Source organism: Thiovibrio sp. Mzg5, assembly GCF_055379285.1.
The window spans coordinates 801,131-1,031,816 of the sequence record NZ_AP022872.1 but is presented as its reverse complement, the minus strand read 5'-3'; the positions used below and the strand labels follow the sequence as shown (position 1 = coordinate 1,031,816).

The following is a 230,686-nucleotide window of genomic DNA, read 5'->3' as shown; positions in this document are numbered from 1 at the left end:
CCAGGCCTTTCCGTCTCCCGCTCTGAATTCATACGGCACCCCCTGATCCAGGCCTTCAAGAACAACCCGGTGCTCCTTGCCCTCCTGGCCTTCGCTCTTCCCCCACTTCTTCTCCCCGGACTTCCGGTATTCCACCCAGGTCGCTGCAGAAAGGGGACTGAACCAGGTTATCACCGCCCTGCTGCCAGTAATAACCTTCCCGTTTTCCGGCCAGAGATCGAAGACCTCAGACATCCTAAAGGTTACAGAGTCCTGGGTCTCCTGGCCATCCTTGGAACAGGCGGTTGTTTTTATCGTATGTTCTCCTGGGGCAAGGGACTTCCAGGCCAATTCAGCTTCGATATTTGGCAGATCGCGTTTAGCCAGCAAACGGCCGTCGAGATACAATTTCATCGTCTTCACGGGCTTTCCAGGCCCGGAGCTGGCCTGGGCAAAGACTTTCCCCGGGGCTGAGACAATATCCCCGTTCTGAGGAAAAACGACACGGCAGCTCATACCTAAAAGCGTTACATCGGTGAGATCGAGAAACATGCTCTCGGTTCCCACGGCGCCCCTGTCGTCCGTAACCCGCAAGCGAGGGGAATAGAGCTTGCCTTCTTTGTAGATATGTTCCACCAGGCCCGGCTCTACTTTCTTGAACCTGCCGTTCCCTTCAAAATCCAACTCATATTGTGTGATAGTACGTTTGTTCGCCGGCCCCCCCGACACATTGAAGAGTACTTTCCGGTTGTCCTCGAAGATACGCTCAAGCGTAAAGGCAGGTTCAGGCGGCATATCTCCATCCGAGGCATAGATAAAATAGCACTCTTTCGACCAGTCGCCTGGATTCGTGCCCTGGATTGTGAAGCGCAGAGTGGCGGGTGCATCCAGCGTAAGTGCGCTTTGCAGGGGCTGTCCGCTGTAATTCCATGAATTAAAGAGCTCTCTGCCGTCCGGACCGGTGATGATCAATCTTGCCGGAACAGGAATTTTTGCGCCTATCGTTACCGCTCCCGGCGCAGTTACCGGCAGCATGAACGATTTAATGCCGTCCGGGATTAAGGCGTCGAGCTTTATCCCGCTGTTCAGGTTCAGCACGAGCTTATTTTTTGCCTGTAGTACGCTTTCCGGTTTAACCCGGCTGAGATCAAAACGAAAACCGTAGCTGGCGGGGGAGTAGTCATTGGGGCTGGTCCCAAGTACTCGCAAGGTATGATAGCCGCAATTTAGGACTGGGTATTCACGGTCAAGATTTTGCCCCGCGTAGTTCCAGGAGTTGAAGATCTCCTTGCCCTGGGGATCGCTGACAATAAAATAAAGGGGGAGCGGAAAAGTGCGGGTAGATTGGATCAGCAGCCCGGGGTGGTCCACATAAAACCGGTAATAATCGATATCGCCCGGTCCTTCGATGGCTGCGGCAACTTCCTGGCCGATATGTATCTCTGCGGCGGTCTCAAGGGAATTATTCCCTTTGTACCCTTCGTATTCGTCGTTAGGATAAAAGAAAACCCCGAGGAAAAAACTGCCCTGGCTCTGTTGCGACGGGTCTGTCCCTGAAACTTCGATACAATATTCGCCGCTCTCATGGATGGCAATATCCGGGGCAAGCGACTGCCCCGCGTAGTTCCAGGAGGAATAAAGCTCTTTTCCTTTGTTGGTCAACACCCTGAGCCTTGAAGGACAACCGGGAAGCTGGAAGCGGATCTTTACGAAGCCGGTCCTGTCGACGTTGAAACTATAAAGATTGTATTTCCCGCTGGGAAAGATGGTCCCGCCGAACCTTTTCCCTAGCCGCACCGGCTTGGGCGGCGATGTTTCCGGCGCAAATTCTCCCGGACTGCTTTCCGTGCCGACAAAGTCTATCTTGAGATGAGCTGGGGCAAGGGTGTAATCGCCCGGGTTGGCTCCTGAAAGCGCGATGCGGTAAAGTCCGGGTGTATATACCGGGCATGAGGCGTCGATTGGCTGACCGGCGTAATTCCAGGTAGTTACGATCTCCTCTGCCAGGGTGTTCAGTATTCGGATGCGTGCAGGGATAACGCAGTCCGTTAATCTCACCCGCAGCATGCCCGGTCTCTTTACCGTGACCATGAAATAGTTGACATCAGCCTGGGGGAATATGAACGGCCTGAGGATCTCACCGAATTCCACGGGCAGGGCCGACTCGAAGGTTGTATTCGGTTGATACGGATCGATGATGGGTTGGTACTCAACGATGAGTGCACTGAACACCTCAGGGACGTCCCTGATTTCCCCGCTAATCCCTAGCAACAGCTCCCCGGCCCCGGACTGGACTGTTCTTTCTGCCGGCTGATTGGCATAGTTCCAGGTGTCGGCCAGTTGGTGGAGGTCTTTATCCAATAGCCGCAGAAACGTAGTGTATGGATTTGGCCCGACCTTTACGTGCACGTTGCCGGGATGAGGGAGTAGTATCTTGAAAAATCGGTCTTTTCTTTCGCAGGGTATCTGCACCTGCATTGCTTTATCCAGTGGAACTTCGGCTGGTTGTGCTTCCTCGATTCCTTTGATTACAGCCTCGCCTTTCGTTACTTTTCGGCAAACGACCACCGTTTCACATTTCTTCTCCGAACGTAGGCTTCCGGTGGCGTAACCAGTAGCATATCCCTCGATGTCGACCGCAACCACAAAGTTACGACTGATAAACTGCTGCTCCTTGGCTTGTCCCTGGCTAAAAGGGGCCCGGTCGATATCCGTAAAAACGCAGGTGTCCGTGCCGTCTTTTTCAGCCACTATGACAGCACCCAGCCCCTCAAGCAACCGCACCTTGCTCTTTTTCACTTTGACGCCGCTGTCCGTTTTCACCTTTACCGTGATCTTTGCGGGGTCAGGGACAGGGTTGAGATCCACGTCCAGAGTATGGACAGTATCTTTTTTAATTGTCAGCCGCCCCTGCTTTGGCTGGCACAGAGACGCATTTACATGATATTCATATTCCCCCACCGGGATAATGCCGGTCGAATAATTGCCGTCCCAGTCAGTCCAAAAGCGGAACTCTTCGGCACCTGTCTCTTCCGGCTGGACGGCCGTAAGCTTTATTTCGGCATCCGGCAAAGATAAAACCAACCCTGAGAGGTGGACATTCCCCTTGAGCCCACCGGTCGCGAAGCCTTGCAGGATAAAGCCAAGGTTCTTGCTTTTGCGGTCGATCTTGATTTTTTTTCGCAGCGGGAAAAAATCGGCGGCTTCTATGCCAAGGTCATAATCGCCGGGCTCAAGCCCGAGGAAAAGGGCTTCCCCGGCCAGGTCCGTATTGGCGAAACGCGACCCCAGCCATACAGGTATCCCGGCCAGTGGTTTGTTTTCTTCATTGCAGAGGCTGATTATGAAAGGCCAGTCGATCGTCTTGGTTGTTTTCATTTCCCATCCTTCAGGACAAGCGCATATTTTTTTAGCCAGAACGCGGAACACTCCCCATATTCATTGTTACCCAGGACTCATTTTATCTGAAATCGGTCGGAAATAGTGGAGAAAAAATCGTATCTGGCTGTCAGGCAGGTGCCACAGGGAAAAAGGGGGAGGGCGGATTTATTTTTATATAATTTGGGAGAAAATAGTTCTGCCCCCATTTTTACAACTACCTGATCAGCGGCGGGGAAGGGTAGGGGGCTGAAATGAATGCGGGGAGATGCCCCTAACATTCCCGCAGATGCGGGGTTTTGTGATCGGTTACCTATTGACCGGACATCTGTCATCCGCTTCCAGGTAGTTGTCGAGCAATCGACAATCCTCCAGAAACTGCCTGTGGCTTTGGTCGGCGCCGGTTTGGGCCTCATAGCGCTTGTCGTTGATCTCCTCGATATTTTCATAGGCCAGGGCGACAAAATCCTCATCGAGCTTGTGGTAGACCGCCATATCCCGCATGATTCGATCAGTGCTTGAAGCGCTGATGCCGCAACGATACGGTCGGTCCTCCATCAAGGCGGTAAAGGTGTCGGCAACGGCAAGAATCCGGGCGCCCTCTGGTATTTCGTCGGCCATCTTTCTGTATGGATATCCGGTTCCGTCCAATCGTTCGTGGTGCAATGACCCCCATTGGCCGATATCCTCAAAGCCTTCAATGCCGCGGAGAATTTCCGCGGAATAATAGGGATGCTTGTAGATAATTGCTAAATCCTCGCTGGTGAGTCCCTGACGTTTCTCAAGAATTTCCACGGGGACTACCAGCTTGCCGATATCGTGCAGCAGCCCTGCGATTTTCATCCTGTCCGGATCATCTTTTTTGAAACCGCTGTGGCTGGCCAGGGCAACTGCAACGGCGGCCACCCCGCTTGAATGGGTGGCGGTGAAACGACTCCTGAAATCGATGACTCTTCTGAACATTTCCGCCAGGTCCAGGATTTCGCTGCGGTCAAGATCCATTCCTCCCAAGGGGAAACGCTCCTGGAGAATCGTGCTGACCGAGGGGGAGACCAGGTCGAGCCAGAAGACTTCCTTGGCGGCCACTTCCTGGAAGGCTTGGACCTGCTCGGGCACAAACATTTCCCCGGCTTCCGCTGTGATCCGCTGGACAATCTCCGTCTTCTGACTCAAGATCTCGCGGCTCGAATCGAGCTGCACCGCAATTCGGTCCGAGAGGTGAATGAGATGACTGAGCAGAGGGACCGCTTCTCCCCGGTCCATCATGCCTTGGCCGTTTTGCCAGTATACATGGTGGAAGCGGATGAGTTGGGCCAGATCCGCAAACGGCGCGAATCCCGCCAACAAGGAATATCCCGGCAGGGTGTGTCGATCCGGATTTGCCACTTCGAATTCGAATGCTTCCAGCCGGGTCCTGATCGACAGCCCGCCGATATCATGCACCGCCGCGGCCAGGGTAAGCCGCCTCAGGCTGTGCTCGTCCAGGCCGAGCGTTTTGCCGATGGTGACGGCGATAAAAGAGACCTTTTTGTGATGGTCAACCAGCACCCGGTTGATCAAGTCGGTGGCGGCGGTAAGGCTGCTGAGCAGGGGATATAACTCTATATGGGTCTTTTGAGCCGCTTGTGGTTGCATGGTTTTCGATTTCCTGGCGAACTGCGAATTCATGGGTCAGCGAGGCAGGCTTGCCCTTCGATAATTATTGTTATCCATTTTGGCTGAATCTGTAAACCCTGTTGAGCCAATGGGCGAAACTCTTATCTCCGCCACACTCCACTAACTTAAAAGCCCTTGACCCAAGTCAAGGCGGATTGGGGCCGCCGTACTCTATGGTGGAAACAACGGATTGTTTATCGATGTCCCAACCATAGGAGACGTGCGAGCATGATGAATGCGGAAGAGCTTTGCCACCAGGAACAGCTGTTGGAATCCATCGACTGGCTGATGACCCCGGAAAAGGCAGTGGACATGTATCTCGAATGGGGCGCGGGCTGGACCCGGGGCCACGACTTCGTCAGCTCCATCCATGACGAGTCGGTCTATTTCGTCTTGTTCGACTGGGAGACGCCGCCCCAGGTGACTCTTATCCGCCGGAACATGGGCGGCGCCGAGGAACTGGCCAAGGTGGAGGTGCCTGCCGGGCTTTTCGAGGCGGCGATTCAGGAGGACGGGCGGTTGCCGGGCGGTACTGTCCATCGGCTGAACCAGCCGCTGGAAGAATGGCTGCGGGCCAGGCTCGTGGCTTTGCGCCGGGAATGCCGGCCCGTCCCGGATTTAGATGGATGCGCCTCGACAGCTCCAGCGGTTATCACGGTGTAACCTGTTGATTTTAGAGATGGGGGGATGATCGCCCCCGGCTGCTGCCGCATCTCCGGGGCAGGGGTGGCGTTGCGATCTTGCGGAACTTGTTGACGCCCGCGCTCTTTTTTCCCTAGAGTAAGGAAAACATCCGTTTTATTTTGCTGCCGCACTTCCTCTCCGAAGGCGGCAGCAAAATAATGCCGGCAAATCCTTGAGGGAGAAAGCTCTTGCCACGTTCCAGACCCCCTGAAAATCAACTCCAGCAGTTTGAGGCCATCCGCAGGAAACTGAAAAAAATGGTTCTCGATCAGGACGAGGCCATCGACGAGGTGGTGGACGCCTTCATCCACATGGCCTTCCGCCCGCCCAAGGAGGCGCCGCCCAAGGCGATCTTCACCTTCCTGGGCCCGCCGGGTGTGGGCAAGATCTATCTGGCCCGGGTTCTCTGCTCCATGCTCGAGGAGTATAAGGGCTTCAAACACTTTGACCTGGAACGCTACAGCGATCCGGACAGCGGCGATCAGCTTCTGGCCCCACAGATGATGGGGCAGGAAATCCAGGAAGGCGAGCTGATCCGCTTTCTTCGCGCCACCCCCTGCGCCATCATCCTCTTCGAGTCCATTGAAATGGCGAGCAACCAGCTGCAGATGGCGCTGCTGGACCTGATCACCAAAGAGGAGCCGGACAGCGGCATCAACTGCCGGGAGGTGATCTTCATCTTCACCTCCACCCTGGGCAGCGCTCTTTACCAGGGCAAGGAATTCCTGGCCACCTTCCACCGCAGCAAGGCTAGGGCCCAAGGCCTGATCATGGATGCCATCGCCAAGGAAAAGAAAGTGGCGGGCGAAGTCATCCAGGAGGCGATCACCCCCAAACTTCTCGCCACCCTGGCCCAGAACTATATCATCCTCTTCAACCGGCTGGGCATCAACGCCATGGTCCGTATCGGCACCGATTCCCTGTTGCAGCTGGCCGGGCATTTCCGGGAAAAAGGCATTGCCCTTGATTTTCCGGAACTCAAAGGGTTGGTTACCCTCCTGGTGCTTTCTCTGGGCCCGGCGATTACCGCGAAAAAAGTGAAGCAGAAGCTGCCCGACGAGGTGCTTTTCAAGATCACCCGCAGCCTGCGGCAATTGCCCTTCCCTCCGGCCCGGATCATCTTCAAAACGACCCAAAAGGCCGACGCCTCGCTCCATAGGCTCTTGGAGGCCGGCGAGCAGATCCTGCCCCTGCTCTACAAGAACAACCGAACCGTGGAGCTGACCTGGAAGGAGTACCAGCAGGGGAAAAACCTCATCTTCAGTCTGGTCAAGGCGGACACCCGGGCACTGCCCACCAGCAAGGGGCTGTTGCGTGGCGAACGGCCGGCCATTGAATTTTCCGAGGTCGGCTTTGAGAACATTGCCGGCAACCGCCAGAGCAAAACCACACTGAAGCAGATCATCAATACCCTGAAAAATCCTGAGCTGGTGAAGAAATTTTCCATCAGCATGCCCAAGGGCATGTTGCTCTACGGGCCGCCCGGGGTCGGCAAAACCCTGCTGGGCAAGGCCTTCGCCAAGGAGTCCGGCCGACCCTATATCTATGTCTCCCGCACCGAGCTGTTTGACTCCGAGTACATCCGGCTGGTGTATCTCAAGGCACGGGAATACGCGCCCAGCATCGTTTTTCTGGACGGCATCGACATCAAGGCCCTGATAGAAGGGGCGCTGACCAGTGTGCCTGCCGACCAGCTTGCCTTGGAGATCGACGCGCTTTCCCATGATCCGGAGGAGTCGGTGTTCACCGTGGTCTCGGCGGTGAGCCGAGAAGAGGTGCCCCCCCTGCTCATCGAGCCTGAACGCATCGACACCTTTGTCGAAGTGCCGGAGCTGGACCGGGAGGCACGGCGCTTCTTCATCGAGCAGATCCTCAAAAAGCCCAATGACGGCAAGATCGATGTGGATAAGGTGGTGCGCTACATCTCCGGCATGAACGGCTACGAGCTGCAGCGCATCGGCAAGGAGGCTTCCCTCCATGCCATCCGCCACGGCCTAACCTGCATCAGCGAAGAGATCCTCCTCGAGCAGATCAACATCATCAAGTATGGCTCCAAACTTGAGAAGAAGCATATCCGCAACCTGGAGGAAGACCTGCGCATGACCGCCTTCCACGAGGCCGGACATGCGGTGCTCTCCTACCTGCTGCTGCCGAACACCAAGATCGAGCAGGTGACCATTGCCCCGCGGTTGCGGGTTCTGGGTTTTATCTCGTACAGCTTCGAAGATTTCCCCAGCAACCTCTCGAAAGAGGAGGTGTTCAACAACATCTGCGTGCTCATGGCGGGCAGAACGGCAAGCATGAAAAAATTCGGCGCCAAGGGCATGGACACCGGGGCGGCCAGCGACCTTGAGGAGGGGACGCACCAGGCCTACATCGCCATCGCCAACCTGGGCATGGACGAAGAGCTGGGTTTTGTCCATACCGATACCCTGAGCCGCAACGTGAACAAACAGCTATTCCGGGGGGTGGTGGAAAGCCGGGTCCGCATCTGGATAGACAAGGCCACGAAAAAGGCAGCAGAAATGGTGGAGGCCAACTGGCAGCAGATAGACACCCTGGCCAACATCCTGATCCGCCAAGAGATCGTTGATGGCGGGGAGCTTGAGAAGATCGTGCAAAAAAAGAGGGGCGCGGAGGGGGGGCAGAAGATTGGGTGACTGGCCCTGCGGCGGTAATAATTATTACGGGAAGTTTCCATCCTTCCCGTAATTACAAATAATTAGTTAATGAATGAATTAATTTCTGATTGAAATTATCTTGAAGAGATAAACACATGTTTGCCCCTTCATGCAGGTAGTCATCAATGCCGTCCATGTAACTGCTGTTATTAATGGGACTCGGGCAGCTCAAGCTATTATAGGTTATGATAATTGGAATTTTTTGATTTACGGAATCTTTCCTGATGAATCTTATGCCATTCAAAATAAAATTTTGTTTTTTTGCAATGGCTTGAAGCGTGTCTTGAACAGAGAGACTTTCGTTAATTATTATCAAGAGATATTTTGTGGATCTTATAATATTTAATCCCTTAACAAGATAGGGGATAATCTCACATTCCTGTTTGAACTTTTTCTCAATAGTGCGCTTGATTAAGGCATTCTCAGGTATTTCTTCAACAATAACTACTTTGTCAGCCATAATATCTCCAATTTCCATCTGTCTGCCTTATATTTCAAGGCCTGCCCCAGAGTTTTCTAGTTTTGTAGATAATAAGGAGGGGAGGGGTGGGGCCTGTCTGAAATGAATATGGGGAGTGCCCCATTTTTTTCTAATATGGCGAGTAATCCACTTTCTTCTTTTTACATACGTTGGGAAATTTTGAAAGTCTTTATTTCTGATCGAACATCATCCTCGCTTTGAAGGTGAAGTCGGTTGATATGCCTAGCCCACCTGTTTAGTAAGTTCAGCCGGAAGTTAAAAGCCATGATCGTTCTCGCCTTTGTGAAAGCAACGAGTTCATCGCCCTCGACAAAAAAACGCAGCCTGAAAAATAGGTTCTCGTAGGAGACGAACAGGCCGAATAAGTAGAGAAACGGAAGGAAAGCAAGAGACATAAGTGGTGGCACGACAAAGTCCTTTAATGTGCTGAACGATGCGAACGTGTCAAAATGCTTTATGCCTTGATAGGTGGCCACCACTACCAGGATAAACCCCATGACTGCTAAAATCCAATTAAGAAAAGCCTTAACTTGTTTATACTCTGGCTTGGATTCAGAAACCGCCCAAAGCCCTCCGAAAAAGGCTGTTGCTGGCACCATGGCTAGCTCGACGGGGAGGCTGAAGACGTAGAAGTTGATCAAAAAGTCGAACAGCATAATCAGCCTAAGTTGATCAAGAACAGCCTTTACGAAATAGTGTTCATCTTCTGCAACCGAATTCACTCGGCCCAATGCCACGAGAGCTACGGATACGGTCCAAAATATGGTCGTCGTCGCATTTGAACTGGTCCAAAGCCCAAAATAATGCAGACCTATGACAATTCCTGCAATGTATAGAAGCATGAGCATGACGGAGAGGACGATTTTATGCGCCATTGCTGATCGAACAACAGCCCCTAAGCTGCTTCTTATTGATGGCTTGAGTAGGCAGCAGGCAATGAGAACAAAAAGCCAGAGCAAAAGAGCTTGCTCTCGTTCATTGGGCATCAGTGTGTTCCTCTAATGGCCTTCGGGGTATAATGCTCGGAACAAAAAGGGGCGATGGTTGGTGAAAGAAATAAAAATATCGGGCAACTATCTGCCTAAGCCGATTTTCTCCTCCCGCGCCCGGAGGCACTTGCGGCTGTTATCATCGAATTCCGTGCAGGTTTTCAGGACAAAGGCTTCCTGTTGGGGATAAAAGGTGCACTTGCTTTTGTAGTCGCAGGTGTTGCTGAACGAATCCCAATACTGGCACTCTTCGACACATTCCAGGTCGCCATAACTGTAGGTGGTTTTTTCAAAGAGGCATTTTTGGGTAAAATCGTCCCAGTACTGACACTCGCGCACTGCTATGGGCTGGCCAAGACCAGAAGCTCCGGTCTGTTTTCCTTCGCAGATCACGGTAAGATCCCGGTCGCGGAAAACCTCTCCTTTTTTGAGCCGTATCTCTCTGGCCCCGATGGTGTTAGGAAGGGAAACAAGGAAAACAGCCAACAGGATCAGTAGGCGCAGATTCATATTCGTCTCCTTTTTATATGGGCAGCAAAGAAAGCGGGAATAGCTTATTGCTCCAGTTGGCCACAGTTTACAATTGTCACTTTTGTCTTTGGCCGACCGCTGCGCGACCCCATCTCTTCAATCTTCCTTACCACATCGAGGCCTTCAACCACCTTGCCGAAGACCACATGCTTGCCGTCGAGCCAGGGCGTTTTGACGGTGGTTATGAAAAACTGTGAACCGTTGGTGTTTGGTCCGGCATTGGCCATGGACAGCATCCCCGGTTCCACATGCTTGCGGATGAAATTCTCGTCGGCAAAGGTGCGGCCATAGATGGATTTGCCGCCCGTGCCATCGGCGTTGGTGATATCGCCGCCCTGGAGCATAAACTCGGGGATAATGCGGTGGAAGATGCTGCCCTTGAAGCCGAAGCCCTTTTCATGGGTGGCCAGCTGCCGGAAATTCTCCGCTGTTTTCGGCACCACATCGGCAAACAGCTCCATCACGATTCGCCCGGCTTTTTCATCGCCGATGGTGACATCAAAAAATACCTTGGGATTGGCCGCGGCCGCTGATTTTTTCGGCGCGGCTAACCCTCCAGCCAGAAACAGACATGCCATTACCACCCCGCCAATGAACAGTTTTTTCCCGTATTCTTTCACTTCTTTCTCCTTGTGTAATTGTTCCCCGACTTTCATTCCATGTAAAATGACTCAGACCGGAGCCAGGTCAAAGGCCGCGGAAAAGAGTTTTTTGGTGTAGGGGTGAGAGGGGCTGGCAAAGAGTTGCGCCGCAGGGCCGGACTCGACAATACGGCCATTCTGCATCACCGCCACCTCATCGGCCATGGCCTTGATCACCCGCAAATCGTGGGAGATGAAGAAGTAGGTAATGTTGTGCCTGGCCTGCAGGTTTTTGAGCAGCTCGATGATCTGGGCCTGGATGGTCATATCCAGGGCGCTGGTGGGTTCGTCCAGCACCAGGAAGCGGGGTTTGAGGACCACGGCCCTGGCAATGGCGATGCGCTGCCGTTGCCCCCCGGAAAACTCGTGGGGATAGCGCTCGATCATCTCCGGCTCAAGGCCGACCTCGATCAGCGCCTCGGCCACCCGTTTCTTGCGCTCCTCCCGGTTGCCTAAGCCATGCACGTTTAAGCCCTCGCCCACGATCTGGCCCACGTTGAGCCTCGGCGACAGGGAGGAGAAGGGGTCCTGAAATACCACCTGCAAATCGCGGCGCAGGGGGCGCCACTGGCTGTTGGACAGGGTCAGCAGGTCGCGGCCCTCGTAAAGCAGGGTCCCCCGGCTGTTGACCAGTTTGAGCAGGCACATGCCCAGGGTGCTTTTCCCGGAGCCTGATTCGCCGACCACCCCGAAGGTGGTGCCCTGCCGGATGGTGAGGCTCACCTCGTCCACCGCCTTGATGGTGTTCACCGTGCGCCTGAAAAAACCGGCCTTGATGGGGAAGTGGCAGGAGAGGTTGGTGGCGGTCAGGAGCGGGGGCGGGTTGTCCTTGGGGGTAGGGGCCTCATGGGGCACGCTGTTCAGGAGATGGATGGTGTAGGGATTTTGCGGGTTGCGGAACACCTCGGCGGTGGGGCCGCTTTCCACAATTTTTCCCTCATGCATGATGTGGACCTGCGCCGCGATCTTTTCCACCATGTTGAGATCGTGGGTGATGAGCAGCAACGCCATGCCCAGCTCCTGCTGGATCTCCTTGATCAGGGCCAGGATCTGCGCCTGGATGGTGACATCCAGCGCCGTGGTCGGCTCGTCGGCGATCAAGAGGTCCGGGCGGCAGGCCAGGGCCATGGCGATCATCACCCGCTGGCGCTGGCCACCGGACAACTGGTGGGGGAAGCTGTTCAGCCGTTGGGCCGCGTCGGGAATCCCGCAACGCTCCAGGAGATTTTCAGCCTTTACCGCTGCCTCTTTTTTACCAAGACCCTGATGCAGGATCAGCGGCTCGATGAGCTGGGCGCCGATGGAGTAGACCGGATTGAGCGAGGTCATGGGCTCTTGGAAGATCATGGCGATGCGGTTGCCGCGAATCTGGCGCAACCGATTTTCCGGGCAGGAGACCAGATCTTCTCCATTGAAGAGAATTTCCCCCTCGATCTTGGCCGCATCTTTTTCCAGCAGCCTCAGGATGGAAAGGGCGGTCACCGATTTTCCGGATCCGGATTCGCCCACCAGGGCCGCGGTTTCTCCGGGGGCAATGGAGAAGGAGACCTTGTCCAGCACCGGAGCAAAGCCGCGGTCCGAGTAAAAACCGGCGGAGAGATTTTTCAGCTCAAGCAGCATGGGGTATTCCTGGCATGGTACGCCTTGTAACTTTTTGTTTTAAGCCACCCCCTCCCCCGTCAAGGGGGAGGGGGAATACATCAAACCTTTCGCGGATCGAAGGTTTCCCGCAACGCTTCCCCGATGAAGATCAGCAGGACCAGGGTGCCGACCAGCACCCCGAAGGTGGTCAGGGAAAGCCACCACGCTTCGATGTTATTCTTGCCCTGGGCTAGCAGTTCCCCGAGGCTCGGGGTAGGGGGCGGCACGCCCAACCCCAGGAAATCGAGGCTGGTGAGGGCCAGAATCGAACCGCTCAACCGGAAGGGCAGGAAGGTGATCACCGGGGTCATCCCGTTGGGGAGCAGGTGGCGGAACATGATGGTGATGTTGCCCACGCCCAGCGCCTTGGCCGCCTTGACATAATCGAGGTTGCGGCCCTTGAGGAACTCGGCCCGCACGTAATCGGCCAGCCCCATCCAGCCGAAGATCGAAAGCAGGATCAGGAGCAGCAGCACGCTGGGTTTGAAGATTGAGGCAAAGATGATCAGCAGGTACAGCTCAGGCATGGCGCTCCAGATCTCGATGAAGCGCTGCATGAACAGGTCGGTGCGCCCGCCGAGATAGCCCTGTATTGCTCCGGTGATGATACCGATGACCGTGCCGATAATGGTGAGAATAAAGGCAAAGATGGCCGAGAGGCGAAAGCCGTAGAGCAGCCGGGCCAGGACATCGCGGCCCCGGTCATCGGTGCCCAGATAATTGGTGCTATCGGGCGGGGAGGGGACCGGTTGCTTGAGCTGGAGGTTGATGGAGGCGTAGCTGTGGGGGTTGGGCGGGAAAAAGGCAAGGTTCCCGCCGCTGGTGAGCCTTTGTTTGATAAAGGGGTCCTGGTAATCGGTCTCGGTCTCAAACTCCCCGCCAAAGGTGGTTTCCGGGTACTCCCTGAGCAGGGGAAAATAGAATCTCCCCTGGTAGGAGACCAGCAGCGGCTTGTCGTTGCTGAGGAGTTCCGCGCCCAGGCTGAGGAGAAAGCAAATGGAAAAGAGGATGAGGCTGTAATAGCCCCGCTTGTTGGCCTTGAATCGCCGCCAGCGTCGGGAGGAGAGTTTCTGTGGTTTCGGGTTCATGGGTAACTATTCAGCATAGATTTTTATTGTGTCATAAAGTTCTCCCGCCCCTTGCGGGAGGGGGTCAGGGGGTGGGGGTGAGTAGCGGCAGCGGCGTTGCCAGATCTGATTCAATCGGCAGCTTCACCCACCCCTCAATCCCCTCCCGTCAAGGGAGGGGAGGCAATTACAGGAAACAAGCCGTTTCCCCGGTGAATATGCGGGCTGGTTACGGTCCATGTTCACCGGGACTCCACACTCTCAAAACTGATGCGCGGGTCCACCACCACATAGCTCAGGTCCGACAACAGCCGGGAGATCAGGCCGATGATGGTGAAGAAATATAAGGTGCCCAGCACCACCGGATAATCACGATTGAGGATGGATTCGTAGGCCAGCAACCCCATACCGTCCAGGGAGAAGATGGTTTCAATGAGCAGGCTGCCGGTGAAAAAGGCGGTAATGAAGGAGCCGGGGAAGCCGGTGATGATGGGGATGATGGCGTTGCGGAACACATGCCGGTAGAGTACCTGCTTCTCGCTCAACCCCTTGGCCCTGGCGGTGAGCACGTATTGCTTACGTATCTCTTCGAGAAAGGAGTTTTTGGTCAGCAGGGTCATGACGGCCAGGCTGCCTACGGTGGAAGAGAGCACGGGCAGGACCATGTGCCAAAGGTAATCCGCCACCTTGGCCGCCAGCCCCATCTCAGCCCAGTTGTCGGAAACCAGGCCGCGCAGGGGGAAGATGCTGAAGAAACTCCCGCCGCCAAAGAGGACGATGAGCGCGATGGCCAGGACGAAGCCGGGGATGGCGTAGCCGATGAGGATGGCTGTGGTGGTGAGGACATCGAAGCGGGAACCCTCCCGCATGGCCTTGGCAATGCCGAGCGGGATGCAGACCCCGTAGACGAGGAGAAAAGACCATAACCCCAGGGACATGGAAACGGGCAGTTTGGAGATGACCAGGGCTACCACGCTGTTGTGGTGGTAATAGCTCTGGCCGAAATCAAAGACCAGATAGTTTTTCATCATGGTCAGGAAGCGCTCCGCCGGAGGCTTGTCAAAGCCGTACAGCTTGGTGAGCTGCGCCACCCGCTCCTCGTCGAGCCCCTTGTTGCCTTGGTAGAGGTCCATGCTGCGGCTGGCGCGAACCTCGCCGCCTGCGCGGTCCGAACCCTGCAACTGGGCGAGCATCCGTTCCACCGGTCCGCCCGGCACAAACTGGGTGACGGCAAAGGTGACCAACATGATCCCGAAGATGGTGGGGATCATGAGCAGGAGGCGTCTTACAATATAGGCCGCCATCTCACGCCGAAGTATTTAATTGGGCAAGGGTTTCATCGATTATGGCGAAGAGCTCTTGCATGCGAAAGGGCTTGGCCAGGTAGTTGTCCATGCCCGCGTTGAGGCACTCTTCCTTATAACCCGGCATGACATGGGCGGTAACGGCAATGATCGGCACATGGGTGCCGGTATTTTTTTCAAGTTCCCGGATGGTGGTCGTTGCCTCAAAGCCGTTCATCCCAGGCATCTGCACATCCATCAGGACGAGGTCGATTTCGTCGCTCTGGTAGACGGCAACGGCCTCCTTGCCATCGGGGGTCACCAGTACATTATGGCCATGCATCTCGAGCATGAGGCGCAACAGCTTCTGGTTTACCGGATTATCTTCCGCAACAAGAATATTCATGGCTTTCCCCCTGCTGTGTTGATCCGTTGTCCCATTTGCGACTCTTGCCGTGCTTACCTCTAAGGCTACGGGATCTGTCTCTTCCTTGGCCACCGGCAGATCCAGATCCACAAAAAAGGTGCTGCCCTTACCCGGCTCGCTTTTCATGCCGATTTTTCCATGCATGAGTTCGATGAGCTGCAGGGAAAGGGTCAAGCCAATCCCGAGACCGCCTGTCTTTCTGGTGGCATAAGAATCAAACTGCTTGAATGACTCAAACATAGCCCCTTGCTGTTCGAGGGGAATGCCGCATCCCGTGTCAACGACCTCAAAGCGGAGATGGATGATGTGCTGGTCGTTTATGGCCTTGAGGCCAAGAGGACGGACCCGCAAGGAGATCTCTCCATGTTCCGTGAATTTAATGGCGTTGTCCAGCAGATTTTCCAGGACCTGGAAGATCCGGGCTTCGTCTCCTACCACTGTGGTGGGAACCGCCTCCGGTTCCGTATAGAGGAGCGTGATCCCCTTGGCCTTGGCAGCGGGTTCGTATTTTTTCTTCAGCCTGCCCAGGATACCGTAGAGATCAAAGGGGGCTGGGGCAAGGTGCATGGTGCCGTTTTCCAGGCGGGAAAAATCGAGAATGCCATTGATGAGCTGGAGCAGGTTTTGGCCGGCTTCCTTGATGGCTGCCAGTTCTGGCGGCAGTTTGCCGGACAGGTTGTTATCCGCCAGCAGCTCGGACATGCCGAGTATAGCGTTGAGCGGGGTTCGCAGTTCGTGGCTGATCTTGGACAGAAATTCCGTCTTGTGCTGGTCGGCAAGTTCGGCGTTCAGCCGGGCGGAGGCTTCCGCTGCCAGAATCTGTTTTTCCCGGTTCATGGCGATCCCGAGTTTTTCCGCCATGGTGTTGAAGGACTCGGCCAGGTCGCCTATTTCATCATTACCCCCGGCAACCCGCTGGGCAAAATCCCCTTTGGCCATGGCGATACTAGCCTGGGCAAGTTTCTGGATCGGAGAAGTGATGGACTGGGCGAGGAAAAAAGTGGAGATGCCCGCCAGGAGCAGAAGACCAAGAAAAAGAAGGATGGAAAAGTTCCGAAACAGTATGGGCACTGCGGTGTATTGCGGGGAAGTTAGCCCCGATATCGCCAGCCAGGGGGTGTCCGGGATCAGGGTGACGGCAAAATAGCAATCCTCACCATTAAGCATGGTGTGATAAATCTGTCCACGGGGCTCTGCTGCGGCTTTGGCGAAAAGCTGACCAAGATTCTGATTGGTTATAACCAGATTTTTCATGATGTTTTTGGGCTCGGGGTCGCCCAGGATCCTGCCGTCAGGGGCCACAACCCGGCAGAACCCGCTTTTTTGGGAAACACAACTGCCGGCAGGGGTAATTACCTGGGCCAAAGGCGTTTGTCCAAGGATCAGGCCGAGGAACTGGTCGCCAAAATAGTCTATCCTGGCGTAGGCAAACTGCAATACTTGGGTTTGCGAAACAGGGTCCAGAACAACATCGCCGAGAATTGCCTGATTCGGGGCGGCGAGGGCTGCCCCGAACACCTTCTGGCCGAGGAGATTTTCAGAGGCTTCGCTGGCATGGCCATTGACCAGGCGAAACGCCTGGTTCCCCTCCTTGTCCACATAGCTGAGAACCGGGAACTGCTCCTGATAACGGGCCAGGTGTTTGGTCAAAAGGAGTTCCTGATATTTCTGGGCATACAGGGCTATTTCCCTGGCCTCGGCGATTTCCTTGATGGTTGCCTTATGCTGGGCAATGTTTGTAGCGATCTTCGTGGCTGTTGACGAAGAAATAACCCGCAGCATATTATCTTGGGATTCGTTGTACAGCCGGAGCATGAAAAAATAGCTGGCCAGAGAAATAACGCCGGAGGCGAAGATAATCAGGGCAAGCTGGCTGATGAATATTTTTTTGAATATGGAGATGCGCATTGGTCAGATAGTCTCACTCAACAGGGATGGCGCCATTTTCCAGCATGAGCTTTCTCGCGGCCGGGCTTGAGAGAAAATCAAGAAAATCCTGGGCCTGCGGGGAGAGGGTCTCTTTCCACACCAGGGCAAAGGGGGTGACAAGCTGGTATTTTTTCTGCCGGACATTGGCGGCGGATGGGGTCACATCCTGTACCCGTAGCAGCCTAAGTCCGGTGCCGAGCGCTGCGGGCAGAGGCAGATAACCGATGGTGTTTGGCGACACCAGCAGGGTCTGCACGGCCTCGGGGGTGGAAAACACCGTTGCCCCGGCAGGGACGGAAATCTCTTTGAAGCCCGGGATGAGATTGCCGAGCACGGTGCGGGAAGAATCTCCCTCCTCCCTGCTCATCACATAAATCTTGCCCACCCCGCCCAGGGTATCCCACTGCTGGATCTTGCCGGAATAGATCCCGACTATCTGTTCCTGGGAAAGGTTTTCCACCCCGGCAACCCCGGGATTGACCGCAAAAACAATGGGTGCCTGGGCAAAGATTTTGGACTTGAGGCCCTGACCGCTCTCTTTTTCCGTTAATGGGCGGGCCACCCTGGCAATCTCGTTTTTCCCGGTGATGACGGATCTGATGCCGCCGCCGCTCCCGATGCTTTCCGGAATCTCCACGGTGATTCCGGGGCGTTTCTTGGTGTAGAGCTGGGCGAGCTTGTGCAGAAGAATCTGGCTGTCACCGGTGCCTGGGATCACGAGAATCCTGGAATTCTCGGAAGGTTTCTGTTCCTCGGGCTGCCGGGCCTGGGCAGAAAAAGAAAAAAAGACAAATAGCGCAAGGAGCGCAAAGAGGATATTTTTTTTCTTCATGGAATGAAAATCAAGGCCCTACAAGGAGTGAATTACAATAAAAGCCCTTTTTTTCATTTTACCCCACCACTGCTCAATACGCTTTTAAAAAATGGCTATTGCCGGGGCCGGTTTTCCTGCCTCAACCACCAGGTCATCAGAGCCTGGGAAGGCGAGTAATACAGGGGCAGGGTTTCGGGCCTGGCGAAGATGGTGCGATAGGCGACCCGGTGTTGGGCCAGATACCAGTTGGGCACCACATAATAGCCGTACCAGAGAACCCGGTCCAAGGCCTTGCAGGCGGCGGTGAGTTCTTCCTGGGTTTGGGCGTAGATGATCCGGTCCACCAGTTGGTCCACCGCCGGATTCTTGATGCCGATAAGGTTCCGGGAACCCTTGCGGTCCGCTGCGGCCGAATACCAGTAATTGCGCTGCTCATTGCCCGGAGATTGGGCCTGGCCAAAGACATTGACCGTCATGTCGAAATCAAAGTTGTCCATGCGCCGGATGTACAGAGCCGGGTCGATGACCCGCGAATGCGCCAGCACCCCCAGCTTTTTCAGGTTGTTGATGTAGGGCTCCATCACCCGCTCAAAACCCGCGCCGACCAGGAGGATTTCAAACTCCAGCGCTTGGCCGGTGCTGTTGGTGAGCACCCCGTTTTTCACGGTCCAGCCTGCCTGGGTGAGGATTTTTTTTGCCTGGAGCAGGTTGCTCCGCAGGCTGGCCGGAGGCTGGGTGCTGAAGGGGGAGGGCGGTGTGGTAAATATCTCCGGGGGCAGGGTGGTGCGGAACGGTTCAAGATAGGAAAGCTCAAGGCCTGCGGGCAGCCCCTGGGCCCGCATGGTCGAGTTGCTGAAAAAGCTGTCGCAGCGGGTATATTGGCCAAAAAAGAGGGCTTGGTTGGTCCATTCGAAATCAAAGGCAAGGGATAGGGCCTTACGGACCAGACGGTCCTTGAAAACCGGCCTGCGCAGGTTGAAGACAAATGCCTGCATCCCGGCGTTATTCTTGTGGGGCAGGGTCTCCTTGGCAAGTTCGCCGCGCTTGAACTTGGGGCCGTCCAAATCGCGGGCCCACTGCTTGGCGATATTGACCGGCATGAAATCGAATTCCCCGGCCTTGAAGGCCTCCACCGCCACGATCTGATCCTTGAAGTATTTGTAGGTGATGGTATCGAAGTTGAACATCCCGCGCCGCACATTGAGATCCCTGGCCCAGTACTGGGGATTGCGGACATAGGTGATGGATTTGCCAGGGATGACCTCCTTGATCAGATAGGGGCCGGAGCCGACAGGGGGCGTCATGTCCGGAGCGTCAAAGGGGTGGGTGGTATAGAATTTTTGGGAGAATACCGGCAGCTGACTGGCGATCATGTGCAGTTCGCGGTTACGCTGGGCAAAATGGAACCGGACCCGGTGCTGGTCAAGAACCTCGGCGGAGGTGATGTCCTGAAAATAGATCTGGTACGAAGGGCTTGCCGCCGGACTTTTGAGGGTTTCCAGGGAAAACTTCACATCCTCCGGGGTGATGGGTGCACCGTCGGAAAAACGGGCCTCTTCATGGATGGTGAAGGTGACGGATAACTTGTCTTCCGCCAGCACGATATCCTTGGCGATCAGACCGTAGGAGGCGAACGGTTCATCCAGACTCGGCACGGCAAGGGTTTCGAAGACCAACTCGTCCAAGCCGGCCGGGGCTGTGCCCTTGAGGGTAAAGGGGTTGAGCTTGTCATAGCTGCCCAAATCGTGGAGCACCAGTTGACCGCCTTTCCGCGCCTTGTCGGAGGCATAGTCGAACTTGCGAAAATCCTGGGGGTATTTCACCTTGCCGTCGATGCTGATTCCTTGGGCGCCAAGGGCGGAAGCGGGCAGGGCAATGACCAGGGCCAACAGGGCGGAGAAGAAAATTTTCATTTGAAAAAGGGTGCTCAATGGTTTGACTGGATGCATAAAACACCAACCATGACATTGGCCAGCATATTGGCCAGGATGGCCAGGACATTCATGTCGTGGGTGGTGAAATTGTCGTCGCTTTTGTTCAGTGCTTCCACCGCGCCGATGCACTCCCCGTTCACATGCAGAGGCACGGCAAGGATGGAGCGGGTTACGAAATCGATATTCTTGTCCATGCCGCTGTCAAAACGGGCGTCGACGCTGACATTGCTCACCCGCGCCGGCTGGCCGTTGCGATAGACCCAGCCGGAAAGCCCTTTGTCCATGGCAATCCCCTTGCCGTAGACCACATTTTTCTTGGGACCGGTGGGCAGGGCAACCAGCATCTCTTTTTCGTCAAGATCCGCGATGAGGATCGAGCTCGCTTCGCAGTCGAGGATTTCATTGGCCATTTCCAACACCACCCCCAGAATCCACGGGCCTTTACAGATATTCTGCAAGAGGATGGCGGCCTGGAGCAGGAAATGCAATTCTCGGGGAGAAAGCGATTCATACAGGGAATCGGGGAGCATCTGGGCCAGCAACCCCTTGGCCAGCGATTTCGGCTCCACCGCCTGCATCTCCATGAGGATATCGCCCAGGCAGCGTCCTTCCTGGGCTCGGGCTGAGAACCAGGGCAGCAGGTGTTCACGGAGCAGGGCATTGAAGCTTTTGGCGGAATTGTTTTTTTGCCCGGCCAGGGTCTGTTGCCGGGCCAGGGCGCTGGTGATCTGTTCGTTGGAGGCCAGCCCCAGGTCGGTGAGGATATCGCCCAGTCGCCGCCACTGGGAACGGACATCCATGAGATGACCGGAAAGATTGGCAGTGATGTTTTCCTGATACGGGTTTCTGCCGTCACCGAAAAACCTGGTCAGGTAACGGTCCATGCGGCCAAGATTTCCAAGGGTCGGCACGACAAACTGCTCGTAAAAGGCAATGGTGCCGTCTTTGATTTCCTGCACGGTCTTGTAGACCTTGGTCCCTTTTTTAGCCAGATCCTCACGGTTTTCAAACTCATAAACCTCCTCAAACTCGGCAAACAGGTCGTCGATCCGCTGGACATAGTCGATGTCCGCCATCTGCGCGACCAGATCGGCGGTGGCCACCATCTGCGCCATGGCCTTGAGCCGACTGTCCTTAAACAGGGCGGCGAGATCCGGTATTTTGGTGTAATCGGTGATGGAGATTATCCGGGCAACCGCCTCCACCTCATCCGGCGGCCACTGCTTGCTGGTCAGGTATTCCCGGGCAATCTCCATGCTTCGCCCGACATGGACCAAGGTGAATTTGCCGCCCAGACCCGCATGGTCGCCCTTGTCCTTGATGTAGCCGGTGTCATGGAAAAGGCCTGCGGCCATGCCAATTTGAAAATATTTCTCGTCCAGGGACTGCGCCTGCTCCACCTTGTTCCAGCCGGAGAGCATGCGGGCGGCGGCAAGGCAGACATCCAGGGCATGACTGAAATTATGATAGGTGACGGCGCAGGCTTCGTGGCTCGGCCAGCGACCGGCGTACAGATCGGCCACATCGGAAAAAAGCGCGGCAAGGCGGGGGGGGACTTCGCCATACTCATCGCGGGAAATGGCGAGAATCAGCTCTATAGTCTGCTGGCTATCGGCTTGGGAAGCAGGCAACTGCTGGTCAGGTTTACTGGTCTTTTTTCGTGGCATATGCCTGCTGTATCCTGAAAAGAATTTCGACCGTTTGCTAGCAAAATATCCGGGTTCGAAGCATGATATACAGCCAGGCAACTCCGGTCAAACGCAAAGTACGAAAAAACAGGGTTTCCTTGAGATTTCCGATATTTTTTAGGGCGGGATTTGTCATTTATCGTGGCTAAGGGATGCTGGTATGTGGTAAAAAACTTTTTTACCGTGGGCGCAATCCCCGCCAAAAAAATACTTCTGATAAATCCCCCTGCACGGAGGCTCATAAACAATGGGTAAAACCATAACTGAAAAGATTTTCGCCGCGCATCTGCGTGACACTCCCACCGCTGAAAATGTCATCCTAGATATCGACGTGGTCATGTGCCACGAAATCACCACCCCCATAGCGATCACCGATCTTGAGGCCCGTGGCATGGATCGGGTCTTTGATACCACCAAGATCAAGGCGGTCATCGATCATGTCACGCCTTCCAAGGATTCGAAAACCGCCACCCAGGGTAAAATCCTCCGCGACTGGGCGCGGCGCCACAAGATCCAGGATTTTTTCGACATCGGCGCCAACGGGGTTTGCCATGCGCTCTTCCCGGAAAAGGGCTTTGTCCGCCCCGGCTACACGGTGATCATGGGTGATTCGCACACCTGCACCCACGGGGCCTTCGGCGCCTTTGCCGCAGGCGTCGGCACCACCGATCTGGAGGTGGGGATATTGAAGGGGGTCTGCTCCTTCCGCACCCCGGAAACCATGCGGATCACCATCACCGGCACTTTGCAGGACGGCGTCTCGGCCAAGGACGTGATCCTCTTTATCATCAAAGAACTGACGGTGAACGGGGCCACTGACAAGATCATGGAATTTGTCGGCCCGGTGGTGGAATCCATGAGCATGGAAGCGCGGATGACCCTGTGCAATATGGCCATCGAGGCCGGGGCCACCTGCGGCATCTGCCTGCCCGACCGGATGACCGCCAAATACCTCTGGCCGTTTATCAAGGATCAGTACGAATCCATTGATCTGGCGGTGCAGGATTTCAGCAAATGGCATTCCGACCCCGATGCCGAATACGTTAAGGAGATGAGCCTGGACGTGTCCAAGCTGGTGCCCCAGGTGACCTTCGGCTACAAGCCCGACGAGGTGAAAGACGTCACCGAGATGGAGGGTACTCCGGTGGATCAGGTGTACATCGGTTCCTGCACCAATGGCCGCATCGAGGATTTGCGCTCCGCGGCCCGGATCCTCAAAGGGAAAAAGATCGCCGCCAATGTGCGCGGCATCCTTTCTCCGGCCACGCCCAAGGTGTATTCCCAGGCCATGGAAGAAGGGCTCATCGCCATCTTCATGGAGGCGGGTTTTTGCGTGACCAACCCCACCTGCGGCGCCTGCCTGGGCATGAGCAACGGGGTTCTGGCCGAAGGCGAGATCTGCGCCTCCACCACCAACCGGAATTTCAACGGCCGGATGGGCAAGGGCGGCATCGTTCACCTGATGAGTCCGCTCACCGCTGCGGCCACTGCGGTGCAGGGCCATATCACCGACCCGCGAAAGCTCCTCTAAGGGCAACCAATTCCAACTTCAATGGAGTGAATAATAATGAAAGAGTTTGGCGGCAAAGCGCTGTTTCTTGACAGAAACGATATCAATACCGACGAGATCATCCCGGCCAAGTACCTGACCGAAAACACCAAAATGGCCCTGCAGCCCTATATCCTCGAAGATCTCAAGCTCGGGGGCTTTGACCCGCGCAAGGACATCGAGGGCAAAGGGGTTATCACCACCCGGGCCAATTTCGGCTGCGGCTCCTCCCGGGAGCATGCGGTCTGGGTCTTTGAGGTCAACGACATCAACGTGGTCATCGCCGAAAGCTTTGCCCGCATCTTCCGGCAGAACATGTACAATTGCGGCATGCTGGCCATCGAGTTGCCGAAAAAGGACATCGAGACCCTCTTTAGCCTTGGTGAGGCGGCGGAGATTACCGTGGATCTGGCCGGTTGCACGCTCACTGCCAAGGGCAGCAAGAAGGTAGTTATCTCCTTTAACCTGAACGAGTTCGACAAAAATCTCGTGGAAGCAGGCGGTTGGCTCGCCTATGCGGATAAAAACTATTAGGTTTTATTGGGGATGATTGCCCCTCAAATGCCGGTATGGGGCAGTGCCCTGTACCGGCATTTTTGTTCGTTATTGACTCCCCCTCCCTCGACGGGAGGGGGCTGGGGGGTGGGTGAAGCTGCAACCTGCCGGGTTCATGGCTGATTCCCCCTCACCCTAACCCTCCCCCGCCAGGTAAGCGCAGACTCCGGGGGGGAGGGAATTATTGCGGAGTAGCCGATGAGCAAATCCGTGGAACTCACGGTTGACAAGGTAATCAAGGGTGGCCTTGGCCTGGGGCGGTTGTCCGATGGCCAGGTGGTCATGGTGCCGCGCGTGCTGCCTGGGGAACAGGTGCGGGTTCGGCTGCGCCGTCAGCACAAGCAGTACCAGGAAGCGGATCTCTTGGAAGTGCTTGTGCCCTCGGAGCACCGGATACCTCCCGTTTGCCCGGTGTACGACACCTGCGGCGGCTGCGATTTCCAGCACGCCACCTACGACGAGCAGCTCCGCTTGAAAAACGGAATCCTTGGGGAAACCCTTTGTCGGGCCGGGTTGTGTAGGGAGGAAGCTCTCCCCGAAATTTTGAGCACACCCCTGGCCTCGCCCAAGCCCTTTGGCTACCGGCAACGGATTAGATTACAGGTGGCGCAGGGAGTGGTGGGGTATTTCGGCCGCCAGAGCCACAGCCTGATCCCTGTTTCCCGATGCCCCCTGGCCGGAGAGGCCATCAATTCGGTGCTTGCCGAGCTTTTAAAGAGCAGACCGTTCCAGTCCCTTATGAACTTGGCCTCGGCCATCGAGCTGCTCGAAAATCCCGCCCACAACTCGGTCATCCTGCTCATCCACTACACCAGAAAAACCCGGCCCGCCGAGCACCAGGGGGCCAAACTCTTATGTCAGACGTTGCCCAAGCTTGAAGCAGTGATCTTCAGCGTGGAAGGCCAGGCCAAGGGACCGTATTTCACCGAGAGAGGAGAGGTTCAGCCCAACGAGCTGCGGGTGGAGTTTTCCCTGCCTGGTGAGCTGTGCGGTCAGCCCTTGACCCTTGGCCTGGAACCAGGGGGGTTCTGTCAGGTGAATCTCGGTCAGAACGAAAACTGCATCAAACTGCTGCTCGAGTGGACAAGGGAGATGCAGCCCGGTAAGGCACTGGATCTCTTCTGCGGCATGGGCAATTTCTCCCTTCCCCTGGCCATGCAGGGTTGGGAGGTGACCGGCATGGACATGCAGCGCTCCACCATCCGCAGCGCCGTGCGCAATGCCGAGGCAGCAGGAGTTGCCGACCGCTGCCGGTTCAGCCAGGAAAGCGCCACCAAGGCGGCCAGACGTCTGCTCGCTGAAAAGGCCACCTTTGACTGCCTTCTCCTCGACCCGCCCCGTTCCGGCTGCGCCGAACTCATTCCCCTGCTGCCCGGCCTTGCCGCCCGGCAGATCATCTACATCTCCTGCGACCCCGCCACCCTGGCCCGCGATCTGGCCGGGCTTATCCAGGCCGGTTACCGGCTGGCCGAAGTCCGGCTGGTGGACATGTTTCCGCAAACCGCCCATCAGGAAACCATGGTGAGGCTGGAGCGGGAATAGGAGAGTTCCCTGGCGAGGGGAATTCAGTCTTGTTTTTCTTTTGACTTCCCGTATCCTATCCCATAGGATCGCAATATGTGGAAATCAACTTATTACACTGTTTGGGTCTTATGAAGCCACTGGCACCAATATCCGACTCCGTCGATGATGATTGGCGCTTGCATGCCACTGCTCGCTTGACGGAAGATTGGGCGAATCCTTGGACAGGACAACTTGTACCCAAGGGATCGCGCCTCACTGTCTCATCAGTCATTCAGCTCACAAAGAAGAAGCAACTTACTCTCCCGTTGCCGAACGCTACTGCGTTACTGCTAAATTCATCAGCAAACGCATTCGCTGCCGCCCGTGCAATCCGAAACTCGAACAATATAGATAAGCCTCTTTTATCTGAAGTCTGGTTCCAATCAGACCAGGAAGCCTTCGACTACCTTGAAAGAATGATTGAAGCGGTTGTCTTGGCGTTCACAGCATTGGAAGCATTTGTTAACGAGTCCATCTCTGAAGATTTTGTTTATGCTCGCCACGCACGGAGTAGTATCGTGCTGGAGGCGACGAACAAATCCAACATCGAGCGTTATATCTCCATTGACGAGAAACTCACATCTGTTTTGCCAGAAGTCTTGAAATGCTCCTCTCCAAAAGGCTCACGTAGTTGGCAAGGCTACAAGCAACTCAAGACAACAAGAGATCGTCTCATTCATATGAAAACCGAGGACCGCAAATCATCTGGTGCTGAAGTGGATACAGTTTGGAAGGCTTTGTTTCTTACTCCCGCACCGCATCTTACCGTAAAAGGGATAATTAATCATTTTACCAAGAAAATGCCGAGTAAACCGGGCTGGCTTTCACGGTTTCCCCATACAAAGGTCTAACTTGTGCTGGCTGTCGCGGGCTCCGGCCCCATTTTGCGCTCGTTTTGTTTCGCCAAATATCTCCCCTTAAACCTTCGGGAATTCCGGAGACAGCTCCTTAATAGGCCGATCTCAGCCGCACCGTATGGGTTCGCTGAATTTTTTCTGCAAGTAATGAGAGGAACTGATGCAAAAACAGGTTAGCCGTTGTCCTTGGGTTGATCTCACCAAAAAAGATTACCTTGATTATCACGACCGAGAATGGGGTGTTCCTGTTCACGATGATCGACGCTTGTTCGAATTCCTCACCTTGGAAGGTGCCCAGGCAGGGTTGAGTTGGTACACCGTGCTGCGCAAACGGGAAAATTATCGCCTCGCCTTTGACCACTTCGACCCGGAAAAGGTGGCGCGATATGACGAACATCAGGTGGCAGCGCTTCTGGGCAATCCCGGCATTATCCGCAATCGGCTGAAAATACTTGCCGCAATCAATAACGCCCAAAGGTTTCTTGAGGTCCAGGAGGCATTCGGCAGTTTTGCCGCCTATATGTGGCGGTTTGTTGAGGGCAGGCCGATGGTGCATGAAATTAGAACGCTAAACGATTACCCGGCAGCCAGCCCGGAATCAGAGGCGATGAGCAAGGACCTGCGCCAGCGAGGGTTTAAATTCGTGGGCTCCACGATTTGCTATGCCCATATGCAGGCCATTGGCATGGTGAACGATCACAGCATGGATTGTTTCCGCAGGCAGGAGATCATTGCGACCTATGCTGGGATGGAGATCTGAGTATTCCGGAGGAGCCACAGGAGGGCGCATTTCAGGTTATAAGTTGCACCGCGCCAAATATTTTTTACAGATAAGAATTTTAGATTATAATCTGAAGGACCCTATTGTCTCCCCTTTGAATGTTAACCAGAAAAAAGGAGCAAGATGAAAGTCCAAATCGAATCAATCTTCCCGTCAAGTGAATCCCCGCGCTACCTGTTCGGCAAGATCGGCAAGAAAAGCACCGATGAATATGTGGTGTTCTCGCCGATGGATAATGGGTCGGATTTTTGCTTTGATCTCAACGATATCGTTAAATTTGTCAAGGTATCCCAGGGGCCGGTTGAGGCAATAAATCAAACCAAGAACAAAACCGCCTTGGTCGGCATCCACGATATCTGTATTAACAAAGACGTAATCAGGGTGCGATACGATGCGCAATTCCCCTGAAATCGGCCGGTAACAACCAATCTTTGCAAATATCAGTCCTTGCGCCTCCCCTTGGCCCCGTGCAGGGCACCAAGCAGCTCCAGCACCTGATCCCTGGTGTTTTTCGGCTGGTTGAGGAGGAGGACAAAACTGTCCAGCCCGTGCACTCCGGCAAAATATCCTCCATACCCGTACACCCCGGTCATGGTGCCGGATTTGCGCAGGCAGTTGTTCTCAAAGGGGAGCAGCCCGGCATGGGGCTTGAATGCCTCCAGAATGACGAGCATCCCTCTGGGCGTCACCCGGTTCTGTCGGGAGAGGCCGGAACCTTCGCGAACCACGATATCCTTTTCTGAAAGCCCCAACTTGTTGCGATACAATCCGGTCATGGCCCGCTGGCCCTTGTCCCAGGTGGCGGGCCAGCCGTACTCTTTGGCGCCCATGGCCAGGAAAAGCTGGTTGGCGATGAAGTTGTTGGAATACTTGAGCAGTCCGGTCAACACCTCGTCCAGACTCTTGCTTGAGGCGTGCTCGTACAGCGGCTTGAGCCCTTCCGGCACCGGGCCGGGGATGATCTCCCCGCGCACCGTCACCCCTTGTTTTTTGAACATGGCAACGAACAACTCCCCCACATAACGCAGGCTTTGATTGCCAATGGCCGTGGCATTGATCCGGTGATTGCCGGGTGGAAGCCCTTGCGCCAGCTCGCGCATGAGCGGCAGGGTAGGGGTCTGCTCTTCGCCGGAGCGCACGCTGCCGTCCGCACCTTTGATAAGATTGATGGTGTTGAAGTTCACCGCCAGGCAGCTGTTCTGGGCATCGTAGGGATTGAGGGTGTTGGTGGAGCCGTCGGTTCCGTTCTCAAGCCGGCAACCGCTGTCGTCAACAATGAGGTTGCGGATTGAGGAAAGGCCGCGGCTGCGGAGCGTGGCAACGATCTTGGCCACCTCTTCGGAAACCAGCAGCGGGTCAGCCAGCCCCTGAATGTACAGGTCCTGGTCATTGTTGAGATAAAACCGGGTGCTGAAGCGGTACTCCTTGCCAAGAATCTGGATGGCGGCCAGGGCCGTGCCGATTTTCTGCACGCTGGCCGGCATGAACTGGCTGTCGGCGTTCTGTTCGTAAATAATAGCCCCGTTTCTGGTGACGATGAGGCCGCCGTTTTCCACCAGAGTTTCCAGGGACTGACCTGCCCCGGCCCAGAGCGAACCGGGCAGGGCGAGAGACACAAACAGGCCGAGAAAAAAAACGCGCCGCATTCCCCTCGATTGCCAAAGCAGGGATGCGACGCGCAGGATTGCCATGATCAGTTTCAGGCTCAGATCTTCGGCAGGTGCTTCTTTGCCTCGGCCACTGCCTCGGCGGGATACTCGAAGTTTTGCAGCTCTCCGGCGAAGTATTTGTCGTAGCTGGAAAGATCAAGCAGGCCGTGGCCGGAAAGGTTGAAGAGGATGGTTTTGGGTTCCTTCAGGTCCTTAGTGGCCTCGATGATCGCCGCCCGCACCGCGTGGCAGGACTCGGGCGCTGGGATGATCCCCTCGGTCTGGGCGAAAAGCACCCCGGCCTCAAAGCATTCCACCTGATTCAAAGCCGTGGCCTCCATCAGATTTTCCCGGAGCATGGCGCTGACAATGGGGGACATGCCGTGATACCGCAACCCTCCGGCATGGATGCCCGGCGGCATGAAATCGTGGCCCAGGGTATACATGTAAAGAAGCGGGGTGCGCTCGGAAACATCGCCGAAATCATAGGCATAGATGCCCTTGGTGAGCGAGGGGCAGGAGGCAGGCTCCACCCCGACCAACCGGATATTCTTGCCTGCCAGCTTGTCGGGCAGGAAGGGCGCGGCCAAGCCGGCAAAGTTGGAGCCGCCGCCGCAGCAGCCGATGACCACATCCGGGGTCTCGCCGATCAGGGCCAACTGCTTCTTGGCCTCCAGGCCGATCACGGTTTGATGCAGGCAGACGTGGTTTAAGACCGAACCCAGGGCGTACTTGGTATCCTCGCGGGAAACCGCGTCTTCCAAGGCTTCGCTAATGGCGATCCCCAAGGAGCCGTTGCTCTTGGGATCCTTGGCCAGAATGGCCCGTCCGGTGGGGGTATCCGGGCTGGGGCTGGCCACGATCTCCGCGCCGTAGGTGTTCATCATCGATTTACGGTACGGTTTTTGGTCGTAGGAAACCCGCACCATGTACACCTTGCACTCCAGGCCGAACTTCTGGGCGGCAAAGGCCAGGGCGCAGCCCCACTGGCCGGCCCCGGTCTCGGTGGCCAGGCGTTTGACGCCTTCCCGCTTGTTGTAATAGGCCTGGACCACGGCGCTGTTGGTTTTATGGCTGCCAGAAGGGGAGACCCCTTCGTACTTGAAATAGATCTTCGCCTTGGTGCCCAGCTTTTCTTCCAGAAAATTGGCGCGCACCAGGGGGGAGGGGCGCCAGATGGACCAGATATCCTGGACCTCTTGGGGGATATCGATCCAGCGCTTGTCGCTCATCTCCTGTTCCAGCAGCCCCATGGGGAAGATGGGCGCCATCAGGTCCGGGGTCAGCGGCTGTTTGGTGGCAGGGTTCAGGGGAGGAGGCATGCCGCCGGGCATGTCGGTCATGACGTTGTACCATTGGGTGACGCGATCTTCATCGGGAAGAAGGATCATTTTTTTCATGGCGTTTTCCTTGATTTTGGCGAATAGTTTGCAGGTAGTGACAGCTCCACAGCCTGGGTCTGTCCTTTTGGAAAAACGTACGTATTTACCCATGAATAGTATTTTTTAAAAGCCTTTTTTGTCATAGTCAGCCATTGTTTTTTTGTGCCGCATCCCTTTCGGAGCCAGGCAGTCACAACCACAACCTTCAGAAAAAGGAGAAACCGCATGACTAAAACCGAGAAGAATCTTTGGGCGGCCTTTGCCGGGGAATCGCAGGCAAACCGCAAGTATCTGGCCTTTGCCGATAAGGCCGACAAGGAAGGATTCAGGCAGGCGGCCAGGCTGTTTCGCGCCGCAGCCCACGCGGAAACCATCCACGCCCATGCCCATCTCCGCGCACTCAAGGCCATCGGTGATACCGCCGCCAACCTCAAAGAGGCCATCGGCGGGGAAACCCATGAGTTTCAGGAGATGTATCCGGACATGATTGCCGCGGCCAAGGAAGAAGGGCACAAGGCAGGCGAGCGCAGCTTCAGCTATGCCAATGAGGTGGAGAAAATCCATGCCGCCCTGTACCAGAAGGCTCTGGACAGTTTGGACAGCAAGGAGGAGACAGACTTTCATGTCTGTTCGGTGTGCGGCTATACCTGCGAGGGCGAGGCCCCGGAAAAATGTCCGGTGTGCGGGGCCAACAAAAAGGCTTTTGACAAGATTGCCTAGTTTACCCGTGGCGATCGCGCTGAAGCAAGGAGCTTGCCGTGTTTCTCACTGAGTCGCCCACCGAGCTGACCACAGGCGTCACCGATGCCCTGCTGACCATGGAGTGCCTGGTGATCATGGTCTGCCTGCGACGTGCGGCGCCAGTGGGTCATTGGCGGGCCAGGCTGTGGTCCTGGGTCTTCGGCCTCCTGGCGCTTTCGGCCCTTCTCGGGGCTGTGGTGCATGGCCTCATGCTGCCGAGTTCCACGCGAGCCGCGCTGTGGCTGCCGCTGTACCTGAGTTTGGGCGTTCTCGTGGCGCTGTTCATGGTGGGGGCTATTTATGACTGGCAAGGGCGAACAGCAGCGAGGCGCCTCATCCCCTGGAGCATCGGGGTGGGAGTCGCCTTTTTCGGCTTGACCCAGTTTTTTAGCGGGGGGTTTGGTCTCTTCGTCGTTTACGAGGCGATGGTGATGGTGAGTGCGCTGGCAATCTACTGGCGTCTTGCCGCCACTGGCCGGTTGAAAGGGGCCGGAGTCGTTGCCGCCGCCATTGTGCTCAATCTCTTGGCCGCGGGGTTGCAGGCGAGCCATGTCTCGGCTCGCCTGCTCTTCCAGTTCGACCACAATGGAATCTTTCATCTTGTGCAGATGATAGCCACCGCGATGCTCGGACTCGGATTGGGCCTCGGGATGCAAGACGAGGCCCGGGGGGTGTTCCCCGAACCAGAAGGGGCAGCAAACAGGAGCCAGCCGATCAGCTCAAAGATGAAACAAACATAATCGACGGCTGGCTCCTGCTATTTTTCGTAAAAATCAAGAATGCTTTCCACCAGGGCCGGGATGGTATAGGTCTTTGGCTGCACGTCGATGGTCAGCCCGGCCTTTTTTGCGGTTCTCGCGGTGATCGGGCCAATGGTCGCCACCTTGACCCCGGCCAGCAGGCTATCCCGCTCCGGCCCCAGCATCTCCAAAAAGTTGGTTACCGTAGACGAGCTGGTGAAGGTGACCATGTCGATCCCGCCTTCGGCCAATTCCTGGCGCACCAGATCATAATCCTTGGGCCGGACATTCTGATACACCGGCACCACCGCCACCTCAGCCCCGTTCTCCTCAAGAATCTCCGGCAGAACCTCCCGGGCCTTCTTGGCGCGGGGCAGCAGCACTTTACAGCCCTTGACTCCCTGCGCCACCATGCTGGCGGCTAAACCCTCGCCGGTGAATTCCTCGGGCACCAGATCGGCGGCAAGGCCGTATTCCTTCAATATCTCCGCCGTGGATGTGCCGACCACGGCGATCTTTGGCCCGGCCAGGGCTCGGCAGTCCATGCCCAGTTCAAAAAGCCTGGTAAAGAAGAAGCGGATGGCGTTGATGCTGGTAAAGACCAGCCACTGGTAATCGCCCAGCCGGTTTAATTCCGCATCCAAAGGCTCCCAGCTGTCCGGCGGCGCCAAGGCGATGGTGGCCCCTTCCACGCAGTCCGCCCCCTGATCTTCCAAGAGGCGAACCAGCTCGCTGGCCTGTTCGCGGGTCCGGGTCACCAGGATACGTTTGCCGAACAGCGGCCTTTTCTCGAACCAGTTGATGGTATCGCGCAGCTTGACCACCTCGCCCACCACGATGAGGGCAGGCGGCTTGATCTTTTCTTTTTTGACCACCTCGGCGATGGTGGCCAGGGTGCCGACCACAGACTGTTGGATCGGGGTGGAGGCCCAACGCACCACCACCACCGGGGTCTCCGGGTCACGGCCATGCTTGATCAGATTTTCGGTGATAAAGGGCAGGTTCTTGATCCCCATGTAGAAGACCAGGGTGCCGATGCCGGTGGAAATCTTGTCCCAGGCGATATTGGAGGTTTCCTTGGTGGGGTCTTCGTGGCCGGTGATAAAGGCCACCGAAGCGGTGTACTCCCGATGGGTAATGGGCACGCCCGCATAGGTGGCGGCGGCGGTGGCCGAAGTCACCCCCGGCACCACCTCAAAGGCGATGTTGTGTTTGGCTAGCTCTTCAAGCTCCTCTCCGCCCCGGCCGAAGATGAAGGGGTCGCCGCCTTTGAGCCGCACCACGATCTTGCCGGCGCTGGCATGATCCACCAAAATCTGGTTGATCTCCTCCTGGGTATGGGCGTGGCACTCGCCGCCTTTTTTTCCGGCGTAGATCAGCTTGGCATCCTTGGGCACGAACTTGAGCAGCTTGGGGGTGGCCAGATAATCATAGACCAGAACCTCGGCCCGTTTAAGAAGCTCCAGCCCCTTCACCGTGATCAGGGTGGGGTCGCCGGGGCCTGCGCCTATGAGATAGACTTTGCCTCTGGAACGTGTCGTCTTTTTGTCGCTGTGTGCTGTCATAATTCTTCTCAATAAAAAAACCGGCCAGGCCGGTTTTGGTTGTGGCGCCCGGTTATGGTAAGCGTCTTATTGCATCTCGTGGCCGTAAACCTCGGAAAGGATCTCTCTGCCGCCTTCGGCCAGCAGCTTTTCCGCCAGCCGCACCCCCAACCCCTCGGGATCGGTGGTATCGGCGCGCAATTCAAGCCGCACCATTTTTTCTCCGGTTACGGAAGAGACCAGCCCGGTCATTTCCAGGGTCTTGCCCCCGACAACCCGGGCAAACCCGGCGATTGGCACCTGGCAACCGCCTTGAAGCCGGTGGAGAAAGCCGCGTTCCGCGCGAACCGCCAGAGAGGTTTCCTGGTGGTCCATGAACAGCAGCCCGGCCAGCAGCTTCGCATCGGCATGGCGCAATTCAATGCCCACCGCGCCCTGGGCCACGGCAGGCAGCATCTCTTCTTCCGTGAAAAAAGACTTGGCCCGGTCGCTGAGCGACAAACGGTTCAGACCGGCGGCGGCCAGGATAATCGCATCGTACTGGCCTTCGTCGAGTTTGCGCAGCCGGGTGTCCAGATTGCCCCGCAGATCTTCAATGACCAGATCGGGCCGGATATTGGCAAGCTGGGATTTACGCCGCAGACTGCTGGTGCCAACTTTGGCGCCCAGGGGCAGCTCGCGGCAGGTGGTGCATTTGTTTGAGATAAAGGCGTCAAACGGGTTTTCCCGCTTGGTGATGATGCCGATGTGCAACCCCTCGGGCAGTTCGGCAGGCACATCCTTCATGCTGTGGACCGCGATATCCACCTCGTTTTTGAGCAGAGCCTCTTCGATTTCCTTGACGAACAACCCCTTGCCGCCCACCTTGGCCAGGGGCACATCGAGAATCTTGTCGCCCTTAGTGATGATCTTCACCAGTTCAACCGAGGTTTCCGGGTAACGGGCCTCAATCAGACCTTTGATCCAGGTGGATTGAGTCAGGGCCAGCAGGCTTGCCCTGGTGCCGATTCTAATTATTTTCTGCATCAACTGCTCCCCTGTTGTTGGTTATCACACAGACCCCTCTGCTGTTTTAATGACAGGTGCTGCAACTTCCGCCGGCACAGCCGGAACACTTGGAGCCGCCCGGGCTGTCGGAAGCACCCTTGCCGCTGGTGCGGCTGGCAAAGGTGGACATCTGCTTGGTCAGTTCCGTGCTGCCGCATTGCGGACAGACCGGCTGCTCCTTGCCCATGATCAGAGCCTCGAAGGCATGTCCGCAGGCGCGGCAGACAAAATCATGCAACGGCATGGATTCGACTCCGTTCTTTATCTTTTTTTCGCTAATTGCGCAAGATAAGTCATCCGCCCAGCTCACTTTCCTGGAGATGGTCGAGTAGGGTGGCGGCCAGAAGCGGGATCAGAAGCTCGTGGTGGCCGATGATGTTGTAGCCCTTGCCGCCGCCCATGGTCGGCCGGTTCACCACGTTGGTCATGGTGCGGTAATGGCGGATGAAGTCGAAGTTGGCGGTGGTGAAGTTGTTCACCACATGCCCCAGGTTACGGGCCAGGGTGAGGGCCTTTAAAAAGACCTCGGGCAGGAGCACGGCGGAACCGAAGTTGAGGTAGGCCCCGCCTTCCAGATCGGCAACCAGGGAGCAGAACAACCGGAAATCCTGATGGCTGGTCTGGCCGATGGCCGCGCCGTTTGCGGAAGGATGGATATGGACGATGTCGGTGCCCATGGCCACATGGACGGTGAGCGGAATCCCCAGCCGCTTGGCTGTGGCCAGCAGGCTCATATGGTTATAAGGAAAATCCTGGGCCAGCAGATATTCACCCAGCCCCGCGCCCAAACCCAGCCCTTTCTCCGCGCCCTGGTTGATCCCGGCGTTGACCACCTCGCCGGTTTCCTTGGCCGCGCCAAAAGCGCCGCTGCCCAGCACGTCGCCGACCTCTTCGGAAGTGCGGCCCACCATGGCGATCTCGGTGTCATGGACGATGCCGGCACCGTTGAGGGCAATGGCGCTGATGATGCCCCGCTCCATGAGATCGATGAGGATGGGGTTCAACCCCACCTTGATCACATGGGCGCCCATGCCGACCACGATGGGCCGCGCATTTTTGTGGCTTGCAGCCAGCCGGTCGACCAACTCGGGGAAATCCAGCCCCAAAAGCTGCTCGGGCAAGGAGGCGATGAATTCCTTGAGCGTGGAGCCGGGCGCCAGCGGTTTGGCAAAATTATCCACCGTAACCTTGCTGTAACGGCCGTGGATCGAATAGGTGTTGAGTCCGGAAAAATCCAGGGGCTGGTATGTTTTCATGGGGTTATCGCTATGTTGGGGGTCAAGCGGAAACGCCGCGGCCGTACAGGGCCTCGTCCACAATCTGGCAGAGCAGGTGCTCGACCCAGAGATGCGCTTCCTGAATGGCCGGGGTTACCTGCGAGGGGACGTTGATGGTCAGGTCGGCCAGGCCGATCAGTCTGCCGCCGTCCTTGCCGGTGAGCACCGCGGTTTGCACGCCCAGGCTCTTGGCCGCCTCCACGGCCTTAATGACATTGGGCGAGTTGCCGCTGGTGGAGATACCCAGGGCCAAATCGCCCTCCTTGCCCAAGGCCAGGATCTGTTTGCTGAAGATATCATCAAAGGAAAAGTCGTTGCCGATACTGGTGAGAATGGAGCTGTCCGTGGTCAGAGCGATGGCGGCCAGGGGAGGCCGGTCGATCATGAAGCGGTTGACGAACTCGGCCGCCATGTGCTGGGCATCGGCGGCGCTGCCTCCGTTGCCGAAGATCATCAGTTTGTTGCCACGTTTGATGGCGTCGATCATCCACTGGGCCAGCTGTTTGATGGCGCCCATCTGGGTGGCAACCAGCGCTTCCTTGGCGGCAATGGAGTGCTTCAGGCTTTCAGTGATAAGACGGTCCATGGATACCTCTGGGAATTAAGGGGCTAAGAGCAAAAAAAGTTGGCGGAAGATTAGTACAGAGAAGGTTCTTTGTCAACAAACAGGGATAATTGAACATGCGAGCCCAGAAGTAAGCGAGCACAGGGTGCCGCAGATGCGCGTGTCAATTGTCGGCAGAAGTGCCGACCAAGAGGCCTGCCCGCTATACAGCAAGTATGCGGGCAGGCCGATGACAGCTAAGCGAGCGCAGCGAGACTGCGAAGCAGATGCGGTGCCATGTGATCGCTTACACGCTCAGACGCATGCTGATATCCATGGCCTTGGCGGAATGGGTGAGCGCCCCCACGGAAATGAGATCAACCCCGGTTTCGGCGATCTCCCGGACATTGGCCAGCTTTACCCCGCCGGAGGCCTCCACCAGGGCGCGGCCGCCAATCAGGCTCACGGCCTGGTGCATCAGGGCAGGGGCCATATTGTCGAGCATGATGATCTCGACCCCGCAGGCCAGACATTCCTCCACCTGGGCGAGATTTTCGGTCTCGACCTCGATCTTCAGGGTGTGCGGCGCCTTGTCCCGCAGGGTCTGCACCGCCTGGGTAATGGAGCCGCAGGCGGCGATATGATTGTCTTTAAGCAGGATGCCGGCGGCCAGGCTGAAGCGGTGATTATGCCCCCCGCCGACCCGGACCGCGTATTTTTCAAAAGCCCGCAGACCGGGGGTGGTCTTGCGGGTGTCGATGATCCTGACCGGCAGCCCCTCGACCTCCTGGACAAAGGCGGCGGTCAGGGTGGCGATGCCGCTCAGCCGCTGCACCAGATTGAGGGCCACCCGTTCGGCGCTGAGCAGATCCCGCACTGGACCATGGGCGGAAAAGATCAGTTCACCGGGGTGGGCCGTCTCGCCATCTTTTTTCAAAGCCGTACAGACAATTTTGGGGTTGCGGGTAGTAAAAACCAGGGGAGCTATCTCATCGAGCCCTGCCGCCACGAACTCTTCCTTGGCGACGAATACGGCCTTTCCCTCCTGAGTCGGCCCAAACACCGAATCGGTGGTGATGTCGCCCAGGCCGATGTCTTCCTCAAGAAACTGCTGCAGCTGCCTTGTCACTTGTGTATCCATAATTCTCTCCCGAACCGCCATTATCTTTGTTGTGCGGAAGCCTCTTGATATCTGCCCCACGTGCCCCATGTCAAGAAGAAAGGCGGCTATCCAGGCGATTCATTGCTTTATAACTTATTGAGTCGTGTCGCGGACCTGGGACTTTGTGAGGTTGTTGCGAGACCTCCAATGTTTGCTGGCAAATTGGCCATCCCTATGGTACAGAGAGATTCTGTTTGAGTAAAGTCAATGACTTCGGGAGGTTGGATGCTGGATTTTTCCGTGCTCAATATTTTTCTGCTGGTCCTTGGCGGGGGGGTAGCCGGGTTTATTAATACCCTGGCCGGCGGCGGCTCCTTTCTCACCATTCCCCTCCTGATGGTCCAATAAATCATGTTCACCTTTCTCCATGCCGCGGATATCCACCTCGACAGCCCGTTGCGCGGCCTGGAGGCCTACGCCGATGCTCCGGTGGAGCAACTCCGCCAGGCAACGAGAAGGGCGTTCGATAACCTGATCGACCTGGCCATTGAAGAGCAGGCCGCCTTTATCCTCCTGGCCGGCGATCTCTACGACGGGGAGTGGAAGGATTACAATACCGGCCTGTTTTTCATCGACCGGCTCTCCCGGCTGCGCAAGGAGAAGATCCGGGTGTTCCTGGCCTCGGGCAACCATGACGCGGCAAGCCAGATCACCAAGGCCCTGCGTCTGCCGGACAATGTCCACCTCTTTTCCACCAAACAGCCCGAAACCGTAACCCTCGAAAACTTGGGGGTGGCGGTGCATGGCCAAGGCTACGACAAAAGAGCTCTGACCGAAAACATCGCCCGCAACTATCCCCCGGCATTCCAGCATTATCTCAACATCGGCCTGCTCCACACCTCGCTTACCGGCAGACAGGGCCATGAGCCCTATGCCCCATGCTCCCCCGATGATTTGAGGGCCAAAGGCTACGACTACTGGGCTCTTGGCCATGTCCACATCCGCGAGGAAGTGAGCCGATCGCCCTGGATCGTTTTTCCCGGCAATATCCAGGGCAGGCATATCCATGAAGCCGGAGCAAAAGGGGCTACCCTGGTGCGGGTGGAGGAAGGGCGCATCGCCTCAGTCGAGCACCGCGATCTTGACGTGCTGCGCTGGTCCATGTGCCGAGTTGATCTCGCCGCCTGCGCCACAATGGACCTGGCCATTGTGGCGGTCCGGCAGGCGATGGAAAGGGAGCAAGCCAACGGTGACGGAAGGCCTCTGGCAATCCGGTTGCAGCTGATTGGCGAAAGCCCGCTCCATGCCGAGCTGCACAGAGATTCCGCAGCGTTGACCGAGGAGTTTCGCGGGCTTGCCGCAGGAATCGGCGAGATGTGGCTGGAAAAAGTACAGTTTGCCACCCGGCGGCCCGTGGCGCTTGCCGAAAGCCTGGGGACGGAAACACCCATGGCGGATTTGGTCCAGGTTATCGATCGCCTGGATTTTCAGCCGGCAACGCTCCTGGAACTGATCCCGGAAATCGGAGTACTCCAAAGCAAATTACCGCCGGAACTTGTGCATGAAGGTGGACTTTTTCCCACATCCACGGAAGATACCTCCAACCTCTGCGAAGAGGTCAAGGAAATGCTCATCGCCAGACTGCTGGGGCAGGGGGGAAGTCGATGAGGATTTCCAGACTTGAACTCAAGGCCTTTGGCCGGTTCACCGACCGTACCCTGGAGCTGGGCCCCGGCCTGCACATCGTGCACGGCCCCAACGAGGCGGGGAAAAGCACCACTCTCAGGGCGCTCAAGGCCTGGCTTTTCGGTTTTCCCGAAAGAACCCACGATAATTTTCTCCACGCCAACGAGCAATTGCAGGTGGGCGGCTGCCTTCAGGCGGAAGATGGCCGGGAGCTTGTCTTTTACCGACGCAAAAAGAGAAAGGCGGATATTCTTGACCCGGATGGGAACCCGCTTGAGGCAAGTGCGCTCGCCGCTTTTCTCCCCATGGCCGAGCAGGCAATTTTTGAATCACTGTATGGCCTGAGCCACGAGGATCTCATCCGGGGCGGGGAAGACATCCTGGCCCAAAAGGGCGAGGTGGGCCAGGCCCTGTTCTCGGCCGGAGCAGGAATCTCCTCGCTGCGCGGAGTTCTCGCCGGGCTGGAGAGCGAGGCCGAGGCCCTGTTCACGGCGCGCGGAACAAAGCGAGAGATCAACGAAGCCCTGGCAGCCTATAAGGAAACGCAGCGGATCGTACGGGAAACCTCCCTTTCCAGCCGGGAGTGGCAGGAGCTCAACAACAGCTTGACCGAGGCGCAGGCAGCCCTGCAGACCATTGAAGAACACCAAGGAGCAAAAGAACGGCGCAGACGACAACTGGAGCGCATCCAGCAGTTGCTGCCCCAGCTTGCCCTGCGCAATGCCCTGCGGCAGCAACTTGCCGAATTGGGGGAGGTTGTGGAGCTGTCGGATAATTTTTCCTCCCGACGCCAGGAGGTTGAGAGAACGCTTCATTCCATAGGCCATAAAGAAACCAGCCTTGTGGCCAAACTTGCAGCGATGCAGGAAAAAATGACGGCAGTCACCAATCGCCAGCCACTGATCGATGCAGAGGATGCCATTGAAGAACTGCACCAGCGTTTGGGGGAATACAAAAAAGGTAGGGAAGACCGGCCCCGCCTTGAAGGTATGCGGATCAGCAACAAAGGCGAGGCTGCGGAATTTCTCAAACTGGTGCGCCAGGATATCCCTTTGGAGCAGGTGGAGTCCCTCCGGGCTGTTTCCGGACGAAGAAAGATCACCGGGCTTCTGGCCGCTAAGCACGAAGGCTTGCAGCAGGGCCTGAGCCAGTCTGAAAAACGACTGCTGGAAATTGGCGGAGAACTGGCAAGGATCGACAGGGAGCTAACCGGATTGCCTCAAGCCAAGAACGCGGCAGGACTGAGCCAGGCCCTGCGGAACGCCAGAAAATCCGGGGAAATCGATGCGGATATAGAGAACAAGATACGGGCCCTTGCAGAAAAAAGACATTTCTGTCTGCAGGCGCTGGAGAGGCTTCCCCTCTGGTCTGGCAGCCTCGATCAATTCCTTGCCCTGCGCCTTCCTCTCCCGGACACGGTCCGGAAATACGAGTCGATTTTTAATGAACATGGCGCGCGGCAGAGGGACATCCAGCAGGAACGGGAACGTCTGCACAAAAGAATGGCTGAGGTGCAAGCCGACATCCGGCAACGAGAAATCTCAGGCAACGCACCAACGGAAGAAGAGCTTGTCCTGATCCGGACCCAGCGCGACAAGGGGTGGGAGCTTCTCCGCCGGCAATGGCTCAAGGGCGAGGACCTCGCCGGGGAAGATGTTGCCTTTGCACAGGAACTGCCCCTGCCTGACGCCTATGAAAAAAAGGTGGCCCTGGCGGATACGGTGGCGGATCGTCTCCGCCACGAGGCAGACCGGGTCCAGGCCTTCGCGGCCCTGCGGGCTGAGAAACAGAGCCTGAAAGAGGCCCTTGCCGATTTGGAGAGAGAGGCGGACAAAAATAGCCTTGCCCGCACGGACTTTGCCACGGAATGGCAGGCACTGTGGGAGCCAGGCGCGATTATCCCTATGTCGCCGCCGGAGATGCTGGCCTGGCTGGGCGGAGTTACAACCATCCGACAGAGCGCGGACGAGCTGCAGGCAAACGAACGCGAGTTGACAAGGAAAAATTCGGATAGGGAAGACATCAAGTCGGCATTGCTCCAAGAACTCGCCGGACTTGGAGAGCAGAGCCCAAGGCCAACCAAGGAGCTTGAGCCGCTCCTGCTCCTTGGGGAGGCTGCTGAAAAACGACTCGCGGCTATTGAGGAGAAGCGGCAAAGGCTCCTTGAAAAGAAAATAGCCCTGGACGGGGAGCATACCCTGGCGCAAAGCGAGAAGACCCGATTCACGGAAGAATTTTGCAACTGGCGGCGGGAATGGCAGGAGGTGGTGGGCGATCTTGGGGGGAATAGGGAAATCCACCCCGCAGAGGCCGGAGATTTGCTGGAGAATCTCCACCTTTGTTTTTCCAGACTGAAAGAGGCCGACGATCTCCGCAAAAGGATTGAGGGGATTGATCGTGACACCAAAAAGTTTGAGGAAACAGCCCTGACCCTGGCGCAAAAAATTGCGCCTGCGCTCAAAGGACAACCAGCCGGGCAAATCGTGACACAGCTCAAGGCTCTGCTCAATCAGGCCAGAAACGACAGAACCCTCCAAGCCCGGTATATCCAGGAAACTGAAGAGGCCGAAGAAGAAAAGCGGAGGCTGGCGGAGGATAAGGTTCTGGCCCAGCAGCAGATCGCAGAACTTTGTTGCCTAGCCGGAAAGGTTTTACCGGAGGAACTGGAGGCGGCGGAGAAACGCTCGGCCCAGTTTCGGAGCCTTGTTGCAAGCCTCGCCCAAAGCGAAAAAATTCTGATCGAGGGCGCAGGCGGCCTTCCCCTTGCCGAATTGGAAGTTCAAGCAGCGAAGATCGACCCGGATGCACTCCCTGAAGAAATCACCCGACTGACCCAAGAAATAGAGCAGAATCTTGCCCCGGAGGGCAAGCGGCTCTCCGGGCTCATCGGGGAAAAGAAAAACCAACTCCGGCAAATGGATGGCAACGCCAAGGCCGCCGAGGCAGCGGAGCAGGGCGCCCGGTTGCTCGCAAAAATACGAAGATTGGCGGAGCGCTATATCCAGCTCAAGGTGGCCGGGCATGTACTGAAAAGCGAGATCGAACGTTTTCGCAGCGAAAACCAGGGCCCGGTGCTGGCCATCACCTCCCGATATTTCAGTGAGCTCACATTGGGCTCCTTTGCCGGATTACTGACCGATGAAAATGATCAGGGCGACCCGGTATTAGTTGGCGCGCGACCAAACGGCGCCCGGGTGTTGGTGGAGCGGATGAGCTCCGGCACAAGGGATCAGCTCTACCTTGCCCTGCGACTGGCCTCGTTGGAGTGGCGCCTTGAAGGCCATGAGCCAATGCCCTTCATCCTGGACGACATCCTGGTGAACGCCGACGATGCCCGTTCCAAAGCAGCCCTGAAAATTCTGGGCGAGTTGGCCGCCAAAACCCAGGTCATCCTCTTCACCCATCACCGTCGGATCGTTGACGAGGCGCTCCAACTCGCCCCGATCTCCGGGCTCCAGGTGCATGAGTTGGTGGCATAACGAAAGCATGTATTTTTCAGGAACATTTATCCTGCCGCGCGTGTCAGACAAGCGTGGCAGGTTTACCCTCGTCACTCAATAGTACTCAACCCCCAATTCAGGAAGGAGACTTCACGTCATGGCATCACAACCCGAGCAATCTCCCGCAAGCGGCTGTAAAAAAGAAATCGTGCTTCTCGTCGGCCTCGGCTGCCTGATCATCGGTTTTCTTTCCGGAATTGTTTTCAGTATCTACAAAACCCCGGCAGGCGGGGGGGCGGCCACGGTTGCCACCGGTCAGCCGCAAGCCCAGGCGGCAAAACTTACCGCCGAGCAGACCCAGCATCTGTTGCAGCTTGAGCTCGAGGTGCAGAAAAACCCCAACAACGTCGAGGCGTGGACCAACCTTGGCCATCTGTACTTTGACTCCGACCAGGCGGACAAGGCGATCACCGCCTACAACAAATCCCTGGCCCTGGCTCCGAATAATCCCGATGTGCTCACCGATCTCGGGGTTATGTACCGCCGGGCGGGCAATCCGCAGCAGGCCGTCGCTTCCTTTGACCGGGCGATTCAGGCAAACGCCAAACATGAAACAGCCCGATTCAACAAGGGAATTGTCCTGCTCTACGATCTCAAGGATCAGCCCGGCGCTATTGCCGCCTGGCAGGGACTGGTCAGTCTCAACCCAATGGCCACGGCGCCTAACGGCCAGTTGATCAGCGAGATGCTCAAGGAAATGCAGGACAAAAAAATGAACTGATAGGCTTTTTCGCGAGTATTGACTGCTTCTCGGAAAAAATTTCTTTGACATCAACGTGTTACAAGAATATCTTGTAGATGGATTGGGGGGAGGACACAGGCGGCATTACACGATAAGGGGGAACTTTCCCTCTGGGGCAAATCTGGTATGGGCCACGAACATCGGCGGGCAACACGGTTCAACGTCAGCATGGCGGTCACGCTCATCCTGCGCGACACGAAAAACAGGCTGGTTCTTGCCGACCCTGTGCTGGGAGCTTTGGTGGACATCTCGCTCTACGGAGCCCGCCTGTCCGTTCCCCATATCCGCACCGGCAACTATCATTTTTTTTATGCCTGTAACGATGACCCGACCAAGGTCATCCATCTCGAAGTGATCGACAAGGAGGAGGGCGACAGGCTTGTTATTCCTGCCCATCCTGTCTGGTTCGACCATGTTCTTTCCGGACCCACCAAGCACTTTGAGCTGGGACTGGAATTTCTTGTCCCCCCCGAAGACCCCAACATTGCAAGGCTGCACGCTTTTCTTGCCATACATCCCTCCCTGCACGACGGCTGGCTGAAAAAACTTTTTCGGCTTGGCTCGACCTAACCGTTCATCCAGTTTTACTACGGCTTCTTTTCCGGTTCCGGGGCCGCCTCGGGTAACACTGGAGAAAGAATATAAAACGGCAGCAGCAGTGTTCTTTTGATGATATTCACCATTCCCTCACCCACCGCGCTGGGAGGCAGAAGAGTGACCTGGGGGTCGCTTGCCTTGCCTCTGACCCCAACCGGAAAGGTGATAAGGGTGGCTGTTTCCCCACCAATGACCCGGCCCACCAGCGGTACCTTGCTGACAATGGCATCAATGGTTTTAAACGGGGAGATCATGACCACGACATCGAGATCAAAGGTGCTGAGATTCATCTTGCCCCTGGCAAAAAGATTCAATCCTTCTCCGCGCACCACCGCCTCGTCGATGATCAGGTCGTTGTCCTTCACATGGGCTTTTAAAAGAAGATCCGAGTAAGGGAAGCCCCGGGAAGAGGTCTCGGCGCCATCCCCAGTCGGACTCACCGTGAAAAGATCCGTGACGTTGACCACACTGAAAATTTTCGAAAGAAGCTTCATGCGCAGAATCCGCCCCTGATGTGAATCTATCTGCAGATGCCCCTCCTTCCAGTTGTCCAACACCCCATCCAGCCGACCATTGAGGGAAAATTCGCCTTCAATGATATCCTGTGGGTAGCCTAGACAGGGCAGGACGGTTTCAAAACGGGGCGGGATGGGACAGGCGGCGCTATTCAGGGAGAAATGGCTTACGCCAAGCTCGGGCGTGGAAAACCATTCGCCGGTGGTGTCCAGACAGCAGAGGCGGCCGTTGGTGATGAGCGCGGACAGCTGCCACTGGGGATGAATCGTGATTTCCCCCTGCAACGGTTGCCAGACCAGGCTGGAAGGTGTGCTTCCCCCCGACTTGTGATCGGAAGTGAATTGATCCACCTCAAAGGCCACGGTGCCGGTGATATTCCAAGGGGGTGTCTCCTGCCGGGGCTCCTCGGAAGAAATCGGCTTGTTTTCCTTTTCCCTGCTCCGTTTCAGGCTTTCCTGAAAATCGAGCAGGGTTTTCCTGGAGAGCGCCGGGGAGGTGAGATCAAGCTTCAAGACAAGCCCGGTGGCAACCCGGGAGACCAGCCCATTGAGCACCACGGATTCCCTCTCGTTAAAGGCACAGGCCAGGCGTCTCACCTTGAGATCTTTGCCAACCCCTGCCAGCCGAAGCTCCTGAATATCAACAAAACGACCAGCCTCCTCGTCCAGGAACCAGCGGAGATCCGTGGCTTCAAGTTCTCCGCTGAAGGCAACCTTGTTGGGATCCTGAGGCAGATAGAGCTGGAAATCTCCGGCGATTTTGCCCCGAAGCAGGTTTTTCCGCTCCAGCAGCTGGTCAACGGTTTGCTTGGATAGTTCGCCCTTCCAGGAGAAGAGAAAGGTTTCCTTGGTATGGTCCAAGAAATCCAGGGTGATCGTGGCTTCTTCCTTGCCGCCGTAAATATGCGCCTCCATTTTCAGGGGGTCGTCCTTGGCAAATTCCAGGGAGAAATCTGCCTTTGGGGGACTACTGAATATCCCTCCCGCCGGCCGGATCAGACCCTTGGCATAAGTTTTCCCTTCCTGCAAGTCGATCTGCAAGGATTCCACCTGGAAGGGGAGTTGGGGGAAAAGGGCTGGGGAAACGAGATGCTTCTCCTTAAGCCATTGTCCCAACCCCTGACCGACCTTTCCTTTCAGTGATATTTTGCCGCGCAGTGCGGCAAAAGCCTGGTGGCTCAAGGAGGCGCCCAGGGTGAAGGATTCGCCAAAGACGGAGCCGGTGGCCTCGGAAACCGTGATTTCCTTGTTCGAGAAATGCGCCTTTCCCTGTTTTATCCGGATCGGTTCCGGCAGAAATGGCGTTTCCACGGCAAGGTTTTGTAAAAAAACATCCGCATCCGCCTTCCACAGCTTGGGTTCCGAGGCCTTCCCTGAAATTGTGGTATTCCGCAGTTCTATTCTGCCGTCGGCCCGGGTGATGTTTTCGTGCAAGGCCCCACTTAGCTCCTTGAAATAGGAGAGGTCTTCCTTCTCCAGCTCTTTTGCGGCCAGCACTCCATCAAGTTGGGTTACCTCAAGAAAAACATCGTCCGGCCAGCGCACCTGCCCGGCTGTTTTCTTCACCACATGGGGGCCATAGGCGCCATGTACGTCCCGCCATTGCATCATGGGCGGGGCAATGGTCATCCCGCCGCCCTCGACGGTGAAATCCCAGGCCAGCGGTGCGTAGCGTCCCTTACCTTGCATGGTGGCAACCTCAAGGGCAACCTTGAAGTCTCTCAGGTGATCGCCAAGGTGAAGATGCCCCGTCGCCCGACCCGATACCCCGCTGAATTTGGCCAGCTCCTCCTGAAAGCGTTCGTGCGCTACGAGACGCTTTAAAACATCTGGAAGTTCGGCCAGATCGGCGTCAAGATCAACATCGAGCTTGAAGGTGAAATCATCATCCGGCAGGCCCAGAACCAGGTGGCCCTTCATGCCCCGGCTGTTGCCCATCCGGGCCTCATCGGCATCCACCATGAGCAGACCGTTTTCGATCCGTATCCTGCCCTTGGTGTTGGTCAGAACCAGTTCTCCTTCCGGGATTTTGATGGTGGCGTCAATGGCCTCGGCAGTGACGTGCATGTTGCGCACATATTCAAAATCAGCCGCCGTGCCCTTGAAGCTGTAGTTGGCCGTGCCTGCCGTGCCGCCCTGCACGATGTTGCCCACCTTTTTGGCAACCTCGTTCTCCCCCCACATGGCAAGAACCGTCTCGCGAATCCCGGTCAGATCAAGATCCTCGCCCTTGAGGTCGATCTGCCACACCGGCGCAGAGCCTGCCTTGTCTCCAGCGGCACGGTGCACCGTGCCGGCAAGTTTCAGCCCCGGCTCACGCATCTCAAATTCATTGAGCGTCAACAGCAGGTCGTCTCCATCCTTGACAAAGGCCAAATCGACAACCCCGCAGCTGACCAGAATCTTTTTATCCTTGGGGAACACCAGCAGACAGGGAGAGTCGCCCACGATCTTGCCGGAAATTTTTTCAAGCCCGCGGCCTTCAAGGTTGCCGGTGAGATTGAGCGGGGAATCGCCGGGCGCCAGTTGGCCCTGAAAAAAGGACTGGATCACGGCATGTAAATTGAAATTGCGGCAGGCAAATTTCAAGCGGTAGGAGGCATCCTCCCGAAGATACGTGCCGGAGACGGCAAGATGCTCCCCATTGGCCGGTTGACCGGAAAGATCAAAATCAACGGCGGCAAGGCTTACCGCCACGCTGCCATTCAGGGATTTCAGGGTGAGATCCCTGCTGCGCAGTTCGGGCCACTGCTTGTTGGCGGCCATCTGCAAGGTGCCGTTGCGGATCACGAGTTTCAGACCCGCAAGTTCAGGATCCGGGGGTTCGGAGAGCGCAGCCGGAAGCCGTTTTACCCCGATTTTCGCATCCACCAGGAGAACCTTGCCGATTCGGACCTGGCCGCGAAATAGGGACCACCAGTCCGGATAGACCTTGGCCATGGGGGCGATCAAGGTGGTTTCCTCGCTGGTAAAGCGGGTGTTGCGCAGGTTCAGATGGGGCAGGGGCAACCAGGCCCATTCCAGGCGGTCGGTTTGCAGGTCGCCCTCCAGTCTGGCGTTTACCTGGGCGCTCATCCGCGCCTTCAGCGTTTCAAGATCAATAAACCGCGGAAGCAGCAAGGCCGGGCCGAGGATTCCTAATAGTACAAAAACGGCGCAGGCCAGGATGACTTTGGTTCTGATACGCAGGCTGGAGATTCGTGGCAATTTCATAGGGTATCGAAGGCTGGGCCGCTGGCGGCCGGCATATGGCTTGGACTGGCTGCGAACTGAAATGGGAAACGCCCATGGCAGCTCACCAAAATATCAAAGGGAATAGTAGCATAACTTGCCCCCCCTATAAATTGATTTCCTTAGATTTGCCAAACTATATTATGAGGTCCAAGGTGAAAGGCCCAAGGAGCAAAGCATGTTTTTTACACCTTTTATCTTGTCACTTCCCGCGCAATGGCGTAATTTCTCAGGAAATTCAAGCGTACAGGCAGACAATATTATGACACAGACACGCATCGGGGTTATCGGGGTAGGGTATCTCGGCAAGTTTCACGCCCAAAAATACATGGCAAACCCGGAGGTAGAGCTGGTGGGGGTGGCGGATCTCAACCCGGCCTACGCCGCCGAGGTCGCCGCTGCCTGCAACACCACGGCCTTTGCCGATTATCAGGCGCTGCTTGATCAGGTCGATGCGGTGAGCGTGGTGGTGCCCACCAGCCTGCATCACCAGGTGGCCAAAAGATGTCTTCTCGCCGGGAAGGATGTCATGCTGGAAAAGCCCATGACCACCACCCTGGCCGAGGCCGATGAGCTCATCGCCCTGGCTGAGCAGGGGCAGCGCATCCTGCAGGTCGGCCATATCGAACAGTACAATCCCGCCATTCTGGCCATGGCCGAACATCTCACCCAGCCGCTCTTCATCGAGTCGCACCGGATCCATGTCTTCAAACCACGGGGCCTGGACGTCGATGTGGTCCTCGACCTGATGATCCACGACATCGACATTGTCTTAAGCATCGTCAAATCGCCCATCGCCTCCATGCACCCGGTGGGCATGCCGGTCTTCACCCAGACCACAGATATCGCCAACGTCCGCTTGATCTTTGAGAACGGCTGCACCGCCAATCTCACCGTAAGCCGCGTTTCCCGGGAAAACATCCGGCGGCTTCGCGTTTTCCAGCCCCATTCCTTTTTGGCGGTTGATTACGGCAAGAAGGAGATCACCGTGATCAAGCCCGGCAAGGAACTGGACGAAAACGGCATGCCCCAGGAGGAGGTCATTTCTTCCTGCTATCTGCACCAGGACGCCCTGGAGATGGAGCTGAAGGATTTTGTCAACAATGTCCGCAACCGGACCCAGCCGAAGGTCTCGGGCAGGGAAGGAAGACTGGCCTTGGCCGTGGCCCAGGAAATCATGGCCCGGATCAAGGAACATGCCGACACCCACCGCCAGCTGTTCAACGGCTGAGATCAGAAAACCATGCCAAATCTGAACGCCCCTCGGATCATGATCGTCGCCGGCGAGGCCTCCGGCGACATGCACGGGGCAAAGCTCGTTGCTGCCATGCGGGAACTGGCCCCGGATCTTGCCGTTTGCGGCATCGGCGGGCCGGCCCTGGCTGCCCAGGGGGTGGAGATCCTCTACGATTCCTCCCGGCTGGCCGTGGTGGGTATCGTCGAGGTCATCAGCCATTTCCGTTTCATCCGCGAAGCCATGCACGCCCTGGAAAAAAGGCTCCGGGAACATCCCCCCAACCTCTTGATCCTCATCGACTATCCCGATTTCAACCTGATCCTGGCCAAAAAGGCCAAGCGGTTCGGCATCCCGGTGTTCTACTACATCAGCCCGCAGGTCTGGGCCTGGCGCAGCGGCAGGGTCAAGACCATCAAAAAGCTGGTGGACCGGCTGGCCGTGATCCTGCCCTTTGAAAAGGAGTTCTACCAAGAACGCGGGATGGCGGTGGAGTATGTGGGCCACCCTCTCATGGATACGGTGCGCGCCGCCATGCCCCGGGCGGAGTTTCTCCAATCCCTGGGCATTGCCCCGGACAGCACGGTAATCGGTATCCTGCCGGGCAGTCGCAGGCGAGAGATAGCCGGGATGCTCCCGGTCTTCCTGGCCGCGGCAAGACTGATGCAGGCGCAGCTGATCAAGCCGGTCTTTGTCTTGCCCCTGGCCCCGACCCTGAGCGAGGATGATCTTCTGGCCAATGGCCTGGCGGAGGCAGGGGTCGAGGTTCGGGTGATCCGGGAGAACCGCTACGAGCTCATGGCCGCCTGCAACGCGGTCATGGCAGCCTCGGGCACCGTCTCCCTGGAACTGGCCATCCTGGATGTGCCCATGGTTATTTCCTACCGGGTATCGCCGCTCACCTATTTTTTAGGGCGGCGGCTGATCAAGGTCCAATACGCATCTTTGGTCAATCTGGTGGCGGGACGGGAGGTGGTGCCGGAGCTGTTGCAGGATGCGGCGACGTCGGAAAAGATCGCCGCAGCCACAGTAAGGCTTGTGGCGAATCAAACGGAACGCGAGCGCATGCTGGCAGGCCTTGCCGAGGTTCGGGAACGGCTGGGCGGGGCAGGAGCCTCGATGCGGGCCGCGCGGCTGGCTCTGGACACGATCACCCCCAATCCCGCTGCCTGATCGCCTCGTAGAGCACCACCGCTGCGGCCATGCCCAGGTTGATGCTGCGGATGTTGGGGTTACTCATGGGGATGGTAGCACACCTTTCCCGATACAGGGTGATGATCTCCTCGGGCAGCCCTTTGGTCTCGCGACCGAAGATCAGATAATCGCCGGGAAGGTAGCGCACCTCGGTGTACGCTCGGTCCACCTTGGTGGTGAAAAAGTGCAGACGCAGCTCATCCTGGGCCGCGAGAAATTCCTCAAAACTGTCCCAGTAGCGGATATCGACAAACTTCCAGTAGTCAAGGCCGGCCCGTTTCAGATGCTTGTCGTCGGTGGAAAAACCCAAGGGGCGAACCAGGTGCAGGATCGTGTCCGTGGCCCCGCACAGCCGGGAGATGCTCCCGGTATTGGGGGGTATCTCCGGCTCAACCAGAACGATATGAAAAGGGGCAGGGGAGGGCAAAAGGATTACAGCATGGAGATCGGGTTGTCCGGGGTGACCACCACGTTCTTCACCACCACAACCTTGGGATCATCCAGGCTGCTGGCCAACTGGGTGAGCGACTGAAATTCCTGACGGAAGCGAACCAGCTGGGTTCCTGCCAGCTGGGAGCGCGGGCGAAACTTGACATTGAAGGGGTTGGAGAAGACCCCGTTCTGCGCCATCCGGTAATCAAGATGCGGGCCGGTGGAGATGCCGGTGGAACCGACATAGCCGATGATCTGTTTTTGCCGAACCCTGGCCCCGGCCGTAATATTCTTGGCGAAACCGGAAAGATGCCCATAGTGGGTCTGGTAGCCGCCACCGTGGTCAATGATGATCTGTTTGCCATAACCGCCTTTCCAACCGGCAAAGTTCACCCGGCCGTCGGAGGTGGCCATGATCGGAGTCCCCATCGGCGCGGCAAGATCAACGCCCAGATGGGGACGGACAATATCCAGAACCGGATGATAACGGTGGTAGGTAAATCCGGAAGAGACCCTGGCCATGGGCACGGGGGAACGGATAAACGATTCGCCCAGCTCGTAGCCATTGTGATCGAAATAGGCGGTCTCCTCACGGCCCCGGTCATAATAGAAGCCTTCCAGCGGGCCGACTTCCTTGCTGTTATACCGCGCCACCAGGATCTTGCCGTAGCCGACAAACTGGTTGTTTTTGAAATACTTTTCAAAAACCAGCTCAAAGGTGTCGCCATAGCGGGTCTCGGTGTTGAAGTCGATCTTGGAGGCAAAGATGTCGGCAAAGCTGTAGATCAGCTTGGGGTCTTCATGGAAAGCGCTGAGCGCGGCAAAAAGGGATGATTCGATCTTGCCCCGCAGTTTCACCGTGCGGCAATCGAGGGAAACATCAAGTTTCTTGGCCTTTAAACAGCCCTCGGGCGTGCGTTCGATGGTATGGACCTCAAGCGGCCCCGATTCGTAAAGACATTTGACCAGACTGCCGTCGTCACCAAGGGTCAGGGTATAACGGTCCTTAGGCTTCATCTCCCGGAAATCCACCACACCATCAAAGGCGGTGATCACCGACTCCCGAACCCCCTCATCTACCCCGTTGGAGCGGAAGGATGAACTCAGCGAATCCCCCGGACGGATCTCCCCAACAATCTCCCGGACGTTGGGGAGAAAATCTTCGGTTTCACCGGAAGCGTAAGGATCTGTCCTCTTGATGGGTTGCCCATCCACGGCATAGAGAAAAAAGGCGACAACCAGCGCCAGGGAAACACCAATAGTAAGGAAATGGGAGGTGTTCAGAAAAATGACCAGCTGTCTTTGCGTATTGCTGTGGAAACGGGCCAATCCCCGGGAGAAGGCGGCGAGGCACGGCGGGCATAGCCGAAAAAGGGAGGCTTTGCACGTTTTGCGAATCAGGGCGAATATGTTGATTTTCTCTACCATTAACACTCCATTCCATAGGATTGTAGCGGACACTCACGCCTTCATATGGATGCCTACCTTTAGTTAAACATGTTCTGTTTAGCAAGATTAGGCGACTATTACAAGTTTCTTTTACCTGTCATTTATCTCGGTATCGTGGTTCTTTTAGACACATGGGGAAAATCCTGCCCCAAACAATTTGTTCGGTTGAAAAAAAAATAAAATTGTTGCACACTGCATTTTCGAAATTTTTTCCGGCTTCAACAAGTGGGGAGCCGGATATTTTTTATCAATATTTGCCTTCCGGCAGATTTTTTTTAACATCCAGATCAGGAGCAGCAGGCACCAATGGCGTTAATCGTGCAGAAATTCGGCGGGACCTCGGTGGCAAACCCGCAAAAAATCAAGGCGGTGGCCGAACGGGTCATGGGCTACAGCCGCAAGGGACACAGGATGGTGGTCGTGCTCTCGGCCATGGCCGGCGAGACCAACCGTTTCGTCGATCTGGCCAACCAGATGCAGGCCATCCCCGACCCCAGGGAGATGGACGTTCTCCTGGCCACCGGCGAACAGGCGACCATCGCCCTCTTCGCCATGGCGGTGAAGGAGGCGGGGCTTGATGCCATCTCGCTTTTAGGCGATCAGGTGAAGATCACCACCGACCGGATGCACACCAAGGCCCGAATCCAGACCATCGACGCGGAACTGATCAACCGTCATCTGGACGCGGGCAGAATCGTGGTGGTGGCCGGATTTCAGGGGGTCACCGAGGACGGCGACCTCACCACCTTGGGGAGGGGCGGCTCCGATACCACGGCCGTGGCCCTGGCTGCCGCGCTCAAGGCGGACGAGTGCGAGATCTACACCGATGTGGAAGGGGTGTACACCACCGACCCCAACGTCTGCGCCACCGCCAGAAAGATAGACCGTATCTCCTATGATGAAATGCTGGAACTGGCCAGTCTCGGCGCCAAGGTGCTGGACATCCGCTCGGTCGGTTTTGCCAAACGCTATAAAGTTCCTGTCCATGTTCGTTCCACCTTCACGGAAACCGAAGGAACATGGGTAGTAGAGGAGGATAAAGAAATGGAATCGAATCCGGTATCCGGAGTAACCTGCAGCAAGAACGAAGCCCGCATCACCATCAGCAAGGTCCCCGACGTGCCGGGCACCGCCTCCAAAATCTTCACCCCGATCACCAATGAAGGCATTGTCGTGGACATGATCATCCAGAACACCCGCGAGGGCGCACTCACCGATATGACCTTCACCGTGCCGCGCACCGATTACAAAAAAACCATGCAGATCACGGAACGGGTTGTGGCTGAAATCGGCGCCGAAAGTGTGACCGGTTCCGAGAATATCGTCAAGGTCTCCATCGTCGGGGTAGGCATGCGCAACCACGCAGGCATCGCCTCCACCATGTTCAAGGTTCTGGCCCAGGAAGGGATCAACATCCTGATGATCAGCACCTCCGAGATTAAGGTCTCCTGCGTCATCGAGGAGAAATACGCGGAACTGGCGGTCCGGGCCCTGCATGACGCATTCGGGCTGGGCAAAGGCAATTAAGGTATGACACATCCAGTCGCCATCTACGACACCACCCTGCGGGACGGAACCCAGGCCGAGAATTTCAACCTCTCGCTGGAAGACAAACTCCGCATTACCCTCAAGTTCGACGAACTGGGGATCGACTATGTCGAGGGCGGCTGGCCGGGCTCCAACCCCAAGGACGTGGAGTACTTCAAGGAAATCCAGAAGTACGAACTCAAGCACACCAAGGTGACGGCCTTTGGCTCCACCCGGCTGTTTGCCAACCCGGCGGAACAGGACGGTAACCTCAATGCCCTGATCGCTGCGAAAACCCCGGGGATCACCATCTTCGGCAAGACCTGGGACATCCATGTCCACGATGCCCTGCGCATCGGGCTCGACGACAACCTGCTGATCATCGAGGAGTCGCTGCAATATCTGCGGCCCCATGTCCAGCATCTGTTTTACGATGCCGAACATTTTTTCGACGGCTTCAAGGCCAACCGGGAATACGCTCTGGCCACCCTGGATCGGGCCATTGCCGGCGGCGCCGACTGCTTGGCGCTCTGCGAGACCAACGGCGGCACCCTGCCCACTGAGCTTGCCGCGATCATCGAGGCAGTAAAGGCGCATCTGAAGGCGAAAAAATCCTCGATAGAGTTCGGCATCCACGCCCACAACGATTCCGAGTGCGCGGTGGCCAACTCCCTGATCGCTGTTTCCATGGGCGCTTCCCAGGTGCAGGGCACGGCCAACGGCTTTGGCGAGCGGTGCGGCAACGCCAACCTCACCTCGATCATGCCGGCCCTGGCCTTGAAAATGGGCTATGAGTTTGCGGCTGCGGCCAACCTGCACCGGCTCACCGAGGTTTCTCGTTTTGTTTCCGAACTGGCCAACCTCTCCCCCAACAAGTACCAGCCTTACGTAGGGCAGTCCGCCTTTGCCCACAAGGGCGGCATCCACGTGAGCGCCGTGCAGCGCAACCCCCTGACCTACGAGCACCTGGAACCGGAAAAGGTGGGCAACGTGCGGCGGGTGCTGATCTCGGATCTTTCCGGCAAAAGCAACGTGCTGGTCAAGGCGAAGAAGTTCGGCCTGGATCTGGACAGCAAGGATCCGGTGGTCAGCGCCATCGTCAAGGAGCTGAAGAACCTGGAGAATCAAGGCTTTCAGTACGAAGGGGCAGAGGCATCCTTCGAGCTCCTCATGCGCCGCGCCATGGGAACCCCAAAGAAGTATTTCGACCTGCACGGCTTTCGGGTGATCAGCCAGAAGAATCCGGACGGCGTGCTTCAGGAGGAAGCCACCATCCGCTTATCCGTGGCCGGCGAGGAGGTGCATACCGCCGCCCATGGCAACGGCCCGGTCAACGCCCTGGACAAGTCATTGCGCAAGGCCCTGACCCAGTTCTACCCGAATCTCAAGGAGATGGAGCTGCAGGATTACAAGGTGCGGGTACTGGCCAGCGAACACGGTACCGAGGCCCGGGTGCGGGTGCTGATCGAATCCCGCGATCACAACAGCCACTGGGGCACGGTGGGGGTTTCCCCGGACATCATTGAGGCAAGCTGGCAGGCCCTGGTGGACAGCATCACCTACAAGCTCATGAAGGATGAACAGAACAGGCACTGATACCGGGAGAAAGGACCTGCGCCCGTTGGTGCTCGTCCTTTTTGCCCTGGGCATCCTGTCCGTTACCGCTGTCCGCATGGGCTGGCCGATCCTTCCGCAACATGAAGTTCCCGCCCCGTCAAAACTTGCCTGGTGCGATGGTTCAGTCGCCACCGGTCTCTACCGGGTGCCTGCCGATGCCGCTTACCCGGGAGAGGAAGACCAGCCACAGGCCGAAGCCGCTCCCGGACAGGAAAACAATGCATCAAGAAAACCCCCGGCCAAACTGGCCCCCTTGTTTTTCAAGCCCATTCCCATCAATCAGGCCGACGAAGAGCTGCTGATCACCATTCCCGGGATCGGTCCGGTCTTTGCCCGGAGAATCATCGAGTTTCGCGAGCAGCATGGGAGGATCAATGCCATTGAGGAACTGGACGAGGTCAAGGGGGTTGGCCCGGCCAAGCTGAAGATACTCAAGGCCCACTTGGTTGTCGATTAATGCAAAATTGTTGCATCCTGCAGGAGCGGCTTCAGCCGCGATAACTACCGGATCGCGGCTGAAGCTGTTCCTACAAAAGCACCTTGAACGTGCTACGCTAAAAAAAGCCGCCCCTGGGCCAGGCATTTCCCCAGCTCCCGGTACACCTCCCGAAACCGCTCCCTGTCAGGCCTGGCGCCAAGCGCCCGGATGATCCGCCGGGACAACGGCCCTTGGGCGAGCATGCTTTCCACACCCTGTCGGATGGTGTGCCCGGCTGCGGCCAACTCCGGGGTACACTCCACAGCCAGATCCTGCCACAACTCTGCCGCGGTCATGGCTGCGTTTCCCACTCTGCCAAACAAGCTAAGGTAACGGCGGTTGTCGATCACCGCCTCTTCGCCATCCTTGACCGTGCCGACAAAAATCTCCGCCATTCCTCCGGTCTCCGCCGCCTTCTGCGCCGCCAACCCAGACCAGCGCTCTGCAGTCAAGCCTTTCAACACCGCGCAGATCAGCACCGCCAGGGAAACATCGGCCAGCGGGCACTCCTGGATATCCAGGACCCGGATCTCGATGGCATTGCGGTCGAAACGGGCAATGGTCCCACGGGAGTTGAGCCATTCCGCTTCCAGCACCCCGTCCGGATCAAAGGGCGCAATGTCGCGGCGCAGACGCTGGTAAATCTCCCGCTCATAATCGGCCTCGCTGAAAACCGGCTCCGGGATGACCTGACCGGTGATGGAGGGAATCCGCTGCTGGTTGAACTGGTAATAATTCAGTCGGGTGTCCAGCCAGCCGGTGAGGGCACCGTCCGCCGCGGGCGAGCTTGCCGCGATGGCCGGGAGGATGGGGAGCAATACCCGGATCGCCGCATGCAGACGGGCAAATCCTTCGTCCGAGTCAAAGCCCAGGTTGAGATGAGTGGACTGCACGTTGGACCAGCCATGGCCCTGGCAGTTGAAGATTCGGTTGTAGGCGTGATAGATGTCCCGGTTGCCGTGGGGCCAGAGATGGGTTTCGCTATGCGGGTCCATCCAGGGGTGCATGGCGGTGGGCAAAAGGATCGCCCCCTGGCTCGCTGCCACCCGGCCGAGTTCCTCAACCTCTTTCTGAAGTTTTTCCACCAGCATCGGCAGATCAGAGACCGGATCGCTGTTCTTGATCTCGATCACATGCAGGGCCAACTCGTTGGACCAGGCCATGATGCCCCGTTCCACCTCGTTGGTGATGGTGCCCGCAACCCGCTCCAGGATACGGTCGGCAATGGGCGCCACATCAAGGGTTTCCTCACGGACCAGCATGTATTCCAGTTCGATGCCGAATTTATGAAATAACTCGTCTTGGCTCATGCCCACAGCCCGCCGCCCTTGCGCTCGTCCACCCTGCGGGCAAAGACCCGCATCAACCGGAGATAGAGCTCGTCTTTCAGCACCTTGTCTTCCACGCCCGCATCGATATTGGGGTTGTCGTTGATCTCGATGAGATAGAAGCTGTTGCCCACCTGCTTGATGTCCACCCCGTACAGGCCATCGCCGATGAGGGCCGAGGCCTTGAGCGCCAGCTTGATCAGCGCGGGGGGGCAATGCTCCACCGGCAGGGTCTCGGCCTCGCCGTCGTCGAGCTTGCGTCCGGCCTGGTCCCGCTTGATGATCTGCCAATGCTTCGGGGCCATGAAGTATTTGCAGGCAAAAAGCGGTTGCCGGTCGAAGACCCCGATCCGCCAGTCATAGGTGGTGGGCATGAACTCCTGGGCGATGACCAGCTCTGATTTTTGCAGCAGGACCGGCAGCTCCCGGGCCAGCTCCGCCTCGTTATCCACCTTGACCACCCCTTGGGAAAAGGAGCTGTCCGGCTTTTTGAGCACACAGGGAAAGCCCAGCTCCGCGGCGAACTGTTGCCAGTTGCCCTGATGGACGATGCGGGTCTTGGGGATGGGAATCCGGTGCCGGGTGAGGATCTCCGCCAAAAACACCTTGTTGGTGCAGCGCAGGATCGACTCCGGATCGTCGATTACCACCAAGCCTTCAGCCACGGCCCTTCTGGCGAAACGGTAGGTGTGGTGGATAACGCTGGTGGTTTCCCGGATAAAGAGGGCATCGAACTCGGCCAGCCTGCCGTAATCATCCTTTTGAATGAACTCGGTGGCAAAACCAACATTCTCCGCCGCCTTGACCATGCGCTGCAGAGCCTTGGCGTTGGAGGGAGCTTCCGCCTCGGCCGGGTCGTGGAGGATGGCCAGATCGTAGCGGGCGGTGCGCCGCCGATGAAAAATGCGATGCCGCCCCTTGAAATACTCCGCAGCCATCTCCACGGCAAAATCGCGGTGATCTTCCGGGATATCGTTGGCCGCGATGGGGGTTATGCCGGTCAGTTGCCATTTGCCGTCTTTTTCATTATGGCTGAAGCTGGCGCGCAGAAAGGGGGCCTGGAAAATCTTAAACAGCTGTTGGGCGAGCTTTTCGTGCCGCTTGGCCACGTTATGCCCGAAATAGATGCTCACCACAAACTCCGGCGATTTTATCTGACACAGGCTCTGCTGGATGATCTGGTCCAGGTCGTCCGAGGCGATGCGGATAATGGCCTGGGTCTTGAAATCCTGGATGGTGGCCACGTCCGGCAAGGGTTTGTGCCCCCTGGCCGCAGCCAACAGGGAGACATAATAACCCGTGCTCTGGTAGCGATAGGATTTGCAGAGGTTGAACACCCGGGCCGAGGTCATTTCCGCGTAGGCCGCATCGGTGAGGTAAGCGCGAGCCGGGACAATCTCCACCTCGCTGATGGCCAGGGGCCAATCCTTGGGGTCGTTGACGACAATCAGCACCTTCATGCAATCACCGTGTTATTCATCCGGCCATTGCCTTTTTTCATGGAGGGCTCGATGATGAGAAGGTTGGCGTCGTAGGTGACGATGCCCAGCAGAATAGCGCAGATTACCCGGTCGATGGCCACCTGGTATTGCTGGCTGGTTGACATGGGGTTGCCCATGAGCGGGTCGGCGATGGCAACCAGCCGATCCGGCCGGTTGTAGCCGCAGAGCACAACAAAATGGCCGGAGGCATGGCCGCGCACATCGTCATCCTCGCAGAGGTCGCCGTATTCCCGCATGCTTCGGTACAGGTAGGTGGAGCTTAAGCCCGTGAGCACCGGGATCGAGCGTTTCAGGTATTTGCGGAGCAGGGCAGGGGTGAGGTCGGCGAAACGCAGCTCCCCGCCGAGGTTGAGAAAATCGAGATAGCCCCGGGTGGCGAGGTGGAGTTTGGCATCCTCCTTGGCCTCCATCTGGGCCAGAAGCCGCGCCGCGATATAATCCGGACCATAGAGAAACCAGGTGGGGTCGAAGACCTGGAGGTTGTAGGTGTAGATCCGCGCCTTGTAGCCCCGGCGCAGGGCGTGGCAGGCGAGGAAGACATCCAGGGTGCCGCCGGTTTCCAGGCTTTTCACCTCGTCGATCACCCTGGTCAAGGTGATGTCGTCGTCGTAGTATTGATACACGGCGTGGAGGCAGGTGGGGCCACAGGTGGTGAGGTCGGGTTGCGGCAGGATGGTGACGTCAAGGAAGGCTTCCAAATGGGTATCCCCAGGATATCAAGAAAAATAAGGGGATTCTTTCCCCCTCTCTAAAATCTTCAGGAAGCAGCTGCGGTATCAGACCCCTCCGGCAAGAGTGGCGGCGGGTTGCCTGTTTCATCCAGCAGGAATTTCTCGATGTTCAGGATCAGAATCTCTTCGGGAGTATCCCCCTTGCTCTTGCGCCCCAAGGCGTCGATAAAATTGCCGTGCTGCATGGAAAAGGCCATGGGCAGGGGAGAAATAACCTCGTCAAGCAGGCCGAAGTATTCGAGGTTGTCGGCAAGGATGGAAACACGCTGGCCATTGGCGCGTTCAAAAATAACCGCGTATTCGTAGGTGAATTTCTTTATTTTCTTGGCTGCGCCGTCAAACAAGGAGAGCAGGGTTTGCAACTCATTATTTTCCGCCTGATGGATAACATCCTTTGCTGCTTCAAATTTTCCGGCCTGGATAAGAATACTCACCTCAACGGCCAGGGAATGAATCCTTTTGTGCGGGGCGTCAAATTGAGCCATGTAGTCGGTCAGGTTATAACTATGAAATTTGCAGGTGTCATACCAGAGCCCAAAGGCGCATTTATGCGGGTCTGTCTGCACCGAGATTTCCTGGCCGTTTGCAACCTGATCTTTTAATTTTTCCAGCCAGGCAAGGTGATCCTGCTTGCGCTGACCAAGGGAGTCGATCAGGGTGTTGATCTCCTCTGTCAGGGTGGCGATACCCATTTTTTTTCGGATATCGTACACCGGCACAGCCTTGCCCATATAGTCTATGACTCCCCGCATATGAGAAGGCATATGCGGAATCAGGGTGTGGCGGGGCATGTCGATGATCGCAACCAACACCTCCTGCCTCAAACCGAATTTCTGGTCGGCGGAGGTAAAAACCAGATACTCATGGGCATTGGTGTATTCCTGATTTTCAGAAGCAATCTCTGCGGGCATCAACCACATCTCCTTAATGGGATTATCTCCCCAACATCTGCCGCTCACTCCTACATCCTATTTTTTGAAGAAATCAGCCGGCCACTTTCGCAACCAGCGCCGCCATGACTGCGCGAATCCGCGCATAGTCCTCAAGGGAAAGTCCGGCGCCCAGCGCCACCATTTCTGCCGTTTTGGCGGTGAGAAAGTCCCCGGGCCCATGGGCATCGGCATTCACCGCCAGACCAGCGCCTGCGGCCAGGGCCATCTTGGCCACATGCCCATTGGTGAGCGAGTGCCCCCGGCGGCCGGACAACTCGAGGAGAATCCCCTTGTCCGCGGCAAGTTGTGCATCTTCCTGGGTGATAAAGCCGGGATGGGCCAGAACATCGACGCCAGCCTCGATGGCAGCCCGGTTGGTCCCAGGCCGCACCGGCTCCACCGGGGTTTCCCCATGACCGACCACGATCTTGGCCCCAAGCTGCCGCGCCCTGCGGGTGAGTTCCGCAAACTGCTCCAGCGGCACATGGGTCAGTTCGATGCCGGGCAGGAGCTGGGTCTTGGAGTATTTATTCAGATCAGCCGCCGCCTGCACAATGCGAGGGATGATGAAATCCAGGTTGGAGGAATCGGCGTGATCGGTGATGGCGATGGCCGAATAACCGAGAATTTCCACCCGACGCAGATGCTCGGCCGGGACGAGTTCACCGTCGCTGAACAGGGAGTGGGTATGTAGATCAATCATGGGAGCTCCATTAGGCAGAATATTATTCCTTTGAGATATTTAATATTGCTGCAAAAAGTGTGGGGATTCCTATTAGGCCCAGGACGATGGCGGAAAAGCCATTGTCTCCTACGCTTGGTTCCATGGCAAATACAACGCTAAACAAGGTTAAAAGAGTGCCAATGGCCAGTGGAATTGCGGTAAAAAAATTTCGGATAAATGTCTTCATCTATTTATCACCTTTGGGATTGCAAATCGTCAACATCAGATCGAATGTTTTCAATTTCGCTTTCCTGATCATTTAAAGAATCTTCTAGACGGGCTGTCTCACCTGCCTGGTCATCAATTGACGATTCCAAATCGCCTAGGCGACTATTCATTTCATGAACTTTAAAGAAGATCGCAAATACCCCAATAAAAATTAAGATACCCAGAGCTGTTACAACTCTTCGATTAAATGTAATCATTATCGACTCCCGCCCCGCTAAACACCCGAGCTAAGTGGTGGCTCTTGCCATCCACTTAAGCGGCTGCTTAGATGAATACATTTCATTCTTACATAGGTAAGTTATCATGCAAATTTATCGTCATCATAGCACAACCAAAGCCCGATGTTGTGGGATTTCGTGCCCTAAATCATTTTCCCCCGCAAGGAATTCTGGCAGGCACTCTCGATCTCAACCATAAGCAACTGACCAGGAACCAATAGCGTTTCGCAGGAAAAATTCACAATCTGATTCCCACCGGTCCGGCCGCTCCATTGATTGGCCGGAGACTTGCTTGCCCCTTCCACCATGACTTCCAGGGTTTTACCAATATCCAATTGCTTAAGCGCCAGGGCAATTTCCTCCTGCCGCGCCTGCAAGCGGGCAAGCCGCTCGGTCTTGACCTCTTCCGCGACCTTGTCGGGGAAATCAGCGGCCTTGGCATTGGGGCGGTCGGAATACTTGAAGGAATAGGAGCCGTGGTATTGCACCGTCTCCATTACCTGCATGGTGGCGGCAAAGTCCTCCTCCGTTTCCCCTGGAAAACCGACGATGATATCGGTGGTCAGGGCGATGTCCGGCCGGTATTCCCGCAGCCGGGCCGCCTTGTCGAGGTAGGCCTCGATGGTGTACTTGCGGTTCATCCGCTGCAGGATACTGTTTGAGCCGGACTGAACCGGGAGGTGAAAATGGGGGCAGAGCACGGGAATCTCGGCAAAACAACGCATCAGCTCTTCGGAGAGATCCTTGGGATGGGATGAGGTGAAACGCAGCCGCTCCAGACCTTCGATACCGGCCACCGCGCGCAGGAGTTCGGGGAAACCTTTGCCCTGGATGCCGTCGCACCCTTTGCCGTAAGAATTGACATTCTGGCCGATGAGGGTGATCTCCTTGACCCCCTGGCTCACAAGATGGGTTGCCTCGGCCAGAATATCGGTAAAACTCCGGCTTATCTCCCGGCCCCGGGTATAGGGCACCACGCAGTAGGTGCAGAAATTATCGCACCCCTGCATGATGGTGATGAACCGTTTATGCGAAGGGCCCTCCGCCAGGTTGGGGAGAAAAGGGGGGATGACAAAATCGGCGGAAAGCTCCGTAACCACCAGAGGTTTTCTGTCCCGGCTAAATGTTGCCACCAGGGAGGGCAGGGCGTAAATCGACTGCGGGCCCATGACGATATCGATATAGGGCATCCGCTCCAGCAGGGCCGCGCCATCCTGTTGGGCCACGCAACCGGTCACGGCCAGGATGAGATTGGGGTGGGTCGCCTTGAGCTTCTTGTAACGGCCAAAGCAGCTGTACGCCTTGTGCGCTGCCTTGCCGCGGATACTGCAGGTATTGACCACCACCACATCGGCCTGCTCGGGCTGATCGGTCTGGACATAGGCATGCTCGCCAAGAAGCTGGGCCATGATCTCGGAATCACGCTCATTCATCTGGCAGCCAAAGGTTTCCATGTAGAGAAGCTGTGTCATGCTTGATACTTTACCTTCTTAAGACGCTGAGCCATGCTCTGCAGCACCTGCCTCACATCCTGCTCCAACTCAGGAGGGTACTTCAACTCCATCACCCCCTCGATCCGGTCCACGGTGGACATGATGGTCAGATTGTCATAGGCCTCGAGAATGAATTTCAAAAAATAGATCTGTTCCGGGTCGATTCGAATCCGACAACTGGCCAAGCTGCTTGCCATGGCATTCATCACACGCTCAACGCGGAATCAACCCCGCCGAGAATATCCTTGTACTTGGCAAGCCGGGGCATGACCACCTCATCGAGGAATTCATCGGTCTGCTGCGGCGCCCGGCCGACAAACTCGCTGCCGTCTCCGACCAACTCTTGCAGCTCCTGCACATTGAAGGGCACCGCCGGATCATTGGCAAGGCGGACGAGCAGATCGTTGGCCAGCCCTTCTTCCTTCACCACCTTGCCGGCGGCCACGGAATGGACCTTGACCACCTCATGCATCTCCTGGCGGCTCTTTCCCTTCTCCACACAGGCCATGAGAATCTTCTCCGTGGCCATGAAGGGGAGCTCCTGAGCCAAATGGCGGGCAATTTGTTTCGGATAGACAACCATTCCCTGGGAAACATTGAGAAACAACTTTAAGATGGCATCGGTGAGCAAAAAGGCCTGGGGAATATCCATGCGGCGAATGGCCGAATCGTCCAGGGTCCGCTCAAACCATTGATTGGCGTAGGTGGCGCCGAAATTGCCCACCAGACCCATGAGCTTTCTCGCCAGACCGGTCATCCGCTCGGAACGCATGGGGTTGCGCTTGTAGGCCATGGCCGAGCTGCCGACCTGATTCTTTTCAAAGGGCTCTTCCTGAACCTTAAGGTTACTGAGCAGCCGCAAGTCCACGGCAAACTTGTGGGCAGTGGCGCCGATGCCGGCCAGGGTCTCCACGGTTTTCATGTCGAGCTTGCGGGTGTATGTCTGGCCGGTAACGGCAAAAACCTCGGTAAATCCAAGTTTTTTCGCAACAAGTTCATCCATTTTGCGAACTTTGTCGTGATCTCCCTTGAACAACTCGATAAAGGTGGCCTGGGTGCCGACCGTTCCCTTGGCCCCGCGCGCCTTGATCTGCGCCTCCAGGTGCTCCAGGTAATCAAGATCCATGAGAAGATCCTGAATATACAGGGTGTTACGCTTGCCGACCGTGGTGGGCTGAGCTGGCTGATAATGGGTGTAGCCCAGGGTTGCCAGACCTTTGTGCTGGCGACAGAAGGCGGCCAGGTTGGCAATGACATTCACCAAGCTCTTCTTAATGAGCTGCAGCCCCTTTTTCTGGAGAAGCAAATCGGTGTTGCAGCCGACAAACTGGGAGGTGGCGCCGAGATGGATAATCGGCTCGGCAGTAGGGCACTTGAGGCCATAGGTATAGACATGGGCCATGACATCATGGCGGATTTCCTTCTCCTTAGCCGAGGCCAACTCGAAATCGATATCCGTGGCATGGGCGCGCAGCTCATCGAGCATACCGCTGGTGACGAGATCGGAAAGACCCATTTCATGCTGGGCCTCGGCCAGGGCGATCCAGCAGCGGCGCCAGGTTTCAAATTTAGTACGCTCGGAAAAAAGCTCCTGCATCTCGCGGCTGGTGTACCGGCTGACCAGGGGCTCCTGATAGATATCACGATTCATGACCATCTCCATCTCTCAATAATGTGATTCGGTTCGGTACAGATCCACCCGAAAATAACGGCTTCATTAACAGGGAATTCTTTACCAAGAAACAAGAAAAAATGCTCGTGAAAGGGGGGCTGCGACAGCCTCGAGTTTCACCTTAATACACAACGTCGCATAATGTATATTATGTATAGTAAAATAAAAACAAATTAAATCAAGACGATAACTGCTTGAAATCCACCGCTTCCACCTGCCAGCTGGTTTTATCGCGGAAAGTATTACGGCGGAGTCTGAACGCCACCCCCAAGGGTTGGCCACTCTCAAGAAGGGTTTGAAAATCCCCGGCCAGACCAAAACCAATGCCGTCGAGAATCGCACCGTTGAATCGCACGGTGAATTTTAAATGATTGACGCCAACCTCACGGGGTTTCTCCGCCATGCCCTGGGCGCTGAAAACCGGCTCGGAATTTCCCATGCCAAACGGCGCCATCTTTTCATACATCTGCAGGAATCCCTGGTCGAAAATACTGCCGCCTTCCTCATGCCAGGCTATGCCAACCTTGGGGGCAAGCATCCTGTCCGTTACGAGTTCGCCCAATCGCCTCTGAAAATGCGCTTCCAGCTCCGGGAGATTCCCCGCAGGCAGGGTCAACCCCACAGCGGCTTCATGGCCACCAAAGGCCGTAAAAAGTTCAGACTTCTCCTTAAGTAATCCGTACAGATTCACCCCAGACACCGATCGCCCGGAACCTTTTGCCATGCCATCCTTAATAGTAAAAAACAACGTGGGCCGGTTAAACTTCTCGACCATTCTGGCCGCGCCAATGCCGATCACCCCCGGATGCCAGCCTTCCCCAGTAATAATCAGCCCTTTTTCCCCAGCCTTAACAGCCGTTTCAGCCAGGATAACCGCCTCCTGACACATTGCCTCAAGCACGGATTTTCTCAGCTCGTTTTCCAAGTTCAATTCATGGGCAAGAGCCTTGGCCCGTTCCGGATCTTCCGAAATTAATAGTTCCAAGGCCCGACCGGCATCCCCCATTCTCCCTGCGGCATTGAGGCGGGGTCCGAGGCGATAGCCAATATCCTCGCAGGTTACCCCGGAGCCACTGATGCCTGACACCCGGCTGAGTTCCGCAAGGCCTGGTCGAACAGAGCCGGATAATACCTCAAGTCCTGCTTTAACAAGAATGCGATTTACCCCTATAATCGGGACCATATCTGCCACGGTGCCAACGGCAACCAGATCAAGATAGGATTTAAGATTGGGAATCTCCTGCCCTTCCTTAAAGAGTCCTTGGTCATGGAGCGTTTTTCTGATTCCCATGGCCAGATAAAAAGCAACCCCGACCCCGGCCAGATTCTTCTCCGGGAAGGTGCACTCTTTTTGTTGCGGGTCCAACACCGCCTCAGCCTGAGGCAATTCCTCGGGTGCTTGATGATGATCCGTAACAACGACCTGGCATCCAAGGTCCTGCAACTGCCGGACCTGAAGATTGCTTGAGATGCCGCAATCAACGGTAATTACCAGGGGCGCCTGCTCCAGCACCCCAGGCGGGACGGTGCGCCGAATCGTCTCAAGATGCAACCCGTATCCCTCAAGTAAACGATGAGGTTGGCAGACGTATACATCTGAAAAACCGATTTTTTTCAGGAAAAGAAATAGGAGAGCAGCCCCGGTGGTGCCATCCACATCGTAGTCGCCATAGACAATCACCGGGCCCTGCCGGGCAAGAGCTTGCAAAACAACCTCCACCGCCGCCGCCATCCCCTGCATGAGAAAGGGCGAGGGCAGCTCGGCAAGGGAAGAAGAAAAAAATTGCTCCGCCTGAGTCCGGTTTTCCACGCCTCTGCCCAGAAGGATTGCCGCCATCGGCTTGGGCAGGTCCAGCTCGGCCGCCAAAAGGCTTACCCGCGCGTGATCAATGGGAGCTATCTCCCAGATTTTTTCAATTCTGGACAAAGGATACCCCTCACAATTTACTTCATGTTTTGATTGTATTGATTTGGATGGGCGAAACTATTCTTGCTATTCGTTCGCCTGACGCGGAGTCGCTGCCTCGGGGTCGCCAAGAATGCCAACCCCCCTGACGATGTAATGGACTCCTGAGAGAACGGTGAAAATAGCAGTGGCATAAATCAGATAACCACCTGCGGGGAAAATGGGCTGGAGGTATTCGTGGCCAAGATAGAAGACCACGGTGAGCAGCTGCAGAAAGGTTGTCACCTTGCTGACCAGGGAGGGTTTTATCTTGAAGTCGCGGTCATAGAGCATAAGAATGCCGATCCCCCCGCAGATGAGCACATCCCTGCTCACCACGATCACGGCCAGCCATTTCGGCAAAACACCCAGGACGGCCAAGGTGATGTAGGAGGTAATCAGCAGCAGCTTGTCGGCAATGGGATCGATAAAGGCGCCGAAATCGGTTTTCTGTTTCAGCACCCTGGCCAGGAATCCGTCCAAGGCATCGGTGACGCCGGCCAGGACAAAAACCCAGAAGGCGGCAAGCTCCCTGCCGTCAAGCAGGAAGATGACCAGGAGGGGGATCAGCAGAATCCTGCCCATGGTGAGAAGATTCGGGATGTTCATGCGCTGCTCACTCCCCTTTTGCTCCTGAAAGAAAATCTCTGACACGGTCAAAAATCGTTGCCGCCTCGGAGGGGACAAACCAACAAATCCGCGGATCGTTGCCAAACCAGGTCATCTGCCGCTTGGCATAGCGCCTGGTATCGCGGGCCAGCAGGAAAAGGGTCTCGTCCCAATCCCATTGGCCCTGGAGAAACTGGAGCATGTGGCGGTAGCCGATGGACTGCATGGCTTTCAAGCCTGGATCATACCCCATGCCCAGTAATTTTTCCACCTCAGCCAATAACCCCTCTGCAACCATCTGCTCCACCCGCAGGTTGATCCGTTCATAGAGCGCCTCCCGCTCGCAATCCAGGCCGATCTGCAACACCTTGGTCAAGGCGGGCTGAACCTTTTGCTCGCGGAGATGTTCGCTCCAGGGGCGCCCGGTGGCCTGGAAGATCTCCAAGGCCCGCAGCAAGCGGTGGGTATCGTTGGGGTGGATGCGGCCGGCGGATTCGGGATCGCATTGGCCCAGCTCACCAAAGAGAACCGCCCTTCCCTCTTCCGCCAGCCGCTGCCTCAGGATGGCCCGCACCGCCTCCGACACGGGGGGAATCTCGAACAGCCCTTCCAGCAAGCCCTTGAGGTAGAGACCCGTGCCGCCGACCAGCAAGGGGTGGTTGCCCCTGGCGATGATCTCCCGGCAGGCCTGGGCGGCGTCCGCCACATAGCGGGCCACATGGTACTCCTCGTCCGGGTCCACCACATCGAGAAGATGATGGGGTACTCTGGCGCGTTCCTCGGCGGTGGCCTTGGCGGTGCCGATGTCCATGTGCCGGTAAATCTGCATGGAATCAAGACCCACGATCTCGCAGGAAAACCGCTCGGCCAGGGCGAGGGAGAGCGCGGTCTTGCCCACGGCCGTGGGGCCGATGAGGACGAGCACGGGTTCGGTCAGCGGCGTTCCGGTGGCAGGCCGATCCATGGGTGGCAACGTATCCTTATATAAGACAAAGAAAAGAATTGTTCTTCAAGCTGGTTTCCGGTACAAATACAAGTTTGCAATCCGGCCGGCAAGCAGGCAACTCCGGGCCGGAAAAACCAGCATTATCAACGAATAAGACCTCTATATACCATATATTCCACAAAGGAGAAGATCATGCCCGAGAGAATTTACAACTTCAGCGCCGGACCATCCACCCTCCCCGAGGAGGTGCTCATCCAGGCGGCCAAGGACATTGTAAACTTCAACAACAAGGGCATGGGCCTCATCGAGATGAGCCATCGCTCCAAGGATTTTATCGCCGTGGTGGACGAGTGCGAGGCGAACCTCCGCGAGCTGATGAAGATTCCGGCCAACTACAAGGTGTTGTTCCTCCAGGGCGGTGCCTCCATGCAGTTCGCCATGATCCCCATGAACCTGCTGGGACCGGGCAAGACCGCCAGCTACCTCAACACCGGGGTCTGGGCCAAGAAGGCGATCAAGGAGGCCAAGCTGTTCGGCAACATCCAGGTCCCCTACTCCAGCGAGGAATCCACCTTCAACCATGTGCCCAAGGATAGCGATTATACCGTGGATCCGACGTCGGAATACCTCTACTTCGTGACCAACAACACCATCTACGGCACCCAGTTCCCCGCCATGCCCAAGAGCGAGAAGATGCTCATCGCCGACATGTCCTCGGACATCCTCTCCCGCGAGTTCGATATCACCCCCTTCGGCATCGTCTATGCCGGAGCCCAGAAAAACATGGGGCCTGCCGGGGTCACGGTGGTCATCATCCGCGAGGATCTGCTGGATCGCGCCCCGGAAACCCTGCCCACCATGCTCAAGTACAAGACCCACGCGGACAACGGCTCCATGTTCAACACCCCGCCCTGCTTTTCCATCTATGTGGTGGGGTTGGTCCTCAAATGGCTCAAAAAACTCGGCGGCGTCGCAGCCATGGAAAAAATCAACCAGGAGAAGGCGGCCATCCTCTACAACGCCATCGACGCCACTGATTTCTACCGGGGCCATGCTAAAGCAGGCTCCCGCTCCAATATGAACATCACCTTCAACCTACCCACCCCGGAATTGGAGGCCCAGTTCATCAAGGAGGCCACCGCCAAGGGAATGGACGGCCTCAAGGGACACCGCTCCGTCGGCGGCTGCAGAGCGTCGATCTACAACGCCTTCCCCAAGGCCGGGGTCGAGGCGCTGGTTGCTTTTATGAAGGAATTCGAGAAAAAGAACAGCTGATTCTTCTCCATTGCAAACCCGATGGTCAGCTGGTTTCCTGCGAAGCCGCTGACCATTTTTTATTTCTGAGTACCGAGCAATCTCAGCAGCAAGAGAACACCTTCGTTTTTCTGTTCGTTTCTTTGTTTGCCCAAAGAAACGAACCAGCAGCGAAGCGGCGAAGAAAGGGCCCCCTGTGTCCCTTGTCCCGCCGAAGGCGGGATACCCGGAGTTTATGCCCCGCAGGGGTACTCCTCGATGCTGCCGGGGCTTTGCAAACTCGGCTTTCGCCTCAAACAGTGCAAATCCCCTTTCGGCAGCCTCTCCGGTGCTCGGCTGCGGGCCAATGGGATTGTAACGGCTATGAAGCATAGGAATTGACGAATAGAGCATGCATTACGAAGGCGCCCACATCATCCGCCCGCCCAGCGAGGCGGACAGCATCATCCTCCAAGTGACGGTGGGCTGCTCCCATAACCGCTGCACCTTCTGCGGCACCTATAAAGAAGAGCGCTTCCGCATCAAGGACTGGGCAATAGTCGAGGCAGACCTCGATTTTGCCGCCCAATACTGCACCAGGCAGTCCCGAGTTTTCCTGGCCGACGGTGATGTCCTTGCCCTGAGCCAATCTCGGTTGGTGGAACTGCTGACCAAGATCAAGCAACGGCTGCCCTGGGTGAACCGAGTCAGTCTTTACGGCAATGCCCGCGCCATCCGCAATAAAAGCGTGGATCAGCTCCTGGAATTGAAGGGGCTCGGCTTGCACCGGGTGTACATGGGACTTGAGAGCGGCTACGATCCAGTCCTCACTGCCATCGACAAGGGCGCGGATGCCGCGCAGATGATCGAGGCGGGCCAGCGGGTTAAAGCCGCCAATCTTTTTCTCTCGGTCACCGCCCTGCTCGGCATTGCAGGGGCCACGCTTTCCCTGGAGCACGCCAAGGCCACCAGCCAGGTGCTCTCAGCCATGGAGCCCAACCAGACCGGCATCCTCACCCTGATGCTCCTGGAAAACACCCCGCTCTATCAGCTGGAAAGAGCGGGAAAATTCGAGCTGCCGGACCAGTACGGCATGCTGCGCGAGCTGCGCACCATGGTGGAACATCTTGACCTGAAAAAGGGCCAGCTCCAGAGCAACCACGCCTCCAATTACCTGGCGATCAACGCCAGAATGCCCCGGGACAAAGAGGCGGTGCTGGCGGCCATCGACCAGGCCCTGGCCGGGCACACCCGGCTCAAACCCGAATATCTGCGAGCCTTGTAATGGAAACGGAAAAAATCGATCTCAAAAACCTCACCCTGCTCCAGATGCGCGATTGGGTCAAAGCCCAAGGCTGGCCGGCCTTCCGGGCCCAGCAGATCTTTGCCTGGCTCTACCGCACCGGGATCAGCGATTTCTCCCAGATGACCGACATCTCCAAGGAGGTCCGGGCCAAGCTGGCGGAGATTGCCACCATCAGCCGCCTTTCCCCGGCCATGGAGGAGCGCTCCCAGGACGGCAGCGTCAAGTACGGCTTTCGCTTGGCAGACGGGGCAGTCATCGAATCCGTGCTCATCCCCGAGGGGGAACGGTTAACCCTCTGCGTCTCCTCCCAGGTGGGCTGCGCCATGGGCTGCAACTTCTGCCTCACCGGCACCATGGGCTTTGTCCGCAACCTGACCGCTGGCGAGATCGTGGGCCAGGTCCAGGCCGTGACCGAGATTGTCCAAGCCCAGGGCAAAAACCGGATCAACAACCTGGTCTTCATGGGCATGGGCGAGCCGCTGGCCAACTTCGACAATCTGATCGACGGACTCAACATCCTCATGGAGCAGACCGGCCTCGATTTCTCCAGCCGAAGGATCACCGTCTCCACCTGCGGCATCATCCCCAAGCTCAAGGAGCTGGGCGAGGCGGTGACGGTCAATCTCGCCATTTCCCTGCACGCAGCGGACGATGAAACGCGCAGCCAGCTCATGCCCATCAACAAGACCTACCCGGTGGACGAGCTGTTGGCCGCCTGCCGCGCCTATCCCCTGCCCAGCCGCCGCAAGGTCATGATCGAGTACATCATGATCAAGGATCTCAACGATTCCGTGCGCCACGCGCGCCTCTTGATCAAAAAACTGCACAAGCTGCGCTGCAAGGTCAACCTCCTGCCCTACAACGAGAACAAAACCTTCCCCTACCAAAGCCCCGCCCGCGAGCAGGTGGAGCTGTTCCAGCAAACCCTGCGCGATTCCGGGATCACCGCTCTGATTCGCGAGTCCCGAGGCGGGGATATCTCCGCGGCCTGCGGCCAGCTGGCGGCCGAGGCGGACGAGGAAGATTAGGCCGCAAACCTTCCCTGCCCTTCAAGGCCATTTCAGGTTTTTCCATTGACTTCCCCGCACCATTGGGCATAACATTCCGATGAAGAAAGGGAACCAATCAGCATCTTCATCCGACAAACAGCCCGCTTCCCTAATTCTTTTCCTCCCCTCCCTTGACGGGAGGGGATCGAGGGGTGGGTGAAGCTGCCGATTGGCTCAACTCCGGCAAGTACCCCCACCCCCTAGCCCCCTCCCGCAAGGGGCGGGGGAATAAAATGAGTACTTACAAAAAATACGCACTGCCGGACCATTCCCGGCCAAAGAAATAAGAACCCAACCCAAGGAGAACTCCCATGAAACATTTTACCCCCCGCCGTCGCAACCTGCTGGCCCTCAGCCTTATGGCCCTCCTCATCCTCGGAGGCTGCGCAACCTACACCAAGCAGCTTGTTATGCGCTACGATCCCATCACCACCTCCCGCTTCGGTGGCGGCGACCTCTATCTCATCAACGCCGAGTTGCAGCCGCCGACCGCTTCCGGGGCATGGGCCATCGGCAATACCAAAAACGGTGACGGGGTGATGGTTGACACCCTGTGGAGCGGCGTCTCCCCCGCCAGCTTGGTGCAGAGCGCCTTGCAGCGTGAGTTGAGCCAGACCGGCTATGCGGTGATCCCGGCCAAGAAAGCTCCGGATCTTTACAGCAAAGTGGTGGAGATCACCGAGGCTCGAGTGGTTGTAGATCAGATCACCAAGGTCCCCCAAGTCGACGCCACCTGTACCATCAGCGTTTCCCTCACGGTAATGAAAAACGGCGCTCCGGTGCGCAAGCTGCACTACGAGGCAAAGGGCAGCGACCTGGCGATCAAGGACCGCGACCGCCTGGCCGAGACCATGCTCCGCAACACCATGCAGGATGTGATGAGGCAGGCTATTCCGGATATCGTGTCCAATCTGGAGCAGTAGTGTGGGGACTCGGGTTATTCCTTGCTACTGCACCCAGGGATGAATGTTGGAGGCTATGGGGAACCCGACCATTTTCTATTTATATTTCTGGCCATCATGATTCCCGACATGATGGCCATATCCGTAGAATAACTTGTTAGAAGAGCAACGTGATGCCTGACTGGGATACATCCACATGGATTGCCGTTATCGCGCTAGGTGTGAGTGTGCTGAGTTTCGTAACATCAGCGTGGTCCGCCTGGGTGAATCACCGTGGATTAACGCACGCGCGCCAAGCATACGAGCAAGAACGACATGAAGGCTTTGAAAAGCAGCGCTCCTCACTTCTTGAGGCAATCAACACAAGCAGGAGCACGCTTGACAGAACACGTATAGAAATTGGCACAATAAAGGCCATTTTCGATGCAGAGCCGCAGACCGTACAAACGCTGCTTTCAAACTACACCGCGCTATTTGCGGAATACTTGCCGCGAGTTGAAGCTGGAGTCCGTCAGGCCGCCAGCTTTTGGGACGAAGTGGCCGATTGGGATGAATCGACTGGCATCAGTGCGCTCGTTCATCATGAAGCGCGATATCGAGCACTCCTCCATGAAGATCAAATGGCCCATGAACACGCCTTGTACCTAATTGCTGTGTTCAAGGAGAAGCTAGACGAGGCGCGGCGCTTTGTTTCTGGGGCGGCTCGTTGATGCGCTTCTAACATCAGGCTTCACCCGACCCGCACAAGCAGCGCGGGTTTAGTCGCTAGTCTTCCAGGGACAGTATATTTACTTCCCGGTAGTGCGAAATAATCAAGCATGTTGTTCCTTGATTTCCGGAAACAACAAACCCTGCCAAAGCAGGATTTGTTTCGTTCTCAGTCATGTCATAATAAACTAGGGACACTCCCCGTATTTATGGTTGTTTAGGAAGAACATTATGGAATTTTTCGAGTTCGCCAACGTCCTGACCACCCAGGAAGAAATCAGGAACAAGGTATCCGTAGACACCCTTCCCTTCTTTTGCGAGGAGGTTGAGGCGGTGGATGAAGCGGAGGAGTTGGGCCGGGTCATCTACTTCCGCCACTGGGGGCGTTTTCACCTCCGGCAGGAAGATGTCATGGGCGGGGTCCGTTTTTCCGTGCCGGACTGCCCGAACACCCTGGCCTGGACCGTGACCACCGGCAATCCCCCTTACCCCGAGAAGATTGTCCTGCATGCCACCATCAACAGGCTTGAGCACGATGCGGAATTCATTGGCGCGACCAAGGCGCTCCTGGCCACCTTGAAAACCGGCCTGGAAGAGAACTTCACCAGCGAGCCTGCCAACACGGAGCCCCGCCCCTTTCTGATGGCAGACTTGCGAAGCAACCCCTAAATCTCTTCTCCAGCCTGGGGCTCCCCATCGACGCAATCTCCAGCGAGGCGCCATGAAGCACAAACCGCGAAAGCCAATGGTTCCCCGCACCGCCCAGGAGACGACCCGTCATGCCATCATCGCGCTGCTCACCGAGGGGCCTGTATCAGCCAAGGATATTTCCATCGCTGTCCACCTCCCGGAAAAGGAGGTCTCCTCCCATCTCGAACATATCCGCCGCAGCCTGCACGCCACCGGCGCGGTGCTTGCGGTGACCCCGGCGGAGTGCCGGGCATGCGGGTTCATCTTTGCAAAACGCGACCGGATGACGCCGCCCGGCAAATGCCCGGTCTGCCGCAGCGAGGCGATTGACGACCCACTTTTCAGCATTCTGGGGTTGCAGGAGCATGAGCCTGATTGACACATTGCGATTTCAGCAATAGATTGGCATAAGAACAACACTACTTTCCCCTGCGGGGAAACCTCACTGAAACAGTCCCAACGGAGCCTCTGCCCATGCCAGTGTTCGACCCCTACACCCCGATCTTCTGGCAGCGCATCGCCGTGGCCATCATCTGTGGCGGCATCATCGGCCTGGAGCGCCAGCTGCGCGGCAAACCGGCAGGCATCCGCACCAGCATCCTGATCTGCCTCGGCACCGAGGTCTTTGTCGCCCTGGGCGCTCTGATCACCGCGGGTACGATGGCTGATCCCAGCCGGGTGGTGGGCCAGGTGGTCACCGGTATCGGCTTCCTCGGCGCGGGGGTGATCATGGCCAAGGAGGGATTGGTGCAGGGGGTCACCTCCGCAGCGGTAATCTGGATGCTGGCGGCCATCGGTTCGGCCATCGGCCTGGGTTATGAGCATGGCGGCGTGGTTTTGGCCGTGCTTACGGTCGGGGTGCTGACCGGAGTCGAGCTTCTGGAAACCAGCTTCCTCATGCTGCGCGAAGGGGTACACCACCCGCATTTGCCTTTTACGCGGCGGCGTGACGACAAGCCCGACGATCATCAGCAATAAGCCGCCATCCCCTCCCCTAAAAAAAAACGGGAGGCGCGAACAACTGTCCGCACCTCCCGTTGGATCATCTTCTTCCGTGATGATTACAGCGTTTACTTCTTGGTTGCAGCTTTAGTGACCATGCCCCTTACCGTTTTTCTTATCCTTCCCATGATCACCATTCCTGCCCTCGTCACGGCGGTCATCATTCCTGCCCTCATCACGGCGGTCATCATCCCCGCGCTCACGATGCTTTTCCTGATAACGCGGAACATATTCGCGTTCGTACCAGTCGTCACGCACAAAGAATACGCGCTCGCCGCAGGCGTTGTATTCGCGGCAATGCTTGCGCCAATTTTTGGCGTGGCCCGGCGGGACGCGCAGATAGACCGGAGGGCGTTCCACTTGGACCCGCTCAACGATGATCGGCTGACGATAGAGCACTCGGGGCTGCGGGTAGTCGCCGATATCAATATGGCCATAGAAACCGGGTTGGCCAATACTGACCGAGACGCCAACGTCGGCAGCGAGTGCCGGGGTGGAGACGGTGGCAGCAGCTATTGCTACTGCGATCAGAAAACGTTTCATTGTGAATCTCCTGTTGTTCTGGATCATAAAAAAGATCCTGCTTCTTTTCCTTCCACCAAAGAAGAAGGACATCGGCCAGAAAATCACTGGTCTTGTTGCTGGTGCCGACAAAAAAATGCTTTGCCGGACAGTGTCGAGATGGGCCATGGCATGACATCTTTCGATCTCGACGACACTCATTATACCATAATTCAATAAATCAACTCCGTCCGAATTAAAGTCCGAGTTGTTTCATGATCTCGCGTATGAACGCGGGGAGATCGGCCGGTTGCCGGGAGGTAACCAAGCTGGCGTCCACAACCACTTCCTGGTCCTCATAGAGCGCGCCAGCCTCTTTCAGCTCATCAGCCACCGACCTGTAACAGGTGGCGCGGCGCCCCTGCAATAGGCCGGCGCTGATTAAAATCTGCGGCCCGTGGCAAATGGCGGCAACCGGTTTACCACGAGCAATAAAGAGCCGGGCGATCTCCAGAGCCTTCGGCTCCTTTCTCACCACCGCCGGCGCCGCACCCCCAGGCAGGATCAGAATTGCATAATCGTCAGGGTTGACCTCGTCAAGGGTCTTATCCACGGCCACTTTGTAGCCGTGCTTGCCCTTGATGGTCCCACAGCGCAAAGAGGCCACGGTCACTTCGACGCCCGCCTCCTTCAGCCGGTTGGCGGGAACCAACAGCTCAGAGTCTTCAAAATTGTCCGCACTGATAATCAAGGCTTTCATATCTCCTCCAGAGAGATACATAAACAGTAAGAAATTATTATGCGGTGATCAAGCAAAAGGAGTGAGTGCAGATCCCCCTCCCCTGCCGGGTTTTTTCCGCCCCCTCGACAAAAAAAACGGGAGGTGCGAACAACTGCCCGCGCCTCCCGTTGGAACACCTTCTTTCGTACTGTTTACCGCGTTTACTTCTTGGCTGCCGCCTCCGCGCCACCGCCTTCCAGACCGGCGGTGATGGTTTTACCCAGCTTATCCTCGATCACCGAGGTGATAAACTCCTGAGTGAAATTCGCCTCCTTGCGGATGGTCTTGGTGGTGTTGCCCAGAGCAATCCGCAGCTTGCGGTCGCTCACCAGGGCAAGGGCCTTGTCGATCCGGACCTTCAACTCCTCGGGGGTCAAGCCTTCCGCCTGGCCTATGGGGCCAAGCTCCTTGGTCTTCATGGTAAAATCGGTGATCAGCTTTACAAAGCGCGGCGCCTCCGCCGCTGAGGCCCACTGCAGACCAAACCGCTCCGGCTTGATCCCGACCTCGGCCAGAACCTTTTTCACCAATGCACTCACACCCATCGCGTCGTAATTACCAACCTGGTAATGGCATTCACCGAGTTGTCAGCCACCGGAGAAGATGGCGTCGGCACCTTCGGCAAATCCACGCAGAACAAAGGCCGGATCAAGACGTCCGGTGCACATCACCCGGATGGTCCGCAGGTTCGGCGGATACTGGTAACGGGAAACCCCGGCACTGTCTGCGGCGGCATAGCAGCACCAGTTGCAGAGAAAACCCAGGATCTTCGGGTTGAAATCTTTCTGACTCATAACCACTACTCCTCTACTTTTGTTGAAATCGCAAAAACGCGATTACAACGGGTATTCGGTTGTAACTTGTTAATTTTTCGTTGCGAACCTGTAAACTTTTTCTTTTTTTACAAGTTCATCATTTTTCGCCAAAGGCGGTGATTTGCGCGTTGATCTGTTCGTCGGTGTAGCCGCCCATGGAAATGGCGAATACCGGGCAATGCGAGGCGCAGATGCCGCAGCCCTTGCAGGAGGCGGTGATGGTCTCGGCCTTGCGCTTGCCGTTTTCGTCCTTGATGATCCGGATGGACTGATACGGGCAGAGCGATTCGCACAGGCCACAGCCGATACACGCTTCCTTGTCCACGCAGGAGATGGTGGGCTCCACCGAAACAAAGCCCTTGCCCAGCGGCATAGCCGCCTTGGCCGCCGCTGCCTGTGCCTGGACGATGATCTCCTCCACCGGCTTGGGCGAATGGGCCAGGCCGCAGACATACACCCCGCTCACCGGCAATTCCACCGGCCGCAGCTTGACATGGGCCTCGAGGAAGAACTTGTCTTCGTTCACCGGAATCTTCAAGAGCTTGCTCAAGTCTTCGGTCCCTTCGGCAACAATACCGACACTCAAGGCCAGGACATCGGGGGTCATGGTGACCTCGTCGCGCAGGATCGGATCGAAAAAGGTGACGCTCATCTTCTTGCCGCTGCTCTTGAACTTGGGCTTGTTATCCATGGTGTAGGGGATGAAGACCACCCCTTTTTCCCTGGCCTCGCGGTAGGCGTCTTCGGCAAAGCCATAGGTGCGCATATCGCGGTAGAGCACCACCACCTGGGAGGCCGGATCAAGGGCCTTGATCTTGAGGGCGTTTTTCACCGCGTGATTACAGCAGACCTTGCTGCAATAGTTGAGGTCATCCCCCCGGGAGCCGGCACACTGCACCATGACCACCGATTTGGGCGCCAGGTTCTTGCCCTTGCCGGACAAACGCTGCTCCAACTCGCGCTGGGTAACGATTGTTTCGGAATACTTGATCGGGTTGCCCAGCACCACCTCGGGCCGATGCTCGCGGCCGCCGGTGGCGATGATGATCACCCCATGGTCGAGGGTGGTTTCCGTGGCTTTTTTGGCCTTGGTGGTGGTAAGCACCGAGCTGAAATTGCCGACAAAGCCGCTGACCTGGGTCAGTTCGGTATTGGTCAACACCTCGATCAATTTGCTCTTTTTCACCGTGTCGGTCAACTCGGCCAGAACCGTGGACACCGTGTCGCCCTGCAGGGTGTAAGCCAGATGCTGGAGATGGCCGCCCACGGTGGCTTCTTTTTCCACCACCGTGGTATGAAAGCCCTGTTCGGCAAGGGTAAGGGCGGCAGTCAGCCCTGCCACCCCGCCGCCCAAGACCAGGGCCTTGGGGATAACCGGCACGGTCTGCTCGGGCAGGGGCTGGATATGACGGGCCTTGGCAATGCCCATGCGCACCAGATCCTTGGATTTTTGCGTCGCGGCCGCAGGCTCGTTGGCATGCACCCAAGAGCAGTGGTCGCGGATATTGACCATCTCAAAGAGACAGCGGTTCAACCCCGCGTCCTTCAGGGTTTCCTGGAAGAGCGGCTCGTGGGTTCTCGGCGAACAGGCGGCAATGACCACCCGGTTCAGGTTATGCTCCTTGATCTTGGCCTTGAGCACCTCCTGGGCGTCCTGGGAACAGCTGTACAGGCTCTGGGCATGGTAGACCACGCCTTCCATGCCCTCGGTGTACTGCTCAACCGAGGCCACATCCACCACGCTGGAGATGTTGATCCCGCAATGGCAGACAAAGACGCCGATCCGGACCTCTTCATCCTTGCCGGTTTTCTGTTCCTTGGGATAGGTCTTGTGCACCAAGGCCTTGCCGCGATCCTTGGCAATAAGCCCGGCCGCTAAGCCTGCAGCCGCGCTGGACTGGGTGACGCTTTCCGGAATATCCTTGGGGCCCTGGAAAGCGCCGGCCACGAAAACACCGGGCTTGGTGGTGAGCAGCGGGGCAAAGGTCTCGGTCTTGCAGAAATCGTAATGGTTCAGGGCAAAACCGGCGATCTCACCGAGGTTCTTGGCGTCTGCCGGAGCATCGAGCCCCACGGAGAGCACGACGATATCAAAGGGCTCAAAGCTGTGCGTCCCGTCCAGGGTGGAATAGGTGAGCTTTAAATTTTTGTCCCACGGCATGACATCGGCCACCCGGGCGCGGACAAACTTGATCCCCATGGACTCCGCCTTCTTCTGGGCGGCATCGAAGCCCTTGCCCTGGGTCCGCATGTCCATGTAGTAGATGGTGATCTCCACCTCGGGGTCATGCTCCTTGGCAACCATGGCCTCCTTGATGGCATACATGCAGCAGACCGAAGAGCAGTAGCCGTTGTTGCAGCCGAGATCGCGGGAGCCAACGCACTGGATAAAGGCGATTTTCTTGGGATGCCTGCGGTCGGAAATACACTTGACCTCGCCTTCAAAGGGGCCGGAGGCGCAAAGCAGCCGCTCGAACTCCAGGCTGGTCATAACGTCGGGGTGCGAACCATAGCTGTATTTGGCCAGGGTTGCATCGGGAACCCGGCCAAAGCCTGGGGCCATGATCACCGCGCCGATCTGGATCTCTTTTTCCTCTGCCTTCTGGCTGAAATCAATGGCCTTGCTCTGGCAGGTGCAGACGCAGATCTGGCAGGTGCCGTGCTTGAGGTACAGGCACGCCTCCGGATCGATGAAATAGGTGGCGGGCACTGCCTGGGCATAGTCGATGTGGATCGGCCGGGTGACGGCAAGACCCTCGTTGTACTGATCCACCAGATGCCTTGGGCAGTACTTGGTACAGAGGCCGCAGGCCGTGCATTTATCCGCATCGATGTACCGCGGACGCATCCGCAGCGTGGCCGTGAAACTGCCCGGCTTCCCGTTAAGGGAAAGAAAATCAGCGTTGCTTAAGATTTCGATATTGGGAGACCGACCGGCCTCTACCAGCTTAGGCGCGAGTATTCAAAGCGAACAGTCGTTGGTAGGAAAGGTTTTATCCAACTGGGCCATGGCGCCGCCAATGGCCGCAGACTTTTCTACCAGATAGACATAGTAGCCAAGCTCGGTTAAATCAAGGGCTGCCTGAACGCCGGCGATACCGCCGCCGACGACCATGACCGTCCCTGATTTCTTATCTTTTGCTTGTCCCATCGTGTAACTCCACTCAAATTAAAAAATTTAGGAGCCGTTTCGAAATGTCTAGCTCCTAGACCATTTCGTTACGGATCCTTATGCCGGTCATGGCATTTCCAATAGTACAATTATTTTCAACTGACGGCTTAGGAGCCCAAACCGCACTCCAAAAAAGGTCAATCCGGTAACTCATCGCCTAATACTGCAACCTTGATGGCGCACAGCTTATACTCCGGGGTCCTGGAAAGACGATCCAGGGCGTCCAGGGTCAGGAGGTTCACCAGCGCCTGCAAATGATTATAGGTGCTGAAGATGGTGCCCTCCTGGGTCCGGTCGGTGATGATGGCCCGCATCTGCACCGAACCGCGCCGCGAGGTGAGCCGTACCCAGTTTTTCTCCTTAAGCCCCAAACGTTCGGCATCCGCAGGATGCACCTCGGCAAAGCACTCCGGGCTGATCTCGTCGATCTCCTGGGTCTTGCCGGTCATGCTGCTGAAGTTGTACCGGGCAATATCGCGGCCGGTGGTGAACAGCAGCGGATATTCCTCGTCGGGCAGTTCCACCGGAGGGATGTAATCCTCGGCAATGAACAGCCCCCTGCCCCGGGTAAACTTATCCGTATGCAAGACCGCAGTGCCGGGATGATTCTGATCCGGCACCGGCCACTGCAACCCGACCTTTTCCAGCCGTTCGTAGGAAAGCCCCTTGTACTGCGGCAACAGCTGGCAAATCTCGTCAAAGATCTCCGAGGCGGAATTATAGTGCATGGGATAGCCCATCCGCTGGGAAAGCAGGGAGATGATCTGCCAGTCCGGCTTGGCCTCGCCCGGCGGCTCAACCGCCTTGCGAATCCGCTGCACTCTGCGCTCGGTGCAGGTGAAGGTGCCGTCCTTTTCCGCGTAGCAGGCGGCAGGCAAAACCACATCCGCCATCTTTGCGGTATCGGTCAGGAAGATATCCTGAACCACCAGGAAATCGACCTTTTCCAGGGCCGCCCGGACATGGGCGATATTGGCGTCGGCCACTACGGGATCTTCCCCGAAGATATAAAGGCCACGGATATGGCCCTTGAAGACATTGTCCCAGACCTCGGTGGCGGGTTTACCCGGACGCCGCGGCAGCTTGATGCCCCAGTGCTTTTCATACTTAGCAAAGAGATCGTCGGTTTCCAGGCCGCCATAACCCGGCAGGGTATTGAACAGCGCGCCCATGTCGCAGGCGCCCTGGACGTTGTTCTGGCCCCGGAGAGGATTGCAGCCGGTGCCTTCCAACCCGATCTTGCCGCAAAGCATGGTCAGGTTGGCGATGGACTTCACCCGGTCGGTACCGGTGACATAATGGGTAATGCCCATGCCCCAAAAAGCAGCGTGCCTGCCTTCCGCGGCATACATCCTGGCGGCCTGGCGCAGCTGATCTTCCTTGATGCCGGTGATCTTTTCCACCATCTCCGGCGTATATTTCTTGACCAACCGGACAAGCTCGTCAAAATCCTCGGTGCGCTCCTCGACAAACTTCTTGTCCCAGAGCTCCTCCTCGAGGATGACCTGCATCATGCCGTTTAAAAAGGCGACGTCGGTTCCCGGCACGATCCGCAGCCAGAGATCGGCCCGCTCGGCAAGCTTGGTCCGGCGGGGATCCACCACCACCAGTTTAGCGCCGCGATCCACAGCCTGATGAATGCGCAGGCCGATGGTGGGATGGCTGGTGTCCGGGTTGCTGCCGACCATGAAAAAGAGATCAGTTTTCTTTGTATCCGCAATGGAGTTGGTCATTGCGCCGCTGCCGAAGGTGAGGGCCAAACTGGCCACCGTGGGAGCGTGTCAGAGTCGGGCGCAGTGATCGATATTATTCGTTCCGATCGCTGTCCGCATGAATTTTTGCATCAGATAGTTTTCTTCGTTGCTGGCCCGGGCGCAGCTGAAGCCGGAAATGGAATCCGGTCCGTACATAGCCTTGATGTCGAAGAAACGCTTGGCCACCACATTGAGGGCATCTTCCCAACTTGTCTCCACCAGTTGGGAGCCCCGGCGCACCAGGGGTTTGGTCAGACGATCCTTGTGCTGGACGAAATTATGCCCAAACCGACCCTTGACGCACAGCGCCCCGTAATTGGGCGCCAGGTCCGGATCCGAGGTGACCTCCATCAGGGTATTGCCCTTCACCTTGAGGATGATCTGGCAGCCTGCACCGCAGTACGGACAGGTGGAGCGCACCTCGCGGATGGGTTCGTTGACCACCGGCACCAGGGCGTCTTTCTTGTTCAGGGCGCCGGTGGAGCAGTTGTCCACGCAGCTGCCGCAGTTGACACAGTTTTCCTTGAACTTAAAACGCAGACCCAGCGGCCTCCCCTTGTCATCGACACCGTCGGCGCTGATTTCCAGGGCATTGTATTCACAGCTGTTCTGGCAGCGCTTGCAGTAGATGCACTTGTTCAGGTCCACCTGAATCATGGGATGGGCAATCTTTTCCGTGTAGATCGGCTTTGCCGCCATCCCGGTCCGGGTTGGATCAAGGCCGAAATCCGTGGCCAGTTTCTTCAGGTCACAGCGGTCAAAGGCGCGACAGCCGCAGGACAGACAACGCTTGGCCTCGGTGATCGCCATCTGCTCGGAAAACCCGAGCTTGATCTCGCTGAAATCCTGGGTGGCGATCTGGGGCGGCCTGGTGGGCATTTTCTCGCGCAGCTTGATGTTGATCCCCTCAAAATTACGAAGATCGACATCATCGAAGCCCTTGCCCCGGGTGAAGTTGAACCGGCTCTCGTTCACGGTCTTGGTAATGCCCATGACCTGGGCATGGATATTTTCCGCCGCCCGCCGGGCCGCAACCACGGCCTGGATCACCGAACGGGGGCCGCTGGTCACATCACCGGCCGCGTAGATGCCGGGATGGTTGGTCAACGAGGTTCTGGGATTGGCCTTGACATTACATTTCGGGGTCAGCTCCAAGGTCGCTTCCAGTTCGCCACCCTCGAATTTCTCGTGGCAAGCGCTCAATCCTTGGGCAACAATAACGGTATCTGCCTGAATATTCACCGTGGAGCCGGGGATAGCCTCGGGATAGCGGATGCCCTTCTCGTCCGGCTCACCGAGCTTGGTCCGGATCAACTGCACGCTGATGCCGTGGTCGGTATCGCTGAAGTTGACCGGCGCGGCCATGAGCAGAAACTGGACGCCCTCTTTTTCCGCCACCCGGATATTGCGCTGATTGGCAGACATCTCGGTCTGAGCCCGAGGATAGATGATCGTTACCTGGCCGACCTCGTTGCGCAACAGAGAACGGGCAACCTCCATGGCCACATTGTTGCCGCCGAAAACCACGGCGGAGCGGCCGTAGTTGCCGACCTTGCCCTCGGCCATATTCCGCAGGAATTTCGTGGCCGGGATCACCTTGGGCAAGGCACAGCCCGGGATGTCCAGGCTCTCGTCCACCGGCGTGCCGGTGGCGATGAGGATGGCCTCGTAGCCTTGATCCTTGAGGGATTGCAGGGTGAAATCCTCGCCCCACTTCTGGCTCATGCGGACATTGATCCCCATGCGCAGGATGGTGCTGATCTCGTAATCAAGAACATCCTGGGGGATCTTGTAGTCGGGGATGCCGTAGCGCAACATGCCGCCAAGCTTGGGGGCGGACTCGAAGACCGTGACATCGTGGCCTTTGCGCGCCAGGTAGTAGGCGCCGGTCAAGCCGGAAGGGCCGCCGCCGATAACGGCGATCTTTTTGCCGGTGGCCGGCTCGCGGGGGATGCGCAGGTCGATCTTGTGCGCCATGCACCAGTCGGCAACAAAGCGCTTGAGATGGTTGATGGACACCGGCTCATCCACGAGAATCCGGCGACAACGGGTTTCGCAGAACCGAGGACACACCCTGCCCACGGAAAAGGGAAAGGGATTGCGCTCCATGACCAACCGCAAGGCCTCTTCGTACTGGCCCTTGGCCACATGGGCGATGTAGCCCTGCACGTTGATCTGCCCGGGACAGGTGAGATTGCAGGGCGCCTTGCAGTCGCCGAAATGAGTCTCCATCAGGAGGGTCATGCGCTCTGCGCGCTTGGCCTGCAACTCCTTGGACTCGGTGGTGACCTGCATTCCTTCGCGGATCGGGGTTACACAAGACCGAACCGGAGCCTCCACCCCTTCCACGCTGACCACGCAGATCCCGCACGGGATGTCCGAGGTCCCCTTGTTCACGTAGCACAGGGTGGGGATATGGATATCCGCCCGTTTTGCCGCTTCCAGGATGGTGATCCCTTCTTCGGCAACAATTTCATACCCGTTGATTGTGATATTCATAGCCGGTTCAGTCGTTGTATATGGTTACGTTACGGCTCCTAAGCCGATGAATATGCAACTTCCCTTATGCCGCGGGCTTCCATTCCTTCAGGAAGGCGGGCAGATGTCCGGCTTCACGGGGGCCGATGGTAATGGTCCAACCGGCCAGCTCTTCCTCCAACTCACCCTTCATGGAGGCAAGGTAGCCGGGGATAATCAGCTCCCGATGCTTGACCTTGGACTCGATTCCGGATTTTTTCATAAAGGCCGCAATCATATCCGCGCCGAACTTGCCGGCCGCCCAGGCGGTGAGGACCGAAAGCCCTTCCGTATCCTTAATCAGTAGCCAGGAAGGCACCTTGCTCCCCTCGATCTCCCCGGAAACGATGAAGTAGGTGAGGGAGAAGTTGCAAGTAATGAGCACCGGGGAATCCTCGGTGGGGCCGTTGATGTTATACACATCTTCCTGGACCACCATGGGCCGCTGGGGATCGGTGAAGATGTTCAGCCTCTCCAGCAACAGCGGGAAGAGGATATCGCCCTGCAGATCGGAAAGCACAACGATACCTGCGTATTTGGCAATGAGCACCGAGGCGACCATGGCCTCCATCAACGGATCGGCGGAGATCTCGCAGGGGAAGGTGATGGTGGGAAAACCCAGGGGCTTGAATTTAGCGCGGATGGCGGAACGCCGGCCCACCACGCTGTCTTCGAGAGCAGCGCGGATCGTGCGGGCTCCGGAGTCGAGCATCAGATCCTTGAGCCCACCAGCAAGAAGTTTCTCGGAAACAGCCACGGTGTCGTCAAGGTTTGTGCCCTTGGCAACCAGGGGGCAGCCAGTCTCTTTGGCCACAGCAACCATGGCCTCGGCATTCTCGGCGGTGGCACCGTAGAGCAGGGGCTTGCGTTCCCCGCAGGCCGCAGCACCAGCCTTGAGATTGTCGGCCTTGTCGCTCATCAGGATGAGGCCGGCATCGGCGGCACCGTCCAGCACCTTCTTGGTCAGGGCGGTAAAGGCAGCACTGTCGCCCTTGCTATCCTTGATCGCGATGAGGTCAGCCTTGAGCAGAACGCCGACCCGCTCATAGCGGAGGTTCTTGAACCGGGTGATGCGGCCCTCGACCTCGGCCTCGCTCATGTCGGTGGTGACCAGCACCGCAATACCGGTGGGGTTCTCAAACCGTTTTTCATGGCGGAACAGGCAGGTCTCGCCGCCGGTGGTATAGGCGCTGTCCCCGGAACCGATTTTAACAGTCCGGATCGGAGGGGCGGAAGCCTCGCCGATCTGCTCCTTGACCTCATCGCTCACATACGGACATTCGCCGATTTCCATCTGCCCGGCAGCCACCTTCATGGCAAAGGCAAGACAGGTCGGGATACCGCACTCCCCACAGTTCTTCTTGGGAAGCATCTTGAGGATTTGAATACCTGTTAAAGCCATCTGTCTGTTCCTCCGTTATAAGGCAAGCTGTAAGCTTGAATAGTAATCTTGAATCGTATCGCTGATAGCGGATAGCTTATATCGTCAATTAAACAAGCGCTTCCATCTCAAGAGCCGGATGCCCGACTTTTTTCATGAAGGCGAGGATTTCCTCCTCCGTGGTACCGTTCTCCTCGGTGGCGATCATGTCGTAAAACTCCGGCATGCCGATTTCCTTGCAACGCTCCATGAGTTTGTCCTTGATCTCTTCCTTCATCATCTTGGGCAGCCAGACCATGCGCTGCAACCCGCCTTCGGCAACAAACAGCTTGGGGCTGGTCATGAAATGCTTGGAAACCCCGATAAAACCAGGGGTCTGCGCGCCGCCGCCAGCCATACCGGCCAGAGAAGTGAACTTCATCCCGGAAGGGGTCATGCCGCTGTAGTCGCGGTTGACCACCATGATGCCGTTACACTGGGGCAGCATGGCGGCAATGGCCTCGAAACAGCCGCAAGCGGTCATCGGGCTGTTCATCAGGGAGTAGAGGGCAAGATCGGTTACAGCCCCGCGGGAGGTCTGGTCGACAAAATCGTTGATCCCCTTGAAGCGGCCGAGCTTCTCATCCAGGCAGTCGCCTTTCTGAATCGGCTGGTTGGGGCCGGTGGGGTTGATCTGATAGGAGGCCTTGCCGTCCAGCCAGTTATAGGCGCCGCACATGCCGATCCGCTCCGGGGTGATAACACAGACATGGCTCGGGGCAAAGGATTGGCACAGGGTGCAGGAGTAGAAGACCTCTTCGGTCTCGTCGGTCATGGAACCCAACCGCTCATCGCGCTCCGCGTATACCTTGCGGGCCAGCTCCTGAACCTCTTCCACCTTATCCAGCTCGGTGTAGATCTTGACCTGGATCTTGTCGACAATGGCGCCGAACTCCTGATGCAGTTTGCCGTGCAACACCTTGCCGATGTGGGCGAGGGAAAAGCCCTTTTCCACCGCAGCCTTGCCGATCCGGAGCCACATGATGTTCCGCTGGCCCATGTGCATGATGCCTTGGATGTAGTTGATCAGGTGATGGAACTGACGCTCGAGGATGGGCTCGAAGTCCGACTGCATGCCGCGCCCGGCAACCTCGACCAGGATGCCGAGGGGCAGATTCTGACCCACCTGGATGTCCTTGATGTCCGGCCCTTCGACGGTAACCTTGCCGTCCTCCACCTCGGACATATCCTTGGAAACCAGCACCTCAACCCCCGAGGTCCGGCCGCCGCCACATTCCATGAAGAGGTCGTCCTTACGGATACGCTCGCCCTCAAAGGCCGGGCCAAAGGACAAGGGGATGTCGATCTTGGTGACGTTGACCTTGAGGCCGCGCACCTCGATGGCCTTCTGGACGATCTCCTCGTGGGGCACCCGGCTGACCACGTGCTCGTAGGTGCAGATTCCGGTGGGCAGTATCTCGGGAATATCGTAGTCGGAAATGGTGGGGAAACCCCAGTTGATGGCGCCGGCCGCGTTGGCGTACCACTCGTCGGAAACCGGGCCAAAGGCCATGACAAAGGCGAAGGTCCGGTCCTTGTTGTAGATCAGGTTGCCCTTGTAGTCGCCGGGCTTGATGCCGCCGAAGGCCATGGCCACGCGGCAGGCAAAGCCGATGGCAAAGACCGCCGAGGTGTAGCTCTTGCCAAAAGGCACCAGCCGGGTATTCCAGCCGACCTGCACCTTGTTTTCCACCAGACGCTCGGCCATATTCTTGCCGTTGGACTGATCGTGCATGAAGATATAGAGGTTCTTCTCCTGCAACTCCAAGGCGATGCGCGAGGCAACCTCGTTGTTGTCCGGGGTGCCCATGATGGCGGCAAAACCAGGGGCCGTGCCGTCCACGAACTCGACGCCGCGTTTGCGGAAGATGACGTCGTCGGCAGCACCCAGCCAGATATTGTTCTCCAGCGGATCTTCGGTCTTGGTGTAGAAATCCGGGGTCTCCAGATAGCGGATAGCCTCGTACATCTCCTCGGCAAAAAAGGTGGCCATGCCCGCATCCAGAGCCGGGGCGAGGTACGGCAGCCAAATATTCTCGCTCACCAATTCCGGCAGCAGGGTGCGGCATTCCTTGAAGATATCCTTCATGTCGCCCAGATTCTGTACCTTGGCGCCCAGCATACTGTAAATAACCGGCAGGAAGTAGGCGGTGTTCGGGAAATGCACCTCTTGCTCAGGGCCGTACTTCTTGATGGCCTCCTCGAACTTCGCTTCCGCCATATCAACTATCTTGTGAGCCCCACGGATGGCGGCTGAACAGATGATCTTAGACATTTGGTATTTCTCCTCTTTACTCTACAAGTTCAGACAATTTAGGAGCCGTTACGAAAAAACCTCTACTTGCTCAACTTTTCGTTACGGCACCTTATGCCGGTCCCGACATGCCAATTATTTTACCTCTTGAACAACGGCTCAGCCCATGAGACCGGCGATCAGCGACTTGGTCAGAGAAACCGCTCTCGGATGCCGCATGATCATCAGTTCGCCGCCCGCCATCAACATACAGGAAGCGGTGATGGCCTCCATGAGAATGCCCCGGGTTTCCTGGTCGCCGATCATCTCGTCAGTAGGCAACCGACATTCCTTGGCCTTCCAGACCTCGCGGCCCAGGTTGCAGATAAAGGGCACCTGCAGCTTCTCGTCTTTCTGGGTAAGGGCGGCAAGGCGAATCCGCTCCATGACGGAGTAGGTGTATTCGATGCCGTAGCCAAGAGCGCCGATGGAAGGATCGATCAAGACAGAATCCAGGGAGACCCCGAGATTCTCCAATAAGATGTTGAGCTGCTTGGCCAGATTCACGTCAATGGGCGAAGCAGCAACCATGGGGTACTGGAAGGCCATGGCGGTTGCGCCGATGGCCCGGTAGTTGCTGTCGGAAAGCGGGGCCAGACACACCTTCTTGTCGCCGATGAGGGAGGTGATCTCCCGCAGGGTTTCCGTATCCTTTTCGCCGTTGCCGCAACCCCAGACAATAACCGGCACCTCGATATTTTTCACCACCTCGGCCGCGGCTTTGGCTGCCTCACCCGCAGGCCGGTTCAGGCCGTTGGGGTCGGTGCTGACCATGGAGAGACAGATGGCGTCCGCGCCATACTCCTTGACACATTTCTGCGCCCAGGCCAGGGGATTGTCCAGAACATCCTGATAATGACGGGCCAGGGAGTCGGGCCATTCCTCGGGCTTAACATCAAGGACGTCAAAGGCGATCTTGGGGCTGTTGCCCATGGTTCCTTCGAAGAGATGGAACGACAGGGTGTTGGAACCGCCCACCTTGATGCCGCTCGCCCCGTCGCCCAGAGCCGTCTCGCGGATGGCGCCGGTGTAAGCTTGCTTGTAGGAGGCTTCCGGAACCTTGGCGGCCCGTTCGCTCAAAGGCGTTTTTTCGCAGGCAAGCTCAGCCGCGCCGACTGCGGCGGCCGGGGCTGAGCTTGCCTTCTTCGGTGCAGGCGCGGCAGCTTTCTTGGGCTCTTCCGCAGCCTTAACCGGGGCGACTTTCTTGGCAGCTTCCGCAGCGGCAGCCTCGGCAGCCTTTTTCGCCGCCTCCGCCTTTTTGGCCTCTGCCGCCGCCTGCTCCGTGGCTGCTTTCTTTGCAACTTCAGCCTTCTTGGCCTCTTCCATCGCCGCAGCTTCGGCGGCTTTCTTGGCTGCGCTCTCGTCCTTCACCGGCGCAGGAGCAGCCGGGACAACCGGAGCCGGTGCCGGGGAAACAGGAACGGCGAGCAACGGCTCGCGCTTGAGAATAGCCTCGGCTCCGGCAAATTTCACCAGGGCATCAAATTGATCGTCCGACAAGCCGTAGGCCTTTTTCAGCGCATCCAGACCGAGACGTACCGAGTCAAGCGCCATTTGCCGTTCTTTTTCGTTCATCGCATCCTCTCCTGCTTCTTCTATTTCAATCCTTGCCTGACCAACCACCCCGGCACCGCTGGTGCCGGCCGTGGCTGATGCACGGTACTGGGCGGCTTCCGCCTTGGCCGCGGCGATAATTTTTTCTGCCTCAACCTTGGCTGCCGCCAGGACAGCATCACCTTCCTCACCCCCGGCCACTGTGGTCCGAATCTCGATGGCCGAAACCGGCGCCGCAAGGGCAACCGGCTCGTCGGCAAAGACCGGACGGGTGGCGAGCCCTGCCCGGCTGACGATCTCCGGCACAGCGCTTTCCCATTCAATGGCCATGATATGGACGCCGGCCACCCCTTCGATCTCCCGGACCTGGCGGATGATATCAACGCAGATGTTGATGCCCTCGTCTTCCTTGTCCTTGGCGCCCTGCATCCGTTTGATCACCTCATCGGTGACATCCATGCCCGGCACGGAACTCTTCATGTAGCGGGCCATGCCCACGGATTTGGGCGGGGTTACCCCGGCCAGGATGTGGACCTTTTTGTGGAGGCCGAGATCGCGGACCGCCTGCATGAATCTGGCAAAGCGCTCCACATTGTAGATGATCTGGGTCTGGACAAAATCCGCGCCATTAGCGACCTTTTTTGCCAGCCGGGCAGCCCGGAACTGCTCGGACGGCCCGGCAAACGGGTTGGCCGCAGCACCGAGGAAAAGCCTGGGCTCGTGCGACTTGATCGGTTCGCCGCACTGGAATTTCTTCTCATCCCGCATGGTCTTCACCATCCCCAGAAGCTGGATGGAGTCCATGTCAAAGACGCCCTTGGAGCCGGGATGGTTGCCGAACTTCTGATGGTCGCCCGTTAGGCAGAGCAGGTTCTTGAGCCCCAAGGCGGCAGCGCCCAGGATATCGCTCTGCATCCCGATCCGGTTGCGGTCGCGGCAGGTCATCTGGATGACCGGCTCCACCCCCTCGGCCAGGGTCAACAGACCGGCGCTGATGCTGGACATGCGGACGATGGCGGTCTGGCAGTCGGTGATGTTGACCGCGTCAACACTCCCTTTGAGCAGCCGGGCTTTTTCCCGCACCAATTCGGCATTGCCGTTCTTGGGCGGTCCCAGCTCGCCGGTGACTGCGAACTCTCCTGATGTTAAAATCCGTTCTAAACGGCTTCCCGATTTCATCGGTTATGATCCTTATCCTTAATTCTTGCTTATAAAAAAGATCAAGAGACGACGCTCGGGCCATGGCAGCCAACGTCCGTCAGACCGCCGCCGCCAAGGTCACGCCGCATGTCCATGTCGAAAAGAACACGCTCTTTCTTCTTGTTGATCCCCAGGGCATCGCGCTTTTCCTCGATCTTCTCGATCATGATCCGGGCGATCTCCAGGGGTTCCGAGGCGATATTCCAATGGGCGCCCACCTGGGCCATCAGCCCTTCGGTGAGATACTTGTTGAAATTCTTAGCCCCGGAAACGGGCAGATTCTGGAAGACAACCTGGGCGCCGCTGGCCACGAAATACTGGCCGATGGCCACGGCCTTTTCGCTCATCCACAGGGGAGCGGTGCCGATGGCGGGCAGATCGGAAATATCGTCGCCCAAGCCGCCCTGTCGCACCATCTCGGTGGCGGCGATGAGGATTCGGGAGTTATCCACGCAGGAGCCCATGTGCAGAACCGGCGGCATACCCACGGTCTCGCAAACCTCCCGCAAGGAATCCCCGCAGAAACGGGCCGCCTCGGGATTGAGCAGGCCGATCTTGCCGAGCGAGGTGGCGGCGCAGCCCGTGGCCAGGACGAGTATGTTGTTTTTCAACAACTCCCTGACGATGGTTTCATGGGTGTCGTCCGCCAGCTTAAAATTGTCGCAGCCGACAATGGCGGCAACGCCACGGATGCGGCCGTTGATGATGTTGTCGTTGAGCGGCCGGTAGCTGGCGCGGAAACGGCCGCCCAGCATGGTATTGATGGTTTCGTGGCTGAAACCCACCACCACGTCCATCTTGGTTTCCTTGGGGATAAAACACTTGCCGCGTTTCTTGAAGTTCTTGATGGCGTGGGTCAGGATCTTCTTGGCAGACTCGAGCGCCTCGTGCTCTTCAAACTGGATATGAATGCCGCCGGGCATCTTGGCCCGGTAGTTGGTGGTGATGATGTCGGTGTGGAAATTCTTGGCCACCTCGGCCACGGATTGCATGACGCACTGGACATCCACCACCATCGCCTCCACGGCGCCGGTGGCGATGACCATCTCCTGCTGCACAAAACCTCCGGCCACCGGAATTCCGCGGCGCATGAGAATCTCGTTGCCGGTGCAGCAGACGCCGGCCAGGTTGATGCCCTTGGCCCCCTGCTTCTTGGCCAGTTCCAGCATCTCCGGATCCTGGGCCGCGATGCACAAGGCCTCGGCCAGCAAGGGCTCATGCCCGTGCACGGTGATATTGACCTGATCGGTCTTGAGCACCCCGAGATCAACGATGGCGCGGCGGGGTACCGGCGTGCCGAACATGATATCGGTCAATTCGGTGGACAGCATGGAGGCGCCCCAGCCATCGGACAAAGCGGTGCGGGAGGCCTGGAGCATGATATTTTCGTATTCCTGGTCAACGCCCATGTGGGTGCGGTGCATCATCTCCACCACCTCCCGGTCGATGCCGCGGGGCGCGATGCCAAGCTTGTTCCACAGGGCCTGGCGTTTAGGGGTAGCCCGTTTCAGCATGGAAAGCGGCGCATCATCCTGCTTGCCGAATTCGGCCAGGGCTTTTTCGCCAAGCTCAATGGCGATATCCTTGATCTCACGGTCTTCGGTGACGATACCAAAAACCTCGGCCAGCTTTTTCAGCTTGGGCACATCCTTGATCTGATGCGGCCCCTCTCCCTTGGCTGCGCTAATAAAACCTTTCACCATCTCCCGGGCATGATCGGTGTGCGCGGCAGAACCGGCGGCCACGGTACGGGCGAAATTCCTGGCTGCCACGGTGTCGGCGGTGGCGCCGCAGATGCCGAGCATGTCTTCCACTCCGTCGATGATCTGGCAAGGCCCCATATTGCAGTTGCGGCAACAGGTTCCGCCGGAGCCGAAAAGACAGGCCGACATCCCCCGCGCTTTAACGCGGTCATAGCCGGTTTTGACGTTCTTGGCTATATCCTGGGAGAGAATCTGTTGCGTGGAGACGCAGGTAAGATCCGCGCATCCCTCACATCCATTTCGTTTGATCGCCATCGTATGTCCTCAGCATCTTGGGTTCGCTATGTAACAGAAAAGCAAATGCCCTCTGATTACTTTTTATGCCTGCGGCAGCCGCTTAGTTCAGACCCGCGGCCTGCCGGGCCGCCTGTACGGTATTTTTCATGAGCATGGTGATGGTCATGGGTCCGACCCCACCCGGAACAGGGGTAATATACGAGGCTTTTTCCTTTACCGCATCAAAATCCACGTCGCCGGCGAGAATAGCCTTGCCTTCTGCGGTCTTGCCGATCCGGTTCACCCCGACATCGATTACCACCACCCCGTCTTTCACCATGTCGGCGGTTATCATTTTCGGTACGCCGACCGCGGCGATGATGATATCAGCCCGCTTGCAGTGGGCGGCCATGTCCTTGGTCCGGGTGTGGCACAGGGTGACCGTGGCGTTGCCGCCTTTGCGCTTCTGGAGCATCAGGTTGGCGATGGGCTTGCCGACAATGTTACTGCGGCCGATGACCACCACTTCGGCGCCGCTGGTCTCCACGCCGCTGCGGGTAAGCAATTCGAGGATGCCGTGGGGCGTGCAGGGCAGAAAGCACTCCTCGCCCACCACCATCTTGCCCACATTCACCGGATGAAACCCATCCACGTCCTTGGCCGGATCAATGGCATACAGCACATTGGTCTCATTGATATGCTTGGGCAGGGGCAGTTGCACGAGAATGCCGTGGATCTTCTTGTCCTTGTTACATTTTTCGACAATGGCCAGCAGATCCTGCTCACTGGTGTCGGCGGGCAGGGTTATCTGTTCGGAATGAATGCCAAGCGCATGGGCAGTCTTGTTCTTGGCGCTGACGTAAGACTGAGAGGCCGGGTCTTCTCCCACCAGGATCGTGACGAGACCGGGAACGACATCATGCTTTTCTTTAAGTTCCGCGACCTCGATCTTCAACTCTTCTCGAATGGCTTTTGCAACTTCCGTCCCGCTGATAATCTTGGCACTCATTCATCTTCTCCTTATATAAAAAATTATAGATATCTCTATCAATGCGCGAATCGCCAGAAAAAGACCTGCCGCCTCATCTCCCAGGTGAAAATCACCTCGGATGATGGCCCCGGCAAGGCAAAAATGGGGATCAGAGCTCACAAAACTACCCAATTTAACACGACATTTCAATAGGTAGATATACTTGCAAAAAGCCCTGTACTATACATTTTCCGGAGGAAAATAGAAGAAAAAAACGGGGGAGGACGAAATAATCGTAAGGCAGGCAAGGAGAAAGGGAGCTATCGCTGTATCATTCCGGTTTTTTTGCCCGATCGTTTGCCAGTTTGACAATGATATTGTTCGCCTGGCTCAAGCGGTTGACCACGGTTTTAAAAAGGTGGTTGGCCACCTCGGGATATTTCTGAATAACCTCCTGGAGCTTGTCGCCGGGAAAACGTTTTACCTTGGACCGGCCCTTGGAGGTGATGGAAGCGGAACGGGGCTCGCCGGAAATGGCGCTCATCTCGCCGAAATACTCGCCCGGTTCGGTGATCTCGGCGATCTTTTTGCCATCCTTGACCACGGATACGGCACCGATGACCAGCTTAAAGAAATCACTGTCGTTGTTGTTCTGCCGGATGATGAAATCCCCATCCTCGTACTCCTCGATATCCGGATGGACCAGATAGGCGGGGAGACTCTCTTCGGTAATAACGGTTCGCCGCAGGATCTCTTCGATGCTGGTGACACCTTCAATAACCTTTTTCACCCCGGCCCGCCGCAGGGGGGTCATCCCTTCCTGCACGGCAATCTTGCGGAGCTGATCTTCCGGCACTTCCGCGCTGATCGCCTTGGCCACCTCATCGGTGATCTCCATCAGCTCAAAAAGGCCGACCCGACCCTTATAGCCGCCGCCGTTGCATTTCTGGCACCCCTTGGGACCATAGATAACGAAATCTTTCTCGAAATCCTTCTCGGTAAAACCCAGGGCAATAAGCTCTTCCTTGGGCGGCTGAGGCTGCTCTTCCTTGCAATGGACGCAGAGCTTTCTGGCCAGCCGCTGGGAAAGGACCATGGTGACGGCCGAGGCCAGCATGAAGGGCGGAATGCCGATATCCACCAAACGACCGATGGTGGCGGGACAGTCATTGGTGTGGAGCGTACTTAAAACTAGATGGCCGGTCATCGCCGCCTTGATGGCAATCTCCGCGGTTTCCATATCCCGGATCTCGCCGACCATGATGATGTCGGGGTCCTGCCGGAGAAAGGCCTTGAGCGCCGCGGGAAAGGTCATCCCCACTTCTTTTTTGACATTGACCTGATTGATCCCCTTGAAGTTAAACTCCACCGGATCTTCGGCGGTGAGGATCTTGGTGTCTTCGCTGTTGAGCGAATTGAGCACCGAGTAGAGGGTTACCGTCTTACCGCTGCCCGTGGGGCCGGTAACGAGCAGCAGACCCTGGGGCCGTTCGATACAGCGTTGAAGGGTGGCAAAGGTTTCCTTCTCAAAACCGAGCTTGGTGAGATCGACATTCAGGCTGCCCTTGTCGAGGATACGCAGAACAATACTCTCCCCAAACAGGGTGGGCAGGGTGGAAACCCGGAAGTCAACGGCCCGGGTACGTCCCAACTTGATCCGGATACGACCGTCCTGGGGCACCCGACGCTCGGTGATGTCGAGCTGGGACATGATTTTTATCCGGGAATTCAGGGCATTCTTGATCGAGAGGGGCAGATTCATGGACTTGTACAGGGAGCCATCCATGCGGTAGCGCACCTGGAGCGTTTTTTCGTAGGGTTCGATATGGATATCGCTCACCCCATCGTTGACCGCCTTGAGCAGGATGCCGTTCACCAGCTTGATGATGGGGGCGTCCGAGGCGGAATACTGATCACCGCCCGACTCATCTTCCAGGGAGGCGATCTCCATGCCATCGGCCGCCTCGGAGGCCAGGGTGCCGAAGTCGTCGATCTGGGTAACAGATTCCTCGTCTTTATCTTCCGCGCCCACCGAGGTGAAAAAAGATTGATGCTCATCATCGCTGATCTTGTAATAGGTCTTGTAGGCATCAACGATGTCTTTTTCCGTGGCGACACAGACGGTCAGCGGCATCTTAACCGCAGCCTGCAAGCTCTCCACCGCCCCGGTATCCGTGGGCTCGGCCATGGCGACCTGGAGGGATTTACCGATCTGCCGCAGAGGAAAAGCCAGATATTTCTTGGCAATCTCGTAGGGGAGAAGCGCCAGAGCCTCGGGCTTGGGCGGTTCCCTGCTGATCACCACGGATTGGTAGTTGTGCAGTCGGCTTAAAAAATTGAGGATGGTGGATTCTTCAATATGGCCAAGGCGCAAGAGGATGCTGCTCAGTCGGCCACCGGATTTTTTCTGGGCGGCCAGGGCGTCATCGAGCTGGTAGCTGCTGATCTGCCCGGCCTTGCGCAGCAGTTCGCCGATCTTGATCTTTCCGGCCCCGGATTGATCTTTTACCGTGGAACGCAAATTTGATTTATTGTCTGCTACGGCCATGGATGCGAGGCTACCCCTGAAAGGTTGTTATCTGCGGAAAAAACTATCTACTAATCAATACTATATCCGGTTGCCCACTGACAAGCATATCTGTTCTTCGCCAACAAAAAAGCAGCCGGGATCGGGACGGAGGGAGCCATGGCGGTTAGGGGTGCCTGGAAACGATTACGGTTTTTCCGCCTGCACTGCAAAAAAAACACCGGCCAAAAGACGAGCGTCCCTTGACCGGTGCCGGATGAAAAGATGAAAAGATGAGCAAACGATTACTAGAACAGCCCTGAAACCTTCCCAGTTTCCGTGTCGACATCAATACGGCGGAAGGCCGGATTCGAGCTGGTGCCGGGCATCAGGCTGATCGTTCCCGCACACGGGCAGAGGAACTTGGCGCCGGAATAGATCAGGATGTCCCGAACCGGCAGACGCCATCCCTTGGGCACACCTTTCAAGGTCGGATCATGGCTCAGGCTCAGGTGGCTCTTGACCATCATGGTGGCATAATCGGCATACTGGGGATCTTTCTCCAGCATCTCAGCCTTGGCATTAGCCTCGGGTGACCAATCAACACCATCACCGCCATACACTTCCTTGGTGATCATCTCAACCCGGTCGCGCAGTTTCATCTCCAGAGGATAGAGAAATTTGAAATCATTCTCTTCGTTACAGGCATCGATAACCGTATCGGCGAACTCGAGTGCACCGTCACCGCCCAGTTCCCAATGCTTGGATTCGGCGCAACGGGCACCGGCAGCCTCGGCAATCCGGCGAACAACCCTACACTCTTCGTCGGTGTCGGAATAGAAGCGATTGATGCAGACCACCGGGTTGATGCCGGCTTTGCGGATGACGTTGATCAGATGAACCATGTTCTCGCAACCCTTCTCGACCAGCCCGACGTTCTCCTTGGTATAGGCGTCATCAAGGGGCTTGCCCGGAACAACCTTCGGGCCGCCGCCGTGCATCTTCAGGGCGCGGATCGTGGCGGTGAGAACGGAGACATGAGGCTTGAGGCCGGAGTAGCGGCACTTCACGTTCCAGAATTTCTCAAAACCGATATCGGCGGCAAAGCCGGACTCGGTGATGTTGTAATCAAAGAGTTTCAGGGCAACCCGGTCGGCGATGATGGAAGACTGGCCGACGGCGATGTTGGCGAAAGGTCCGGCGTGGACCAGACAGGGGTTGTACTCGGCGGTGCACATCAGGGTCGGGTTGATGGTGTTGCGCATGAAAGCGGCCATGGCGTTGCCGACTTCCAGGTCGCGGCAGGTAACCGGCTTGCCGCTCTTGTCAAAGGCCACGGTGATGTTGTTGATCCGTTCCTTCAAATCCGCCAGGTCGGTGGCGATGGACAGGATGGCCATGAGTTCGGAGCCCACGGCAATGCCGAATTTGGACTGCATGGTGTACCCGTCCGTACGGCCGCCGAGGCCGATGACGATATTCCGCAGCGCCTGGGCGCAGAAGTCGATGATCCAGCCGAATTCCACCCGGGTGGGGTCGATGTCAAGCCGCCGCATGCCGGTCAATCTGGCCAGCTGCTCATCGTTGTAGTTCCGCTCATGCTGCATGCGGGCTGTCATGGCCACCATGCCCAGGTTGTGGGCGTTCATGATGTCGTTAATGTCACCGGTGAGGCCCAGAGAGAACTCGGTCATCGGAATCAACAGGGAGTTGCCGCCACCTGCCGCGGTCCCCTTGACGTTCATGGTCGGGCCGCCGGAAGGTTGACGCAGGGCGCCGCCGACATTCTTGCCGCGCTTGCCCAACCCTTCCATCAAGCCGCAGGAGGTGGTGGACTTCCCTTCGCCCAGAGGCGTCGGGGTAATCGCCGTAACCTCGATGTACTTGCCGTCCGGCTTGTTTTTGAGGCGATTCATAATTTTAAGGAAATCGAGCTTGGCCAACCTGCCCATGGGGAGAATTTCGTCTTTCTCGAGTCCCAATTTGTCTCGCCACTCCTCAGGGGTGGGCATGTTCTTTTCGGCAGCCTCGGAAATCTGCCAATCCGCCATATTCACCGCATCAAAAGCCATCTCTCTCTCCTTCTTCAGTAAGTTGTTCTCGATTTCTCTGTATCAACAAAAACATGGGGCACAGGCTCCAGCCTGCACCCCGGATTTTTCTATCATTTTCTATTCCGTGGCAAAGGAGGCATCCGCAAAAACAGCCGGAAATCGCTCCTGAAAAGCCTTGGCCAGGGGGATCATCACCTCGCGCATGGAAGGCTCGGCATTCTTGGGGGTACGCAGCTTAAAGATGTGCAGCCACTCCAGCAGATTGGCAAAGACGATAATCTCGGTCTTGCAGGAGTTGGGCAGCACGGTGCGGGCGGCCTGGGGCGACGAGGTGGCCAGGAGCTTGAGATAGATCTTCTCCGTGTCCAGCATGGCTTTTTCCCAAAGCTTGTATTCCTTGCTCCCCTCGCTGAAAAACATCGGGGCGATAAAGGTGACCTCGTTGCCGAACTTGTCATCGGCATACCGGCAATAGCGCTGGCTTTCCTGCAAATAGGAACAGGGCCGGTGCCGGACGATCTCATGGGTCACAGCCCGGTTGGTTATAATCCGCACCGCCACATGGCGGTGTTTTGCCAAAAGATCCGCAGAAAGACCATCGACCTCGTCCAGCGATAGCCCGGTGACTACCACCCCGTCCTGGGGGAGCCAGCCGCGTTTCGGCGCCAGATCAAAGAAGAAGAGCGGATACATTTCGGCAAGATAGCCGGCCATCCCCTTGATCAACTTGACCTTGCCGTAATCGCGGGCCAGTTCCCGGAAGGCCCGGATCGTGCCGGTGATGAGCAGTACCTTTTTCTCCAGCCGGTCAAACTGGATGTATTTCGGGATAACGCTCAAAAACTGGGCAACCAGGGACTCGCTGTCGATCTCAACCCGCAGGGTCAGGGCTGCCATCTCCATGACCGAATTATGGCCATGTTTGACAATCCCCTTTATAAAAGGCTCAGCCGAAGCCTCGGTGATCTTGTCCTCGGATTTGTAGCACAGGCGGCCGCACGCCTCGATGCGCACAGCCAGGCTCTGGCGATCCAGTTCTTCCAGTATTTCAAACGAAGCCGGTATAACCTTCATGGTGTTATCCTTATCGAGCTTCTATTAGGAACAGCTGCACTTGCATTGACTGGAGCCGACCTTGCCCTTATGTTCGCTCTTCCAAAACGGCGACATATCGCGGAGCTGGGCAATGACCGGGGGCAACTTCTCCAAGACAAAGTCCACCTCGGCCTCGGTGTTGTACACGCTGAGACTCAAGCGGATCGAACCGTGCGCCGCGGTAAAGGGCACGCCCATGGCCCGCATAACATGCGAAGGCTCCAACGACCCGGAGGTACAGGCAGACCCGGAGGAAGCGCAGATCCCGAAGCGGTCGAGATGGAGCAAAATCGCCTCGCCCTCCACATACTCAAAGCTGATATTGGTCGTATTGGGCAAGCGCAGGGTCTTGTGCCCATTGAGCAGGGAATGGGGGATGGCAGCCAGCAGCCCATCCTCCAGCTTGTCCCGCAACGCCTTCACCCGGGTATTTTCATCCTGCATCTGCTTGGCCGCCATCTCGCAGGCCTTGCCCAAGCCGACGATGGCGGCCACGTTTTCCGTGCCGCCCCGGCGGCCGTGTTCCTGATGCCCGCCGATGATAAAGGGCACAAAAGGCGTACCCTTGCGAACATAGAGAACGCCGATCCCCTTGGGAGCATGTAGTTTATGCCCGGAAAGCGAAAGGAAATCAATCGGTACTTGTGACAGGTCGATGGGAATTTTTCCCACCGCCTGCACCGCGTCGGTGTGAAACAAAATCCCCCGGCTCTTGGCAATCTCGGCCATTTCCTTAATGGGAAAGATGACCCCGGTCTCATTGTTTGCCCACATGGCGCTGACAATGGCGGTTTCGTCGCTGAGGCTCTCTTCGTAGAGCTTGAGATCGAGGGTCCCGTCGCTGTTCACCGGCAACTGGGTGATCCGGTGCTTGTGGCCGGTGAGCTTATCCAGGCTCTCGCAAAGATTTTTCACCGCCGGATGCTCGACCCGGGTGGTGACGATGTGCCGTTTTTCCGGAAAGGATTGCAGGGCGGAGAGGATGGCGGTGGAGTCACTTTCGGTGCCGCAGCTGGTAAAGATCAGCTCGTCGGGCTGGGCGCCCAGAAGCGCGGCGATCTTGCCCCGGGCCTCTTCCACCGCGCGGCCCACCTGGCCGCCAAAGGTGTGCATGCTGGAAGGATTGCCGTACAGGTCGGAATAATACGGGAGCATGACCTCGACCACCTCCGGAGCAACCCGGGTGGTGGCGTTATTGTCCATATAAACCGTATTCATTATTTCCCCTCCTCGACGATCAGGGTATCGAGCACCTGTTCGCGCAGCTTCTTTTCCACATATTCCTTCAGGGTGGTCTGCGATTTCTTGCAGGAAACACAGGCGCCGCGCAGGGAGACGATGACAAAATCGCCATCCACATCGATCAGTTCGATATCGCCGCCATCCTTGCGCAGGGCGGGCCGGACCTCCCGTTCGAGCACCTCTTCGATCCGCTTGATCTTCTGGAGGGTGGTAAGCCGGCCTGGCCGTTGGTCAAGGATCAGCGGCTTCGCCTCATGCCGGACCTCCCGCAGGATCTCTTCCAGGCGGGGGATGCATTTGCCGCAGCCGCCGCCGGCCTTGGTGAAGTTGGTGATTTCCTCCACGGTCTGGAGCTTGTTTTCCTCGATAGCCCGCTTCACCTCAAGGTCGGTGACCCCGAAGCATTCGCAGACCACCTCCCCTTCCGCCATGGGCAGGGGAATGCCGCGATAGTAGGCAATGGCGGCTTCCAGAGCCTCACGGCCCATGACCGAACAGTGCATCTTCTCCTTGGGCAGGCCGCCCAAATACTCGGCAATGTCCTGGTTGGTAATCTTCTCCGCCTCCTCAAGGGGAATCCCCTTGATCATCTCGGTAAGCGCCGAAGAGGAAGCAATGGCGCTGGCACAGCCAAAGGTCTTGAACTTGGCGTCGGCAATCTTGCCGGTCTCGTCCAGCTTAAAATAGAGGGTCAGGGCATCGCCGCAGGCAAGGGAACCGACCTCGCCGATCCCGTCCGCATTCTCGATCTCGCCCACATTCCGGGGATTCATGAAATGATCCCGAACCTTGTCCGTATATTCCCACATAGCATTTTCTCCCGGCAATCAAAGCAAAAGAGGCGGATCGTGCGGCGGACAAACATCCCGCACGCACACGCCATTCCAGTTCATCGTTCTTCAAACTCCCCCTCCCTCGACGGGAGGGGGTTGGGGGGTGGGTGAACCTGCCAACAGCCTCACAACCTGCACCTTCCCCCTCACCCTATCCCTCTCCCGCAAGGGGAGAGGGGACTTTCCGGCACTCTGCAATTTTCCAACCGGACAATACTGGCCCGTTACAGAACTCAGCAATTTAGTTTTTCAAGGTCCAAAAAGCAACAATAATCCGTGGGCTTCTGCCCTGCCCCTTCCCCCGCTACCCTTTTGCCGCATTCTTCTCCCCCTGCCCTGCCGATTCTGCACCCTCGCCGCCATGCAGATGCGCCCAGATCTGCGCAGCCAGGGCCGGACCAATGCCCGCCACCGCCCCAAGTTCTTCCACGTTGGCCTTAGCGATGCGCTGCATGCTGCCAAGCTCCCGCAGCAGCAACTCCTTCCGCGCCTTGCCCACCCCGGGAATCTGCTCCAAGGCAGAGGTCAGGCTCTTTTTCCCCCGCAATCGCCGGTGAAGGGTTATGCCGTACCGGTGCGCCTCGTCCCTGATCCGCATGAGATAGAGGAGCACCGGGGAATGCCGGTCCAGGATGATCGGATTCTTCCGCCCTGGCCGGTACAGTTTCTCCCCCTCCTCAGCCTTCTCCTTGGCAATACCGGCCAGCTCAACCGTGCCGGGGATGCCGAGATCAGCCAAGGCCTGCATGGCCACGCCGAGCTGGCCCTTGCCGCCGTCAACCAGGAGAAAATCGGGCATATCCCCTTCCGCCAGCCCCTTGGCAAAACGCCGCCCCAACACCTCGGCCATCATGGCGTAATCATCCGGCCCAGGCACGGTATGGATTCCATAATGGCGGTAACGACTCTTGGCCATCTCTCCACCGACAAAGCAAACCAGGGAACCCACCGCCTGCTTGCCACCCAGGTTGGAGATATCCAGACACTCGATCCGCTCCGGCAGCCTCGCCAGGCCGAGGGATTTTTGCAGCCCCCCGGCCAGAGCCTGCCAGGAGGTCTGCCGGGTTTTTCTCGCCACCAAAACCTGTTGGGCATTTGCCTCGGCCATCTCCAGCAGCCGCACCCTGTCCCCCCGCTGCGGGCAGGCAATGGCCACCGAGCCGCCCCGTTGTTCGCTCAGCCATTCCGCAAGGAGCGGATCATCGGTGCCTGCAAAGGGCAGCAGAATCTCCTGGGGAAGATACCGTCCCTCCTCGCTGTAAAACCGGGAGAGGACCTCGGTCAGCACCTCGGGGTCCGTGCCCACCGGATCGGCGAGAAAGAAGGCCTGCTGGCCGGTGATCACCCCCTTGCGGATAAAGAGCAGGGCCACGGCCACGGAAGCCTCCTGGCGGGCAAAGCCCAGCACATCCTGATCCCTGCCGTGCGCCGCGACCACCTGCTGTTTTTCCAGGGTCTTGTTCAGGGAGTTGATCCGGTCCCGCAGCTGAGCCGCCTCTTCAAAGCGCAGCTCCGTGGCGGCCAGCGCCATCTTCCGGGACAGCTCCTTGACCAGTTGCTGATTCTTTCCCTCCAACACCAGCAGGATATTATTGACCAACTCCCGGTACTCCTCACGGCTGACCTTGTCCGCACAGGGGGCAAGGCAACGGCCCATCTGGTGATTCAGGCAGGGGCGGGACTTAGGTTTGAGGCTCTTTTCCTTGCAGCGGCGCAGGGGGAAGAGCGAATTGAGATAACGGATGGTTTCCCACATAGCCGAGGGAGAGGAAAACGGGCCGAAATACCGGGCCCCGTCCTTGACCCGCCGCCGGGTCATCACCAGCCTGGGCCATTCCTCTTGCACCGTTACCTTGAGGAGCGGATAACTCTTGTCGTCGCGAAGAATAACATTGTACTTGGGCCGGTGCTGCTTGATCAGCGCGGATTCCAGGATCAGTGCATCCTTTTCCGTATTGGTGACAATGGTCTCGATCCCGCGCACCTGGGAGAGCAGCATCGCGGTTTTGCCGTGCTGGGCCTGATCGATGCGGGCGTAGGAGGATAGCCGCTTCCGCAGTTCCCTGGCCTTGCCGACATAGAGCACCTCGCCAGCCCGGCTCTTCATCAGATAGACGCCGGGCTTCAAGGGAACGGTTGGGAGAAATTCTTTGAAATCAAATGGGGGCATGATCACCGTCATCCGGCGCGGTTATTGACAAACTCGTATTAGTCGTCACACGGGTGAAAACCGGTGTCCAGTCTTTCCGCACTATTCAAAAACGCTGGATTCCGGCCTTCGCCGGAATGACGAAATGTTGTGATATGACTACCCCTCCCGGATATTTTTGTCAAACACGCAGACCTCTTTCTGGGGATCATCTCTGTTTCTGCTCGGCCTAACATAAAATACTTTGACAAGCGCAGGCTATTTCTTTACACCTTTTGCATGCTTCATTCTGGAGTTGGGAGGATTCCCAATTCCACCACACATCGGACAAGCAAAAAATATGATTTTTCAAGACCTGACCCCGATGACTTCTTTTCTGCATCATTGCTCACTTGGTTGTAGGAGTTAACAAAAAATGATCGATTCGAAAACCCAGAAGAAGATCCTTGCCGAATATGATGGCGAGATTGCCATTTATAAAGATCTTGCAGCTACGAGCGCTTCGCTCCTTGAAAATATTTCTCTAAACTATGGTGTGCAACTACATTCCATCACACACCGGCGTAAGAGTCGCTCAAGCTTAGCTGCTAAGATATCCAAGCCAGATAAAGAATATGATAGGTTGGGTGACATCACAGATCTCGCTGCAGTTCGCATTACTACCTATTTTGCCGATGATGTTGATAAGGTTGCAGAAATTGTTGAACGCGAGTTCTCCGTCGATCCTGACAATTCTATTGATAAAAGGAAATTCCTGGATCCCGACCGTTTCGGTTATCAGTCGCTTCATTACGTTGTCACATTCATTGCAGACCGCTGCAAACTCTCGGAGTATTCACGTTTCAACTATCGTAAAGTCGAAATACAGATTCGTTCAATTCTTCAACATGCTTGGGCAGAAATCGAGCATGATTTAGGATATAAGTCAGCTGTAGGGATACCCAAGGATATACGGCGACGTTTTTCTCGTATTGCAGGACTATTAGAGCTTGCTGACAATGAATTTTCGGCAATACGACACGAACTTGATTCATATGCGAGGACGGTGCCCTCAGAAATTCAAAACGAACCAGAGAACGTCGGTATTGATAAAATTTCTCTGAGTTCACTTCTGCAATCTGAAGGATCATCAATTCGTAAGGCATCTCTATCAGTTGCAAACGCTGCTGGCGCTGTCCTAAAAAAAGCAGCTGGGGACGAGCACATCGATACCTATATCACCAATATTGGCTTATTAGGCATCACAACTATTGCAGAACTTGAACACGCTGCAACTACGCACTTAGACAGGATCGAAAAATTTGCAAAGTACTGGCTCGAAGAAAAGCAATATGACACTATGTATGAAGGTGTCGGCCTGCTCTATCTGGCTTATGTTTTACTTGCAGAACAAGGAGATGTCTCACGTATTGTAGGGTTTGCAGAGGGTCTAAGGCTAAGCGGAAACCATAAAAAAACAGCGAACCGCATAATCGAGGCCTACCAGAAGTCTGCTCCCACAGGATAACACGAGAATATTCTATAGGTTACTGTATTTAGCATAGGAAGAGACTATTGAAGTCAGGTCTTGAAAAGTTAGTTTCCCCGTTTTAAGAAAACTTCTCCCGCAAACAAAAAATCCCCCGACACCTTACGGCACTTGGGGCTTTTCATAATCAGAAACAACGCAATACGACTTATTCCTTCTCGTCCTCGCGCAAACCTTTGACAATAACCGCCCCTGTCGGCTCACCCCCTCTTTCCGTCATCCAGCACCTCCCTGACCAACCGAGCCAGCTCATTACCTTGCAGCGGTTTGTGGGCGTATCTCTTTATGCCGAGCTCCATTGCTTTTTCCTCACTCAGAATGGCGCTGTAACCGGTACAGAGGATGATCGGTACATCGGGCCGGATGGCTAGAACCTCCTTGGCCAGCTCGGAGCCGGGCATGGAGGGCATGGACTGGTCGGTGACGATCAGGTCGAAGTCTTCTGGGTTTTCCCGCACCATGGCCAGCGCCTCCACGCTGTTGTTGCTCGTGGTGACCCTATACCCCAGTCGCCCCAGCCACTGGTTCACCATTTCGGTGATGGCCGGCTCATCATCCACCACCAGAATGCGCTCTGTCCCCGGCGGACAGGAACTTCCCTCTTCTTCCACTTTTTCCGCGGCAGGCTGCGCCATGGCGGGAAGAAGGACCTCGAAGGAGGAACCCTTCCCCTCTTGGCTGGTGAGGCGTACCAGCCCGCCATGACTGCGCAGGATGCCGTGCACCACGGCCAATCCCATGCCGGAGCCTTTGCCCACCCCCTTGGTGGTGAAGTAGGGTTCAAAGATTCGACTCTGGAGAGCCGGGCTTATGCCGCAGCCGCTGTCGGCCACGATCAACCGAACATAGCGGCCCTCACCAATTTCAAGCCCGGCGGCCTCTTCTCTCCCCAACTCTACGGAATCAAGGGTGACCGAGAGGGTACCGCCTTGTTCTTCCATGGCATGGAAAGCATTGGTGCAGAGATTGATGATTACCTGATGCAGCTGGCTGGGATCGCCGAGCACCGTACTGTCCCCCACGCTGATCCGCTCTTCGATGACAATGGTGGAGGGAATGGAAGCCCGCACCATATTGAGTGTTTCTTTGAGGAGGGGCGCCATCAAAAACGGTTTTTTTGTCCTTTCTGCTTTACGGCTGAAATCCAGAATCTGCCGGACCAGCTCCTTGGCGCGGGTGCTGGCCTTGATGATCTCGCTAAGCTTGTTTCGTCGCGGGTCTGTTTCGGGGGTTTCATACAAGGTCAGTTCGGCGTAGCCCAGAATGATGGCCAAAATGTTGTTGAAGTCGTGGGCAATACCGCCGGCCAGGGTGCCGATGGCCTCCATTTTCTGAGACTGGCGGAGTTGAGACTCCAGCTTGGTTTTTTCCTCCTCGGCGCGGAGGCGTTCGGTGATGTCGCGGGAAAGGCCGCAGATATAGCTGATGCCATTATAGGTTACACTGCTGATGCTGACCTCCACCGGAAATTCCGTGCCGTCTTTGGCTCGGTGTACTGTCTCAATGGTCCGTGAACCATGTTCCATGAGGTATTGCCAATGTTCCGGCCATTTTTCCGCGGACTCGACAGGATCGATATCGAACACCCGCATGGCAAGCAGCTCCTCACGGGAATAGCCAAGGCGGCGGCAGGCGCCATCGTTGACAAAACGGATGTTACCACTTTCATCCGCCAAGAAAAAGCCCTCGTTGGCGGCATTGATGGCAAACAGCATGAGGTAGAGCTGTTCCTCTATTTTCTTGCGTTCGGTAATGTCGATAACATTCCAGAGTACACCCGACTCACCGCTGGGCAGTTGCATCTTGACTCCGGCAAAGAAGCACCAGAAAACTGTGCCATCCTTGCGGCGCCAAGGGTAATCAGCACTGGCAATAGGGAAGCCGGCCTTGGCCTCCTGAAAGCGGGGGGCCCAATCCTCATAATGCTGCTGATCAACATGCAGAACCCGGGCACTCTGCCCCACCAGCTCTTCTCGGCTGTAGCCGAACAGGTTGCAAAACTGACGGTTGACCTGCAAGATTTGCCGGGTGGCAGAGACGACCAGCATGCCGGAACCGTTCACCTCAAACAGAGTCTGCATGTGGCTGCGCTCGATGGCGAGCTCCGCTTCCGTCTGCTTCTTGTCGCTGATATCAGTCAGGCTCCAGACCACCCCCATGTTGCCATCGGGCAGCACCAGCGCCCCCCCGGAGATGACCCCCCAGAAGGTGCTGCCATCCTTGCGGCGGTACTGGTATTCAATCTGCATCAGCGGGCCGTCGCTGCGGGCATTGTCAAACCACTGCCTGAAATGCTCAAACTGGGTCCGATCAAGATGCATAATCTCGGCACTTTGGCCTACCAGTTCCTCCCGGCTGTAACCGGACATCTCGCACAGTCGCCGATTTACCTCGATAATCCGGCGCTCCGGTGACACAATCAGAATACCGACCGTGGCCCGTTCCAACAGCTCATGCCAGAATTCTATCTGTTTTTGCAGACGGCGGCTTGCCCGACGCAATACCAGCATCATGCCGATCAAGCCAGCAATTACAACGGCACTAACAACAATGAGCACCGGTACTCCGTCAATCATTGCCTTCTCCTGTAATCTGCGCGACAACCGATTGAGATGCGTGAGAGCGAAAGTGGCACTCTTGCAAAACGGGAGTTGCGTCAGGTAAGCATCCCATGCTCCAAAAATAAATGTCAATGCCAAATATAGAGCAGCCCCTACGGAGAAAGGGCCGAGCATCTGAGATTATCGGGAACCTCCGGGGGCATCTCTTGAAAAATCACCCCCCGGGTTACGGAGCACAAACAAAAAAATCCCCCGGCACCTTTCGGTTCCGGGGGATTTTCATAACCAGCAAAAACGCGGTACGACTTATTCCTTCTCGTCCTCGCTCAAACCCTTAACAATCATTGCTCCAGCCAAACCAAGCATGCCTAGGCTCTTGGCCTTATCCATGGCCGGCTTCAACATATGGGCCATGATAGTCCGTCGCAAATTGGCCTGCGGCATCGCCTGCGGGGTTGAGGTGGTGGTCAGCAGGTGCATGTCCTTCTTGTTCCCGTAATAACGGACATTGGGACCGATCTTCACCTTGGCGCTTTCCAGTTTGACCGCGCCTTTTTTCACATATTTGGCAACCTCGGAATTGGGATCATTGAGATCGCCGAATATCCGGGCGCGGGCCAGACAGGTCTGCACACAGGCAGGCTCCAACCCCTGGGCCAGACGCTCTACGCAGAAGGTGCATTTGTCGGCCTTGGGATCGCCCTCTTCCTCATTCACATAGCGGGCGCTGTACGGGCAGGCATCGGCGCAGGCGCCGCAACCCAGGCAACGCTCCTTGTCGATCTGTACCGTGCCGTTAAAAGGGTCCTTCCAGGTGGCGGCCACTTCCATCTTCTTAGTCGCCCCACTCTTCGCATCGGTAAAGGTGGCCTCTACCTTGTCCGCCGGGCAGACCGTGACGCAGGCCGGCTTATCGCAGTGGTTGCACAGGCCGGGATAATAGGTGGAAGCCAAGCCCTGGGGGGTCTTGCTCGGACCCAGGCGTTTTACCCAGTTTCTTCTTCTTTCCCGCTCCGCCGAATCCTTGCCCGTGGGAACCTCCCACTCGGCCCGGCAGGCGATGGCGCAGGCATGGCAGCCCACACATTTCTCAAGATCTATAATCATTCCGTATTGACTCACGGCATACCTCCATAAATCGAATTGGTTAAATTCCCTGCGGTATCATCACGCCAAAATACTCATTTTTAGGCAGGAATGCTCAGCACCTTGCCACTCTTGATGAACTTGACGAAGTTGTTGCGCATGCCGTGGGCCCCGGTTTCAGGATCAACAGCCAGCCTGGTGATCAGGCTCTGGTCGTCGATACCCTTGCCAACGGCAACAGTCATGGCCGGATTCTTTGTTCCGTAACCATGAGCCATGTACACTGTGTCTTTACGGATGCCAGGAGTAACCTTGACCACGCTGCTGGTCTGGGATTTCACGCCATCCTGGTTGACCAGCTCGATGCGGTCGCCATCTTTCAGCCCCATCTTCTTAGCGGACTCGTCATTGAGCCACACCGGATTTTCCGGCATCTCGTTGGCCAGCCAGACGTTGTTCTGGGAACGATTGAAGGTATGGACCGGCGACCGACCATATACCAGACGGGCATAACCCTTAGGCGGCTCCGGCACCGGAATATAGGTGGGTGCGCCGGGAAAGCCGTTGCCAGCAATCTCTTCATTGAAGAAGGTGACGGCAAGCGCCTTGCCATAAGGATCGACACCGGGCTGGATGTGGATTCCGTCTTCCTTGATCAGCTGGTCGATGGAAAGATTGGCCCCGGCGAGCATCTTTTCCGTCTTTTCTTCTTGAGACTGAACCGGAATATGCTGACCAAGGCCCATGCGCTTGGCCAGTTCGTTGGTGATCCAGACCGGATCTTTGCGCTCGTGGTCCGCCGCCGTGGGAGAAACAAGGGGCATGCGGGCAGAGATGTACTGCTCCTGCTTGCCGGACAGATCCCACTGGGTGCCGGGCTTGATCATGTCATACCGCTCCAGGTAGGAAGACTCCGGGAGCAAGATATCGGCGTACATGGTGATATCGGTGGGCATGATATCAACCACCATAACAAAATCCATCTGCTGGAGCATCTTGACGGTCAGATCCTGACCAGGCACAGTCTGGATGGGATTCTGGCCCCAGGCGACAAAACCCTTGATCGCATAAGGCTTGCCGGAAACCGCAGCCTCCCGGATCAGATCGGTGGGGGTCCCCGGCGGGGTATAGGGATATTTTTTCGCCATGGTGTGCAGGGCATAGTGTTCGGCATGCTCCGTATTTACCTTGGGCCAGCCGCCAGCCTTGCCAACCTTGGGGCCCTTGCCCGCCACGAAGCCACCCTTGACCCCGATGGCGCCGAGCAGGCCGGTGAGACAGGCCAACGAGCGCTCACGCTGAAAGTCATTGCCGTTCCAGCTCACATGGCGGCCCGGATGGATGGAGACATTGGGGGCATTGGCGGCCAGCATGTCGGCCACCTCCTTGATCTGTTTCGCCGGCACATCGCAGATCTTGGCGGCCCAATCGAGCTTGGCATGGGCAATGGCGGCAGTGAACTTGTCAAAACCCTTGCCGTGTTCCGCAACGTATTTCTTGTCGTATTTGCCCTCTTTAATCAGGTAGTTCATGATCGCCAGGAGGAAAGCGGTATCGGTGCCGGGCTTAATCTTGACCCAGATATCGGCCTTGGCCACGGAAGCGGAAAAACGGGGATCGACAACAATCAGTTTGGCACCGTTTTCCAGCCCTTTGAGATACCGTTTCACGTGGGAGACATGAACATTCTCCCCGAAGTGACCGCCCAGGAGCAGAATCGCCTTGGCATTGGCCATGTCGACGTTCTCGTCCGGCGCGGTATCCAGGGTGGCGACGTAGGCCATGTCGCGAATACCGCGACACTGAAAGAAGGAAGCCTCGGAAATGTTCGGGGTGCCAACGACATTCTCAAAAAATCCCATTGGGTACGTTGCCGATGAACCATGCGGAAACATGGCAACCCCCTGGGGGCCGCACTTGTCAACCACAGCCTTCATTTTGGTTGCGCATTCGTCCAGGGCTTCATCCCAGGAAATCCGCTTCCACTGGGGAGCGCCGCGCTTGCCCACATTCTTCATGGGGAATTTCAACCGGTCCGGATCGTAGAGCAGCTTGACTCCGGCGTTGCCGCGGGCGCAGATGCTCGCTCCGTTGTCGATGCTCTTGGGGTTGCCTTCAAGCTTTACCAGTTTACCGTCCCGCACCTTGCCCACCAGCTGACAGCGCCAGAAACACATTTCGCAGACCCCGCCCACCACGGTCTTGGTGTCGGCAAAGCTGCCCGGTGCGGTAAACGGTTTTTTGACAAACGGTGTACTCGCATTCGCCCTGTTGGCAAAACAGCCGGACATCGCTGCCGTGGCTGCCGCAAGGGATGCGGTCTGGAGAAATTTACGTCTCGTCAGATTCAAAGCCATTTCACATTTCCTCCCTTGTAAAAAAATCAATGAGATTAACTAGAACTCCATAAAAAGGGTGATGACCCTCTTGTAAAATCCGTGCCTGAAATTTTGGGAACCACGGCCTGAAATGCTGGGAAAGAAAACGCTCTTCCTCCTCGCTCTTGCCTTCCTCGGCAAGAAGGGCCAGAAATTCCAGCTCAAAGGTAAGATGATCGGGGATATCCGCCTCGCCCACCAGATCGAAGCCCTGCTCGTGGTAAAACAGTTTTGTTTTCTCGGCACTGGGGCCGTAGAGCATGCCATCGGCACTGAGATAGACCGAACCGTATGGCGGAGCGATCACGGTGGGAATCGCATTGACGAACAGCCGGGTATGTTCCACCTGCAGAGGCTCAAGCCAGTCAGCACTTTTGGAGATTGACTGCCGGAGGGCCTGCGCCTCGGCATCCCAACCAAGCTCGGCAAGAAAGGTGTCGAGTACGGAGAAATAATCCGCCTGCATCCAGTCGGGGCTGGGATATTGCATGGATTGGGCGAGAAAGCGGTAGATCTCCGCCATGCTGATCGAAGTGGCTTGGGTCATGGCCTCACCTGGGGGCAGGAAATATCGTTAAAAAAACACGCTCACCGGATGGAGTATCATCACATCGAAGAGCCGCCAACAAAACACAGAAGGTTCCCACCCGGTGAGCGTTTACAAGGAGAGGAAGCAACAAAAAAGCTATAACACAAGGCCCCCCCGTTGCAAATGCGGCAAATTGTCGCATTTGCAACGGGGGGCACAGGTTGCGCTTCAACTTCCTGTTGAATAATGGTATGCATCGGGGGTTGCTTGCCAATTAAAGAGCGAGGCTATTCTATGCACCCTGCCGTCCCACATCACAATATAACCGGGGAAGAAAAAAACACCGCCTCGGCCAGAATCGCCTTCGCCTGGCTGTTGCATTTGCGCTGGGGTGCGGTGGCGGCTCAGGTTCTCCTGGTGCTGATCGCCCTCTTCTTTCTTGAAATCAGTCTTCCCTACCGGATTATCTCCGGCATCTTGGCCTTTGAAATCATCACCAATCTCCTGTTCGCTTTTCTGGAAAAGAAAAAAATGGCCATGGCCGACCACGTCTTCGCGCTGGTCATGTTTCTGGACACCGCTCTGCTCACCGGACTTATCTACTATTCCGGCGGCCCCATGAACCCGTTCACCTTCCTCTATCTGGTGCATATCACCCTGGGGGCCATCCTCATGCCGCCCGGTTGGTCATGGAGTCTGGCCTTTTTCACCACCGGCTGCTATGCTACCCTCTTCTTTCTGCCTGCCGAAGGAGGCCTGAATCAGTCCTGTCATCCGGAGCCAACCATACTGGCAACCCTGAGTGACCCCCTAAAAATCCATCTCCAGGGCATGTGGGTCGCCTTTGCCGTAACCGCGTTTTTTATTGTTTTCTTTGTCAGCCGGATTCAGCTGGCCCTGGCCCGGCACCAAAAAACCCTGGCGGACCTGCAGGAGGAAAAAACAAAAAGCGAAAGAATGGCCTCCCTTGCCACCCTTGCCGCCGGAGCAGCCCATGAATTTTCCACCCCCCTGTCAACCATCGCCGTGGCAGCCGGTGAGATGCTCCATGCCCTGAAAAAAAACAACGGGGCAGACTTCTCGGAACTTCTTGCCGATGTCAACCTGATCCGCGATCAGGTTGCTCGGTGTAAGGATATTCTCTTCCATCTGGCCGCCGATGCCGGGGATCAGATGGGTGAGGCATTTACGGATTTTTCTCTTGACGAGCTCATGGAAAATCTGATCAACACTTTTCCCGCCACCATCAAAAATCAGGTACATTATAGTAATAGGACGGACGGGCTTTTAGTCCGAATGCCGCTTCGCACCCTGCGCCGCATTATCCGGGGCCTGATCAAGAATGCACTGGATGCTGCGCCGAGTGCACCTATCCTGGTGGAGTGCCGGCAGGACGCAACCCGGCTCTTTATTGAAGTCACGGACAAGGGCTCCGGTATGGCTCCGAATATTGCCGCCCGGGCGGCGGAACCATTTTTCACCACCAAGGAACCGGGCAAGGGTCTGGGGCTTGGCCTCTTTCTTGCCAAGTCGATAGCCGAACGATTCGGCGGGGGATTAAGCCTCATCTCCCAGCCGGGCAAAGGCTCGAAGGTGACACTTTTCTTTGCCCTGCAACAGATCAAGGCCGATACGCCGGAGGTATTTCATGGATAAAACGATTCTTCTGGTGGACGATGAGGAGCTGTTTCGAGAGCGGTTGGCAAAGGCTTTTACCCAGCGAGGGTTCACGATTTTCACGGCCGGTAATTTCGATGAGGCCCTGCTGATCATCAACGAACAGAAACCTGCCCTGGGAGTGATTGACCTGAAAATGCCCGGCAAATCAGGGCTGGAGCTCATTGCCGCGGCCAGGGAAATCAACCCGGACATGCAGATGGTCGTGCTCACCGGCTACGGCAGCATCGCCACGGCCACGGAGGCGGTCCGACTGGGAGCGCTCTATTACCTACCCAAACCGGCGGATGTGGACGATATTCTCGGCGCCTTTGCCCGAAACCCCGAGCTTGCTCTGGAGGTGGATCAGGATGAGTTCTCGGCCCCTTCCCTGGCCCGGGCCGAGTGGGAACACATCAATCGCGTCCTCACCGACTGCGACGGCAACATCTCCCTGGCCGCCAAAAAACTTGATCTGCACCGGCGAACCCTGCAACGAAAGCTGCAAAAGTATCCTCCCAGCAAATAAACCCAGCAACCCTCACACAAGGAGACGAGCATGCACACCAAACAGACTGGCAACACTCCCGGAAAACGGCTTATCCTCGCAGTGTTGAGCGCGGCAATGCTGCTGACCTGCGGACCAGCCCTTGCCGCAGACCAGCAGCCCCAGACGATCACCGAAAAGATGAGCTGCGCTGCCTGCGGCATGTATCCGCATCGCTACCCCCAATGGCAGACCCAGGTCATTTTCACGGATGGAACCATGGCTGCCTTTGACGGCAACAAATGCATGTTCCGCTTTCTGCTCAATATGCAGAAATTCGCGCCCGAACGTCAGCCTGAGCAGATAGCCGCCATTTGGGTCAAGGATTTCAAAACCGGCAAGTGGCTTGATGGCAAGGCGGCTCATTATGTGATCGACAGCAAGGAGATGGGGCCGATGGGCAAGGAGCTTATTCCCTTTGCCACCCGCGCCGCAGCGGAAGAATTCCAGAAGGCCAACGGCGGAACCATCGAAACCTACGCCAACATCAGCATGGCTACCATCAAGCCGCTCATGGGCGGAATGCACATGCAGATGAATATGCCGCACCCTCCCATGCAATAAGATACCACGCGCCAGGCACGGGGGAGCATCCCCCGTGCCCATCCCCTTCCCGAGCCAAGCCGCATCTGCCACACGCAATTGTCATGATTGACGGAAACAAGCTCTTCCTCTGATGCTGCCCCCTTTTGCACCCCGAATCCTCACAGCTGTGAGTTACACATAACTAGCTGAAATTACGCACTTTTTATGATTGACTTTCTCTTGAAAAAACTTATCATTAAGTCAGGGAGTGAAAGTCACTCAAGAATATTCATCCTACGGGAGGGAGGCGGATCATGACACACGCATCGTTGGCAAAAAGCAGAAGCCGAGCCAGATCTGTGGCGCAAGAAACAACAGACACCAAAATTTCCACCGGAGCCCTGACAGCATTTGGCACGATCTCAACCTTGATTGGCCTCTGGGCAGTGGCTTGTTTTGTCGGGGCAATGCTCGCCACCGGCGGCCCTCTCACTTTGGCCAGGGCCTGGATTTCTGCGGTAACCGGCGGATGAAAAGCAAAAACTTCTCAGCATCCACGCTGGAGACAGTTGCCATGCATAAAGAGTTCGCCATCGCCAAGGTAAAAGTAAGAAAGAAATGCCAGGCCTTTTTGGGAGGCCCGGAGCACAACACCGATATTGGTCATGAAGTTTCCAAGGCTGGTCTGGGGATTATTCTTTGCATCGGAGCGATCATTGGCCTGAGCGGCTTCTTCTTTCTGGTCGGAGGCCTTATCAAAAGTGGCGGAATCACCGGCTTTGTAAGAGGCTGGCTTACCGCCTTCACCGGCATATAATCGTAAAATCTTCCCAAGGAACATCTTTCAAAACCAAGAGCGCAACACCAGCACACAGACAGGCCCGGGCGTACCTTGCGTACGTTCCGGGCTTTTTTTATTTATGATTGGCAGCAAGATAGTGCTTCCGGTACAATAAAGAACATCGGGAGACATCCCGGAAACCCGCACAACGCCAAGCCTTCGCGTGCAAGCGCATCGCGAGCAAAAAGAGGGTGCCATGACCAAACTTATCTACACGCTTTTCCTCATTGCCGTGCTCGGAGTTATTGGCCTTGCCACCGCTCTTTTCTGGCGTCTGGAAAACACCAGCCCTCCCCTGAAATACAACGATTTTTTGACCAGCCTGGAGAACAACGAGGTCGCCGAAGTACACCTCAAGGGCGGCAACATCTCGCTCACGGATATTTATGGCCGAGAATTTTCAACCTTTTCTCCCGATGTGGGCGAGCTCATGGGCAAACTGGCCCAAAAGAAGATCGCCATCACCGCGGAAGACGACCGCCCCTCGCCATTCTGGAATCTCTTTACCGTCACGTTGCCGATCTGCGTCATCCTGGTCGGCTGGCTGCTGCTGATGCGCACCCAGCAACGGGGGGGAGGCGAAGAAGAACCGGAGTTTGCCAAAAACAAGGCGATTCATTTCGACAAGAACAACAAACCCATAACCTTTGACGATGTTGCCGGCATTCCTGAGGCCAAGGAGGAACTTAAGGAGATTGTCAATTTCCTCAAAGAGCCGAAAAAATTCAGCCGGCTCGGCGCCAGCCTACCCAAGGGCGTCCTGCTGCAAGGCCTTCCCGGCACAGGCAAAACCCTTCTTGCCAAAGCCATTGCCGGCGAGGCCGGGGTTCCGTTTTACAGCTTCAGCGGCTCGGACTTCGTGGAAATGTTCGTGGGGGTCGGCGCCTCCAGGGTCCGGGATCTTTTCCGGGAAGCCAAGAAAAATGCCCCCTGCATCGTCTTTATTGACGAGATTGATGCGGTGGGCGCACGCCGCAGCGGGGCAGGCTCGGTGGGCGGCCAGGATGAACGGAGCCAGACCTTGAACGCCCTGTTGGTCGAAATGGATGGCTTCAGCCGTGACGACACCATCATCGTCCTGGCCGCCACCAACCGTCCGGACATCCTTGATCCGGCCCTGAGACGCCCAGGTCGCTTTGACAGGCAGATCACCATCCTGCCCCCGGATGTCAAAGGGAGGCTGAAAATCATCAAGGTGCACAGCAAACGCGTAACCATCTCGGAAGGTGTCGACCTGGCCGAGGTTGCCAGAAACACCCCCGGCTTTACCGGCGCAGAACTGGCCAATCTCGTGAACGAGGCGGCCTTGATCGCGGCGCGGGAAGGCAAAGAGGGCATCGAGGCGAGCGATTTTAACGAGGCAAAGGACCGCATTCTTATCGGCGTCGAGCGTAAAGGCTTTGTGATCAGCAAGGATGACCGACGGACCATGGCCTATCACGAGGCCGGGCATGCCATTGTCGCCCGCCATATTCCAGGGGCCGACCCCGTCCAGAAGATCACCATTATCCCCCGTGGCCGGGCCATGGGCCACACCCAGCAGCAAAGCCTGATCGACCGCCAGGCCTACACCAAGGAATACCTGCAGGCTAAAATCACCATCCTCATGGGCGGCAGGGCCGCAGAAAGAATCGGCCTCAACCAGCAGACCACCGGAGCGGAGGACGATCTGTTGCGCGCCACCCAGATCGCCACCAAGATGGTGTGCCAATGGGGAATGAATGAGGTCGTCGGCCCCCTGGCCTATGCCAAGTCCGACGAAGGCTTCCTGGGAGATCAGGCGAGCCAGCTGATCTATAGCGAAACCACTGCCCGGCACATTGACATGGAGGTGCGAAAGCTGGTGGAGGATAGCTACCAGAGAGCACACGCCATCCTCCTGCAAGAAAAAGATTTCTTAAGGCACCTTGCGGAGATTCTCCTGCAAACAGAAACGCTGGACCGGGAGGAGATGGAAATAATCTTCGAGTGCTCCCAAAAGAAACAGGCTTCGGAAACAACGGAATCCAGCGAGGGAAAGGTCCACGAATGCATGACCTGCCCGGCCGCGAGCCATTGCGCGCATCTGCCTTCACCGGGCGACTACGACTGAAACAGAGCCCCAAGGCCAGGAGACATGGCAGGGCTCTTTTCATGTTTTTTTGCGATATTGCAATATCGCAAAAAACCTACAGTTATTGTTTCCGCAAATCTTTCCTGTTATTAAATCCCTCAATACTTACACCTTAAACTGACACGTAACTTACTAAAATTATTTGTTTTTTCTTTATACACATCTATGATAGATTACCAGGGAGGCGGCATTTCACGGAATGTGGAACCATGAAGACAATCGAGACGGGAGGATGAGCTTTGGTTAAATTCACGGACATTGTCAAAACGTTTATCAATGGCATTGCACGCAGCAAGGTTTCCCTGGTTGGTGCTGTCATGACCACCGTTACCTTTCCGGTCCTGCTGGTTGCGGCAATCCTCGACATCATGGGAGTTATAGAGAACGCCTATTTCGGTTTCGTCATCTATATGGTTTTAGGGCCGCTCTTTATGACGAGCCTGATTCTTGTTTTTCTGGGCCTTTTTTTCTTCAAGGGCAAGGAAGAGGTCGGCATCTTCACCTATGAGTACCTGAAAGAACAATTCACCGCCCCGGACCGGTTCACCAAGGTACGCAAGCTCATTCTCCTGGCAACCGCCCTTACCCTGCTCAATCTTTTCATCCTCGGCCTCATTTCCTACACCGGCTACCACTATACCGAATCCGTCGGCTTCTGCGGGCAATTCTGCCATACGGTCATGGCGCCGGAGTACACCACCTACAAGAATTCTCCCCACTCGCGGGTGCGTTGCGTGGAATGTCATATCGGCCCTGGCGCCCAGTGGTTTGCCAAATCGAAAATTTCCGGGGTCAGACAGCTTTTTGCCGTTGCTCTCAACACTTACAGCAGACCGATTCAAACCCCGGTTCACGGCCTGCGTCCGGCCCGGGAAACTTGCGAGGAATGTCACCGGCCGGAATTGTTTCATGGAGACAAGCTCTATATCCGGGACAAATTCCTGCCCGATGAAAAAAACACCCATCTCCAGACCGTGCTTCTCCTCAAGGTCGGTTCCGGCGGCTACCGGGGCAGTGATGCCCACGGCATTCACTGGCATGTGTCCCCGGAAAACAAGATAACCTATACCCACACGGACAGGGAGCGGGAAAAGATCAGCGAGGTAACGCTCTCCAAGCCGGACGGCACCCAGGTTGTTTTCACCAAGGAGGCAGAAATGACCGCCGGGCCTGCCGGAGAAGTCCGGACCATGGACTGCATCGACTGCCACAATCGCCCGACCCATATCTACCTCTCCCCGGATGAAGCCCTGGATCAGAAACTGCTGCACGGGGATATCCCAGTTTCCCTTCCCTACATCAAGAAAAACGCCATGGAGTTGATCACGAAAACCTATGCCAGCCATGATGAGGCCAAAAATGTTATCGCCACCGAAATCCGGGCCAGATACCGCAAGGATTATCCCGGAATGGTGAACAACAACATGCCCCTCCTGGAAAAAGCCATCGCCGGTATCCAGGCGGCCTACGTGGAAAATGTTTTCCCGGAAATGAAAATAGAATGGAATACCTACAGAAGTTTCCTTGGCCACAAGAATGATTCAGGCTGTTTCCGCTGTCACGATGGCAGCCATGAAACCAAGGCCGGAGAAACCATCTCCATGGACTGCGACACCTGCCATGTCATTCTGGCCGAGGACGAAGAAGCCCCCAAGGTCTTGAAAACACTGCGCGGCCTGTAAGAGATGTGTTATGCTGGAGAAGGCCTGCCCCTTGCCGGGCGGCCTTCTCCAACCTCTGTTCATGAGAGATCGATCCACCAAAACGGATACGCACGGAGCGACACATGACACTTGATAACAGCGAACCGATTTACCCAATCAGTGTTGCAGCAAAACTTCTCTCTGTTCACCCACGAACCTTGCGGATCTACGAAGAAGAGAACCTGATCAAGCCCGCCCGGCAAGGCAACAAGCGCTATTTTTCGAACAACGACATTGAGTGGATCACCTGCCTGCGCACCCTTATCCACGAAAAGGGCATCAGCATCCCCGGCATCAAGATGCTGCTCGAACTCACCCCCTGCTGGGAAATCACCAAATGCCCCACCGAAAAAAGAGACCGCTGCTCAGCCTATATCGACAGGTCCATCCCCTGCTGGCAGCGAGCCAGCACCGCCTGCGCCAAGGAGTTTCAGCAATGTGACAACTGCGAGGTCTATCTCCGAGCCATGAAGCAGGCCAAGGAAGTAGCAGTGGCCTGCGACTGCTGCCCCCAACCATCACAGCCCGGCGGGCAGAAGTAGATCTTTTCCCAGAACCTTGCAGCCCCTTTACTTCTTCCAGTTTCTGACAAAATCGAACAGGGTGCGCACGGCGATACCGGAAGGCCCTTTGGGAATATAGGATTTTTCGGTAAAGTCCCAGGCTGTGCCGGCAATATCGAGATGGGCCCAGGGGGTTTCCCCGACAAACTCCTTGAGAAAGGCGGCGGCGGTAATGGTGCCGCCATCTTTTTTCCCGACGTTTTTGAGATCGGCAATCTCGGATTTGAGCTGCTTGGTGTACTCCGGGTCCAGGGGCAGCCGCCAGAGAGGTTCGCCACTGCGAGCCCCCGCGGCAAGCAGCCGGTCGCACAAGTCATCGTTGTTGGACAACAGGCCGGTGCGGTGATGCCCAAGGCCGATGATGACGGCGCCGGTCAGAGTGGCAACGTCAATCACCATGTCCGGCTTGTATTTTTTGATGCCATAGGCCAGGGCATCGGCCAAAATAAGACGGCCCTCGGCATCGGTGTTGACCACCTCCACGGTTTTGCCGCCATACTGGGTGATCACATCACCCGGTTTCAGGGCGGCCGGACCGGGCAGATTCTCCGTGGCCGGAACAATCGCCACCAGGTTCAATCCCTTGAGTTTCGCTTGGGCAACCGCCTGCATGGCGCAAAGGACCGCAGCCCCCCCGCACATATCGTATTTCATCTCTTCCATGCCGGCGCTGGGCTTGAGCGAAATGCCGCCGGAATCAAAGGTGAGTCCCTTGCCGACCAGCAGCAGGGTAGGCGCGCTTGGCTTTACTGCATACTCAAGGATTACCATTTCCGGGGGACAGGACGAACCCTGATTGACAGCAAGAATCCCGCCCAGACCAAGCTTCTTCAACCGGGCTTGATCCATGACCGTACACGTCATCCCGTGGGCAGCGGCCAACTGCCTGCCATATTCGGAAAAATGGGCCGGGGTCCAGTGACTGGCCGGCTCATTGGCCATGTCCCGGGCCTGGCAGGCAGACTGGGCGCCTATTTCCCCCAGCTTGAGCACCTTGTCCAGCCCCTTGTGGTCAGCGGCATACAGGGCAACCTGTTTCAGCATCTCTCCCGAACCATCCGGGTCGCTTGTAGTTTTGTATTTCTTAAACCGGTAAGCGCCCAGCACCAGGCCTTCGGCCAGCCCTTCTACCATCTCGGCCATGTCACAGGCAAGATCCGGCAAGACAAGCAACAGCTCCTGGGCCTTACTCTTCATGGCCAGGGAGGCGATGGTCCCGCCCGCCTTGCGGAACAACTCCCGATTCAACTCCTCTTTGCCCAGACCGACAACCAGTATCCGCTTTGCGGACGGTATGCCCTGCCTGCCTTTTTCCGGATAAAAAAGCAGATGTTCTCCCTCTTTTCCGGAAAAATCCCCAAGCCCATGCACCCGCCGGACAACTTCGTCGACTGCCCCATCGGCACAACGGGGGGAACCCTTGCCTGGCTGACGCGCCAGATAGACCACAAGATCGCCGACATAGGTTTTTGGCCCAACCTTACTGAACTGCAACATAAATGTGCTCCTCAATGCTTATTGCGGGAATTGGAAAAGACAAGGCGGCCAAGCGCGGCAATCAGGCGGCAATGGGCATGATTTTGTCCATGGTCAGGGTACGGGCATATTGCAGCCATTGCTCCACGGGCAAATTCGGAGGAAGCAGATTGAAATCAGTGGTGATTGCCTCCCCGTTGGCAGCTTTGAGAAGACACCGGTCGGCAATGGCCACGCATAACGGCACCCCATGCAGGGAGTTGAGGGGCTGGCTGTGGTTTGCCGCCGCATCAACCATGACCAGAGGGAGATTCCACCAGAGGAGCAAGGCACTGCCCAACTCCAGATGGGAGATGCCGAAGATCTGTTCTTCCATCTCAGTGGCAAACAGGCCATATCGTCGCAGGAATGCGGGGGAATGGTGTAAAGCCTCATCAAGGGAGGCAAGAAAAACCAGTTTGCCGATATCATGGAGAAGCCCTGCGGTAACCGCAGTTCTCTCCTGATCCGGGGCAAGTCTCTTGGCAATGAGTCCGGCCAGCTTGCCACACTGGATGCTATGATCAATGATATTCAGGGCATGACTATGGTATTTTTTGGGATACTGAAAGTGGTTGAGCGCACAGATGAAAAGGACCATTTTTCGGGTTCTGCTGATCCCAAGACAGCTTACCGCCCGGTGAAGATCATCAATCTTCATCCCCCTGGAAAAATGCACGGAATTGACCATCTGCAAGAGCCGGGCGGCAAGAATTGGATCCTTGCCGAGAACCTCGACAACCTGGGTCAAAGCATAGTCAGGGTTCTGAAGAATGGTTTCAAGTTCATGCACCACGGGCGGAAGAGCAGGAAGCCCCTGGCCATGGTTCAGGAAATCCCAACACTCACGAATCCGGATCCGCGAGCGCACGGCAAGATCATGTTCCAATGAGCGTCCCAGTTCTTTGCTCAAGGGCAGGCAAAAGGCTCGGTGCGCCGCCCCGGTCGCCACAAGCCTTACCAGTGCGTCAGCCTCTGTTTTTTCCGAAAAAACAATCCTGATCGCATGGGGGCAGGCGCTGGTGACATAGCGCAGGAAATCCTGCGCGGGCAGGCCAGACAGGTTGAGATTAAACAGGACAACATCCGGCACAATCCCGGCAAGAAGCAGCTTGAATTCTTCGATGGTTTTAGAATAGCAGACAAGATGCGGCCAGCTCCCCAGCAATTCCTGAAAAGCGACAGTGTGTGACGGATCAGAATCAACAATAAAGACCGAACATTTTTTCATGCAAACCATTGGTTGCAAATCCCCTTCCGGCCTCTCTGTGCGAGGTCATGGTGGCGCATTCAGAAAACAAAAAACAGTTTTCGCCATCTCAAAAAAACTGAAGGAGTTCGGTGGTGTCCGGGGACAGCTACCCTTGTCTGTGTAGAGTTTATTGAAGGAGATAATTTTATTATAATACAGAGTAACCCTTACGCAACGATAATTGCATGATAAAATAAAATAATTGCATTAGATTCCAGGCTGCTATCGCAAACAGATTCCCAAACCAAACTACCTGAACAACAGGGAGGAACCCTTGATCCTGCAATTATGTCTGTCCGTTGGCCTTGCCATTATAATCTCCGCGCTGTGCAGCCTCTGCGAAGCAGCGTTCTACTCATTACCGATGAGTCAGGTTGAGATAACCAGCCGGAAGCACAAAAAAATCGGCCGGATCCTCATGGAGATGAAAAAGGATATCCACCGGCCCATCACCGCCGTCCTCACCCTGAACACCATTGCCAACACCGCAGGCGCCACGGTCTCCGGGGCTGCGGCCGCCGCAGTATTTGGCGCCGACAGCATGGTCTGGTTCTCCGCGACCTTCACCATGGTCATTCTCCTTTTTTCAGAAATACTCCCCAAAACCCTGGGCGTTTCCTACAGCCGGGAGCTGGCCATCTGGATTGCCTACCCCCTCCACTGGATGGTAAAGCTGCTTACCCCGTTCATCCTGGTAATCCAGGCCATCACCCGGCTTCTCCCAGCCAAGGACGACGGCCTCCTGGTCTCGGCCCAGGAAATCCAGGCCCTGGCACGGCAGAGCCACAGATCCGGGGAGATAAGCCTTCAGGAGCGCCGGGTCATCACCAACATTCTAGACCTCAAGGATAAAACCGTCCGCCAAATCATGACCCCGCTCACCGTCACTTTCATGCTCGATGCCGACCTGACCGTGGCCAAGGCAATGCAGGCCAATGAGATGCTCAATATGCACAGTAGGATTCCGGTCTATGAAAAGAATACGGATGAGGTCGTCGGCATTATTCTGCGAAAGGACCTGTTCAACTGGGCGGCTCAGGGCGCCGAGGAAAAAACCTTACGGGAGTTTATGCAGCCTGCACATTTTGTTCCGGAAACAGGACGGCTGACCGCGGTCATGCTTGAATTTTTCGAACACCGCCAACATCTTTTTGTGGTGGTTGACGAATACGGCTCGGTAACAGGGGTTGTCAGCCTTGAGGATATCATTGAAGAAATAGTAGGCCGGGAGATCATTGACGAATCGGATCGGGCCACTAACATGCGGGAGTTTGCCAAACGCAAACGCCTCTCCTTCCTGAGCCAATCACAACAAAACCGTTAACAAAACAACTTTGCCAGGTGAAATGGCAAGAACGGCATAACGAGCCGTAACGGCTCCTAACCCCGATAAACGGGATAAGTGCGTTAACGAAATTATTTTCTGCCCCAAAAACGCAGAAAATAATTTCTAACTTACTAAAAAATAACAGTCAGATAGAAAAAAAGCAGCGCGACAATGAGGAGATTGATCCCGAGGAAGTTTCGGAAACGGACGTGGCCCTCGAAGTCATTGAGACAGAACTGCCAGAGGATGTAGCACCCGGCGATGGAGCCGTTGAGCATGAAGAAAGCGGAGAGAATCTGGACCGGAAAATCCGGAATGGTGAAAAAGAATTTCTCCAGAAACACCACGCCGATCTGACGCCCAAAGGTGGGAATGAAATCGCCGACCCCCGCAGCAAAATAGCCCAGCCGGTAAACGAGCTCCCCGGTAAAGGCCATGGGGATAAGGATCGGGACCATGGGGGAAAACTTGCCAAACATGGGATCCTCATTGACCCCGAACAACCGGGCGCCAAAACGGATAATCGTCAGGCTCAAGCCAAAACCGATCAACAGCAGCAGACTGAAAAGCACGGCATCCGGCCAACCGGAGAAGGCCGCAAGTTGGCCGTAGATCTCTTTTTTTCGCAGGAAGCGGGCGAGCTGAGAGCCGATAAGAAAGGGGACGATATACGAGCAGGTGATGTAGCGGCCCTTATTGCGGATCAGCTCCGAATAAGGATTTCGCAAGAGCAGCTGGGGAGAATCCCGGTCGCAGAAAGGCAGACAGTGGCCGCAGACCAGACAATGCAGGTTGTTTTGAACATTATAGGCGCCAAGATAGACCGGGCATCCCTGTTTGCCATCAAGCCCTTTTTTGCAGGCAAAAGTTTCGCAGCCGCGACATTTTTCATGATCCGGCCGGAACTCGGTGATGGAAAGGGTTGCCGCTGCGCCGCTGATGCGGCCAAGGGGGCAGAGATGCCGGCACCACGCCTGCCCGGGAAAAAGAACCGAGAGCAGGGCCGCGCCAAAAACGATGGACAGAACGAAACAGGAGGTGCCGATGGGCGAACGGTCAAGGCCTACAACGACCTCGGTCCAGATGATAAGGGCCAGCAGAATAACCGAAGCGTAGACGCCGTATTTCTGCAGGATCTTCGGCACACTCAGAGAAAGGGTTATCCCCCGGCGTTGCAGGAAGACGCCAAGCCCTGGAAAGGGACAGATTCCGCACCACATCCGCCCCACAAAAAACCAACTCAGGACAATGCTTGGCCAAATAAGGCCCCACGAGAGAAATACCGCGACATTGCTGCGCGCATCCCTGGGGCCGAAGAGCCCGGAAATAACCACCAGGGCAAAGAGAATGTCACCGGCGGTCCGCAGATAGGCGTAATGGTGCCGAGCTGCGAGAAACCTTCTTATTCCGGGAAAGACCCGAAACAAGTCCAGTCGCTGCTCGTCTATGGAGATAAGACTTTTTAAGGCGCGGGTCCACCAGGTCACAAAGCTATCCTACCTCTTCCAGTACCACTGGCAGTTGCATCTGCCGGCCCTCCCGCTCGATGGTCAGGGCAACCGTATCCCCGACTTTATATCGATCCATGGCATTGCGCAAGTCGTCGTAGGAAGAAACCTTACGGTCATCCACAGCCAGGATGACATCCCCGAAGACGATCTCCCCGCGAATCCTGCGGGTGCCCCGCAACCCGGCAGCCTCGGCGGAACTGCCCGGCTGGATATTCATAACCAGCACCCCTGTCACCCCTACCCGCCTGGCAATCTGATCATCCGCCACGGCAATACTAAGACCGGGGCGAATCAGCCGCCCATGCTGGATAATCTCCGGAATCACCCTGCCCACCACGTCCACCGGCACGGCAAAGCCGATACCGGCACTGCCGCCGGACGGACTGTAGATGGCGGTATTCACCCCGATCAGACGTCCGGCGCTGTCTAAAAGAGGCCCCCCCGAGTTGCCGGGGTTGATGGCGGCGTCTGTTTGGATGACCCCCTGGATGGTTCTGCCCGTTGCCGATTGAATCTCCCGGCCCAAGGCGCTGACGATGCCGGAGGTGAGGCTCTGGTCAAGACCAAAGGGATTGCCGATGGCAAAAACCTTCTGACCCACCAGCAGATTATGGGATTCGCCCAGGGGAAGCGGAGTGAGTTTCTCCGCCGGAGCCGAGATCTGCAGGACGGCCAGATCCTTGTCCGGCGCAACGCCCACCAGGGTTGCCTGCCAGGTTGAACGATCCGCCAAGGTAACCTCGACCCGGCTGGCCGATTCGATGACATGGTAGTTGGTCACCACCCTCCCCTGTTTGTCCCAGATAAAACCGGAACCTGTGCCCTGGGGAATCTCATGGATGTTGAGACTGAAGATATTCCGCCGGACCTCGATGTTGGTGATATAGACCACCGCCGGCGAGGCAGAACGGAACAGGGCAATGGTGCTTTGCTCATCGGCCGCGAGGTCTCCCCGTGCCGTCACCGGGATGGGGGCGACTGCAGGCGCGGGAACCGGTCGCTGGTAAACGAAAAAAAACCACCAGCCAAAAAGGATGAAGAGCAGCAGGACAGCGAAGGAAACGCGTTTTTGTCTGGGGGCTTTTGCAGGGGGAGCAATCATCCCTTGGCCTAAAGACTCAGCAATTTTTCAAAGAAGGATGGAGTCGGGCGCACCCGCCGGGGCATAGCCGTTACCAGCACCATTGCTTTGTTGCCGAGGCGTTGTGTCGTGATCGCAATATTCATGCTCTCAACCCGTCTGTGCACCGAATCTCAAGAGGATACAGCAAAAAAACATAGCTTCTTTCAGCGCAAACCGCCAACCATAATGGAATGCTGCGAAGGAGAAAATTTTTTCGGAGGTTCCCCGGCACTGCCCTTACAAATTCTGGAGCCTCCTCTTTTTTATCACAACCAGCCTTGCAAGGCCTCAACAATTTTTTGCGCCTGATCAGGGCTGGAGATATTGAATTTGGACTGCTGGCTGTATTCCCCGTTCACCTTGCGGTAACGGCGGATGGAGTACCGGTCCGGGCTGTATTCATTCTTTTTGGCATCCCATTGCTGGTATCGGAAAAGAATGGTCGCCCAGGCGCCCTTGGACAGGATAACCTTTTCCAGTTCCTTAACAACCACGACCCCGTCTTCTTCATAATTGATGGTTACCTCGTCAACGGTTGCCGCCATATTTCCCCCTTTTTACCGAATCAGCAAAACAATCTGCGAAAAACAGCATCCGGTTTGCACTTCCCCAGAACGCTGCACCAAAAAAAAGGACTCGGCAGATACGCCAAGTCCTTAAGATTTACTATGGTAGCGGGGGCAGGATTTGAACCTACGACCTTCGGGTTATGAGCCCGACGAGCTACCGAACTGCTCCACCCCGCGTCAGTGGCGACATAATACTCTCTACTGGGATAATGTCAAGGGAAATAAAGGGATTAAGACAGGTCCGCCGCCTGTTCCCGCAAGGCCCCAAGCACCATGGCCGGGAATTTGGTCAGTCTGCCGTTGAGGTCCACAACCGCATGGGTGGTGTATCCCTGGGCCAGCATTTTTCCGTCATTTTCCCGGATAATCCGGTAGTTAAAACGGCAGGTTCGGGACTTCACTTCCAGAAGAGAGGTTTCAATCAGCAGCAGATCGTCATATTTCGCCGAGGCCTTATAGCGCACCTGGCATTCCACCACCGGCAAGATAAAACCCTGCTCTTCGATCTCTTTGTAGGAAAGCGCCCGTTCCCGCATGAATTCCGTACGGGCCGCCTCAAAATAGCGCAGATAATTGGCATAGTAGACGACACCGCCGGAATCTGTATCGCCGTAAATCACCCGGCAGCGATGGCAGTGCAAGGGCCCGGGCATCGTAAGGGAGTTATCCGCCATCACGCCCGACCGAGAACGCGCTTAAAGAACTGCCGACCATCCGCCAGCAGCTCCCCTGCCCTGGCAGCGTTTTGCTCATCATAGGGCAAACCGCTGCCCAGCTGTCCTACCCGGGAATCATAAATGGCCACCGGCACCGGGTCGGCGCTGTGCGTTTTGACGGCAAGCGGGGTCCAATGATCCATAGCCACGGCCAGGCGAAAATCATAGCCACTGGCCAGCAGCGCCGCAAAAATCGGCTGGACAATCTTGCCGTCAAAATCCTCGATGGCCTGGAGCTTGTCCTGAAGACGGCCCTGATGCCCTGCCTCGTCCGGGGCTTCAACATGGACAAAAACAAAATCCTTTGTTTTCAGGGCTTCAATGGCGGCGGTTGCCTTGCCTGCATAGTTGGTATCGAGATAGCCGGTGGCCCCTGCCACCTCAATGATTTCCAGGCCGGCATAGACGCCGATGCCCTTGAGCAGATCCACCGCCGAAATCAAGGCCCCTTCGATGCCAAACTGCTCCCGGATGGTCGGCATGGACGGAGCCTTGCCCTCACCCCAGAGCCAGATGGCATTGGCCGGATTGCGCTGCTGTGCTATCCGATCACGATTGACCGGATGTCCGGAGAGAAAAGCCACCGCCTTTGCCAGGGCCTCTTGCAGATGGGGGATGCTGTTGTACCGTTGCCAGAACTCCGTTACCTCGCGCCCGGTGTAGTCATGGGGCGGCACAGTGACCAGCGACCCGACCTCCCCGGAATGCACGAGAAGATGCCGGTAGCTTACCCCGGGATAAAAACGCAGACGATCGGTGCCGGCAATCTCTTCCAGTCCCTCGACAAGGATTCGCGCTTCCTGGCTGGAGATATGGCCGCTGCTGTAATCCTCCATATATACCCGGCCTTCTTCAAAGCGCAGGGTAACCAGATTGCAGCGGAAGGCAATTTCCTCGGGAGCCAGGGCAACGCCAAGGCTGGCCGCCTCCAGGGGGGCGCGGCCGCTGTAGCACTCATGCGGGAGATAGCCGAGCAGGGAAAGGTTGGCCACATCGCTGCCTGGCGGGAACCCATCGGGCACGGTGCGAACCAGGCAGAGCTCCCCTTCGTTGGCGATTCTGTCCATGGCCGGAGTTTTGGCAAAGGCCAAGGGGGTTTTCCCGCCCAGTTCGGCAATGGGCAGATCCCCCATGCCGTCCCCGACCAAAATGATGTATTTCATGGGGTTGCTATTCTGCATGGGCCTTCATGATCCGGATCTTCACCGTCTTGTCGGTGCAGATGTCCAGGGCGTCAATCTCGGCCAGGGCCTTGCGCACCGAAGCTTCCTCCGCCTCGTAGGTCATCATGACCACGGGCACGGTGCCTTTCTTCTGTCTGCCCTTCTGGAGAACCGATTCGATGCTGATATTATGGTGCGCCAAAATCCCGGCAATGGCAGAGAGAACGCCCGGTTTGTCCATGGCGGTCATCCGAAAATAATAACAGCCGCGCAGACTCTCCATGGGGGTAATGCCCCGGGGCTTGATCTCCTCTGGCAGGTACGAAAGGCACGGCACCCGGTTGATGCTGTTACAGAGGATGTTCCTGGCAATATCCACCACGTCCGCGGCAACCGCGCTGCCGGTCGGCATTTTGCCGGCCCCCTGGCCATACAACAAAATATCCTCCACCATGTCGCCGGTGAACTGGATGCCGTTGTAGGCGCCGCCGATATTGGCCAACAGATCTTTTTCCGGGACCATGGTCGGATGCACCCTGGCCTCCACCGTGTCGCCATGATTCCGGCTGATGGCCAGAAGCTTGATGCGATAGCCGAACTCCCGGGCAAAGTCGATGTCAATGGGCTCAATCTGGGAGATGCCCTCGATGCTGACATCGGCGAGACTTACCTTCATGCCGTAGGCCATGGTCATCAGAATCACCAGCTTGTGCGCCGTATCGATCCCCTCGACATCATAGGTGGGGTCGGCCTCGGCATACCCTTTTGCCTGGGCCTCTTTCAGCACCTCGGCAAAGGCCATGCCCTCATCGGTCATCTTGTTAAGGATATAGTTGGCCGTCCCGTTCATGATGCCCATGATCGAGAGAATCTTGTTGGCAACCAATCCCTCTTTCAGGGCCTTGATCACCGGAATGCCGCCGCCGACGCTGGCCTCGAAACCGACCTCGACATTTTTTCGCGCCGCGGCTTCAAAAATCTCCATGCCGTGCTGGGAGATGAGGGCCTTGTTGGCGGTGACCACATGCTTGCCGTGCTCAATGGCCTTGAGAATAAAGGTTTTCGCCGGTTCAATACCGCCGATGAGTTCGACCACTATGTCGATCTCCGGATCCTTGAAAATCAGGTCCGCATCCCGGACAAGCTCCACATCCTTAAATTGCGACGGCAGGGCGGCAAGACGGATGTCCGCAACGCGGCACAGCCGGATGGAGGCGCCTGTTTTCCGCCGCAACCGCTCTGCTTGGAGCAAGAGAACCTCTGCCAACCCACTGCCAACGGTACCAAAACCCAGCAACCCAACCTTGATTTCTTTCATGGGACTGTCCTAAAAATGTATCCGGAAACGGAACGAAATCCTCGTGTAAACCGGAACCGGAGAACCAGCCCCTGTCCCGACGATGCTCAACCGGAATTTAATACCTTTTTTGCGAAATGATGTCAAAAATATTCACGCGGGGAGCCAGCCGGGTTTTCCGTGAAATTTTCATGAAAAACCCGGTTATCATTAATGAGTTCCATTGACAAGATGCGCAAAAAAAATTACAAGTAGCGGGAATATTCAGGGACGCAATTCACTGGAATGTCACCGCGGCACATCCCCTTTCTCGATCAGGGTCAGCCCACGCTGCTCCATCGATGTGTATTTCCGTATGGGTTTTGCGTTTCAAGCCTCAACCAAATTAACTAAAGAGGACGACTGCAAGTGGGAGAGCTTAATATTATTTCAATGTTTCTGGGCGCCGGACTCACGGTCAAATTCGTCATGACCATGCTGCTGGGCTTCTCGGTGTACTCGTGGTTCATTGTTTTTCAGAAATTTTCCCTGTTCAAGAAGGCACGGACGGAAAGCGACGAATTCCTGGAAACCTTCTGGCAGAGCAAGAATCTTTCCGAAGCCGTCAGATTCGCCAACAACCTGACCTTGTGCCCCGAGGCAAACATCTTCAGAACCGGCTACCATGAGCTGCAGAAACTCGGCAAAACCACCGCCACCTCCCGCGGCGCTGCCGACGAAACCCTGGAAACCCGGCTTGCCGGCATGGAACCCCTGAAAAGGGCGTTGCGCAAGGCGGAGAATCTCGAGTCTTCCCGGCTTTCCAAATCACTCTCCTTCCTGGCCACCACCGGCAGCACCGCTCCCTTTATCGGTCTTTTCGGGACGGTCTGGGGCATCATGACTTCCTTTCACGAAATAGGCATGCGCGGCTCAGCCTCCCTGGCCGTTGTGGCGCCCGGTGTCTCCGAGGCCTTGGTCGTAACGGCGGCCGGCCTTGCCGTAGCGATCCCCGCTGTGGTTTTTTACAATTATTACTCCAACCAGATGGCGGAGATCGAAAACAGGATGCACAGCTTTTCCGTTGACTTTCTGAACCTGGTGGAGCGGGACTTCATTTCCCGCCAGAGCTAACAAACACCTACGGGCCTTTACGAAACAACCTTTACCTTTCTAGTCACTTCGTTACGGCTCTTTATAGCTGACCACGATATTTCAACATTATAATTATTTTCAAACTACGGCTTACAGGAATTCGCCATGGGTCCGGTCGAAGACGGCAACTGCAAAAAACGGCTTGTTTCGGATATCAACGTCACTCCCCTAGTGGACGTCATGCTGGTGCTGCTGATCATTTTTATGATTACCGCCCCCATGATGACCCAGGGCGTTGACATTAATCTGCCGGAAACAACCGCCAAGCCCCTGCAGCAGGAAAAGACTCCGATCATTGTAACGATCACGAAAAAAGGGGAGTTTTTGCTCAACAATACCAAGGGCACCCAGGCTGCAATCAAGGAATCACTGGCCGCCTTGGCCAAAAAAGGCACGAACGATGCGGTTCTGCTCAGGGCCGACAAAGAAGTCCCCTACGGGGTGGTGGTTTCCCTCATGTCTGACATCAAGGCCGTTGGTTTTGATAAACTTGGCATGATCACCCAGCCTGAAATCGAAAAACCCAAAAGATAGCATAGACACCGTGCCTTATCGTCTACCGACATCCGAGTTCCCCGATAAACAGTGGCAAAAATCCCTTTTTTTGACCATTGCCGTACACGTTTGTTTTTTGCTCTTCGGCTTTTTGGCCCCAAGGTTTCTGCACTTTCAGCAAAAAATACCGGAGGTGTACACGGTCAATCTTTTCTCCGTTGAAGATATGGGCGGGCCGGCTCCGGCCGCGCCAAGCAAGGCTGCCGTTGCTGCTCCCCAGGCTGCCCCCCCGCAGCCCAAAGCCGCGCCTGAACCAGTAAAGCCCACGCCACCGCAAAAAACGCAGCCTGTACCCGAACCGCCGGCAGTCGCCAAAGACGCCATCTCGTTGAAGCCGATAAAAACGAAAGAAAAAGCAGACATCGACAAGGTAAAGAAGTTGCGGGATATACTGCTCGCCGAGAACCAGGAGAAACAGGCAAAGGACGCAGCGGAAAAAGCCAGGGCAGATGCGGATAAAAAAGCAAAAGGCGCGGTTGACAGCCTGAAAAAGGCGCTCATGGCAGGGCAGCAGCTTGCCGCCGGCAAAGCCGCCGCCTCTGCGGCAGCAACAACGCAAGGGGGAAGCGGAACCGGCAGCGGCGCGGGCGGCGGCGGAGTCATGGTCGATGAAAATCTCCGGCGTTACCTTATTGCCGTGAACAGCCAAATCCAGGAGCATTGGGTGCTGCCCGATCTACAAAATTGGAAGGAAAACGTCGAGGCGATTGTCATCATCCGGGTCAGACGCGATGGTGCTGTAATTGAAACCACCTTCAAGAAAAAATCAGACAATGTCTTTTTTAATCAATTTGTGGAAAAAACCCTGAAACTCTCTGCCCCCCTGCCGCCATTCCCCATCGGCATCAACCAGTCAGAAATGGAAATCGGCCTGAAATTCAGGCCAGGAGAAGTCTTTTGATATGGATTCTTTTATGAAAAACAGCTGCTCGCCAAAAAACACCCCCTGCATCTCGGTCCTCGCCTTTCGCGTGCTGGGCATGCTCCTCGTTGGCCTTACCCTGCTGCTCGGGTCTTCCCGTCCGGCAGAGGCCATAGTGTATCTCGATATCACCTCTGCCAACTTTCGCAAGGTGAGCATCGCGGTCCCTTATTTTATCGATAAAAAGCAACCGGGCACCATCCACGACGGCGGCAAGAAGATGGCTGACTTCCTGGGACGGGCCTTGGCCTTTCACGGGTTTGTGGAAATAATCGACCCCTCCGCATACGGCGGCAGCCAGACCTGGGACTGGCCCGCCCTTAACGCCGAATTCACAGTGCTTGGTCAATATGAAATGACTGCCGACGGTCTGGTTCTGGAACTACGCCTCAACGAGATTCAATCCGGCCACATGATCCTTGGCCGCCGTTACCAAACCCCCATCAGTAAACATCAGGACAGCCTGAAAAAATTCTGCGATGAGGTCGTCCTTCAACTCACCGGAGAACTCGGCGTTAGCCAGAGCCAGATTGCCTTTGTTTCAACGGCGTCAGGACACAAGGAGATCTGGCTTGCCGATGTCCTGGGCGAAAACATCCGCCAGGTAACCCAGCATGAATATCTGGCCGTGGCCCCGAAATTTTCCCCGGACAACAAATGGCTGGCCTACACCTCGTACCACCGGAATAACCCCAATCTCTATATCACGGCGCTGAATTCCCTCAAAACCACCCGCGCCATTTCTTACCAGAAAGGGCTCAACATGGCGCCAGCCTGGGCGCCGGACGGCAGCGTCATTGCCGTAACCCTCAGCAAATCATCCAACCCGGACATCTATCTCATTGATATCAACGGCAAGGAATTGCGCCGCCTGACAAATGGCGAAGGGGTCAACGTATCGCCCACCTGGTCGCCGGACGGAAAAAGACTGGCCTTTGTTTCCGACCGAAGCGGCTCCCCGCAAATCTATGTCATGGACGTCGCCACCAAGGCAGTCCAGCGGATTACCTATATCGGCAATGAAAACAGTACCCCGAGCTGGTCACCCAAGGGTGACTGGATCGCCTACACCGGTCGGGTGAACGGTAACACCCAAATTCTGATGATCAAACCCGAAGGCGGCACGCCGGTCCAGTTGACGCAAACAGCCGGAGACCATGAATCGCCGAGCTGGTCACCCGATGGGCGGCAACTTGTCTTTACAAGAAAACGCAGCGGCAAGCAGGAAATATGCGCCATGTTTAAAAACGGCATGGGACTTCGCCCTCTTTTTAATCTCAAGGGCGCACAATCCAACCCGCAATGGTCCCCACGTCAAGACCTGTAAGAATTGTTAGGAGGCAGAGCCATGAAACGATCACTGACCAATCTTGTCCTCACCCTGTGTCTTTCCCCATTACTCATGCAATGCGCTGCGGAAAAGGATGTCCGGGGTCTTGACATGAGACTCCGCTCCACGGATACGAAAATCGCGGAAATGGACAACGCAGTCACCGCCATGAAAAACCAGCGCGGCTCTCAGGCGGAACTGGCGAATCAGCTCGAACAGATCAAGTCGCGCTTGTTGCAGCTTGAAGCACGGGTTGAGGAGAAAAATATCCAAACCAGAAAGATTCAGGAAGATCAGGCTTCCTTGAGGCAAAACACCAACAGCCAGCTTGAGCAACTGCGCAGCCAGATCGCGGAATTGGGCGGCAAGGTAACCGGCGTCAATGCCCAGGTTGCCTCCGTTTCCGGTGATTTCAGTAAAATACAGGAAGACCGGGCCAAAGAAGCGGCGGATCGTGCGGAGCGCGCTTCCAAGGCCGCAGAAGAAGCGCGCAAAAAAGCTGACATAGCCAGCGGTCCCAAGACAATCGAACCGGAACAAACCAAGAAAAAACCAGGAAAAACGGAAGAGACGGCAAAGCCGGAAGAAACAGCAAAAGCGGCTTCAGACAAGACAACGGCACATGACGCAGAGACAAACACCAGCGACACCGTCTACAATAAGGGACTTGCCGCCTACAAGGCGAATAAATACAAGGAAGCGTACAGCGCCTTTTCAAGCTACCTGGAGAAAAACCGTAGCGCGCCTCTGGCCCCCAACGCCAGATTCTGGTTGGGAGAATGCCTTTTCCAGCAGAAGGAATTCGAGTTGGCCATCCTTGAGTATCAGAAGGTGATCGCCGATTACCCCAAGAGCAACAAGGCTCCGGCCGCCCTCTATAAGCAGGGAGAGGCATTTGAAAAGCTCTCCGAAAAGGACACGGCCAAGATTGTTTACAACAAGCTTCTTGCCGATTATCCCAAAAGCGAACAGGTTGAAATGGCCCAGAAACGGCTGAAAGCCCTGAAGTAGAAAAAGTGCCCCACGCCCAGCGGAAAATACAACACAACGCACCATACAAAAAAAGGCCCCGCAGTGATGCGGGGCCTTTTTTTTGTAGTTGTAACTTCAGAAAAACTTAAGGATTAATCCCCATCTCCTTTTCCTTGGCTGCCACGGCCAAACGTGTTTTGACCGCAGTGTCCGGGATCAGGCTCATGGAGTCGATTCCGCACTCTACCAGGAAGGTGGCGAACTCGGGGAAATCCGAGGGACCCTGACCGCAGATGCCGATCTTCCGCCCACGCCGTTTGGCGGTGGCAATGACCATCTTGATCATCTCCTTGACCGCATCATGGCGTTCATCGGCGATACCGGCAAGGAGACCGGAGTCACGGTCAAGACCGTAGGTGAGCTGGGTCAGGTCATTGGAGCCGATGGAGAAGCCATCGAAAATATCGGCAAAGGCATCGGCCAAGATAACGTTCGACGGAATCTCACACATCACGTACACTTCCAGACCATTTTCACCCTGAACCAGACCGCACTCCTTCATGACCTGGATGACCCTCTTGCCCTCCTCGGGGGTACGACAGAAAGGCACCATCAGCTTGATGTTGGTGAGTCCCATGTCGTTACGGGCCTTGAGCAACCCCTTGCATTCCAACTCGAAAGCCGGCCGGTACTTGGGATCATAATACCGGGACGCCCCACGCCAGCCGATCATCGGATTTTCCTCGTGCGGCTCATAAAAAGTGCCGCCGGTCAGGTTGGCGTATTCGTTGGACTTGAAGTCGGAGAGGCGGACGATGACGTCCTTGGGATAGAAGCCTGCAGCGATGCGGCCCACGCCCTCGGCAACCTTGTCGATGAAGAACTGTTTCTTGTCCGCATAGGCGGTGGTCTTCTTGTCGATCAACCGAACCACTGCCTGTTTTTCCGGATCCGGAGAGCTTTTCAACTCTTCGTAGTTAAAAAGGGCCAAGGGATGAATGCCGATATGGGAGTTGATGACGAACTCTTCCCGGGCCAGACCAACGCCGTCATTGGGAATCTGGCACTCGGAGAAAGCCTTCTCCGGAATGGCCAGGTTCATCATGATTTTGGTTTTGGTCTTGGGCAGGTTGGAGAGGTCGAGGCGATCGATTTCGAATTTCAGCAACCCCTCATAAACCAGGCCCTTCTCTCCCTCTGCCGAGGAAACGGTAATGTTCTGGCCGTTGGTGATCTTCTTAGAACCATCGCCGGTCCCGATGACGCAGGGAATTCCCAACTCCCGGGAGATAATGGCGGCATGACAGGTCCGGCCGCCGCGATTGGTGACGATGGCCGAAGCGATCTTCATGATCGGCTCCCAGTCCGGATCGGTCATGTCGGTAACCAGCACCTGGCCTTTCTTAAAGCTGTGGATATCGACCACGGCGGCAATGACGTTGGCCTCGCCCTGGCCGATCTTGGTGCCGACCGCCAAACCTTCGACCAAGACCTTGCCTTTTTCCTTCAGCTTATAGGTTTCGATAGAACCCTTCGAAGTCTGGGAATGCACGGTTTCTGGGCGGGCCTGGACGATAAAGAGTTTGCCGGTGCCGACGTTGACCCCGTCGCCGTCCTTGGCCCACTCGATATCCATGCCCTTGCCGTAATGATCCTCGATGATGCAGGCCCATTTTGCCAGCTGGAGAATTTCATCGTCATTGATCACATACTTGCCGCGCTCTTCCGGCGTGGTGTTGATCGTCTTCACCGGCTCTTCGGTCTTGGGATCGTTGTCGTAGATCATCTTGATTTCTTTGCTGCCGATGGTCTTGCCAACAATGGGACGCTTGCCCTCTTTGAGGGTCGGCTTGAAAACGTAGAACTCATCGGGATTGACCGCACCCTGGACCACGGTCTCTCCCAGACCCCAGGCGCCGGTAATAAAGACCGCATCCTCGAAACCGCTTTCCGTATCGATGGAAAACAAGACCCCGGAAGAGGCGGAATCACTGCGCACCATCTTCTGCACCACGATGGAAAGATAGACGTCGAACTGGCCGAAACCCTTGTCGTGCCGGTAGGAGATGGCCCGATCGGTGAAAAGGCTGGCAAAGCAGCGGCGGCAGGCGTCAATGAGCTGCTCCGGGCCGCGGATATTCAGATAGGTTTCCTGCTGGCCGGCAAAGGAGGCATCCGGCAGATCTTCGGCAGTGGCGGAAGAACGCACGGCCACATCAACACTGGGGCCGTACATTTCTTCCATCTTCTGGTATGATTCAAGGACCGCCTTGCGCAGATCATCAGGGAACTCGGCAGTGCGGATAATCTGACGCGCTTTCTCGCCGCGGGCCTGCAGATTGCGCAGATCATGGGTGTCGAGGTCGGCCAGGGCATCTTCAATGGCCTGGGCGATACCGGCGGTTTTCAGCAGATGCCGATAGGCATAGGCGGTGATGGAAAAGCCGTTTGGCACATCAACACCCTTTGAGGTAAGCTTCTGATGCATTTCACCCAAAGATGCATTCTTGCCGCCAACCAGCGGTACATCCTCGATACCGATATCATCAAACCAGAGAATGAAAGCCTCGTCATGTTTACCCATTGTGTTCTGCTCCCTAATTAATAATTTAAAAGTTCAGTACGTGGAACGCACTGAAAAATCCTAGATTTTACGACCATTATCACGCCAGCAATGTATAGCGAATCTTGCCTTTCGGGTCAATCGAAACCTGACCAAATGGCTAAAAATTGACCGGTTGCCCCGTAAGGATAAAATAGTATATATCATAATGTATCTGTGACATGTGTTTTTTTGTTCCTTTCCCCTCTTCCTGTCAGCCAAAGGTCACGCCATGATCAGCCAAAATATTGAGCCCCTTTTCCATGAATATCTCTCGCCAAACAACCATGCGACCAGCGACTACTTCGCTCTCATCAAAAAACTGGTGGGCCTGAGAAACAGCGCTGCTCCAGGCTCTGCGGACTTCCGGCAGGCAAGCGAAGCCATCACCAAGGCATATGGTTTGGTGGAAGATGAAATACGAACCAACACCAATGCCCCGACCAAAGAGGTATCCTTCGGCACCTCGGGCTGGCGGGGAATCATTGGCAAGGATTTCTCCCTGCAATCCGTCGGCCAGGTGACCCAGGCCATCGTTGCCATGTACCGCAACCTTGACCAAGACGATTCCCTGGCCGCCCCCCTGGGCGTACGCAGCTTCGCCGAGGCGCAGCAACGGGGCGCCGTGGTCGGTTTTGATAACCGCTTCGGCGGCAGTCTTCTGGCGGAGCGGGTTATCGAGGTGTTGACCAGCAACGGCATCACCGTTCACTATGCCCATGAGGCGACAACCGGCACCCTTTCCGCCGCGGTTCTCATCTTGGACGCAGCCTTTTCCGTAAACCTCACCCCCAGCCATAATCCTCTGGAATATGCCGGCTTCAAATTCAATGCTGCGGATGCCGGTCCAGCCGCCTCGGAGATCACCAGCCGCATCACGGAAAACGCTCGGCAACTCATCGCCGAAGGAATTACCCCGTCGCTTTCCCCGGATACAACCCTGGTGAAACAATGCGATGCCCTTGCCTGCTGGCAGGAGCTGGTCGCCAGGGGCGCCTCCCTGCACGGCCTGGACTACCCCGGGATAATGGCGGCCTTCCGTGCTGCCTCGGACTGCGTGGTGGCCGTGGACTGTGTCCATGGCGCCAGTCGGGTGCACATGCGCTCCCTGTTCGGCAATCAGCCCTCGGACTGGCTCATTCTCTTGCGGGACCAGGCAGACCCCACCTTCGGCGGGGTCGCGCCGGAACCCTCCTCGCAAAACATGCAACAGGTTCTCGCCACCCTGCAACAGAGGGGGGAGCCGCTCAAGCTCGGGGTCATCATCGACCCTGACGCCGACCGCATCCGCTTCAGCGATGGCGCCATCGAGATCGACATGAACCTTTTCGGGGCCATGGCCTTTCACTATCTGCATGAGAAAAAGGGCAAGCATGGCCTGGTGGCCAAGACCGTGGCGACCAGCAATTTCGCCAACGCCATTGCCAAGGGGTTGCATGAGGAGATCTTTGAGCCACGGGTAGGATTCAAGGAGTTCAAGCCGGTCATCGGCAAGGCCCTGGTCTGCTTCGAGGAGTCCGACGGCATCTCCGTCATCGGCCATACCCCGGAAAAAGACGCCTACATCGGCCTGCTTCTCGCCCTGGATATGATGCTCACCATGAAAAAAAATCTTGGCGATTATCTTCGTGAGATTCAGGCGGAATACGGCCATTACTACCCGGCCAGGGGCGGGGTTGAGGTGAGTCGGCAGGGCAAGGAGCTGCTGGACACCCTGTCCGGACTGGAGAAATATGCGGTCGGAACCGTGCTTGATATTGGCGGAGAGGCAAAGAAAATTACCGAGGTAATTACCATTGACGGCAGGAAGATGATTCTGGAAGACAATAGCTGGCTGATGATCAGGCCCTCCGGCACCGAGCCCAAGGTACGCTTTTACGTGGAGGCCAGAAGCGAATCGGGCAAGGATGGGCTGTTTGCCGCGGCCAAGGCAATGCTCACCGAGATCGGGCTTCTCTGAAGGACTCGGAACTCTACGGTGCTTGATTACACAGGTCTCATAAAAACAGAGGAATAAAAAAAACAGGGGGATGTCCCTGGTTTCTTCATTGGGTGTTATGTCCCCGAAATTCGCCATACAGATGAGGCTGGGCAGGAGATGCATATCAGCTCTCCACTGAGTTCACGAAAGCCCATTTTTTATCCCGCGTTTTCTGCAGGTTTTTCTGTCACCTTAACTCCCAGGTAGGTTCCGGAGCTTATCCCCATCAGGACGAGAAGGGAAGAATTGAACTCCGGCATCGTCAAGTATGCAGTTACCTGTCTTACGAATACCGCGACCAGGACAATTGTCCAGGCGAAGATCTGAAACCGGTGAAAACTGACTCCGTAGTCGTCTGAAACGATATCCTTTATGAAACCCTGCGATTGTTTCGCAGGTCTCGACCGGTTCGTATCGATAGCCACGCCTCCAATCCCAGTGCCTGCACTGATGCCCATTAGGAGAACAAGCGTATCGGAAATCGTGTTAAAGCTGTGCCTTACGACGTAGAGCAGTAGCCATGACGTCATGATAGCAAAGAACCAGACGGCCATCTGTACGAGCGCGAGGCTGTAAGGCTTTCTCCCAACATCGGGATTCGGACCGACATCTCGAAGAATATTGGTCTTTGCGGCGAGAAGCAGGAAAAGAATAGTAATCGCCGCTATAATAAAGATACTGACGGTGAACCATGTCTTATTTATCAAGACAAGAGTGAATGATTTTTCATTCTCCACCAATGTTGGGATCGGCGTTTGATCTTCGAGTCCCACGCTGACTGAAACCCTGCGGCTAAAAAACTGCCCGGCCTTGCGCGAGGAGATAAAATGGTCCCAAAGCGCAATGGGGGCGGCAGTGTGGCCGATGAAAAAACGCAGATCGTCTTTGTCGCTGTTGATGACATATGATCGGGGATACACCTCCTTCAACGGCATTCGGTCAAAAAAAAGAATGATATTTTTATTATTTTGCCGCGCCTCATCAATCAGTTCTTCTCCATTGACGATTGTCACGCAGATCTCTTCCGCAAGCCCTACCGAATCCGCGTGGCCGGTGTTGCCGGAAACGACGGAGAGGACATAGGGCTTGGCCTGGTCCAGCGGCATGGCGAACAAAGAAGGAGCGAACGCCATTAATCCTATAAAAACAGTCAGGGCGCTGAGTCTTCTGATCAGTTTGAATCCATGCAACTCCATGTACCCCCCTTACCCTGTTGTATAATTCCGGACGACACAACATGCAGACCTGGAACGACCGAGGCGGCAAAGCAAAGGCCGAGGCTCAATACGAAGTAAATACGGTGATTGTGAACAGCAGGGCAAAAAGACAAGGCCAGAAACAGAGTCTTGGGATCAAATTTTCCTGGTACTGGACCAGATGGATATTCGCGTTCGCAGAATATAAAACCGAATTTAACGAGACCAGCAGGATGATGAAATACGTAAGAAAGAAAAAATATTCCAAGTAAAAGACCTGTTCCACCACAATCGTCCGCCTGATGTTGACATGACTGAAGACTATCACCAAAAACATCGAAGCGCAGATATTGAGTATCCTGCCGCTTCCGGCCTGCATGACGCTCAGATGCTGTTCCTCTTTGCTCGTGAGCATAAGAAGCGTAAAAAGGAGAATCGTCACGATTATGAGAGCAGTCAGGTTGGAAATGAAAGCGTCGGTAAAATTCCGTTTAATCTCGAAGCTGAAGCATAATGACGGAAACCTGTCTTTATTCAACGGTCGTTCCAAGCCGAAATTGGTATTGTAGATATTTTCCCGCAACTCAAAAAAACTGCGCTCAATCTTCCAGCCCGGCAGAGTCAAGCCCTTCTGGAGTCCGGGAAGAGCAGTCGGATTTACGAAATTATACGCAGCAAGATCCGGAACCAGGAAAACGTTATGATTCAGGTCCTTGTGCAGTATTTGCAGGCTTAATTTGTCCTGTTCAAGCGGATATTTTAGATGATCTATCTGCTGTGGCACCGTACAATTTACATTCCAGCGTATGATTTCGAACCCCTTCTCCTTGATGCTGTAATTTTCCTGTGTTGTCAGGCTTGATGCTCCGCCTATCGTGAACCCGCGCGGCACCGAATCCTGTTCGCCCAGCCGGTATTTTTGCCAGATGTAGCCGGAAACCGTCAGGTCGCTGGCAGAATTCAACGATGCGGATTCAATAAAGATACCGGTCGGGATGTACACCGGAGCCTCGCTATGCCTATCCGATGATGCCCGGGTATACGAGTTCATGATCCGGATCAATGCCGCTTTGTCGTTGATCCGGATACCTTGATTCCTGTTTATGGAATTATGGGAAAGTGAAATCTTCCACAAGGCTCCGATACCCGCCGCAAAAAAGATCGCAATCGTCACGGACGCAGCCCATAAGCGCGTCCGGTTGCCGCTGCACACCCGGGACAAAAGCGCGGCCACCGAGGAGGAAAAGATTACCAGAGCGGTAATGGTCTGTATGAGTTGGCGTCGCAGCAGATCGACATCCCAAGGCAGATCATCCTTGACAAAGGTATTCTGCATGGACCATCCGGTGGACGGTATGGGCGCGTAGATCAACCAGGAATCAAGTCCGGTGCTTACGCTCCGATGATCGAGCACACCCGAGCCGCGTTTACCTGCCTGTTCCGCCAGGATCAGCCTGTCCCGGTCGTTCTGCTCTTGGGCAATTTGCCTCAGCTTTTTGCGCAAGACCACCAGTTCGGTGTCCGGGTGGTAAAGGTATACCCCTTCTTGCGAAACAAGCGCCCCGAAACCTGTCGGCCCCAGGTCCAAAGATTCGATGATCCGCCCGATCTCCTCTATCGAAATGGTGATAGTTACAACACCCCTTGCGGGGCGACGGCCGGCAGCCTCATCCATACCGTCATAGAAAGGGACGGAATATGCAACCAGAAGAGAGCTGGAGGCTTCGCCGTAAAAGGGTTGCGACCACCGCGGCCCATTGTCGATCGCGGCGCCGAACCAGTCGTATTCCGGCTTGGTGTAATCGTATACCGTGTCGAGCTGGATCCGCTCGATACGGCCGTTCTTCCTCACCTGCAGCACCGAGTAGAGTCTGCGGCCCGGATCAAAGGCATACGGTCTGTAGGACAAAGCGGCACTGAGAAAATGCGGATAACGCTCCAGAAGCTCCCGAAGCCTTATTTGTGCGGCTTTGTGGGTCAATTCTCCGCTACTCAACTGGTCTGCGATCGAATTGGCGTTGTCGGTTACTTCGCGGGCGACCAGATCAATTGACCTGGTCGCCTGAAAGGTCAGGGAGGTGAGGCGGCTTTTGGCAGATTCCATCACCCCCCGTTTGTACGTCAGATGACGGGCAAGCAAAATAACGCCTGCCACAAAGCTGACCGCCGCGACCAGCAACAGCAAGGAAAAGATGATGCGTTTTTTGGCTTCTCGCTGCATTTCCGGCGGTCTAATATTATTTGGGGTAGATATCGAGTATCACGTCTAACTGTATGCTTTTTTTAATGATGTCGGCCGCTTCTGTCATTTTTTCGATAACCTCCTCTTTGGTTACCGTTGCCTCTCTGATTTCATCAATTCTGCCAAAGCGGCCTGATTTATTTGAGAGCTCCCATTTGCCGGAGCTCTTATTGAATTTGAGCTCTCCCCCGATATAGGCCGCGCCGGCATAGCATGAAGATGTGCCATCATCCGCGAACCATGCGGCAAGCGTCGGATGACCGCCGCTCCCGTCCCTTTCAAAAAACTTTTTATTCTCTTCGAAATATTCTTTCATTTTTTCCAGGGTATCGTGGAGGGAAGGATCAAAGGCTTCGGGAAACCTCCACGGTTCTTCAATGCCTACGATAACCTTGCCGTCCTCCCTGAGAACCCATAAAAAAACCACATCCTGGAACGCTTCGATCTCCTTGATCTGAGTGAATTCCTCCGGATTGGCCAAAATGTCTATCCAGACCGGGTTGATCATGGTCAGTTCACTTGTTTTGACTCTTCTTGGCATAATAGGGTTCATGATATCATCCTCAAATTAAATGTGAGTTGTGACTGGCCTACGCCATGGGGCGTTTGTTACCAGGTCGCGCCGTTGATATCTGCAAGTTCGGCCGGCAGCAGCATGGCATGGAAGGCATTCATTGCGACAGCACCCGCGACAGCCAGCGGTGGGGCTGCGCCGATCGCCGGCAGGGCTGGCGGACCAGGATACGACCAGCGGTACCAGACATTGAGGGTCACACCACCCGCACCGTTGATGATGCCGTTAAACGGGTTGGCGACGCCAGCGCCAGCTACGCCATTGAGCCAGCCGGCGCAACCGGCGCAAGGCGCCATTTCGACGAACAAAACCGCCTGGTTCGGCGCCACCATGTAGAGTCCGCCCAGACCCAATCCCGCAGCGGGGATATTGGTGAGAGCCGCGCGCTCCGCGTGGCCGGCCACCGGCCCGAGGACCAAACCGCCCGCAGCCATCTGGGAATTGCCATAGACGACTGAATAGGGAAGCGCCGCTCCGGCAACCGCAGGAGGCACAACACCGCCGGGCGGGACCGCGCCAAACCCGGCGATAGCCATGGCCGCCGGAAATCCGGCCCCAGGGTTGGGAATAACCGCGACAGCCGCACAGCACGACCCAGGACCAACGCCCGCCCCGGCACCTCGGACGGCACCGAATTGGGCGACCTGCTGACGGGCCAGTTCTTTGGCAACGGCATAACCGGGAAGGCCTGCATTGGCTGGAATAAGTTGATTTTGAACGATAGGCATTGGAATCTCCTTCTGTGTTGACAAGAATTGTTTCTGTTTTTCAGTGTCACAAGTTGAGACCTGACCCCTTAAGCGCGCATCATGCTTGGGCAGCAAAAAATGTTGCTCAAGCCATACCTGACTCTATTTCTTCTACTGTTTCTTGTGATGATACATTGCTGTCACAGCTAGTCCCCTGCCCCATCCGCTTTTCGCAAATCCAGGCCGAACTGCGCGGCAAGGTCATAGGTGATGCCATGCACAACCCCCTTGCCTTCGGCGATGCAGAGCTTGCGCCTGCGGACGTCTTCCACGAACTTCGGGTTGGCGGCCTCGGCCCGCCGGTTCGCCACGATCCGCATCTTTGCCAGCTCGGTTTCTTCCGGCGAGGCTGATTGCGGCAATTTCCCGAAATCCGCCATGATCAGGGCCTTGACACTGTCCGCAATGCTTCCGTTCTGGACGCAGATATCGAACATCAGCGCCCTGCCGCGCTGGGACCAGAGGCCATAATCCTGGCAGAGCCGAACGCCTTTTTGGTAGTACGCCGCCGCCCCTCTCACCTCGATGGCCTGGAATTCCGGGGTGAGCCCCAGGGCCCTAAACATCTGTCTCCAGGAATCTGTTATGGTATGCTTGGCCGGGTCCTGGATCGAGGCGGCAAAGGACAAGGCTGCCTCCTTGCCCCCGCTGATCGCCTGCTGCAACTTCCCCAAGTTTTCCCCGAAAATACCCGAGGCGATGTCCTGATGATTGGCGAACATCTCCTTCAGCAGCGACTGGAGCGTCCCCTGCCCGAAATTCCACTGGAGGGCGCCGAAGCTCATGCCCTGGCCATCGAAATTTCCGGTCATCGTTGCGAAGCACTCCGGGGAAAACTTTCCGGTCTCGAAAGAGCCGGTGAGCGCCAGGCAGCGCGAGTCCAGACCGCCGGACACCTCCTTGGCTGCTGAAACTGGGGAGGGAAAGAGTTTCCCCCAGGTAGCGGGACCCACAATCCCGTCCGCCCCCAGCCCGGATTTGGTTTGAAAGTTTTTGAGCGCGGTCTCGGTTTGGGGGCCGAATACCCCGTCCGGTTCCCCCTGATAGAAGCCCGCGTCTTTCAGCGCCTTTTGGATCCGCGCCACATCATCTCCGGTTGAGCCGTTTTTATATACCGCCATAGTGCACCTCCTCTGGTTTAGGTGGCGTTCACCGAATCGGTCCCCCGTATTGCACGGTTTCAGGCGACCATTCACTCCACCTTGAACGTCTTGAACACCCCTTGAGTCTGCGCCAGGTGGTTGATCAGTCTGGCCGCGCCTTCTGTAGGCTCCGAACCCTCCACGCGCAAAACCACATGGATGCTCCCCGCTTTGCTCTGCTTCCCACCGGCCATATCGACAAAGATGTTCTTTTTCGAAGCTTCGCTTTCCTGCCGATCGTCTTCGGTACTAGCCTTATCCGCCTGTCCGGCCGACTCTTCCGTAAGCTGACCGAGATCCACGTCAAAGGTGATTTCGACATCCTTGATTTTCAGCATGTTCGAAGAAACAAGCGGCAGCAACGGCGCACGGTACATGTCTTCAGCCCCCTCTTCAGCCTGGGGATGAATTGACGGCATTCTGACAACCAGGCTCTTGGGCCGGTTCTGGCTGTCGAAATACCCCAGCAGATTGGAAATCTGGTGCTGCTCGATATTGTCCTGGGCTTCAATGACGGCGCCCGCCAACGCCTCGATCAGATCGTTCAGCGGTATGTTGCTGGCCATGTGTTCTCCTTTTTTCAATTATTCTCCTGTCAAGGCGAACCGAATAAACGGAACGGCTTACAGCCCCGATACGGAGCTATTTGCCAGACCGGCGCAATATGCCTTTCTCCGATATTTTTGTTGAGGATTTGTCATCCAGGGAGGTCAGTGCACAGGAGAGACTATTGTCGTCTTGTTTCTTCAAAGAAAGCGTGCCTAGCAACAACTTGTCACAGAACCCGCCCGTTGACTCAGCGAGCGAATACACCCGACCGTTGTCTCCGTCATTTTTCAAGAACTTGACAGTAAGGACACAACTGCGCGGAGTTTCGTATGTCAATGTCGACTTGCCGGTCTGCTGAAGGTTGAGATGCACCACTGAGCTATTTACTTCCCCGATCCACGAACCCTCAAAACCTTTGTCGAGACTAGGGGCGCTCCCGGCGAAACATCCCGACCCGAACGACGATACGGCGATAATGATCGCCAGAAGCGAAAAGGCCATGATTGTTCTTTTACCGACGCTGTACTTGTTCATTTTTTCTCCTCATAAAAGTTACTTTGAAAAAATTGCGCCCCACCATGTCGCATTTCCGCCGCGCATCATGGTTTCGGCGTCCGCTTGCCCCACTATTTCCCTGACTCTTTGCGATTGTGCCGTCGTCATGGTGAATCGTTGCGATTGCTCTACGTTCCGCAGGAGATTTATTAGTTTTGAGAATATCGACCGTTTTGCTGCGGGCGCCGAACGACCCTTGCCCGCACCGCCATATCGGGGAATCTCCACAAGCAATTTGCCGTCTATCCTGACTTCGCCGGCAGGCCGGTCGGTTCCATGAAAAACAATTTGCATCCGTCGCCGGCTTTTGTGCCACCACCTTCTTTGATTGCGCGCCACTATAACCAGTGAATAACGGTGGGATGCACCGGGAAGTCTTTTTTCTTTCAATTCGCATTCGAACTCCAAGGAGAGCATGGATATCTGCGGGCGGTGACATGTGCGAAAACTTGAGACAGGCAAGGGCAACACCTCATATGTGTCTCCATCCGCGCCTTGCTGCGGAATGGCAAAGGTGAAGAAAGAAGAGCGCGACGAGCCACCGATCTCACCTGCCTCGAACATTCGTCGAATCGCCTCTTCGCGCCGTATTCGCAGCGAGTCCTGTGCAGCGACCAAAGCCGACTGAAACGCCTGAAGCAGGTCATCAAAACTTCTATTGCCCATGAAAACCCTCGATCCGCATCAGTCATCAAGCCAGATCGGTTTTCGTGTAAAGCCGACATGGTAGACGATCCACTGGAGCACCACCTGATGTTCGCCCATCTGCAATACGGCAAAACTTTTTTCCGTGGCGATGATGCAGCCTTTTGGCGTGCCGGTCAGGCACTTGTTGAGCAGGGCTGCCGCCGCCTCGATCTCTTCGGGCGTACTCATCCGGGCAGGATTTTCGCTTCCTACGGTGATGCGTTTTATGTATTTAACTTCCGTAAGGTCAAACATGTCCCCTCGATATTGTACGGCGCCGGGCGCGCCTGACGACGCCCCGGGCCGTAATGGGTAAAAGTTAGCTCATACTTCCGATTCTCATTGTTTGCGCTAATCCCAGCCGTTAGCCTGCCAAGGCTGGCACCGGTTGCGCCGGACCGATCGCGCGGGGAGCGCAGGCGGTCTGCAGAATATCCATGACCCTGGCAAGGCCTTCCGGCATGCCCTTATCCTCGGCATGAACCGACACATGGTATTTCGCTGAGTTATCCGAAGAACGTGCGTTTTCCTTATGGGTCGCCACCGAGCCCTGGACTTTTACCGTTCCCTTGAAGCATCCCCATCCAAAGGACATCTCCGCCGACAGCGAGGCTTGGGCATCGGTGGACTCCTTCGAGGAAAAAGAAGATTTGACTTCCATGTCGAAGGTAACATCAACCGTGGTGATGCTCAGATTCGGAACCTTAACGATGGCGAGCAGAGGCACGCACATCTCGACTTCCTCCTCCATGGTCGAACCCGGCTCTCCCGGCTTGACCGCAGGGTTGTCCACCGGCCTCTTGAATTTGAACGTGGCCGTTCGTGTCCCGCCGCTGTAAGGATCGTCGGCACTGCTGGGCGGGAGAAATCCGATTACCTTAATAAAATCGGCGGTCGCCTGCGCCAATTTCACCTGGGCCTCGCAGGCCGCATTGAGGGGGCCTCCGATGAGGTCGCCCATCGGCAACCCCTTGAATTGATCCGACATGTTTACAAGTTCACCTGCCATTTTAACATCCTCCATGCTGTTGTTATGGAATGCTTTCCATGGTGAAACCGGACATCATCTCTTTTTATGGCATAAAAACCCTCCTTTTCGGGTTAGAGTTCAGGGAAAATTAAATTTTCCCCAAGACAAGATCAACTTAATCACCTATAATTCTGATTTTTTGGCATACACACCTTCGAAAATAAACCAACTTGCCATAAATGGTCGCCTGACATATCAATCCCATGCCGATAACCAAAAATACAAGAAACTATCTCGTTAATTATCGTTAAAATTGCCTAACGCATTCCTTTTATTAAAACATACGGATCAGCAACCAGAGCGCCGCTTTTAGGGATGGGATCAGTGCAGTTCCCGCAGGCGCGCCAACGCGGAAACGCACCGCCGACGCAGGAAGGTGTCGGCAGGGGCGTTCGCCAGGACGAAATCGCCGGTCAGGAGTACTTTATTAAGGCGGGGTTTTGCGGGGAGCGTGTGGAGGGCCAGGTAGCGATCCAGGGTCTGGGTCCGTTCCCAACCGTCCTGATTAACGTAAACGGCCCATTGGCCGCTGCGGCGCGCCAGGTCGGCCTTGGTGGTCAGAGTGGCCTCAGTCCAGAGATCGAGCGCCAGCTGCATGGCCAGGACGATCAGTTGGCGCGGATTCCGCCCGGGGGTCTCCGGGATCAGTTCCCGGCTCATTCGCGCCAGAGACCGGTCGACGGCGTGCAGCTCGGCGATGAAGCCCGGATGTTGTTCCAGCACCAGCGGAGCAAGGATGTTGAGGCTCTCTTCCAGCTGTTGCAACCGGCGACGGTTCTGGGAGAGGTCATAGATCCAGCGAAGAGAAGTGGCGACGGACGGTGTTTCACCCAGCAGTAATACCAGGAGGTGCTCGTTTTCCAACTCCAGGACGGCAGGCACTACCCAGCCCGACCAGGGTCGACCATCGGCTGCGATCAGCACAAGGGAAGCTCCGCCAGCGGGAAGGGCTGCATCGGGTTCCCCAAAGGCCGCGAACCATGTCGCCAGTGTTTCGACTGAGGTTCCGAACAGAGCTTGCGCGGCCCCCCCGAGCAGATCATCGGCTCGGTAGCCGAAACGCTCTGCGAAGACACGATTGCAGAAGGCGATTTCACGGCTCTCGTTGATGGCGAGCATCGGCTCGGGAAGAGCGTGGAGCATCCCGTCCAGCCGCTGCTGGCCCAGGCGCAGCTCCAGCTCTGTCCGGGCGCGCAGCTCCAGCTCGCGGCGCAAGCGATTGTTTTCCAGCGTCATTGCGTGAGCCTGGCGCACCTTGAGCTGGGCATACACCCGGGCCAGCAGCTCTTCACGGGCGAAAGGCTTGCCCAGATAGTCGTTAGCCCCGCTGTTCAGCCCCTCGGTCAGGTCAATGAACCGTTTTCTGGCGGTGAGCATGAGCACCGGCAGTTCGTCGGGATTGTAGCGTCGGCGTATGCCGCGACAGACCTCGCAACCGGTCATCCCCGGCATCATCACCGCCAGCAGCACCAGGTCGAAAATCTCGCCCGCTTCGATCAGCGTCAACGCTTCGGGACCACTGGCGGCAACGGTCACCACCATCCCTTCGAGCCCCAGAAGGTTGCGGACGAACTGTAGGTTGGCCGGGTCGCCATCCACGACGAGGATGTGAGGAGTATTCGGGCCTGGATCGGGGATCTCGGGGTTAGGAGTCACGGGGTCAGGTCTTGAAAAGTAAGTTTCCGCACCTCATTCCAGGTTCTCCGGTAACTCTGCGCCATGCTACACGGACACGATCCAGACAACATTCTCCTTGACCCTGTAGAAGAAACGATACGGGGGGAACGATCACCTCGCGAGAGTGACTGTCGGGGAACTCCGGAAGAACACGCGCGGATTTCGGGTAATCCTGGAGCCGAGCGAATACCCTCGCCGCTTTGGGCCCCAAAGGGGAAGTTAGTTGCTAGGGAACCAAGGGTTCCGAGGGGTGCGGCTGTTAGGCGAGAAAGGCCGCGGTCATTCTTGCCCCAATGCTGGATGTCATCGGGGCATACTTAAAACATTAACCCAGTATAACGGGAATTGCATTTATCACGACTTTTGCAAGGGGCTCCTCTGTCAATTTTTTTCCAAGGCCCGAGGCCCGCTCCACCCTTCTGCCCACCGCCGCCTCGATTTCCTGGGGCCGACCGACCAGGACGACCTGATTCCGGGCCCGGCTGATGCCGGTGTACAGGAGTTCTCTGCTCAACAGAGCCGAATCCTCTCCGGGCAGGACCAGGGCAACCCGGTCAAATTCGGAGCCTTGACTCTTGTGGATGGTCATGGCAAAGGCTGTTTCGTGCGCAGGCAATTGGCGCAGGGAATAGGAGTGAACCCCCTCCCTGCCTTCCGAAAAGAAAAAGGCCTTGAGCCCCTCACCGTCTTCCCCGGGCCAGAGGATACCGGTCTCGCCGTTAAAAAGCCGCAAAGGGTAAGAGTTGGCCTGGATCAGCACCGGTCGCCCCTTGTACCACGGGGTATTCGGCTCGATCAGCCGGTGGCGGGCCAGCACCTTTTCCGCATATCGGTTCAGGGAGGAGACGCCCATCGGCCCGAGCCGGTGGGCACAGAGCAACCGGAATTGCTCAAAGAGCATCAGAGCCGCAAGGGGGTCGGCAGCCTCCAGAAAGGGGCGGTATCCGGCCAGGATCATCTCCGCCAGGGGGTGGGCCGGATCACCCTGCACCAGAGGCGGCAGCAGGCTGACTTCTGGTGAGCCTTGTTGCGCAAGGGCAACGGCCTCGCCCGCCTTGCCGGCGTGTATTGCGGAGGCCAGGGCACCAATCCCCTCGTGCGGGGAGAAACGGAAGCTTTCCGTAAGCCGGACCACACACCGGGCCAAGGGATTTTTCCCGGACCCGGCCCCATCGTCCAAGACCGCAGCGCAGATATCCCCCAAGATGGAGCCGGCCTCCACCGAGGCGAGCTGATCCTTGTCGCCGAGCAGGACCAGCCGGGCCGTGGACGGCACCGCCGCAAAGAGCTTGGCCATGAGGGCCACGTCAATCATGGAGGCCTCATCCACCACCACCACCTCGCAGGGCAAGGGATTCTCCCGGTTATGGCGGAAGGTGGTCGGGTTCTCGGCCCGGTAGCCCAGGGCGCGATGGATGGTCGCCGCCTGGGTGGGCAGGGCCGCCACCAGCTCCTGCGGCAAAGACGACTCCCCGGTCTTTTTCTGCAATGACTCGGTGAGCCGGGCCGCTGCCTTGCCGGTGGGGGCAAGAAGCAGAATACGCGGCGATGGCTCCCCCGAAGCCTTGGCATAGAGCAGGAGCAGGGCCAGATATTTGGCGACCAGCGTGGTTTTGCCGGTGCCGGGCCCGCCGGTGATCAGACCCAGACGCTCCCTAAAAATCCCGGCGCAGGCCCTACGCTGTTGACCATCCTGTTCCGTGCCGGTGAAAAGTTGGGTGAGGCTGGTTTCGAGCAGGTCCTCCTGCACCGTCGCCGGGTGTGCGGCCCTGGCCCGAATCTCTTGGGCAAGTTCCTCCTCGTAACGCCAGTAGCGTTGCAGATACAGGCGCGCACCTTCGAGCACCAGCGGGGCCAGATTGCCATCCCGGCTCACCAACGGGCTTTCCCGGAGCTCCGCGATCAGCTCTGCAAGCGAAGGCGTTGACTCCCCCTCCCTCGCCGTCGTCACTGCTGACGGGAGGGGGGCGAGAGGTGGGTGATGTGGCAACCTGCCGGGTTCATCGCTGTTTCCCCCTCTCCCTAACCCTCCCCCGCCGGGAGGGAGGGGACTTTCTACCAACCGTTCCAGATCAAGGCAGACGTGGCCATTGCTCACGGCCTTGCGAGCAAGGGCGGCGAGGACAAGGGTCCTGGGGGTTGCGCTGGGGGCAAACCGCTGGAGGGTTCTGACAAAATAGCGGTCGAACTGATCCAGGGTGCCGTTGGCAATGAGCTGTTCAATCTCCCTGATCATGCCCCACCCTCCCCTGCCAGACTCTCAAATATCTCCGAGAGCTGTTCGATGCGGGCCAGGGGCGGCAGGTCGGCAAACACCCCGAATTCAGAGCCGGAATCCGGGTGCATCCCCTTGATAAACAGGTAAAAGACCCCGCCGAAATCCCGCTCATACTCATAGCCGGGCAAGCGACAGGTCAGATAGCGGTGCAGGGCCACGGTGTAGATGTGGTATTGCAGAAAATAGTGATGCTCGGCCATGGCCGTAGGCAGTTTGTCCTGGGCATAATCATCCCGGCTGACCCCGAGGTGGTTGCTCTTGTAATCATACAGATACCATTTGCCCTCAAAGACGCCGATCAGATCGATAAACCCCTTGAGAAAGCCGCGCAGGGGGATGAAGCGCAAGGAGCGCAAGGCCTCGACATACCCGGCGGGAATCCCCTGGGGATGGTCGATAAACGGGCGGGCCAGGAGTTCGGCGGAGAGGCTGGCGTCCTCGCCCAACCCTGCGCCCACTGGAAAGGTGAAGGGCATCTCGATGAGGCGCTGATCGTCGCCGATATCCCCCAGACAAAAACCATCCGTTGCCCGCAGGGGGGTCTTAATAATCTCGACAAAGGCCCGGCAGACCGGGGCAAGCCAGAGTTCGGGATAGCCGTAAAACATAAGCTGTTCTTGCACCTGCTCCCGCAACTGGGCGGGATTTTCCGACTGAAAAGAAATCTTTTCAAAGAGGGTGTGAAAGAAATTCCCGGCCACCGGTCCTTTGGGAAACTGGGCCAGGGGTAGCTGAGAGGGGGAAGGAATCTCCATCTCCAGGGGCGTTGCCATACCCTCTGTCCCGGCCTCCGGCTCCCTCTCCCCAAAGTCATGGCCGGACTGGGCGGTGAGATGGGAGAAACTGCCGATCCGCCAGACCTGTTTGAGCTTGCGGCTCGGGACCAGACAGACCAGGGGCGGAGAAACCTCCGGCTTGGCCGCTTCGCCGGTCAAATCCGGAACCAGTTGCAGCTGCCGGACCTGCCAGCCTTCGCTTGCCTTGGCGCGCTCCTGAAGCCGATCCAACAGCTCCTGGGCAGTGCATCCCTTGAGATGTTGCGATAACGCCTCCGGGCTGCCGGGTTCTCCAGCGCTGGCCTGATCCCCGTGGAGGAGCCAGGCCAGGGCGCTGCCATCGTACCCCGCGGCCGGAGCCCAGAGGACATGGCAACTATGCCGGGCCCGGGTCATGGCCACATAGGCAAGGCGCAGCTCTTCGGCAAAACGCTCAGCCGCGGCCAGGGCTTTGGCCCGCTCGTCGGGAAAAAGGACGATTCTGCCCTGCCAGTCAGCCTCCGGATCATGGAGACTGACAAAGGGCTGCCTGCTGGCGCCGCCGCCCCCAAGAAAGAGATAGGGGCAATAGACTATGGGGTACTCAAGTCCCTTGCTGCGGTGGATGGTGACCAGCTGCACCGCATCCTCGTCGCTTTCCAGCCGCAGCTCGGCCTCCTCTCCGCTTTCGCTTGCGGCAAGGGTCCGGCTGCACCAGTCAACCAGCATCTCCGGACTGAAATGGTTCCGGCTCTCCGCCTCCTGGAGCAACTCGGCAAGATGCCGCAGGTTGGTCAGACGCCGCTCTCCGTCTTCCAGCAACAGCAACCGGCCGGTGACGCCATATTCCTGCCAGGCCGCCATCAGCATCCGCATGACCCCGTTTTTCCGCCACACATCCTGCCAGGAAGAAAACCGTGCCATGAGGGTGTGCAGCTCAGTTTCCGCCTGGTTGATTCGCTCGAGATCAGAGGCAACAAAGCCGAGCATCGGCGTGGCCAGGGCCTTGCGGAGCAGCTGCTCATTGCCCGGCTCGGCCACCGCCGCAAGCAGCCTGAGGCACTCCTGCGCCTCGGGGCTGGTCCAGACACTGGCCTTGCTCTGGAGCACCCCGTTGATGCCCCTCCCCCGCAAGGCGGCCTGGATCTCCGCCGCCTGGGTGTTGGTGCGGACCAGCACGGCAATGTCCCCGGCCCGCACAGCCCGCGCCCCAATCCTCGCCTCCCCGCCGAGCAGCCCGGCGATATCTCCGGCAACCAGATCGGGGATCAGGGGCATAAGCTGATTCTTGATCAACCGCCCTCCCCTGGTTCCGCAAAAGGTCTCGGGCAGGGTGAGAAACTGGAGGGGCGCAGAGCCTAAGGTCGGGGAATGCCAGAGGTCTTCCGCCCCCGGCCGGGCGGCAACCTGGGCGTAGCTGATCCGGGCATCGCCAAAGGGTTGGGCCAGAGCGCCGTAGAGGGAGTTGAGCGCCGCCACCATCTTCCGGTCGGCCCGCCAGTTGGTGGTCATCGTGTGCTTCTCTGACTCCGCCTGACCAGCGGCCTCAAGGTAGGCGTAGATATCCGCGCCCCGAAAGGCGTAGATGGCCTGTTTGGGGTCGCCGATCAGAAAAAGCGCCTCCTTGCCGCCTCCCCCATAGATGGTCCGGAAGATGCGGTATTGGATGGGATCGGTGTCTTGGAACTCGTCGATGAGCGCCACCGGAAAGCGGGTCCGGATCCGCTGGGCAAGCCCCTGGCCACCTTGCAGGGCTCGGTCCAACCCGGTGAGGAGTTGATCAAAGGACTGCTGCTGCCCGGCCAAAAACCGCTTGGGCAGTTCGGCCCGGATATAGCGCGCCGCCCCGGCAAGGAAGAGCGCCTGGCTCTGGTTGGCCATGGCCTCTGCCTGGGCAACCAACCCGCCCCAAGAGGCGAAGAAGGGGTTGGTTTGCGCCAGACCCTTCTTCAGGGCCGTTGCGGTGAAGACCTTGCCATCCGGCTGGAAGATATTTTCTTCAGCCAGCAGTTCCGCATGTGGCGGCAGGGCAAAGGCGGTTGGCTCGGCCTGGGCAAAAAAACCAGCGATTCGGTCGAGCAAGCCATTGGCCAACAGTGTCTTGCAGGGAGCGGTCAGCCCCTCCGCCTGGACAAAGTATCGGGCCAGATTCTCGCTCTGCTCCTGCCAGCACGCCCGGGCCTCAGCATAGAGCCGGCAGTACTCCTGCACCAGGGACGGGGTTTCCTCCGTGGCAGAAATCTCGCCGACCAGGGCAAAATCGGAATGCCGGATCGCCTCCTGGGTCAAGGCGCGCAACTGGCCTGGGGAAACGCCTTGCCTAACCAGGCTGGCCAAGCGGTGATCCAGATCGTAGAAAAACCCGCTCCAGTAATCATCGGCGATCTCCCGCACCAGAACCTCGGTGGCGCCGGTAAGCTCCAGCTCAAAGAGCAGCCCGGTTTCCAGGGCATGCTGCTGCAAAACCCGATGGGCAAAGCCGTGGATGGTGGAGACCGCAGCCTTGTCGATGTCGCTTACGGCCCGGGCGAGAAGACGGCGGTCTGCCTCCGGGTCAAGGCTGCGTTCTAGGAGTTGGCATAAAAATTGGTCATCACCGCCTTGCTTGCCCTCAAAGACCTGGACCGCCGAACGCAGCCGGGTTCTGATCCGCTCGTGCAACTCCGCCGTAGCCGCCTCGGTGAAGGTGACCACCAGAATCTGCTCCACGGTCAGCCGCCGTTCCAGCAGCAGCCGTAGGTAGAGGGAGGTGATGGAATAGGTTTTGCCGGTCCCGGCGCTGGCCTCAATGAGCTGCACGCCGGTGGTGGCCACCTCAAGCGGATCAAAGGCGCGGCTCATAATTCCTCCATCTGCATCAACATGGGCGTGAAGATGCGAGTGGCAAGTTCGGCAAAGGTCGGCGATTTGCCCGCGCGGTACAGAGCGTAGCCCGGGGCAACGGGCAAGGCTTCGCCGAAAAGCTGGCGGCAGTACGGATCATTCCCCTCGCCGGGCGCAAAGTCGCTGCCGAGATATTCCTCCTCGGCCTTGGCAAAGGCGGCAATCCGCTTCTCCTCCTCGGTTCCCTTGCCCGAACCCATGGTCCGGGCAAAGACCAGTCCGCTTTTGGGAAAAAAGGGCATGGGCGCATTGAGACCGTCTGTAAACAGAGTGGCCAAATCGAGTAATACGCTGGCGGCCTCGGGTACCGGCGAGAAGCGGAGAACCTGGGCCGTACCTTTGCCGCTCCCCCTGCCGATCACGATGGTTTCGCTGCGCTGGTCATCGGGGGCAACGGCGGAGAGGAAGAGATGCTCCAACCAGACCGGCAGCAAAATCCGGCCATGGAGCAGGCTGTTGGTCCAGTACAGATGGCCGGAGGGGTATCTGCCGCCCAGCTCGCCGTGCAGAGTGATCTCCGGAGACAGTGCGATTTCCCGGCGCAGAGGGGGAAGTGGTTCCTCTGTCTCATGGGCAAGAAGCTGTTCCACGATGGGACGCACCGTCTCCCTGATCTCGGCAAAGATCGCCTGCGCCCCCTGGCCCAAAGGAACCCGCCCCGCCCCCCGCCAGCGGGCGAGAAGGGGTTCCGGTCGGGACAGCCCCTCCCCTTTCATGGCCAGCAGATCCCGGTTCAGCTGATATTTTTCCAGACTGTCGAGGTGGATTGGTTCACGATCCTGAAGCTCCCGGTTTTTTTCCTGCAGGAAAAGACCGAGGCGGTTTTCAAGAAACCAGCGAACCGGATGCTGTAGGTAGCGGGCCAACTCCGGGAGAGCAATCGAGGTGGAACCGAAATCAACAGACGGCAAAGGGGCAGGCAGAAAGACATGGTGGGTGCGAACCCCCGCCTCTCTTGCCTGGGCAGCCAGGCAGTATTCCGCGGCAAAGCTGCACAGCCGCGCCTCTGTTCCGGAAAAATATCTCCGGCTGAAAGGCTGGAGGGGATGGCGGACCACAAGCCGTTCCACCACTCTTTTCCGGTGCTCGGCAAAAGATGCATCGGGGTCGGAGGCATCGGGTTCAAGACGGAAACTCTCCGCCAGGCTGTCAATCAGCTCTTCGACCACCACGGAGGGCGGCAGCTCCTTGCCGTCCCGCAGGGTATTGCCCTGATAGAAAACCAGAAATCTCTCGCGGCTGGCAAGCAGGGCCTCAAGAAAGACATACCGGTCGTCGTTGCGTTTGGCCCGGTCGCCCCGCTGCGGGTAGCGGGCGATGAGATCAAAGCTCTGCGGGTGCTCCACCCGGGGGAACTCCCCGTCGTTCATGCCCAGCAGACAGACAACCTTGAAGGGGATCGAGCGCATGGGCAGCATGCCGCAGAAGGTAAGGCCGCCCTCGAGAAAACCCTGGGCCGTTGCATGGCCGGAGAGCTTCTCCTTAAGCAGGATAATGAGTCCGTTTAAGTCCAGGGGCTCATTGAACCCGGCATCCTGCGCCTCAAGGGTGATCTGGGCCAAGTTGTCTCGAATCTGCTGCAACTGCCAATCCTGGGGAGAATCCTTTAGAAAAAGGGCCTCAAGCAGATCGCCAAGAACGTGCTGCCAGTCCGGCAGCTCCTTGGCGGCGGAGAGCTTATCCGCCGCCGCAAACAGAGTCTCGCAAAAATGGATAAAACGGCCGGCAAGCTCCGCAGCCTGACCCTCGATCTCCTCGTAGGGCAGAATCTCGCCCAGGAAAGCCCCATCGCCGCGGACGGCATAGCCCAGGGCCAAACGATCAAAGCCGAAGCGCCAGGTGTTCTGCCGCTCTTTCGGCTGCTGCAGCGCCTCCCTGTGCAGCTCGTCGATGCCCCACCGGATTCCGCTTTTTTCCACCCAGAGTCTTATTTTTGGCAGCTCCTCGGGGCTGATGCCGAAATTGAGGTGGATTGCCTCGCAGGCCAGCAGCTCCAGTACCTCGGAGGCCGGCATCCTGCCGGGGGCCATCTGCAGAAAACGGAAGAAAACATCGATCAGCGGCGCTCCGCTCAACAGGGAGCGATCCGCGATGCGAAAGGGGATGAAGCGGTTGTCCTCCGGGGAGAGTCCGAAAACCGCCTCGATGAGCGGGGCATAGGCGGAAACCTCGGGCAACATGACCACGATCTCGCGGGGGGTAAGAGCCGGATCATCCTGGAGCAGGGCCAGCAGTTGATCCTGCAACACCTCGACCTCACGGAGACGGCTATGGCAGGCATGGATTCGGACGGAGGAATCATTTCCGGCCAGAATCCGGGGCGAGGCGTTGCCGCCTGCTAAAGAGCGGTGGCGCAGATGGAGGATATCGTTTTGCAGCACCGCCAGCATGGTCTGCGGCGCGGCATGGGCGGTGTACTGCTCCCCCGCCTCAACATAGGCAACCGAGCCTTCAAGCACCTCCTGGAAATCCCGGGCCATTCCGCCCATGGAGGCGAGAAGCGGATGGCCGACCTCCAGATAGAAATCCGCCTCATCCTGACCGGAAGGCAACCGGGCCAGGGCGCGGTGGGCCTCGGCCTGGGAGCGGATGTCGGCAAAATAGCCTTCCGCCGGGGAGAAAAGATGGAAATGCACCGGCAGAATCTGCGCCAGTTCACCCATGATGCCGAGATAGACCGTGGGCAGGGTGTCTATGCCGAAAAGGGAAACCCTGGCGGGCAGGAAATGGGGAAAGGGGATGACGCCTGCGGCAAGGGCCTGCCTGGCTCGCAGCATGAGCCGGGCAGGCGAACAGCAGCCCAGATGCGCCACCAGTTGCCGCCACAGTTTGGGCTGCCAGATATCTTGTTCCAGATCATGGGCAAAGGCTCGGTTCTCTCCTTCCTCCCAGGCAAGGATCATCTCGGGCCGGTACACCGCATATTGATCAAAAAGATGGGCGATCTGCCTGGCCAGCTGAAGTTTCTTGCTCAACGGAGCATCGACGAGGTAGGAGGTCAGAGGGGAAAAATCGGGGTCGTGGCGACAATCATCCAGCAGGGCACAGATCACAAAGGCAAGCCTTTCCCGGCTGTACCTCTGCACCCGGTCACCCTCATCACCAAGGGTTGCCCGCAATACCCGCTGGACAAACTGCCGGGGATGGGGAAAATCGGGGTTGGCCCACACCCCGAACCTGCCGGAAAGCTGCATGGCAAGCCAGGTGGCCATCCCCTTGCTTTGCACGACGATGCATTCGGGCGCCAACGGCGAAGAAAGGGGCTGGCGCAAAACATCTGTCAGCGAGTCCAGTAGGGACTCGACCCTGTTGGCCCGATAGATATGCATGGCGCTTTTCATGACCTTATCCGACACCATGCCGAAGAGCTACGACAGGAAATCAGGCCGCCAAACGTCGGAGACAGTCCTGTAATCTGGTGACAAGCTGGCCAAGTTCGGGCTTGGATATCTGATCGTCAGCCCCCACGGCATGTCCCTTATGCAGGGCCAGATCATTGACCAACGAAGAAAAAAGCATGACGGGAATGCCATCGTACCCAGTATTTTCCTTGATCCGCTTACAGAGATTATGCCCATCCATGCGCGGCATTTCTATATCGCTGACCACGGCCAGCACCTCGTCGTGCAGGGTGCCATTGATTCTCAGTTTTTCCAAGTACTCCCAGGCATCCTGCCCGTCCGAATGGGAGACAACCCGGTAGCCCGCCCTTTCCAGGGTTTTTCGAATCTGATCCTGAATAACCCGCGAATCATCGGCAATGACCACGGCCTTTTCGGCTTGCGCCCCTTCGGGCCCCACCGAGATAGCATGGGCTTCAGAATCAATAATCATGCTGGGATCTATGGTGGCGATGATGCTCTCGAAATCAACCATCTGGATGATATTGCCATCCACCAGGCACACCCCGGTGAGACTGCTGTAATGGGAAATGATTGGCGGCGGCGGCAGGATTTTCGTCCAGCTGACCCGGTAGACTTTATCCACCCCATGGGCAATAAAGCCGAAAAACTTGCCGTTGATCTCGGTGACAATGACCACCCATTTGGCTCTTGCCTCCGGGGAATGGTCTGGTTCATAGCCAAACCACTCACACAGATCAATCAGGGGGATGGTCCGGTCCCGCAGCAGAAAAACGCCTTTCATGGACGGCACGCTTTCCGGGATCTCGGTAAGGGTTTCCGGCATGGCCACCAATTCGCGAACCTTGGCGGCATTGATGCCATAGGCCGTCCTGCTGATGGAACCGGTGGTCTGGTCACGCCACTGAAGAAAAAGGGTGATGATCTCCAGCTCGTTTGTCCCGGATTGCAAAAGAATGTCGGTCTTGTAACCAGCGGCTTGGCTCATGTAAGGCTCCAATGTGTCGGGATACTGCCCAGGATAAATGATATCGTTTACAATTATAGGAAAGCGGGAAATTACTCAACTAAATAATCAAGCGCTACAGGGTGCGGAAAGGCCAGAAGCAACTCTTATCCCCTGTATTTTCGCAAAACCTCAGCCATGGTCTGAAACAGGTTCTTGGCCTGAACGGGTTTAACGCAGTAATCATCCATCGCGGCAGCCAGGCATTGTTCCTTATAACGGAAAAACAGAAAACCACCGGCCAAACGCGGAGGCGGACTTCCCCAAAAACAGACCATTGGCACACTCTTTTTCTGGTGCAGGCTTAAAAAGTGGGCATGGGCATCAGGCCCCATTTGTGGTTGTCCGTGGTTATTACCACGGAGCGGACCGCATGGCTGGAAGCCTCCAGATCAACAAGGAGAACCGGCCTCCGCTTCAGACCGACCTTGAAGATCTCCGCCGGGGGCACGGGGCGGCCGCTGGCATCATCCACCCGCATGAAAATAAGCCGCTCGACTTCATAATCGGTTTCCACCGAACCCCAGGTCCGGACAAAGTTATAAAAAATCCGAAAAAACTTGCCCAACCCGCCGCTAAAGCGATGCTGGTGCCATTCGAGAATCTCGGGAAACCGCTCCAGCATATGGTCGGAAAACCGCCGATCCTCCTCGGTGAGCAGAGCATTCAAGAAAAAATCCCCGGGCAGCAGATACACCGCATTGGCCTCCTTGCCTTGCAGGGCATCCCGCACCTGAGCCGAGCCAAGGGCTGCCTGGTATACGGCAAGAATTTCCTGCCCCGGGCGGGGAAACACGGAAACAACCTGACGACCATCCGCAGTCGTGACCATGGGCAGCGTCCGCACCGTATGGCTGCGCAAAGCAAAAGCCAACAGCACGGCCAGGGTCACGGTCAGAAAGTAGGCCGCAAAAATCCCCAGCCATTTTGACTGGATCCGGCCAAAGATCAGCCGATACAGCCGTCCGCCCGGCTCGCCGGGCAGAAACATGGGCGTTGTCGCCATGTAACGCGCATAGGCCTCGGGCTGCTCCTGCTGCATCCGCCACTCTTCATTGCGGGCCAGGGCATAATAGACAAAGAGCATGGTGAGGTACATGATCAGAATGATGAAACGCGGCCAGTACAGCATCAGGCCGAAGCCGGAGATGGCGAGGAAAAGATATTGCGGATGGCGGATCTTGCCATAAAAACTGCGGGCCACCACCCCCTTGCCGGTAAAGCGCCCGTAATAGAGCGGGATGGCCGCCAGGGCAAAGAGCAGCAGTCCGACAACCATGAGCACCTGCAACAGGGAAATGGCCCTGATCAGCGGATCATCGGGAAAAACCAGATGCGGCAGAAAAAATTCCGTGGACCAGCTGGTGAGCGGGCTTGCGGCGAGGGCCTGGAGCACAGGACCGTACACCGAGTAAAAATAGAGGGCAAAGGGAGAAATCATGATGATGATTTCAATGCCGATCAGACAGTAGGCAATGACTGTCCAGAGAACGAGCATTTTCTTCCCCTTGTCGACGTCAACCATCCCCTTCCCCTTTGTCCAAAAGCGGCGTACCGCAGACGCCGACAAGTTCGCAGATGGTATCGGAAAGTTTCTGCAAGTCGATGGGCTTGTGCAGAAGAGCATGGGCCCCGCTGTGTTCAAGCATTTCCTCCATATCCGGCACATCGATGCCGGTGACAACGATGATGAACAGTTCGGGGTGCCGCCTCTTGGCTTTCTGCAGAACCTCATAGCCGTTGAGCCCCGGCATCCTCATATCAAGGGTCATGATGGCTGGATTTTCCTCCCTGAGGATCTCAAGGGCCTGTTCGCCATTCGTAGCGACGAAGGTCTCAAATCCCAGCCTTTCCAGATAGGTTTTCAGCAACATGCAGATGGCGCTTTCATCATCCACAATAAGAATTTTTATTTTCTTACTCATCCATACCCCTCGATGGTCCGCTCTTGTTTTTCATCTGCCGACCGCTTCCCTCCCGGCCCGGCACAGATGCGTTGGCAGCAAGATCACAAATTTCCCCTTGCCGATTTCAGCCATTCCCTTGTTCTCCTCCCCAAAACGACTACAGCAAGTGCCCGACAAACCCGTAGATCGTATCGGAAAGCTTCTGCAAGTCGATGGGCTTATGCAGAATCGCGTGGGCCCCGTTGTGTTCAAGCATTTCTTCCATATTCGGCACATCGATGGCAGTGACAACGATGATGAACAATTCGGGGTGCAGCCTCTTGACTTTCTGCAGGATCTCATAGCCGTTGAGCCCCGGCATCCTGATGTCAAGAGTCATGATGGCGGGCTTTTCCTCCTTGAGGATATCAAGGGCATGTTCACCGTTTGTGGCGATGAGCGCCTGAAATCCGATCTTCTCCAGAAAGACCTTCAACGACCGACAGAAGGCGTATTCATCATCCACAATAAGAATTTTTATTTTTTTCATCCATGCTCCCCGCTGATGTTATCCTGTTTTTTCTCTGCCGGATCGCACTCCCTCTGTCCCGGCAGATGCGTTGGCAAAAAGATCACAAACTGTGCGCCCTTCCCTTTCTCCGATTCGACCCGAATGGTTCCGCAATGGTTCTCGATGATGGAATAGACAATCCATAAACCCAGGCCGGTGCCGCGGCCAGGGTCCTTGGTAGTAAAAAACGGGTCGAATATCTTCCCGATTTTGTCCGGGCCAATACCCTCGCCGGTATCGCTGAAGCGGATCTCCACCCCCTCATCCTTTGGCCTGGTTTCAACAATAATACGCTTGTCGTCCGAGGACATGGCGTCACGGGCATTGCTCACCAGATTGAGAAACACCTGGGCAAGCTGATCCTCATCCGCTTCGATCCGGGGCAGATCATGGGCATAATGCCGCTCCACCCGCACATTGTCCAGATTGAGGTCATGCTCAAGCAGGGCGGCGGTCTTGTCAAACAACGCATGCAAATCGACCAGGCGGACCTCAAAGGCATGCTGGTGGGAAAAGGATCTGAGGTTGTTGGTGATCTTGGTGGCACGTTTGATCTGGAGCAGCATTTCATCAATATTTTTCCGCATGCTCGCGGGAATCTTCTCAAGCTGCATGACCTGGGCCAGAGTTCCTATGATATTGAGAGGATTGAGAATTTCATGGGCCACTCCCGAGGCCAGGGTGCCGATGGAGGCAAGTTTTTCCTGACGGATGGCGACCTGCTGGGCAACCTGTAGATTGTCCAGGGCCTTTTGCAACGCATCCTTCGAGTCATGCAGGGCCTGCTCCGCTTTTTTGCGTTCAGTGATATCCAACCGGTATTCGATAATCTGGGTGACATTCCCCCCTTTGTCAAAGATGGGATGCGCGTGGATCTCGTGCGTGGTTTTCTGGCCGTTCCCGCCCTGCTCGACATACTCCATAATAAAGGAGTTTTTGTCCTGCTGCACCCGTTCAAGGGGGAGGTATGGCAATGGCGACTTGCACGCCTCGGTTTGGTCGACTTGTCCCGGACAGCCGGCCAAACCTGCCAGGTGCCGCTGCGCGGAGGAATTGGCCAGCACCACCTGATAGCCCTTGGCATCAACCACAAAAAACGGATGGGGCAAAGACTCAATGAGTTTGGTCAAAAACCTATTCTGCTCGCCGATCTTCTCCTCTGCCTGCTTCCGAAGGGTGACATCGTGGATGATGACAATGGTGGAAACGCTTCCCTCGCCCGCGACAGGCAAAAACTGCAGGGAAACCTGACGACCATTGAGGAGAACCGGCTTCTCTTCTGAAATCTTTTTGGGTGCCTCCACCGGGCCGTTCAATAACGCGGTCACGGCCTCAAAAGAATAATCGCCAAAAACCGCGGCGAATTCCGTGCCCAGCAGCATTTCTTCCGGTATCCCCACCAGTTTTACCGCAGCAGGGTTTGCAAAAATGATCTTCCGATTCGGGGCAAACTCAAGAATCCCTTCGGACATGTTCCTGAGAATTATCTCAAAATGATTCCGGGAAGAGAGCAGTTCCCTGGTGATCTCACGGGTTGCGATCTCATCACGCCCCAGGATATCCCCGGATTTCTCTTTTCTCCCCGCTGGGCTTGCCAGCTCAAGAACCCTGGCCACATGCTTGGCCAGATTGATCATGCTCCCCTTGGCGATGCAGGCATCCGCTCCCAGGGCCGCGAAGTCAAGCTCTTCCTCGGCGGCGATGGCAGAGAGAATGACAAGGAATACCCCTTGCAGATGGGGCATGTTTCGGATGATCCGGCACAGCTTCTCGCCGCTGATGTTGGGCATCACCAGGTCGACAAAAATAAGGTCCGGCACATAGGACTTCAGGATATCCAGGGCACTCAGGCCATCAGAGGCGGTCCGCACCTCATGCCCATCCTTTTCCAACAGGTTGGCAATGAGCTTGAGCACCATGGGGTGGTTGTCAACAACAAGAATTTTTCTGCCCATTTTTTCCTGTGCGCCTCACCAGCTAAAAAGCCTTTTTACCTAATATAACATAGCCTGTTCGTGCCCCAGAATTTTTCTTACCCAAAAAATGGTGTCGAAAAATGTGCCTGCGGATTCAGCCAAACGCCTGACCCCAGCCATCATCTTTTGCAAATTGACTTCTGACAAAAGGGGAGTATAATCTCGCACCAAACCATGACGCCCGGGCCTTGGTCCAGTCAGCCTGCACATTTAGGAGCCGTTACAAAACAACCCTTTGTTTTCTTGACTATTTTGATACGGCTCCTTATGCCGTTTTATGTATGATCCGATGACAACATTATTTTTTCACAACCACGGCTAACCCGCATCACGGAGAGTTTATGTCGAGTTCCCTGCGCTGGAAAATCATCCTCCTGCTTTTTATCACCATCTTTGCCGGCCTGACCGTTGCTCCTTCCTTCACCAAGGTTCCGGCCTGGTGGCAGAAATATCTCGCTCCGGCAGGGCTGAAGCTGGGGCTGGATCTCCAGGGCGGCATGCACCTGGTCCTTAAGGTGGATCTCAAAAAGGCCATTGAAAACAATCTGGACATGTCGGTCCAGGATCTCAAGGAAGCCCTGGCCGAGAAAAAGATCACCGTGGTTCGCACCGCTTCCACCGACGCGCGCAAGATCATTCTCACCTTGCCCAATACCGCCGCCCTGGAAACGGTCAAGCAGACGATCACCAAGGAGTTCCCCGACCTTGACGGCGACTTCCAGACCGTCCAGGGATCCTTCCCCCGGATCATCCTCAGCCTGAAACAATCAAAAATCGATTTCATCAACAATAAGGCGGTGGACCAGTCCCTGGAGATTCTCCGCAACCGGATAGACCAGTTCGGCGTGGCCGAACCGGCCATTGTCCGGCAGGGGACGGACGAAATCGTTATCCAGCTGCCCGGAGTCAAAGATCCGCAGCGCGCCTTGAACCTCATCGGACGCACCGCCCAACTTGAGTTTAAGCTGGTGGACGACACAGCCGGTCTCAACCTGCCGCAGCTCATCGGCCAGGCCATCCAAGCCGGCCAGTGGCAGGAGGACGGCAGTCGGAAACAACTCAATCTCGCCTTGCAGAGCAGACTCCCGGCCGGGACCGAAATCTATTTCGAAAAAAATGTGGATAAGAAAACCAAAAAGGAAACCCGAACCCCCATCCTGCTCAAGAGCCAGGTGCTGATGACCGGCGACATGGTCAAGGGTGCCCAAGTCGGAGTGGGCGGCAACTTCAACGAACCGTACGTGGGCCTCGACCTTACCGGACGTGGCGGCGCGGTTTTCGGCCAGGTCACGGAAAAAAACGTGGGCAAACGCTTTGCCATTGTCCTTGACGAGGTGGTTCGCTCTTCCCCGGTGATCCGGGAAAAAATCCTCGGCGGCAGCGCCCAGATCTCCGGCAGCTTCAGCTACGAGGAAGCAACTGACCTGGCCATTGTCCTGCGCATCGGCGCCCTGCCCGCCCCGGTGGAAATCGTCCAGAACCTGACGGTGGGCGCCTCCCTGGGCCAGGATTCCATCAACAAGGGGCTGATGAGCGGCCTGGTGGGCACCTTCCTGGTCGTGGTGTTCATGGCCGTGTACTACCGGCTCTCCGGGGTCATCGCCAACATCGCCATGGTCCTGAATATCCTCCTGCTCTTTGCCGGACTGGCCATGATGGGCGGCACCCTGACCCTCCCGGGCATCGCCGGTATTATCCTCTCCGTCGGCATGGCGGTGGACTCAAACATCGTCATCTTCGAGAGGATGCGCGAGGAGTTCGCCCTGGGTAAATCCGTGCGCTCCGGGGTCGAGGCCGGTTACGCCAAGGCGCTCTGGACCATCATCGATGCCCATGTGACCACCCTGATCACCGCTCTGGCCCTGTTTCTCTTCGGCACCGGCCCGATCAAGGGCTTTGCCGCCACCCTCTCCCTGGGTATCATCTTCAATCTCTTCTCCACCCTCTTCGCCTCCAAGCTGTTCTACGAGTCCATGCAGGGCAAATGGAAACTCAAGAAGCTTTCGTTCATGCTCTTTCTCAAGAACCCGAACCTTGACTACATGCGGATCAAAAACCTGACCTTTGCCATCTCCGGCACCTGCGCGCTCATCGGCTGTCTGGCTTTTGTCCAGATCATGCGCGGCCAGGCCAACATGGGCGTGGATTTCTCCGGCGGCACCCTGCTCCAGTACCAGTCCACCCAGCCCTTCTCCCTGGGCGAGATACGCACCGCCTTGGCAAAGGGCAATCTTGAGGGCGTCGAGCTGCAAAAGGTCGAGGGCGAAAACCGGTTGATCGTCAAGATAAAAAACAGCGAAAAGGTGGTGGGCCACGTTTCCGAAACAGTCACCGCCCAGCTGAACAGTGATTTCCCGGATAAGCACTTCGTGGTAGAAAACCAGTCGGAAATTGGCTCTTCGGTGAGCGACACCCTGCGTTCCAAAGCGCTGCTGGCCGTGATCATCTCCCTGCTCGGGGTGGTCATCTACTTGGGGTTGCGTTTTGACCTGCGTTTCGGCGTTGCCGCCACCTTGGCCACCCTCCATGACGTTCTGGCGGTGCTCGGGCTCATTTGGCTGCTCAATATGGAAATCACCCTGCTCACCGTCACCGCGCTCCTGACCCTGGCCGGATACTCCCTGAACGACACGGTCATCATCTTCGACCGAATCCGCGAAAACCAACACAAAAGCGACGACCCGGAAAACATCACCGACGCCCTGATCAACACCAGCACCAACGAGGTGTTGAGCCGCTCCATCGTCACCTCGCTCACCGTGTTTCTGGTTCTCGCTGCCCTGTATGCCTTGGGCGGTTCGGTGATCCACGATTTCTCCTTCGTCCTGCTGGTGGGGGTCATAGTGGGCGCCTACTCCTCGGTCTTCGTGGCCAGCCCTCTGGTCACCCTCTGGCACCGAGGAAAAACAGCGTAGATGCGCCCCGATCTTGCCCCAGAGCATGTCCGGCCCCTGACTCCGGACGAGACCTTCCGGTTCCGCTGCCATCCCGGCGTTGCCTGCTTTACCGACTGTTGCCGGGAACTGGAGCTTGCCCTCAGCCCCTATGATGTGCTCCGGCTAAGTAAACATCTGGGTCTTGCCCCCTCGAGCTTTCTCGACCAATACGCGCTCGTCGAGCAGGCTGAGGGCAGCGCCTTACCCCAGGTGTTCCTCTGCATGGTGGATGATGGCCGGGCCAGCTGCCCGTTTGTGACCGCCACCGGTTGCCGCGTTTATGCCGACCGCCCCGGTGCCTGCCGGACCTATCCCTTGGGACGCGGGGCCTTCACCACCCCGGAGGGCGGACGGCACGAGATGCATGTTCTCCTCACCGAGCCCCACTGCAAAGGATTTAACGAGGGCGAGCCTCAAAGCATCACCGCCTGGCAAAAAGACCAGGATTTGGCCTTCTACAACGCCATGAACGATGAACTACTGCCCATCCTCCACCATCCCCGCCTTAAGGATGGCCATCCGCCGGAGGAGCATGAAGAGGAAATCTTCCTGTTTCTCTACAGCCTGGACACCTTTAGGCACCAGCTCCTCGACGGTTCCCTTGCCCTGCCCTTTTCCCTCACGAAAAACGAACGGCAGGAACTTGCCACGGAAGACCTTGCCCTGCTCCGTCTCGGCATCAGGTGGTTGGACCATGTCCTCTCCAGACGCTGACACTCCCCTGGCCAGCCTCTCTTCCGGGCCATTACAGGGCGAACCGCCCCTCGGCCGGGAACTCACCGAGAGGCTGCTGGCCATTTCCCATGAGTACTGCCAGGCCGAAGGCGGCTGCCACGGCCCGGATCACACCGAGCGGGTCCACAATCTGGCCCTCCATATCGGCCGGTTGATGAACGCCCGTCTGGATATCCTCAGCGCCGCAGCCCTGCTCCACGACATCGGTCGCAGCCAGGAAATGCTGTCCCAGGGCAAGATCTGCCACGCGGCCAAGGGTGCGGAGATGTCGCGCACCATTCTCATGGGATTAGGATTTTCTCCGGAGATGCAGGAAGCAATCATCCACTGCATCGAAGCGCACCGCTACCGCAACAACAAGGTGCCGGAAACTCTGGAAGCCAAGATTCTTTTCGATGCGGACAAGCTGGACTCCATCGGCGCCATCGGCATTGGCCGAGCCTTTCTCTTTGCCGGCCAGGTCGGGGCCCGGCTGCACAACCGGGGGGTGGATGTGGCAAAAACCTCCTCCTACTCCACGGAAGACACGGCCTATCGGGAATTTCTGGTGAAACTCTGCAAGATCAAAGACAAGATGCTCACCCCGGAAGGCAAACGGTTGGCTGCCGAGCGGCATGAGTTCATGGAGGTTTTTTTCAAGCGTCTGGACAAAGAGATTCACGGTAGCCCCCGCAACAACTCCGACAATTCGCAGTAGCCCAGGCCCCCACCTTGGACACCACCACCCAACGCCTCGCCATCATCATCAAAGACCTGCGGAGGGCCGTCCTGACGATGGGGATTGCCCTGCTTCTGGGCTGCCTTGGTTTCTACAGCATCTCCCGCCCGCTGCTGGCCGCAATCCAAAACCATCTCCACCAGAAACTCGCTTTCTTCACGGTGGCCGAGCCCTTTCTCGCCCATCTCACCGTCTCCCTGGCCATGACGATCTTTACCATCATGCCCATGCTCAGCTACTTTCTCTGGCGCGCCCTGGCCAAGCCCTTCAAATTATCCCGCCTCCTGGTTTTCTGGTTCGTGCTCTTCACCTGCTTTCTATTTTACAGCGGAGCAGCCTTCTGCTATTTCGTCACCCTGCCTTTTGGTATCGATTTTCTGCTGGATTTCCAGACCGAACAACTCCGGCCCGTTATCTCCATCAGCGAGTTTGTCTCCTTTGTCACGATCTTTGTCCTCGCCTTCGGACTGATCTTTGAGCTGCCCATCTTCATGATCTTCATGGCCAAGATAAAAATCCTGCCCAGGTCGTTCTTTGAAAAAAACCGCCGCTACGCCGTGCTGGTTATCAGCATCATTGCCGCCCTCCTCACCCCAACCCCCGATGTTTTCAATATGATGCTCATGGGCATCCCCCTCTATATGCTTTATGAAGTGGGGATCATTGTACTGAAACTGCTGCGGATCGCATAAGCCGCCGCAAACAGTACCTGGACGCCGCTTTGGGGAACATGAGCAGCGCATACTGTTTGCATACAACTACATTACGGACAGATAATAAGGCACTTGTCGTCGGTGAACCCGCGCAATTGGCTGCAACAGAAAAATCATGGAGCTGGTAAGCTGAGATAGCTCGGGAGAACGGGGGCAGGCTACTTTTGGGAGTGGATTTTCATGAGGCGGATATACCAAGGAGTCATGCTATGCCCTTTAAAACCAATAAAGATTTACCCAAAAATGTAATCCATGTACTTCCTGCCCATGCTCAGGATATTTACCGGGAAGCGTTTAATCACGCCTGGCAGGAATATGCGAGCCCTGAAGAACGCCGGGGCGATGCTTCCCAGGAAGAAACGGCGCATAAGGTGGCATGGTCAGCGGTGAAGAAAAAATACAAAAAGACCGGTGCTACGTGGACAGCAAAAAAATGATTATTGATGATTTTTTCATGAGGTTAATATGCCAAGGGTTGCGCACAGCCTAGCAGACGGGAACTTCTCCCAAATCCTCAATTAAGGCAATGACCGTCGGCAGGTTTTACACAGCCATGCGAAGATCAGGCGCTTTTCTCGATCTGCTCCCCTTTTACAGCTCGCCAAACTCACCGATTGCATGAACTTTGCATCTATGCTATCTAACAGGAATAATAAGAGAAAAAATTAGTCAAATCCCAGGCTCAACCGGGACAAACCCTTTGCAACGGGCTACCATGCTAGTGAACCTTTCAGAGACTGACCGTAAGAAAGTGCTGCTGTACAGCGTACTCATTGTCGCTGTGGTCGGCGCGTGGTCCGTATTCGGACCATACGGGGCTTTGAAGTACTACGGGGTTGCCAAGGAGCTGAACGAAATCCTGGCCCAGAATGAGCAGTTGCGCGAAACGAATACTGCTTTGCGACAGGAAATCAACAAGCTGAAACACGACCCGGTCTACCTGGAAGATGTGGCGCGTCGGCAATTCGGCCTCATTAAGAAGAATGAGGTTATCTACGAGTTTCCCGAGAAAAAGAAGCGGCACGAGTAAACACGGCCTCCTTCTCCCCCTAGTATTTTACCCCTCTATATCCTGCACAATCCACTGCACCGCCGCATAAAGATCATCCGCCACATAGGTCGGTTGCACCGGCTGGGCCGGGCCAATATACTCGTAATCCCCCCGGCCATAGCCGGTGAGCACCAGAACACCCTTGGCCTGCACCGCCGCCGCCGCTTTGAGATCCGACCAGCGGTCACCCACCACATAAGAGCGTTCAAGATCAAGGTCCAAATCAGCCGCCGCCTGGAGAAAAAGACCCGGCTTTGGTTTCCGGCAATTGCAGGCGAGACGGAAGCGCTCTTCCTTGGCCTCGGGATGATGGGGGCAAAAGTAAATGCCATCCACATGGGCTCCGGCCTCGGCCAGCGCCCCGTTCATCTTGGCATGCACCTCTCCGATCAGGCTTTCTGGGAAATAGCCCCGGGCCAGGCCTGACTGGTTACTGACCACCACCACCGGAATCCCCTGCTCGTTGAGCAGGCGGATAGCAGCCGCAGCCCGTGGCAGCATGACAAAACGGGTGATGTGGTTGATGTAGCCCATCTGCTCGTTGATGGTGCCATCCCTGTCGAGAAACACGGCCGGTCGCATGGTTATTCTCCTTCAGTTGTGCAAAAGTCTGCAGGTGGCCGCGTACACCTCATCCACCCCGATCTCCAACATGCAGGCAAAATCGTTGCGGGGGCAGTGGGTTTTCAGACACGGGCTGCAAGGAAGATTTTTGTTCACCACCTCCACCTTGGGGGAGAACGGCCCGGTGGCCACCGAGTCGGTGGAGCCGAAAATGGCGACCAGCGGGGTTTTCAACGCGGCAGCCACATGCATGAGCCCAGAATCGTTGGTGACAAAGGCATCGCACAGACCGATCAGGGCCATGGCCTGGGCCAGAGTGGTCTTGCCCGTGAGATCATGCACCTGCCCCACCGCTGCCGCGCCGATCTCCGCAGCAGCCTCGGTATCGGCGGTTGTGCCGAAAACCAGCAGGGTGGCGCCCTGCTCCTCGGCCAGACGTTTGGCCAGCCCGGCATACCTGTCCGCGGGCCAGCGCTTGGCCGGGCCATAGGCCGCGCCGGGATTCAAGCCGACCACCGGCTTGCCCGCCTTGGCAGCAAGAAAATCCCTGGCCCAGGCCATGGCGGAATCCGGCAGGGCAAGAAACAGCTCCTGGGGGGAGCACACCAGACCAAGATCCTTGAGCATCTCCTGATAATAATAGACCTGGTGCCGCGCCCTGGTGCTTTTTCGGATGGTAACCCCATGCGTCAGCAGCAGACCACGGCCATCCCTGCGGTATCCGGCCCGAACCGGGATTCCGGCCATCAAGGCGAGCACGGCGGCGGAAAAGGCATTCTGCAAAAGGATGGCCAGATCAAAGCGCTGGGCGGCAAGCTCCCGACCCAGACGCCACATCCCGACCAACCCCTTATGCCGCCCTTTCTTCTCATAAAGCATGACCCGGTCCACATGGGGGCAGGCCGTAAAGATGTCCGCCACCCAAGGGTATGCCAGGATGGTTATCTCGGCGGCGGGGAAATTTTCCCGGATGGTCCGCACCGCCGGGGTGGTCATGATGGCATCGCCGATCCAGTTGGTGGAACGGATCAAAATCTTCTTAGGCCAAAGCTGGCTGATTGTTTTCGTCATACCTGTTCCTGGGATATGTTGCCTGAAGTGAAGTTGGGACCTTTGCTTTTTTTCCCGGAGGCGTCAAGTTTTTTTCTTACTGGAAATTTCGGGGAAGGCGGAGATAATCTTTCTGCTGTTCTCTCTTTCTTCTTTTGCGTGCCCAAAAGAAGAAACAAGAAAAAGGCACCCCAACCAGTCCTGGCCCTGCGGGCTTCCCTTACTTCTCGCCGGGAGCGGGACGCGGAAAAACTCGGGCTTCGCCCTCAAACAGTTCCCGCGTCTTTTTCCGCCCCCGCCTGCGAGGCGCGGCAGGACAAATGGGGGGGGGAGGGGAAAACTCCCATTGGCACGCAGCCGAGCACCGGAGAGAAAGAAAAAAAGACCAGCCCCCCTCTTCTTCCTTGCAAAAAAACGGTTCGGATGTTAAAAAATTCGGGTTCAAAAATAATCACACCCCTGAAAATGTTCCTCTGGTGCCCAAATTCGGGTTGGAACGATGGGGTGGAAGCCAAACCAAAACCAAAGGAGAAGTACCATGTCTTTCGTTACCATGAAGGAAATGCTGGAAGCCGGCATGCATTTTGGCCATCAGACCCGTGGCTGGAACCCGAAAATGAAGCCGTACATCTACGGCGCCCGCAACAAGATATACATCATCAACCTTGACAAGACCCTGCCGCTTTTCAACAAGGCCTACGAATTTATCGCCAAGACCGCAGCCAAGGGTGGCACCGTGCTTTTTGTCGGCACCAAACGCCAGGGCCAGGACATCATCAAGGAAGAAGCCGAGCGTTGCGGCATGTACTACATCAACAACCGTTGGCTGGGCGGCATGCTGACCAATCATCAGACCATCAAGAACAGTGTTGATAAGCTGAAGAAATATGAAGCCATGCAGGAAGACGGCACCATCAACCATTATCATAAAAAAGAAGCCCTCCAGATCCAGAAAGACGCGGTCAAGCTGGACCGCAACCTGGGCGGCATCAAGAACATGAAGGGGCTGCCCGCCGCCATCTTCCTCATTGATCCGAAACGGGAAAAAATCGCCATCGAAGAGGCCAACCGCCTCGGCATTCCGGTGGTTGCCCTGATCGATACCAACTGTGATCCCAAGGGCATCGACTACCTGATCCCCGGCAACGACGACGCCATCCGCGCCATCAAGCTGATCGCCTCGAAAATGGCGGATGCCGTTTTGAGCGGCCAGGAGAAACTTGCCGCGGTCCATCAGGCTGCCACCGATAAGGATATCGAAGCCAAGGCCGTGGCCGCAAAAGGCGACGAATAACCTGCCTCTCTAAAATGCACCCGGCGGGACTCCTCTGAGCCCGGCCGGGTGCTTCAATTCTGAGACGCGTCCAGATTACACGAGAACATGAAGAAGGTAGAACCGTGAATATTACAAGTCAGATGGTAAAAGAACTCCGCGACAAAACCAACGCGGGCATGATGGATTGCAAAAAAGCCCTGACCGAAACCAGCGGCGACATGGAAAAGGCCGTTGATCTGCTCCGCCAGAAAGGCTTGGCTGTTGCCCAGAAGCGGGCAGGCCGGGCTACCAGCGAAGGCTTGGTGGAAACCTACATCCAGGCCGACGGCAAGCTGGGCGTCATGGTCGAGGTAAACTGCGAGACCGATTTTGTCGCTAAAAGCGACGCCTTTATCGAATTCGCCAAGAATGTCGTCTTGCATGTGGCAGAGACTACGCCGCCCGCTTCCCCTGCCGACCTCATGGCGCAGAAATTCGTAAAAAACCCCGCCCTCTCCATTCAGGATATGCTCAACGAGCTGGTAGCCAAGCTCGGCGAGAACATCGGTGTCAAACGCTTTGCCAAATTCAACGAAGGCGTGATGGAAACCTACATCCATGCCGGCGGCAAGCTGGGCGTCATGGTCGAGATAGCCTGCGAGAACGACTCGGTTGCCAAGAGCGCCGATTTCAGCGAGTTCGCCAAGAATATCTGCATGCATATTGCCGCGGCCAACCCTGTTTCCATCAGCCGCGAAGAAGTGCCGGCGGACCTGGCGGAACGTGAGCGCAACATCTTCATCCAGCAGGCCATCGATTCCGGCAAGCCCGCGAACATCGCGGAGAAGATGGTGGGCGGCAAGATGGACCGCTTCTTTGCCGAGAGCTGCCTCTTGGAGCAGAAATTCGTCAAGAACCCCGACATCTCGGTGCAGGATCTGGTCAAGGAAATGGCAGCCAAGCTTGGCACCGGCCTAAGCATCAAGCGCTTTGCCCGTTTTCAGGTTGGCGCATAACGCTGTTTGGCCTTCAATATGAAAGGAACGGCATAAGTGGCCGTAAATGAATAACCAGAAAAACATGGATAATTCCTTAACGGCCCCTAAATACCAAAGAGTTCTCCTGAAGCTGAGCGGCGAAGCCCTGATGGGCGACGCCGCTTTCGGCATCAGCACCAAGGTGCTTGATTATCTCGCCGCCGAGATCCAGACCCTCGTGGACCTCAAGGTACAAACCAGCCTGGTCATCGGCGCGGGCAACATCTTTCGGGGGGTAGCTGGCGCCTCTGCCGGCATGAACCGGGCTGCCGCCGACAACATGGGCATGCTGGCCACGGTCATCAATGCCCTGGCCCTGCAGGACGCCCTGGAAAGAAACGGCATCGCGGCCAGGGTTCTCTCCGCCATCCCCATGATCACGGTCTGCGAACCCTATTCCCAGCAAAAGGCAGTACACCATCTCCGCAAGGGGCGGGTGGTGATCTTCGGGGCAGGTACTGCCAACCCGTACTTCACCACAGATACGGCCGCCGTTCTCCGGGGTCTGGAGATCAATGCCGATCTGGTCTGCAAGGCCACCCGGGTCGATGGCGTCTACGACAAGGATCCCCTCAAGCACAAAGAGGCGGTCAAGTTTTCCCAGCTCAGCTTCAGCGAGGTTCTGCACCGGCGTCTCAAGGTTATGGACTCGGCGGCAATCTCCCTGGCCATGGACAACAACACCTCCATCATGGTTTTCGACATGAATATCCCCGGCAATATGAAAAGGGCCATCTGTGGCGAACAGATCGGCACCTTGATACAGGGAGAGGACAATGAATGAAATTATCGACGCCCTGACCGAAAAAATGACGGCCAACATCGAGGCCTTCAAGCGCGATCTCACCAAGGTTCGAACCGGCCGGGCTACCACCGCCCTGCTCGACGGGGTAAAGGTCATGGCCTACGGCTCGCCGCTGCCGCTCAACCAAATCGGCGCAGTGACCATCCCGGAAAGCAGGATGCTGGTTATCCAGCCCTGGGATGCCAAGCTCCTTCCCGCCATTGAAAAGGCGATCTTCTCCTCGGACCTGGATCTCAATCCCTCCAACGACGGCAAGATGATCCGGATCAGCATCCCGCAGCTCACCGAAGAGCGGCGCAAGGAGCTGGTGAAAACCGTCAAGAAGATCAGCGAGGAGCACCGGGTTGCCGTGCGCAATCTCCGGCGCGACGCCATCGACACCCTGAAAAAACAGAAAAACAACAAGGAAATCCCGGAAGACGACTTTTTCCGGATGCAGGAGGAGGCCCAACACGCCACCGACAGGTTCATCAAACAAATCGATGAAATCCTGGCTGCAAAAGAAAAAGAGGTCATGGCGGTTTAGGAGCCGTTACGAATTAAGTGCTCCCTTGCCGTTCTTGCTATCGAATTGGCGATAATATTATCGGGTTACAACGGCTTGAACCTTTGCGACCTGCCCGGCCTTGCTTCCGCCGATTGCAAGCTGTAATCCGCTGAAAACCGAGATCGTCCCCATGCCCAAGCTCGACACCGCAGCCCTGCCCCGGCATATCGCCATCATTATGGATGGCAATGGCCGCTGGGCCCAGCAGCAGGGCAAACCCCGCATCATGGGCCACCGGGCCGGAGTCGAATCCGTACAGGATATCGTCCGGGCCGCCCGGGAACTTGGCATTGGCGTGCTTACCCTGTACGCCTTTTCCACGGAAAACTGGAAACGCCCGCCCCTTGAAGTGCAGGCCCTCATGGGGCTGTTGAAGACCTTTCTCGAAAGCGAGCTGACCACCATGGTCCGCAACAATGTGAGCCTGCGCTGCCTGGGCCAGAAAGACCGAATTCCCCCGGAAGTCCGTACGGTTATGGAAAGGGTGATCCGGGAAACCGCTGACAATACAGGGCTGATCCTCAATCTCGCCTTAAGCTACGGCGGCAGGAGTGAAATCACCCAGGCCGTGCAGGCAATCGCCCAAAAATGCGTGGACGGGGTTCTGAGCCCCGAGACAATTGACCAGGCAGTTCTGGAACAGCACCTGTATACGGCGGGCTTGCCGGACCCGGACCTGCTGATCCGCACCGGAGGAGAAACCCGGCTGAGCAACTTTCTCCTCTGGCAGGCATCCTATGCGGAGCTCTATTTTACGGAGATTCTCTGGCCGGACTTCAGAAAAGAGAATTTGCTCTCTGCCATTCTGGACTTCCAGAAACGGCAACGGCGTTTTGGTAAAACAGGCGAACAGGCGGAACAGACACACGACCAATGATCATGAGCCGCCGAATGCGCTTATGACAGGACCAGCATGAAACGACTCATTACCGGTGTTATGGCAAGCGCGGCCTGGTTGCTCCTTCTTTTCCTGGGGCCGTTCCCGCTATTTTGGCTGGTCATCACCGGTTTGGCCGGGGTGGCACTGACCGAATACCTGACCATTGTTCTGCCCGGACTCAGCCAACGGGCCAGACTGCCCCTTATCCTCTTCGGCCTCTTGCCCCTGCTTGGCGCTTATGCCGGTGAGGCCACCGGCCTGCTCTGCGGTCTGAGCCTTGCCCTGATCGTTCTCCTGCTCCACAGCCTTTCCCGCTACACCAGCCTTGCCCAACCCTACGAGGTTATCAGCCGCAGCGGTTTCGGCTACCTGTACCTCAGCCTCTGCAGCGCTTATCTGGTTCTGCTCATGGCCCTGCCGCAAGGCCGCGCCTGGCTGCTCCTGCTCACCGCCATCACCGTGGCCTCAGACACCGCCGCCTTTTATACCGGCAGCAAATTCGGCAGACACAAGCTCTGCCCGGCCATCAGCCCCGGCAAAACCTGGGAAGGCTTTGCCGGGGGCTTAGTCGGCAGCCTGGGCGCGGCCCTGCTTGTCCGGCACTTTTTTTTGCCCGAGCAAGGTCTGGTCTGGATATGCCTCATTGTTCTCCTGCTGGGTTGCCTTGGCGCGGCCGGGGATCTTTCCGAATCGGTGATCAAAAGAGCCTTTGGCGTCAAGGATTCCGGCAGTCTGCTTCCTGGGCACGGCGGCTTGCTGGACCGCATCGACTCCCTGCTGCTCACCGCGCCGGTGCTCTATTACCTAGTGTATTTTGGCACAGGATTGTGTTTACGGTGAACCATGCGGTTGCACTTTACTGCTGACCGTCATTTTTTAAGAGAACTGAAGAAGCCATGAAAAATATTTCCCTGCTTGGCTCCACCGGCTCCATCGGCCGCAATGTACTGGAGGTGGTCCGTCAGTTTCCCGGACGCTTCCGCATCGTGGGGCTGGCCGCCGGCAACAATGGCCGCCTGTTGCGTGAGCAGATCGAAGCCTTCAATCCGGAAAAGGTCTCCATCGGCAACGCAAAACTGGCTGGCGAACTGGCCCAGTCCCTGCCCGCCGGCTGGTCTGAAAAAATAATGACCGGGACGGAGGGCAATGTGGCCGTTGCCACCCTGCCCGGCGCGGATACGGTCGTCTCCGCCATCGTCGGCGCTGCCGGGCTCACCCCCACCCTGGCTGCCATCGAGGCCGGGAAAAACATCGCCCTGGCCAACAAGGAAACCCTGGTCATGGCCGGCCACCTGGTCATGGCGGCGGTAAAACGCTGCAAGGTGACCCTGCTGCCCATCGACAGCGAGCACAGCGCCATTGCCCAAGCGCTGGAGGCCGGAAAAAAAGCGGATGTCAGCAAGCTGATCCTCACCGCCTCGGGCGGACCGTTTCGCAATCTGGGGGAGCGCGAACTTTGGGCTGTCACCCCGGAACAGGCCCTGGCCCACCCCAACTGGGAGATGGGCAAAAAGATCTCCATCGACTCCGCCACCCTGATGAATAAAGGGTTGGAGGTCATCGAAGCCCGCTGGCTCTTTGACATCGGGATCGAGGATATCGAGGTGCTCATCCACCCGCAGAGCATCGTCCATTCCATGGTGGAATACGTGGACGGCTCGGTGGTCGCCCAACTGGGGGTGCCGGACATGCGCATCCCCATTGCCTATGCCCTCTCCTATCCGGAACGGCTGCGGATGAATCTGCCCCGGTTGAACCTGGCGCAGGCCTCGGACTTGAGTTTTTCCCGCCCAGATTTTGAAAAATTCCCCGCCCTGAAACTCGCCTACCAGGTGTGCAAACGGGGCGGCAGCCTGCCGGCGGTGCTCAATGCCGCCAACGAAGTGGCGGTTGAGGCCTTTCTCGCCACCACCATCCGCTTTCCGGAAATTGCCCTGGTGGTTGCGGAAACAGTGAGCCGGTTGCCAAGGGAAGAGGGGGCCAGCCTGACCGCGATCCTTGACGCCGACCTTGCCGCCCGGATGCAGGCGGCCTCGATTATCGAAGCCCTGCGCATGCAAACCCAACAGCGCCTGGGTAAAGACGTTCTCAGTCCGGAGCTGCCGCCCGGACACACACCCTTAACCATTTGAAGAGACTATGAACTCTATCCTTGCCTTTATCCTCGTCCTTGGCCCCCTGATCTTTATCCACGAATTCGGCCATTTTCTCTGTGCCAAGCTGTTCGGCATCCGGGTGCTCAAGTTTTCCCTGGGCTTCGGCCCCAAGGTATTCGGCCGCACCGTCGGCGACACCGAATACCTGCTGAGCGCCTTCCCCCTTGGCGGCTACGTGAAGATGTACGGCGAAAGCCTCACCGATGAGGTGGCCAGCGACCAGGAAACGTTTTCCTTTTCGCACAAGGCCATCTGGCAGCGATTCCTGGTGGTCTTTGCCGGGCCGCTCTTCAATCTCCTGTTCGCGGTTCTGATCTTCTCAACCCTCTTTGCGGTCATGGGGGTTTCCCAGCCGGTGAACGAGGCGAGAATCGGCGGGGTCACCGTGGATTCCCCGGCGGCCAAGGCCGGACTCGCGCCAAACGATCTGATTCTGAGCATCAACGGTGCCAAGGTCCAAGAATGGAATGATGTGGCGCGCCTTATCAAGCTCAGTGAAGGGAATCCCGTGACCCTCGTGGTCCGGCGGGGCGAGCAGACCCTGACTCTTACCGGCCAGCCGAAGATGGAGCAGGACAAGAACATCTTCGGCGAGGTGATCGACACCCGCTACATGCTCGGCATCCGGGTGGCCGATGAACTGATCCGGATTTCTCCTGTCGAAGCGCTGCAAACCGGGGCGCTGCACACCTGGACCCTGATCAAGATCACCCTCCTGGGTATTGTCAAGATCATCCAGAAGGTGGTCCCGGCCAGCGAACTGGGCGGCCCCATCCGTATCGCCCAGATCGCCGGCCAGCAGATGGCCGCCGGCTGGGGCAACCTGCTGCATTTCATCGGCCTTCTCAGCGTCAGCCTCGGGGTGCTCAACCTGTTCCCCATCCCCATCCTCGATGGCGGACACCTCGTCTTTTTTGCCGTGGAGGCCATCCGCCGCAAACCGCTGAGCGTGGAAACCAGGGAACGCCTCCAGATGGTCGGCCTGGTGCTGCTTGTCTCCCTGATGCTCTTTGTCTTTTACAACGATTTCCGTTTTCTCGGCAACGGGGGCTGAGGCCGGCAATGCCCCCCTCCTCCGCAGCTCCACCCGTTATCCTCGCCCTGGAAACCGCCACCACCTGCGGCAGCCTGGCCCTGGTCGCGGAAGGCCGCTGCCTGGCCGAGTATTCCCTCAACACCTCCACCACCCACTCCCGCCGGTTGCTTTCCGGGATAGACTGGCTCCTTGCCCAGTGTGATCTGGGCTGGCCCCAGATTGCTGCCATTGCCGTCAGCCTTGGCCCCGGGAGCTTTACCGGCCTGCGCATCGCTTTGAGCACGGCCAAGGGTCTGTGCATGGCTGCGGATAAACCACTCATCGGGGTAGAAACCCTGACCGGGCTTGCCGGCCAGTTTCCCTTTTCCTCCCTGCCCATCTGCCCGGTGGTCGATGCCCGAAAAAACGAGATCTACACCGCCCTGTACCGTTGCAACCAACGCGGGGTTTTAGAAAAAACCACCGAAGCCATGGTCATCAAGCCACAACGTTTGCCGGAATTCATTACCACTCCCACCCTGCTGGTGGGCGATGGCCTGCCCCTCTATGGCCCGATGCTCAAGGAGGTGCTGGGGGATTTGGCCCTGCTTGCGCCTACGGAGACCTGTTTTGCCAGGGCAGCAAGCATTGGTGCCGCAGCCTGGGATCTTTTCCGGCAGGGCGCCTTCCTGGACCCGGCTACGACGGTGCCCATCTATGTGCGGGCCTCGGACGCGGAACTGCAGTTTGGCGAAAAGAAGAAAATAAAGTGCTGAAATGGCAGATGGTGTCTAAGACGACGAAGCAGATAAGTAAACTTGCGAGACTTCGGATGTGGTGCTGTTGGACAGTTACAAGATTTAGAAACCAAACTCGGACAAGAGATCGTCGACCAGATCCTGTTTGAGGGAAGAAGGAGAGCTGGGGGCATGGACTCCGCGCAGCAGCTCCTTCTTTTTTTCCAAGTTTTCCAGGGAACCATCCTTCTTGATGTTGAAAATCACCAGAACCTCGATGAGCCAGTCACGGATCTGGTGGAGATCAACAATGATTTTCTCCATCTTCTGCCGGGCAACATCCTGGTAGGACTGGGAAGCAACGATATCGAACATGGCGGTCTTCATCTCGGCAATGGCCGCCATGGCCTGGGCATTATCCCCGCCTGTTTGGCGCAGCATGTTCTCAAGCTCCTCGACACGCATGATAATCCTGTCGGATTTATCAAGAACGGCATCGGTGGACTGTGCCATGAGCTGCACCACATCCTGAGCATGACTCAAGACAAAGGGCGCCTGTTCGCCGGCATTGGCCAAGGGCATCTGCACGGTCTTCATGTTGACCAACATGGCGTTGATCTTCTTGGCCAGCAAGGAAAGCACGCCTTCGGCGTCAAACTCGGGCACATCTCCCTTGTAATCTCCCCGCAGCAAAGCATCGGTGATCTCCACCAGGGAAGCTATGTTTTTTTCAAAATGTGAATTGTTTATTTTTGCCATGCCGCTCACTGCTTCCTTACAAAAAAAAATCAAAAGGTTACGCATAACAACAAGTTGTGGCCCTGAAAAACTCTACAGGAAGAGCACGGGGAAAGCAACCGCAATGACCTGTTCTCCCCAAACACCTCCATACTCCCGGCACACACAGCACCCACAACCCGGATTAGCGGTAACGCGGCACTGCAGCGTAAAACTGCTTTTTTGCGGCATACATCTGCCTGTCCGCCTCTTTGGCCAGAGCTTCAGGAGGATGTTTGTCCGTACCGGCCTTGCCCAGGCTGACGGTGACGGGAAACTCGGTGCCGTCGGGCAAGGGAATGCGGAGGTCGTCAAATACCAGGCTTTGCAACCGTTCGATAAAATGCCCCGCATCCTCGTCCGTGCTGTTGGTGAGCAGGACAATGAACTCGTCGCCGCCGGTCCGCGCCGCGATATCGGTATTACGCAGGGTGTTGCGCAAGGCCTCGGCAACGGCAACAATCAGCCGGTCGCCGATTTCATGCCCGTACTGATCATTGAGTTTCTTGAGCTGGTTGATATCTCCCAGCACCAGGGCATGATGGATCCCGTACCCGTTAAATTTCTCCTGCTCTTCCTCCAAAGCCTGGGTCAAATAACCGCGGTTGAAGAGTCCGGTCAGGGCATCCTTGTTCGCTTTTTCTTCAAGCTGGCGCAGAAGAAGTTGATTCTGAAAAAACGCGCCCAACGGTTCCGTGACCAGACGGAGGATGCCCAGCTCTTCCTGGTCAAGACTACCTTCCAGCAGCACCAACCCCACCCGCTGGCCCTGTGCCCCCATCAAAGGAATCTGCGTGTTTTTCCGCCAAGGAAGAACCGTATCGGCAAGAAGTCTATCGGAATGGAGTTGCTGCAGATCCCTTGACATGCAGGCCTTGGTCACGGTCTTCCACTCTGCGCTCGACATCCCGCTCTGATAGGAGAGCCAGATATTACCGGCCCGGATGTCATTGATTATGAGGCCTGCCGCCCCGGCATGGAGATCCGGCAAGATCGCGTCGATAAAATATCCGGCAACCTCCTTGATGCCGGTCTCCTTCTGCAGGTAGATACCGAAATCGACGAGAAGAGACAACACCTTGTTTTTGCTTGCAATCTCTTCCCTCCGGGCACGAATTTGGCCAATCAGATCGACCTGCCGCGTGATATCCCGAAACTGAAGCAGCCCCCCTTTGCCATTGGGGGCGACAGAAAATATCTCCGTGTAGACCCGCCCCTCTGCTTCATGGCTTTTTTTCTGCCCATTGGCCTCGCTGAAACCGCGGTGAGCAGGGCAATCAGGACAGGGAGCGCTGTGGCCGAACAGGTCATAACAATGGGTCCCGTTTTGACTGGGGAACAGGTCCAAAACCGCCATGTTCTGCCGCTTCACCAGAAAATCCTCATCCACCGCCAGGAGGGCTTCGGGAAGATTATCCATGAGCTGGGTCAAAAACTCCTGTTCTTCTTGGTTCAGACGGCGACGGCGTTCAAGGAGAATATTTTTGGCCTGCAACTCTTTCCGGTCAAGGTCGCTGCGCCTGAGCAGGGAAATTTCCTGGGTTACTTCGTGGATGGTGAGCAGATATTGGTCCTGCCACCTCTGGCAAAAAACCTTCAGATAGATGTCTCCGCCCTTGCCCTTGATGGTCAGGGCCTGACGCTTGCCCGGCTGATTTTCCCCGCTGGCCGCCGGACACCCTTCGCACCGCGCGTCGCTGTCGAACAACGCCTTGTGACAGGGCTGGTCGGTGAGCTCAAGCCCTGCCCTGCTGAAAAAATCCAGGGCAACACCATTGGCCAAGGCGAAGCGACAGTCCTGGCCGCACAGCAGGAGCCCTGCCTGCACGGCATTGAACAATTCCTGGATATCCAAGTTTGGCACGAACACGCCGAATTCCCCCATAACAACAACCCGCGACAGATTTCAAAAAAAGGCAAGCAGACGGAAAGCAATAACCTATCAAAAATCCGAGCTTTTTCACATCAAAAAGAAATACGGCCCGAAAAATACAGAGGACTCAGTACTGATGCGGCTCAATTTCTCGCCATTTTTTATCCAGACGCTTTTCCGAAACCGGATAGGCTGTTCCCAACTCCTGGGCAAAGAGCGACACCTTGAACTCTTCAATCATCTCCCGGTATTCCCGCAGATGTTCCGTGAGAACCGCAGAGGGATTTTCCCCGCTGACGGCCCGGGCATAGCGCTCCTCATGGCTGGCAATCTGCCGCGCCTTGAGCGCGTCCTTGGCAGGGGAAACCTGAGCCCGCTCAACCCGAATACGCAGGGCCTTGAGATAACGGCACATCGCCGGCAGACGCGGCCTGGCGACCCATTGCAGAAAATCAGCAGGGACAATCAACGACACCTGCCGGTGGTACTCGACAAACCGCTCTCTCTGAGCAGCCCCGCCCACCGTACCAGGCAGAGCGGCATATTTGGCAATGGTGTCCAGGGTTGCCCGCCTTTCCTGCAACACCCGCTCAACCTCCGCAAAAATCTCCCGGCAGAGCAGAGAAAGACCCTGTCCCCGCACCTCCTCGACCTTGGCAGCAAACTGCTCGGCAGAGGGCACCAGACCGTCGCGGAGACCAAACACATTAAAAAAAACAAAACGCCACAGATCTTCATTGATCTGCTCGTGGGTGGCAAGCCCCTCATACAGCGCCCAATGGGAGCGGGGGATGGCCAGATCCTTGCGCAGACTCTTGATCTGCGGGGCAAATTCATTGGCATAAAGACGAAGCAGCGTCTGCCTGGTGCTCTGCCGTGCCTCATTTTCTTCCATAAAAAGACGCTGACCCACGCCCTCCTGTTCAGCAAAACAGAGACCGGGATAAGCATAGCCCTGCAAGGCCCCGTTGGCGCCGGGCACCGGCAGGGAGGCAGGTATCTGGCCGAGCTGGGCCGGCGTGATATTCCTTTGTTCCCACCGCGTTTTCAATTCGGCCATTTGCCCGGGGCTAAAGACCTCTGCCTGCCCTGCGGACTCGCTTTTCAAGGCGCCAAAATCCCTGGTCACGGTGACAACCTCGCCCTGTCCGTCCAGGAGAGCGAAACGAAACCTGAGGTGGGGCGGCAGATCGGCCAAAGGCCAATCCCGCCCGGCGATCCGCAGTTTGAAGGAATCATCGATCACCTGCTCCAGAGCGCGGTACAGGGAACCACGGCCAAAGGGCAGATCCCGGATAATCTCCGCCGCGGTCTGGGGAATGGGCACCAGTTGCTTGCGCAACCCCTTGGGCAGCCCCTTGAGCAGGAAGACCACCTTTTCGGCAAGCATGCCCGGCACCAGCCACTCAAAAACCTCCGGCCGCAGATGGGTCGCCAGGCCTGGGGGAATCCGGGCAGTCACCCCGTCGTCCTCCTCGCCAGGGGCAAACCGGTAGGACAGAGCCAGCTCACATCCGTCCGTGGCCAGGGTAAGGGGGAACTGTTCCAGGGCCGTAGCCTCGGGTAATTGCCGACGGATATCATCGGCGGTCATGGTGAGAAGCCCCCGGGCAGCGGGATTTTTCAACCACTGGTTCAGGCTTCGCTGGTCGCGCACCTCCGGGTCGAGACGCTCTTCGTAGAAGTCAAAAAGGGCCTGATCGTCCACCACGATGGTGCGCAACCGCAGCCGGTCTTCCATGTCCTGCAGCTGGGCCACCAAGGCGGTGTTGGCGGCAAGGAAGGGATATTCCCCCTTCAGCTCCCCCTCGATGAGGGCGGACTGGATAAAGATCTGCCGCGCCTCCTCCGGCTTGATCAAGCCGAAATTGACCTTGCGCCTCGGTACGATAACCAGCCCGAAGAGGCTGATCTTGGCAAAGGCAACCACCTGGCCCCGCCCCTTTTCCCAATGGGGTTCGGAGTACGACGAACGGCAGAGCTCCCCGGCCAGGGGCTCGATCCACTCGGGGTTGATCTCGGCCACGGTCCGGGCGTAGAGGCGCGAGGTCTCCACCATCTCGGCGGCCATGAGCCAGTCGCCGGTCTTGCCATACTGAGTCGAGCCGGGAAAGATCATGACCTCCCTGCCGCCCCCGGTCTGGTAGAGGTTTTTCTCCTTCTTCACCGCGATGTTCCGCAGGTTGCCGCTCAGGATCGCCCGATGGATGGCCTCCGGAGAGGCGGGCTGGGTATTGAGGGCAAAGCCGGGCTCCTCACCAAGCACCTGGGAGATCTGCTCGTGGATATCGCGCCATTCCCGCATCCGCAGGAAGGAGAGATAGTGGCTCACGCAGAACTTGCGCATCTTGGACAGGCTGTGCAGCTTGTCAAAGGTGGCATGGTAGGCGTCCCAGAGGGCAAGGAAGAAGAGGAAATCCGAAGGCGTCTTAGTGAAGCGGGCATGGGCCGCGTCCGCTGCCGCCTCCTTGTCCGCGGGCCGGACCCGCGGGTCCTGGATGCTTAAGCCCGCGGCGATGATGGTCACCTCCCGCAGGGCGTTGTGGTCCCGGGCCTCGATGATCATCCGGGAGATTCTCGGGTCCAGGGGCAACCGGGCCATGAGCTTGCCGTGCGCGGTGAGGTGGCGGTGGCCATCCAGGGCGCCAAGCTCCATGAGCAGGGCATAGCCGTCCTGGATGGCGCGGCCCGAAGGCGGGTCGAGAAAGGGAAACTTGGCCGGCTCGCCCAGCTTGAGGCTGGTCATCCGCAGGATAACCTCGGCCAGGTTGGTCCGCAGGATCTCGGGCGGCGTGTATTCGGGGCGGTTGGCGTAGTCCTCCTCACCATAGAGCCGGACGCAGACCCCCGGTCCAACCCGGCCGCAGCGGCCCTTGCGCTGGTCGCAGCTCGCCCGGGAAATCGGGACAATGGGGAGCTTGCTGGTCCGGGCCCGAACATTGTAGCTCGCCAAGCGGGCCAGGCCGGTATCCACCACATAGCGGACGCCGGGCACGGTGATGGAGGTTTCCGCCACATTGGTGGCCACCACGATCTTCTGGCCTTTTACCGGCTGGAAGATCTTTTTCTGGTCGCCGGGGGAGAGCCTGCCGAACAGGGGCAGCACCACGGAGGCGGTTTGGCCCCGCCCCTTGCCCAGCCTGGCTTGCAGCGTTTCCACCGTCTCCAGGATATCCCGCTCGGAGGGCATGAATACCAGAATGTCGCCAGGCCCTTCCTGCTCATGCAGGGCGCAGACCGCCTCCACCGCTTGATCCACATAGCTCTGCTCCCCCTCCTCCTCCTTTTTCGGGTCCAGGGGCTGATAGCGAACCTCCACCGGATAGGTCCGGCCCGACACCTCGATCACCGGGGCGTTGCCGAAATGCTTGGCAAACCGGGAGGTGTCGATGGTGGCCGAGGTGATCAGGAGCGTGAGATCCGGACGGCGAACAAGGAGCTGCTTGAGCAGACCGATGAGGAAATCGATATTAAGGCTCCGCTCGTGGGCCTCATCGATGATGATCGTATCGTAGGCGGAAAGATTCCGGTCGTGATGCGCCTCGGCCAGCAGGATGCCATCGGTCATGAACTTGAGGCGGGTATTCCGGCTGGTCTGATCCTTGAAACGGATCTTGTAGCCCACCAGCGCTGCTTGCTCACCAAGCTCTTCGGCAACCCGTTCGGCCACGGCAATGGCCGCGATCCGCCGGGGCTGGGTGCAGCCGATCCGCTTGCGCACGCCGCGACCGGCCTCAAGGCACATCTTGGGCAGCTGGGTGGTTTTGCCGGAACCGGTGTCCCCGGCAACGATCACCACCTGGCTGGTGCGGATCGCCTCGACAATTTCCTCCCGGTGCGCCACGATGGGCAACTCGGCGGGGTAATGCAGGTTTTCTATATTTTCCCTTGTCACTGGGGCTTGTTCCTTCGCCGTTGGCACTGCTGTTTTTCCACGCCAAACAATGATTTGGCATACATTTCCGCGCAGCACATGCACCGTGCCCGGAAAAATATTTTTGCTTTTCTTCAAGAAGAATGCTGAACAGTCCGAAAATAATGTAGAATTTTTAAAATTCCGAAAGTACAATACTCTCCAGTCTTGTAAAAAACGACAACGGCTTGACATATACTTTCCGCAATAATACAAATTTTTTCCTGAAAACGCAGGAAAGAACTCGACAATACAGGCAAAACAAACGAACATCGGTAACAGACTGGCAGGCTTATGTGGCACAACCCGCTATCAGGCGAGGAAGAGAGGACAAGAGGAGGAAAAGGATGACGGAAGAAATGGGAAACATCGACAATGCCATTGAAGCATCGCAAAAAACCGTAGTCTCCCGCGAAAAGGAGACCGGCGAAGATGCCGAACGCCCCAAGGGCCCGGTGGGTCTCGATATCGGCACCAGCCATATCGTCATGGCCCAGAACAAGGGCAAGAACATCCATACCATCAAGCAGCTCAACGCATTTTTCACCATCCCTTACTCAAAATTCACCAAGAAGATCCTGGTGGACAACGAGGTGACCTTTTTTGAAAAGGGCGACATGTTTTACATCCTCGGGTATTCGGCCGAGAATTTCGCCAACATGTTCAACACCAACACCCGGCGCACCATGGAGAAAGGGTTGCTCTCCGCCCGTGAGGACGAGGGGATCAATGTGCTCCAGGCCATCATCGGCACCCTGATCAAGCGGCCCAAGAATCCGGGCGAGGTCATCTGCTTCAGCATGCCGGGCACCCCGGTGGACAGCGGCCAGTCCGTGGTTTACCACGAATCCATCATCAAGATGTATTTGGCCACCCTGGGCTACAATCCCATCTCCATCAACGAGGGTCTGGCCACGGTCATGGCCGAGCTGGCGGAAGACAACTTCACCGGCATCGGCATCAGCATGGGCGGCGGTATGTGCAACATCTGCCTGGCCTATCTCTCCGTGCCGGTCATCACCTACAGCATCCAGAAGGGCGGCGACTACATCGACCAGATGGTCGGGGTCTCGGTGGGCGAACCGGCCACCAAGGTCAAAACCATCAAGGAAAGCACCTTCCGGTTGGCCAGACCCGCCAAGAACCGGATCGAGACCGCTCTGCACATCTATTACGACGATCTGATCCACACCCTGCTGCACAGCCTTCAGGACGTGCTCCACTCTTCCGACAAGATTCCGAAGATTGCCAAGCCCATCCCCATCGTCCTGGCAGGCGGCACTGCCATGCCCATCGGCTTCAAGGAGCATTTCGAAAAGGCGCTGAAGGAATTCAACCTGCCCATCGACATCTCCGAGGTCAGGATTGCCGAAGATCCCCTCAACACCACGGCCAAGGGCGCCATGGTCATGGCGCTTTCCGAAGAAATTTAGCGTCTGGCAAACTCTGGTATTCCCTAAAAGGCGTAGCCGTTGGCTACGCCTTTTTTTTGCCCGACCCAGCGTATTATCCCCGCAGGTTCCAGCGAAAAAGGGGCACCAAATCAGCCTTTCTGAAAACCACAAGGAACACATCGAGATGGCACCTGTCGTGGCGCCTTGAGAACAACTTGGCATTGCAGGCCCGGACCGTTGCTTACAAAACCGCACCTTCCGAAGAAAGCCGAACCTCCAGCTGCTTGCCCTTCCTTACCTCAAAGTGCTGCTCGCCGATCTTCCGGTTCTGGTGCAGAAATTGGACCGTCCAGGTTCCATAGATATTCTGCATTTTTTCCGTAATGGTCAGGGCTTCGACCAGACGCTGCATGTACTTGACCGGCTGGTTCGAGGTGCGGATCAGCTTTCCCTCCGGCCCGTACCATTGAATAACCAGGGGCAGGGTCTGGTCCACCGGGAGAAAATTTACCGAATACAATGCGCCCAGGGTGGCTCCGACCTTGCCGGGAATATTGTTCGGTCCGCCGGCAAACATCTGCAGTTTTTTCATGTTCAGTTCGATGTCGCTGATGTTTTCATAGGCAGCGCTCAGCTCGGCCACCTGCTGAAACGGCTGCTGCACCAAGCCGGCGCTCTCGACCTGCAAGGCCCAGATCTTCACCGGGCGGGCCGGTCCTGGCGACGCATCCGATTCCTTGCCCTCGTGCCCAGCCTTGGTGACTTTGCCGCCGGACGGTGCAGTCACCGCACCCAGGCTGCTTTCCGGACCAGGGGCAGTGAATCCCTTTGCCGTGTTGATTTTCTTGGCCCTTTTAATATTTTTCACATTCTGCAAGGTGGCCTTGGTCAGGTCAGCGCCTTCCAGGTTGGCCCTGTTCAGGTCGGCATCATTTAAGTTGGCATTGACCAGGTTGGCGTGGGACAAATCGGCATCGGTGAGGTCTGCCCAACGCAGATCCCCGTCCCGGAGGTTGGCCCCGGTGAGCACGGCATTGGTCAGATCGGCGTTGGCCAGATCCACATTGGTCAGATCGGCCTTGCTCAGATTGGCATCGATGAGATTGGCGTTTCGCAGATCAAGGCTGACCAGCTTCGCATCGCTCAACACGGTCTCGCGCAGATTCTTGAGATCGAAATGCTTGGCTGCCGTCAGGTTGATCCCGGACAGGTTTGCCCCCTTCAGGTCGGCATTGCTGAGATTGGCATTGGCCAGTTCGGCATTGCTCAGATCCGCCCGATTCAGATAGGCGTGGCTCAGCTTTGCTCTGGTGAGATCCGCGCCCTGCAGGCTGGCGTTGTTCAGGTTCGCCCCGGTGAAATCGACGGTGTTCAGCTTTGCCTTGCGCAGATCGGCATTGGTCAGGTTGGCCTTGACCATCAGGGTGCGGACGCCGAAATCAACCCCGGACAAGCGAGCGCCGGTGAGGTTGGCCTCGGTCAGATCAACCCGCTCCATCACCGCTTTCTCACCGTTGGCTTCGGTGAGATTGGCCTGCTGAAAATTTGCCCCGGAAAATTCTCCGCCGACCAGGCTGGCCTTGGTGAGATTGGCCCCCTTGAAAATGGCTTTTTCAGCGGTCACTCCATCAAGGATTGCGCCATTGAGGTTGGCCTGAATCAAAACCGTCTCATTCAGCTGGGCTTTGCCCAGGTTGGCCCCGCCCAGGCTCGCCTCGGCAAGATTCGCCCCATCCAGATTCACGCCGCGCACGTCGGCGCCATCGAGATTCGCCCTGCTTAAATTCGCCTTGGTCAGGGAAATTCCCCGCAGATTGGTCCGGCGCAGGTCCACCTCATTGAGAATGGCACCAGAGAACTTCGTCCCCTGGAGAAAGGCGGTGGTGAGATTGGTATTGCCCAGCTTTGCTTCGCTTAAGTTTGCCGAGGTAAAATTGGTTTTCGTGAAAGTCGCCCCGGAAAAATCAGCGCCGCGCGCATCGCTTTCGGTGCAATCGGTTTCGAGCAGGATGACACCCGCCAGGATCGCCTGCTGAAGATCCGCCCCCCGGAGATTGCTCCTGGTAAGATCGGCATCGGTCAGGTTTGCTTCCCCAAGCTTGGCCTGCGACAGATCGGCCTTCCGAAATCTGCCCCCGACCAGAATGGCCCCCCGGAGGTCAGCCTCCCTCAGATCGGCATTCTGCAGATTTGCCTGGCTGAAATTCACCCCGCGCAGATCAGCTTCCCGCAGGTTCGCTCCTTCAAAATTGGCATTCTGGAAATTCAACCCCCGCAGATTCTTGCCGGCAAGGTTGGCCCCATGAAAATCCTTGCCCGCGAACCGGGGCGTATCGGCAGTGTCTGTTGCCACGGCAGCCGCGCTTTTTTCTTCCGGCCGGGTCTCCTGGGTCGAGACGACAGGGGCAGGAACTGCGGAGAACCAAGACAACCATTTTTTGCCATTGTCCAGGGCAAGATACCCTGCGCCTCCCACCAGGACGAAGACCACAACAGCGGCAGCCGCCAGGCCAAAGCGAGCAAGGAAAGGACGTCCGTTACTCCGCTGATCGGCAAGCCGGATAACGGTTTTTTCCGAATGGCACTGCGGGCAAGGCACCTTCCTGCCGGCAATGGCCGATGGCACCATCTTCTGAAATCCGCACTTGTTGCAAAAAAAGATAGCCCGATCGGGGTCATTTACCGCAGCCGATTTTTTGCCCACGACAACGGTGTGTTTGCATTTCGGACAAGGCACGGCCTTGCCGGCATGGCGGTCTTCAACCTCTACGGAATATCTGCATTTGTCGCAGTAAAAAATCATCCAGCTTCCTCAGCAGAACAAAAAAACCAAAAACACCCACAACAGTCATCGACCAGAATGAAAAAATACTTCATATATTTCGACAAGATCAAGAGCATTGCTGTAAAAAAAATTCAGATAAGGTATTATACCACTTTACCCGGGGGGGTGACAGAGTCTTGCCGAATCCAAGGAAGAATCCCCTCAAAAAACGAGACCGCACTCTGTAGCAAAATCCGAGGCCATAACGTTCCGTGGACACGCCAAAACAACCAGAATCGCCCAAACCAACGGGAAAAACCGACGCTCAGGGACAGAAAAAGGTCTTCGATCCCAGGGAACAGGCCATCAAGTACAAGGCCTACCGTCATATTTTCTCGGACAAGGATGTCAAAAAGGGTCTTGACGAAAAATCCATCATCCGCAAGATCAGGAAAAGCAAAAGCCTGAGCGGCCGGTACCGCCAGTACCTGGAAATGCGGGACGATGACAATCGCGGCAGCCACACATATCCCTGGCAGAACCCGTTCAACCGCTTCCTGTTCTGGGGTGCTTACTGGATTCCACGTTTTCTGAAATGGGGCACCCTGTTGAGCGTGGCCCTTTTCATCCTCAACTACCTCCCCGGCCCGACCCAGCATATCATCGAGGTGCTCATTGCCCGCTCCATTTATGACACCGCCCCCATCGAGCGGTTGCCCGACGACCTGGAAACCTACGCCCACTCCGCCGATATCAAGGACAGCCGGGGCGCGATCATCAAGTCCTACGGGAAACGCAAAGTAACCCAGCAGATCCCGGCCGCAGCCCAAAAGGCCCTGCTGGCCTGTGAGGATCATTACTTCATGCCCCACCCCGGCAACACCTGGTATGAGAATCTCTTTCTCATCCACCCCGGCGTCAGCTGGCTGAACTTGGTCGGCGCGGTGAAAGACACCCTCCAGGGCGATCCCCGCGGCGCCAGCACCATCGTCATGCAAAACGCCAAAAAAATCCTGGGCAACGAGAAAAGAACCATCGCCAACAAGCTTGAGGAGATCATCATCGCCTACATGATGGTGGCCAAATTCGGCAAGGAAAAAAACCTCAATTTTTACATCAACACCGTGCCGGTGGGCGCCAACATCTATGGTTTCCCCGCCGCCGCCACCAACTATTTCAAGAAAGACCTGACAGCCCTCAACATGCAGCAGCTGGTGACCATCGGCTCCTTTATCCCCAACCACAATCGCCAGGTCGCCTTTTATGAAATTGTCAACGGCAAGAACTTCAGCGACCTGACCCCGGCCATGCAGGGCCATGCCAAAAGCGCCATCAACAAGATCAATCTTGCCCTCACCCACCTCTGGAAACGCAAGGAAATCCCGGACGAGCAGTACCGCAGCTGGCTGCTGAGCGACGAAGAATCCATCCGCCGCATCGGTTTCCGCGATTTCCGCTCCCCGCTGTACGGCGAGGAGGAGTGGACCTCCTGGAACGTCATCAAGGAGATCTCTTCCCGGACTTACTCCTTCAACGGCCGCGAGGTTACAGGCTCCCAGCTCCTGCTTGACGAAAAAGGCGAGGTCTCCATCGAGACCGGCACGGATCTGGCCCTGATCGAAAAAATGAAGGAAATTATCGGCGAATTCCTGCAGAGCAGCTATTTTAAAGAGATTCTTTCCACCAGCAACCAGGCCACCTGGCAACGCGACAAGGAACGCTACACCTCCCGCGGCCTCACCCCGCCCTACACCGATTTCAACAGCTTTCTCGAATACCTGCAACACAACATCAATGTCGGCCTCATTGCCGTCAACCAGAAAGGTGAGATCGTCGCCTACGTTGGCGGAAAGGAGTTTTTGCAAACCAAAAACAACGAAAAAGACGAGGATGAGGAGGACGAGGCGCCGGAGCCCAACGATGCCGGAGCCGACAACAGCGCCGGCAAGAGCGAGAAACATGAATCCGTGATCATCGACATCATGAACAAGAAAGCAAAGATCACACCCTCCTCCACCATGAAACCGATCATTGCCTACTACTCCATGGTGGCCAACAATACCAAGATGAGCGACCGTTTTGCCGACAAGCCCATTGAGTACAAATATGTGGCCAGCACCGGCAGACAGACCTGGCTGCCCCGCAACTGGTACAACTACGACGCCAACCGTCCCATGGGCCGGGAATACAACCTGCTGGAAGCGCAGGTAATCTCCATCAACACGATTTTCGCCAGGCTCTACACCAACCCCCTGCTCCGCAGCGCCATGCTCCAAGGCTTTGACCAGGTCGGCCTGGACTATAGCAAGGAAGACGCCAAGTACTGGCCTTTCGGCATCGGTTCCTCGGCGGTGTCGGTGCAGCAGTGGCTTGGCATCTACAACGCTTTTCTGGACGGCCAGTACCGCGATCCCTCCTTTGTGCGCCGGATCCAGATCAACGGCAAGACCGTGTACGACCGCGACCAGGACGAGCGATTCGCCCAAATCCCGCTTTTCGAATCCAAGAAGGAACGGGAAGCGGAGATGAACGCCCTGTACGAGGTCTGCAATCGCGGCACCGGCTCCGCCATGAAAACCGAATTCAAGCATCACAAGAATCTGGTTTCCGGCAAAACCGGCACCGCGCCCATGAACAAGTCCGCCCTGTTCATCAGCCATTTCAACCCGTACCGCGACCGGCAGGCCCACAAGGACCGGACCATCACCATGCTCATCTCGGTCACCACCAACACCGGGGGCTTCAAAAGCGTGGGCACCTCGGGCAACGCCCCGGCCAAGATTGCCGGGCGCATCTACAACCATCTCTTCCAGCAAGAGATGCAGGAGATGATGGACAAAAACATCGACAAGGCAAAACGCGAGGATACCCATTTCCGCAACAACCAGGTTTACTGGGCCAACGTCAACCGGTACATGGACACCCTGCTCACGGGCAAATGCGGCAACAGCCTCATTGCCGACAATATCATCGGGGTTGACGACTACGGCGAGGCCCTGGTGCAGATATTAAACAGCAACACCAAGATCTACACCGGCCGCGATGATGTTTTCTCCCAGCTGGTCCAGTATTACTGCGATCAGGAGAAGATGGTCCGCATGGACTCGGCCCCGGCAAACTGAAAACGAAAAACACCGCCGCACCGACCGAGGGGAAGGATGCATCCACGGCTTTACAAACCATGCCGGGCGTGGCATAGTGGCACAGTTTCATACAACCCTGAACCCACACAGTCAGAAGAGAGACTCCAGATTATGGTCAAGATAGGAAGAAATGATCCCTGTTTTTGCGGCAGCGGCAAAAAATTCAAGAAATGCTGCCTGACCACCGGCGCAAGCGCCCCGGCCAGACCCGCGATCCCCTCGGTAAAGATTGAAGTCGAAAAAATCCAGGCAAACGCCGGCGCCGGGAAAGCAGCGGTGCTGGCCCTGGGGGTTTTCGTTCTCTTCTCCACCGCCAACGGCGACGCCTGGCTCCTGGAGGTCACGGACATGGACGCCATTCAGGTAGCGCGTGCCGGGGAAAAGCTGGCGGTGCAGATCGAGGAGAACCCTGAAACCATCGAAATCAACTGGACCCACAAGTTCGATGTTAGAAACAAAAAATTTATCCTCACCTCTTACCTGGACAAGAGCGAAGAGGTCCGGGAAGACTATCCGGTTCACAGCATTCTTTCCACGGTGAAAAAGATCCGCAGCCGTATCCCGCCCGAGCTGATCAGCTCCATCCACCTGGACACCGAGGAAGAAACACCACCAGCGGAAAGCTGAACCTTCATTACAGGCATGGGGTGACACAGGATGCGTTAAAAAAACCCTGCTTGTAGCGAACAACGGGGGAAGAACGGCAACACGGTCAACCGGGAAAAAGTGACAAAACCATGCCAGCCAGCCAATGCCCCACGGGAGTTCTGCTCTATTTTTTTTACGGACTGACCTTCATCTTCCTGGGGCTGGCCATCGCCGTGAAGGACATGTCGGAAAGCAAACTGCGCTTGGCCGGCAGCCTGCCTTCCCTGGCCATTTTCGGCTTCAGCCATGGCCTGCATGAATGGCTCGAATGTTATCTGCGGCTGGGGTACGGCACAGCCGCCCTGTTCCTCCCCATTCACTACCTCAAACTGCTGACCCTGGTCGTTTCCTTTCTTTTCCTGAATCATTTCGCCATCTCCCTGCTCCGCTCCCAGCCCACGATCCGCTGGCAATGGCTCCGAGTTCTCATCCCTCTTCTCCTTGTTTTTCTGGGGATGTACCTTTTTCTCTCCTGGGAAAATCTTGATCTCCAGACCATCCGACAGACTGATATCCTCGCCAGACTGACCATCGGCAACCTGGGCGGAATTCTCGCCGCCTTTGCCCTGATCAGACATGGACGAGTGGTCGAGGTTTTAAGTGGCTCGGTGGCCCGGCATCTCCGCTGGGCCGGGTTCAGTTTTGCGCTCTACGCCTTCCTGGCCGGAGTGATTCCCTCCCATGCCAGGATCCCTTTTCTGGGGATTCCGGTGGAGATTTTCCGGAGTCTTACCGCCGCCCTGATCACCTATTTTCTGGTAAGGGCCATGAACGTCTTCGATGTTGAAACCAGAAAAACCATGGAACAGCAGATTCTTCGCCTGGCCCAAGCAGAAAAACTCGCCGCAGTTGGAAAACTGGCGGCGGGCATTGCCCACGAGATCAACAACCTGCTGACCAATATCTCCCTGAATGTCGAACTGCTCAAAAAAGAACTCCAGAGCGGAACAACTTCGGATGCAGGCGTTGAAAAACGGTTTACCGCCATCGAACGAAACATCGACCGCGCCTCGCACATCGCCGGTGAGTTGCTCCATTTTTCGCGCCAGAAGGAAGACCCCCTGATGCCCGTCGATCTCAACGAAGTGATCTCCGGCAGCCTTACCCTATTGGGCGGCAAGCGCCAGAACTACCGCATCGAAACCAAGCTGCTGCCCCTGCCGCCGGTCATGGCGGTAGCGGTGAAGGTCGAAGAGGTGTTGCTCAATGTGCTCTTAAACGCCATGGACGCTTCACCGCCGGGCGGGCTCATTACCCTCGGCACCCGTTGCCAGGGGGGGGAAGTAATAATAGAAATTACCGATCAGGGGGCGGGAATCGCCCCGGAACATGTCAACCAGGCGATGGAGCCCTTCTATACCACCAAGGAAGTGGGCCAGGGCACGGGGCTGGGGCTTTCCATCTGCTACAGCATCATGGAGTTATTCCGGGGAAGAATCGAACTGAACAGCACGGTCGGCGTCGGCACCACCGTACTGTTGATCTTCCCCCATGCCTTGTCGAATGGGAGGGGAAATGGCTGAAATCATGGTGGTGGACGATGATCAGGATCTACGGGAAAGCTTGGCCGAAGTGTTGAGCGGGGCCGGATTTTCAGTCACCCAGGCCAGCCGGAGCGAAGAGGCCCTGGAGCATCTTGCTCGCAAAAACTTTGACCTGATCCTGCTCGATCTGGTTATGCCCGGCATGGGCGGGCTGGAGCTGCTTGGCCGTATCCGGGACAAGGCGCCCCGGATGCCGGTTATCATGATCACCGCCTTTGCCAGCGTTGATAACGCAGTGGAGGCCATGCGCCAGGGAGCCTCGGATTATGTAACCAAGCCTTTCCGCATCGATGGCCTGCTTGCTTCGGTGGGCCGCGTCCTGGAGGAGGCCCGCTTCGAATGCTGCCGGACCTCCCTGGATCTTGACACCGTTCTGAGCTGTCTGTCCAATCCCCTCCGGCGGGAAATTCTTGCCCATGTCGAACAGGAAGGAACCCTGCGTTTCATGGACCTCTGCCGGAAGCTGGAACTGGAAGACCACACCAAGATGAATTTTCACCTGAAAATCCTCAAAGAGGCTGGCTTTCTGAACCAGGACGAAAACAAGCTCTATCTGCTGACCTCCCAGGGAACCCAGGTTCTAGGCTGCGTCCGCTTCCTGACCAAAAAACTGGCCAACTAACAGACTGTTCTCACCTATCAGCTCTCGGCCTTTCACCTCACACCGTTCCCCTTTCGCCTATCCTTTTCCTCCTGTGAATAAAACTTCACAGAACCCCTTGATCCGTAAAGCACATTTATCTGGATAGCCCCACCATTCCCCTCTACTCTCTTGGCAAGGAAGGCTTCGGTGCGGCCTGACAGGGAAGATTCTGCCAGACAGCGGGTTTGCAGCCAGAGGCCCCCCTTGCAACGCGCTGTTCACGGCAGCAAGCGCATTCTGCTGACCATCAACAGAAAAAGAGGAGGAGAGGTCATGAAACAACCGCTACGGGAGGAGAGTTATGAAAAGAACATTTAAGGGGGCATGTCTCATGGGCATTGCCTGGGCAAGCATGTTTGCCACGGCCCAGGCAGGAGAAGTGGACTGGGCCGCACTGAATCCGGCCTTTGCCAAGGCAACCTACGTCAAGGACAAGGAGGTGTGCGTCGGTTGCCATGCGGAATCGATAGAGGCGTACAAAAAGACCGTGCATGGCCGGACCTTCCAGTACGGCCCCAAGGGCGTGATCCAAGCGCGCGATTGCGAGGCCTGCCACGGCCCGCGCAGTCAGCATGTGACCGCGCCGGACGCCAGCCTTAAATTCTCCACCGAACAGTACTCAACGGTCTGTCTGCAATGCCACCAGGACGGCGGCCGCATGTATTGGCAAACCAGCCAGCACAAAACCGGCGATGTGGGCTGTGTTTCCTGCCATACCCTGATGAAAAAGAAGAGCGACAAGGCCCTGCTGGCCAAAGACAAGGAGCCTGCGGTCTGCTATTCCTGCCACACCACGGTCAAAGGCCAGATGAACAAGCAGTCCCACCATCCGGTAAAAGAAGGCAAGATGCTCTGCTCAGACTGCCACAACGTTCATGGCTCCGCTGGCAAGAGCCTGCTGAAGGGGGCAACGATCAACGAGACCTGCTTCAAGTGTCATCAGGAAAAACGCGGCCCCTTTATCTGGGAGCATGCGGTGGTGCGGGAGAATTGCGCCAACTGCCATGATGTGCACGGTTCCAACAACCCCGACCTGCTCAACGCCAAAGGCTCGTTCCTCTGTCTACAGTGCCATGCCTACGGCGGCCACCCCAATCTGCCGCGCTACAACAGGGTCAGCAATCCCACCGGCCAGGGCTGCGTGAACTGCCACGTCACCCAACACGGCTCCAATCACCCATCCGGCGCCAAATTCACCCGCTAAAGGAGGCATGATCATGAAGAAAACCTATGCATTAGCATCATTGCTCCTTCTGGCGCCCATGGTTGCTCAGGCCCAGGAGGAAGGAAAAATAGAAAGTTCCGGGGAAGTGACGGTCGGTGCCTCGCAGGGCAAGGGCGACGATTCTTCCAAATTCAATAAGAACCGCGATATCCGAGATGGCTTCAATCTCTATGATCTCTGGTTCGGCGTGGTTGATCCCAACAACGGCCGGTATCTTGATTTTCAGGGCGACAATCTGCTCAGGGACGATCAGTCCATCCGTTTCGGCTTCGGAAGCTACGGCAACTGGGGTGTGGTCATCGACCGCAATGAGACCCCAAACACCCTGAGCAACAAGGCCAGAACCCCCTATATCGACCAGGGGAACGGAGTCCTCACCCTGCCAAGCACGGCGGCCATTCCAAACACTATCCTGGCGCCAACCGCAGCCCAGCTTTTGGCAAACGATGCGGCCACCGCCGCCTGGTTGGCCACCACCCTGCACGGGATCGATCTTGGCACCCAAAGGAACAAAACCGGGGCGACCGTTTCCCTCACCCCCAATCAGGAGTTTAAGTTCCGGCTCTCACTGTCCGACGAGCGCAAGGATGGTTCCAATCTCACCTACGGCCCCATCGGGGACCGGCCACCGCGCACGCTCAATGCCCAGTTGGCCGAGCCCATCGACTACAAAACCCAGGAGCTGAAATTCGAGGTCGAGTACAATCAACCGACCTATCAGGCCATGTTCACTTACCTGCTCTCGGGGTTTGAAAATAATATCGACACCCTGCGCTGGCAGAACCCCTATGTGGCGGACGTCAACGGCAACGGCTACGATACCTGGAATGCCGCTTATAATGTTGCAAGCTTCGGACAACGGGCGCTGGCGCCGGACAACCGCTACCAGAACGCCTCGCTCTCCCTGGGTTTCGATCTGCCCATGGCCAGCCGCCTGGCCACCACCCTCTCCTATGGAAAAATGGAACAGAATGAGACCCTGCTGCCTTATAGCACCACCGATTTTGGCAGTGCCACCGGCTTCGGCTCCACCGCCAACCTGCCGCGCACCAACGCCGATGCCGAGATCGATACCACCATGTTCAACGCCGATTACAGCATCAACCCCATCGACCGTCTGAACCTGCGGGCCTTTCTCCGCTACTACAATCTGAACAATAAAACCGCTAGCAATAATTGGTGGTATGTAACCGACGACACGATCACCGTCGCCAACGCGGCTGCCGGCACGACCACTACACTCAACAAGCGGGTCAACCTTGCCTACTCCTACGACCAGATGAACTATGGCCTGGAGACCTCTTACAATCTGCCCTTCTGGCTAACCACCCTCGGTCTTGGCTACGAGCGGGAGAATATCGACCGCGATTTCCGCGAGGCCAACACCGACGAAAATATCTTCAAAGGCTCGGTGAAAACCAGGCCGACCAACTGGCTCACCTTGCGGGGCAAGTATCTGTATGGCAACCGCAAAGGCAGCGATTACAACAACACGGTTACAGCCCAAAGTTACTGGGACGCTAGCGTCGAGCCCGTAGAATCGTTCAGCAACCACCCGGATCTGCGGAAACTCGACGTGTCTGATCGAGTACGTAATCAGTTTGATCTCGCCGCCACCGTCATGCCCACGGAGGGGTTGGACCTGACGGCCTCCTATCGATACCGGAACGATGACTACGATTCCGGCGTAAGCTCGGTGCAACCCTTGCTGGCCTCTGGAAACGGTGTTTTACCGGCGGATGATGTTCTCGCAACCCCTGGCGACCAACTCGGCCTGCTGAAGAGCAAGACCAATCGCTATGCCCTGGATGCCTCGTACGCTGTGACCGAACGGCTGAGCTTAAACGCCTTCGGCAGCAGGGAGAAAATCGACTCCACCCAGCGGGGCCTGGAGTTCAATGATGCCAACAAGCTCAATCCAACTACCCTTGGTACCCCCTCGGCAACAGCGAATGGCAACTGGGGCAACGCCCTCGGTCAATGGATGGCGACAACCAAAGATAAGACCAACACCATCGGTGTTGGAGGTGGCTATGAAATCATCCCCGACACCCTCCGCTTTTCCTCGGACTATACCTATTCCCAAGGTAAGGTCGATATCGAGTACAGCGGCTATGGCAGCACTTTCGGCGACACAACGGCGTTCGCCTTCCGCAACCCTGAGACGGTCACGCATAAGCAGTACAACCTTAATGCCACTATGGAATACAAGTTTGTGAAAAATCTTGTATGCGGGGTGCATTACATTTATGACCGTTACAAGATCAGCGACTGGATGCAGGAGGCAAATACCCCCTGGGTTGAATCGGTGGGCAGCGAATACCTGCTACGCGACACCTCCGATGCCACCTCCACCCAGTGGGGCAACCGACTGATCAACTTGGGCAGCTATCTCGGCCCCAGCTACGAGGCCCATTTTGGTGCGGTTACCTTGACCTATCGTTTTTAAAAAACCACTAAAAAATGTCTGGGCCAACACCATCCTGGCCGAGCATGAAACAAGGGGCGGAGAAATTCTCCGCCCCTTGTTTTTTTGCAACCGGCCCTCGCTGGTCACTGTCAGGCTTTTAGTCCGCAACCACCCCCAAAATTGAGACAACTAGACCCATGCGGAAAAAATGTTTTCACCCCTTGCCGATCGGCCTCAAAATGGGTATGGCAAAAGAAGCACGCTCTCTGGAATAAGGAAAAAACTATGCGCTATCTGATTATCTGCACCGTGGCCTTGCTTGCCTCTGGCCTGACCCTCTTCTCCGGCTTTGGCCTGGGCACCTTGCTCATGCCGGTTTTTGCCATTTTTTTTCCGATTGAAGTAGCCATTGCCCAGACCGCGCTGGTCCACTTCGCCAACAATCTGTTCAAGGTCTGGCTCTTCAGCAGACGGGCAGACTGGCAGACCGTGCTACTTTTCGGTCTGCCCGCTTTTCTGGCGAGCTTCGCAGGAGCCAGGGTGCTCCTGTGGCTGGCCGATCTGGCACCGCTTTACACCTATCTGCTCAATGGCCGACAGTTCATGGTCCACCCGGTCAAGCTCGTCATCGCCCTGCTCATGGCCGGGTTTTCCGCGCTTGAGTTGTTCCCTGCCACCAAACAGCTCGCCATAAACCGGAAGTACATGCCCGCCGGGGGCCTCCTGAGTGGATTTTTCGGGGGACTCTCCGGCAATCAGGGCGCCTTTCGCAGCACCTTTCTCGTCAAGAGCGGCCTGAACAAGGAGGCCTTCATCGGCACGGGCGTGGTCATCGCCGCCTTGGTTGATTTTTCCCGCCTCACCGTATATGCTGGGCTCCTTAAATCGGAGGAGGTCATGGGAAATCTGGCCCTCATCGTGGTCGCCACCCTGGCCGCGTTCACCGGCGCTTTTTGGGGCAGCCGTCTGGTCAAAAAAGTTACCATCCGCACCCTGCAGGTTCTGGTGGCGGTCATGCTTTTCCTGATTGCCATCCTGCTCGGAAGCGGGATCATTTAAGACTAAACAACAATCCATTTATTGCACTGAAAGCACCTCAATGCCGGTTACCCCCTTCTACAACTGGTTCGGCTTAAACCAGACACTGTTTTTTGCGATCAATGGTATTCACAGTGTTTATCTCGACCAACTGATGTTGCTGGGATCAAGACTTGGCGACTTTTGGAATTTGCCCTGGATCATCGGCGCGTTGATTCTCATGTTTGCAGTCCGGGCAGTGGTCTCCGACACTGATCGCATCAGGTGGCTTCCCGAAAGAAAAACCATTATTCAGCTTCTGCTGACATTGCTGGCTGGGTACCTGCTCGCAGCGATCTTGGTGACACTTCTCAAGCTGTGGCTGCATATGCCCCGGCCGTCGGTGGCAATTACCTTTGCAACCGTTCATGTCCTCGGCGAACCGGAATCAATCTACAGTTTCCCTAGCGGGCACGCGGCGTTTGCCATGCTGCTTACCGTTGTCTTCTGGCCACGCTGTCGTAATCTGCCGAGATTCTTGCTCATCCTCTTTGCAGTCTGGGTTGGTGTCTCTCGAATCAACATTGGCGCACACTTTCCCACGGATGTCATAGCGGGCTACTTGTGCGGGGCGCTCAGCGGATGGGCTGCCACTCGAGTTCTAAAGCTTCACCCCGATAGACGCCTTTGGCGTTGCTGAATTCAGGCATCCTTGTATCAACTTCTCTTAACCTGCCTCACCAAGAGCTGAAACAACCATGAATCCGTTGAGACTGTTACCCGTAATTTTCAGCATGCTGGTTCTCAGCGCCCATTTCTACCGGGCAGGGCATCTCCTCCTTGCCAGCGGAGCGCTGCTTTCCTTGGGCCTACTCTGCATCCGCAAACCGCAAGCAACCTGGCTCATGCAGGGATTGCTCATGGCAGGCGCAGTGGAATGGCTCGCCACTGCAATCCGGCTGGTCGCAGATCGCCAGGCCCAGGGGCTTCCCTGGCTGCGTCTCGCAATAATCCTCGGCCTGGTCGCCCTCTGCACCCTGCTCTCCACCCTGCCCTTGCGCACAACCGCACATTTTCCCCTGGACAAAGATTAAGAAGAGTCTTAAATTCTGTTCATAAATGGAATTGTAAAACAATCGGCAAGTTGCAAGGAGAACCCCATGCCCATCTACGAATACCGTTGCCAGGAATGTAAGAACTTGTTTGAAGCCATTCTCACCTCAACAGAAACCTCAGCCGAGGTGACCTGCCCAAAATGCGGCAGCAGCGTGGTGAAAAAAACCATCTCCGCCTCAAGCTTCCGGATTTCCTCCGGTTCAAGCTCCATCCCCTCCGGGGCGCTCTCGGGTTGTTCCACAAAATCGGGGTTTTCCTGAGCGTAAACAGAATGCGGCCAGGTTGGCCGCACACAGATCAACAAACTGCTTCAGACCGATTCACAACAAGGTGCCCGTATAGTTGAAGGTGCTGAGCCTGCGCCCCCCGCGTCCGGGCTGGCCAGACTGGCGGAAGACGGCGACCAGCTCGTCCGGCCGAGGGTGCATGTGGGAAAGATCAACCACTGCAAAGGCGACGCCCCGGGCGGCAAGCTCGGTGCTATGCGGCAAGAGGGAAAAAGGCTGATCGGCCACGGCCACGGTCTGGCCCCAACACTGCTTGAGGACGATCACCTCGCCCTTGGGGCTGATCAGGGGCTGGTCGTATTTGAAAAAAGGGGAGGCCAGCCGAGCGGTGAAGAGCGGCGGCAGACCATAGATGGTCATACCCACCGGCAACGCGTTTTTATGACCAAGAACATCGAACAGGTTTCGCCGGTCCGTTTCAATGGCCAGCTGGGCATTGTGAAGCCCCAGTCCGGCCAGGGCCTGCACGCTCATGCTGTTCAAAACATTCAGGGTATAGTCGCCAAAAAGAAGCAGCCTCTCCACCGGAGCCTGTCCGACCCTCCCTTTTTTTCGGCCTTGAGCATGGCTCTCCCCTCCCTCCTCACCTGATGCCTGGGCATCCGCCTCAAACAGCAAGCATTGGCCGATATGGGCGAGCTGCCAGGTATTGTATCCGCTAGCGCGCAGATGAGCGACGGCCTCCCGGTAAAACGAGAGGTCCGCCTCCAGAATCACCGGCGGCAACGCCCAGACCAACCGCCGGCGATACGGGGTCAACCGTTTCTGCTGCCTGGAGAATTGGGCAAAGGTCTGCCGGGACAGGGTTATAACCAGTCGCGACGGCGGGGTAGGCAACTGCACTTTGAGCGATTCAAAATCGTCGATTTTCAGCCACCATTCCAGGGGCAGCTGCACCTGGGGCACGCCCCGGCGGCCCTGGGCCTGCCCCTGCTGGGCTTGGCCGCGAGCCTGAACCTGGACCTGCCCGCGGGCGGGCCGCTCTTCCCGGGCCTTGGTAACAACCGGCCTGTTGACCGGCTTCCCCAAAAAATGGACGATCTGCGAAAGCTTGCGGGGATCAACCAGATTCGCCACCTTCTTGCTGAACAAACCCGGCTGGATACCCTTCTTGGCTCCCTGCTGACGGCGCTCGCCCAAGTCCACCTTGTAGAGGCTGTCACCCCATTGCGCACCCGGCGGCAGGTCCAGCTGCACCTTGCTGCCCGCTGCACCCTTTTCCAGGGCCACCTTTCCCTGCCACAGCCCCTTGAGGGTAAACCCCTGCCGCTCGCCCGAGCCTTCCTGGTGGATGCGCAGCCGGTCGCCAATCTTGAGCGGTTCCTTCAGGGTCATCTGGGCGCGATTGGCAGTGACCTTCTCGATCTTGCCCAAAAACAGGCCGATATTGCCCGAATGCTGCGGGGCGATAATGTCGGCGGGCTGGGCCTTTTTGAAATAGCCGAGCGAGGCCTTGCGGCCCATGGCCTGTTCCAGCAGCTCTTTCGCCTCGGCCAGCACCGCCGGGGTCGCAGGGTTATCAAGGGCCAAACGGTAGGCCTTGACCACCGATCCCACATACTGGGGGCTCCGCATCCTCCCTTCGATCTTGAGCGAGCTGACCCCGGCCTGCCGCAGCTGGGGAATCAGCTCCAGCCCGGCCAGATCGTTCATCGAGAAAAGATACCCCGCCGGAGCTCCTGGGCCACGGCCCTTGCTGCCCCAGGTGTAACGCCTGCGGCAAGGCTGAACGCAACGGCCCCGCAGCCCGCTTTTCCCGCCAAGATAACTGCTGAACAGACACAGACCGGAATAGGCGAAGCAGAGGGCGCCATGAACAAAAACCTCCAGCTCCACCGGGCATTGCTTGTGGATCTGGCCTATCTCACCGAGGGTCATCTCCCGGGCCAGAACCACCCGTTTAAAACCCATCTCGGAAAACTGGCGAACATTGAGGGAGTTGTGCGCGCCCATGAGGGTGCTGGCATGCAGACGCAGACCGGGGAAGAACTTGCGGGCCAGATAGGAGATGCCGAGATCCTGGATGATGAGGGCGTCGGCCTTGAGCGCCTCCAGGGCGGCCAACTCCTCCACCGCCTTGCCGATCTCCTCCTCCTTCATCAGGCTGTTCATGGCCAGATAGACCTTGACCCGGTTCTTGTGGGCATGGTCGATCATCGCCGCCACCTCGGCCAGGGAGAAATGGCGGGCCAGGGCCCTGGCATTAAAGGCCGGGGCGCCGATATAGATGGCGTCGGCCCCGCTCTCCACCGCCGCCTCAAAGGCCTCGATGGTGCCAGCCGGGGCGAGCAGTTCCATGTTCCGTGCAGGTTGTTTTTCCATGGCCTTACTGTACCAGATCGGGAGCCGATCTGCCTCCGGCAAAATCAGGTGGCAAGGCTTCTGCCGCCCTCTTTGGGATGATCTTTTTTCTTGATTGACATCAGCGGCGGAACTCTCCATATTATTAATAGAGAGTTCGCCAGATAAATTTTCCAACGATATTTCATGCAAATAGAGCGAGCTTGGCAACAACCCGGCTTTGCCCCATGCACCTCGAGGGGGCATGGGTTTTAGCATTCTCTGTCACCCAAACTTACAGGAGGCAATATGCTGAAAAAAATGGTGGTGCTGGCCGTAGTAACCGGAACCTTGGCGCTTTCTCTCGGCATCGCAATCGCGGCCGAGCAAGAACCCAGCCAACAACAAATTCAAACCCAAGAGCAGATATACGGCAGTCAAATGATGACGCCGCAAGAGCGCGAGGCGTATCGCGTGAAAATGCGCGCCGCAAAAACAGTCGAGGAACGCGAACAAATCCGGAAGGAGCACCACGAACGGATGAAGACTCTCGCCAAGGAACGCGGCATTACCCTTCCCGATGAACCACCGGCAAGGGGCGGGGGTATGGGCCCCGGAGGCGGCATAGGCCCGGGTGGAGGCATGGGTCCGGGTGGAGGCATGGGCCCGGGTGGAGGCATGGGCCCGGGTGGTGGACGCAGCCGCTGAACAAGACCACTGCCTGACTTTGCAACCGATTCGGTTCAACTCACAACAAGACTGATACACCCACCCTGAAAAAGCGACCTCCGGCCAGGCGGCCAGTGAAGCAAAAAACTCCTAAACCGCCTGGCCCCTCCCGCCAAACAACGCCGTGCCCACCCGCACCAGGGTGGCACCCTCCTCGACAGCCACCTCGAAATCGCCGGACATGCCCATGGAGAGCTGCACCGGCCCATGGAGGCCGAGGAACCCTTGGGCGGCAAGCTCTTCCCCCAACAGACGAAGCTGGCGGAAACAACCCCGGCTTTCCTCCGGATCCTCGACAAAGGGCGGCATGGTCATGAGCCCTTGCAAAATCAGGTGCGGAAACTGCTGCAGGTCGCGGCACAGCAGACCTGCCTCCTTGGGGGCGACCCCGGCCTTTTGCGCTTCCCCGGCCACATTGACCTGCACCAGGACGGGCATGGTCTTGCCCAACTCGGCGAGCCTGCTTTCAAGAGCCTTGGCAAGCTTGAGCCGATCGATGGTTTCGATGCAGTCAAACACCTCCGCCGCGATCCGGGCCTTGTTGGACTGCAGATGCCCGATACAATGCCAGACCACACCATGGTCAAGAAGGGCCGTAACCTTGTCTTCAGCCTCCTGCAGGTAGTTCTCGCCAAAAACCACCTGCCCGGCAGCCATGGCCTCCCGGATCGCCGCAAGCGGTTGATGCTTGCTCACCGCCACCAGCCGCACCGAATGCGGATCGCGGCCACCCCGCTCCGCCGCAGCCCGAATCCGGGCCCGGATTGTCTCGATATTCTCTGCAATCGTTCCCATCATTTCATCGTCCTTCAAGGGAGAAAAGGTGCACGGCGTTCATGGTGGTTTGCCTGGCCACTTCCTCCAGGGAGATTCCTTTCAGTTCCGCCACCTTCTGGGCGGTAAAAAGCAGCAAGCGCGGCTCGTTCCGTTTCCCCCGATACGGCACCGGGGCAAGGAATGGTCCGTCTGTCTCCAGAACCAGCGAGCCGAGGGGAATCTCCCGCACCGCCTCATGGAGCATCTCGGCCTTGGCAAAGGTCACCACCCCGGGGATGGAGATATGAAAGCCCAGGGCAAGCACCCGCCGGGCAAAGGCGGCGTCTCCGGAGAAGCAGTGCATCACCCCCCCGGCGGGAAACGGGCCAGCCCCTTCAAGCAGCTCCATGATATCGTCATGGGCCTCACGATCATGGACCACCAGGGGCAGTTGCAGTTCCCTGGCCAGGGCGACCTGTCTGGCGAAGTGCTCCTTTTGCAGGGCAACCGGCGCGTAGTTTTTCACATAATCAAGACCGATCTCGCCGTAGGCCACGACCTTTGGGTGGCGGCAGAGCCTCTGCAACTCCGCATAATCACCCTCGCTGAGCTCCGCGACATTGTGGGGATGGACCCCCACCGTGGCATAGATGCCTTCGTGCTGTTCCGCCAGCCCAATGGCCCGGCGCGAGCTTTCCAGATCAATGCCCACACTGATGATCCGGTTCACCCCAGCAGCCAAGGCCCGAGCCAACACCGCCTCATAATCCGCCCCATAGGCCGACATGTCGAGGTGGCAATGGGTGTCGATCAGCACTGCCCCGTGGCCGGGAACCGGCAGGGCAATCTCTGTTTTTTGAGTTGTTTTTTCCATGAAGCCTCCCTGGCCGCACGTTCTAACAGGTTTTTATTTCTTGCGCAACATGGCCCAGCCCGAGGAAACCGTTTGACAAACCCTTGCCCAACCGACTATGATTTTCTTGAAATTTCGGGGTGTTCCGATCAATTTTATCATCGATAATCATTACAGCGCGATCCGCCCTCATCCCCCATGCCTTCGCCGATTCTTATTGCCATCGAACAGCGACGCAGTATCCGGAACTTCACCGATCAACCGGTGGATCTTTCCGCGCTCTATGATATTATCCAGGCCGGGGTCTGGGCGCCTTCCGGCCTGAACAATCAGCCCTGGCGCTTCGTCATTGTCACGGATGCAGCCATCCGCGCCCGTTTGGCCGAGCAGACCACTTATGGCCATATTGTCCTCGGTGCCCCTGCCCTGATCGCCGTATATCTTGACCGGGAGACCATGTATGATGATCTCAAAGACGCGCAATCCGCCGGGGCCTGCATCCAGAACATGCTGCTGGCCGCCGAGTCCCTTGGCTTAGGGGCGGTCTGGCTCGGACAGATCCTGAAAAACAGGGAGAAAGTCGACCGGATTCTCGACCTGGCCGGGAATCTGGAACTGATGGCGGTCATCGCCATCGGCCACCCGAGCCGCCGCGATCAACAATCACAGAGAAAACCATTGGCGGAATTCATCGTCAAAGAGTTATAACCGTATTGTACTGCATACCATTACCCAGGAGGCTTTCCATGACAATGCCACGTAAACCGTTTTGCCCCGTGTTCCTCACAACCGTTTTTGCCCTCTTCAGCCTTGTCGCCCTCAGCGGCTGCGCCGAATTGGGCTTGGGCGGCAGCACTGACCAAGGGGCTTCCTCGGACCCCTTCGCCACCTCTGCCGCTTCTTCCACGGAACGGCCCTACCGGGCCAATGAATTTGCCGACATCCTGATCCCCAGCGAGTTCAGCTGGGACCGGGAAAAAAGCATGATCGTCCGGACCGACTCCTATGTCGGCGGAGTGTTGCAATACACCGGCCGAGTGGACATTACCTCCGCTGCCGATTTTTTCAGCAACAACATGCCCAGAAATGGCTGGAAGCTCGCTGGCTCGACCAAGTACAAAAACGTGTTGCTCGCCTTCATCAAACCCAACAAGACCTGCACCATTGTCCTGTCCGAGGATAAAATCCTCATGCGCACAGAGATTGCCATCTATGTCGCCGAAGACACCTCCACCGGCAGCTCCAAGTCGGCCAACCCCTTTGGCTCAGGAATGTAAGGACTCAGGCAGCGCTATCCCATGCCTCTTCTGACCGATAAAAAAATTCTTCTCGGGATCACCGGAAGCATCGCCGCCTACAAGGTAGCAGACTGGGTTCGCGCCCTGCGCCGGGAAGGCTGTCAGGTTACCGTGGTCATGACCGAAGCCGCTTGCCGGTTCATCAGCCCCCTGACCATGGCAGCCCTTTCCGGCAATCCGGTGCACAGCGGCATGTTCGGCACCGAGGCGCCGGAGACCATCCCGCACATCAACCTGGCCCGCGAGCATGATCTGCTGGTCATTGCCCCGGCCTCGGCCCAGACCATCGCCCGCCTGGCCCATGGCTTGGCCGACAATCTGCTCGCCACCGTCGCCCTGGCCTCCACAAAACCGATCCTGGTCTGTCCGGCCATGAACAGCGTCATGTTCCAGCATCCGGCCACCCAGGCAAACCTTGCCACCCTCAGATCTTACGGGTATGGGGTTCTCGAACCCGACTGCGGCGAAATGGCCTGCGGCGAAGAAGGCCCCGGTCGCCTGACAGACTGGGCAACCGCCAGGCAGGCCATCCTCACCATCTTCGCCCCCAAAAACCTTGCCGACGAACACGTGCTCATTACCGCCGGCCCCACCAGGGAATCCTTTGACCCGGTACGTTTCTTGAGCAATCCCTCCACCGGCAAGATGGGCTATGCCTTGGCAGCCACGGCCAGACAGCGGGGAGCAATGGTCACCCTGATCAGCGGGCCGACCGCCCTGCCCGCTCCGCCTGGAGTCCGGCGCATCCAAGTCACCTCCGCCGCTGAAATGCAGGCAGAAGTCATGAGCTGTCTCGAGGCGGCCACCATTGTCGTCAAGGCTGCCGCTGTTTCCGACTACCGACCCGCCGAGAAAAATCCCCACAAGGTAAAAAAAGGGCAGGCCGCACTCTCCCTGGAGCTGGTCGCCAACCCGGACATCCTCAAGGAGCTGGGGGAACGCAGGCAAAAAACACCGAAATCCCCTCTGCTCATCGGCTTTGCCGCGGAGAGTCGGGATCATCTTCAGGAAGGGGCCAGAAAACTTAAGGAAAAAAATCTTGATCTGATCGTGGTCAATGATATTGGCGGAGCGGAAACCGGTTTTGGTGCAGACACCAACAGGGTCACCATTCTTGACCGCAATGGCGCACAGGAAAATTTGCCGCTACTGAGCAAGGAAGAAACAGCCCACCGGATCTGGGATGCGGTGGGCAGGCTGCTGGTGGACAAGTGCTGATTTAGCTGGCAAGACAACTCCTCGACCAACAGCCCAGGGCAAAACACAAAACCAGTGACTGATTCTACAAAACCGGCGGCCCGACCACATCTCCCCGGCGCACCTCATGGGCGCTCCGTTTCGTCACCACCGCAGCCGCCGTGGTTGGCGAAACCCGCAAAATCATAATTTCCCCGAAAGTTCTCCCCTCTGCTTGATCCGCCCCTGCCACCGACAACAGATCTCCGGGCGCAAGCCCCTGCTCCGCGCCGATATTCAGATAGACAATATCATCGGGTCCGGCAAGCTGGCGCATGAAATGAAACGCCACCACCGCGCCTGTGGCCATGACAGCCCCGGCCTGGGCCGAATGGGCGGAAACCTTAGGCCGCTGCGGAACTTGGCCCAGAAGGTCATCGGTTCTCACTTCGGCATAAGCACGCCGGATAACAGCTTGCTGCCTGGTCGCATCCGCGGCGACAACCTCGACAATGGCAATGTCCGCCAGCAGATGGCCGGGACTTCTTTCAAAATAACCCAGAGACTCGACCTTGCCAAAATCCCGGTAAACCCCGAACTGCTGACCGACCTGCGCACCAGGGGCAGAGATGAAAATGGTCTCACCGAGAGCCGCAGTCTGCCAGCCCTGTTCGGTCCGCAGCACCCGCCCCCCGTTGGGGATTTCGTTGCTGACCATGCCGATTCCACGGTCATAATACCGGGCCGGATCATCCACCTGTCCGGCCCTGGCCTGTGCACCGGCAGGGGGCAGATCTTTTTTCCCCACGATGAGGGGCAACGGTTCGGAAGAGGAGGCCAAACCTGCTCGGGCAAGGGGGGAAGTCCCGGATTCCACCGGGACAATTTCTCTGACTACAGCCACTTCTCTGACTTCTCTGGCCGGAGCCCTTCCCGTGTCTGGGATATTGATGATTTGACCCGGGGTGATCCGGTGGGGGTTGGCGATCTCCGGGTTGACCTCCCAGATTTTCGGCCAGAGCAATGGATCATGGAGATAAACCCCACTCAAATCCCAGAGGGTGTCCCCCTTTTGCACCGCATGACTGGTGGTATTCTCCGCCCAAATTTCCCTGGCGCCAAAAACTCCGCAGGCAGAGGCGATGACCACCGCAGTTGTAATAATTTTTTTCATTGGGATAACTCCTCTTGAACCGGACACGATAAAAACGGACACACCGGCCGCAAACTCCACGGCCAGTACTACCATCTACGCAAGGTTTCTAAAAATTGTCAAGACGATGCTGTGGCTTCCCCGTATTTTAAACCGCTGGCGATTGCCTCCTATTATGGCCCGGCGGGGTAAAAAAGCGCAAGCGCAGGGCGTTGGAGACCACGGAGACAGAACTCATGGCCATGGCTCCGCCAGCGATCATGGGGTTTAAGGTGGGCCCACCAAAGAGATGCAGAACCCCGGCGGCCACCGGAATGCCGATGATGTTGTAGATGAAGGCCCAGAAGAGATTCTGCTTGATATTGCGCATGGTGGCGCGGCTTAGGGAAAGCGCGGCGAGCAGGCCGGAGAGATGGCCCTTCATCAGCACGATATCGCCGGACTCGATGGCCACGTCGATGCCCGTGCCCATGGCAATGCCGACATCGGCCTTGGCCAGGGCGGGCGCATCGTTGATGCCATCGCCCACCATGGCGACCCGGAACCCCTCTGCCTGCAAGGCCGCCACTTTTTCCACCTTCTGGTCCGGCAGCACCTGGGCAAAGACCTCGCTGATTCCAGCCTGGGCAGCGATGGCCCGGGCGGTAATCTCATTATCGCCGGTGAGCATGAATATCTTGATGCCCATCTGTTCCAGGGCGCTGATGGTCGCGGGCACTTCGGCTTTAAGCCGGTCGGCAATGGCCAACAGGGCGATCAGCTTGCCGTCCGCCGCGCAGTAGAGCGCGGTTTTGCCATCCCCGGCAAAGCCATGGGCAATTTGCTCAACCACCAACCCCAGCCCGGTAACATCTTGCTCCACCATGAACTCCCGGTTGCCAAGCAGCACATTTTCGCCGCGCACCATGGCCCGGATGCCCCGGCCGGGAACCGCCTCGAAATGCGAAGGCTCTGCCAGGGTCAACCCTTTTTCCCTGGCCGCGTTGACAATGGCCTCGGCCAGAGGATGTTCCGAACCGCTCTCGGCACTGGCCACCAAAGACAAAATCTGCGGGACATCTATCCCCGGCGCCACTGCCTGGATATCGGTCAATTCCGGGCGGCCATGGGTCAGGGTGCCGGTTTTGTCAAAGACAATGGCGTCAATCTTCTGCGCCATCTCCAGAGCCTCGCCGCTTTTCACCAGCACTCCCAGCTGGGCGCCGCGCCCGGTGCCGACCATGATCGAGGTCGGGGTGGCCAGCCCCATAGCACAGGGGCAGGCAATAACCAGCACGGCGATGAATATCCGCAGGGCAAAGGAAAAATCGGCCTGGCCGATGAAATACCAGGACAATCCGGCGAGAATGGCAAGGACGATGACGGTGGGCACGAAATACAGACTGATGCGGTCCGCCAGATTGGCAATGGGAGCCTTGGAGCCCTGGGCCTCGCGAACCATGGTGATGATCCGGGCAAGCACCGTATCCTGCCCCACCTTCTCGGCCCGCACCTGTAATAAGCCGTTCTTGTTCAGGGTGGCGCCCACCACCGGATCGCCGACCTCCTTGGAAACCGGCAGGGATTCGCCGGTAAGCATGGACTCATCCACACTGGAGCGGCCTTTGACCACCGAGCCGTCCACCGGGATACGCTCACCCGGCTTGACCAACAGGATATCGCCGACCTCAATCTCGGCCACGGGAATCTTTTTCTGCTCTTCAATCCCAGGCCCAGGCCCAGGCTCAGGCTCAGCCCCAGATCCAACCCCAGGCAACAGCAGGGTGGCCTCCTCCGGCGCCAGGGCCATGAGCTGACGGATGGCGTCCGAGGTACGCACCTTGGAGCGGGCCTCCAGATACTTGCCCAGAGAGACCAGGGCAATAAGCACCCCGGCCGACTCAAAATAAAGATCCATGACCCTGACCATGACCTCGATGCCCAGGCCGATCTCGATCAAATTCCAGGTGCTGTAAACAAAGGCGGCGCCGGTGCCGATGGCAATGAGCGAATCCATGTTGGGCGCCCCGCGCAAGAGAGCCGGGAAACCGAGCTGATAAAAATTCCGGCCCGACCACATGATCGGCAGGACCAGAAAAAACTGAACCAAGGCAAAGGTAAACGGCGCGTGATGGGGGGCCAAAAACAAAGGCAACGGCAGACCGGCCATCTCGCCCATGGAAAGAAGCAGCAGCAAGACAGCAAAGGTAAAGGCGGGATAAAGGCGTTTTGCCATGGCAGCAAGCCGGATGACAGCCTCCTCCTGCTGGCGCTCAAAATCCGAGCCCCCGGCCAGCGAGGCCACCTGGGCCTTGAAGCCAAGGCGCTCGATGGCCTCCCGGATCTGCCGCAGGCTGACGACCTCCGGATCAAAGACCGCCGCCGCCGACTCCGTGGCCAGATTCACCTGCATGGTCCGCACCCCAGGCATATCCCCCACCACCTTTTCGATCCGGGCGGCACAGGAGGCGCAGGTCATGCCGCCAATGGCCAGGGTAAGCCTGGTCTCCTTTTCCGGCAGCACCAACTCAAAACCAAGGGTCTTGACGATCCCGGCAATATCCGCCAGGCTGAGCCGACTAGGCTCCCACTCCACCTCCAGGCTCTCGGCGGCCAGGTTCACTGCGGCCGCCCGAATACCCTCGGTGCTGGCAAGCACTTTTTCGATGCGGGAGGAACAGGAGGCACAGTGCATGCCCCGGATGGCGACCCGCTGCTTTTCGGTTGACGGTGTCATGTGTACATTGCTCCGGTATTGATTACTTTTCCCTTTCACAGATAAGTTGCGCAGACGTGTGAAAAAATCATTTGCGCCTGACAATACTTTAGTTTCTACTATAATCCTTTACCACCATCACTCATAAACACATCCAAGGAGTCTCCCATGCCAACCATCCAGATCAAGGGTATGCGCTGCGGTCACTGCGTAGCCTCGGTTACCACCGCACTCAACGCCATCGACGGCATCAGCGAGGTGAACATCGCTCTGGACAGAGGAGAAGCCACCTTCAACCAGAGCAAGGAGATACCCATGGCCGACATCAAAAAAGCCATTGCCGCCATCGGTTTCGAGGTGGTGAAGTAAAAACAGACCGCGCCGCCCCGAACCGGTTGCGGCGCGGTAAAAAAACTACAGCACCATGACCACCGCCGGATGCTCCTTGAAGGCAAGATACTGGGCCTCGCGGTCCTCGGCGCTGAGCACGACAAGCTCCACGTCCAGACAGAGGTATTTCCCGCCGCTGCTCGAATTGGACAGGGACACCAGGCATTCCCGGGCCTGAACGACCTCGGCAATGGCCGCCCGCAGCTCCTCCTGCTCCCTGCCGATGATTTTGTACACCCAGGGGCAAGGGTACTCCAGCTCGACTTTCCGCTTGCATTCATTCAACAACACGACCAGCCTCCGTATTTCTTTCTCTCGCGCACCACGGGAACACACGCCCCTAAAACCCATCATACCAGACCCTGCCCCCTTCGCCAACCGCAAGCCTGCGGAACAAAAGCCCCCAACTTCTAAAAAAAATTATATTAACTTGGCATTATTCTGTATAATTTATCTAACCAATAACCTTTTGGCCTTGTTACAGGCCGCACCAGGTACCCGTCATGGCACAATTAAAATTTTTCGTTTTTATCTTGCTTGCCCTGCACCTCTGCCTCACCCAGGCTGTAGCGGCGGAAAAGGTGTCCGCCTCTTTCGCCCAGGGCAAACAGTATTTTGACCAGGGTCGATTCGATGAGGCGTACACCGAGTTGCACAAAGCTTTTGTGCAAGATCCGGCCAACCTGGAAATTAATTTCTATCTCGGTCGGGCCGCCTTTGAATCTGGGCGCCTTGAAGAAGCGGTCATGGCCTTTGACCGAATTCTCATTGCCGAGCCTGATCTAGAACGCGCCAAGCTCGAACTGGCCCGCGCCCATCTCCGCCTCGGCTCCCGCGAGCTGGCCAAACAGTATTTCAAAGAGGTGCAGGCCACCAACCCGCCGGAGCAGGTATGGAAAAACATTCAACAGTTCCTGGACGCCATTGCTGCCTCGGAGCAGCGCCATTTTATAAACGGCCTTTTCTCATTCGGTTTCAGCCATGACGACAATGTCAATGTCGCTCCCACAGAAAGCAGCGTCAATGTCAATCTGGGAGGCATTACCCTTCCGATCACCATCGATCAGACAGCCATCAGCGATCAGATCTACAACACCACTCTGGTGGCCAATCACATCTACAAATTCGAAGACAGCCCCAACACCTGGAAAACCACGGCGGTCAACTACAACGCCTTCTACGGCAACCAAAACATCCACGACATCAACTTCCTGAGCCTTGCCACCGGTCCCGTCTTGCAGGGGCAGAATTACCTCTGGCAGGTCCAGGGCCTGGTCAATCAGGTCGATCTCGCATACGATCGTTACCAGAGCGCCTACGGTCTGAGCTCCACCCTAACCTGGCTGGTGGACCAGACCATTCTCTTTAATATCGGCGTCACGGCGCAGCAAAAAAACAACTACCAGGACGGGGACAAGGATGCGAACAATTATATGATCACCGCCGGCCCCGTATTCACCCTGGGCTCGAACCGGATCACCATCGCCCTTGGCAAGGAACTTGAAAACGCCGCCCACGACTTCAACAGCTATGACCGTTTCACCATGTTGGCCCGGTATGACCGGCAACTGCCCCTGGATTTCGGCTTCTTTGCCAGCTTCCGTTTCCAGAACACCAATTATGACAAAACCGACCCGCTCTATGTCAACAACCGTAGCGATGATGTCCTCGATCTCTCCTGCGGCCTGTCAAAACGTCTCTGGCAGGCAGAGGACAAGCGGCAAAGCCTTTTGGGGCAAATCAGCTACACGAACACCAAAGCGGAATCCAACATCGCCCTCTACGAATATGACAAGAACGTAACCGCGGCGGAGCTAACCTTTGCCTTTTAAACTTTTTTAAAATGACCGCGCAGACTGAGACCATGACCGCCACAAACAAGACCCGCCCTGCTCGCCCCTTTTCCGGAGGACCGCGCATGAAACGATTCAACTCCAGCATCCTGATCCTCGGGCTCCTTTCCCTCATCCTGATTGGGTCGCCGGCCTATGCCGCCAAACAGGTAGCCACCGTAGTCGCGGCACGCGGCGACGTGCAGGCCTTGGACGCCAAGGGAAAAAGCCGTACCCTTCCTGTCCAGTCCCCAATCTTTGAAGAAGACACCATCAAGACTAGGGAACACAGCCGGGTGCAGATCATGTTCACGGACAACACCCTGATTAACCTCGGCAATGAAACAACCATGAAAATCGCCGAATACCGCTGGCAGCCGGAACAAAACGATGGCGCCCTCAAAACCCAGGTTAAAGAGGGCACCTTCCGGGTCATGGGCGGGGCGCTGACCAAGACGGCGCCGCAAAACTTCAAGACCGAAACCCCCACCGCCACCATCGGTATCCGCGGCTCCATGTACGCCGGTGTCGTCACCCCCGATTTTCTCTCCGTCGTTTTCCAGGGCGGTAAGGGCATCGAGGTAACCAACGCCTTTGGCACCGTGGAAATCAGCAAGCCAGGCTACGGCACCAAGGTGGCCATGTCCAAGCCGCCGCTGCCGCCGATGAAATTCACGGCCAAAGAAATGGGGGAGATGAACAAAGCCCTGTCCGGCAACGGCGCTGGGGAAAAAGAAGACAAAAAAGAGGAGAAAAAGGAAAAAGGCGAAGATAAGGGCCAAGAAAAAGCCCCTGCCCCCAAAGGCGATCAGGGCGCCATGGCCGCACCTACCCCTGCTGACACGGCTTCCTTGGGCGGTGGGGGAACAACAACCACTCCGCCCGTTCCCCCGGTGATCCCAAAAGATATAGGGTTGGTAAAAACACAAGATGACATCGACAAAGTAATCGAGGAAACCGCTGACACCACGACTGTCACCAATACTTCACTTGCCGGTAATTATCGCATATTTATGCGGAATAACATCTACGACGCCGAGTTACAGCATTATTATTCCTCCTATCTTGCCTGGGATAGCGGCACGGTAAACGCATCCCTTTCCACCCCCCCTTCCGGGACCGGAACACTTGCAGCCTCTTTCTCCAGCAATGGCTCTTATTATATTGTATACGACTCCAGCCCAGTTCCGCTACCGCCCTTTCTCACATCCTTCTTTGCACCATACACCTATCCGGGGTACGCCCCAACCGCCTCAAGCTATAGCGGCTTTACGTCATTTACCGACACATTCAGCTACAGTCACCCTGACGCGGGTCTGCTTACCATGACCGCCACCAATTATGTCGAACCAACCGGCCAATTCTTTTACAGTACAGCCTCCTTTACTGGCCCAAGCTTTCTCATCGGCGGGCTGATCTACGCCGGTGTCCCGTCCGGCAGCATTCCCGCCACAGGCATCGACAAATTCTTCGGGCACCTGACCTACACCTCCCCCAATTCGCTGAATATTGATGCGGACCTGGAAGAAACAAAAATCACAGTCAACTACAACAACAAACGCCTCATCGGCCGCTCATCCGACAACATGTTCCAGAAGATAGACGATGGGGCCATCTTCTTTGGCACCGTGGCGGCAAATGGCACCGCCAATGTCACCATTCTGGGCGGCGGCGACTCCAATTTTAATGGTGGTGGCGGTGGCGTACCAACCTCCACTTATGGTAGTGCCCCGGCCACTCTCTATGGCAGCTTCAACCAAGGCCTCGCCTTTACCGCCTCGGGTGCTGACTACTCGGTCATTAACAACGCCCAAACCGGCACTTGGGAGGCCACTGGCGCGGCACTGCGTAGCCCGACCCGTAACAACACCCCCGATCCAACCTCTCCCATCGAATATAAGGGCTTCGTTGTTGGCGTTGCCGACAATACCGCCACCGGCACTGTCAGCCGCATCTTCATGAATAGTGCCGCCAGCAGTTTCACCATGACCGCCACTCCGACCACCGGCGTGGTCATCAGCGGCTCTATCTCTGCCCAAGACCTCATCAGCGGCATCGATATGCTCACCGGGCTTACCGTCGGCCATACAACCGACCTCACCAAGTCCGCCTATATAGCCAATGACGACATGGTTGCCATTCTCTCCGGCACGCCCCTTCTTTACATGTCCACCCTTACCCTGAGAGACCACGGCAACTATCTGGTTACCGCCGGTCCTGATGCCCCAATAATCACCAATGCCTCCAACGATTTTATGACCTGGGGCTACTGGGAAATTGCTTACACTGACCCATACGACACTACCAAGACGGACCATCTGTTCGGGTCCCAGTCCTTCTTTGTTGCCGGACAACAAACAGACCCCGCATACATCACCGGCAAACTGAATACGGCATTCACAGGCACCTATGATGGCAAGGCCTTTGGCGTCCAGCTCGACAACACCGGCCAAAACGCCACCCAGCTCACCAACGGCGCAACCCATCTGGTGATCAACTTCCAAACCCCAGCCGCTGCCAATACGGTCACCGGCGCCATCACCTTCGACCAGGCCTCCTTGACCATCAACCCCGCCGCCACCAGCACCCTAACCAGTGCCGGCTTCAATACCAACATCTCCAGTGTCTCCGGCACCGCCCCAATCTCCAGCGCGGTCAACGGCGCCTTTTACGGCCCTACCGCCGAGGCGGTGGGTGGTAACTTCCATGCCAAGATGGGCACAGGCGAGCGTTATCTTGGCGTCTTCGGCGGGAACCGCTAAAAACATGGAGAACAACGCCAAGCGATGACAAATCCCCCACGCCTTATGGCGCTTTTCACCCCTTCCCCCTTCAAGGTCGGCTGCCTGGTAACCCTGGCAGCCGTCCTGCTTTTTGCTTCCTTTGGCCAGCAAAAACCGGAGATTTTGGAAACCCTGGACAACCGGCTGACCGACACCATGTTTCTTTGGCGAGGGACGGTCAAGCCTAGCCAGCCCATCGTCATTGTCGATATCGACGAGAAAAGCCTGCGGGCTATCGGCCAATGGCCCTGGCCGCGCAACACCGTGGCCAAGATGGTCCGCAACCTTGACGCTGGCGGGGCAAAGGTGATCGGCCTGGATATCGTTTTTGCCGAAGCGGACCGCACCTCACCGAAAAACTTTGTCGACGAGTTGCAACAGCTTCTGCCAGTGCAACTCCCGCCGGAAACCATGGCGGAACTGAAAGCCAAAGAAAGCCTGGATCACGATCTTGCCCTGGGCAAGGTTCTGGCCGCAACACCCTCGGTCTTGGGCTATGTCTTCCAGACCCAGAATGACGGACTGAAAAATCAAGCGGATATTCCCTTTCCCTCGGGCACCACCCGCCTTGCTCCAGACAACCTGCGCTACGAGGATATCTCCCTGCTCCGGGCCTACCGGGCCATCACCAACGTAGTGGCCGTGGCCCAAGGCCGGAGCGAAGGCTTTTTCAATGTATTTCCCGATGCCGCGGGCACGGTGCGCAAGGTCCCGCTCTTCATGATGATGGACGGCATCCCCTATCCGTCCCTGGCCCTGGAAATGCTGCGCATCGGTATGGGCGCGCAGGAAACAACCATCCAGGTCTCCCGGCAGGGGCAAACCCTTCCCAAGGACATTCTCGGGGTGGAAGTGGGTTCAACCTTTATCCCCACCGATGAAAAAGGCCAGCTCACCGTCAATTTCCGGGGGCCAAGCCATATCTATCCCTACCTTTCCGCGATGGACATCCTGGCAGGCAAAGGGTTGGATCGGGTGCAGGGCAAATATGTCCTCATCGGCACCTCCGCCGCAGGTCTTCTTGATCTCAGGGCCACGCCATTTTCCAACATCTATCCAGGGGTTGAGGTCCACGCCACCATCATCGACAACGTCCTGAGCCACGACCCATTCACCCATGACATCTTCAGCGAAATCGGCATCACCTACGCCCTGCTTCTCATCGGCGGCCTGGGGTTAACCGCGTTACTCGCCTATGCCACTCCTTTGGCCGGCGGCCTTGGCGGTCTGCTGCTTGTCTTGGCCACCCTGGCCGGCAATTATTTCTTCTTTTTCAGCCACAGCCAGCTTGTCGGCCTCTCCTATCCATTGCTGACCATCCTGGCCATTTTCCTGGTGGTTACCCTGTTCAACTACTTTTTTGAGGGCCGCCAAAAGCGCTTCATCAGCTCGGCTTTCGGCCACTACGTCTCCCCCCAGATCGTGCACCAGCTCATGGAGCACCCGGAAAGGCTCTCCCTGCAAGGGGAGCAGAAAAACCTGACCGTGCTCTTCAGCGACATCAAGGGTTTCACCACCATCTCCGAAAAGATGACCTCGGAAGAGCTGGGCCGATTCATGAACGAGTATCTCACGGCCATGAGCCGGATCGTTTTGGAAAGCAAGGGAACGGTGGACAAGTTCATCGGCGACGCGGTCATGGCCATCTGGGGCGCGCCCCTTGAGGATGATGACCACGCGGCCAACTGTGTCCGGGCGGCGTTTACAATGATGGCAAAACTCAAAACACTCCGGGCGGATTGGAGGGAACGGGGGTTGCCCGAGGTGGATATCCGCATCGGCATCAATACCGGCATCATGAGCGTGGGCAACTTCGGCAGCGACCAGCGCTTTGATTACACGGTGATGGGGGACACCGTCAATCTTGCCTCCCGGCTGGAAGGCTCAAACAAAACCTACGGCACCAACATCACCATCTCGGAATACACCAGAGCCGCGCTGGGGGAGAGATTCTACTGCCGGCCCCTTGATCTGGTCCGGGTCAAGGGCAAGGAAATGCCGGTGCGGATATATGAGCCTCTCTGCGAGGGCGAACCACCGCCGGAGCTGAAAAAGGAAACAGAGGCCTTTGCCGAGGCCCTGGGCCATTACGCCAAGCGGGAGTTTCAAGAGGCGGCCGCAATCATCCTCTCCCTCAACCAGACAACACGCTTAAGAATTTACGACCTCTACCTCGACCGGATCGCCCATTTCGCGATCAGCCCGCCCCCGGAAGATTGGGACGGCGCATTCACCTTTACCACCAAATAGAGGGCAGATCATGCCAGACTCCACACTCCAGGACCTTATCATCATCGGCGGCGGACCCGGCGGCTATACCGCAGGCATCTATGCCCAACGGGCCGCCCTGAAAACACTGCTCATCGAAAAAGGCATCCCCGGCGGCCAGCTGAACAACACCGATGAGGTGGAGAACTGGCCCGGCACCGAAAAAATCAGCGGCGCGGAGCTGGCCCTGAAATTTTCCCAACATGCCGCCGCATATGGCCTTGAGGTGATGAACCGCGAGGTCGTTGGGGTTGAGCCTGGGCTTGGCCATCACACCGTCACCCTTGATAACGGCGAAACCCTTGCGACCCACGCGATTATCCTTGCCACCGGCGGCAGCCCCAAAAAATTGGGCATTCCGGGGGAAGACAAATATTATGGCCGGGGGGTTTCCTACTGCGCCGTGTGCGACGGCTTCTTTTTCCGCGACAAGACCGTGGTGGTGGTGGGCGGCGGCGACAGCGCCCTGGAGGAATCCCTGTATCTGGCCAAACTCGCCAAACAGGTGTACATTGCCCATCGTCGGGACGCTTTCCGGGCCGGAATGATCCTGCAAAAAAGGGTGTTGAATGAAAAACGGATCACCGTGCTCTGGAATACGGTACTGGCGGAGATCCAGGCGGATGCCCAGGGGGTGAACGGAGTGATCACCAAGAATACCCTGGATGGCGCGACCTCCACCCTTGCCACCGACGGGGTCTTCGTCTTTATCGGTTTTGAACCGAACAACTCCCTGGTTCCGGCGGGTACCAGAATGAACGCCAACGGCTATGTGATTGGTGATGAGAAATGCGAAACCAACATGCCGGGCATCTTTGCCATTGGCGATCTCAAGGAAAAATACGCCAAACAAATCGTCACTGCGGCGGCGGATGGTTGCACTGCGGCTCTGGCCGCAGCCCATTATGTGGAGAACAAGAAAGGCGAAGGATGAACCGCAAGGCATCAGTCGCCTCCGCTACAACCACACCTGCCCTGCATTCTTCTCGGTGCCCCGCTTAAAAAAATACAGCAGAACCACCCCCATCACAAAGCCGCCGACATGGGCCCACCAGGCCACCCCGCCCTCGACCAGCCTGCCTGCGGCAGCCCCTTGCAGAAACTGCATGAGAAACCAGAAACCGATAAAAAAGTAGGCCGGAATCTCCACCAGATAAAAGAGGATAAAAATCGGAATAAAGGTGAGAATCCGGGCGCGGGGATAGAGGAGGAAATAGGCGCCAAGCACCCCGGAAATAGCCCCGCTCGCCCCGATCATCGGCATCTGGGCTTGGGGATTGGCCCAGAACTGGGCAAAAGCCGCGCCAACCCCGCAGAGAAGATAAAAGAGCAGATAGCGGCCATGCCCCATCCGGTCTTCCACGTTATCACCAAAGATCCACAGCATCCACAGGTTGGAGAAGACATGGAGCAGACCGCCATGGAGAAACATGGCGCTGAAAATCGGGAGATAGCGGCCAAGGGAGAGGCTATTCCCCGCCTGTTCGGCAACGAAACGGACCGGCACAAACCCATGGGCAGTGATGAAGCTTTCCAGTTCCTGACCAAGACTCAGCTCATAGACAAAGCAGAGAATGTTGACGATGATGAGCCAGAGATTGACCACAGGGAAATGACGGGAGGGGATATCATCCTTTAAGGGGAACATGCTGCGGCAATTCCCCTTCAGGCTTGGTCAGCAGGGACTTTGTCCGGATCGGGCAGAGGCAGGATGAAATAAAAGTTATTCCCCTCTTCCGTGGCCTCGTAGCCTGCCACGCCGCCATGGATCTCCACCACCTGTTTGATGAAAGCAAGGCCATGCCCGGTTCCGGGTACGGTCTGACTCTTTTCTCCCCGGACGCCATCGGCAAAAATGGTTTTCGCCTCGGCCTCGGAAAGATGCTCCCCGGTGGTGAAGACATTGAACTTGACCGCACCCTTGCCAGGGCCGAAATAGTCGGCCAGCAGCTCACGGCCATAGGCCACGGCTTTCCGTACTACCTCGTGGCGATTCGTTATTTCGCCGGTGTACTTCACCGCATTGGAAAAAAGATTGGCATAGACCTGCGACAGCAACCCGACATCCACCCGCAGAAAAAGTTCTTCCCCCTGCATGTCCTCGGGTTTTTCCACCGTAATCCCCCGGGCTCCGAATCTGCTCAGAAAATGATCGAGCTGAGGAGAGACGATCTCGCGATCGATGGAGCATTTCCGGGGACGCAGCACGAAACGGCCCTGGGCAAAGTGATCCCGCCGGAACAGGCTCTCGAGAAAGAGGCTGTAATTGGCATGGTGCTCCAGTAATTCCCGGTGGTTCTCAAGCAGGCTCCGGTGCAGGCTGCTCACCTTGCTGATCACCAGCTCACAGCTTCCACTGGGCACCCCCTGGGCTGCCTTGAACCCGGCAATCATTCTTTCCAGCTCGTCGATATCTCCGATGCGGGCCTTGAGCTGGTTGAACAGATGCTTGAAATACATGTTGGGGGTGATGACGTTGTGCTCGATGTCCATCACCAGGTTGTTGATGAACCGCAGATGCCTGATGTTCTCGTACGAAATCAGGCGGTTGTGCAGATTGTAGCCGATCCGGTTCGTGTATTTGCCCAGAAAAAAACGATCCGCCTGGGAAATTTTTTCAAGGGGATAGACCTCCAAAACCCCCATGATCTGGAGGTTGATCGGTTGTTTCCCTTCGTCCTGCGTGTCTGGGGAGGGCTTGCTATGAATCGGCACCAACAACGAGTGCTCGCTCTCATAACTTTTAAAGGTCAACTGCACATGGGCCGGGGCCGCAACCGGTTTCGGCGGCAGCCCTTTTTTGCTATCGCAGACACGAACCAGCTTTTCCTGAACCTTATCAAAAAGATAGAGCCGACTGTGCAAGCCGAGAAACTCGGAAAGGGCTGCCACGCAAACCCTATAAAAATCCTCGTTGGAGTCGAACTCCTGGGCGAGATCGAAAAAGGCGCGCAGCAGATCGTTCTGGGCAGGGCTGAGGTTATAGCTCGCGTAGCTGCGCTGCTTTTCCCTGATCCGCAACCTGATCTGCTGCAAATCCATGCATGAATGGGGTTCCTGGCTCATGATCTCCCTGACCGACAAGAGCGGATGACATACTTCCTGTTTTCCAGAAATTATCCTATCACATGGGGCACACAGCAGAAAAACTAATTTCTGCCGACAAGCACTATTTCATCGGCCCCGCTTTTTTCAGCAAGGCGTACATGCACATGCTCCCCGGCTTTGACCGGGATGTCCATCCCCACGTAGTCGGGCTGGATCGGCAACTCCCGCCCGCCCCGGTCAACCAGGACGGCCAGCTGGATGCACTGCGGCCGACCGATGTCCATCAGGGCATCCATGGCGGCCCGGATGGTGCGGCCGGTGAAAATAACATCGTCCACCAGAACCACGACCATCTCCTCCATGGGAAAGGAGATGGTCGTTTTCTTAACGATGGGATTCTGGCTGGCCAGGCTCCAGTCGTCGCGGTAGAGGGTGATGTCCAGGGTGCCGGTGGGCAGCACAATCTTCTCCCGGTCCTGGATCAGCTTTTGAATCCGGTCGGCGAGAAAAACCCCGCCGGTATGGATGCCGATTATGGCCAGATTGGCAACGCCGTGGTTGTTTTCCACGATCTGCAGGGCGATCCGGTGCAGTGACCGGTCTATATCCTCTGCCGACATGATCCGTTTTTCCATCTTTTTCTCCTCCAGGATTAGGGAACAACACCCGCCGGATTACGGCCAGAAAGAATCGATGCCCCGCGCCACCACCGTGTTGATTGCCTCGGGATAGGCCTCGCACTCTGCGGCAAAAACCCGGGCCGCGATATCCTCGGGCGTATCGCTATTGTCTAGGGCCACGCATTTCTGGACCACGATCGGCCCCTCATCGTACACCTCGTTGGCAAAGTGAACCGTGCAGCCGGTGACCTTGACGCCCCGCGCCTTGACGGCTCGATGCACCCGCATGCCGTACATTCCCGCCCCGCAAAAAGAAGGGATCAGGGAGGGATGGATGTTGAGCACCGCCCGTTGCAGATGGGCAGGGGGCTGATAGAGCTTCAGATACCCGGCCAGCAGCACCAGCTCGATCCCATACTCTTGCAGGATGGCGTTGATGGCCTTGTTATCCTTGGCATGGAAGGCCGGATAACCGTAGTTTCTGGCCTTGGTCAGACCGAGGGCGTCGGGCAGGTTGGAGAGCACCACTTCGATGCTCCCCTGCATGGTGCCAGCAGCAATCCGTTCATGAAAGTTGTCCAGGGTTCTGCCCGAGCCGGAGAGCAATACCGCCATTTTCATGGGCGCCACCTACTTGAAATAGGGGTTGGATTCGACATCCACGGTATTCAGCCAGTTGACAATGGCGGTGTCGTAGGTGCTGGTCAGAGCGAAGACCTTTACCGCCAGGCGGAAACGGGTCTTGAGCGTGGTGTTGCCGGTGGCCTTGATCTCGGCCAGCACCTGCGGATAATCGACCGGATCAACGATCACGGTGACATCCTGAAAATTCTTGGCGCTTGAGCGCAGCATGGTGGGGCCGCCGATGTCGATATTTTCAATGGCCTCCCCCAGGGTGCAGGCCGGATTGGCCACGGTTTTCTCGAAAGCGTAGAGATTGACCGCCACCAGATCGATGGCCTGCAAGCCATGCTCCTGCATCTGCCGCACATGGTCCGGGTTGGTTTTCTGGGCCAGGATGCCGCCATGTACCTTGGGGTGCAGGGTCTTGACCCGGCCATCGAGCATCTCCGGAAAGCCGGTGAATTCGGAAACATCCTTGACCTTGATGCCGTTATCGCGCATCTTCTTGGCCGTGCCGCCGGTGGAGAGGATCTCGATCCCCAGCTGCTCCAACTCCCTGGCAAACCCCTCGATCCCGGATTTGTCGGTGAGACTGATCAATGCCCTTTCTATCTTTTTCATGGTTTTCTCCTGAATCCTGGATATCATCTCACAATAACCTCTGCGTCTACCGCAACCATTGAATCGACACTGTAACGCAAAGAGACGAAGACGCAAAGCAAACAGATGGGTGGGCGAAAAAAACAGCCGCACCCCCGGCTCTTATTCCTCTTTCTTGGTAAACCTTCTGATCAACCGTCGATCCCGCTTGCCCGGACGCCCCGGCGGGGCAACCCCTTCGGCCCGCAAAAGACGCCGGGTCTCCCTGGCCTGGACACGAGCAGCCAAGCTCTCCGGGGTCTCCTCATAGAGCAACTGTGCTTCCGCCGCACCCCGCCGCTGGCCGCTTACGGCCCGGACAATTATGGCGAATTCCTCCTGCTCCTTCTGGATCCGCAGCCCGTCGCCCAACGCGACCAACCGGGACGGCTTTACCCGCAAGCCGCCCACCTGCACCTTGCCCCCGGCCACCGCCTGGGACGCCTGGGAGCGGGTCTTGAAAAAACGGGCGGCCCACAGCCATTTGTCCAGCCGGACCTGACTCTCCTCGTTCATCTTTCTTTCCGCCTCCTCCCAGCAGTTTTCAGCCTACCACAGTGCACGCTCTCCGGCCAAGCCCCATCCGCGGCCTGGCGCTCGCCCCGTTTACCGCTTTCCGCCTGAAAGCAAATGGTGTATATATCTTGCCACCATGAAGCTCAATACCGTCGGCATAAAAGATATCAGGTATCCCGTGCGGGTGCGCGAAAAATCCGGAGGCATGCAGGAGACCGTGGCCAGCATCAGCCTACAGGTCAGCCTGCCGCGCCAGTATCGGGAATCGTGCGTCTCCACCTTCATCAAGGTTCTGAACACCTACCAAGACGAGATGAGCAACCGAATCTTCCGAAATCTGTTGGCCGAGGTGAAAGAAGAGTTACGGGCGGAATCAGCCCATGTGGAAATGACCTTTCCCTATTTTCTGGAAAAAAAGGCGCCGGTCACCGGCACAGCCGGGCTCATGGAATATACCTGCCGTTTTACCGGCGGCATCGGTCGGGATGAGGATTTCATTCTGGCGGTCTGGGTGCCGGTGACCACCCTGTGCCCCTGCTCCCGCGAGATCAGCGATTGCGGAGCCCACAACCAGCGGGGCGAGGTAAACCTCACCGTCAAGTATTCGGGGTTCATCTGGATGGAAGACCTCATCGCCATGGCCGAAGCGGGCGGTTCCTGCGAGGTATACTCCCTGCTAAAAAGGCCGGATGAGAAATACGTAACGGAAAAGGCTTACAACAACCCGATGTTCGTTGAAGATGCGGTGCGCAAGGTGGCGGAACAGGCCATGGCCCATCCGGCCATCACCTGGTTTTCCGTGAGCGTGGAAAGCTTTGAATCCATCCACAAGCACAGCGCCTATGCCTATGTGGACAGCGACGAAATCCGCTGAAGTAACCGATCAGGGATGCCGAAATTTTGGGGATCTTAACTCAGGCCGCCAGCCGCACCAGATTGCGGCCGGCGTGCTTGGCTGCGTACAACGCCTTGTCCACCCGATTGATCAGAGCATCCATGCTCTCCCCTGATCGGTAGCCGGCCAGTCCGCAGCTAATGGTGACGCCAAGCGGCAGTTGCTCGACCTGTTGCCGCAACTTTTCCGCAATGGAGACCGCGTCATCCGCCACAATTCCCGGGCAGAGCACCATAAACTCCTCGCCACCCCAACGCCCCAGCGCATCCGTTTTCCTGATCTGCCTTCCCACCGTAGCGGCCACTTCTTTTAACACCTGATCGCCGATGGAGTGCCCGAGGCTGTCGTTGATCTTCTTGAAGTCGTCAAGATCAAAGAGGAGAATGGTCAGGGGACTTTCATAGCGGGCAGCCCTGGCCATTTCCTGCCGCAGCGATTCCTCGATCTTGCCGCGATTATAAACCCCGGTCAGGGTATCGGTGGTGGCAAGCCGAGTGAGCGCCTCCTCCATCTTTTTGCGTTCCGTGAGATCATGCAGGGTTTCGATGACCGCGACAAGCTCCTTGCTGCGGTTATAAATAGGCACGGCATCGCAGGACAGATAACGACATTCCCCACCCACCGCATCGAACCATTCCTCTGCGTGGATTCCCTCTTCCAGGAACTCGGAGTTTTTGGCTACGGTATACAAGGCGGTAAAATTACGCCGCTCCGAGGAATCAATAACAATATCAGCCAGGCACGGGCGTTTTTCCCGATAAAAGGCCTGCCAGTGGTTCGCTGTCCCCACCATCTGTTCAGCGGGAATACCGGTGAGCATCTCGCAGGCCCTATTCCAGTCGGTGACTTTATGCTGCGGGTCCAGCACAAAAATAGGCACTGCGGAGTAACGGATCAGTTTTTCCGTGAGCAGCTTCTGATCCCGCAACAGGTCTTCTGCCTCTTTGCGCTGACTGATGTCGCGAAATATTCCCCTGGTCGCCACCAGTTCGCCATCCTTGAAGTCGGTGCTGATCTTGCCTTCCACCGGAATCCTGCGTCCGTTCTTGGCGACAAAAACCACCTCGTAGGTATGGGAGAGCTTGCCCGCGGCGATATCGCGAAACAAGATGGAACAAGTCTCACGGCAGTCTGGGTCGAGGATGTCGAAAATAGAGAGGGCACCAATCTCGGTGTCATCGTAGCCCAGGGTTTCCCGCCACGCCCGGTTGACATAGAGGAATCTTCCAGCCCGGTCGATGCTCTGGATCAAGTCGTTGGCACAATCCAGAAAGATCTGCGAAAACCGGCTCCCGGCCAGGAAAGCCATCTCCGCCCGTTGCCGCTGCGCAGGGTCATTTCCTGAAAATGCAGAGGCCTGATCCGTCTCTTTGCCTGCCGCTGAATGTTGAAAATCTTTACTGTCCAAAAGGATGCCACCTTATATCCGGGATTGCTGCATATCATTATTTGCCGCAACCGCACATGCGTATGTTGCCGTAGCAACTTACAACTTTCAATTAAATCCTTAAACGCTTTTTTCCCCTCACCACCTATCCCCCAAAATAACACAACGAGACAAATACTTGTCATATCAACCAGATACAACATCCAACGACGGCATCTATTAGTGTCGAGACTTTTTTATTTTTTAGCGATATAGGGAGGCATTACAGAAGATTGGCAGATGAACTGCTCTTGCAAACAACACGGGAAAAATCAGGACTGATTCACGACTCAGACTATCTCCACGATATTCCGGCCCTTTTCCTTTGCTCTGTACAGACCGTCATCCGCCCTGCTGACGAAAGTGTCCACCGAATCGTGCGCCTTGAAACGGGTCACCCCGCAGCTGATGGTGATCGTGTCCACGGTCTCAAAGACATGGCTTTCCACCAGCCCTCGCAGTTTCTCCGCCGTTAAAACTGCGTCCTTTTCCGTGGCTTCCGGGCAGAGCACCAAAAACTCCTCGCCGCCCCACCGCCCGATCCAATCCGTGGCCCGGACATTTCCCCGGATAACCTTGGCCACTTCCTGCAACACCTGATCACCAACCGCGTGGCCATAGGTGTCGTTGATATTCTTGAAATAATCCAGATCAAACATGATCAGAGAAAGCGGGGTATGGTAGCGCCTGGCCCTGGCCACCTCCTGCCCCAAAAGCTCGTTGAAACGATGCCGGTTATACAGGCCGGTGAGGGCGTCGGTGGTGGCAAGCCGCCCCAACTCCTCTTCCAGCTTTTTCCGCTCGCTGATATCCTGCAAGGTCTCGATGACCGCCACCAGCTCCTTGGCCCGGTTGTAAATCGGCACGGCGTCAAAGGTAATGTAGCGCTTTTTCCCGCCAACATTCTCGAACCAACCCTCCGAACGCACCCCGTCATGCAAAAAGGTCGAGGTATCGATGCTCTCGTAAAACTGGGGAAACGAATCATCCGCCCCATCCAGCACCAGGTCGGCAAGACAGGAGCGTTTACTGGGATAGAAAGCCCGCCAATGATCGCTGGTGCCGACAACCCTCTGCGCAGTGACCCCGGTCATTTTTTCACAGGCCTTGTTCCAGTTGGTTACCAGATGATTCTTGTCCAGGACAAAGATCGGCACCGCCGAAAACTTGATCAATTTTTCCGTGATGCTCTTCTGCTCCAGAAACTGCTCCTCAAGCTGTTTGCGCTTGGTGATATCCCGGAACA

183 protein-coding genes, 1 tRNA gene and 1 pseudogene (2 of these 185 cut by a window edge) are annotated in these 230,686 nt (G+C 56.8%); 79 read left to right on the top strand and 106 right to left on the bottom strand.

Annotation, left to right across the window (positions count from 1 at the left end):
- A protein-coding gene (locus ACZ46D_RS04610) for a fibronectin type III domain-containing protein (protein ID WP_464928861.1) crosses the window boundary here: on the bottom strand, positions 1-3,357 show its 5' portion. It extends 1,932 nt beyond the left edge of the window; only the first 3,357 of its 5,289 coding nucleotides appear in the window; it begins with the start codon at positions 3,355-3,357; the stop codon falls past the left edge of the window.
- Positions 3,358-3,666: 309 nt separating this feature from the next.
- On the bottom strand, positions 3,667-4,992 hold the full coding sequence (locus ACZ46D_RS04605) for an HD-GYP domain-containing protein (protein WP_464928860.1): 1,326 nt from the start codon (positions 4,990-4,992) through the stop codon (positions 3,667-3,669).
- 249 nt (positions 4,993-5,241) lie between these two features.
- On the opposite strand from ACZ46D_RS04605, the gene ACZ46D_RS04600 reads away from it, so the two are divergent.
- Positions 5,242-5,676 (top strand): DVU0772 family protein, encoded by a 435-nt coding sequence (locus ACZ46D_RS04600; protein ID WP_464928859.1) that lies wholly within the window; start codon positions 5,242-5,244, stop codon positions 5,674-5,676.
- Positions 5,677-5,885: 209 nt separating this feature from the next.
- Positions 5,886-8,357 carry an AAA family ATPase gene (locus ACZ46D_RS04595; RefSeq protein ID WP_464928858.1) on the top strand — a complete coding sequence of 824 codons (2,472 nt, stop codon included), beginning with the start codon at positions 5,886-5,888 and terminating at the stop codon, positions 8,355-8,357.
- A gap of 52 nt (positions 8,358-8,409) precedes the next feature.
- Here ACZ46D_RS04595 and ACZ46D_RS04590 read toward each other — a convergent pair whose 3' ends face one another.
- From ACZ46D_RS04590 to ACZ46D_RS04540, 11 genes are all read right to left on the bottom strand, one after another.
- On the bottom strand, positions 8,410-8,838 hold the full coding sequence (locus ACZ46D_RS04590) for a hypothetical protein (RefSeq protein WP_464928857.1): 429 nt from the start codon (positions 8,836-8,838) through the stop codon (positions 8,410-8,412).
- A 161-nt stretch (positions 8,839-8,999) separates the two neighbouring features.
- The gene (locus ACZ46D_RS04585) at positions 9,000-9,845 is read right to left on the bottom strand and encodes a hypothetical protein (protein ID WP_464928856.1); all 846 of its coding nucleotides are present in this window, start codon (positions 9,843-9,845) and stop codon (positions 9,000-9,002) included.
- A gap of 87 nt (positions 9,846-9,932) precedes the next feature.
- The gene (locus ACZ46D_RS04580; RefSeq protein ID WP_464928855.1) at positions 9,933-10,358 is read right to left on the bottom strand and encodes a hypothetical protein; all 426 of its coding nucleotides are present in this window, start codon (positions 10,356-10,358) and stop codon (positions 9,933-9,935) included.
- A gap of 44 nt (positions 10,359-10,402) precedes the next feature.
- Positions 10,403-10,957 carry a peptidylprolyl isomerase gene (locus ACZ46D_RS04575; RefSeq protein ID WP_464929252.1) on the bottom strand — a complete coding sequence of 185 codons (555 nt, stop codon included), beginning with the start codon at positions 10,955-10,957 and terminating at the stop codon, positions 10,403-10,405.
- Between the two features lie 93 nt (positions 10,958-11,050).
- Entirely contained in the window at positions 11,051-12,640 is a 1,590-nt protein-coding gene (locus ACZ46D_RS04570) for an ABC transporter ATP-binding protein (protein ID WP_464928854.1), read from the bottom strand.
- A gap of 80 nt (positions 12,641-12,720) precedes the next feature.
- A complete protein-coding gene (locus ACZ46D_RS04565; RefSeq protein ID WP_464928853.1) occupies positions 12,721-13,749 on the bottom strand; it encodes an ABC transporter permease in 1,029 nt (342 codons plus the stop codon).
- Positions 13,750-13,970: 221 nt separating this feature from the next.
- Positions 13,971-15,032: a microcin C ABC transporter permease YejB gene (locus tag ACZ46D_RS04560; RefSeq protein WP_464928852.1), complete on the bottom strand. Its 1,062-nt coding sequence runs from the start codon at positions 15,030-15,032 to the stop codon at positions 13,971-13,973.
- A 1-nt stretch (position 15,033) separates the two neighbouring features.
- Positions 15,034-17,346, bottom strand: a complete 2,313-nt coding sequence (locus ACZ46D_RS04555; RefSeq protein WP_464928851.1) for a hybrid sensor histidine kinase/response regulator — start codon at positions 17,344-17,346, stop codon at positions 15,034-15,036.
- A 13-nt stretch (positions 17,347-17,359) separates the two neighbouring features.
- Entirely contained in the window at positions 17,360-18,199 is an 840-nt protein-coding gene (locus ACZ46D_RS04550) for a substrate-binding domain-containing protein (RefSeq protein ID WP_464928850.1), read from the bottom strand.
- A gap of 95 nt (positions 18,200-18,294) precedes the next feature.
- Positions 18,295-20,094, bottom strand: coding sequence for an extracellular solute-binding protein (locus tag ACZ46D_RS04545; RefSeq protein WP_464928849.1), 1,800 nt, complete (start codon positions 20,092-20,094; stop codon positions 18,295-18,297).
- 14 nt (positions 20,095-20,108) lie between these two features.
- Positions 20,109-21,782, bottom strand: a complete 1,674-nt coding sequence (locus ACZ46D_RS04540) for a GAF domain-containing protein (protein ID WP_464928848.1) — start codon at positions 21,780-21,782, stop codon at positions 20,109-20,111.
- 268 nt (positions 21,783-22,050) lie between these two features.
- Here ACZ46D_RS04540 and ACZ46D_RS04535 point away from each other — a divergent pair, with 268 nt between their 5' ends.
- The 6 genes from ACZ46D_RS04535 to ACZ46D_RS04510 all read left to right on the top strand — a co-directional run bounded on the left by ACZ46D_RS04535 (position 22,051) and on the right by ACZ46D_RS04510 (position 27,516).
- Positions 22,051-23,334: a 3-isopropylmalate dehydratase large subunit gene (locus tag ACZ46D_RS04535; protein WP_464928847.1), complete on the top strand. Its 1,284-nt coding sequence runs from the start codon at positions 22,051-22,053 to the stop codon at positions 23,332-23,334.
- Positions 23,335-23,370: 36 nt separating this feature from the next.
- Positions 23,371-23,886, top strand: coding sequence for a 3-isopropylmalate dehydratase small subunit (locus ACZ46D_RS04530; protein ID WP_464928846.1), 516 nt, complete (start codon positions 23,371-23,373; stop codon positions 23,884-23,886).
- Between the two features lie 219 nt (positions 23,887-24,105).
- Positions 24,106-25,449, top strand: a complete 1,344-nt coding sequence (gene rlmD / locus ACZ46D_RS04525) for a 23S rRNA (uracil(1939)-C(5))-methyltransferase RlmD (protein WP_464928845.1) — start codon at positions 24,106-24,108, stop codon at positions 25,447-25,449.
- A gap of 77 nt (positions 25,450-25,526) precedes the next feature.
- Positions 25,527-26,321 (top strand): hypothetical protein, encoded by a 795-nt coding sequence (locus ACZ46D_RS04520; protein ID WP_464928844.1) that lies wholly within the window; start codon positions 25,527-25,529, stop codon positions 26,319-26,321.
- Between the two features lie 166 nt (positions 26,322-26,487).
- Complete coding sequence (locus tag ACZ46D_RS04515) at positions 26,488-27,087, top strand: DNA-3-methyladenine glycosylase I (protein WP_464928843.1); 600 nt, start codon at positions 26,488-26,490, stop codon at positions 27,085-27,087.
- A gap of 144 nt (positions 27,088-27,231) precedes the next feature.
- On the top strand, positions 27,232-27,516 hold the full coding sequence (locus ACZ46D_RS04510; RefSeq protein WP_464928842.1) for a hypothetical protein: 285 nt from the start codon (positions 27,232-27,234) through the stop codon (positions 27,514-27,516).
- Between the two features lie 32 nt (positions 27,517-27,548).
- Here the strand turns inward: ACZ46D_RS04510 and ACZ46D_RS04505 are convergent, their stop codons facing one another.
- Positions 27,549-28,799, bottom strand: coding sequence for a D-alanyl-D-alanine carboxypeptidase/D-alanyl-D-alanine-endopeptidase (locus tag ACZ46D_RS04505; protein WP_464928841.1), 1,251 nt, complete (start codon positions 28,797-28,799; stop codon positions 27,549-27,551).
- Positions 28,800-28,813: 14 nt separating this feature from the next.
- Positions 28,814-30,157, bottom strand: a complete 1,344-nt coding sequence (locus ACZ46D_RS04500) for a TrpB-like pyridoxal phosphate-dependent enzyme (RefSeq protein WP_464928840.1) — start codon at positions 30,155-30,157, stop codon at positions 28,814-28,816.
- A 207-nt stretch (positions 30,158-30,364) separates the two neighbouring features.
- Between ACZ46D_RS04500 and ACZ46D_RS04495 the strand changes: the two genes are divergently transcribed.
- Positions 30,365-30,859 carry a rubrerythrin family protein gene (locus tag ACZ46D_RS04495; RefSeq protein WP_464928839.1) on the top strand — a complete coding sequence of 165 codons (495 nt, stop codon included), beginning with the start codon at positions 30,365-30,367 and terminating at the stop codon, positions 30,857-30,859.
- 38 nt (positions 30,860-30,897) lie between these two features.
- The gene (locus ACZ46D_RS04490; protein WP_464928838.1) at positions 30,898-31,620 is read left to right on the top strand and encodes a DUF6962 family protein; all 723 of its coding nucleotides are present in this window, start codon (positions 30,898-30,900) and stop codon (positions 31,618-31,620) included.
- Positions 31,621-31,637: 17 nt separating this feature from the next.
- On the opposite strand, the gene cobA is transcribed toward ACZ46D_RS04490, so the two are convergent.
- The 6 genes from cobA to nadC form a co-directional block, all read right to left on the bottom strand.
- A complete protein-coding gene (gene cobA / locus ACZ46D_RS04485) occupies positions 31,638-33,185 on the bottom strand; it encodes a uroporphyrinogen-III C-methyltransferase (protein ID WP_464928837.1) in 1,548 nt (515 codons plus the stop codon).
- Positions 33,186-33,251: 66 nt separating this feature from the next.
- Positions 33,252-34,190 (bottom strand): hydroxymethylbilane synthase, encoded by a 939-nt coding sequence (hemC, locus tag ACZ46D_RS04480; RefSeq protein WP_464928836.1) that lies wholly within the window; start codon positions 34,188-34,190, stop codon positions 33,252-33,254.
- A 46-nt stretch (positions 34,191-34,236) separates the two neighbouring features.
- A complete protein-coding gene (locus ACZ46D_RS04475) occupies positions 34,237-34,455 on the bottom strand; it encodes an FmdB family zinc ribbon protein (protein ID WP_464928835.1) in 219 nt (72 codons plus the stop codon).
- Between the two features lie 49 nt (positions 34,456-34,504).
- Positions 34,505-35,467: a GSU2086 family protein gene (locus tag ACZ46D_RS04470; RefSeq protein WP_464928834.1), complete on the bottom strand. Its 963-nt coding sequence runs from the start codon at positions 35,465-35,467 to the stop codon at positions 34,505-34,507.
- Between the two features lie 22 nt (positions 35,468-35,489).
- Positions 35,490-36,074: a D-sedoheptulose-7-phosphate isomerase gene (locus ACZ46D_RS04465; protein ID WP_464928833.1), complete on the bottom strand. Its 585-nt coding sequence runs from the start codon at positions 36,072-36,074 to the stop codon at positions 35,490-35,492.
- Between the two features lie 265 nt (positions 36,075-36,339).
- Positions 36,340-37,173 (bottom strand): carboxylating nicotinate-nucleotide diphosphorylase, encoded by an 834-nt coding sequence (gene nadC, locus ACZ46D_RS04460; RefSeq protein ID WP_464928832.1) that lies wholly within the window; start codon positions 37,171-37,173, stop codon positions 36,340-36,342.
- A 246-nt stretch (positions 37,174-37,419) separates the two neighbouring features.
- Between nadC and ACZ46D_RS04455 the strand changes: the two genes are divergently transcribed.
- From ACZ46D_RS04455 to ACZ46D_RS04435, 5 genes are all read left to right on the top strand, one after another.
- Complete coding sequence (locus ACZ46D_RS04455; protein ID WP_464928831.1) at positions 37,420-37,542, top strand: hypothetical protein; 123 nt, start codon at positions 37,420-37,422, stop codon at positions 37,540-37,542.
- A 3-nt stretch (positions 37,543-37,545) separates the two neighbouring features.
- A complete protein-coding gene (locus ACZ46D_RS04450; protein WP_464928830.1) occupies positions 37,546-38,802 on the top strand; it encodes a metallophosphoesterase family protein in 1,257 nt (418 codons plus the stop codon).
- The gene (locus ACZ46D_RS04445; RefSeq protein ID WP_464928829.1) at positions 38,799-42,299 is read left to right on the top strand and encodes an AAA family ATPase; all 3,501 of its coding nucleotides are present in this window, start codon (positions 38,799-38,801) and stop codon (positions 42,297-42,299) included. Before ACZ46D_RS04450 ends, ACZ46D_RS04445 begins: the two co-directional genes overlap by 4 nt.
- A gap of 118 nt (positions 42,300-42,417) precedes the next feature.
- Positions 42,418-43,041: a tetratricopeptide repeat protein gene (locus ACZ46D_RS04440; RefSeq protein WP_464928828.1), complete on the top strand. Its 624-nt coding sequence runs from the start codon at positions 42,418-42,420 to the stop codon at positions 43,039-43,041.
- A 147-nt stretch (positions 43,042-43,188) separates the two neighbouring features.
- Positions 43,189-43,632, top strand: coding sequence for a PilZ domain-containing protein (locus tag ACZ46D_RS04435; RefSeq protein ID WP_464928827.1), 444 nt, complete (start codon positions 43,189-43,191; stop codon positions 43,630-43,632).
- A 17-nt stretch (positions 43,633-43,649) separates the two neighbouring features.
- On the opposite strand, the gene ACZ46D_RS04430 is transcribed toward ACZ46D_RS04435, so the two are convergent.
- Complete coding sequence (locus ACZ46D_RS04430; protein ID WP_464928826.1) at positions 43,650-47,387, bottom strand: AsmA family protein; 3,738 nt, start codon at positions 47,385-47,387, stop codon at positions 43,650-43,652.
- A gap of 280 nt (positions 47,388-47,667) precedes the next feature.
- Here ACZ46D_RS04430 and ACZ46D_RS04425 point away from each other — a divergent pair, with 280 nt between their 5' ends.
- The gene (locus ACZ46D_RS04425; protein WP_464928825.1) at positions 47,668-48,636 is read left to right on the top strand and encodes a Gfo/Idh/MocA family protein; all 969 of its coding nucleotides are present in this window, start codon (positions 47,668-47,670) and stop codon (positions 48,634-48,636) included.
- Between the two features lie 12 nt (positions 48,637-48,648).
- Entirely contained in the window at positions 48,649-49,812 is a 1,164-nt protein-coding gene (gene lpxB, locus ACZ46D_RS04420) for a lipid-A-disaccharide synthase (RefSeq protein WP_464928824.1), read from the top strand.
- Here the strand turns inward: lpxB and ACZ46D_RS04415 are convergent.
- Positions 49,790-50,260, bottom strand: a complete 471-nt coding sequence (locus ACZ46D_RS04415) for a tRNA (cytidine(34)-2'-O)-methyltransferase (RefSeq protein ID WP_464928823.1) — start codon at positions 50,258-50,260, stop codon at positions 49,790-49,792. The two genes, lpxB and ACZ46D_RS04415, sit on opposite strands and share 23 nt — an antisense overlap.
- A 5-nt stretch (positions 50,261-50,265) precedes the next feature.
- Positions 50,266-51,693, bottom strand: a complete 1,428-nt coding sequence (locus ACZ46D_RS04410; RefSeq protein ID WP_464928822.1) for a peptidoglycan DD-metalloendopeptidase family protein — start codon at positions 51,691-51,693, stop codon at positions 50,266-50,268.
- A gap of 327 nt (positions 51,694-52,020) precedes the next feature.
- Between ACZ46D_RS04410 and ACZ46D_RS04405 the strand changes: the two genes are divergently transcribed.
- Genes ACZ46D_RS04405 through ACZ46D_RS04395 form a run of 3 tightly spaced genes read left to right on the top strand, consistent with a single transcriptional unit; the run spans position 52,021 to position 55,315 of the window.
- Positions 52,021-53,241 carry an aspartate kinase gene (locus tag ACZ46D_RS04405; protein WP_464928821.1) on the top strand — a complete coding sequence of 407 codons (1,221 nt, stop codon included), beginning with the start codon at positions 52,021-52,023 and terminating at the stop codon, positions 53,239-53,241.
- 3 nt (positions 53,242-53,244) lie between these two features.
- On the top strand, positions 53,245-54,837 hold the full coding sequence (cimA, locus tag ACZ46D_RS04400) for a citramalate synthase (protein ID WP_464928820.1): 1,593 nt from the start codon (positions 53,245-53,247) through the stop codon (positions 54,835-54,837).
- The gene (locus ACZ46D_RS04395; RefSeq protein WP_464928819.1) at positions 54,818-55,315 is read left to right on the top strand and encodes a ComEA family DNA-binding protein; all 498 of its coding nucleotides are present in this window, start codon (positions 54,818-54,820) and stop codon (positions 55,313-55,315) included. The genes cimA and ACZ46D_RS04395 overlap by 20 nt, the downstream gene beginning before the upstream one ends.
- 92 nt (positions 55,316-55,407) lie before the next feature.
- Here the strand turns inward: ACZ46D_RS04395 and ACZ46D_RS04390 are convergent, their stop codons facing one another.
- The 13 genes from ACZ46D_RS04390 to miaA form a co-directional block, all read right to left on the bottom strand.
- Positions 55,408-56,646 carry a carboxylate-amine ligase gene (locus tag ACZ46D_RS04390; RefSeq protein WP_464928818.1) on the bottom strand — a complete coding sequence of 413 codons (1,239 nt, stop codon included), beginning with the start codon at positions 56,644-56,646 and terminating at the stop codon, positions 55,408-55,410.
- Positions 56,643-58,124, bottom strand: coding sequence for a RimK family protein (locus ACZ46D_RS04385; protein WP_464928817.1), 1,482 nt, complete (start codon positions 58,122-58,124; stop codon positions 56,643-56,645). The genes ACZ46D_RS04390 and ACZ46D_RS04385 overlap by 4 nt, the downstream gene beginning before the upstream one ends.
- On the bottom strand, positions 58,121-58,864 hold the full coding sequence (locus ACZ46D_RS04380; protein ID WP_464928816.1) for a hypothetical protein: 744 nt from the start codon (positions 58,862-58,864) through the stop codon (positions 58,121-58,123). The genes ACZ46D_RS04385 and ACZ46D_RS04380 overlap by 4 nt, the downstream gene beginning before the upstream one ends.
- A 59-nt stretch (positions 58,865-58,923) precedes the next feature.
- Complete coding sequence (locus ACZ46D_RS04375; RefSeq protein ID WP_464928815.1) at positions 58,924-59,808, bottom strand: chemotaxis protein CheW; 885 nt, start codon at positions 59,806-59,808, stop codon at positions 58,924-58,926.
- A 73-nt stretch (positions 59,809-59,881) separates the two neighbouring features.
- Entirely contained in the window at positions 59,882-60,532 is a 651-nt protein-coding gene (locus ACZ46D_RS04370) for a histidinol phosphate phosphatase domain-containing protein (protein ID WP_464928814.1), read from the bottom strand.
- A gap of 22 nt (positions 60,533-60,554) precedes the next feature.
- Positions 60,555-60,740, bottom strand: a complete 186-nt coding sequence (locus ACZ46D_RS04365) for a hypothetical protein (protein ID WP_464928813.1) — start codon at positions 60,738-60,740, stop codon at positions 60,555-60,557.
- Positions 60,741-60,747: 7 nt separating this feature from the next.
- Positions 60,748-60,978 carry a hypothetical protein gene (locus ACZ46D_RS04360; protein WP_464928812.1) on the bottom strand — a complete coding sequence of 77 codons (231 nt, stop codon included), beginning with the start codon at positions 60,976-60,978 and terminating at the stop codon, positions 60,748-60,750.
- 164 nt (positions 60,979-61,142) lie between these two features.
- The gene (gene miaB / locus ACZ46D_RS04355; protein WP_464928811.1) at positions 61,143-62,471 is read right to left on the bottom strand and encodes a tRNA (N6-isopentenyl adenosine(37)-C2)-methylthiotransferase MiaB; all 1,329 of its coding nucleotides are present in this window, start codon (positions 62,469-62,471) and stop codon (positions 61,143-61,145) included.
- The gene (locus ACZ46D_RS04350) at positions 62,468-62,689 is read right to left on the bottom strand and encodes a DUF4911 domain-containing protein (RefSeq protein ID WP_464928810.1); all 222 of its coding nucleotides are present in this window, start codon (positions 62,687-62,689) and stop codon (positions 62,468-62,470) included. Before ACZ46D_RS04350 ends, miaB begins: the two co-directional genes overlap by 4 nt.
- 8 nt (positions 62,690-62,697) lie before the next feature.
- Positions 62,698-64,143, bottom strand: coding sequence for an adenylosuccinate lyase (purB, locus tag ACZ46D_RS04345; RefSeq protein WP_464928809.1), 1,446 nt, complete (start codon positions 64,141-64,143; stop codon positions 62,698-62,700).
- A 199-nt stretch (positions 64,144-64,342) separates the two neighbouring features.
- The gene (gene recJ / locus ACZ46D_RS04340; protein WP_464928808.1) at positions 64,343-66,091 is read right to left on the bottom strand and encodes a single-stranded-DNA-specific exonuclease RecJ; all 1,749 of its coding nucleotides are present in this window, start codon (positions 66,089-66,091) and stop codon (positions 64,343-64,345) included.
- Positions 66,092-66,157: 66 nt separating this feature from the next.
- Positions 66,158-66,718: a CDP-diacylglycerol--glycerol-3-phosphate 3-phosphatidyltransferase gene (gene pgsA / locus ACZ46D_RS04335; protein ID WP_464928807.1), complete on the bottom strand. Its 561-nt coding sequence runs from the start codon at positions 66,716-66,718 to the stop codon at positions 66,158-66,160.
- A gap of 7 nt (positions 66,719-66,725) precedes the next feature.
- The gene (gene miaA, locus ACZ46D_RS04330; RefSeq protein WP_464928806.1) at positions 66,726-67,682 is read right to left on the bottom strand and encodes a tRNA (adenosine(37)-N6)-dimethylallyltransferase MiaA; all 957 of its coding nucleotides are present in this window, start codon (positions 67,680-67,682) and stop codon (positions 66,726-66,728) included.
- 174 nt (positions 67,683-67,856) lie between these two features.
- On the opposite strand from miaA, the gene serC reads away from it, so the two are divergent.
- The 8 genes from serC to ACZ46D_RS04290 all read left to right on the top strand — a co-directional run bounded on the left by serC (position 67,857) and on the right by ACZ46D_RS04290 (position 74,530).
- Positions 67,857-68,939, top strand: a complete 1,083-nt coding sequence (gene serC / locus ACZ46D_RS04325; protein WP_464928805.1) for a 3-phosphoserine/phosphohydroxythreonine transaminase — start codon at positions 67,857-67,859, stop codon at positions 68,937-68,939.
- A gap of 370 nt (positions 68,940-69,309) precedes the next feature.
- Positions 69,310-70,182, top strand: a complete 873-nt coding sequence (locus ACZ46D_RS04320; RefSeq protein ID WP_464928804.1) for a radical SAM protein — start codon at positions 69,310-69,312, stop codon at positions 70,180-70,182.
- Entirely contained in the window at positions 70,182-71,231 is a 1,050-nt protein-coding gene (gene rlmN, locus ACZ46D_RS04315) for a dual-specificity RNA methyltransferase RlmN (RefSeq protein WP_464928803.1), read from the top strand. Before ACZ46D_RS04320 ends, rlmN begins: the two co-directional genes overlap by 1 nt.
- Before the next feature lie 332 nt (positions 71,232-71,563).
- Entirely contained in the window at positions 71,564-72,175 is a 612-nt protein-coding gene (locus ACZ46D_RS04310) for a hypothetical protein (protein ID WP_464928802.1), read from the top strand.
- Between the two features lie 152 nt (positions 72,176-72,327).
- Positions 72,328-72,864 (top strand): hypothetical protein, encoded by a 537-nt coding sequence (locus tag ACZ46D_RS04305; RefSeq protein ID WP_464928801.1) that lies wholly within the window; start codon positions 72,328-72,330, stop codon positions 72,862-72,864.
- A gap of 229 nt (positions 72,865-73,093) precedes the next feature.
- Positions 73,094-73,531, top strand: coding sequence for a hypothetical protein (locus ACZ46D_RS04300; protein ID WP_464928800.1), 438 nt, complete (start codon positions 73,094-73,096; stop codon positions 73,529-73,531).
- A 52-nt stretch (positions 73,532-73,583) separates the two neighbouring features.
- A complete protein-coding gene (locus ACZ46D_RS04295) occupies positions 73,584-73,931 on the top strand; it encodes a transcriptional regulator (RefSeq protein WP_464928799.1) in 348 nt (115 codons plus the stop codon).
- 95 nt (positions 73,932-74,026) lie between these two features.
- Entirely contained in the window at positions 74,027-74,530 is a 504-nt protein-coding gene (locus ACZ46D_RS04290; RefSeq protein ID WP_464928798.1) for an MgtC/SapB family protein, read from the top strand.
- Between the two features lie 111 nt (positions 74,531-74,641).
- Here ACZ46D_RS04290 and ACZ46D_RS04285 read toward each other — a convergent pair whose 3' ends face one another.
- From ACZ46D_RS04285 to uvrC, 16 genes are all read right to left on the bottom strand, one after another.
- Entirely contained in the window at positions 74,642-75,097 is a 456-nt protein-coding gene (locus ACZ46D_RS04285) for a hypothetical protein (protein WP_464929251.1), read from the bottom strand.
- Positions 75,098-75,311: 214 nt separating this feature from the next.
- Positions 75,312-75,815, bottom strand: coding sequence for a type 1 glutamine amidotransferase domain-containing protein (locus ACZ46D_RS04280; RefSeq protein ID WP_464928797.1), 504 nt, complete (start codon positions 75,813-75,815; stop codon positions 75,312-75,314).
- A 182-nt stretch (positions 75,816-75,997) separates the two neighbouring features.
- A complete protein-coding gene (locus ACZ46D_RS04275; protein ID WP_464928796.1) occupies positions 75,998-76,630 on the bottom strand; it encodes a hydrogenase iron-sulfur subunit in 633 nt (210 codons plus the stop codon).
- A gap of 118 nt (positions 76,631-76,748) precedes the next feature.
- Positions 76,749-79,802, bottom strand: coding sequence for an FAD-dependent oxidoreductase (locus ACZ46D_RS04270; protein ID WP_464928795.1), 3,054 nt, complete (start codon positions 79,800-79,802; stop codon positions 76,749-76,751).
- A gap of 158 nt (positions 79,803-79,960) precedes the next feature.
- Positions 79,961-84,076: a formate dehydrogenase subunit alpha gene (fdhF, locus tag ACZ46D_RS04265; protein ID WP_464929250.1), complete on the bottom strand. Its 4,116-nt coding sequence runs from the start codon at positions 84,074-84,076 to the stop codon at positions 79,961-79,963.
- A 64-nt stretch (positions 84,077-84,140) separates the two neighbouring features.
- Positions 84,141-85,496, bottom strand: coding sequence for an acetyl-CoA decarbonylase/synthase complex subunit gamma (acsC, locus tag ACZ46D_RS04260; RefSeq protein WP_464928794.1), 1,356 nt, complete (start codon positions 85,494-85,496; stop codon positions 84,141-84,143).
- Positions 85,497-85,584: 88 nt separating this feature from the next.
- Entirely contained in the window at positions 85,585-87,789 is a 2,205-nt protein-coding gene (gene acsB / locus ACZ46D_RS04255) for an acetyl-CoA decarbonylase/synthase complex subunit alpha/beta (RefSeq protein WP_464928793.1), read from the bottom strand.
- 138 nt (positions 87,790-87,927) lie between these two features.
- A complete protein-coding gene (locus tag ACZ46D_RS04250) occupies positions 87,928-90,540 on the bottom strand; it encodes an acetyl-CoA decarbonylase/synthase complex subunit delta (RefSeq protein WP_464928792.1) in 2,613 nt (870 codons plus the stop codon).
- A 41-nt stretch (positions 90,541-90,581) separates the two neighbouring features.
- Positions 90,582-92,579 (bottom strand): anaerobic carbon-monoxide dehydrogenase catalytic subunit, encoded by a 1,998-nt coding sequence (cooS, locus tag ACZ46D_RS04245; RefSeq protein WP_464928791.1) that lies wholly within the window; start codon positions 92,577-92,579, stop codon positions 90,582-90,584.
- 82 nt (positions 92,580-92,661) lie between these two features.
- Positions 92,662-93,549 carry a bifunctional methylenetetrahydrofolate dehydrogenase/methenyltetrahydrofolate cyclohydrolase FolD gene (gene folD, locus ACZ46D_RS04240; protein WP_464928790.1) on the bottom strand — a complete coding sequence of 296 codons (888 nt, stop codon included), beginning with the start codon at positions 93,547-93,549 and terminating at the stop codon, positions 92,662-92,664.
- Positions 93,550-93,841: 292 nt separating this feature from the next.
- Positions 93,842-96,058 (bottom strand): type IV-A pilus assembly ATPase PilB, encoded by a 2,217-nt coding sequence (pilB, locus tag ACZ46D_RS04235; protein WP_464928789.1) that lies wholly within the window; start codon positions 96,056-96,058, stop codon positions 93,842-93,844.
- 266 nt (positions 96,059-96,324) lie between these two features.
- Positions 96,325-98,088, bottom strand: a complete 1,764-nt coding sequence (locus tag ACZ46D_RS04230) for a formate--tetrahydrofolate ligase (protein WP_464928788.1) — start codon at positions 98,086-98,088, stop codon at positions 96,325-96,327.
- 99 nt (positions 98,089-98,187) lie between these two features.
- A complete protein-coding gene (locus ACZ46D_RS04225; RefSeq protein ID WP_464928787.1) occupies positions 98,188-99,144 on the bottom strand; it encodes an FAD-dependent thymidylate synthase in 957 nt (318 codons plus the stop codon).
- A 24-nt stretch (positions 99,145-99,168) separates the two neighbouring features.
- Complete coding sequence (gene nifS, locus ACZ46D_RS04220) at positions 99,169-100,383, bottom strand: cysteine desulfurase NifS (RefSeq protein WP_464928786.1); 1,215 nt, start codon at positions 100,381-100,383, stop codon at positions 99,169-99,171.
- Positions 100,383-101,216 (bottom strand): Fe-S cluster assembly protein NifU, encoded by an 834-nt coding sequence (nifU, locus tag ACZ46D_RS04215; protein ID WP_464928785.1) that lies wholly within the window; start codon positions 101,214-101,216, stop codon positions 100,383-100,385. Before nifU ends, nifS begins: the two co-directional genes overlap by 1 nt.
- Before the next feature lie 328 nt (positions 101,217-101,544).
- Positions 101,545-103,410 carry an excinuclease ABC subunit UvrC gene (gene uvrC / locus ACZ46D_RS04210; protein WP_464928784.1) on the bottom strand — a complete coding sequence of 622 codons (1,866 nt, stop codon included), beginning with the start codon at positions 103,408-103,410 and terminating at the stop codon, positions 101,545-101,547.
- A gap of 394 nt (positions 103,411-103,804) precedes the next feature.
- Here uvrC and ACZ46D_RS04205 point away from each other — a divergent pair, with 394 nt between their 5' ends.
- Positions 103,805-104,896: a GTP pyrophosphokinase gene (locus ACZ46D_RS04205; RefSeq protein WP_464928783.1), complete on the top strand. Its 1,092-nt coding sequence runs from the start codon at positions 103,805-103,807 to the stop codon at positions 104,894-104,896.
- A 221-nt stretch (positions 104,897-105,117) separates the two neighbouring features.
- Here ACZ46D_RS04205 and ACZ46D_RS04200 read toward each other — a convergent pair whose 3' ends face one another.
- The 4 genes from ACZ46D_RS04200 to ACZ46D_RS04185 form a co-directional block, all read right to left on the bottom strand.
- A complete protein-coding gene (locus ACZ46D_RS04200; protein ID WP_464928782.1) occupies positions 105,118-107,493 on the bottom strand; it encodes a PAS domain-containing hybrid sensor histidine kinase/response regulator in 2,376 nt (791 codons plus the stop codon).
- 291 nt (positions 107,494-107,784) lie between these two features.
- A complete protein-coding gene (locus ACZ46D_RS04195) occupies positions 107,785-108,600 on the bottom strand; it encodes a 4Fe-4S dicluster domain-containing protein (protein WP_464928781.1) in 816 nt (271 codons plus the stop codon).
- 65 nt (positions 108,601-108,665) lie between these two features.
- On the bottom strand, positions 108,666-110,921 hold the full coding sequence (locus tag ACZ46D_RS04190) for a molybdopterin-containing oxidoreductase family protein (protein WP_464928780.1): 2,256 nt from the start codon (positions 110,919-110,921) through the stop codon (positions 108,666-108,668).
- 1 nt (position 110,922) lies between these two features.
- The gene (locus ACZ46D_RS04185) at positions 110,923-111,489 is read right to left on the bottom strand and encodes a TorD/DmsD family molecular chaperone (RefSeq protein WP_464928779.1); all 567 of its coding nucleotides are present in this window, start codon (positions 111,487-111,489) and stop codon (positions 110,923-110,925) included.
- Positions 111,490-111,765: 276 nt separating this feature from the next.
- Here ACZ46D_RS04185 and ACZ46D_RS04180 point away from each other — a divergent pair, with 276 nt between their 5' ends.
- The 7 genes from ACZ46D_RS04180 to ACZ46D_RS04150 all read left to right on the top strand — a co-directional run bounded on the left by ACZ46D_RS04180 (position 111,766) and on the right by ACZ46D_RS04150 (position 119,398).
- Positions 111,766-113,127, top strand: coding sequence for an ATP-binding protein (locus ACZ46D_RS04180; RefSeq protein ID WP_464928778.1), 1,362 nt, complete (start codon positions 111,766-111,768; stop codon positions 113,125-113,127).
- On the top strand, positions 113,120-113,656 hold the full coding sequence (locus ACZ46D_RS04175; protein ID WP_464928777.1) for a response regulator transcription factor: 537 nt from the start codon (positions 113,120-113,122) through the stop codon (positions 113,654-113,656). The genes ACZ46D_RS04180 and ACZ46D_RS04175 overlap by 8 nt, the downstream gene beginning before the upstream one ends.
- A 30-nt stretch (positions 113,657-113,686) precedes the next feature.
- A complete protein-coding gene (locus ACZ46D_RS04170) occupies positions 113,687-114,238 on the top strand; it encodes a nitrous oxide reductase accessory protein NosL (protein WP_464928776.1) in 552 nt (183 codons plus the stop codon).
- A gap of 490 nt (positions 114,239-114,728) precedes the next feature.
- Positions 114,729-115,016, top strand: coding sequence for a hypothetical protein (locus tag ACZ46D_RS04165; RefSeq protein WP_464928775.1), 288 nt, complete (start codon positions 114,729-114,731; stop codon positions 115,014-115,016).
- 220 nt (positions 115,017-115,236) lie between these two features.
- A complete protein-coding gene (ftsH, locus tag ACZ46D_RS04160; RefSeq protein ID WP_464928774.1) occupies positions 115,237-117,132 on the top strand; it encodes an ATP-dependent zinc metalloprotease FtsH in 1,896 nt (631 codons plus the stop codon).
- 260 nt (positions 117,133-117,392) lie between these two features.
- Positions 117,393-118,835 (top strand): cytochrome c3 family protein, encoded by a 1,443-nt coding sequence (locus tag ACZ46D_RS04155; protein ID WP_464928773.1) that lies wholly within the window; start codon positions 117,393-117,395, stop codon positions 118,833-118,835.
- Positions 118,836-118,939: 104 nt separating this feature from the next.
- Positions 118,940-119,398: a MerR family transcriptional regulator gene (locus ACZ46D_RS04150; protein ID WP_464928772.1), complete on the top strand. Its 459-nt coding sequence runs from the start codon at positions 118,940-118,942 to the stop codon at positions 119,396-119,398.
- Positions 119,399-119,425: 27 nt separating this feature from the next.
- Here ACZ46D_RS04150 and ACZ46D_RS04145 read toward each other — a convergent pair whose 3' ends face one another.
- A complete protein-coding gene (locus ACZ46D_RS04145) occupies positions 119,426-120,916 on the bottom strand; it encodes a leucyl aminopeptidase (protein ID WP_464928771.1) in 1,491 nt (496 codons plus the stop codon).
- Between the two features lie 61 nt (positions 120,917-120,977).
- On the bottom strand, positions 120,978-122,174 hold the full coding sequence (locus tag ACZ46D_RS04140) for an HDOD domain-containing protein (RefSeq protein WP_464928770.1): 1,197 nt from the start codon (positions 122,172-122,174) through the stop codon (positions 120,978-120,980).
- Positions 122,175-122,460: 286 nt separating this feature from the next.
- On the opposite strand from ACZ46D_RS04140, the gene ACZ46D_RS04135 reads away from it, so the two are divergent.
- A complete protein-coding gene (locus ACZ46D_RS04135; RefSeq protein WP_464928769.1) occupies positions 122,461-123,510 on the top strand; it encodes a hemolysin family protein in 1,050 nt (349 codons plus the stop codon).
- Between the two features lie 134 nt (positions 123,511-123,644).
- Here ACZ46D_RS04135 and ACZ46D_RS04130 read toward each other — a convergent pair whose 3' ends face one another.
- The 7 genes from ACZ46D_RS04130 to ACZ46D_RS04100 form a co-directional block, all read right to left on the bottom strand.
- A complete protein-coding gene (locus ACZ46D_RS04130) occupies positions 123,645-125,000 on the bottom strand; it encodes a 4Fe-4S binding protein (RefSeq protein ID WP_464928768.1) in 1,356 nt (451 codons plus the stop codon).
- 4 nt (positions 125,001-125,004) lie between these two features.
- On the bottom strand, positions 125,005-126,126 hold the full coding sequence (locus tag ACZ46D_RS04125; protein ID WP_464928767.1) for a S1C family serine protease: 1,122 nt from the start codon (positions 126,124-126,126) through the stop codon (positions 125,005-125,007).
- A gap of 287 nt (positions 126,127-126,413) precedes the next feature.
- Entirely contained in the window at positions 126,414-126,692 is a 279-nt protein-coding gene (locus ACZ46D_RS04120; protein ID WP_464928766.1) for a hypothetical protein, read from the bottom strand.
- A 124-nt stretch (positions 126,693-126,816) separates the two neighbouring features.
- Positions 126,817-126,893: transfer RNA gene (locus ACZ46D_RS04115), tRNA-Met, on the bottom strand.
- A gap of 53 nt (positions 126,894-126,946) precedes the next feature.
- Complete coding sequence (locus tag ACZ46D_RS04110; protein WP_464928765.1) at positions 126,947-127,369, bottom strand: acyl-CoA thioesterase; 423 nt, start codon at positions 127,367-127,369, stop codon at positions 126,947-126,949.
- A 20-nt stretch (positions 127,370-127,389) separates the two neighbouring features.
- Entirely contained in the window at positions 127,390-128,595 is a 1,206-nt protein-coding gene (locus ACZ46D_RS04105) for a cofactor-independent phosphoglycerate mutase (protein WP_464928764.1), read from the bottom strand.
- A gap of 7 nt (positions 128,596-128,602) precedes the next feature.
- Positions 128,603-129,913, bottom strand: a complete 1,311-nt coding sequence (locus ACZ46D_RS04100) for a homoserine dehydrogenase (protein WP_464928763.1) — start codon at positions 129,911-129,913, stop codon at positions 128,603-128,605.
- 387 nt (positions 129,914-130,300) lie between these two features.
- On the opposite strand from ACZ46D_RS04100, the gene tolQ reads away from it, so the two are divergent.
- The 5 genes from tolQ to ybgF all read left to right on the top strand — a co-directional run bounded on the left by tolQ (position 130,301) and on the right by ybgF (position 134,844).
- A complete protein-coding gene (gene tolQ / locus ACZ46D_RS04095) occupies positions 130,301-131,005 on the top strand; it encodes a protein TolQ (RefSeq protein ID WP_464928762.1) in 705 nt (234 codons plus the stop codon).
- 126 nt (positions 131,006-131,131) lie between these two features.
- Positions 131,132-131,560 (top strand): protein TolR, encoded by a 429-nt coding sequence (gene tolR / locus ACZ46D_RS04090; protein ID WP_464928761.1) that lies wholly within the window; start codon positions 131,132-131,134, stop codon positions 131,558-131,560.
- Positions 131,561-131,714: 154 nt separating this feature from the next.
- Positions 131,715-132,482: an energy transducer TonB gene (locus ACZ46D_RS04085; RefSeq protein WP_464928760.1), complete on the top strand. Its 768-nt coding sequence runs from the start codon at positions 131,715-131,717 to the stop codon at positions 132,480-132,482.
- Between the two features lies 1 nt (position 132,483).
- Positions 132,484-133,830 (top strand): DPP IV N-terminal domain-containing protein, encoded by a 1,347-nt coding sequence (locus tag ACZ46D_RS04080; RefSeq protein ID WP_464928759.1) that lies wholly within the window; start codon positions 132,484-132,486, stop codon positions 133,828-133,830.
- A gap of 21 nt (positions 133,831-133,851) precedes the next feature.
- Positions 133,852-134,844: a tol-pal system protein YbgF gene (ybgF, locus tag ACZ46D_RS04075; protein WP_464928758.1), complete on the top strand. Its 993-nt coding sequence runs from the start codon at positions 133,852-133,854 to the stop codon at positions 134,842-134,844.
- Positions 134,845-134,950: 106 nt separating this feature from the next.
- Here ybgF and ppsA read toward each other — a convergent pair whose 3' ends face one another.
- Positions 134,951-137,389 carry a phosphoenolpyruvate synthase gene (gene ppsA / locus ACZ46D_RS04070; RefSeq protein ID WP_464928757.1) on the bottom strand — a complete coding sequence of 813 codons (2,439 nt, stop codon included), beginning with the start codon at positions 137,387-137,389 and terminating at the stop codon, positions 134,951-134,953.
- Positions 137,390-137,639: 250 nt separating this feature from the next.
- On the opposite strand from ppsA, the gene ACZ46D_RS04065 reads away from it, so the two are divergent.
- On the top strand, positions 137,640-139,367 hold the full coding sequence (locus tag ACZ46D_RS04065; RefSeq protein ID WP_464928756.1) for a phosphohexomutase domain-containing protein: 1,728 nt from the start codon (positions 137,640-137,642) through the stop codon (positions 139,365-139,367).
- A gap of 179 nt (positions 139,368-139,546) precedes the next feature.
- Here the strand turns inward: ACZ46D_RS04065 and ACZ46D_RS04060 are convergent, their stop codons facing one another.
- The 19 genes from ACZ46D_RS04060 to ACZ46D_RS03970 form a co-directional block, all read right to left on the bottom strand.
- A complete protein-coding gene (locus ACZ46D_RS04060; protein ID WP_464928755.1) occupies positions 139,547-140,584 on the bottom strand; it encodes a hypothetical protein in 1,038 nt (345 codons plus the stop codon).
- Positions 140,585-140,669: 85 nt separating this feature from the next.
- Positions 140,670-142,805: a PDC sensor domain-containing protein gene (locus ACZ46D_RS04055; RefSeq protein ID WP_464928754.1), complete on the bottom strand. Its 2,136-nt coding sequence runs from the start codon at positions 142,803-142,805 to the stop codon at positions 140,670-140,672.
- 16 nt (positions 142,806-142,821) lie between these two features.
- Positions 142,822-143,379: a hypothetical protein gene (locus tag ACZ46D_RS04050; protein ID WP_464928753.1), complete on the bottom strand. Its 558-nt coding sequence runs from the start codon at positions 143,377-143,379 to the stop codon at positions 142,822-142,824.
- Positions 143,380-143,435: 56 nt separating this feature from the next.
- Complete coding sequence (locus ACZ46D_RS04045) at positions 143,436-144,128, bottom strand: hypothetical protein (protein ID WP_464928752.1); 693 nt, start codon at positions 144,126-144,128, stop codon at positions 143,436-143,438.
- A gap of 167 nt (positions 144,129-144,295) precedes the next feature.
- Positions 144,296-145,270 carry a peptidoglycan-binding domain-containing protein gene (locus tag ACZ46D_RS04040; protein ID WP_464928751.1) on the bottom strand — a complete coding sequence of 325 codons (975 nt, stop codon included), beginning with the start codon at positions 145,268-145,270 and terminating at the stop codon, positions 144,296-144,298.
- A 71-nt stretch (positions 145,271-145,341) separates the two neighbouring features.
- Positions 145,342-145,857: a DUF2589 domain-containing protein gene (locus tag ACZ46D_RS04035; protein WP_464928750.1), complete on the bottom strand. Its 516-nt coding sequence runs from the start codon at positions 145,855-145,857 to the stop codon at positions 145,342-145,344.
- 76 nt (positions 145,858-145,933) lie between these two features.
- A complete protein-coding gene (locus tag ACZ46D_RS04030) occupies positions 145,934-146,374 on the bottom strand; it encodes a hypothetical protein (protein ID WP_464928749.1) in 441 nt (146 codons plus the stop codon).
- Positions 146,375-146,392: 18 nt separating this feature from the next.
- A complete protein-coding gene (locus tag ACZ46D_RS04025; protein WP_464928748.1) occupies positions 146,393-147,061 on the bottom strand; it encodes a hypothetical protein in 669 nt (222 codons plus the stop codon).
- Between the two features lie 18 nt (positions 147,062-147,079).
- A complete protein-coding gene (locus ACZ46D_RS04020) occupies positions 147,080-147,337 on the bottom strand; it encodes a hypothetical protein (RefSeq protein WP_464928747.1) in 258 nt (85 codons plus the stop codon).
- A 109-nt stretch (positions 147,338-147,446) separates the two neighbouring features.
- Entirely contained in the window at positions 147,447-148,091 is a 645-nt protein-coding gene (locus ACZ46D_RS04015; RefSeq protein WP_464928746.1) for a DUF2589 domain-containing protein, read from the bottom strand.
- 342 nt (positions 148,092-148,433) lie between these two features.
- Positions 148,434-149,768 (bottom strand): response regulator, encoded by a 1,335-nt coding sequence (locus tag ACZ46D_RS04010; RefSeq protein ID WP_464928745.1) that lies wholly within the window; start codon positions 149,766-149,768, stop codon positions 148,434-148,436.
- Between the two features lie 346 nt (positions 149,769-150,114).
- Complete coding sequence (gene recD / locus ACZ46D_RS04005) at positions 150,115-152,025, bottom strand: exodeoxyribonuclease V subunit alpha (RefSeq protein ID WP_464928744.1); 1,911 nt, start codon at positions 152,023-152,025, stop codon at positions 150,115-150,117.
- Positions 152,022-155,663 (bottom strand): exodeoxyribonuclease V subunit beta, encoded by a 3,642-nt coding sequence (gene recB, locus ACZ46D_RS04000; protein ID WP_464928743.1) that lies wholly within the window; start codon positions 155,661-155,663, stop codon positions 152,022-152,024. Before recB ends, recD begins: the two co-directional genes overlap by 4 nt.
- The gene (gene recC, locus ACZ46D_RS03995) at positions 155,660-159,046 is read right to left on the bottom strand and encodes an exodeoxyribonuclease V subunit gamma (protein WP_464928742.1); all 3,387 of its coding nucleotides are present in this window, start codon (positions 159,044-159,046) and stop codon (positions 155,660-155,662) included. The genes recB and recC overlap by 4 nt, the downstream gene beginning before the upstream one ends.
- A gap of 40 nt (positions 159,047-159,086) precedes the next feature.
- The gene (locus ACZ46D_RS03990; RefSeq protein WP_464928741.1) at positions 159,087-160,055 is read right to left on the bottom strand and encodes a chemotaxis protein; all 969 of its coding nucleotides are present in this window, start codon (positions 160,053-160,055) and stop codon (positions 159,087-159,089) included.
- A gap of 322 nt (positions 160,056-160,377) precedes the next feature.
- Complete coding sequence (locus ACZ46D_RS03985) at positions 160,378-161,598, bottom strand: methyltransferase family protein (protein WP_464928740.1); 1,221 nt, start codon at positions 161,596-161,598, stop codon at positions 160,378-160,380.
- On the bottom strand, positions 161,591-161,998 hold the full coding sequence (locus tag ACZ46D_RS03980; RefSeq protein ID WP_464928739.1) for a response regulator: 408 nt from the start codon (positions 161,996-161,998) through the stop codon (positions 161,591-161,593). The genes ACZ46D_RS03985 and ACZ46D_RS03980 overlap by 8 nt, the downstream gene beginning before the upstream one ends.
- 139 nt (positions 161,999-162,137) lie before the next feature.
- Positions 162,138-162,509 (bottom strand): response regulator, encoded by a 372-nt coding sequence (locus ACZ46D_RS03975; RefSeq protein ID WP_464928738.1) that lies wholly within the window; start codon positions 162,507-162,509, stop codon positions 162,138-162,140.
- The gene (locus ACZ46D_RS03970; RefSeq protein WP_464928737.1) at positions 162,506-164,485 is read right to left on the bottom strand and encodes a hybrid sensor histidine kinase/response regulator; all 1,980 of its coding nucleotides are present in this window, start codon (positions 164,483-164,485) and stop codon (positions 162,506-162,508) included. The genes ACZ46D_RS03975 and ACZ46D_RS03970 overlap by 4 nt, the downstream gene beginning before the upstream one ends.
- A gap of 362 nt (positions 164,486-164,847) precedes the next feature.
- On the opposite strand from ACZ46D_RS03970, the gene secD reads away from it, so the two are divergent.
- The 6 genes from secD to ACZ46D_RS03940 all read left to right on the top strand — a co-directional run bounded on the left by secD (position 164,848) and on the right by ACZ46D_RS03940 (position 170,638).
- Positions 164,848-167,421: a protein translocase subunit SecD gene (gene secD, locus ACZ46D_RS03965; protein WP_464928736.1), complete on the top strand. Its 2,574-nt coding sequence runs from the start codon at positions 164,848-164,850 to the stop codon at positions 167,419-167,421.
- Complete coding sequence (locus ACZ46D_RS03960; protein ID WP_464928735.1) at positions 167,422-168,156, top strand: YkgJ family cysteine cluster protein; 735 nt, start codon at positions 167,422-167,424, stop codon at positions 168,154-168,156. It begins immediately after the preceding gene.
- Positions 168,137-168,874 carry an HD domain-containing protein gene (locus ACZ46D_RS03955; protein ID WP_464928734.1) on the top strand — a complete coding sequence of 246 codons (738 nt, stop codon included), beginning with the start codon at positions 168,137-168,139 and terminating at the stop codon, positions 168,872-168,874. The genes ACZ46D_RS03960 and ACZ46D_RS03955 overlap by 20 nt, the downstream gene beginning before the upstream one ends.
- A gap of 14 nt (positions 168,875-168,888) precedes the next feature.
- Positions 168,889-169,587 carry a twin-arginine translocase subunit TatC gene (tatC, locus tag ACZ46D_RS03950; protein WP_464928733.1) on the top strand — a complete coding sequence of 233 codons (699 nt, stop codon included), beginning with the start codon at positions 168,889-168,891 and terminating at the stop codon, positions 169,585-169,587.
- Between the two features lie 230 nt (positions 169,588-169,817).
- Entirely contained in the window at positions 169,818-170,045 is a 228-nt protein-coding gene (locus tag ACZ46D_RS03945; protein ID WP_464928732.1) for a ChaB family protein, read from the top strand.
- A 278-nt stretch (positions 170,046-170,323) separates the two neighbouring features.
- The gene (locus ACZ46D_RS03940) at positions 170,324-170,638 is read left to right on the top strand and encodes an FtsB family cell division protein (protein WP_464928731.1); all 315 of its coding nucleotides are present in this window, start codon (positions 170,324-170,326) and stop codon (positions 170,636-170,638) included.
- Between the two features lie 27 nt (positions 170,639-170,665).
- On the opposite strand, the gene gmhB is transcribed toward ACZ46D_RS03940, so the two are convergent.
- Positions 170,666-171,241, bottom strand: coding sequence for a D-glycero-beta-D-manno-heptose 1,7-bisphosphate 7-phosphatase (gene gmhB / locus ACZ46D_RS03935; RefSeq protein WP_464928730.1), 576 nt, complete (start codon positions 171,239-171,241; stop codon positions 170,666-170,668).
- A gap of 12 nt (positions 171,242-171,253) precedes the next feature.
- Entirely contained in the window at positions 171,254-172,294 is a 1,041-nt protein-coding gene (gene waaF / locus ACZ46D_RS03930) for a lipopolysaccharide heptosyltransferase II (protein ID WP_464928729.1), read from the bottom strand.
- A gap of 517 nt (positions 172,295-172,811) precedes the next feature.
- Here waaF and rpsB point away from each other — a divergent pair.
- The 9 genes from rpsB to tsaB all read left to right on the top strand — a co-directional run bounded on the left by rpsB (position 172,812) and on the right by tsaB (position 180,744).
- A complete protein-coding gene (gene rpsB / locus ACZ46D_RS03925) occupies positions 172,812-173,567 on the top strand; it encodes a 30S ribosomal protein S2 (RefSeq protein WP_464928728.1) in 756 nt (251 codons plus the stop codon).
- 104 nt (positions 173,568-173,671) lie between these two features.
- Positions 173,672-174,544, top strand: a complete 873-nt coding sequence (tsf, locus tag ACZ46D_RS03920) for a translation elongation factor Ts (protein WP_464928727.1) — start codon at positions 173,672-173,674, stop codon at positions 174,542-174,544.
- Between the two features lie 46 nt (positions 174,545-174,590).
- Positions 174,591-175,349, top strand: a complete 759-nt coding sequence (gene pyrH, locus ACZ46D_RS03915) for a UMP kinase (protein WP_464928726.1) — start codon at positions 174,591-174,593, stop codon at positions 175,347-175,349.
- Positions 175,342-175,896 (top strand): ribosome recycling factor, encoded by a 555-nt coding sequence (frr, locus tag ACZ46D_RS03910; RefSeq protein ID WP_464928725.1) that lies wholly within the window; start codon positions 175,342-175,344, stop codon positions 175,894-175,896. Before pyrH ends, frr begins: the two co-directional genes overlap by 8 nt.
- 151 nt (positions 175,897-176,047) lie before the next feature.
- A complete protein-coding gene (locus ACZ46D_RS03905; protein WP_464928724.1) occupies positions 176,048-176,794 on the top strand; it encodes an isoprenyl transferase in 747 nt (248 codons plus the stop codon).
- Between the two features lie 36 nt (positions 176,795-176,830).
- On the top strand, positions 176,831-177,637 hold the full coding sequence (locus ACZ46D_RS03900) for a phosphatidate cytidylyltransferase (protein ID WP_464928723.1): 807 nt from the start codon (positions 176,831-176,833) through the stop codon (positions 177,635-177,637).
- A 56-nt stretch (positions 177,638-177,693) separates the two neighbouring features.
- Positions 177,694-178,929, top strand: a complete 1,236-nt coding sequence (locus tag ACZ46D_RS03895; protein ID WP_464928722.1) for a 1-deoxy-D-xylulose-5-phosphate reductoisomerase — start codon at positions 177,694-177,696, stop codon at positions 178,927-178,929.
- Positions 178,930-178,936: 7 nt separating this feature from the next.
- Positions 178,937-180,007 (top strand): RIP metalloprotease RseP, encoded by a 1,071-nt coding sequence (rseP, locus tag ACZ46D_RS03890; RefSeq protein ID WP_464928721.1) that lies wholly within the window; start codon positions 178,937-178,939, stop codon positions 180,005-180,007.
- 8 nt (positions 180,008-180,015) lie between these two features.
- Entirely contained in the window at positions 180,016-180,744 is a 729-nt protein-coding gene (gene tsaB / locus ACZ46D_RS03885) for a tRNA (adenosine(37)-N6)-threonylcarbamoyltransferase complex dimerization subunit type 1 TsaB (RefSeq protein ID WP_464928720.1), read from the top strand.
- Between the two features lie 84 nt (positions 180,745-180,828).
- Here tsaB and ACZ46D_RS03880 read toward each other — a convergent pair whose 3' ends face one another.
- The 3 genes from ACZ46D_RS03880 to hrpA form a co-directional block, all read right to left on the bottom strand.
- Positions 180,829-181,464, bottom strand: a complete 636-nt coding sequence (locus ACZ46D_RS03880) for a protein phosphatase CheZ (protein WP_464928719.1) — start codon at positions 181,462-181,464, stop codon at positions 180,829-180,831.
- A 163-nt stretch (positions 181,465-181,627) separates the two neighbouring features.
- On the bottom strand, positions 181,628-183,352 hold the full coding sequence (locus ACZ46D_RS03875) for a sensor domain-containing diguanylate cyclase (protein WP_464928718.1): 1,725 nt from the start codon (positions 183,350-183,352) through the stop codon (positions 181,628-181,630).
- 130 nt (positions 183,353-183,482) lie between these two features.
- The gene (gene hrpA / locus ACZ46D_RS03870) at positions 183,483-187,463 is read right to left on the bottom strand and encodes an ATP-dependent RNA helicase HrpA (protein WP_464928717.1); all 3,981 of its coding nucleotides are present in this window, start codon (positions 187,461-187,463) and stop codon (positions 183,483-183,485) included.
- 152 nt (positions 187,464-187,615) lie between these two features.
- Here hrpA and ACZ46D_RS03865 point away from each other — a divergent pair, with 152 nt between their 5' ends.
- Positions 187,616-188,701, top strand: a complete 1,086-nt coding sequence (locus ACZ46D_RS03865) for a disk-shape morphogenesis protein volactin (RefSeq protein WP_464928716.1) — start codon at positions 187,616-187,618, stop codon at positions 188,699-188,701.
- Positions 188,702-188,903: 202 nt separating this feature from the next.
- Here the strand turns inward: ACZ46D_RS03865 and ACZ46D_RS03860 are convergent, their stop codons facing one another.
- The gene (locus ACZ46D_RS03860; protein WP_464928715.1) at positions 188,904-191,465 is read right to left on the bottom strand and encodes a pentapeptide repeat-containing protein; all 2,562 of its coding nucleotides are present in this window, start codon (positions 191,463-191,465) and stop codon (positions 188,904-188,906) included.
- Between the two features lie 233 nt (positions 191,466-191,698).
- On the opposite strand from ACZ46D_RS03860, the gene ACZ46D_RS03855 reads away from it, so the two are divergent.
- From ACZ46D_RS03855 to ACZ46D_RS03810, 10 genes are all read left to right on the top strand, one after another.
- Positions 191,699-194,548, top strand: a complete 2,850-nt coding sequence (locus ACZ46D_RS03855; protein ID WP_464928714.1) for a transglycosylase domain-containing protein — start codon at positions 191,699-191,701, stop codon at positions 194,546-194,548.
- Positions 194,549-194,680: 132 nt separating this feature from the next.
- The gene (locus ACZ46D_RS03850) at positions 194,681-195,196 is read left to right on the top strand and encodes a YecA family protein (protein WP_464928713.1); all 516 of its coding nucleotides are present in this window, start codon (positions 194,681-194,683) and stop codon (positions 195,194-195,196) included.
- Positions 195,197-195,306: 110 nt separating this feature from the next.
- Positions 195,307-196,740, top strand: a complete 1,434-nt coding sequence (locus ACZ46D_RS03845; protein WP_464928712.1) for a sensor histidine kinase — start codon at positions 195,307-195,309, stop codon at positions 196,738-196,740.
- A complete protein-coding gene (locus ACZ46D_RS03840; protein ID WP_464928711.1) occupies positions 196,733-197,383 on the top strand; it encodes a response regulator in 651 nt (216 codons plus the stop codon). Before ACZ46D_RS03845 ends, ACZ46D_RS03840 begins: the two co-directional genes overlap by 8 nt.
- A 322-nt stretch (positions 197,384-197,705) precedes the next feature.
- Positions 197,706-198,608, top strand: coding sequence for a DmsE family decaheme c-type cytochrome (locus tag ACZ46D_RS03835; protein ID WP_464928710.1), 903 nt, complete (start codon positions 197,706-197,708; stop codon positions 198,606-198,608).
- A gap of 13 nt (positions 198,609-198,621) precedes the next feature.
- Positions 198,622-201,078 carry an MtrB/PioB family decaheme-associated outer membrane protein gene (locus ACZ46D_RS03830; protein WP_464928709.1) on the top strand — a complete coding sequence of 819 codons (2,457 nt, stop codon included), beginning with the start codon at positions 198,622-198,624 and terminating at the stop codon, positions 201,076-201,078.
- A 246-nt stretch (positions 201,079-201,324) separates the two neighbouring features.
- Positions 201,325-202,098, top strand: coding sequence for a TSUP family transporter (locus ACZ46D_RS03825; RefSeq protein ID WP_464928708.1), 774 nt, complete (start codon positions 201,325-201,327; stop codon positions 202,096-202,098).
- A gap of 40 nt (positions 202,099-202,138) precedes the next feature.
- The gene (locus ACZ46D_RS03820) at positions 202,139-202,756 is read left to right on the top strand and encodes a phosphatase PAP2 family protein (RefSeq protein ID WP_464928707.1); all 618 of its coding nucleotides are present in this window, start codon (positions 202,139-202,141) and stop codon (positions 202,754-202,756) included.
- 58 nt (positions 202,757-202,814) lie between these two features.
- A complete protein-coding gene (locus ACZ46D_RS03815; RefSeq protein ID WP_464928706.1) occupies positions 202,815-203,150 on the top strand; it encodes a hypothetical protein in 336 nt (111 codons plus the stop codon).
- Between the two features lie 66 nt (positions 203,151-203,216).
- The gene (locus ACZ46D_RS03810) at positions 203,217-203,432 is read left to right on the top strand and encodes an FmdB family zinc ribbon protein (protein WP_464928705.1); all 216 of its coding nucleotides are present in this window, start codon (positions 203,217-203,219) and stop codon (positions 203,430-203,432) included.
- A 60-nt stretch (positions 203,433-203,492) separates the two neighbouring features.
- On the opposite strand, the gene ACZ46D_RS03805 is transcribed toward ACZ46D_RS03810, so the two are convergent.
- Positions 203,493-205,781 carry a peptidase U32 family protein gene (locus ACZ46D_RS03805; protein ID WP_464928704.1) on the bottom strand — a complete coding sequence of 763 codons (2,289 nt, stop codon included), beginning with the start codon at positions 205,779-205,781 and terminating at the stop codon, positions 203,493-203,495.
- 267 nt (positions 205,782-206,048) lie between these two features.
- Between ACZ46D_RS03805 and ACZ46D_RS03800 the strand changes: the two genes are divergently transcribed.
- Positions 206,049-206,447, top strand: a complete 399-nt coding sequence (locus tag ACZ46D_RS03800) for a hypothetical protein (protein WP_464928703.1) — start codon at positions 206,049-206,051, stop codon at positions 206,445-206,447.
- A gap of 111 nt (positions 206,448-206,558) precedes the next feature.
- On the opposite strand, the gene ACZ46D_RS03795 is transcribed toward ACZ46D_RS03800, so the two are convergent.
- Positions 206,559-207,266, bottom strand: coding sequence for a YggS family pyridoxal phosphate-dependent enzyme (locus ACZ46D_RS03795; protein WP_464928702.1), 708 nt, complete (start codon positions 207,264-207,266; stop codon positions 206,559-206,561).
- A 1-nt stretch (position 207,267) separates the two neighbouring features.
- On the bottom strand, positions 207,268-208,098 hold the full coding sequence (locus ACZ46D_RS03790; RefSeq protein WP_464928701.1) for a TatD family hydrolase: 831 nt from the start codon (positions 208,096-208,098) through the stop codon (positions 207,268-207,270).
- Positions 208,099-208,275: 177 nt separating this feature from the next.
- Here ACZ46D_RS03790 and ACZ46D_RS03785 point away from each other — a divergent pair, with 177 nt between their 5' ends.
- Genes ACZ46D_RS03785 through coaBC form a run of 3 tightly spaced genes read left to right on the top strand, consistent with a single transcriptional unit; the run spans position 208,276 to position 210,593 of the window.
- A complete protein-coding gene (locus tag ACZ46D_RS03785; protein ID WP_464928700.1) occupies positions 208,276-208,785 on the top strand; it encodes a nitroreductase family protein in 510 nt (169 codons plus the stop codon).
- 38 nt (positions 208,786-208,823) lie between these two features.
- Positions 208,824-209,354, top strand: a complete 531-nt coding sequence (locus ACZ46D_RS03780; RefSeq protein WP_464928699.1) for a hypothetical protein — start codon at positions 208,824-208,826, stop codon at positions 209,352-209,354.
- 21 nt (positions 209,355-209,375) lie between these two features.
- Positions 209,376-210,593 (top strand): bifunctional phosphopantothenoylcysteine decarboxylase/phosphopantothenate--cysteine ligase CoaBC, encoded by a 1,218-nt coding sequence (gene coaBC / locus ACZ46D_RS03775; RefSeq protein WP_464928698.1) that lies wholly within the window; start codon positions 209,376-209,378, stop codon positions 210,591-210,593.
- 64 nt (positions 210,594-210,657) lie between these two features.
- Here coaBC and ACZ46D_RS03770 read toward each other — a convergent pair whose 3' ends face one another.
- Both ACZ46D_RS03770 and ACZ46D_RS03765 read right to left on the bottom strand, forming a co-directional pair.
- Entirely contained in the window at positions 210,658-211,725 is a 1,068-nt protein-coding gene (locus tag ACZ46D_RS03770) for a LysM peptidoglycan-binding domain-containing protein (protein WP_464928697.1), read from the bottom strand.
- 127 nt (positions 211,726-211,852) lie between these two features.
- Entirely contained in the window at positions 211,853-214,420 is a 2,568-nt protein-coding gene (locus tag ACZ46D_RS03765; RefSeq protein ID WP_464928696.1) for a heavy metal translocating P-type ATPase, read from the bottom strand.
- 147 nt (positions 214,421-214,567) lie between these two features.
- Here ACZ46D_RS03765 and ACZ46D_RS03760 point away from each other — a divergent pair, with 147 nt between their 5' ends.
- A complete protein-coding gene (locus ACZ46D_RS03760; RefSeq protein WP_464928695.1) occupies positions 214,568-214,768 on the top strand; it encodes a heavy-metal-associated domain-containing protein in 201 nt (66 codons plus the stop codon).
- A gap of 45 nt (positions 214,769-214,813) precedes the next feature.
- Here the strand turns inward: ACZ46D_RS03760 and ACZ46D_RS03755 are convergent, their stop codons facing one another.
- Entirely contained in the window at positions 214,814-215,080 is a 267-nt protein-coding gene (locus ACZ46D_RS03755) for an HP0495 family protein (RefSeq protein WP_464928694.1), read from the bottom strand.
- Between the two features lie 212 nt (positions 215,081-215,292).
- Here ACZ46D_RS03755 and ACZ46D_RS03750 point away from each other — a divergent pair, with 212 nt between their 5' ends.
- The 4 genes from ACZ46D_RS03750 to trxB all read left to right on the top strand — a co-directional run bounded on the left by ACZ46D_RS03750 (position 215,293) and on the right by trxB (position 222,606).
- Positions 215,293-216,621, top strand: coding sequence for a surface lipoprotein assembly modifier (locus ACZ46D_RS03750; RefSeq protein ID WP_464928693.1), 1,329 nt, complete (start codon positions 215,293-215,295; stop codon positions 216,619-216,621).
- A gap of 86 nt (positions 216,622-216,707) precedes the next feature.
- The gene (locus ACZ46D_RS03745; protein ID WP_464928692.1) at positions 216,708-219,383 is read left to right on the top strand and encodes a FecR domain-containing protein; all 2,676 of its coding nucleotides are present in this window, start codon (positions 216,708-216,710) and stop codon (positions 219,381-219,383) included.
- Between the two features lie 24 nt (positions 219,384-219,407).
- Positions 219,408-221,654, top strand: coding sequence for a CHASE2 domain-containing protein (locus ACZ46D_RS03740; RefSeq protein WP_464928691.1), 2,247 nt, complete (start codon positions 219,408-219,410; stop codon positions 221,652-221,654).
- Between the two features lie 10 nt (positions 221,655-221,664).
- The gene (trxB, locus tag ACZ46D_RS03735; protein ID WP_464928690.1) at positions 221,665-222,606 is read left to right on the top strand and encodes a thioredoxin-disulfide reductase; all 942 of its coding nucleotides are present in this window, start codon (positions 221,665-221,667) and stop codon (positions 222,604-222,606) included.
- Between the two features lie 24 nt (positions 222,607-222,630).
- Here the strand turns inward: trxB and ACZ46D_RS03730 are convergent, their stop codons facing one another.
- The 6 genes and pseudogenes from ACZ46D_RS03730 to ACZ46D_RS03705 form a co-directional block, all read right to left on the bottom strand.
- A complete protein-coding gene (locus tag ACZ46D_RS03730; protein ID WP_464928689.1) occupies positions 222,631-223,320 on the bottom strand; it encodes a rhomboid family intramembrane serine protease in 690 nt (229 codons plus the stop codon).
- A gap of 17 nt (positions 223,321-223,337) precedes the next feature.
- Complete coding sequence (locus ACZ46D_RS03725; protein WP_464928688.1) at positions 223,338-224,738, bottom strand: sensor histidine kinase; 1,401 nt, start codon at positions 224,736-224,738, stop codon at positions 223,338-223,340.
- Positions 224,739-224,821: 83 nt separating this feature from the next.
- Positions 224,822-225,355 (bottom strand): bifunctional pyr operon transcriptional regulator/uracil phosphoribosyltransferase PyrR, encoded by a 534-nt coding sequence (gene pyrR / locus ACZ46D_RS03720; RefSeq protein WP_464928687.1) that lies wholly within the window; start codon positions 225,353-225,355, stop codon positions 224,822-224,824.
- A gap of 39 nt (positions 225,356-225,394) precedes the next feature.
- Positions 225,395-225,961 (bottom strand): phosphoribosylglycinamide formyltransferase, encoded by a 567-nt coding sequence (purN, locus tag ACZ46D_RS03715; RefSeq protein ID WP_464928686.1) that lies wholly within the window; start codon positions 225,959-225,961, stop codon positions 225,395-225,397.
- Between the two features lie 48 nt (positions 225,962-226,009).
- Positions 226,010-226,585: pseudogene (locus tag ACZ46D_RS03710) on the bottom strand (IMP cyclohydrolase); the annotation flags it as partial.
- A gap of 141 nt (positions 226,586-226,726) precedes the next feature.
- Positions 226,727-227,119, bottom strand: coding sequence for an RNA-binding S4 domain-containing protein (locus ACZ46D_RS03705; protein WP_464928685.1), 393 nt, complete (start codon positions 227,117-227,119; stop codon positions 226,727-226,729).
- Positions 227,120-227,255: 136 nt separating this feature from the next.
- On the opposite strand from ACZ46D_RS03705, the gene folE2 reads away from it, so the two are divergent.
- Complete coding sequence (gene folE2 / locus ACZ46D_RS03700; RefSeq protein ID WP_464928684.1) at positions 227,256-227,993, top strand: GTP cyclohydrolase FolE2; 738 nt, start codon at positions 227,256-227,258, stop codon at positions 227,991-227,993.
- Between the two features lie 40 nt (positions 227,994-228,033).
- On the opposite strand, the gene ACZ46D_RS03695 is transcribed toward folE2, so the two are convergent.
- Positions 228,034-229,323, bottom strand: coding sequence for a sensor domain-containing diguanylate cyclase (locus ACZ46D_RS03695; RefSeq protein WP_464928683.1), 1,290 nt, complete (start codon positions 229,321-229,323; stop codon positions 228,034-228,036).
- A 407-nt stretch (positions 229,324-229,730) separates the two neighbouring features.
- Positions 229,731-230,686: the 3' portion of a sensor domain-containing diguanylate cyclase gene (locus ACZ46D_RS03690; RefSeq protein WP_464928682.1), read on the bottom strand. It continues 985 nt past the right edge of the window; the window shows 956 of its 1,941 coding nt (coding positions 986-1,941); its start codon lies off the right edge, out of view; the stop codon is at positions 229,731-229,733.

What these genes read in the sequence shown, in the direction of transcription:
- ACZ46D_RS04605 (WP_464928860.1), bottom strand. Translation starts at nt 4,992, where the DNA reads ATGCAACCACAAGCGGCTCAAAAGACCCATATAGAGTTATATCCCCTG.
- ACZ46D_RS04600 (WP_464928859.1), top strand. Translation starts at nt 5,242, where the DNA reads ATGATGAATGCGGAAGAGCTTTGCCACCAGGAACAGCTGTTGGAATCC.
- ACZ46D_RS04590 (WP_464928857.1), bottom strand. Translation starts at nt 8,838, where the DNA reads ATGGCTGACAAAGTAGTTATTGTTGAAGAAATACCTGAGAATGCCTTA.
- ACZ46D_RS04585 (WP_464928856.1), bottom strand. Translation starts at nt 9,845, where the DNA reads ATGCCCAATGAACGAGAGCAAGCTCTTTTGCTCTGGCTTTTTGTTCTC.
- ACZ46D_RS04580 (WP_464928855.1), bottom strand. Translation starts at nt 10,358, where the DNA reads ATGAATCTGCGCCTACTGATCCTGTTGGCTGTTTTCCTTGTTTCCCTT.
- ACZ46D_RS04575 (WP_464929252.1), bottom strand. Translation starts at nt 10,957, where the DNA reads ATGGCATGTCTGTTTCTGGCTGGAGGGTTAGCCGCGCCGAAAAAATCA.
- ACZ46D_RS04570 (WP_464928854.1), bottom strand. Translation starts at nt 12,640, where the DNA reads ATGCTGCTTGAGCTGAAAAATCTCTCCGCCGGTTTTTACTCGGACCGC.
- ACZ46D_RS04565 (WP_464928853.1), bottom strand. Translation starts at nt 13,749, where the DNA reads ATGAACCCGAAACCACAGAAACTCTCCTCCCGACGCTGGCGGCGATTC.
- ACZ46D_RS04560 (WP_464928852.1), bottom strand. Translation starts at nt 15,032, where the DNA reads ATGGCGGCCTATATTGTAAGACGCCTCCTGCTCATGATCCCCACCATC.
- ACZ46D_RS04555 (WP_464928851.1), bottom strand. Translation starts at nt 17,346, where the DNA reads ATGCGCATCTCCATATTCAAAAAAATATTCATCAGCCAGCTTGCCCTG.
- ACZ46D_RS04550 (WP_464928850.1), bottom strand. Translation starts at nt 18,199, where the DNA reads ATGAAGAAAAAAAATATCCTCTTTGCGCTCCTTGCGCTATTTGTCTTT.
- ACZ46D_RS04545 (WP_464928849.1), bottom strand. Translation starts at nt 20,094, where the DNA reads ATGAAAATTTTCTTCTCCGCCCTGTTGGCCCTGGTCATTGCCCTGCCC.
- ACZ46D_RS04540 (WP_464928848.1), bottom strand. Translation starts at nt 21,782, where the DNA reads ATGCCACGAAAAAAGACCAGTAAACCTGACCAGCAGTTGCCTGCTTCC.
- ACZ46D_RS04535 (WP_464928847.1), top strand. Translation starts at nt 22,051, where the DNA reads ATGGGTAAAACCATAACTGAAAAGATTTTCGCCGCGCATCTGCGTGAC.
- ACZ46D_RS04530 (WP_464928846.1), top strand. Translation starts at nt 23,371, where the DNA reads ATGAAAGAGTTTGGCGGCAAAGCGCTGTTTCTTGACAGAAACGATATC.
- rlmD (WP_464928845.1), top strand. Translation starts at nt 24,106, where the DNA reads ATGAGCAAATCCGTGGAACTCACGGTTGACAAGGTAATCAAGGGTGGC.
- ACZ46D_RS04515 (WP_464928843.1), top strand. Translation starts at nt 26,488, where the DNA reads ATGCAAAAACAGGTTAGCCGTTGTCCTTGGGTTGATCTCACCAAAAAA.
- ACZ46D_RS04510 (WP_464928842.1), top strand. Translation starts at nt 27,232, where the DNA reads ATGAAAGTCCAAATCGAATCAATCTTCCCGTCAAGTGAATCCCCGCGC.
- ACZ46D_RS04505 (WP_464928841.1), bottom strand. Translation starts at nt 28,799, where the DNA reads ATGGCAATCCTGCGCGTCGCATCCCTGCTTTGGCAATCGAGGGGAATG.
- ACZ46D_RS04500 (WP_464928840.1), bottom strand. Translation starts at nt 30,157, where the DNA reads ATGAAAAAAATGATCCTTCTTCCCGATGAAGATCGCGTCACCCAATGG.
- ACZ46D_RS04495 (WP_464928839.1), top strand. Translation starts at nt 30,365, where the DNA reads ATGACTAAAACCGAGAAGAATCTTTGGGCGGCCTTTGCCGGGGAATCG.
- cobA (WP_464928837.1), bottom strand. Translation starts at nt 33,185, where the DNA reads ATGACAGCACACAGCGACAAAAAGACGACACGTTCCAGAGGCAAAGTC.
- hemC (WP_464928836.1), bottom strand. Translation starts at nt 34,190, where the DNA reads ATGCAGAAAATAATTAGAATCGGCACCAGGGCAAGCCTGCTGGCCCTG.
- ACZ46D_RS04475 (WP_464928835.1), bottom strand. Translation starts at nt 34,455, where the DNA reads ATGCCGTTGCATGATTTTGTCTGCCGCGCCTGCGGACATGCCTTCGAG.
- ACZ46D_RS04470 (WP_464928834.1), bottom strand. Translation starts at nt 35,467, where the DNA reads ATGAAAACATACCAGCCCCTGGATTTTTCCGGACTCAACACCTATTCG.
- ACZ46D_RS04465 (WP_464928833.1), bottom strand. Translation starts at nt 36,074, where the DNA reads ATGGACCGTCTTATCACTGAAAGCCTGAAGCACTCCATTGCCGCCAAG.
- nadC (WP_464928832.1), bottom strand. Translation starts at nt 37,173, where the DNA reads ATGGATACACAAGTGACAAGGCAGCTGCAGCAGTTTCTTGAGGAAGAC.
- ACZ46D_RS04455 (WP_464928831.1), top strand. Translation starts at nt 37,420, where the DNA reads ATGCTGGATTTTTCCGTGCTCAATATTTTTCTGCTGGTCCTTGGCGGG.
- ACZ46D_RS04450 (WP_464928830.1), top strand. Translation starts at nt 37,546, where the DNA reads ATGTTCACCTTTCTCCATGCCGCGGATATCCACCTCGACAGCCCGTTG.
- ACZ46D_RS04445 (WP_464928829.1), top strand. Translation starts at nt 38,799, where the DNA reads ATGAGGATTTCCAGACTTGAACTCAAGGCCTTTGGCCGGTTCACCGAC.
- ACZ46D_RS04440 (WP_464928828.1), top strand. Translation starts at nt 42,418, where the DNA reads ATGGCATCACAACCCGAGCAATCTCCCGCAAGCGGCTGTAAAAAAGAA.
- ACZ46D_RS04435 (WP_464928827.1), top strand. Translation starts at nt 43,189, where the DNA reads ATGGGCCACGAACATCGGCGGGCAACACGGTTCAACGTCAGCATGGCG.
- ACZ46D_RS04430 (WP_464928826.1), bottom strand. Translation starts at nt 47,387, where the DNA reads ATGAAATTGCCACGAATCTCCAGCCTGCGTATCAGAACCAAAGTCATC.
- ACZ46D_RS04425 (WP_464928825.1), top strand. Translation starts at nt 47,668, where the DNA reads ATGACACAGACACGCATCGGGGTTATCGGGGTAGGGTATCTCGGCAAG.
- lpxB (WP_464928824.1), top strand. Translation starts at nt 48,649, where the DNA reads ATGCCAAATCTGAACGCCCCTCGGATCATGATCGTCGCCGGCGAGGCC.
- ACZ46D_RS04410 (WP_464928822.1), bottom strand. Translation starts at nt 51,693, where the DNA reads ATGGTAGAGAAAATCAACATATTCGCCCTGATTCGCAAAACGTGCAAA.
- ACZ46D_RS04405 (WP_464928821.1), top strand. Translation starts at nt 52,021, where the DNA reads ATGGCGTTAATCGTGCAGAAATTCGGCGGGACCTCGGTGGCAAACCCG.
- cimA (WP_464928820.1), top strand. Translation starts at nt 53,245, where the DNA reads ATGACACATCCAGTCGCCATCTACGACACCACCCTGCGGGACGGAACC.
- ACZ46D_RS04395 (WP_464928819.1), top strand. Translation starts at nt 54,818, where the DNA reads ATGAACAGAACAGGCACTGATACCGGGAGAAAGGACCTGCGCCCGTTG.
- ACZ46D_RS04390 (WP_464928818.1), bottom strand. Translation starts at nt 56,646, where the DNA reads ATGAGCCAAGACGAGTTATTTCATAAATTCGGCATCGAACTGGAATAC.
- ACZ46D_RS04385 (WP_464928817.1), bottom strand. Translation starts at nt 58,124, where the DNA reads ATGAAGGTGCTGATTGTCGTCAACGACCCCAAGGATTGGCCCCTGGCC.
- ACZ46D_RS04375 (WP_464928815.1), bottom strand. Translation starts at nt 59,808, where the DNA reads ATGCCCGCAGAGATTGCTTCTGAAAATCAGGAATACACCAATGCCCAT.
- ACZ46D_RS04370 (WP_464928814.1), bottom strand. Translation starts at nt 60,532, where the DNA reads ATGATTGATCTACATACCCACTCCCTGTTCAGCGACGGTGAACTCGTC.
- ACZ46D_RS04365 (WP_464928813.1), bottom strand. Translation starts at nt 60,740, where the DNA reads ATGAAGACATTTATCCGAAATTTTTTTACCGCAATTCCACTGGCCATT.
- ACZ46D_RS04360 (WP_464928812.1), bottom strand. Translation starts at nt 60,978, where the DNA reads ATGATTACATTTAATCGAAGAGTTGTAACAGCTCTGGGTATCTTAATT.
- miaB (WP_464928811.1), bottom strand. Translation starts at nt 62,471, where the DNA reads ATGACACAGCTTCTCTACATGGAAACCTTTGGCTGCCAGATGAATGAG.
- ACZ46D_RS04350 (WP_464928810.1), bottom strand. Translation starts at nt 62,689, where the DNA reads ATGGCAAGCAGCTTGGCCAGTTGTCGGATTCGAATCGACCCGGAACAG.
- purB (WP_464928809.1), bottom strand. Translation starts at nt 64,143, where the DNA reads ATGAATCGTGATATCTATCAGGAGCCCCTGGTCAGCCGGTACACCAGC.
- pgsA (WP_464928807.1), bottom strand. Translation starts at nt 66,718, where the DNA reads ATGAACATCCCGAATCTTCTCACCATGGGCAGGATTCTGCTGATCCCC.
- miaA (WP_464928806.1), bottom strand. Translation starts at nt 67,682, where the DNA reads ATGGATCGGCCTGCCACCGGAACGCCGCTGACCGAACCCGTGCTCGTC.
- serC (WP_464928805.1), top strand. Translation starts at nt 67,857, where the DNA reads ATGCCCGAGAGAATTTACAACTTCAGCGCCGGACCATCCACCCTCCCC.
- ACZ46D_RS04320 (WP_464928804.1), top strand. Translation starts at nt 69,310, where the DNA reads ATGCATTACGAAGGCGCCCACATCATCCGCCCGCCCAGCGAGGCGGAC.
- rlmN (WP_464928803.1), top strand. Translation starts at nt 70,182, where the DNA reads ATGGAAACGGAAAAAATCGATCTCAAAAACCTCACCCTGCTCCAGATG.
- ACZ46D_RS04310 (WP_464928802.1), top strand. Translation starts at nt 71,564, where the DNA reads ATGAAACATTTTACCCCCCGCCGTCGCAACCTGCTGGCCCTCAGCCTT.
- ACZ46D_RS04305 (WP_464928801.1), top strand. Translation starts at nt 72,328, where the DNA reads ATGCCTGACTGGGATACATCCACATGGATTGCCGTTATCGCGCTAGGT.
- ACZ46D_RS04300 (WP_464928800.1), top strand. Translation starts at nt 73,094, where the DNA reads ATGGAATTTTTCGAGTTCGCCAACGTCCTGACCACCCAGGAAGAAATC.
- ACZ46D_RS04295 (WP_464928799.1), top strand. Translation starts at nt 73,584, where the DNA reads ATGAAGCACAAACCGCGAAAGCCAATGGTTCCCCGCACCGCCCAGGAG.
- ACZ46D_RS04290 (WP_464928798.1), top strand. Translation starts at nt 74,027, where the DNA reads ATGCCAGTGTTCGACCCCTACACCCCGATCTTCTGGCAGCGCATCGCC.
- ACZ46D_RS04285 (WP_464929251.1), bottom strand. Translation starts at nt 75,097, where the DNA reads ATGAAACGTTTTCTGATCGCAGTAGCAATAGCTGCTGCCACCGTCTCC.
- ACZ46D_RS04280 (WP_464928797.1), bottom strand. Translation starts at nt 75,815, where the DNA reads ATGAAAGCCTTGATTATCAGTGCGGACAATTTTGAAGACTCTGAGCTG.
- acsC (WP_464928794.1), bottom strand. Translation starts at nt 85,496, where the DNA reads ATGGCTTTAACAGGTATTCAAATCCTCAAGATGCTTCCCAAGAAGAAC.
- acsB (WP_464928793.1), bottom strand. Translation starts at nt 87,789, where the DNA reads ATGTCTAAGATCATCTGTTCAGCCGCCATCCGTGGGGCTCACAAGATA.
- ACZ46D_RS04250 (WP_464928792.1), bottom strand. Translation starts at nt 90,540, where the DNA reads ATGAAATCGGGAAGCCGTTTAGAACGGATTTTAACATCAGGAGAGTTC.
- cooS (WP_464928791.1), bottom strand. Translation starts at nt 92,579, where the DNA reads ATGGCGATCAAACGAAATGGATGTGAGGGATGCGCGGATCTTACCTGC.
- folD (WP_464928790.1), bottom strand. Translation starts at nt 93,549, where the DNA reads ATGAGTGCCAAGATTATCAGCGGGACGGAAGTTGCAAAAGCCATTCGA.
- pilB (WP_464928789.1), bottom strand. Translation starts at nt 96,058, where the DNA reads ATGGCCGTAGCAGACAATAAATCAAATTTGCGTTCCACGGTAAAAGAT.
- ACZ46D_RS04230 (WP_464928788.1), bottom strand. Translation starts at nt 98,088, where the DNA reads ATGGCTTTTGATGCGGTGAATATGGCGGATTGGCAGATTTCCGAGGCT.
- ACZ46D_RS04225 (WP_464928787.1), bottom strand. Translation starts at nt 99,144, where the DNA reads ATGAAGGTTATACCGGCTTCGTTTGAAATACTGGAAGAACTGGATCGC.
- nifS (WP_464928786.1), bottom strand. Translation starts at nt 100,383, where the DNA reads ATGAATACGGTTTATATGGACAATAACGCCACCACCCGGGTTGCTCCG.
- nifU (WP_464928785.1), bottom strand. Translation starts at nt 101,216, where the DNA reads ATGTGGGAATATACGGACAAGGTTCGGGATCATTTCATGAATCCCCGG.
- uvrC (WP_464928784.1), bottom strand. Translation starts at nt 103,410, where the DNA reads ATGCCCCCATTTGATTTCAAAGAATTTCTCCCAACCGTTCCCTTGAAG.
- ACZ46D_RS04205 (WP_464928783.1), top strand. Translation starts at nt 103,805, where the DNA reads ATGATCGATTCGAAAACCCAGAAGAAGATCCTTGCCGAATATGATGGC.
- ACZ46D_RS04200 (WP_464928782.1), bottom strand. Translation starts at nt 107,493, where the DNA reads ATGATTGACGGAGTACCGGTGCTCATTGTTGTTAGTGCCGTTGTAATT.
- ACZ46D_RS04190 (WP_464928780.1), bottom strand. Translation starts at nt 110,921, where the DNA reads ATGGCTTTGAATCTGACGAGACGTAAATTTCTCCAGACCGCATCCCTT.
- ACZ46D_RS04185 (WP_464928779.1), bottom strand. Translation starts at nt 111,489, where the DNA reads ATGACCCAAGCCACTTCGATCAGCATGGCGGAGATCTACCGCTTTCTC.
- ACZ46D_RS04180 (WP_464928778.1), top strand. Translation starts at nt 111,766, where the DNA reads ATGCACCCTGCCGTCCCACATCACAATATAACCGGGGAAGAAAAAAAC.
- ACZ46D_RS04175 (WP_464928777.1), top strand. Translation starts at nt 113,120, where the DNA reads ATGGATAAAACGATTCTTCTGGTGGACGATGAGGAGCTGTTTCGAGAG.
- ACZ46D_RS04170 (WP_464928776.1), top strand. Translation starts at nt 113,687, where the DNA reads ATGCACACCAAACAGACTGGCAACACTCCCGGAAAACGGCTTATCCTC.
- ACZ46D_RS04165 (WP_464928775.1), top strand. Translation starts at nt 114,729, where the DNA reads ATGAAAAGCAAAAACTTCTCAGCATCCACGCTGGAGACAGTTGCCATG.
- ftsH (WP_464928774.1), top strand. Translation starts at nt 115,237, where the DNA reads ATGACCAAACTTATCTACACGCTTTTCCTCATTGCCGTGCTCGGAGTT.
- ACZ46D_RS04150 (WP_464928772.1), top strand. Translation starts at nt 118,940, where the DNA reads ATGACACTTGATAACAGCGAACCGATTTACCCAATCAGTGTTGCAGCA.
- ACZ46D_RS04145 (WP_464928771.1), bottom strand. Translation starts at nt 120,916, where the DNA reads ATGTTGCAGTTCAGTAAGGTTGGGCCAAAAACCTATGTCGGCGATCTT.
- ACZ46D_RS04140 (WP_464928770.1), bottom strand. Translation starts at nt 122,174, where the DNA reads ATGGTTTGCATGAAAAAATGTTCGGTCTTTATTGTTGATTCTGATCCG.
- ACZ46D_RS04125 (WP_464928767.1), bottom strand. Translation starts at nt 126,126, where the DNA reads ATGATTGCTCCCCCTGCAAAAGCCCCCAGACAAAAACGCGTTTCCTTC.
- ACZ46D_RS04120 (WP_464928766.1), bottom strand. Translation starts at nt 126,692, where the DNA reads ATGGCGGCAACCGTTGACGAGGTAACCATCAATTATGAAGAAGACGGG.
- ACZ46D_RS04110 (WP_464928765.1), bottom strand. Translation starts at nt 127,369, where the DNA reads ATGCCCGGGCCCTTGCACTGCCATCGCTGCCGGGTGATTTACGGCGAT.
- ACZ46D_RS04105 (WP_464928764.1), bottom strand. Translation starts at nt 128,595, where the DNA reads ATGAAATACATCATTTTGGTCGGGGACGGCATGGGGGATCTGCCCATT.
- ACZ46D_RS04100 (WP_464928763.1), bottom strand. Translation starts at nt 129,913, where the DNA reads ATGAAAGAAATCAAGGTTGGGTTGCTGGGTTTTGGTACCGTTGGCAGT.
- tolR (WP_464928761.1), top strand. Translation starts at nt 131,132, where the DNA reads ATGGGTCCGGTCGAAGACGGCAACTGCAAAAAACGGCTTGTTTCGGAT.
- ACZ46D_RS04080 (WP_464928759.1), top strand. Translation starts at nt 132,484, where the DNA reads ATGGATTCTTTTATGAAAAACAGCTGCTCGCCAAAAAACACCCCCTGC.
- ybgF (WP_464928758.1), top strand. Translation starts at nt 133,852, where the DNA reads ATGAAACGATCACTGACCAATCTTGTCCTCACCCTGTGTCTTTCCCCA.
- ppsA (WP_464928757.1), bottom strand. Translation starts at nt 137,389, where the DNA reads ATGGGTAAACATGACGAGGCTTTCATTCTCTGGTTTGATGATATCGGT.
- ACZ46D_RS04065 (WP_464928756.1), top strand. Translation starts at nt 137,640, where the DNA reads ATGATCAGCCAAAATATTGAGCCCCTTTTCCATGAATATCTCTCGCCA.
- ACZ46D_RS04060 (WP_464928755.1), bottom strand. Translation starts at nt 140,584, where the DNA reads ATGGAGTTGCATGGATTCAAACTGATCAGAAGACTCAGCGCCCTGACT.
- ACZ46D_RS04055 (WP_464928754.1), bottom strand. Translation starts at nt 142,805, where the DNA reads ATGCAGCGAGAAGCCAAAAAACGCATCATCTTTTCCTTGCTGTTGCTG.
- ACZ46D_RS04050 (WP_464928753.1), bottom strand. Translation starts at nt 143,379, where the DNA reads ATGAACCCTATTATGCCAAGAAGAGTCAAAACAAGTGAACTGACCATG.
- ACZ46D_RS04045 (WP_464928752.1), bottom strand. Translation starts at nt 144,128, where the DNA reads ATGCCTATCGTTCAAAATCAACTTATTCCAGCCAATGCAGGCCTTCCC.
- ACZ46D_RS04040 (WP_464928751.1), bottom strand. Translation starts at nt 145,270, where the DNA reads ATGGCGGTATATAAAAACGGCTCAACCGGAGATGATGTGGCGCGGATC.
- ACZ46D_RS04035 (WP_464928750.1), bottom strand. Translation starts at nt 145,857, where the DNA reads ATGGCCAGCAACATACCGCTGAACGATCTGATCGAGGCGTTGGCGGGC.
- ACZ46D_RS04030 (WP_464928749.1), bottom strand. Translation starts at nt 146,374, where the DNA reads ATGAACAAGTACAGCGTCGGTAAAAGAACAATCATGGCCTTTTCGCTT.
- ACZ46D_RS04025 (WP_464928748.1), bottom strand. Translation starts at nt 147,061, where the DNA reads ATGGGCAATAGAAGTTTTGATGACCTGCTTCAGGCGTTTCAGTCGGCT.
- ACZ46D_RS04020 (WP_464928747.1), bottom strand. Translation starts at nt 147,337, where the DNA reads ATGTTTGACCTTACGGAAGTTAAATACATAAAACGCATCACCGTAGGA.
- ACZ46D_RS04015 (WP_464928746.1), bottom strand. Translation starts at nt 148,091, where the DNA reads ATGGCAGGTGAACTTGTAAACATGTCGGATCAATTCAAGGGGTTGCCG.
- recD (WP_464928744.1), bottom strand. Translation starts at nt 152,025, where the DNA reads ATGATCAGGGAGATTGAACAGCTCATTGCCAACGGCACCCTGGATCAG.
- recB (WP_464928743.1), bottom strand. Translation starts at nt 155,663, where the DNA reads ATGAGCCGCGCCTTTGATCCGCTTGAGGTGGCCACCACCGGCGTGCAG.
- recC (WP_464928742.1), bottom strand. Translation starts at nt 159,046, where the DNA reads ATGAAAAGCGCCATGCATATCTATCGGGCCAACAGGGTCGAGTCCCTA.
- ACZ46D_RS03990 (WP_464928741.1), bottom strand. Translation starts at nt 160,055, where the DNA reads ATGAGCCAAGCCGCTGGTTACAAGACCGACATTCTTTTGCAATCCGGG.
- ACZ46D_RS03985 (WP_464928740.1), bottom strand. Translation starts at nt 161,598, where the DNA reads ATGGTTGACGTCGACAAGGGGAAGAAAATGCTCGTTCTCTGGACAGTC.
- ACZ46D_RS03980 (WP_464928739.1), bottom strand. Translation starts at nt 161,998, where the DNA reads ATGAGTAAGAAAATAAAAATTCTTATTGTGGATGATGAAAGCGCCATC.
- ACZ46D_RS03975 (WP_464928738.1), bottom strand. Translation starts at nt 162,509, where the DNA reads ATGAAAAAAATAAAAATTCTTATTGTGGATGATGAATACGCCTTCTGT.
- ACZ46D_RS03970 (WP_464928737.1), bottom strand. Translation starts at nt 164,485, where the DNA reads ATGGGCAGAAAAATTCTTGTTGTTGACAACCACCCCATGGTGCTCAAG.
- secD (WP_464928736.1), top strand. Translation starts at nt 164,848, where the DNA reads ATGTCGAGTTCCCTGCGCTGGAAAATCATCCTCCTGCTTTTTATCACC.
- ACZ46D_RS03960 (WP_464928735.1), top strand. Translation starts at nt 167,422, where the DNA reads ATGCGCCCCGATCTTGCCCCAGAGCATGTCCGGCCCCTGACTCCGGAC.
- ACZ46D_RS03955 (WP_464928734.1), top strand. Translation starts at nt 168,137, where the DNA reads ATGTCCTCTCCAGACGCTGACACTCCCCTGGCCAGCCTCTCTTCCGGG.
- ACZ46D_RS03945 (WP_464928732.1), top strand. Translation starts at nt 169,818, where the DNA reads ATGCCCTTTAAAACCAATAAAGATTTACCCAAAAATGTAATCCATGTA.
- ACZ46D_RS03940 (WP_464928731.1), top strand. Translation starts at nt 170,324, where the DNA reads ATGCTAGTGAACCTTTCAGAGACTGACCGTAAGAAAGTGCTGCTGTAC.
- gmhB (WP_464928730.1), bottom strand. Translation starts at nt 171,241, where the DNA reads ATGCGACCGGCCGTGTTTCTCGACAGGGATGGCACCATCAACGAGCAG.
- waaF (WP_464928729.1), bottom strand. Translation starts at nt 172,294, where the DNA reads ATGACGAAAACAATCAGCCAGCTTTGGCCTAAGAAGATTTTGATCCGT.
- rpsB (WP_464928728.1), top strand. Translation starts at nt 172,812, where the DNA reads ATGTCTTTCGTTACCATGAAGGAAATGCTGGAAGCCGGCATGCATTTT.
- pyrH (WP_464928726.1), top strand. Translation starts at nt 174,591, where the DNA reads ATGAATAACCAGAAAAACATGGATAATTCCTTAACGGCCCCTAAATAC.
- frr (WP_464928725.1), top strand. Translation starts at nt 175,342, where the DNA reads ATGAATGAAATTATCGACGCCCTGACCGAAAAAATGACGGCCAACATC.
- ACZ46D_RS03905 (WP_464928724.1), top strand. Translation starts at nt 176,048, where the DNA reads ATGCCCAAGCTCGACACCGCAGCCCTGCCCCGGCATATCGCCATCATT.
- ACZ46D_RS03900 (WP_464928723.1), top strand. Translation starts at nt 176,831, where the DNA reads ATGAAACGACTCATTACCGGTGTTATGGCAAGCGCGGCCTGGTTGCTC.
- ACZ46D_RS03895 (WP_464928722.1), top strand. Translation starts at nt 177,694, where the DNA reads ATGAAAAATATTTCCCTGCTTGGCTCCACCGGCTCCATCGGCCGCAAT.
- rseP (WP_464928721.1), top strand. Translation starts at nt 178,937, where the DNA reads ATGAACTCTATCCTTGCCTTTATCCTCGTCCTTGGCCCCCTGATCTTT.
- tsaB (WP_464928720.1), top strand. Translation starts at nt 180,016, where the DNA reads ATGCCCCCCTCCTCCGCAGCTCCACCCGTTATCCTCGCCCTGGAAACC.
- ACZ46D_RS03880 (WP_464928719.1), bottom strand. Translation starts at nt 181,464, where the DNA reads ATGGCAAAAATAAACAATTCACATTTTGAAAAAAACATAGCTTCCCTG.
- hrpA (WP_464928717.1), bottom strand. Translation starts at nt 187,463, where the DNA reads ATGTCAAGCCGTTGTCGTTTTTTACAAGACTGGAGAGTATTGTACTTT.
- ACZ46D_RS03865 (WP_464928716.1), top strand. Translation starts at nt 187,616, where the DNA reads ATGACGGAAGAAATGGGAAACATCGACAATGCCATTGAAGCATCGCAA.
- ACZ46D_RS03860 (WP_464928715.1), bottom strand. Translation starts at nt 191,465, where the DNA reads ATGATTTTTTACTGCGACAAATGCAGATATTCCGTAGAGGTTGAAGAC.
- ACZ46D_RS03850 (WP_464928713.1), top strand. Translation starts at nt 194,681, where the DNA reads ATGGTCAAGATAGGAAGAAATGATCCCTGTTTTTGCGGCAGCGGCAAA.
- ACZ46D_RS03845 (WP_464928712.1), top strand. Translation starts at nt 195,307, where the DNA reads ATGCCAGCCAGCCAATGCCCCACGGGAGTTCTGCTCTATTTTTTTTAC.
- ACZ46D_RS03840 (WP_464928711.1), top strand. Translation starts at nt 196,733, where the DNA reads ATGGCTGAAATCATGGTGGTGGACGATGATCAGGATCTACGGGAAAGC.
- ACZ46D_RS03835 (WP_464928710.1), top strand. Translation starts at nt 197,706, where the DNA reads ATGAAAAGAACATTTAAGGGGGCATGTCTCATGGGCATTGCCTGGGCA.
- ACZ46D_RS03830 (WP_464928709.1), top strand. Translation starts at nt 198,622, where the DNA reads ATGAAGAAAACCTATGCATTAGCATCATTGCTCCTTCTGGCGCCCATG.
- ACZ46D_RS03825 (WP_464928708.1), top strand. Translation starts at nt 201,325, where the DNA reads ATGCGCTATCTGATTATCTGCACCGTGGCCTTGCTTGCCTCTGGCCTG.
- ACZ46D_RS03820 (WP_464928707.1), top strand. Translation starts at nt 202,139, where the DNA reads ATGCCGGTTACCCCCTTCTACAACTGGTTCGGCTTAAACCAGACACTG.
- ACZ46D_RS03815 (WP_464928706.1), top strand. Translation starts at nt 202,815, where the DNA reads ATGAATCCGTTGAGACTGTTACCCGTAATTTTCAGCATGCTGGTTCTC.
- ACZ46D_RS03810 (WP_464928705.1), top strand. Translation starts at nt 203,217, where the DNA reads ATGCCCATCTACGAATACCGTTGCCAGGAATGTAAGAACTTGTTTGAA.
- ACZ46D_RS03805 (WP_464928704.1), bottom strand. Translation starts at nt 205,781, where the DNA reads ATGGAAAAACAACCTGCACGGAACATGGAACTGCTCGCCCCGGCTGGC.
- ACZ46D_RS03800 (WP_464928703.1), top strand. Translation starts at nt 206,049, where the DNA reads ATGCTGAAAAAAATGGTGGTGCTGGCCGTAGTAACCGGAACCTTGGCG.
- ACZ46D_RS03795 (WP_464928702.1), bottom strand. Translation starts at nt 207,266, where the DNA reads ATGATGGGAACGATTGCAGAGAATATCGAGACAATCCGGGCCCGGATT.
- ACZ46D_RS03790 (WP_464928701.1), bottom strand. Translation starts at nt 208,098, where the DNA reads ATGGAAAAAACAACTCAAAAAACAGAGATTGCCCTGCCGGTTCCCGGC.
- ACZ46D_RS03785 (WP_464928700.1), top strand. Translation starts at nt 208,276, where the DNA reads ATGCCTTCGCCGATTCTTATTGCCATCGAACAGCGACGCAGTATCCGG.
- ACZ46D_RS03780 (WP_464928699.1), top strand. Translation starts at nt 208,824, where the DNA reads ATGACAATGCCACGTAAACCGTTTTGCCCCGTGTTCCTCACAACCGTT.
- coaBC (WP_464928698.1), top strand. Translation starts at nt 209,376, where the DNA reads ATGCCTCTTCTGACCGATAAAAAAATTCTTCTCGGGATCACCGGAAGC.
- ACZ46D_RS03770 (WP_464928697.1), bottom strand. Translation starts at nt 211,725, where the DNA reads ATGAAAAAAATTATTACAACTGCGGTGGTCATCGCCTCTGCCTGCGGA.
- ACZ46D_RS03765 (WP_464928696.1), bottom strand. Translation starts at nt 214,420, where the DNA reads ATGACACCGTCAACCGAAAAGCAGCGGGTCGCCATCCGGGGCATGCAC.
- ACZ46D_RS03760 (WP_464928695.1), top strand. Translation starts at nt 214,568, where the DNA reads ATGCCAACCATCCAGATCAAGGGTATGCGCTGCGGTCACTGCGTAGCC.
- ACZ46D_RS03750 (WP_464928693.1), top strand. Translation starts at nt 215,293, where the DNA reads ATGGCACAATTAAAATTTTTCGTTTTTATCTTGCTTGCCCTGCACCTC.
- ACZ46D_RS03745 (WP_464928692.1), top strand. Translation starts at nt 216,708, where the DNA reads ATGAAACGATTCAACTCCAGCATCCTGATCCTCGGGCTCCTTTCCCTC.
- ACZ46D_RS03740 (WP_464928691.1), top strand. Translation starts at nt 219,408, where the DNA reads ATGACAAATCCCCCACGCCTTATGGCGCTTTTCACCCCTTCCCCCTTC.
- trxB (WP_464928690.1), top strand. Translation starts at nt 221,665, where the DNA reads ATGCCAGACTCCACACTCCAGGACCTTATCATCATCGGCGGCGGACCC.
- ACZ46D_RS03730 (WP_464928689.1), bottom strand. Translation starts at nt 223,320, where the DNA reads ATGTTCCCCTTAAAGGATGATATCCCCTCCCGTCATTTCCCTGTGGTC.
- ACZ46D_RS03725 (WP_464928688.1), bottom strand. Translation starts at nt 224,738, where the DNA reads ATGAGCCAGGAACCCCATTCATGCATGGATTTGCAGCAGATCAGGTTG.
- pyrR (WP_464928687.1), bottom strand. Translation starts at nt 225,355, where the DNA reads ATGGAAAAACGGATCATGTCGGCAGAGGATATAGACCGGTCACTGCAC.
- purN (WP_464928686.1), bottom strand. Translation starts at nt 225,961, where the DNA reads ATGAAAATGGCGGTATTGCTCTCCGGCTCGGGCAGAACCCTGGACAAC.
- ACZ46D_RS03705 (WP_464928685.1), bottom strand. Translation starts at nt 227,119, where the DNA reads ATGAACGAGGAGAGTCAGGTCCGGCTGGACAAATGGCTGTGGGCCGCC.
- folE2 (WP_464928684.1), top strand. Translation starts at nt 227,256, where the DNA reads ATGAAGCTCAATACCGTCGGCATAAAAGATATCAGGTATCCCGTGCGG.
- ACZ46D_RS03695 (WP_464928683.1), bottom strand. Translation starts at nt 229,323, where the DNA reads ATGGCTTTCCTGGCCGGGAGCCGGTTTTCGCAGATCTTTCTGGATTGT.